The organism is Pseudoxanthomonas sp. F37, assembly GCF_022965755.1.
Classification (GTDB): domain Bacteria; phylum Pseudomonadota; class Gammaproteobacteria; order Xanthomonadales; family Xanthomonadaceae; genus Pseudoxanthomonas_A.
Genome location: NZ_CP095187.1, coordinates 743,433 through 967,215, shown reverse-complemented (window position 1 = coordinate 967,215; position 223,783 = coordinate 743,433). Strand labels below are relative to the sequence as shown.

The following is a 223,783-nucleotide window of genomic DNA, read 5'->3' as shown; positions in this document are numbered from 1 at the left end:
GAAGAACGCCATCGTGCTCGTCGTGGGGTAGGAGAATCCGTTGGGTAGCAGATGCAGGAACTCCTTGAACTTTTCCGCCCGCACAGCACGGAAACCCGAAGTGAGGTCCTTCACCGCAAAGCCAGTCATCCGCGAGGCCAACCAGTTATAGAAGGTGTTGGCCAGGCCGCGGCTCACGCCAGCCTGCCCGCCCCAGTCCCGCGCGCCCACGACCATGTCGTAACCTTCATCCAGCTTCTGCAGAAGACGAGGGATGCAGGACGCATCGTGCTGGCCATCAGCATCCATGAACACGATCACGTCCCCGGTCGCCGCGCGGGCACCACGCTTGATCGCCGCACCGTTACCCATCGAATAGGGCGAGCGGATAACGCGGGCACCTAGATCGGCAGCGAGCCCAGGCGTTTCGTCGCTCGAGCCATCGTCGACCACGATCAGCTCGGCCTCGGGCAAGACCGACCGCACCCCCCCCAGCGTACGCGGCAAGCCGCCCGCCTCGTTCTTCGCCGGCAGAACCACACTGACTCTCATCGACACCCCGAACTATTGCCCCTGCCCAGCTTACTGCATCCGCCGCGCGGGGCCGCGCCAGCACGCATATGGCCTGCCGCGCAGCGTCAGCTTGTGACCCACGCACGCTCTGGAACGGCCCCCCCTCGCTCCGGTCCTCAGCCTTGAAGTAAAGTCACGCATGGCCCGGATCTTGCTGCATGTTGGGCCGTACCCCCGCTGCACGGACACTCTCATGAACGCCGTCACCTCCCCTACCGCCAATCTCGTCGGCATCACCGGCATCGCCCGCCGCCTGGTCCAGGACGGCGCGATGGATGAAACCACCGCCCGCAGCGCGATGGCCAACGCCACCGAGGCGAAGGTACCCCTGGCGCAGTGGGTGGCCGAGAAGCGGCTGGTGGCCCCGGCCCACCTGGCCGCCGCCAACGCCATCGAGTTCGGCATACCGCTGATCGATGTCACCGCCTTCGACCCCGTCCACCACGCCATCAAGCTGGTCAGCGAGGAGCTGATCCAGAAGCACCAGGTGCTGCCCCTGTTCAAGCGCGGCGGCAAGCTGTTCGTCGGCACCAGCAACCCCACCCAGACCGCGGCCCTGACCGAGATCCAGTTCCACACCAACCTGGTGGTGGAGCCCGTGCTGGTGGATGAGGACCAACTGCGCCGCACCCTGGACCAGTGGCTCAACGCCGCCAGCAACCTGTCCGGCGCCTTCGGCGGCGACGACGACGAGGGCCTGGACAACCTGGAGGTGGGCACCGACGAGGACATGGGTGCCGGTAGCGACAGCGCCGTCGACGCCAAGGGCGACGACACCCCGGTGGTCAAGTTCGTCAACAAAGTGCTGGTGGACGCCATCAAACGTGGCGCCTCGGACATCCACTTCGAGCCCTACGAGACCGACTACCGGGTGCGCCTGCGCATCGACGGCATTCTCAAGCAGGTTGCCAAGGCGCCGGTGAAGCTGAGCTCGCGCATCGCCGCGCGCCTGAAGGTGATGTCGCAGCTGGACATCGCCGAGAAGCGCGTGCCGCAGGACGGGCGCATCAAGCTGAACCTGTCCAAGACCAAGCAGATCGACTTCCGCGTCAGCACCCTGCCAACGCTGTTCGGCGAGAAGATCGTGCTGCGCATCCTGGACGGCAGCGCCGCCAAGCTGGGCATCGACAAGCTGGGTTACGAGCCGGACCAGCAGAAACTGTTCGAAGAGGCCATCCATAAGCCCTACGGCATGGTGCTGGTCACCGGCCCCACCGGCTCGGGCAAGACGGTGTCGCTGTACACCGCGCTGGGCATCCTGAACGACGAGGTGCGCAACATCTCCACCGTCGAGGATCCGGTGGAAATCCGCCTGCCCGGCGTGAACCAGGTGCAGCAGAACACCAAGCGCGGCATGACCTTCGCGGCGGCGCTGCGCAGCTTCCTGCGCCAGGACCCGGACATCATCATGGTCGGCGAAATCCGCGACCTGGAAACCGCCGAGATCGCCATCAAGGCCGCCCAGACCGGCCACATGGTGCTGTCCACCCTGCACACCAACGACGCCCCCCAGACCATCGCGCGCCTGATGAACATGGGCATCGCCCCGTACAACATCACCAGCTCGGTGACCCTGGTGATCGCCCAGCGCCTGGCGCGGCGGCTGTGCCCCAAGTGCAAGAAGCCGGTCGAGCTGCCCAAGCCCGCCCTGCTGGCCGAAGGCTTCACCCAGGCCGAGATCGACGCCGGCTTCACCCTGTACGACGCGGTCGGCTGCGACGAGTGCACCGAGGGCTACAAGGGCCGGACCGGCATCTACCAGGTCATGCCCATGTCCGACGACATCCAGGCCATCGTGCTGGAAGGCGGCAACGCCATGCAGATTGCCGCCGTGGCCCAGAAGGCCGGCATCCGCGATCTGCGCCAGTCTGCGCTGATGAAGGTCCGCAACGGCGTGACCAGCCTGGCCGAGATCAACCGCGTCACCAAGGACTGATCCAACGACGCCTGCATGTAGGAGCGCCCTCGGGCGCGATGCTCCTGGCTTCTTGCAGGAAGTCCGACGACCTCATCGCGCCCGAGGACGCTCCTGCGGGTCATGCCTGCAAGAAGCCGGGCACAGGGGCCCGAGGGCGCTCCTGCGGCTCATGGCAGCCGCGTACGGGCGGCCGGGGCCCGCGCACATCACCGAAACCCGGCCCCCGTCACAGGCGGGGTGCTTCCCTCCACGCCATAACCGGCTACCATGGGTGGAGACAGTCCGGGTGGGGAAAGCCGGACAGGGGAAAACCTAATGGCCGTCACCCGTTCCGCCGTCAAGAAAGCGCCCGCGCCCGTCCGCGAGAACCCGCTGAACCTGTTCGTCTGGGAAGGCACCGACAAGCGCGGCATCAAGATGAAGGGCGAGCAATCGTCCAAGAACGCCAATTTCCTGCGCGCGGAGCTGCGCAAGCAGGGCATCACCCCGACCGTGGTGAAGGTGAAGCCCAAGCCGCTGTTCGGCTCGGCGGGCAAGCCGGTGACGCCTAAGGAAATCGCCTTCTTCAGCCGCCAGCTGGCCACGATGATGAAGTCCGGCGTGCCCATCGTGAGCGCATTGGAGATCATCGAGGGCGGGCAGAAGAACGTCCGCATGAAAAAGCTGGTGGAGGAGATCCGCTACGACATCGAGAGCGGCTCGTCGCTGTCCGAAGCCATCAGCAAGCACCCGGTGCAGTTCGACGAGCTGTACCGCAACCTGGTCCGTGCCGGCGAAAGCGCAGGCGTGCTGGAGACGGTGCTGGACACCATCGCCAGCTACAAGGAGAACATCGAGAGCCTGAAGGGCAAGATCAAGAAGGCGTTGTTCTATCCTGCAACGGTAATCGCCGTTGCTATCCTGGTCAGTGCGGTGCTGCTTATTTTCGTGGTGCCGCAGTTCGAGAATGTCTTCAAACAATTCGGCGCCGACCTGCCTGCATTCACACAGCTGATCGTGAACGCCTCCCGCTTCATGATTTCATACTGGTGGCTGGTTTTTGGCGGCTTGGCTGCCGCGATCTTCGCTTTCATCTTTTTCAAGAAGCGCTCGCTAGCCTTTGAGCACTTCATTGACCGCATGACCCTGAAGATTCCCGTGATCGGCCAGATCATGCACAACTCTTCGATTGCCCGTTTCGCGCGCACATTGGGTGTGACCTTCAAGGCCGGCGTACCGCTGGTGGAAGCGTTGGACACGGTGGCGGGCGCTACCGGCAACACGCTGTATGAAAAGGCGGTGCATCGTATTCGCGACGACGTAGCCGTGGGCTACCCTCTCAACATGTCGATGAAGCAGGTCAACCTGTTCCCGCACATGGTGATCCAGATGACCGCCATCGGCGAAGAAGCCGGCGCGCTGGATGCCATGCTGTTCAAGGTGGCCGAGTACTACGAGCAGGAGGTGAACAATGCGGTGGATGCGCTGTCCAGCCTGATCGAACCCTTCATCATGATCTTCATCGGTGCCGTGGTCGGCGCCATGGTGATCGGCATGTACCTGCCCATCTTCAAGCTTGCGGCGACGATGTAAGCTGGCCCGATGGCATTCCTGGATCAACACCCCGAACTGGGGTACCCGGTGGTGGCAGGCCTGGGCCTGCTGGTGGGCAGCTTCCTCAACGTGGTCATCCTGCGGCTGCCACGGCGGCTGGAGTGGGAGTGGAAGCGCGACGCGCGCGAGGTGCTGGAGGAGCCGGAGATCTACGATCCCCCGCCGCCCGGCATCGTGGTGGAGCGCTCGCACTGCCCCCACTGCAAGACGCCGCTGTCGTGGTACGAGAACATCCCGCTGTTCAGCTGGCTGGTGCTGCGCGGCAAGTGCCGCCACTGCAAGGCCCCCATCTCGCCGCAGTATCCGCTGGTGGAACTGCTGACCGCGCTGCTGGCGATGGCGTCGGTGTGGCGCTTCGGCTTCGGCTGGCAGGGGTTCGGCGCGGCCCTCTTCAGCTGCTACCTGGTGGCGCTGAGCGGCATCGACCTGCGCACCCGGCTGCTGCCCGACCAGCTGACCCTGCCGCTGATGTGGCTGGGCCTGATCGGCAGTCTGGACAACCTGTACATGCCGGCCAAGCCGGCGCTGCTGGGCGCGATCGCCGGCTATGTCTCGCTGTGGCTGGTGTGGTGGCTGTTCAAGCAGGTCACCGGCAAGGAGGGCATGGGCCGGGGCGACTTCAAGCTGCTGGCGGCCATCGGTGCCTGGGTGGGGCTCAACGGCGTGTTGCCGACGCTGCTGCTGTCCTCGGTGGTCGGCGCGGTTATCGGTTCGGTATGGCTGGCCACGCAGGGCCGCGACCGCGCCACGCCGATCCCCTTCGGCCCCTACCTGGCCATCGCCGGCTGGATCGTGTTCTTCTGGGGCCCGCAGATCATCGACGCCTACCTGCGTTTCGCCGGGCTGAAATAGACCCCAGGCTGCCCGGCCCGGCATGATCGGCGCATGAGCGACTACTTCATCGGACTGACCGGCGGCATCGCCTCGGGCAAGAGCGCGCTGGAAAAGGCGTTCGCCGCACATGGCGTCGTGGTGGCGGACGCCGACCTGATCGCGCGCCAAGTGGTCGCACCGGGCGAACCGGCGCTGGCCGCGGTGGTCGAACACTTCGGGGCGGGCGTATTGCAGGCGGACGGCCAGCTCGACCGCGCGGCGCTGCGGGTGCGCGTGTTCGGCGACCCGGACCAGCGGCGCGCCCTGGAAGCCGTCCTGCACCCGGCCATCCGCGCCCGGCTGGAGGCCATTTGCCGGGCCGCGCCGGGGCCCTACGCCATCGCCATGGTCCCGCTGCTCACCGAGGGCGGGGGCCGCGCGGCGTATCCGTGGCTGCACCGCATCCTGGTAGTGGACACCCCCGCTGCCGTGCAGAAGGCGCGGCTGATGCAGCGCGACGGCATCGACGCCACCCTGGCCGACCAGATGATGGCGGCGCAGGCCTCACGCGCGCAGCGGCTGGCGCTGGCCGACGATATCGTGGTCAACGACGGCGACATCCACCACCTGCAACACGCCGCCGACGCCCTGCACCTGCGCTACCTCGCCCTGGCCACCGCCACCCCGTAGGCGCCGGCCATGCCCGCGATGCTCTTCGAACGCGGACAGGAAAGCATCGCGCCCTAGGGCGCTCCTACAGATCCCACCACACCCTCTGTAGGAGCGGGCCATGCCCGCGATGCTCTTCGGACACGGACAGGAAAGCATCGCGCCCGAGGGCGCTCCTACAGAGCCCGCCACGCCACCCTGTAGGAGCGGGCCATGCCCGCGATGCTCTTCGCACACGGACAGGAAAGCATCGCGCCCGAGGGCGCTCCTACAGACCCCACCACACCACCCTGTAGGAGCGGGCCATGCCCGCGATGCTCTTCGCACACGGACAGGAAAGCATCGCGCCCGAGGGCGCTCCTACAGACCCCACCACACCACCCTGTAGGAGCGGGCCATGCCCGCGATGCTTTTTTGCCAACACGCACCGAAAAGCATCGCGCCCTAGGGCGCTCCTACAGCGCCTTCGCTCCGATCCCCAATCCACACCGCATCCCAGAACGGGTAGTCGCCCACGCGTTTCACCAGCCCTGCCCTGACGGGATTGGCAACCAGATAGCGCGCGGCTCCCTTTACGTCATCGTCCCCACGCAACAAATGCTCGTGATACGCGCGTGCCCAGAGCGCTCCGGTACGCCTCCGCTGTTCGTTGTAGGCACGCGCGGTGGCGGACTTGATGCGGTTCATGATCGAGGCCAGATGATCGCCATCACCGACCTGGACCAGCCAATGCCCGTGGTCCGGCATCAGCACCCACGCCAGCAGTCGCGAATCGCGGTAGACGTCGGGGTCGAGATGGCGGCGCGCGGCCGCGCAGGTGGGTGCGAATTCGCTGAAGAAGGGTTGGCGCGACAGGGTGGTCGCGGTCACCAGGTATGCATGGCCCGGCAGATGGACACGATGGCGCCGGAGCGCTGCATGGCCGGCGTGCGGGAAGACGAGAGGCGGCATGCACGCCAGCTTCTTGGCTGGCGCGCGGCACGAACATCAGGCACCGCCGCGCCGAACCGTCAGATTTGGGAGCGGGCCATGCCCGCGATGCTCTTCGAACACGGACGGAAGAGCATCGCGCCCCAGGGCGCTCCTACAGACCCCACCGCACCACCCTGTAGGAGCGGGCCATGCCCGCGATGCTCTTCGAACGTGGAGGGCCAACGACGGCGTTACACCGCCGGCCACAACCCGCGGATGGCCGCGATGCCCTGCGCGCCATGCTGGCGCGCATGCGCGATGTCGGCGGGCGTCATGCCGCCGATGGCGTAGATCGGCAACGAGGCCCCTTCGCGCAGGCGGGCGAAGCCTTGCCATCCCAGCGCCTCGCCGCCGGGATGGCTGAGGGTGGGATGCACGCTGCCCAGCACCGCGAAATCGCAGCCCAGTGCCTCCGCCTGCCGCAGGTCCTCGGGCGTGTGGCAGGACGCCGCGACCGGCGCCCCCTGTTGCAGCGGTCGCGCGGACAGGCCGGCCAACTGGTGCGCGCGCAGGTGGACGCCCACCTGCAGTTCGCGCGCCAGCTCGATGTCGCCATTGAGCAGCACTTCGGCGCCCGCCTGCCGGCATCGCGCGACCGCCTGGGACGCCAATGCGCGCCAGGCATCGCCCGACAGGCTGCGCGCGCGCACCTGCACGCGGCGGAGGCCCGCCGAGAGGGCCTGCTCGAGCGCGGCGAGCCACTGGTGCGAATCCTCCGGTTCCGGCGTGACCAGGTACCGGTCCGGCTGCAACAGCGCCGCCACTACCGGCCGATCCGCCGGCGGCATGTCGTAGCGCGTCAACTTGTCGGCCGGCACCCACGCCAGCGCCTGGCCCTCGTGTCCCCGCGGCGTGCCGCTCCAGCCGGTCAGCTGCCGCACCTCCAGGCACAGCCGCTTGTCGGGGTACTGCTGCGGGACGCTGATGAGGTGCGCGCCCACGCGCGCCTCGATGCCCAGCTCCTCGCGCAATTCCCGCACCAGCGCGTCCTCGGGATGTTCCCCCGGCTCCTGCTTGCCGCCGGGAAACTCCCAGCGCCCGGCCAGGTCGCGGCCTTCGGTGCGGCGGGCCAGCAGGATGCGGCCGCGTGCATCGGTGATGACGGCGGCCATGACATGGATCGAGCGTAACGGAGTGGGCATGGCGGAAGCTTGCCGGGAACCGGCAGGTAGACGCAAATAGTCCCGCCCCCGCCCACCGCAAAGAAAAAGCCGCGCGATGCGCGGCTTTTTCCGTCCGACCCCGCGCCCGGCCTCAGGCCAGCTGGCCGTGGCAGTGCTTGTACTTCTTGCCGCTGCCGCACGGGCAGGGATCGTTGCGGCCGACCTTGGGCGCGTCGCGGTGCGCCGGCATGGGGCCGGACTGCACGTAGCCGCCCTGGGCCGCCGCCAGCCGCTGCGCTTCCTCGGCCTCTTCGTCGGCGCCGTAGCCGCCGGCGTCCTGGTGCTGGAACTGCATCTGCCGCGCCTGGGCCTCGGCCATGGCGCGCTCCTGCGCCTCCAGCGCCGCGACTTCCTCCTCGCTGCGGATGCGCACGCGCGACAGCAGCGTGACCACTTCGCTCTTCACCCGCTCCAGCATGCTGGAGAACAGCTCGAAGGCTTCCTTCTTGTACTCCTGCTTGGGCTGCTTCTGCGCGTAGCCGCGCAGGTGGATGCCCTGGCGCAGGTAGTCCATGCGCGCCAGGTGCTCCTTCCAGTTCTTGTCGAGCACGGTCAGCATGATGTGCTTCTCCAGCGCGCGCATGGTCTCTTCGCCGATGACCGCTTCCTTGTCGGCGAAATGCCTGTCCATGGCCTCCTGCACGCGGCGCTCGATGGTCTCGGCATCCAGCTCCTCGGCTTCCTCGCGCCAGCGGCTGACAGGCAGGTCCAGGCCCATCTCCTCGGCCAGTTCGCGCTCCAGGCCCTGCAGGTCCCACTGTTCGTCCACCGAGTTCGCCGGCACGAAGCGGGCGACGGTCTCGGCGACCACGTCGCCGCGGATGCCGTCGATGTTCTCCTTCACCGATTCGGCGTCGAGAAGTTCGTCGCGCTGGGCATAGATCACCTTGCGCTGGTCGTTGTTGACGTCGTCGAAGTCCAGCAGGTTCTTGCGGATGTCGAAGTTGTGCGCTTCCACCTTGCGCTGCGCCTTCTCGATCTGCCGGCTGACAAGCCGGTCCTCGATGACGTCGTCTTCCTTCATGCCGATCAGCTTCATCGCCTTCTGGACCCAGTCCGAGGCGAAGATGCGCATCAGGTTGTCTTCCAGCGACAGGTAGAAGCGGGACGAACCCGGATCGCCCTGGCGGCCCGAACGGCCGCGCAGCTGGTTGTCGATGCGGCGCGATTCGTGGCGTTCGGTGCCCACGATATGCAGGCCGCCGGCAGCCTTCACCGCTTCGTGGCGCTGCTGCCACTCGGCCTTCACCGCGGCGCGGTCGGCGTCGGTGGCGCCTTCCGGCAGGGCTTCGTATTCGGCTTCCAGCGAACCGCCCAGCACGATGTCGGTACCGCGGCCGGCCATGTTGGTGGCGATGGTGATGGCGCCCGGACGGCCGGCCTGGGCCACGATGTGCGCCTCGCGCTCGTGCTGCTTGGCGTTGAGCACTTCATGCGGCACGCCGGCCTTGCTGAGGAAGTCGGACAGCATTTCCGACGTCTCGATCGAGGTGGTGCCCACCAGCACCGGCTGGCCGCGCTGATAGCAGTCCTGGATGTCGGCCAGCACCGCCTTGAACTTGCCCTGGCGGTTGAGGAACACCTGGTCCGGCGAATCCTTGCGCACGGTCGGGCGGTTGGTCGGGATGACGATCACTTCCAGGCCGTAGATGCTCTGGAATTCGAACGCTTCGGTGTCGGCCGTACCGGTCATGCCGGACAGCTTCCTGTACATGCGGAACAGGTTCTGGAACGTCACGCTGGCCAGCGTCTGGTTCTCGCGCTGCACCGGCACGCCTTCCTTCGCCTCGACCGCCTGGTGCAGGCCGTCGGACCAGCGGCGCCCCGGCAGCGTACGGCCGGTGAACTCGTCGACGATGACCACTTCGCCATCGCGCACGATGTAGTCCACGTCGCGCTGGTAGATGGCATGCGCGCGCAGCGCGGCATTGAGGTGGTGCACGACGGACAGGTTGTTGGCTCCGTACAGCGGTTCTTCCTCGCTGATGATGCCGGCCTGCAGCAGCAGTTCCTCGGCGTGCTCCATGCCCGCTTCGGACAGGTGCACCTGCTTGCCCTTCTCGTCGACCCAGTAATCGCCCTCGGCTTCCTCGTTCTCCTGCTTGACCAGCTGGGGCACGATGCGGTTGACGCGGATGTACAGCTCCGGCGATTCGTCGGCCGGGCCGGAGATGATCAGCGGGGTGCGCGCTTCGTCGATCAGGATGGAGTCGACCTCGTCGACGATGGCGTAGTGCAGGCCGCGCTGGAAGCGGTCGGCCCTGGACATGGCCATGTTGTCGCGCAGGTAGTCGAAGCCGAACTCGTTGTTGGTGCCGTAGGTGATGTCGGCGGCATAGGCGGCGTGCTTGTCGCCATGCGGCATGCCCGGGTAGACCACGCCCACGCTCAGGCCCAGCCAGTTGTACAGGCGGCCCATCCAGGCCGAGTCGCGGCGGGCCAGGTAGTCGTTCACGGTGACCACGTGCACGCCCTTGCCTTCCAGCGCATTGAGGTAGGTCGGCAGCGTGGCCACCAGCGTCTTGCCTTCGCCGGTGCGCATTTCGGCGATCTTGCCCAGGTGCAGCACCATGCCGCCGATCAGCTGCACGTCGTAGTGGCGCATGCCCAGCACGCGGCGGCTGGCCTCGCGGCAGACCGCGAAGGCTTCGGGCAGGATCTTGTCGAGGGCTTCCCCGCCGGCGATGCGCTGCTGGAACTCCGGCGTCTTCGCCTTCAGCTCCTCGTCGGACAGCTTCTGCAGCTCCGGCTCCAGCGCGTTGATCTTGTCGACGATGCGTTGCAGCTGCTTGAGCAGGCGCTCGTTGCGACTGCCGAAGACACGGGTAAGCAGTTTGTTGATCATGTAGGGAACCGGATGGGAAAGGAACGCCGCGGCCCCGCGGTGTGGCGGGCCCAAAACGAAACAGGGCGCAAGGCGCCCTGTCTGGCAACACCGTATTGTAGCTTGGGGCGCCGCCCGGGGAATCAAGGCGGAGCGTCAGACCGGCCGCGCACGGCATGGTTCCCGACGCCGGCCAGGGCCGCAGAGCAGCGAAGCGGGCTCCGCGCCGCGCGGGCCCCGGTCAGCCGCGCTTGACGGGCCGGCCCACCGGCGTGGGGCCCTCGCCCAGGAACTTGCGCGGATTGACCACGCGTCCGTTCTCCCACACCTCGAAGTGCACGTGCGCACCGGTGGAGCGCCCGGTGGAGCCGGCCTTGGCCACTTCCTGGCCCACGCGGACCAGATCGCCCGCGCGCACGGCCAGGCGCGAATTGTGCGCATAGCGGGTGACATAGCCGTTGCCGTGGTCGACATCCACCACGTTGCCGTAACCGCCCTTCACGCCGGCGAAGCTGACCACCCCGTCGGCGACGGCCAGCACGGGATCGCCGACGCTGGCCTTGAAGTCGATGCCCTTGTGGTACTGGCCACCGCCACCGAACGGATCGGCGCGACCGCCGAAGCCGGAGGTGATGTAGCTGTTGGCGATCGGCATGCGGCCCGGGGTGGCGTTCCTGTCCAGTTCGCGATTGAACAGCAGCGCCTCCAGCACCGACAGCTGGCGGCCCGACGCGGCGAACTGCTGCTCCAGCTTGTCCACGCCGGCCACCAGTTCGGCCGGCTTCATGTCGTAGGACACGTCGTTGCCGCCCACGCCCACCGGCTCGTTGAAGTCGAACTCGCCGTCCTGCAACTGGCCCACACGGGTCAGGCGCTCGCCCAGGGCGTTCAGGCGGTTGGCCTGCGCCTGCAGCTCGCCCAGGCGCGCGGCCATGGCGTTGATTTCCTGCTGGGCGCCGCGGCGCACCTGGTCCAGTTCCGCATCGCGCTGCTCGGCCTTGGCCTGCAGCAGCGAGACCTGCGCCATGCCGGCGGCGCTGCGGCCGGCCACGCCGACCAGCAGGCCGGCGGCGACCAGCACGCAGGCGCTGGCCAGCGGGCGCGCATGGAATGCGAGGCGGATGCGGTAGGCACCGTGGGCGGACGCATGGGCCCACCAGGTACGCGAATTGTTTACGATGGTCTTAAAGCTCATAGATACCGATGTCTGATTCGAAGTCCAAGCCGCGCCGTACCGGCATCGTGCAACCTGCCCTGCAGGCTGCCCTGACGGATGCCGCCACCGACCCGGTGCGTCGCGCCATGTGGCTGGACGCCTTGGAACAGCAGCTTCGCCCCTGCCTTCCCCCTGCCCTGGCGCCGCATTGCCGGTTGGCGAACGTGGCGGGCAAGCGGCTCGTTTTTATCGTCGACTCCCCGGTATGGAACGCCCGGCTACGCCTGGCGGCACCCGAATTGATCAACGTGGCCCAATCCATCGGACTGGCGGTCACCGAAGTCACCGCCAAGACGCGCCTCGCGCCGGTCGTGAAGCCTGCACAGGCAGCGGTCGTACCCGTATCGGAGGCCTCCCGCAGAGGGCTGCAAGCGGCCCTCGACCTCCTGTCGGCCCCGGACTCCGCCGGTACCCCCACCCCGCAGGGCGGTCATCGCGGGCGCCGGAAAAATTGACCCGGCCATCACGAAGGACGGGGCATGGTACCGGCCACCGTCGGTCGGGGCGTTAGCCAAAGGTTAGAAAAATGTTATTTTCGGACCTGAAATCCGACGCAGTTCACAGTTTCGCCAAGGCGTAACCATTTCCGCACCACCGCGTGACGGGGGTTGGAAACCGGTCGACAGCGGGGTCACCGTCCGCAGGGGACGGGCGTCTCAGACCGCCAGGGCAGGCGTCGCATAGGTGACCGGGGACGGCGTGCCGCGGTCCTCGAAGGTCACTTCTTCCCAGGCCGAGGTTTCGGCCAGCAGGGCCCGGACCAGCTTGTTGTTCAGCGCATGGCCCGACTTGAATCCCTCGTACGCGCCCAGGATCGGGCGGCCGGCGAGGTAGAGGTCGCCGATGGCGTCCAGGATCTTGTGGCGGACGAATTCGTCCGTGTAGCGCAGGCCGTCCTCGTTCAGCACGCGGAACTCGTCCAGCACGATGGCATTGTCCATCGAGCCGCCCAGGCCCAGGTTGCGCTCGCGCATGTATTCCAGGTCGCGCATGAAGCCGAACGTGCGCGCGCGCGCGACTTCCTTGATGTAGGCGCCGGTGGAAAAGTCCACTTCGGCGCGCGACTGCGAGGCCGGGATCATCGGGTGGTCGAACTTCACCGTAAAGCCCAGCTTGAATCCGTCGTACGGCTCGAAGCGCGCCACCTTGTCGCCTTCGGTCACTTCCACCGTGCGGGTGATGCGGATGAAACGCTTGGGGGCGTCCTGCTCGACGACACCGGCGGACTGGATGAGGAACACGAACGGGCCGGCGGATCCGTCCATGATCGGCAGCTCGGCCGAGGACAGCTCCACGTAGGCGTTGTCGACGCCCAGGCCGGCCATGGCCGACATCAGGTGCTCCACCGTCTGCACCTTGGCGCCTGCGCAGGTCAGGCCCGTGCACAGGGTGGTCTCGGTAACCAGCTGCGCGCTGGCGGGAATCTCCACCACCGGTTCCAGGTCGGTGCGCCGGAACACGATGCCGGTGTCCACCGGCGCCGGACGCAGCGTCATGTAGACCTTTTCGCCGCTGTGCAGCCCCACGCCCGTTGCGCGGATCACGTTCTTGAGGGTGCGTTGCTGGGCCATCGGCAGGAATCGCAGGTGGGGGGAACCTGAGCGGGCAGCGAGAATATCACGCAATTCGCTGAATCTTAACGAAAGAACCGGTCTGTCCCACGCCTGCAACAACGACCTGTTAAGGCCGCCGGAAAGGGCTGCCGGGCCGGCGAAGGCCCGGCAGCGAAGGGACATGGCGGTGTCGTTCGGTCTTGCTCCCTCCCCTTGCGGGGAGGGTCCATGGGTGTATCAGTCCGCCTGGCGGCGCAGGAACGCCGGAATATCCAGGTAGTCCGACGGCAACTCCGCCGCCACCGGCGCGGAGGCCGGCGCCGACGGTGCGGGCGAGGCCGAACCACGGCGCAGGCCCAGGCCGCTGGTGGCAGCGCCGATCGGATCCATGGAGTAGCCGTCGTCGATCGGCATGCCGGTGGTGGCGTCGCGGACCAGCTTGATCGGCGCGCGCATCGGCTCGCGCAGGTCGCCGCCACGGCCGACCGGCTGGCGGACGGCGTTGCGGTTCAGGCCGGTGGCCACCACGGTCACGCGCACTTCGTCCTGCATGTCCGGATCCAGCACGGTGCCGACCACGACGGTGGCATCTTCCGAGGCGAAGCCCTCGATGGTGCGGCCCACTTCGTCGAACTCGGCCATCGTGAAGTCCGGACCGGCGGTGATGTTGACCAGGATGCCGTTGGCGCCATTGAGGTTGACGTCGTCCAGCAGCGGGTTCTGGATGGCGGCCTCGGCGGCGGCCTGCGCGCGGTCGTCGCCGCGGGCCGAACCGGTGCCCATCATGGCCAGGCCCATCTCGCTCATGACGGTACGGACGTCGGCGAAGTCGACGTTGATCAGGCCCGGGCGGACGATCAGGTCGGCGATGCCCTGCACAGCGCCCAGCAGCACGTCGTTGGCGGCGCGGAAGGCCTGGATCATGGTGGCGTTGCGGCCCAGTACGGTGATCAGCTTCTCGTTGGGGATGGTGATCAGCGAGTCGCAGTGGTGGCTCAGTTCCTCGATGCCCTTCAGCGCCACCTGCATGCGGCGGCGGCCTTCGAACGGGAACGGCTTGGTGACCACGGCCACCGTCAGGATGCCCATCTCCTTGGCCAGCTGCGCCACCACCGGCGCGGCGCCGGTGCCGGTGCCGCCGCCCATGCCCGCGGTGATGAACACCATGTCGGCGCCATCCAGCGCGTCGATGATGCGCTCGCGGTCTTCCAGCGCGGCCTGGCGGCCGACTTCCGGATTGGCGCCCGCGCCCAGGCCCTTGGTGACGTTGCTGCCCAACTGCAGCTGCAGCTTGGCGCCGCAGTTCTTGATCGCCTGCGAATCGGTGTTGGCGGTGATGAACTCCACGCCGTCCACGCTGCCGTTGACCATGTGCGCCACGGCGTTGCCGCCGCCGCCGCCCACGCCCACGACCTTGATCACCGCATTCGGGGCCATCTTTTCAACCAGTTCGAAATGTGCCATGTCCTTGTCCTCTTTGAGCCGGGAATCGGGAATGGGGAGTCGGGAATCGAAGACCGTTTCCCTACGCCCATACCGCTACCGGCGAGTTGTGTTTTAAGTGGTGTTGCGTGTTGCCAATGAACTACGTCTCTGCCTGCCTGCCGCGCCTTGCCGTGCTGCCCTTACCGCTCCTGCTTCCGCTTCTGCGATTCCGATTCGCAATTCTCGATTCCCTATTCCCGGCCACTAGAACTCGCCCCTGTACCAGTTCTGCAGCTTCTTGAACCAGCTCCCCGCCTTGCCCGTGGGCAGCGACGGACGCCGGGGATGTTCGATCTGGCTGCCCATCAGCAGCAGGCCCACGCCGGTGGCATGCACCGGATTGCCGACCACTTCGCCCAGCCCGGTGACGTGCTGCGGGATGCCCACGCGCACCGGCATCTGCAGCATCTCCTCGGCCAGCTCGACCACGCCTTCCATCTTCGCGGCGCCGCCGGTCAGCACCATGCCGGCGCGCACGCGCTCCTCGAAGCCCGAGCGGCGCAGTTCGGCCTGCACCATCTCGAAGATCTCTTCGTAGCGCTGCTGCACGGCCTGCGCCAGCGCGTGGCGCGGCAGGCGGCGCGGCGGACGGTCGCCCACGCTGGGCACCTGGATGCTCTCCTCGGCCGTCGCCAGTTGCGCCAGCGCGCAGGCGTAGCGCACCTTGATCTGCTCGGCTTCGGGCGTGGGCGTGCGCAGCATGTGGGCGATGTCGTTGGTGACCTGGTCGCCGGCGATCGGCAGCGAGGCCGTGTGGCAGATCGCGCCCTGCACGAACACCGCCAAGTCGGTCGTGCCCGCCCCCATGTCCACCAGCGCCACGCCCAGCTCGCGCTCGTCGCTGGTCAGCACCGCCACGCTGGAGGCCAGCGAGGAGAAGATCAGGTCGTCGATCTGCAGGCCGCAGCGCTGCACGCACTTGCTGATGTTGGCGGCGGCGGACTGCGCGCAGAACACCAGGTGCGCGTCCACTTCCAGGCGCACGCCGGTCATGCCGACCGGATTGCGGATGCCTTCCTGCGAGTTGTCCAGCTTGTACTCGCGCGGGATGGCGTGGAGGATCTTCTGGTCGGCGGGGATGGCCACGGCCTTCGCCGCTTCCAGCACGCGGTCCAGGTCGCCCCAGGTGACCTCGCCGTCGCGGATCGGCACGATGCCCGGCGAGTTGCGGCACTGCACGTGGTTGCCCGAGATGGAGGCGTAGACCGAGCGGATCTCGCAGCCGGCCATCAGCTCGGCCTCCTCGATGGCGCGCTGGATGGACTGCACGGTGGATTCGATGTCCACCACGACGCCGCGCTTGAGCCCGCGCGACTCGTGCGAGCCGATGCCGATCACTTCGATCGGATTGCCCGGTGCGTACTCGCCGACCAGCGCCGTCACCTTGGAGGTGCCGATGTCCAGTCCGACGATCAGTGATTTGTCACCCTTGCGATTCATGTTGCGAAACCGGGAATTGAGAATGGGGAATGGGGAATCGATGCTTGCGGATGTCGGACGGAGGCAGCGCCTGGCATGAACGCGCCGGAACTCGCGATTGCCGGCGGCAACGCCATTTCCGATTCTCCATTCCCGATTCCCGGCTTCGCCCAGACCAGGGCGAAGCCATTGGTGTAGCGCAGGTCCGCGCGCACCAGCGGCTGCGCCTGTGCGGCCAGCAGCTGCGGCAGCATTCGCGCGAAGCGGCCCAGGCGCGGACGCGCGTCGGTGCGCCCGACCACCACCTGGGTGCCGTTGCCCAGCTGCAGCGACCAGCTGCCGCGGGCATCCATCACCAGCGTGGTGACGTCCAGGCCCATCGGCGCGAACAGCTGGCGCGACTCGTTGTAGAGCGCGGTCACTTCCTGCACCTGCGATTCCGGCCCGCCGAGCTGCGGCAGGTCCAGACCGGCCAGTTCCTTCGGCATCGGGAACAGGCGCCCGTGCTCGGACAGCAGCCTGTCCTCGCCCCAGCGCGCGAACGGCTTGTGTTCGGTGATGCGGACCTCCAGCACGTCCGGCCAGCGCTTGCGCACCTCGGCGCGCTCCACCCAGGGCAGCTGTTCGACCGCGCGCTTGGCATCTTCCAGCCTGACCGCGAAGAAGCCCCTGCGCGCATGCGGCAGCACGGCGGCCTGCAGCTGCGCCGGCTGCACGCGCGCCAGCTCGCCCTGCACGCGCAGCGTGCTCAGCGGCCAGCGGTCGGCGCCGATCCAGCCGTTGACCACGGCCACGACCGGCAGCGCGACCAGCGCCAGCGCGAGCAGCCAGGTCAGGATGCGCAGGGCGGCGTTCATGGGCCCGCCACCTCCGGCACCGTCTGCTCCAGGATGCGCCAGCACAGCGCCTCGAAGCCGATACCGACCTGCGCGGCGGCCTTCGGCACCAGCGAGTGGCTGGTCATGCCGGGCGCGGTGTTGACCTCCATCAGCAGGAAGCGGCCATCGGCATGGCGCATCACGTCGACGCGGCCCCAGCCACCGCAGCCGGCGGCGCGGAAGCCCTCCAGCGCCAGCGCGCGGATCCTCGCCTCATCATCGGCATCGTCCAGGCCGGGACACAGGTACTGCGTATCGTCGGCGATGTACTTGGCGTGGTAGTCGTACCAGCCCTGCGCCGGCACGATGCGCACCGACGGCAGCGCCAGGTCGCCGAGGATGGCCACGGTGAACTCGCCACCGGTCAACATCTGCTCGGCCAGCAGTTCGCCGGGATAGGACGAGGCGAAGGCGACGGCCGGCGGCAGATCCTGCTCGTCCTTGATCTGGAACACGCCCACGCTGGAGCCTTCGGTCGAGGGCTTCACGAACACGGGGAAGCCCAGTGCGCGCACCGCCGCGGCCAGATCGCCGCCGGGCGGGATGCGCACGAAACCCGCCGTCGGCAGGCCGGCTGCCTGCCACACCTGCTTGGTGCGGATCTTGTCCATGGTCAGCGCCGAGCCGAGCACGCCGGGGCCGGTGTACGGCACACCGAGCGACTGCAGCAGCCCCTGCAGCACGCCGTTCTCGCCGTCGCCGCCATGCATGATGTTGAAAACGCGGTCCACCCGGCCGCCGCGGATCGCCTCCACCAGGGCCGGCACACCATCCACCGCGAAGGCCTGCACCCCCTGCGACAGCAGCGCGCCCAGCACGTTCTGGCCGGAGTTCAGCGACACTTCGCGCTCGCTGGACGTGCCGCCCATCAGCACGGCCACGCGACCGAAGCGGGCGGGATCGTCGAAACGCGGCGGCGCGACGGTCACGGCGCTCATGCGGACTCCTTCCCGGTGAAACCGTGCGCGGCGATGTGCTGGGACATGTGGCCGATGTCGCCCGCGCCCATCATCAGCAGCAGGTCGCCGTCCTGCAGCACGTCGGGCAGCACGTCGACCAGGTCGGCGACCTGGCTGACGACCACCGGCTCGTTGCGGCCGCGGGCACGGATCGCGCGCGCCAGCGACTTGGAATCGGCGCCTGCGATGGGCTGCTCGCCGGCCGGGTACACCTCGCTCAACACCAGCGCGTCGGCTTCCGACAGCACCGCGGCGAATGCGTCGAACTGGTCGCGCGTGCGGCTGTAGCGGTGCGGCTGGAACGCGACCACCAGGCGCTTGTGCGGCCAGCCGCCACGCGCGGCGGCGAACACGGCCGCCAGCTCCTTCGGATGATGGCCGTAGTCGTCGACCAGCTGCACGCGCGCGCCCTGCGGGGTGGTGATCTGGCCCAAGTCGTTGAAGCGGCGGCCGATGCCGGCGAACTTCTCCAGTGCGGCGGCGATGTTCTGCGGCGACACCCCCAGTTGCCAGCCCACGGCGGCGGCAGCCAGCGCGTTCTGCACGTTGTGGCGGCCCGGCAATGCCAGGCTGACGCGGATGCTGGCGTCTTCCGGCAGGCGCAGGGTGAAGTGCATGCGCCCGCCTTCCTGTTCCACGTCCTCGGCGCGCACGTCGGCGTGCTCGGCGAAACCGTAGCTCATCACGTGGCGTGGCGTGTCGGCGGCGATGGCGGCGACCTCCGGGTCGTCGATGCACAGCACGGCCAGGCCGTAGAACGGCAGGCGCTGCAGGAACTCGGCGAACGCCGCCTTCACGCGTTCGAAGTCGTTGCCGTAGTTCTCCAGGTGGTCCGCATCGATGTTGGTGACGATGGAGATCAGCGGATTCAGGCGCAGGAAGCTGCCATCGCTCTCGTCGGCCTCGGCCACCAGCCACTGGCCATCGCCGAGCTTGGCGTTCGCGCCCGCCGCCAGCAGCTGGCCGCCGATGACGAAGGTCGGGTCCAGGCCACCCTCGCTCAGCACCGCCGCCGTCAGGCTAGTGGTGGTGGTCTTGCCGTGCGTGCCGGCCACCGCGATACCGCGCCGGAAGCGCATCAGTTCGGCCAGCATCGCCGCGCGCGGCACGATGGGGATGCGCTGGCTGCGCGCCTCCATCAGCTCGGGGTTGTCGTGCCTGATCGCGCTGGAGACCACCACGCAGTCGGTGCCCAGCACGTTGGAGGCGTTGTGGCCGCGCATCACGCGCGCGCCCAGCGACGCCAGGCGACGGGTCGCGGCGTTGTCGGCATTGTCCGAGCCGGACACTTCGTAGCCCAGCGTGCACAGCACTTCGGCAATGCCGCTCATGCCCGAGCCGCCGATGCCGACGAAGTGCACCCGACGGAACTCCTTGGCCAGGTTGCCGGTGTGTTGCAGGCGGCGCTCGCGTGCGGCAGCCATCATCGGGCACCTCCGGTGACCGTGGGATTCGCGATTCGTGATTCGTGATTCGATGAAGCGCGCCCACGACGCGCCAGGACACCGCACCTGCCGTGGTTGCTACGAATCACGAATGCCCAATCACGAATCACGGCTTCACCTCGAGAATGATGTCGGCGATGCGGTCGGCCGCATCGGGTTTTGCCAGCGTGCGCGCGGCCTCGGCCATTGCCAGGCGCGCCGCGTTGTCGCCGGACAGGCGGCGCAGCGTGGTCGCCAGCGCATCGGCCAGGTCGTCGTTCTGCTTCAGCAACACGGCCGCGCCGCGCTCGACCAGGTATTCGGCGTTGCGGGTCTGGTGGTCGTCCACGGCCTGGGGGAACGGCACCAGCACGCTGCCCACGCCCACCGCGCACAGCTCGGCCAGCGTGGAGGCGCCGGAGCGGCAGACGACAAGATCGGCCCAGGCGTAGGCCGCCGCCATGTCGGTGATGAAGGCTTCGACGCTCGCGGCGACGCCCGCATCGAGGTAAGCCCTGGCGGCCTCGTCGCGCAGCTTCTCGCCGCATTGGTGGCGCACGTCGATGCTGCCGGCCGGCAGTGCGGCGAGTGCGCGAGGCACCGCCATGTTCAGGGCGCGTGCGCCCTGGCTGCCGCCCAGCACGAGCAGGCGCAGCGGGCCTTCACGGCCGGCCAGGCGCGAGGCCGGCGGTGCGATGGCGGCGATTTCCTCGCGCACCGGATTGCCGACGGCTTCCTCGCGGCCCGGGAATGCACCGGGGAAGCCGGTCATCACGCGGCGCGCCACCTTCACCAGCATGCGGTTGGTGAACCCGGCCGCACGGTTCTGCTCGTGTACCAGCAGCGGCAGGCCCATCAGGCGCGCCGCCACGCCGCCGGGGCCCGAGGCGAAGCCACCGAAGCTGACCACCGCGCGCGGCGCACGGCGACGCAACACGAAACCCGCGGCGCGGATCGCGCGCAGCACGCGCACCGGCGCGCCGAGCAACGCCAGCGTGCCCTTGCCGCGCAGGCCGGTGATGGCCAGCGTGTCCAGCTCGATGCCGTGCTGCGGCACCAGCCGGGTTTCCATCGCGCCGTCCGCACCCAGCCACACGACGGGGACCCCGCGTGCGCGCAGCACCTTGGCCACGGCCAGCGCGGGGAAGATGTGGCCGCCGGTGCCACCGGCCATCATCATGACGGGCGCTGGAGAGGTCGCAGCGGTCATGCGATCCTCTCGAAGGTGGGCTCGACGCGCGAGCGCGGGAGGCTGGAGCCACGCAGCGTGGCCGACAGCGAGGGCGCGGGCTGACGCCCGACCGGGCCGCTGTCGGCCGGCGCACGCGACTCGCCCGCCCCGGGCGTGGTCTGCAGCCCTTCGCCGCGCAACGCGACCTGGCGCTGGGTGCGCTCCAGTTCGTACGACACGCGCAGCAGCAGGCCCATCGCCACGCAGGTCATCAGGATGCTGGAGCCGCCCGAGGAGATCAGCGGCAGGGTCAGGCCCTTGGTCGGCAGCAGGCCCAGGTTCACGCCCATCGAGACGAAGCTCTGCATGCCGATCCACAGCGCCACCCCGAAGGCGACATACCCGGCGAAGTGGCGGCGCATCTCCACGCAGCGCAGGCCGATCAGGAACGCGCGCCCCACCAGCAGCGCGTACAGCGCCACCACCAGGCACACGCCCACGAAGCCGAGTTCTTCGCCGATCACCGAGAAGATGAAGTCCGTATGCACTTCCGGCAGGTAGTTGAGCTTGAGCACCGAACCGCCCAGGCCGATGCCGGACCATTCGCCGCGGCCGATCGCCATCAGCGCATTGGTCAGCTGGTAGCCGCTGCCGAACGGATCGGCCCACGGATCGGAGAACGAGGTCAGCCGGCGCATGCGGTAGGGCTCGGCGATGGCGATCACCGCCAGCACCGGCAGGCCGACCAGCACCGGGCCGAACATGCGCGGCATGTTCACGCCGCCCAGCACCAGCATGCCGGCGGTGATCGCCAGCAGCAGCGAGGACGAGCCGAAGTCGGGCTGCATCAGCAGCAGCGCGACCAGCAGCACCACCACGCCCAGCGGCTTGAGCATCGCCGCCCAGGTCGCGTTGACCTCGTCGCGGAAGCGGACCAGGTAGCTGGCCAGCCAGACGATGAAGAACACCTTCACCACTTCCACGACCTGGAAGTTCGACACCCCCAGGTTGATCCAGCGGTGCGCGCCCTTGACGCTCACCCCCAGTCCCGGCACGAACACCATCAGCAGCAGGACCACGCAGGCGAGCAGCAGCAGGTGGTTGCGCGCCTCGATGCTCTTCAATTCCGTGCGCGTGACCCACCAGGCCAGACCCGCGCCCGCGACCAGGAACATGCCGTGGCGGATCAGGTAGTAGAACGGATTGCCGTGCTGGTAGATCGACGCCGAGGCGACCATCACCACGCCCAGCGACGCCAGCGCCAGCATGGCGCCGAGCAACCAGGGGTCGAAGCGGCCCCCGATGGCTTCCAGTCGCGTGGCCTGGCGCGGCGTGTCGTTCATCAGCGCACCTTCAACGTGGCCAGGCCGATCAGCACCAGCACGACCGAGATGATCCAGAAGCGCACGATCACGCGCGGCTCCGGCCAGCCCTTCAGCTCGAAATGGTGGTGGATCGGCGCCATCCGGAACACGCGCTTGCCGGTCAGCTTGAACGACGCCACCTGGATCATCACCGACAGCGTCTCGATGACGAAGATGCCGCCCATGATCACCAGCACCAGTTCCTGGCGCACGATCACCGCGATGGTGCCCAGCACCGCGCCCAGCGCCAGCGCGCCGATGTCGCCCATGAACACCATCGCCGGATAGGTGTTGAACCACAGGAAGCCCAGGCCCGCGCCGGCGATGGCCGCGCAGATGATGGTCAGCTCGCCGGCGCCCGGCACCTGCGGGATCTGCAGGTAAGTGGAGAACACCGCGTTGCCCGAGGCGTAGGCGAACACGCCCAGCGCGCACGCCACCAGCACCGTCGGCATGATGGCCAGGCCATCCAGGCCATCGGTCAGGTTGACCGCATTGGAGAATCCGACGATCCAGAAGTACGCGATGGCGACGAAGCCGACACCGGCCAGCGGCAGCGCGATCGACTTGAAGAACGGCACGTAGAAGGTCGTCGCCGCCGGAACGTCGGCGTACAGGTACAGATACAGGCCCGCCGCCAGGCCGAAGATCGACTGCAGCAGGTACTTCCAGCGGGACTTCAGGCCGTTCGGATCGCGCCTGACGATCTTGATCCAGTCGTCGTACCAGCCGATCACGCCGAAGCACAGCATGACCAGCAGCACCACCCACACGTACTTGTTGCGCAGGTCGCCCCACAGCAGCACCGACGCGGCCACCGTGATCAGGATCAGCGCCCCGCCCATGGTCGGGGTGCCGGCCTTGGAGAAATGCGACTGCGGGCCGTCCTTGCGGATCGGCTGGCCGCCCTTCAGCTGGCCCAGCCTGCGGATCACCGCCGGACCGAGCCACAGCGACAGCGCCAGCGACGTCAGCGCGGCCAGGATGCCGCGGAACGTCAGGTAGCCGAACAGGCCGAAGAAGTTTTCCAGGCTCTGCAGCCAGCGGGCCAGTTCAAGCAACATGTGGTGTGTCCTCCCCGGTGGACAGCAAGGCGGCGACGATCCGGTCCATCGCGCTGCCGCGCGACCCCTTGACCAGACAGCGCACGCCGGCCCGCAGGTCGGCGCGCAGCGCGGCCGCCAGCGAGGCGTGGTCTTGGAATGTGCGCGCGCCCTCGCCGAATGCGGCGGCGGCGGCGGCGCTCAGCGGCCCCAGCGTGTACAGCCGGCGGAGCCCGGCGGCCTTGGCCCGCGCGCCCATGTCGGCGTGCAGGGCCGCTTCGTCGGCGCCGAGTTCGCGCATGTCGCCCAGTACCAGCCACCCTTCCCCGCCCGCCTGCGCGCTCGCGGCGACAAGCGTCTCGATGGCCGCGATCAGCGAGCCCGGGTTGGCGTTGTAGCTGTCGTCGATCACCACCGCACCGTTCGGCAGCGTGTGCGCGACCTGGCGGCCGGCCACCGGCTGCGCGGCCGACAGGCCGTCGGCGATGGTCGCCAGCGATACGCCGCACGCCATGGCCAGCGCCGCGGCAGCCAGTGCATTGCGCACGTTGTGGCGGCCCGGCAGGTGCAGGCTGACGGCGACTTCGCCATGCGGGGCCACCAGCACGAAGTCCGACCCGTCCGCGGCCGCGCGGATGTCGCGCGCGGTCAGGTCGGCGGTCGCATCCAGACCGAAACGCAGGATGCGGCGATCCGGCACGCGGCTGGCGAAGTATTCGGCGAACGCGTCGTCCGCATTGATCACCGCCGTGCCGTCGGCCGGCAGCGCATCGTAGATGGCGCCCTTGGTTTCGGCCACGCCCGCCAGCGAGCCCATGCGCTCCAGATGGGCGGCGGCGATGTTGTTCACCAGCGCCACCTCGGGAGCGACGATGTCGGTGAGGTAGGCGATGTCGCCCGGCTTGCCGGCGCCCATCTCGTAGACGGCGAAGTCCGCATCGTCGGGCGCATCGATGACCGCCAGCGGCAGGCCGATCTCGTTGTTGCGGTTGCCGGGATTGAAATAGGTGACGCCGGCGCGCTGCAGGATGGATACCACCAGCGTCTTGACCGTGGTCTTGCCGTTGCTGCCGGTGATGGCGACCGTCTTCTCCACGCGGTCGCGCTGCAGGCCGGCGGCGATGCGCGCCAGCGCCAGCAGCGTGTCGGGCACGACCACCTGCGGCACATCGACCTTCACCGCGTGGTCGACCAGCACCGCGGCGGCGCCGCGCATGGACGCGTCGTAGGCGAAATCGTGGCCGTCGAAGCGCTCGCCACGCAGCGCCACGTACAGGCTGCCCGGCACCAGGGTGCGCGTGTCGTTGGTCAGCGAGCCGATCACCAGGTCGTCGCCGAGCAGTTCGCCACCGGCCCAATGCGCCAGCAGGGAAAGGGGAAGCCGCTTCATCGACGGTCCTCCAGGGCGTGGCGCGCAACCGCGGTGTCGTCGAACGGATGTTTCACGCCATGGATTTCCTGGTAGGGCTCGTGGCCCTTGCCGGCCACCAGCACGATGTCGTCCGGGCCGGCCTGGGCGACGGCCTGGGCGATGGCCTGTGCCCGGTCGCGCTGCACGAGCACGGCAGCCGGCTTCGCGAAGCCGGCCATGATGTCGGCCACGATGACGTCGCCGTCCTCGGTGCGCGGGTTGTCGTCGGTGACCACCACCACGTCCGCGAGGCGCTCGGCGATGGCGGCCATCTGCGGGCGCTTGCCGGTGTCGCGGTCGCCGCCGCAGCCGAACACGCAGAACAGCCGGCCCTGCACGTGGTCGCGCAGGCTGGCCAGTGCCTGTTCCAGCGCATCGGGCGTGTGCGCGTAGTCGATCACGACCAGCGGACGGCGGCTCCCGGAAGCATCCGTGTCGCCGCCCAGCCGGTTCATCCGCCCGTGGATCGGCGCCAGCCGCGACAGCGTGCGCGCGATCTCCGCCGTGGTGTCGCCCAACGCATGCAGCACCCCTGCCACGGCCAGCAGGTTGTCCACGTTGAAGCGGCCCAGCAGCCGCGACTGCACCGGCTGCACCTCGTCGCCGACCACAAGATCGAAGCCGATGCCGTTGCCGTCCAGGCACAGCGCGTCCGCGCGCACGCTGGCGTCGGTCTGCCCGCGCGAGCTGACGCCCACGCGCTGCACGCCGTGCGGCAGCCGGGCGAACAGTTCGCGGCCGTAGCCATCGTCCAGGTTCACCACGCCCGCCTTCAGGCCCGGGCGGAAGAACAGCAGCGACTTGGCCGCGCCGTAGCGCTGCATGTCGCCGTGGTAGTCCAGGTGGTCGCGGGTGAGGTTGGTGAACACGCCCACGTCGAAATGCACCGCGTCCACGCGCCCTTGGTCCAGAGCGTGCGAACTGACTTCCATCGCCACCGCTTTCGCGCCCGCGTCGCGGAACTGCGCCAGCAGCGCATGCATCTGCAGCACCAGCGGCGTGGTGAAGCCGGTGGGCACCACCTCGCCGTACATGCCGGCGCCCAGCGTGCCGACCGTCGCGCAACGGATGCCGCGCAGGTGCCACGCCTGCGCCAGCAGCTGCACCGTGGACGTCTTGCCGTTGGTACCGGTCACCCCGACCATCTTCATGTCGTGCGAGGGCGCGGCGTGGAAGCGGTCGGCCATCGCGCCCATGCGCGCGCGCAGGCCCGGCACCGCGATCGCATCGCGCGGCGCTTCCAGGCCGTCCGGCACGGGCGGCTCGAACAGGATCGCGCTGGCGCCGTTCTCCTTGGCCTGTGCCGCGAAATTCAGCCCGTGCGCACCGAACCCGGCGATGGCCACGAAGGCGTCGCCCGGCTGCACGCTGCGGCTGTCCAGGGTCAGTCCGCGCACCACGATGTCGCGCGGCACGTCCACGTCGGGCAGCAGTTCGGCCAGGGCCATCATCCGCCTCATCGCGTCGCTCCCGTGGCCGGCAGCGCGGCGTGCGGGGTGTCGAATGCCGACGGGTCCGTGGTATCGACCGCATCGTCGGCGATCGGCGCCGGCGCGGGCACCTGCGCGGCGGCGCCCGGCTTGCCTGCGTTCTTGGCCTGCGCGGCCAGCCAGGCTTCGATGTCGTCCGGCGGCACGTCCATCAGGCGCAGCGCGCCATCCATCACGTCGTGGAAAACCGGCGCGGCGACCAGGCCGCCGAAGTAACCGCCCTCCTGCGAATCGTTGATGACCACGACGGCCGCGAAGCGGGGATTGCTGGCCGGCACCAGGCCGGCGAAGAAGGACGCGTAGCGGCCCTTCGCGTAACCGCCACCGGAGGCGATGCGGGCGGTGCCGGTCTTGCCCGCCACCCGATAACCCAGCACGCCGGCGCGCTTGGCGCCGCCCTGGGTCACCACGGTTTCCATCATGCCGACGACTTCACGTGCGATGGCCGGATCGAGCACCTGCGGCGCTTCGCTGCGCTGGCCCTTCACGAACGTCGGCGTCACCAGCCTGCCGCCGTTGCCCAGCGCGGAGTAGGCGCGCGCGATCTGCAGCGGCGTGACCGCCAGGCCATAGCCATACGACATCGTCGCCTTCTGCAGGCCGTTCCAGCGATCCGGCGGCGCCAGTATGCCGGCGGACTCGCCCGGGAAGCCGCTGCCGGGCTTCTGCCCGTAGCCGAAGCTGTGGATGCTCTCGTAGAAGTAGTCGTTGGGCAGCTTCTCGGCGATCTTGATAGAGCCGATGTTGGAACTCTTGGTGATGACGCCGGTGACGGTCAGCACGCCGTTGTTCCGGGGCACGTCGCGGATGGTGTAGCGGCTGTTCAGGGCCATGTAGCCCGGATTGGTATTGACCAGCGTCGAGGGCGTGACCACGCCGGCCTTCAGCGCCGTCGACACGGTCAGGGGCTTCATCGTGGAGCCCGGCTCGATCATGTCGGTCAGCGCGCGGTTGCGCCGCGCGTCCGGCTTCACCCGGTCGATCGCGTTGGGGTTGTACGTGGGCAGGTTGACCATGGCCAGCACTTCGCCGGTGGCCACGTCCATGATCACGATGGAACCGCTGCTGGCCTGGTGTTCGAGCAGCGCGTTGCGCAGCTCGCGGTGCGCCAGGTACTGGATGCGGCGGTCGATGCTCAGCGTCAGGTCCTTGCCCGGCTGCGCGGAGCGGATCAGGTCGACGTTCTCGACGATGCGGCCGCGGTTGTCGCGGATCACCTTCTGCACGCCCGGCGTGCCGCTGAGCCATTCGTCGAACGCCAGCTCCAGCCCTTCCTGGCCGCGGTCGTCGATGTTGGTGAAGCCCAGCACGTGGGCCATCGCCGGCCCCTGCGGGTAGAAGCGGCGGAACTCGCGCTGGGAGAACACGCCCGGGATCTTGTGCGCCAGGATCTTCTGCGCCTCGTCCGGATTGATCCGGCGCTTGAGGTACAGGAATTCCTTGTCGGCCTTCTGCGACAGGCGGTTGGTCAGGTGGTCGAGCGGCACGCCCAGGGCCTGCGCCAGCTCGGGCAGCCGGTCGGGCGTCTTCAGCAGCTCCTGCGGGTTGCCCCACACCGATTCCACCGGCGAGGACACCGCCACCGGCTCGCCGTTGCGGTCGGTGATCATGCCGCGCGAGGTCGGGATGGGGATCTCGCGCAGGAAGCGCGCATCGCCCTGGCGCTGGTAGAAGTCGTGGTTGATCAGTTGCACGTAAGCGGCGCGGCCGACCAGGCTGACCGAGCACAGGCCCATCGCGCCCAGCACCAGGGCCAGGCGGCCGCGCAGGTTGAAGCGCGCGCGGTTGCGGTTCTTGGCCGGCGCGGCGGTCATGGACGCACCACCACGATGTCGGCCGCTTCCGGGAACTTCATGCCCAGGCGTACGCGCGCGACCTGGTCGATGCGCGTGGCCTCGGCCACGGTGGCCTGCTCCAGCTGCAGGCGGCCGAATTCGACGTTCAGCTCATCCCGCGCGCGCTCCAGCCGCGTCACCTCGTCGAACAACACGCGGTGGCGGTGGCGCGCATACACCACGCCGATCGCGGAGGCGATATTGGCCAGCACCAGCACGGCGAGCAGGAAGCGCGTCATGCGGCGCCTCCCGTGGCAGCAGCGAGCCCGGCAGCTGCCCCCGTGCCGCTGCCGGCTGTTGCGGTTCCCGACTGCCCATCCCCGATTCCCAGCTTTTCTGCCACGCGCAGCACCGCGCTGCGGGCGCGCGGGTTGGCGGCCACTTCGTCGGGCTCGCCCTTCTGGCCGCTGCCGATGGCGCGCAGCGTGGGCACGAACGTCTCGGCCACCGGCAGCCGGCGGTTGGCCGGCGGCGCCTTGGCATGCCGGTTGATGAACTGCTTGACGATGCGGTCTTCCAGCGAGTGGAAGCTGATCACCGCCAGCCGGCCGCCGGGCCTGAGGCAGGCCAGCGCGGCATCCAGACCGAGTTCCAGGTCCGCGAGTTCGCGGTTGATGTGGATGCGGATGGCCTGGAAGCTGCGCGTGGCGGGATGGATCTTGTCGCCGCGCGGCATGACCGACGCGATCACCGCTGCCAGGTCGGCGGTGCGCGTGAAAGGCTGGGTGGCGCGACGGGCGACGATGGCGCGCGCGATGCGGCGGCTCTGCTTCTCCTCGCCGTAGGTCCACAGCACGTCGGCGATCTCGCGCTCGTCGGCGCGCGCGATCCACTGGGCCGCACTCTCGCCGGACTCCGGATCCATGCGCATGTCCAGCGGACCGTCCTTGCCGAAGCTGAAACCGCGCTCGGCGACATCCAGCTGCGGCGAGGACACGCCCAGGTCGAGCAGCACGCCGTCCAGGCCGGCCGCCGCCTGGTCCCATTGCGCGAGCCCGGCGAAACTGCCGCGACGGATCGCCACGCGCGCGTCGCCGGCGAACATCTGTTCGGCATGCGCGATCGCGTCGGGGTCCTTGTCCATCAACAGCAGCCGGCCTCCCGGGCCGAGTCTTTGCAGCACGCCACGCGCGTGACCTCCGCGCCCGAAGGTGCCGTCCAGGTACGTTCCGTCCTCCTTCACCTGCAGCCCTTCCATGACCTGCGTGTACAACACCGGCAAGTGCAGCGCTGGAGGGTGACCGGCCGGCGCGGACTGCCGCTTGCCGTCACCCCGGCTCACAAGCGCAACTCGAGCATGTGTGCGCTCAGATCGTCGTCGGTGAGGGTCTGACGGATCTGTGCGTGGTGCGCCTGTTCGCTCCAGAGTTCGAATTTCTCGCCCATGCCGAGCAGCACGGCTTTCTTCTCGATGCCCACCGCGCTGCGGTGGCTGGCCGGGATGCTGATGCGGCCGTTGCCGTCCAGCTCCACCGGCGATGCGGCACCAACCAGCTTCAGCTGCAGGCTGCGGTGCGCGCGCTGGGTGCTGGGCAGCTTGTTGACGTCGTCACGGACCCGTTGCCAGACCTTTTCCGGGTACAGGTACAGGCTGCCGGCCTCGAAGGGGTTGTAGGTGATCACCAGGCGGTTGCCGCACTCGCGCGCGACCAGGTCGCGGTACGCGGTGGGCACCGCGAGCCGTCCCTTGTCGTCCACTGTGATGGCGGTCTCACCCTGAAACACGACGCTGCCTTCCCGACGCCCTGACGAGCGACCCATTGAACCACGAAAAACCACCAAAAACCCGGTTTTACCTCTGTTGCCCACGTTACCACCGCGCACAGGGTTGTCAACAGGAAAACCGACGGGAAATCACTTGGCGGATCAATGGCTTGCGGCAAACTTCAGAGACTTGTTCAAACCTTATCCACAAGTTGCTGTTTCGTCTCAAATTTTGAGATTGAGGCGTGATTCAGCGAGGTGACCACGCCTTCACGTCACCCGCGGGTGTGCACCGCCCGCGGATGTGGAACTGCGCGAACCGGGGGTCCAGAATTCCCCCATGTGCCTGCTCGCGCTCGCCTGGAATGTGCATCCCCGCTGGCGCCTGCTGCTGGCCGGCAACCGCGACGAGTTCCACGCCCGTCCGACGGCGCCGCTGGCCCCCTGGACATCGGCGCCGCACGTGCTCGCCGGCCGCGACCTGCAGTCCGGCGGCACCTGGGCCGGCGCGGACCGGCAGGGTCGGATGGCGGTGGTCACCAACGTGCGCGATCCGCGCATCCAGGTACCGGGGGCTCCCTCGCGGGGACAGCTGGCGGCCGGGTTCCTGCAATCGCCCGATGGCGCGGATCACCGTGCCTCGGGACTGCTCGCGGCCGCCGAGGCCTTCGCCCCCTTCAATCTGGTGCTGGTCGATGCGACGACCTGCGAGTACCTGAGCAACTACCCCACCCCGCGCCGGACCGCCCTCGCCCCCGGCCTGCACGGCCTGTCCAACGGCGACCTGGACGAACCGTGGCCGAAGACCCTGGCCCTGAAGGAGCGTCTTGCGGCCTGGGTGGCGTCGGGCGAGGACGAGGTGTCGCCGCTGTGGGATGCCCTGGCCGATGAGACCCGCGCCGACGACACCCGGCTCCCTGACACCGGCGTGGGGCTCGAACTGGAGCGCATGCTGTCGGCCGCCTTCATCCGCGACGCCCGCTACGGCACCCGCGCCAGCACCCTGATCGCGATCGATCATGCCGGCCACGGCTGGATCAGCGAGCGCCGGTTCGGGCCGGAAGGCGTGTTCGAGGGTGAGACGACACTGCGGATCGGACCTGCTGAATAACCCCGGCGCTGAAAGTCCGCGATCGCGACTGACGTCGCTGCCACCAGCGCGGTATCCGAGCGCCGCTTCATCAGCCCCTGAGTCAGGGGGCGGCGAGCGCAGCGCGCGAGCGGGGGTCTGGAGGCCAACGGCCCGGGGCCCGAGGTTTGCTTCGCAAACCTTGGGGCTTTCCAAAGCGCCGGTGGCGCTTTGGAAAGCGGCGGAGCCGGCCGGTAAGCCGGGTTCTGTCGTGGACAGTCATTCCTCTAGGCGCAACGTCACCGCTGCGCTCAAGCAACCTACCCGGAGACACTGCGGGCCGCAGCATAGCCTCCCTATTTGGTCTTGCTCCCGGTGGGGTTTGCCGTGCCGGTCCGTTGCCGGACTCGCGGTGCGCTCTTACCGCACCATTTCACCCTTGCCACGCATTCCGAAGAACCGTTCGGCGGTATCTTTCTGTTGCACTTTCCGTCGGCTCGCGCCGCCCAGGCGTTACCTGGCACCGTGCCCTGTGGAGCCCGGACTTTCCTCGGCATCCGTCGTGACAAGCACGATGGATGACGCGACTGTCTGGCCGGCTCCGCCGCGTGCATTGTCGCACAGGGCCAGGGATTGGACGCGCTCAGCGCGGCGCAAGCGCCAGCATGCCGGCGAGCGGCGCCGCCAGGACCAGCCATCCTGTCGGCACCCGCCATCGCACCAATGCCACGACGCCCACGATCACCACGATCAGGTCGGCGATTCCCAGTACCACCTCTGCCCTCAGCGGACCGCACAGCGCCGCCAGCAGCAGACCGACGACCGCGGCATTGATGCCCGCCAGCACGGCGCGCATGCGAGGTACCCCCGCGATGCGTTGCCAGAACGGCAGTACACCGACCACCAACAGGAACGACGGCAGGAAGATCGCCGCCAGCGCCAGTGCGCCACCCACCCATCCGCCACGACCGGCCTCCATCGCGGCACCGAGATAGCCGGCGAAGGTGAACATCGGCCCCGGTACCGCCTGCGCGGCGCCGTAGCCCGCCAGGAAGACCTCCTGCGTGACCCATCCCGGGGCCACAACGCCTTCCTGGAGCAGCGGCATGACCACGTGCCCGCCGCCGAAGACCAGCGACCCCGCGCGATAGAACAATCCGAACACGTCCGGCATCGACCCCGCGCCCGCCGCACGCCAGGGAATCACCAGCAGCGCCCCGAACACCGACAGCGCGACGATCCCCGTCCGCCGTGATCCCGCCTGCCCGGTGTGCGCGAGCGGCGGCTGCGGTCCACCCACCGGCATGCCCAGGCCCGCCAGCGCGCCGAGCACGATCACGCCCACCTGCATCCATGTCGATGGCCAGACCAGCAGCAACGCGGCAGCCCCCAACATCAGCCCCCAGTCGGCCGGCGTCCGGCAGAACGCGCGCGCCATGCCCCATACGGCGTGGGTCACCACCACCACGGCCAGCAGCTTGAGGCCATGCAGCACACCGGGGGGCACCACGTCGCGCCAGTGCGAAAAGCTGGCGCCCAGCGCCACCATCAACAGGGCCGACGGCGCGGTGAAACCGCACCATGCCGCGACGGCGCCGCGGATGCCTGCTTGCGACATACCGATGGCCATGCCCACCTGGCTGCTGGCCGGACCCGGCAGGAACTGGCAAAGCGCGACAAGTTCAGCGTACGCACTGTCCGTCAGCCACTGGCGTCGTGCCACGAACTCATCGCGAAAATAGCCGAGATGGGCGATGGGGCCACCGAATGACACCAGCCCAAGCCCAAGGAATACGCGGAACACCATCCAGGCACTGGCGCGTTGTCGTGGCTCCCGTGCAGTCATCCCTTGCATGAGCGTCACTCCCCTCCTTTCTCAGGTAAAGCGCTTTCCCCGACATCGCGATGATTCAAGCCAGCGCCGCCGCACCATCGAGGACGTCCATGGGAAGCGGTCCGGACGCCAGGATGAAGTCGTTGTAGGCGCGTGTGTCGAACCGCGCCCCCAGGCGCTGCCGGGTCTTCTCGCGCGTCGCCAGTATCTGCTGCTTGCCGACCATGAAACTGCACGCCTGACCCGGGTAGACGCAATAGCGGTCGATCTCGCGCTCGGCGGCGTCGCGATGCTCGCCGGCGTGGGCCACCATCCAGTCGATGGCGTGCTGGCGGGTCCAGCGCGCGTGGTGGAGGCCGGTATCGACGACGACGCGGCAGGCACGGAACAGCTGGCCCTGCAGGTAGCCGATGCGCCCGAACGGATCACCTTCGAATGCACCGATCTCGTCCGCCAGTTGTTCGGCATACAGGGCCCAACCCTCGGTCCAGGCCGAGAAGCGCACCGAGCGCCGGAACAGAGACAGTCCACCCGCTTCGCGCAGCACACTGTCCTGGAAATGGTGACCGGGTATTCCTTCATGGTGCAGCAGCGTCGGGATTCGCCACAGCGCGTTCTCCGCGACCGAGCGCAGGTTGAGGAAGATGGTCGAAGTCTGGGCGGGATCGCTGCTGGCGCTGTAGAAAGCGCCCGGCGCGCCGTCCTGGATCGCGGGCGAGATGCGCTGCACCTCGACCGGTCGATCCGGAATCACCCGGAAACCCCGCGGCAGCAGGCCCTTGATCCGATCCAGGTGTGCGCTGGCGTAGTCGATGATCGCCTGGCGTCCCGCTTCCGTATCCGGCTGGAGGAAGCGCGGGTCGCGGTCCAGGGCGGCCATGCGCTCACCCACCGATCCGCGGGCCAGGCCCTGCGCACGCAGCAGCTGATCGATCTCGGCCGACAGTTCTTCTACCCAGGCCAGGCCGAGTTGATGCAGCTCACCCGGCGCATAACTGGCCGTGGTGTTGGAATGCAGGGCCGAGGCGTAATAGGCCTCGCCGTCCGGCTTGGCCCAGACACCCGCCCGGTCGTCCGCGTGGTGCTGCAAGGCCGCGAGCGCCTCGCCTTGGCGTCGCAGCGCCGGAACGATCCGCTCGACGAAGATCGCGGAGGCGCGACGGTCCAGATCGGCGATCCCGGCATCGCGCGCACGCGCCAGGGCCGACGTCGTCAGTGGATTGCCGGTCGGCGCCGCATCGCGCAAGGTCGCGATCTGCCTCAACGTCTTGGCCAGGATGAAATCCGGGGGGATGACGCCCAGGCCCGCATCGTGGCGGATCTGTTCGGTCTCCTGGTCCAGGGCCACGGCAAACTGGCCCAGCTTGTCCAGGTAGCGGTCGGCATCGGCCGCGTCCTTCATGGGCGAGCGTCCACCGATGCCGTCCGGCAGCCAGAAGTAGGCGCCGTTCATCTGGCTGACGACATACGGGCTGGGCCGCAGGTTCAGGTCGGAAAAACCATAGCGTCCGTACTGGTCCACCATGGCCTCGTAGACGAAGCGGGCCGTGTCGTAGTCCAGCGTCGCGGTGGCCGAAAGCGCGGCACGCTCGATACCGCGCAGTTCGGCCAGGCGCTGTAGCGTGGCCTGTCGGCGGCGCGCGCGTGCGGCCAGCGAATAGTCGGCCAGGCGGTCCGGCCCACCCTCCTCTGCCTTCAGGGCCTCGGCATGGCGTTGCAGCAGGCCCACCAGACGGATGTCCTCGGCGGGCGCATCCTCCGCCGTGTCGGAGACGGGCATCGAACCCGCCCTGCAGACGGCCATGGGCCACGTCACGCCGAGCGCCACGGCGCCGACCAGCAGTTCACGACGACGCATCAAGTGCACCTCCAAAACAAGGCGTCCGGAACCTTCCATGCCGAAAGGCCGGAACGCAGAATGAGATCACGCAGTATCTCCGAAGAAGAAGCGCGCCCAGGGCCTACTGCGCCGCCTCGCCCGACATCAGCCAACGGTCGATCTTGGCTTCCAGCACGTCCAGCGGCAGGGCGCCGGTGTCCAGTACCTGGTCGTGGAAATGCCGGATGTCGAAGTCCGGACCGAGGCGTTCGCTCGCTCGGCGCCGCAGTTCCTGCAGCTTGAGTTCGCCCACCTTGTAGGCGCAGGCCTGGCCCGGGTGGGTGATGTAGCGGTCGATCTCCACCGCTACGTCACGCGGGGACATGGAGGTGTTGGCCAGCATGTAGTCGATCGCGCGTTGGCGGTCCCAGCGCAAGGCATGGATACCGGTGTCGACCACCAGGCGCACGGCGCGCAGCATTTCCATGTCCAGGTGACCGAACCATTGGTAGGGGTCGGAGAACATGCCCAGTTCCTGGCCCAGGGATTCGGCATACAGACCCCAGCCCTCGGTGTAGGCGGTGGCCGGCACCTGGCCGAAACGCAGCAGGTCCGGCAGGCTCTCGTCCTCCTGGACCCGTGAGATCTGGTAGTGGTGGCCGGGCACGCCCTCATGCAGTTGCAAGGTCTCCAGGGTCGGGATGGGACGCGTGTTCAACATGGCCATGTTGAAGTAGAGGACGCCGGGCTCCGAAGCGTCCGGCGGACCGGCGCGGTAGTAGCCCGTGCCCCTCTGGTCACCCAGCGCCGGCAGCGGACGCAGCTCGAATGCGGCACGCGGACGACGCGAGAACAGTTCAGGCATCCGCTCCCAGACCTTTTTTTCGATCCGTTCGAAGTGGTCGATGAGGTCTTCGGGTTTGGAATAGTAGAACTCGGGCCCGGTGCGGACGTGTTCGAAGAAGGCCGGCAGGTCGCCGTCGAAGCCGGTCGCCTGGCGCGCCTGCTCCATCGCGGCGCGGATCCTGGCCACTTCGGACAGGCCGATCTGGTGGATCTGCTGCGCGCTCATCGTGGTGGTGGTGTGCTGGACCAGCAGGGACGCATAGACGCGCCCACCGTCCTTCATCGCCCACAGGCCTGCGCCCTCGGTGGCGACCGGCAGGTAGCGGTCGCGCAGGAACGTGCGCCAGCGCTCGTAGGCCGGAATGGCACGGTTCTCGATGGTCCGGCGATAGGCGGCCTGCAGACGCGCGCGGTCCGCCGGTCGCATGGCATCGGGGAAACGCGTGACCGGGGAGTAGAAGGGATTCTTTTCGACCGGCAGCTCGAGGAAGGCCTCGACCTGCGCCAGGACGTTGTTCACCACCACTTTGGGCTGGTGGTAACCCCGGGCCATGCCCTGCTCCAGGCGCTCCACCGTACTGTCCATGTAGCCAGCGAAGCCCTCCAGCTGGGCCAACCCCCGTTCGTAGTCTTCGACCGTCTTGAAGCGGACGCCCGACAGGTAGTCGGGGAACTCGACGTGCAGGCCGAAGGAGGCGTTCAGCGGCACCAGGTTGCGGATCGCGTGGATGCCGCTGTCGATCTCGCCCAGCGCCTGCTCGGCCTGGTAGCGGAAGGCGTCGTAGGCAATCTGGTCCTTCTCGCCCAGGGAGGCGCGGTCGATGGCGGCCAGGCCCGACAGTTCGGCGCGCTTGTTGGTCGCCAGCTGCCGGGCGAAGGCCTCGCTCTGCGGATCGACGAAAACGGCCCCGGTCGGGGGCAGGCCGCGCTCGGCAAGACGCAGCGGATGGAGCGCGTCGTCCGCCTTCTGGCTCTCCGCCACCAGCAGGGCAAAACGCTCACGGGCGTCCGGCGGGGTCCACGCCATCGCGGCCGGCGATGCGGCCACGACGACCAGCATCGCACCTGCAACCATGAGCCGTTCACGCATTCTCATCTGCATCCCCTTTCATTCGAGGCCCGCCAGAACTGCCCACTATCGCGTGCCATACAATCCCTTTCTCGGCGCGCCGGTGATCTCGGCAGCCAGCTTGGCCGCCGTCGACGGCGGCAGGTGCTCGTTGAGCAGCGCGTAGACGCGGCGGCCCTCGGACAGGCGCGCCTCCATGTCGTCGCCGGCGCCCTCCACCATCACCACGAACTCGCCCTTGCGCTGGTTCTCGTCCGCGTCCACGCGCGCCTGCAGGTCGGCCAGCGTGCCGTCGAGGACGGTCTCGAACAGCTTGGTCAGCTCGCGCGCCAGCACCGCGGGACGATCGTCGCCGAATGCGGCGCGCATGTCGGCCAGCGACTCCACGATACGGTGCGAGGACTCATAGAAGACCAGCGTGCGGGCCTCGCCGGCGAGCCGCTGCAACCGCTCGCGCCGGGCCGATGCCTTGGCCGGCAGGAATCCTTCGAACGCGAAGCGGTCGCTCGGCAGACCGGCGACGCTCAGCGCGGCGATGGCCGCGCAGGCGCCGGGCAGCGGACTGACCCGCACCCCGGCCGCGCGCGCGGCACGCACCAGGCGGAAGCCGGGATCGCTGACCAGGGGCGTACCCGCGTCGCTGACCAGCGCCAGCGACTCGCCCGCCAGCAGCCGGTCGACCACGCGCTGCGCCAGCGCATCCTCGTTGTGTTCATGAAGCGCCACCAGCGGGGTGGAGATGCCGAAGTGGGCGAGCAGCTGTCCACTACGGCGCGTATCCTCCGCGCAGATGGCCGCCACCGAACGCAGCACCTCCAGTGCGCGCGGGGTCAGGTCGCCCAGGTTGCCGATCGGGGTGGCGACGATGAACAGGGTTCCGGCAGGCATTCCAGTGGGGTCCGGTGGCTGGGGGTAGAATCGTAGCCGGTTCCCTTGCCCGAACACCGACGATGCCCTTGGACTCGCCTGTCGCACGCACGCTCTCCGCACGCCTCCGTCCCGCCCGGTCCCTGGTGCTCCTGGTGTGGGTCGCCCTGCTGGCGAGCTGCGCCACTCCCTCCGGCACGGGCCCGGCGACGTCGGCGGCGCGGTTCGCGCCCGCATTCGCGAACGCCGCCACGCTGGCCCGCCAGGATGCCGCCCTCAGCGGCCAGGCGCGCACCGACAATGCGCGCGAGATCGACCGCCTGCTGGCCACGCTCGACGATGCCACCCTCGCGCGCGACGCCGCTGCGCTGCCTTCGGGCGATCCGCTGTACAACTTCGCCGGCCGCGCCCTGCAGCGCCGCGGCCTGCCGCTGCCGCGCCCGTTCGACCGCGGCGCCCAATGGCGCTTCGATGCCGGCAACCGCCCGCCCGCCGACAGCGACGGCTACCGTCCCCCGGTGAAGCTGGCGGTGCTGCTGCCGCTGTCGGGCAACCTGGCCACGGCTGCCGCCCCCGTGCGCGACGGCCTGCTGGCGGGTTACTACGGCGAACGGCGCCGGCGCCCGGAGATCCAGTTCTACGACACCGCCGGCACCGCCGCCGGTGCCACCGCGGCCTATGCGCGCGCCACCGCCGAGGGGGCCGATTTCGTGGTCGGTCCCCTGGGCCGCGACGAAGTCAGCGCGCTGTTCCAACAGCCCGAACTGGCCACCCCCATGCTGGTGCTGAACCGCGGCGCCGTGGCGCCGCCGGACGGCAAGGCCGGTTTTTCGCTGGCGCCGGAAGACGACGGCATCGCCGCCGCCGAGTACGTGCTGGCCCGCGAGCGCAAGACCGCACTGATCATCGAGGGCAGCGACGACAACGGACGCCGCGCCTCGCAGGCGTTCCGCGAACGCTTCGCCGAACGCGGCGGCAGGGTGACGCGCGTGATCAGCGTCGCCGAGACGCCCGGCGACCTGTCGTCCGTGCTGGCGACCGCCTCGCAGGAGGGCGCCGATGCCGTGTTCCTGGCGGTGCGCGGCAGCACCGCGCGGGCGCTGACGCCGCAGCTGGCGCTGGCCGGCCTGGGCGGCAAGACGCGCGTGGGCACCTCGCAGCTCACCTCGGGCACGGGCAAGCCGGAAGAGGACATGGCGCTGGATGGCATCGCCTTCCCCACCGAGGCTTGGACCTCGCGCGGCGTGCCGGCGCTGCCCGCCGCCAGCGTGACCGGCGAGCGCGTGCCGACCGCACGCGGGCCGGCGGCGCGCCTGTTCGCCTTCGGCTACGACGCCTGGCTGTTGACCGCCTACCTGGAGAAGCTGGCGCTGGGCGTGAACACCGAGATCCGCGGCGCAACCGGCCGTCTGCAGCTGGACGGCTTCGGCAACGTGGTCCGCACGCCGTCATGGTCCACCTTCGCCGGTGGCCGCCCGGCGCCCATCGCGGATGGCGGCTGAGCGGCAGGCGCGCGGCCAGGCCGTGGAGAACGCGGCACGCGCGCTGCTGTGCGGCGCCGGACTGATCGCGCTGGCCGCCAATGTGCGCTATCGCGGCGGCGAGCTGGACCTGGTGATGCGCGATGCCGCCACGGTGGTGTTCGTGGAAGTGCGCTACCGCCAGTCGCAGGCGTTCGGCGGCGGTGCGGCCTCGGTCGATGCCGGCAAGCGCAGGCGCCTGGTGCATGCGGCCCAGTGCTTCCTGCAGGACCATCCCGCCCTGGCCGATGCGCCGTGCCGCTTCGATGTGGTGGATGCGCGGGGCGACCCGGCCTCGCCACGGCTGGACTGGATCCGGGACGCATTCCGCGCGGACGAGGTCTGAGCACCCGCCTACAATGGCGTGATGGATGCCAGCCTGCCGAGCGCCTTGCACGATGCCATGTCGACCCGGCTCGGGGACGGCTGGCTGACGGGCGAAGCACGGCGCCTCTACGGCGGCGACGATTCGCGCCGCTGGGCCATGCCCTCGGCCGTGGCGTTGCCGCGCACGCGTGAGGACGTGGTGGCACTGGTACGCGCCTGTCGCGAACACCGGGTACCGCTGGTCGCGCGTGGCGCCGGCACCGGAACCACCGGCGCCGCCGTGCCCACGCAGGGGGGCGTGGTGGTGTCCTTCGCGCGCATGGACCGCATCCTGGAACTGCGCGCAGCCGATCGCTGCGTGGTGGTGGAACCCGGCGTGCTCAATGGCGGACTGCAGCAGACGCTGGTGCCCTACGGCCTGTTCTGGCCGCCGGACCCGTCCAGCGCGGACCTGTGCAGCGTGGGCGGCAACCTGGCCACCAACGCCGGCGGGCCGCGCGCGGTGAAGTACGGCACCGCGCGCGACAACGTGCTGGGCCTGGTCGCCGTGACCGGCACGGGCGAACTGATCCGCTGTGGCGGCGCCTACACGAAGGACGCGACCGGCTACGACCTCACCCACCTGATCGTCGGCAGTGAGGGCACGCTGGCCCTGATCGTCGAAGCGACCTTGAAGCTTTCGCCCCGCCCACGCGCGCAGGCCGGCCTGCGGGTGCTCTACCGCGACGCCGCCAGCGCTGCCGCCGCCGTCTCGCGGATCATGGCGCGGCCGGCGACGCCGACGATGCTGGAATTCATGGACCACAGCGCCATCGCCCTGATCCGCCGCAACGGCAGCGACGTGCCCGAGGCGGGCGCGATGCTGCTGATCGAGGCCGATGGCGACGACGACACCCTGCCCTACGCACTGCAGGCGCTGGCCGACGCGGCGGAAGGCGACGGCCTGATCGCACTGGATGTCGCCGCCGACGGCAGCGCGCGCGACCGCCTGTGGGCCGCGCGCCGTGCGCTGTCGCCGGCACTGCGCACCATCCGGCCGGGCAAGATCAACGAGGACGTGGTGGTGCCGGTGTCGCGCATTCCGGACCTCGTGGCCGCCATGGAGGCGTTGTCCCTTGAGTCCGCCCTGCCCATCGTCGTGTTCGGCCATGCCGGCAACGGCAACCTGCACGTCAACATCATGTACGACGACGCCGATGCCGCCGAGACGGCGCGCGCCCACGCCGCGTTGCCCCGCGTGTTCGCGCAGGTGCTGGCACTGGGCGGCACGCTGTCGGGCGAGCACGGCATCGGCCTGAGCAAGCGCGATTTCATGGCCGATGCGTTCAGCGCCGCGACGCTGGATGCGATGCGGGCGATCAAGGCGGCGCTGGACCCCGATGGCATCCTCAACCCCGGCAAGGTCCTGCCACTGCAGAAGCCCGTGTAGGAGTCAACTGTGTCTAGGCCGTCGACGTAGCAGGCGCCCATGGCGCTTGATCGCGCGCCATGGCGTTGAGCATGGTCAGGTACTTGCGCATGCAGGCGGTCACTGCGAGCTTCTTGGGTTTACCTGCGGCTACCAGCCGCTGGTAGGTCTGCGCCAGGGGTGAGCGTGCCCGGATGGCGGCCCAGGTCGCCATGTAGAGCACGCGTCGCACATCGGCCCTTCCGCCTCCGATGCAGCGCTGACCACGCCAGCGTCCACTGTCGCGGTTGTAGGGCGCCAGACCGACCAGGGAGGCGATCTGCCGCCGGTCCAGCTGGCCCAGTTCCGGCAGGCGGGCGGCCAGGGTGGCACGCAGGATCGGGCCCAGTCCCGGCGCGGCGCCGATCTGGACGGGACAGCGTTCAAGGGCGCAGCGTAGTTGCTGCTCGACCTGGGCAATTCGCTGTTGCAGGCTGTCGATGACCGAGCGCAGGAAGGTCTGCACAGAGGCTTGGCGCACCTGCTGGATCCGTCGGCGATGATTGTCGCGCTCCTGCACCAGGGCCGTGCGCAGTTGCAACCACTCGCGCAGGTTCTGCATCGGAGCGGTCGCAGGGGGCGTGGTAGTGGCCGGCAGCATCTGCGCGGCCAGGGCCAGCACGCGGGCATCCAGGGCATCGGTCTTGGCCTTCAAGCCCAACGCTCTGGCCAGATCGCGTGGACGCCGGGCCGGCAAACGCACGGCCGCCACACCGGCCTGGTGCAGTCCATCCAACAGATCGCGTTCATAGCCGCCGCTGGCCTCGAAGGCAACCCGGCAGCCTTCCAGTTCCAGCAGCCAGCCGACCAGTCCGACTAGACCCTGAGCGGTGTTGGGAAACACGCGGTCCTGCTGGGCGGGCAGGACATGGACGACCAGTTCGTCCTTGGAGACATCGATGCCGACGTACGAATTCATGCGCACTCCGTAGTAGCCTAGGGGCGAGAGCACTCCCATCGATCCCTGGCTTGTACTGCGGACTGCCATCCGTGCAACTGTTCGGGCTTGAGATGGGAGTACGGAGTGCGGCGCCCCGGACTCCTACACGTGCTAACGCACAGCGACATATCGGGCTGCCGCACTCCGCTCTCACAACGCAATCTACCCAATCGATAGACACAAGCGACGCCAGTCGCGACCGCGCCCCGGCACAGCTTGGGCATTCAAGGTGAAGAACGCGCCGCAGCGCGCCCGACGGGCGAACGATCGGTTTTTCGACTGCCTGACCGTGCGGTCGCGACCTGCGTAGCGCCTGCAACAACCTCAGGACTGCGCAAAGTGATCGTAACCCCGGCGCGGTGGCGACCAGGGCGCGCCATCGGAGCCGAGCGGCCGCACCCCCTCACCGGCCACGATGCGACCGATGCGCGTGATCTGCAGGCCGAGCCGTGCCGACACCGCACCGATGTCGGCACCCGCATCGGCCGGCGCGGTGAAGCACAGCTCGTAGTCATCCCCGCCACCGGCCTGCAAGGCGATGCGGTCGGCTTCTCCGAAGGCCTCCCGCAGCGCGGCCGACGCCGGCAGCGTGTCGACATCGATGCAGGCCGCGACGTCGCTGCGTGCGCACACATGGCCCAGGTCGGCGAGCAGCCCATCGGAAACATCGACACAGGCGGTCGCGATGCCGGCCAGGGCACGGCCGGCGTCCACGCGCGGCGTCGGACGATCCAGGCGCTCGCGCAGCATGGGCGATGACCTGCGGTCCAGGTGGGCCAGACCGCCGGCCGCATCGCCGAGCGTGCCGGTGACCCAGACCCCGTCGCCCACGCGCGCGCCATCACGACGCAGCGCGCGGCCCGGCTCCACCAGCCCCATCGCGGTGACCGCGATCGACAGGGGGCCGCGCGTGGTGTCGCCGCCGACCAGCGCGATACCGTGCTGCCCGGCCAGATCGAGGAAGCCATCGAGGAAGCCATCGATCCATGCCGGATCGGACTGCGGCAACGACAGCGACAGCGTGCACCACGCCGGTTCCGCACCCATCGAAGCGAGGTCGGAGAGATTCACCGCCAGCGCCTTCCAGCCGACGTCCGCCGGCGATGTGCCGCGCGGAAAATGGACGCCTTCGTTCAACGTATCGGCCGTGACCACCAGCTGCCGGCCCGGTGGCGGCGCCAGCAGGGCGGCGTCGTCACCGATGCCCAGCACCACGTCGGCGCGCGTCGCCACGCGTGCGCGGATGCGGGCAATCAGGTCGAACTCGCCGGTGCCCATCGCGTCAGGCCCGGGCGCGCGCCAGTTCGACGGCCGCCTGGATCGCCGCGCGCGCCTGCGGGCTGTTCTTCCAGCAGGTGGAGGCGGTCAGGCCGGCGGCACCGGCGAGGATCTCCGACGGTGTGGCCGCGGCCAGTTGCCGCAGCGAGGCGATGCCCATCTGCTCGAGCCGCTGCACCACGGTGGCACCCACCCCCCTCACCGCGAGCAACGCCTCGCGCTCTTCAGCAGGAAAGCGTGCATCGCCGCCCGACACGTCAGCGCCGCGCCTGCGCCTCGGCGGGCCGCCATTCGACGGCGGCGTGGTCGAGCACGCCATTGATGTACGTGTGCCCGTGTTCGGAACCGAAACGCTTGGCGGTTTCGATGGCTTCGTTCAGCACCACGCGGTACGGCACGTCGACGCGGTGGATCAGCTCATAGGCGGCGATGCGCAGCACCGCGCGCTCGATGGGGTCGACCTCTTCCACCGTGCGATCGAGGAAGGGCAGCAGCGCCTGGTCCAGGGCGGCGCGGTGCTTCACCACGCCGCGCACCAGGTCCTCGAAGTATTCGAGATCGGCGATCTCGTGCGCCTGCTCGTGCGCGAACTGGGCGATGACCTGGCCGACTTCGCCGCCCGACATCTGCCACGCGTACACGGCCTGCAGCGCACGGCGGCGCGCGCGGGCGCGCGTGACCGGATCGATGCCGTCCTTGCGGGGGGAATGGGGATGTCGGCTCACGGCGGCTCCTGTGCTGCGTGTTCGTTGCGTACGGATGATCAGGCCAGCTGCGCCAGCAGGTGCGCCATCTCGATGGCGGCCAGCGCGGCCTCCTCGCCCTTGTTGCCATGGCTGCCGCCGGCGCGCGCTTCGGCATCCTCGATGCGCTCCACCGCCAGCACGCCGTTGAGCACGGGCACGCCGGTGTCCAGCTGCACGCGCATCAGGCCCTCGGCGCAGCGGTCGGCCACGTGCTCGTAGTGGCGGGTATCGCCCCGGATCACGCAGCCCAGGGCGACGATGGCCGCATGGTCGCCGGCCGCGGCCAGGCGGGCCGCCACCAGCGGGATCTCCCATGCGCCCGGCACGCGCACCACGTCGATCGCGTCCTCGCCCACGCCATTGCCGGCCAGGCTCTGGCGCGCGCCGGCCACCAGCACATCGGTGATGCGCGGATTCCAGCGGCTGGCGATGATCGCGAAGCGGGCGCCTTCGGGCGCGCGCAGATCGCCTTCGTAGTGGGACATGGCGGGTTCCTTGCGGGGTGGGGAAGTCTACCAGCCGGGGCGACCGGCCGGTCCGGGGATCACGGCTGGACGTACTCGACCACGTCCAGGCCGAACCCGGCCAGCCCCACCTGGCGGCGCGGCGTGCCCAGCACGCGCAGCCGGCCCAGGCCCAGGTCGGCCAGGATCTGCGCACCGGCGCCGTTGCGGCGCCACTGGCCCACATCCTTGGCGTTGGCGCGCACCTCGGGTTGCTTGCGCAGCCGCGCCAGCAGGGACTCGGCGTTGCGCGGTTCGGACAGGACCACCATGACGCCCTGCCCTTCGGCCGCGATGGCGCGCAGGGCATCGGTGGCGTGCACGCCGAAATCGTCGCGCCGCCAGTGCAGCAGGTCGCTCAGCGGATTCTCGACCTGCACGCGCACCAGGGTGGGCGTGGTCTTGTCGGGCGTGCCGCGGACCAGGGCGAAATGCAGGTCGTGGGCGATGCGGTCGCGGTAGGTGACCAGCCGGAACGGACCGAACTCGGTGTCGATCCCGCGCTCGTCGATGCGCTCCACGGTATGCTCGGTGGCCAACCGGTACGCGATCAGGTCGGCGATGGAGCCCATCTTCAGCCCATGCTCGCGTGCGAACACTTCCAGCTGCGGGCGCCGCGCCATGGTGCCGTCGGGGTTCAGTATCTCCACCAGCACGCCCGCCGGTTCCAGCCCCGCCAGCAGCGGCAGGTCGCTGGCCGCCTCGGTATGGCCGGCGCGGGTCAGCACGCCACCGGGCTGGGCGATCAGCGGGAAGATGTGGCCCGGCTGGCTCAGGTCGGCGGGCTTTGCGTCGGGGCGCACGGCGGTGCGGACGGTATGCGCGCGGTCGTAGGCGGAGATGCCGGTGGTGACGCCTTCGGCCGCCTCGATGCTGACGGTGAAATTGGTGTGGAACTGCGCGGTGTTGTGCTGGACCATCGGCGCCAGCCCCAGCTGGGCGCAGCGCTCGCGCGTCAGCGACAGGCAGACCAGGCCGCGCGCGTGGGTCACCATGAAGTTGATATCCGACGGCTTGACCAGCTCGGCGGCCATGATCAGGTCGCCTTCGTTCTCGCGGTCCTCGTCGTCGACGATGACGACCATGCGGCCGTTGCGGATCTCTTCAAGGAGTTCGGGAATCGGGGAAAAAGCCATCTTTCAGCGCTCGGATAATGGAAGAGAAGTCGTCATCCCGGCGAACGCCGGGATCCATCTTGACCTTGATGCTTGGTCTGGCTTGCCAGCGAAACAGCAACGTCAAAGTGGATCCCAGCGTTCGCTGGGATGACGGTGACGGATGACGGTGGGCGTGACGGTGTCCATAGACGGGTCGGACGCCACTCAGCGCGCGCCGAGCAGGCGTTCCACATAGCGCGCGACCAGGTCGATTTCCAGGTTCACCGCGTCGCCGACGGCGGTCTGCGAGAAGGCCGTGTGCGACACGGTGTGCGGGATCAGCGCGACCTCGAAGCCTTCGCCGTCCACCTCGTTGACGGTCAGGCTGACGCCGTCCACGCAGATCGAGCCCTTCCTGGCGATGTACTTCAGCAGCGGCGCCGGCGCGGCGAAGCGCCAGCGCTGCGCGCGCGCGTCCTCGTGCACCGACAGCACGCGACCGACGCCGTCCACGTGGCCGCTGACCAGATGGCCGCCCAGACGGTCGGTCGGGCGCATGGCACGCTCCAGGTTCACCAGTGCGCCTTCGCGCAGACGGCCAAGCGTGGTCAGCGCAAGGGTTTCGTTGGATGCATCGGCCTGGAAGCTGGACGCGTCGAACGCGATCACGGTCAGGCACACGCCATTGACCGCGATGCTCTCGCCCAGCTGCACGGCGTCGAACGGCAGCGTGCCCACGGCAACGGTCAGGCGGATGTCGCCGCCTACGGGCTCCAGCGCGGCGATGCGGCCCACGCCCTCGATGATGCCGGTGAACATCAGCAGGCCTCCAGCGGGAGGACGGGAAAAGCACGGGGAATCGTGGAAGGCATGGCACGTCTCTCGCGGAAGCAAAGCGGAGACGCCCCCGGGGCGCGAAGGCAGGCGCACGACGCCGCGCCTGCGCGCGGTTCGGCGGTGCCGTCTTCTTTCATCCGGACTATGACCGTCGGCTCCGGCATCTGACCGGATCTGCTGACCCTTCGGCGACATTGGAAAGTCCGCACAGGGATGTGCGGGCTCTTGCGAGGGACTCGCATGCCGCCCAAGGCGCTCGCGGGCTCGTCGCTGGGCGACCTACCGCCGGTGGGGAATCGCACCCCGCCCTGAAGACGTCGTTGGTGGTGTGCCGGCGGACCGGCCCGCGCATTCTACACCGCGCCCCGCAGACCAGCAGACCAGCAGACCAGCAGACCAGCAGACGGCGTGAGGATGAACGCGCCGCAGCGCGCCCGGACAGCCCATCACCGGCTGTTTGCCGTTGCCGCCGGGACGCTCCGTTCTACAGCGGCTTGCGGCGCAGGTGCAGGATCAGCGGCCAGCGCATGGTGCGCACCCGCTGCGGATCGCCCCAGACCTCGGCCAGCGCGGGGGTGTGCGCATAAACCGGGTCTTCCCCGGTCGCCGCCCGGTAGCTGCCGGTGGCGGACAGGCTGCCGAAATAGCCCAGCAGCGTGGGCAGGTTCCAGTCGGCGGTCAGCCACAGGCGCGGCGTGGGCAAGGCCTCGAATGGCCAGACATAGTCGCCGTAGCCCATGTCCACGTCGGCGCGCTCCGGCGGCCAGTACGGGTCGATGTCGTCGCGGACCTTCTCGGCCACCTCGGCCAGGTCGTCCTCGAAAATGATGTCCTGGTAGGTCCACGCCGCCAGCACGCCCCCGGGACGCAGCACGCGCTCGCAGGTGGCGAAGAAGCGATAGCGGTCGAACCAGTGCAGCGCCTGCGCCACCGCCACCAGGTCCACGCTGGCGTCGTCCAGGGCGGTGGTTTCGGCGGGTTCGACCGCCAGGCTGACCCTGGCATCGGCCAGGTCCCGCGCCCAGTGGCGCTCGATCTGCGCAGCGCTGGGGTCGGTGGCGTGCACATGGGCGAAACGCGCGGCCAGCCCGCGCGTGGCCTGGCCGCTGCCCGCGCCGGGCTCCCACACGCGGGCAGTGGCGGGCACGACGGCGGCGATCGCGTCGTACAGCGCATCCGGGTAGGTGGGTCGCGAGGCGGCGTAGACGTCGGCGACGCCGGAGAAATGATCCTTGAAAGCCACCATGGCGGGCGGTCAGCGGGCAGGTTGCAGCAGGAGGCGGTGATCTTCGCCAATCATGCGGCTGTCCACAATCTCCAGCTTCAACCGGTCCGCCATGGCCTGGATCCCCAGCCCCCCGAACAGTGGCCGGGCCTGGTCGCCCAGCAGCACCGGCGCGACGTACAGCAGCACCTCGTCCGCCAGCCCCGCCGCGATGAACGCACCGGCCAGCGTGGCCCCGGCCTCGGCGTGCACTTCGTTGATGCCGCGTTCGGCCAGCAGCTCCAGCACCGCCTTCAGGTCGAAATTGCTGCCGGTGGCCGGCGCCACCACCCGCTGCACATCGGTGTCGCGCGGTGGCTTGGCATCGGCAGCGTGTACGTACAGGGTGGGCGCTTCACCCTGGCGCACGTTGCCGCGCGCCACGGTGGCAAGCCCCGGGTCCAGCACCACCCGCAGCGGCGGCTCGAAGGCGGTGTCGTCGCCCAAGCGCACCGTCAGCGACGGATCGTCGGCCAGCACGGTGCCCGCGCCCGTCAGGATGGCCCCGGCACGCGCGCGCCAGCGCATCACGTCGCGGCGCGATGCCTCGCCGCTGATCCACTTGGAATCGCCGTTGGCCATCGCGGTACGGCCATCCAGGCTGGTGGCCAGCTTCACCCGCATCCACGGCCGGCCGCGTTCCACGCGCGACAGGAAACCCCGGTTCAAGCGCCGCGCCTGCGCCTCCATCAACCCGGACTCCACGGCGATGCCCGCCGCCCGCAGTCGGTCGAAGCCGGCGCCATCGACCTGCGCGAACGGGTCTCGCATCGCCGCCACCACGCGCGCCACGCCGGCCGCCACCAGGGCCTCGGCGCAGGGCCCGGTGCGGCCGGTATGGGCGCAGGGCTCCAGAGTGACGTAGGCGGTGGCGCCCCTGGCCCGCTCGCCCGCGGCCTGCAACGCGAACACCTCGGCGTGCGGCTCGCCGGCCTTCTGGTGCCAGCCCTCGCCGACGGTTTGCTCACCCTGCGTGATCACGCAGCCGACCATGGGATTCGGCCGCGTGGTGTAGGCGCCCCGCTCGGCCAGTCGCAGCGCGCGCGCCATGCATTGATGGTCGAAGGCGGTGTAGCGGGTTTCGGTCATGCGTCGTCCACGCGATGCGGCGGGGCGCCAGTATGCGCCACACGCTCCGCGGGCACGATCGACATGATCACCACCGGCGTGCCGTGCAGCGACGTGCGCTCCTCGACCTGCCAGCCCAGCGAAGCGTAGAAGTCCTCGTGCCAGAGGGTGAACAACCGCAGCAGGGCCACGCCCTGGCGCGCGGCATGGGCGACCGCGGCGTCCACGAGGACGCGTCCACCGCCACGACCGCGCGCGGCCGGCAGCACGAACAGGCTGCCCAGCCACGGACTGCCGCGGTCCTGCAGGGCGGGCGCGTCCTCGATCAGCAGGCTGACCGATCCCAACAGGTCCTGGCCATCCACCAGCAGCAGCGTGGTGGGCAATGACGTGCGCGTGGCGTGGTCGGCCAGTTCGGACGCCGCCGCGGCCAACGTCCAGTCGTCGTACAGCGCGCCCCACTCGGCATGGTGCCAGGCAGCAAGCGCGGGGATGTGCCGCGGATGCCGGCCGATCCGGTCGATGCGCATGGCTCAGCGCTTCTTGTTCTTGTCCGCGTGCTTGTCGAACGGCACCACGTCGCCGCCGAGCAGGGACAACTGGCCCGCGCCGGGCGGCAGGTCGCGTTCGAGCTTCTCGATCTCCTCGCGGAAATCGGCCACGTCCTCGAAACTGCGGTAGACCGAGGCGAAGCGCACGTAGCCCACGTGGTCCAGCTTGCGCAGTTCGTTCATGACGAATTCGCCGATCCTGCGCGAAGCGATCTCGCGCTCGCCGCTCATGCGGATGGCATGGATCACCGCACGCACGGCCGCCTCGATCTGTTCTTCCGACACCGGCCGCTTCTGCAGCGCGCGGTCGAAGCCCGCGCGCAGCTTGCGCGCATCGAACGTATCGCGCCTGCCGTCGCTCTTGATGACCGCCGGCAGCTTGATCTCGATGTTCTCCAGCGTGGAGAACCGCTCCCCGCAAGCCTCGCACTCCCGCCGACGGCGGATCGTCGCGCCGTCCTCCGACACGCGCGAATCGATCACGCGGGTATCGGTGTGCTGGCAGAAGGGGCAGTACATGGGATCAGGAACGAGTGGAGAGAAGTGAGGAACGAGTGAAAGCGGTGCTTCCCACTTCTCGATGCGGTGTCGCTTTCACTCGTTCCTCACTCCTCATCGCTCGTTCCTCGCTTTCAGCCGTAGACCGGATACTTCCGGCACTGCGCCGTGACATTCTCGCGCACCTTCGCCAGCACCGCCTCGTCGCTGGGCGCATCCAGCACGTCGCAGATCCAGTTGGCCAGGTCGATGCAGTCCTGTTCGCCGTAGCCGCGCGTGGTGACGGCCGGCGTGCCGATGCGCAGGCCGGAGGTGACGAAGGGCTTGCGCGGGTCGTTGGGCACGGAGTTCTTGTTGACGGTGATGTGCGCCTTGCCCAGCGCTTCTTCCGCATCCTTGCCGCTGACGTCCTTGCCGATCATGTCCACCAGCATCAGGTGGTTCTCGGTACCGCCGGACACGATCTTGTAGCCGCGGGAGATGATGGTCTTCGCCATCGCCTGGGCGTTCTTCACCACCTGCCGCTGATAGGCCTTGAACTCCGGCTCCAGCGCTTCCTTGAAGGCCACGGCCTTGGCCGCGATGACGTGCATCAGCGGACCGCCCTGGATGCCGGGGAAGACGATGCTCTGCAGCTTCTTCTCGATCTCTTCGCCGGCGCCCTTGGCCAGGATGATGCCGCCGCGCGGGCCGCGCAGCGTCTTGTGGGTGGTCGAGGTGACCACGTGGGCATGCGGCAGCGGGCTGGGGTAGACGCCGGCGGCCACCAGGCCTGCCACATGCGCCATGTCCACGAACAAGTAGGCGCCCACCTTGTCGGCGATGGCGCGGAAGCGGGCCCAGTCCACCACCTGCGAATAGGCGGAGAAGCCGGCCACGACCATCTTCGGCTTGTGCTCCAGCGCCAGCCTTTCGACTTCGTCGTAGTCGATCAGGCCCTGGTCGTTCACGCCGTACTGGACGGCGTTGAACAGCTTGCCCGAGGCGTTGACCTTGGCGCCGTGGGTCAGGTGGCCACCGTGGGCCAGGCTCATGCCCAGGATGGTGTCGCCGGGGTTCAGCAGGGCGAAGTACACGGCCTGGTTGGCCTGCGAACCGGAATGCGGCTGCACGTTGGCGTAGTCGGCGCCGAACAGCTGCTTCACGCGGTCGATCGCCAGCTGCTCGGCGATGTCCACGTACTCGCAACCGCCGTAGTAGCGCTTGTGCGGGTAGCCCTCGGCATACTTGTTGGTCAGCACGCTGCCCTGGGCCTCCAGCACGCGGGGGCTGGCGTAGTTCTCGCTGGCGATCAGCTCGACGTGATCCTCCTGCCGGCGCGCCTCGTGGGCGATGGCCTGGGCCAGTTCGGGATCGTAGGTTTCGATGCGGGCGTCGCGCGGGAACATCGGGTCTCCGGGGGCAAGGGCGGGCGGGATGGCCGATTGTAGCTCGCCCGGCCTCCGCCGACCCGGCCCCGGAAAGCGAAAAGCGCGCCGGAGCGCGCTCTTCGGGGACCTCGGGGCCTGTTCAGTGGTGCAGAAGCAGGTCCGCGATGATGCCGGTGGCGATGGCGACCATCAGCAGGTTGCCGCGGTCGTCGCGGACCCAGTGGTAGCCGCGAGGCGGGCGGCGCACGTGGTAGTGGCCGTAGTCGTTCACCACGTAGACCGGACCGCGGTAGTAGTCGCGATAGCGCTGTCCCACGGCCCAGCGGTGGTAGTGGGGGGCCGGGGGGTAGACCACGCGCGGCGGGACGTAATACCGGCGGTCGTCATAGTAACGGTCGTACCGGCGGTCATCCCGGCGCCCGTCGTGATAGCCATGGCGATAGGCCTGGCGCTGGTCGCGGCGGTCATGGCGGTCGTCCCGGCGATCATCGCGCCAGTCGCGGCGGTCGTCCCTGCGGTCGTCCCGATGGTCGTAGCGGTGCGAGCGGCCCCGGTCGTGGCCGCGATCGTCGCGCGCCAGCACGGGAGCGGTGACGGCGAAGGCCAGGACGGCGCAGGCCATGCCCTGGAAAAGACGCTTGGTGTTCATGGAAAGCCCTCTGTGTGGCACGTGAGCCCATCATGCCGATCGCATCTGAACCGATTCCCGCTGGAAAACGGTTACGACGGCGTAAACGACCGGTTCGCGAAACGTGTTCAGCCGCCGGTCGGCACGGCCGGAGCGGCTATAATCGCCGTCTTCCCTTCTACCCGCCCGCCCGCCGCCGAACCGGCCGGGCGCCGGGACCTGCGTACCGGAGCCTGCATGTCCTCGCAATACATCTACACCATGAACCGGGTCAGCAAGGTGGTCCCGCCCAAGCGGCAGATCATCAAGGACATCTCGCTGTCCTTCTTCCCAGGCGCGAAGATCGGCCTGCTGGGCCTGAACGGCGCCGGCAAGTCCACCGTGCTGAAGATCATGGCGGGCGTGGACAAGGACTTCGAAGGCGAGGCCCGTCCGCAACCCGGCATCAAGGTGGGCTACCTGGCCCAGGAGCCGGAACTGAACCCCGAGCACACCGTCCGCCAGGCCGTCGAGGAAGGCGTGGGCGAAGTGCTGCAGGCGCAGGCCGCGCTGGAGGCGGTCTACGCGGCCTACGCCGAGGAAGGCGCCGACTTCGACGCCCTGGCCAAGGAGCAGGAACGCCTGGAAGCCATCCTGGCCGCCGGGGATGCGCACACGCTGGAGAACCAGCTGGACGTGGCCGCCGACGCGCTGCGCCTGCCGCCGTGGGATGCCGTCATCGGCAAGCTGTCCGGTGGCGAGAAGCGCCGCGTGGCGCTGTGCCGGCTGCTGCTGCAGAAGCCGGACATGCTGCTGCTCGACGAACCGACCAACCATCTGGACGCCGAGTCGGTGGAGTGGCTGGAGCAGTTCCTGGCCCGCTACACCGGCACCGTGGTGGCCGTCACCCACGACCGCTACTTCCTCGACAACGCCGCCGAATGGATCCTCGAACTGGACCGTGGCCGCGGCATCCCGTGGAAGGGCAACTACACCGAGTGGCTGGTGCAGAAGGACGAGCGCCTGAAGCAGGAAGAGAACCAGGAAAAGGCGCGCCAGAAGGCGATCCAGAAGGAACTGGAATGGTCGCGCCAGAATGCCAAGGGCGGCCGCTCCAAGGGCAAGGCCCGCCTGGCCCGCCTGGAAGAACTGCAGTCGGTCGACTACCAGAAGCGCAACGAGACCAACGAGATCTTCATCCCGCCGGGCGAGCGTCTGGGCAATTCGGTGATCGAGTTCAAGAACGTCTCCAAGAAATTCGGCGACCGCCTGCTGATCGACAACCTGAGCTTCCTGGTGCCGGCCGGCGCCATCGTCGGCATCATCGGCCCGAACGGCGCGGGCAAGTCCACGCTGTTCAAGATGATCACCGGGCAGGAGAAGCCGGACGCGGGCGAAATCGTGATCGGCCCCAGCGTGAAGCTGGCCTACGTGGACCAGAGCCGCGACAAGCTGGAGGGCAACCAGACCGTGTTCCAGGAAGTCTCCGGCGGCCTGGACATCCTCAACATCAACGGCGTGGAGATCCAGTCGCGCGCCTACATCGGCCGCTTCAACTTCAAGGGCCAGGACCAGCAGAAGCTGGTGGGTTCGCTGTCCGGCGGCGAGCGCGGGCGCCTGCACATGGCCAAGACGCTGCTGCAGGGCGGCAACGTGCTGCTGCTCGACGAGCCGTCGAACGACCTGGACATCGAAACCCTGCGTGCGCTGGAAGACGCGCTGCTGGAATTCCCCGGCAACACCTTCGTCATCTCGCACGACCGCTGGTTCCTGGACCGCATCGCCACCCACATCCTCGCCTTCGAGGGCGACTCGCACGTGGAGTTCTTCCAGGGCAACTACCGCGAGTACGAGGAAGACAAGAAGCGCCGCCTGGGCGAAGAAGGCGCGCGTCCGCACCGCCTGCGGTTCAAGGCGCTGAAGTGATTCCGGGATCCAGTGCCCCCGCCATTGCGCCGGGCAATCCGTCCCGACAGAAAAGCCCGCCCTAAGCGGGCTTTTCTTTTGCTGCGCACCGACCCATCAACACGACATCAACGCTCGAGCTGTCCGGCTGAGGGACGACAGCCTCAGGCAGGCAAATAGATCCTTCCGCTGGCCACCAGGACGCCAAGCACCATCGCCCCGATGAGCGTAGCCACCATCACCACCACTTGGACGATGGCCCAAGCGGCCGCACCGCGCAAAAAGGCCTTCCATCGCGGATATCCCTGAAAAACCTGAGTCAGCGAAAACAGGTTGAGCAGGGCCGCTACCAACACCATGACCGCCTGCGCGTCCGACCACCATCGTTGAAGCGGCATGAAGATCACCCATACGACAAACAACTGCGCCATCAGGAACGAGGTGATCACCAGCCATTCCGGGTAATTGATCTGCTTGAAGCGTCGGAACGTCAGCTTGAATGCAGCGGCCTGCACCGGCAGCAACAACAAGGTGATCAGGGTCAGGTGTCGATTCATCCAGTCCTTGACCACGGCGAATACTTTCGCCATCTGGGCCATGGCCTCGGCCTGCTTGGCATTCATGCTGCCTTGATGTCCTGCTCCGGCTTCCATGCCAGCCGCAAGGGACGCACCGAGCGCATCGCCATCCAACGCGTAGTGCGCCATCAACGTCGCCGCAGCGCCTGTCATCGTGATCAGCAGCACGGGCTTGACGATGCCCGCGCGTCGCCCTTCGATGTAGTCGCGTATGAGGCGCCCCGGCCGCAGCATCAGCTCCTTCAGCGAGTACAGGATGCCGCGGTCCATGTGGAGCACGCTGTGCTCCAGTTCGTGGCCGAGGAAATGCCAGTCGATGCGGTGCACCGGCGTGGGCTGGCCGCAGGCGGGACAGAACTTCTGCTCGGCATTGGCGACGGCCCGCCCGCAGTTGATGCACATGCTCGCCTCGCCCATTCCGGTCCCCTGTCGGTGGTCGGCGGATTCTAGGGAACCGGTGCGGGCGCGTCCAACCTCACCCTCGGCGGACGCCCCATTGCGGGGAAAGCCTGCACTGCGAAGGTGCCGATTAAAGCGCGTTCGCGCCGCGCCGATAGCGCCTCAACAACGGGACTGACATCGCGCCGCCGTGCGCCTGTCCGCCCCTTCCCCACAAGGAGCCCCATGAACGCCTGTGCTGCCGCCCCCGCGCCCGATGCCGGCATCGACGACCACATCCAGTCCGTATCGGGGCTGTCGGACTCGCTGCTCCGGCAACTGCGGCAGTCGCTGCAGAAGATCGACGAGATCAACCGCATCACCCGCATCATCTCGATGAATGCCCGCATCGAAGCCGTGCGCATCGGCGCGGCGGGCCGCAGCTTCGGCGTGATCGCCGAAGAGATGGACACGCTCTCGCGCCGGGTCAGCGATACCGCGCAGGAGATCGACCGCATGGCGGACCGTACCAGCACCGACCTGCGGGAACGCCTGGAGCGCCTGCAGACCGACGTGCGCCGCACCCGCCTGACCGATCTGGCGCTGGCCAACATCGACCTGATCGACCGCAACCTGTACGAGCGCAGCTGCGACGTACGCTGGTGGGCCACCGACGCGGCCGTGGTGGCCGCGGCGCAGGACCCGCAACCTGCCGCACTCGCCCACGCCAGCCAGCGCCTCGGGCAGATCCTGGACTCCTACACCGTCTACTTCGACCTGGTGCTGGCCGATCTGGACGGCACCGTGATCGCCAACGGCCGGCCGCGGCAGTACCGATCGGTCGGCCAGTCGGTGGCCCAGCAGGCCTGGTTCCAGTCGGCCATGGCCACCGCCAGCGGCGAGGAATTCGGCTTCCAGTCGATGCATGCCAGTTCCCTGGCCGGTGGCGAGCGCGTGCTGGTATACGCCTGCACGGTGCGCCAGGACGGGCGCGTGAATGGTCGTCCGCTGGGCGTGCTGGGCATCGTGTTCCGCTGGGACGCGCTGGCGCAGACCATCGTCGAACGCACGCCGCTGTCCGAGGCGGAATGGCGCCGCAGCCGGGTCTGCATTGTCGACGGTCAAGGTTGGCTGCTGGCCGACACCCAGGCAGGAGGCGCCGCCAGGCTGGACTTTCCCGGACGCGAGGCGCTGTTCGCGCAACCGCGCGGGGCGGTGGAACGGGTCGTGGACGGCCATGCGCAGTGTCTGGCGCAGGCCGCGTCGCCGGGGTACGAGACCTACCGGACCGGCTGGCACTGCGTGATCGTGCAGGGCGTCGGCTGAGGCCGGCAGCCCACGCTCAGGCCAGCCACACCTCGCCGTCGCGCACCTGCACCGGTACGGCGCGCAGGGAGTCGCCGCGACAGGGGCCGGCGACGCAGTCGCCGCGGCCAAGTTCGAACGACGCGCCGTGCGCGGCGCACACCAGGTGCCCGTCCTTGCTCTTCAGGAACTGGCCCGGCGCCCAGTCCAGCCGGCGCCCCGCATGCGGGCAGACATTCAGCCAGGCGCGTGCCTGGCCCCCTTGGCGATGAAGGATCAAAGATTCGGCATCCCCGTCGATCATGGCCTCTACTTCGGCAAACCCGCCGTCGGCGATGTCATTCAGTGCACTGAGTCGCATGGCGCTTAACGAAGTCCTCACACGGTCACACAACCGTCATCCGATACTGCGCGCATCGGCTCCGGCCGCATTCTGTCACGACGCAACGCCATGTACGCACGCCACTTCCAGTTCAACGCCTTCCGCCACGCCTTTGCGCCCCGCAAGCCGCGGCATCCGCTGCTGCGCCTGGGCATCGGCCTGCTGGGACTGGCCGTGCTGGTGGTCCTGGTGTTCTTCAGCGTGTTCGTCGGCGCGGCCATGATCGCCGGTGGCCTGCTGTACAAACTGCTGCGCCAGCGCGGCAAGCCGGTCGCACGCGAGCACGCCATGGAAGGCGAGTACCGGGTGGTCCGCAAGCAGGCCCTGCCGCTGCCGCGCTGACCGCACTGCGCGGGGACGCGGTTCCCGCCTACACTCTGCGGCTTTCCGAGCATTGGATCGCCGCCATGGCCGACATCATCCCCACCCCGCCCGTGCCGCGCGTTCCCGTGCGCGGCGGCGGTACCTTCCCCGTGCGCCGCATCTTCTGCGTGGGCCGCAATTTCGCCGAGCACGCGCGCGAGATGGGCGCGGCCGCACCGGCGTCGAAGACCGAACGCGGCGTGCCCGTGTTCTTCCACAAACCGGCCGATGCCATCGTCACCGGCGGCGCGGACGTACCCTATCCGCCCGGCACGCACGACCTGCACCATGAGGTCGAACTGGTGGTGGCGCTGGGCGCGGATGCGCCGGCCGGCCCGCTGTCGCGCGATGCCGCGCAGGCGCTGGTCATCGCCTATGGCGTGGGCCTGGACCTGACCCGTCGCGACCTGCAGGGCGCGGCCAAGGCGAAGGGCCTGCCGTGGGATACCGGCAAGGGCTTCGATCATTCGGCCCCGGTCAGCGAACTGGTACCCGCCACCGGCATTGGCGCACTGGAGGACCGCACGCTCACCCTGCGCGTGAACGGCGATATCCGCCAGCACGGCGCGCTGCGCGACCTGATCTGGGACGTGCCGGACATCCTGCACGAGCTCTCCAGGCTCTATGCCCTGAAGGCCGGCGACCTGGTCTTCATGGGCACGCCGGCCGGCGTGGCCGCACTGCTGCCGGGCGACGTCTTCCTCGCGGCACTGGACGGCGTGGTGGAACTGGGCGGGCGCATCACCGCCTGACCGCCTTGCTTCGTCGACGCACGCGGTTATAGTCCTTCCCCACAGGCGGATCGGCGCCGTTCACGGAGATCGCGCAATGGGCATGGTCAGCGAGTTCAAGGAATTCATCGCACGCGGCAACGTGGTCGATCTCGCCGTGGGCGTGGTGATCGGCGCCGCGTTCGGCAAGATCGTCACCGCCTTCGTGGACAAGATCATCATGCCGCCCATCGGGCTGCTGGTGGGCGGCGTGGATTTCTCCAAGTGGGTGTGGACATTGAAGGAAGCCACCGTTGACGCCGCCGGCAAGGACGTGCCGGCCGTGGCGATCGGCATCGGCGAATTCCTCAACACCGTCATCCAGTTCGTCATCGTGGCCTTCGCGATCTTCCTGCTGGTCAAGGCGGTGAACCGCCTGCACCGCAAGCCCGAAGCCGCACCGGCCGCGCCGCCGGAGGACGTACTGCTGCTGCGCGAGATCCGCGATGCGCTGAAGAAGTGACGGGACGCGGCGTTCCGGATAGGCAACGCGATCGGCGGAAACACGGGGCCCCGGGCTGCTAAGCTCGGGGCCTTCGTTTTTCCGGGGTTCTCCATGCGTCTTGCTCCGCTGTTGCTCGCTCTGGCCATCACCGCGCCCGCCCACGCCGCCTCCCGCGAAACCCGTATTCCCGATGCCGCCCTCGTCACCGCCGCGCAGCTGCGCGAGCAGGCGCTCGCCGACCGGACCGGCTGGGAGGTGGTCGAATCGCTGACCACCGAAGTGGGGCCGCGCCTGGCCGGCAGCGAGGCCGATGCCAAGGCCGTGGCCTGGGCGCAGGCGAAGTTCAAGGCACTGGGTTTCGACAAGGTATGGACCGAGCCGGTGACGTTTCCGAAGTGGGTGCGCCGCAGCGAACGGGCGGCCGTCGTGGGTCCGCATGCGCAGCCGTTGGCCATCACGGCGTTGGGGGGCAGCCCGGGTGGCACGGTGGCGGCGGAGATCGTCCGCTTCGACGGTCTTGCCGCACTCGAGGCCGCGCCCGAGGGTTCGTTGGCCGGCAAGATCGCGTTCGTCGACTACGGGATGAAGGCCGCGCGCGATGGCAGCGACTACCGCAACGGCGGCGCGATCCGCTCGAAAGGGCCGTCGGCCGCGATCCGCAAGGGCGCCATCGCCTTCCTGATGCGTTCGGCCGGTACCGACAACCACCGCGTCCCGCACACCGGCATCACCCGCTTCGACGAAGGCCTGACGCCGGTGCCGTCCGCCGCACTGAGCATCCCCGATGCCGACCAGCTGGCGCGGCTGCTTGCGCGCGGCCCGGTGCGCGTGTCGCTGGCACTGGATTGCGGGTGGGACGGCCAATACACCTCGCAGAACGTGATCGGCGAAATCACCGGGCGCAGCCTGCCGGAGGAGGTCGTGGTGATCGGCGCGCACCTGGATTCGTGGGACCTGGGCACCGGTGCGATCGACGACGGCGCGGGCATCGGCATCACCATGGCCGCCGGCCACCTGATAGGGCAGCTGAAGCGGGCGCCGAAACGCACCATCCGGGTGATCGCCTTCGCCAACGAAGAGCAGGGCCTGCACGGGGGCAAGGCGTATGCGCAGAAGCATCTGGCCGACATCGCGCGCCATCAGATCGCCGCGGAGAGCGACTTCGGCGCCGGCCGCATCTACGCCTTCAATACCGGCGCACCCGGACACGCGCGCAAGGCCACCGAACAGATCGCGCAGGCGCTGGCGCCACTGGGCATCGAGTACGCGCCCGGCAAGGGCAGCGCGGGGCCCGACATCAGCCCGTTCGCCGCCCGGGGCATGGCGTGGGCGTGGCTGGCGCAGGATGGCAGCGACTACTTCCACCTGCACCACAATGCGGACGATACGCTGGACAAGATCGATCCCGCCGCGCTCGCGCAGAACGTGGCGGCGTATGCCGTGTTCGCATATCTGGCGGCGGAAGCCGAGGGCGATTTCGGCAGCCAACTGAAGGAATAAGCCTCGCGACCCTGCCGGGAAACACCCCCGTCTTTGCAGGCGCGGGCCATGCCCCCGGGTTGTAGGAGCGGGCCATGCCCGCGATGCGCCTCAGGCGTCTGGCCGAAAAGCATCGCGCCCATGGGGCGCTCCTACAGGGCCCCATGGGTTGTAGGAGCGGGCCATGCCCGCGATGCGCTTCAGGTGGCTGGCCGAAAAGCATCGCGCCCAAGGGCGCTCCTACAGGGGCCCACGGTTTGTAGGAGCGGGCCATGCCCGCGATGCGCTTCAGGTGGCTGGCCGAAAAGCATCGCGCCCAAGGGCGCTCCTACAGAGGCCCACGGTTTGTAGGAGCGGGCCATGCCCGCGATGCGCTTCAGGTGGCTGGCCGAAAAGCATCGCGCCCAAGGGCGCTCCTACAGGGCCCCATGGGTTGTAGGAGCGGGCCATGCCCGCGATGCTCTTCAGATGGCTGATCGAAAAGCATCGCGCCCAAGGGCGCTCCTACAGGGGGCCATGGGAGCGGGCTACGCTCTACGAACGCTGCTTCCACTGCGCCAGAAACACCGCCGTGGCCGCGGCGACATTGAGGCTCTCGACCGCGCCGCTGCCGGGAATCGACAGGCGCATGTCGCAGGCCTCGGCCAGGCGCGCATCCATGCCCTCGCCCTCGGCCCCCATCACGTAGACCAACCGCTGCGGCAGCTTCGCCGCGAACAGGTCGTCACCGCCGCGCACCACCGTGGCGGCCAGCGAAAAACCCGCGTTCCGCAATTGGGCCACGGCATTGTCGGCCTGTCCCATGCGCACCAGCGGCACCTGTTCCGCACCGCCTTCGGCCACCCGCGCCGCCGCGCCGGACAACGCCAGGGTGGACTCGCGCGGCAGCAGGATGCCCGCCACGCCGAAATGCGCGGCCGAACGCAGGATCGCGCCGAAGTTGTGCGGATTGCCCACGCCGTCCAGCCACAGCGCTGCGACGGGCTTGCCCTCGGGCAGCGCGCGCAGCCAGTCGGACATGGGCAGCGGCTCGACCTTCAGCACGTCGGCCACCACGCCCTCGTGGTGCGCGCTGGCGGCCAGGCGGTCCAGGTCGCCCTCTTCCACCACGCGATAGCCGACGCGCTGCTTGACGCACCAGGCCAGCAACGGTTTCAGTGCCGGGATGCGCGATTCGGTCAGGTAGACCTTGCGGATGGCCTCGGGGCGGCGCGCGAACACCGCGTGCACGGCGTTGAGCCCATACAGGCGCAGCTCGCTGCGCGCCGTGTTCGCGGGACGCTCGTCCCGCGGCGCCTGCTCGCGCGCGGGGCGCTGGTCCTGCGTGCGCGGCGGTCGCCGCCGATCCGGCGGACCGGGCGGCCGCGGCGGGCGGTTGTTCCAGGGATTGCCCACCTCAGCCCTGCTTCTTCCAGAAGTGGGCGTTGCGGATGCCCAGCGCATCCGGATCGAACACCGGATCCAGGCCCAGCTTCTTCTGCCGCTCGTAGTCGCGCAGCGCGATCAGCGCGGGCTTCTGCAGGATCAGGATGGCGATGACGTTCAGCCATGCCATCAGGCCCACGCCGATGTCGCCCAGCGTCCACGCCATCGCGGCGTTGTGGTACGCGCCGAACACCACCATGCCCACGATGCCCAGACGCAGCAACAGGGTCGCCAGCGGGTGGGTCTTCTTCACCCCGGCCAGGTAGGTCAGGTTGGTCTCGGCCATGTAGTAGTAGGCCATGATGGTGGTGAAGGCGAAGAAGAACAGCGCCAGCGCCACGAAGCCCGCGCCCCAGCCGGGCAGCACCGACTCCACCGCTGCCTGGGTGAACTGCGCGCCTTCGGACGGCTGCAGGCCGGGCACGCCGGAGACGATGGCGACCAGCGTGTCCTTGCCGTTCTCGGTGACGGTCCGGAACGTGTTGTACATGCCCGTGGACAGCAGCAGGAACGCCGTCGAGGTGCACACCAGCATGGTGTCGAAGTAGATGGCGAAGGCCTGCACGTAGCCCTGCTTGGCCGGGTGCGAGACCTCGGCGGCGGCGGCGGCGTGCGGGCCGGTGCCCTGGCCGGCCTCGTTGGCGTAGATGCCGCGCTTCACGCCCCAGGCGATGGCCTGGCCGATGATGGCGCCGAAGGCCGCATGCGCGCCGAACGCGCTGGAGAAGATGTCGGCGAACATCGCCGGCACCTTGCCGGCGTTGGCGATCATCACGATCACCGCCATCAGGATGAAGGCCAGCGCCATGAACGGCACCACGACCTCGGCGAAGGTGGCGATGCGCTTGATGCCGCCGAAGATGATCAGCGCCAGCACCGCCGCCACGCCCAGGCCGATCCACAGCTTCAGCGCGCCCGCGCCGCCGACCGCCTCGCAGGCCCCCGCGCCGCACAGCACGTTGCTGGCGCTGTCGGCAATGGCGTTGGCCTGCACACCCGGCAGCAGCAGGCCGGTGGCGATGACGGTGGCCACGGCGAACGTCACCGCATACCACTTCAGGCCCATCGCCTTCTCGATGTAGTAGGCCGGGCCGCCGCGGTAGCGCCCCTCGGCGTCCTTTTCCTTGTAGATCTGCGCCAGGGTGCACTCGATGTACGAGGTCGATGCCCCCAGGAAGCCCATCACCCACATCCAGAACACCGCACCGGGGCCGCCGTAGGCGATCGCCGTGGCGACGCCGGCGATGTTGCCTATGCCCATGCGTCCGGCCATGGAGATGGCCAGGGCCTGGAACGAGGACACGCCGGCATCCGACTTCTGCCCGGTCACGGTCAGCCGGCACATCTCGGCGAAACCGCGCACCTGCATCACGCGGGTGCGGAGGGTGAACCACAGGCCGGCGCCCAGGCACAGCGCTATCAGCGCGTTGCTCCAGATGATGCCGTTCAACCAGTTGAAAAGGGCTTCCACGGGGATGCGTCTCCGTCGTTCGTGCGTGCGCTGGGATACGGGAAGGCGGCGCGGACGCGCCGCCGGCTCCCTGCAAGATAACCGCAACACGCGCCGCTGCGCAGTCCCCCGCGCACGTCTCAGCCGGGCCAGACCCGTCCGAACAGCCTCAGGTCGTGCAGGCCGTCCGGCTTGCGGATCGCGGCCCGTCGGCGGCCTTCCTCGACGAAACCGCTCTTTTCCAGCACCCGCGCGGAGGCCGGGTTGGTGTCCAGCACGTTCGCCTCGACCCGGACCAGCCCCAGCACGGGAACCACCCAGTCCAGATAGGCCGCGACCACGCGCGTCATTTGGCCTCGGCCCCAGTGCCGCCGCCCGAGCCAGTAGCCCAGTTCGGCACTGTGCGCCTTCTCCCCCGCATGCGGGCGCACCGCGATGCCACCGCAGGCCTCGCCTCCGATCTCGATGGCGAACACGGGGTGACCGAAGTCGACCACGCGGCCGGCGAGGAACGCCTCGCCGTCGGCGCGCGTGTACGGATGCGGGAAGCGGTCGCTCAGCCCACGGGGCACCTGCGGATCGTCCGCGTGGCGCAGCAGCGCCTCCAGGTCTTCCTGCCGCCATGCGCGCAGCAGGAACCCGTCGCCGGCGATGCGCGCGTCCGCATGCGGGCGCGCACCGGCCTCAGCCATGGCCGCCGACGGAGGGCGTTTCCGCCTCCAGCTTGCCCAACTCGTGCGCCACGGCTTCCGGCGAACGCGTGAACGGGGCCAGCAGCGCGTAGAACGCCGGCACCACGTACAGCGAGAGCAGCGTGGAGAAGGTCACGCCGAAAATCACCACGATGCCGATGGTGGCGCGGCTGGCCGATCCCGGCCCGCCGGCCAGCACCAGCGGCACCGCGCCGACGACGGTGGCGACCGAGGTCATCAGGATCGGCCGCAGGCGCACGCGCGCGGACTCGGCGATGGCCTGCACCACGCTGGCGCCGTCGTCGCGCAGCTGGTTGGCGAACTCCACGATCAGGATGCCGTTCTTCGCCGCCAATCCGATCAGCATGACGATGCCGATCTGGCTGAAGAGGTTCAGCGTGCCACCGGTGACCCACAGGCCGATCAGAGCGCCCAGTACCGCCAGCGGGACGGTCAGCATGATCACCAGCGGATGGATGAAGCTCTCGAACTGCGCCGCCAGCACCAGGTAGACGATCAGCAGCGCCAGGGTGAAGGTCAGCAGGATCGCGCCGCCGGCTTCCTGGTACTCGCGCGACTCGCCCTTCCAGTCGATCTGCGCGTAGTCGGGCAGTTCCTCGTCCACCACCTGCCGGGTCCACTCCAGCGCCTCGCCCATCGAATAGCCGGGGGCCAGGCCTGCGCTGATGGTGATGGCGCGCAGCCGGTTGAAGCGGTTGAAGGTGCCGGGCTCGGCGATCTCGCTGAGCGTGACCAGGTTGGACAGGGGGATGAGGGCATCGTCGCGGCCGCGCACGTAGGTGTTCGCCAGGTCCTCGGGGTTGGCCCGCTGCTCGCGCCCGGCCTGCAGCATGACGTCGTATTCCTCGCCGCTGTCCACGTAGGTGGTCACCTGGCGCGACCCCATCATCGTTTCCAGGGTGCGGCCGATCTCCTGCACCGACACGCCCAGGTCGGCGGCTCGGTCGCGGTCGATGTTCACCCGCATCTGCGGACGCGTTTCCTTGTAGTCCGAATCCGGGTCCTGGATGCCGGGATTGGATTCCATCCGCTGCAGGATGCGGTCGCGCCACTGCGCCAGTTCGGCATAGTCCGGGCCGCCCAGCACCAGCTGGTAGCGCTGGCCCCGGCTGCCCACCAGGCCTCCGGGCACGTTGGCGCGGGCCTGCACGCCGGGCAGCTTCGCGAACTCGCTGCGGAGCTGCCCGACCACATCGTCGGTGGCCACGTCGCGCTCGTGCCAGTCGTGCAGGAACACGATCACCTGGCCGGTGTGCATGTCCTCGCTGCCGCCGAAACCGCGCGGCGTGCGCGAGTTGGCACGGTCGACGGGCTTGTCCTTGCCTACCTGGGCCAGCACGATCTTCTCGACCTGCTGCATCTGCCCGACCATGTAGTCGAAGCCAGCGCCTTCGGGGCCATCGACCATCACGAAGAAGCGGCCGCGGTCCTCCGCCGGCGCCAGTTCGCTGGGCACGCGCAGCCCCAGCACGACGATCGCCACGCCGCACAACGCCATCGCCAGCAGCACCAGGCCCAGGATGCGCCTGCCGCTCAGGCCCACCAGGCGCTCCACCTGCCGGCCATAACCGGTGCTGACGCGGTTGAGGGTGCGGTTGGTCCACGCATTCAGTCCACGCGGTTCGGTGTGCGGGCGCACCAGCTTGGACGACATCATCGGCGTCAGCGTCAGGGCGACGAAGGCGGAAATCGCCACCGCCGCCGCCAGCGCGACCGACAGTTCGCGGAACAGGCGGCCGGTGTTGCCCTCCATGAAGCCCACCGGCAGGAACACCGCCACCAGCACCGCGGTGGTCGCGATCACCGCAAACGCCACCTGCGCCGTACCGCGGCGCGCGGCGACCAGCGAGGGCTCGCCCAGGTCGGCGCGCCGCTGCACGTTCTCCAGCACCACGATGGCATCGTCGACCACCAGGCCGATGCACAGCACCAGCGCCAGCAGCGTCAGCAGGTTGATCGAAAAGCCGAACGCATACAGCGCGATGAAGGCCGCCACCAGGCACACCGGCACCGTCACCGCCGGGATCAGCGCCGCGCGCAGGCTGCCGAGGAACAGCCAGATCACCAGGAACACCAGCACCATCGCCTCGCCCAGCGTCCAGTACACGCGCTCGATGGAGGCCTCGATGAAGGTGGTGCTGTCGTAGGCGATGAAGATCTCGGTGCCTTCGGGCAGGGTCTTCTGGATGACCTCCGCCTCGGCGCGCGCCGCGCGCGCGACATCCAGCGCGTTGGCGGTGGACGTGCGCACGATGCCCAGCCCCACGTTGGGAACGCCGTTGCTGCGCAGGTAGGAGCGGCGCTCCTCCGGCCCCAGCTCCACCTGCGCCACGTCGCCCAGGCGCACCACATACCCGTCCGCGCCCTTGCGCAACGGCAGCTGCGCGAACTGCTCCGGCCGCTGGTAACCGCGTTCCACGCGCAGGGTGAAGTCGCGCGTCCTGGACTCGATGCGGCCGGCCGGCAGTTCCACGTTCTGCGCGCGCAGGGCGGCTTCGACGTCGCCGGTGGTCACCCCGCGCGCGGCCATCGCCTCGCGGTCCAGCCAGATGCGCATCGCGTAACGCTGGCCGCCGCCCAGCTGCACGCGCGCCACGCCATCCAGGGCGGACAGGCGGTCCAGCACGTAGCGGTCGGCGTAGTCGGTCAACTCCATCGTGTCCATCACGGTGGAGCGCATGTTCAGCCAGATGATCACGTCCGCGTCGGCTTCGACCTTGGAGATCTCCGGCGGGTCGGCCTCATCGGGCATCCGGTCCATCACCCGGCTGACGCGGTCGCGCACGTCGTTGGCGGCGGCCTCGATGTCGCGGCTGAGGTTGAACTCGATGGTCACGTCGGAGCGGCCGTTGCGGCTGCTCGACTGGATGGTCTTGATGCCCTCGATGCCGGACAGACCGTCCTCGAGGATCTGGGTGATGCGCGTCTCCACCACGGCGGCGGACGCGCCCGGGTAGTTGACCTCCACCGACACGATGGGCGGATCGATGTTGGGCAGCTCGCGCAGCGTCAGGCGCAGGAACGACATCACGCCCAGCACGACCAGCAGCAGGCTGATCACCGCCGCGAAGACGGGACGCTTGATCGACAGGTCGGAGAGTTTCATGGCGCTCAGCCCTGGCCGCCGGCGGGCGGCGCATCCGGCTTCGCCGGGGCCGACGGCGCGGCATCGGCCACCTTCACGCCCGGCCGCAGCTTGCCGGTGCCGTCGATGACGATGCGCTCACCGGCGGCGATGCCCTCGACGATCTCGGCCTGCCCGTCGCGGCGCACGCCCACGCGCACCGGCGCCTGTTCCACGCTGCCGTCGGCCTTCACCCGGTACACGAACGAATCGCGCCCCACCTGCACCACCGCGATCTCCGGGATCACCAGCGCCTGCCGCTCGGGACGGAACAGGCGCACGTCCATCAGCATGCCCGGGCGCAGCCTGCGCTCGTCGTTGGGGAACACCGCGCGTACGGTCACCGCGCGGGTGGCAGGGTCGATGCGCGCATCGATCGTCTCGACCTCGCCCTGGAAGGTCTCGCCCGGGTAGGCGGTGGCCGTGGCGGTGACGGCATTGCCGGTGGCGACGGAGGCGAGGGCCGCCTCCGGCACCTGGAAGTCCACGTACATGCGCGAGACGTCATCCAGCGTGGCGATGGTGCTGTTGGCGGTGATCAGCGAACCGGGGCTGACCTGGCGGATGCCCAGCACGCCGGCGAAAGGCGCACGCACGCTGCGGTCGCCGATGTCGGCGCGCGCCTGGCGCACGCGCGCAGCGGCGGCGTCGCGCAGCGCCAGCTGGGTGTCCAACTGCGAGCGTGCGATCAGCTGCTGGTCGGCCAGCTCCTTCTGCCGGCGGTAGAGACGCTCGGCTTCGGCATAGGTCGCCTCGGCCTGCACCAGCGCGGCCTGGGCGGCATCGCCCTTCAGCGTGACCAGCACCTGGCCCGCCCGCACCTGCTGGCCGCTGTCGAAGTGCACGTCCTGCACGATCTCGCTGACCTTGGCGGTCAGGGTGACGGATTCACGCGCCTTCGCGGTACCCAGCGCTTGCAGCGTGTCGTTCCACGCCGACGGCTGCACCACGCGCGTGGTCACCGGAATCGGGCGCTCGGCCGCATTGCCGTTCGCCTTCGCCTGCGGCTCCTTCCCGCCGCACGCGGCGAGCAACAGGAACGGCAGGCAGGCTGCGAAGCAGCGGAATCCGGATCGGCTGAGCATGCATCATCCCGTAATCTTCGTTATCCACGCAGTTTAGCGAGCCTACGCAGCCCGCGCTGGTGCGGATGCGGCGGTTCGTGCTGGAAACGCGCCGAAGGGCGCGCGGTGGACACGCCTGACCATGACCAATGACCCTTGCGGGCCTGCGCGGTCAGTCCAGTCCCAGATGGGCCAGCACCTGCAACGCCATCGTCTCGGGATCGCCCGCGCCGGCATCCAGGTGCAGTTCGGGATGTTCCGGGGCTTCGTACGGGGAATCGATGCCGGTGAAGTTGGGAATCAGGCCCGCCCTCGCCTTCCTGTACAGGCCCTTCACGTCGCGGGCTTCGGCCACGGCCAGCGGTACGTCCACGAAGACCTCGACGAACTCGCCCGCATCGAACCGCGCGCGCGCCATCCGGCGCTCCGCGCGGAACGGGGAAATGAAGCTGACCAGCACGATCAGGCCGGCGTCGGTCATCAACTTGGCCACTTCGGCCACGCGGCGGATGTTCTCCACGCGATCCTCGTCGGTGAAGCCCAGGTCGCGGTTCAGCCCGTGGCGGACGTTGTCGCCGTCGAGCAGGAAGCTGTGGTAACCCAGCGCATGCAGGCGCTTGTCGACCAGGTTGGCGATGGTGGACTTGCCCGCGCCGGACAGGCCGGTGAACCACAGGACCTTCGGCACCTGCCCCTTCTGGCGCGCACGCGCGGCCTTGTCCACATCGACATGCTGCCAGTGCACGTTGCCGGCGCGCCGCAATGCGAAGTCCAGCGTCCCCGCGGCGGCGGTGCCGTTGTCGTAGCGGTCGATCAGGATGAAGCCCCCCAGCGTGCGGTTGCGCGCATAGGCTTCGAAGGGAATGGGCTCGTCCAGGCTGAGGTTGCAGTAGCCCACCTCGTTGAGCTCCAGCCGCTTGGCGGCCAGGTGCTCCTGCGTGTTCACGTCGATGCGGTGCTTGATCTCGGTGACCGTGGCCGACACGGTGCGCGCGCCGATCTTCAGCCAGTAGGGCCGCCCCGGCAGCAGCGGCGCGTCGGACATCCACAGCAGGTGCGCGGCGAACTGGTCGGCCACTTCGGGCGGATCGCCTGCGGCGGCGATCACATCGCCGCGGCTGATGTCGATCTCGTCGACCAGGGTCAGCGTCACCGCCTGGCCAGCCGTCGCGATCGCAACCTCGCCGTCGGCATCGAGTACCCGGCTCACGCGCGAACGGCGCGCCGACGGCAGCACGATGACCTCGTCGCCCGGCTTCACCTGGCCGGCCGCGAGGGTGCCGGCATAGCCGCGGAAATTCTGGTGCGGCCGGTTCACCCACTGCACGGGCAGGCGCAGGCTGCCACCGCCCTCCTGCGCGTCCACCTGCACCTGCTCCAGATGCTCCAGCAGGGCGGGGCCGCGGTACCACGGCGTGCGCGCGGAGCGCGAGGACAGGTTGTCGCCTTCCAGCGCCGACAGCGGGATGCAGGCGACCTCGGCGATGCCCAACCGCCGGGCCAGCGCCCGGTAGTCGGCGGCGATGCGCGCGAACACCGCTTCGTCGAAGTCCACCAGGTCCATCTTGTTCACCGCCAGCACCACGTGGCGGATGCCGAGCAGCGAGACGATGTAGCTGTGCCGGTGCGTCTGCGTCAGCAGGCCCTTGCGCGCATCCACCAGCACCACCGCCAGGTCCGCGGTGGAGGCGCCGGTGGCCATGTTGCGCGTGTACTGCTCGTGGCCCGGGCAGTCGGCGACGATGAACTTGCGCTTGTCCGTGTCGAAGTAGCGGTAGGCCACGTCGATGGTGATGCCCTGCTCGCGCTCGGCGGCCAGGCCGTCCAGCAGCAGTGCGTAATCGATGCGCTCGCCCTGGGTGCCGTGCCTGCGGCTGTCCTGCTCCAGCGCGGCCAGCTGGTCGTCGAACAGGCGCTTGCTGTCGTACAGCAGACGGCCGATCAGCGTGCTCTTGCCATCGTCCACGCTGCCGCAGGTGATGAAGCGCAGCAGCGGCTTGGCTTCGTGCTGCTTGAGGTAGGTGGCGATGTCGCGCGTGGTATTCATGCAGCCGCCACCGACATCATCTTCATCCGCGTAGACTCCAAACCCGTTTCGTCATCCCAGCGAACGCTGGGATCCATCTTGCTGTTGCTTCGCTTCTCCGCGCCAGACATGGATCGCGCGAACGTCAACATGGGTCCCAGCGTGCGCTGGGACGACGGCAGAGGGATGCCCATCAGAAATACCCCTCCAGCTTCTTCTTCTCCATCGATGCGCCCGGATCGTGGTCGATCACCCGGCCCTGGCGCTCGGAGCTGGTGGCCACCAGCATCTCGGCGATGATCTTCTCCAGCGAATCGGCCTGGGACTCGATGGCGCCGGTCAGGGGATAGCAGCCCAACGTGCGGAAACGCACGCGGCGCTGCTGCGGCACCTCCCCCTCGCGCAGCGGCAGGCGCTCGTCGTCGACCATCAGCAGGGCGCCGTCGCGTTCCACCACCGGCCGCTCGGCGGCGAAGTACAGCGGCACCACCGGGATGCGTTCGCGGTAGATGTAGAGCCAGATGTCCAGCTCGGTCCAGTTGGACAGCGGGAACACGCGCACGCTCTCGCCGGTGTTGATGCGGGCGTTGTAGAGGTTCCACAGCTCCGGGCGCTGGTTCTTCGGGTCCCAGCGGTGCTTGTCGTTGCGGAACGAGAACACGCGCTCCTTGGCGCGCGACTTCTCCTCGTCGCGACGGGCGCCGCCGATGGCCGCATCGAAGCGGTAATGGTCCAGCGCCTGTTTCAGGCCCTGGGTCTTCATCACGTCGGTGTGTACGGTGGCGCCGTGGGTGATCGGGCCTATGCCGCGGGCGACGCCTTCCGGGTTGATGTGCACGCGCAGGTCCACGCCGGTCTCGGCCGCGCGCCGGTCGCGGAAGGCGATCATCTCGCGGAACTTCCAGCGCGTGTCCACGTGCAGCAGGGGGATGGGCGGCCGGGCCGGCGCGAACGCCTTCAGCAGCAGGTGCAGCAGCACCGAACTGTCCTTGCCCACCGAGTACAGCAGCACCGGGTTGCGGAATTCGGCGGCGACCTCTCTCAGGATATGGATGCTTTCCGCTTCCAGGCGATCGAGGTGGGACAGGGTCGGAGCGGCGGTCATCAAGGCAGGGGACGGAAAGGGGCGAATCCGGAGCCGATAGCCTAACAGGGCGTCACGCGGGGTCCGGGAAGAGCGCGCAGTATTCGCCTGCCGGCTCATGCCGGCGAAATAAGCGCAGGACATAAGCCCATAACCATGCGTCCTTTCTGCTCGCGGGAACGGCTTCCTAACATCGATCGTCCCAGTCGCGCCCACGGGCCATGCCGATGTCCGCCACCCAGCCTGTCCTCGCCCCCATCCCCCTCGCGGAGGAGCGGCGGGCGCTGCTGGCCCAGGCCGTGGCCGGCCTGGACGGCGCCAGCCTGTGGTGGGTCTCCGGCTATGCTGCCGGTCTTGCGCAGTCCCTGCTGGCGCCGCCGGCCCCGTCCACCGCCGTGCCATCGCGGACGATCGTTGCCGCCCCCGCCACCCAGACCGCGCAGCGGCTGACCATCGTCTACGGCAGCCAGACCGGCAATGCCCGCCGCGCCGCCGAAACGCTGGCCCAGCAGGCCGAAGCCGCCGGCCTGTCGGTCCGCCTGCTGCGCGCCGACGCCTATCCGCAACGCGAACTGGCCAGCGAGCGCCTGCTCTACTTCGTCATCAGCACCCAGGGCGAGGGCGACCCGCCGGACGACAGCATCGGCCTGGTCGAGTTCCTCCGCGGCAAGCGCGCGCCCAGGCTGCCGGAACTGAAATACGCCGTGCTCGGCCTGGGGGATTCCAGCTACGCCGACTTCTGCGGCATCGCGACGCGGCTGGACGCGCGACTGGCCGAGCTGGGCGGCAGCCGCCTGTTCGCTGCCGGCCTGGCCGACCTGGACATCGACACCGTCGCCACGCCGTGGCGCGAGCAGGCCCTGAACCACGCCCGTGACCTGCTGAAGACACCGGCCGCCGCCCCGGCCGCGTTGGCGACCGTCACCCCGCTGCGCCCGGGCCATGCCGGCGCGTGGTCGCACGAACACCCGTTCCCGGCCGAACTGCTGCTCAACCAGCGCATCAGCGGCCGCGACTTCAAGGGCCCGCGCTTCGGCCAGCACGGCACCGCCGACAAGGACGTACGCCATATCGAGCTGTCGCTGGAAGGCAGCGGCCTGCACTACGAACCCGGCGACGCGCTGGGCGTGCGCCACCGCAATCCCGCCGCGCTGGTCGACGGCGTGCTGGAGGCCCTGCGGCTGGACGGCGAGGCCGCCGTCAGCGATGGCGGCGAAACGCTGCCGCTGCGCGAGTGGCTGGCCGCGCGCCGCGAACTGACCCGGCTGTCGCGTCCGTTCCTGGCCACGCATGCCGCCCATGCGCAGGCCGACGAACTGAACTCCCTGCTCGCGCCGACCCAGACCGCCGCGCTGGCGCAGCTGTTCAACACGCACCAGCTGGTCGACGTGCTGCGTCGCTGGCCCGCGGGCTGGTCCGCGCAGGAGCTGGTGGCCGCGCTGCGCCCGCTGGCGCCGCGGCTGTACTCCATCGCCTCCAGCCGCAAACGCGTGGGCGAGGAAGCGCACCTGACCGTCGATGTGCTGGGCTACGACGCCTTCGGCCATGCGCACGGCGGCGCCGCCAGCGGCTTCCTCGCCGCACGCCAGGAAGGCGACCAGGTGCCGGTGTACATCGAGGCCAACGAGCGCTTCCGCGTGCCGGCCGACGGCAGCCGCGACATCCTGATGATCGGCCCCGGCACCGGCGTGGCGCCATTCCGCGGCTTCGTGCAGGAGCGCGCCGAGACCGGCGCGCGCGGCCGCAACTGGCTGTTCTTCGGCGCCCAGCACTTCAACCACGGCTTCTTCTACCAGAGCGAGTGGCAGGACGCGCTGCGCAGCGGCGAACTGCACCGCCTGGACCTGGCGTTCTCGCGCGACCAGGCCCGCAGGATCTACGTGCAGGACCGCCTGCACGAGCGTGGCCGCGAGGTCTACGACTGGCTGCAGAACGGCGCGCACCTGTATGTCTGCGGCGCCATCGCCATGGGCAAGGACGTGCATGCGGCCTTGCAGGCCATCGTCGCCGAGCACGGCGGCCTGGATGAAGAGGCCGCGCGCGAATACCTGGTGAACCTGCAGACGGAGGGGCGCTATAGCCGCGACGTGTACTGACGACCATGCCGTTGTAGGAGCGACGCAAGTCGCGACCTGCACCCTTCCGGTCGCGACTTGCGTCGCTCCTACAGTGGAATACCGATGAGCCACCATTCCGTCGAAGACATCAAATCCGAAAGCCATCGCCTGCGCGGCAGCCTGCTCGAGAGCCTGGCCGACCCCGTCACCGGCGCACTGCGCGAATCGGACCAGACCCTGATCAAGTACCACGGCAGCTACCAGCAGGACGACCGCGACCTGCGCGAGGAGCGCCGCCGGCAGAAGCTGGAGCCGGCGTACCAGTTCATGATCCGCACGCGCACGCCCGGTGGCGTGGTGACGCCGGAGCAGTGGCTGAAGCTGGACGCCATCGCCACGCGGTACGCCAACCACTCGCTGCGCATCACCACGCGCCAGGCCTTCCAGTACCACGGCGTGATCAAGCGCGAACTGAAGGCGACGATGCAGGCCATCAACGCCGCACTGATCGACACGCTGGCGGCCTGCGGCGATGTCAACCGCAACGTGCTGGTCGCGGCCAACCCGCTGGAGTCGCGCGCGCACGCGCAGGTGCAGGCGTGGGCCGCGAAACTGTCCGAGCACCTGCTGCCCAATACCCGCGCCTACTACGAGATCTGGCTGGACGAGCAGCGCGTGGCGGGCAGCGGCGAGGAGGAGGAGCCCATCTACGGTGCCACCTACCTGCCGCGCAAGTTCAAGGTCGGCTTCGCGGTGCCGCCGGTCAACGACGTGGATGTCTTCGCCAACGACCTGGGCTTCATCGCCATCCTCGAAGACGGCGCACTCGCCGGCTTCAACCTGGTGATCGGCGGCGGCATGGGGGCGACCCATGGCGATGCCGAGACGTACCCGCGCCTCGGCAACGTGATCGGCTTCATCACCCCGGACCAGTTGCTCGATGTCGCCACGGCTGTCGTCACCACCCAGCGCGACCTCGGCAACCGCGAACAGCGCAAGCGCGCGCGATTCAAGTACACCATCGACGACCATGGCCTGGACACCGTCGTCGCGCAGATCGAGCAGCGCAGCGGCGTGACCCTGCAACCGGCGCGCGCGTTCGGCTTCGACCACAACGGCGACCGCTACGGCTGGGTCGAAGGCGAAGACGGCCGCTGGCACCTCACCCTGCACCTGTTCGCCGGACGCATCGCCGATACCGCGCACGCCACCCACCTGACCGGCCTGCGCGAGATCGCGCAGGTGCATCGCGGCGAGTTCCGGATGACGGCCAACCAGAACCTGGTGATCGCCGGCGTACCGGCGGGCGAGCGCGAGCGCATCGATGCCCTGGTGAAGGCGCACGGACTGGACGCGGGCGAGCGCCTGGGGACCGCGCTGCAGCGCGCGGCAGTGGCCTGCGTGGCCTTGCCGACCTGTGGGCTGGCGATGGCCGAGGCCGAGCGCTACCTGCCCGACTTCACCGCCCGCCTGCAACCGCTGCTGGACAAGCACGGCCTGCGCGAAGCGCCCATCCTGCTGCGCATCTCCGGCTGCCCGAACGGCTGCTCGCGCCCCTACCTCGCCGAGATCGCTCTCGTCGGCAAGGCGCCGGGCCGCTACAACCTGATGCTCGGCGGCGACGCGCGCGGCCAGCGCCTCAACACGCTGTATCGCGAGAACATCGACGAGGCCGCCATCCTCGACGCGCTGGACGGCCTGTTCGCCCGCTACGCCGGCGAGCGCCAGGCGGGCGAAGGTTTCGGCGACTTCCTGCACCGCAGCGGCGTGGTTGCGCTGCCCCCCTACCCCACCCACCGACAGATCGCACCGGACCTGCACGCATGAGCGCCCCCGCCCTTTCCCTGGACACCGACCGGATCGCGGAGCACAACGCCTGGCTGGAAACGCAGACGGCCGAGCAGCGCGTGGCCTGGGCGCTCGCGCACGGGCCGGCCGAAGCCGCCATGTCGTCCAGCTTCGGCGCGCAGGCCGCCGTGCTGCTGCACATGGTCTCGCAGCAGAAGCCCGACATCCCGGTGATCCTGATCGACACCGGCTATCTGTTCCCGGAGACCTACCGCTTCGCCGACGAACTGACCGAACGCCTGAAGCTCAACCTGCAGGTGTTCCGCCCGCTGGTCAGCCGCGCCTGGATGGAAGCGCGCCACGGCCGCCTGTGGGAACAGGGGCTGGTCGGCATCGAGCAGTACAACAGTCTGCGCAAGGTGGAACCGATGAAGCGCGCACTGAAGGAGCTCGGCGTGGGCACCTGGTTCACCGGCCTGCGCCGGGTCCAGGCCGCCAGCCGGGCCAACGCGCCGATCCTGCAGCAGCGCGAGGCGCGCTGGAAGGTCAACCCCATCGTCGACTGGACCGACCGCGATGTCTGGCAGTACATGAAGCAGCACGACCTGCCCTACCACCCGCTGTGGGAACAGGGCTACGTGTCCATCGGCGACTTCCACACCACGCGCCGGTGGGAACCCGGCATGCGCGAGGAAGACACCCGCTTCAACGGCCTCAAGCGCGAGTGCGGCATCCACGTGGAAGTCTGATGGCGCGCCCGGGCGGCTGACGGATTCGCGCCGGAACCGCCCCGTTTCGTCGCCGCATCGCCGGCTCCGTCGCGGCCCCCCTTCCCTCCGGGGGCGGGCCCGTTATCCTCCACGGCACTCCCGAAGCCGCGGTGTCCGACGTGTTTCCCAGCCTGCTCCTGATCGTCCGCATCCTCATCGCCTGGTTCGTCGCCGTGCTCATGGCGGGCTTCGTCTGGAACGGCATCTTCGAGCGGACCATGTTGTCGGGTGCGGCCGAGTGGCTTTTCAACCTGGCCTCCACCCTGGTGATGCTGTCGGTGCTGATCGGCCTGATCAGCCACCTGCGCCGGATCTGGCTGATCACCGGGCGACTGGACAGCACCACGCTGGCCAGCCGCCAGCGCCGGCAGATCGAAGTGCCGCTGGACACCGCCGCGGCTTTCGCCCTGATCGAGGGCGCGCTGCGCGAACTGCCACGCGCCGAAGACCCCGAGAGCGCGCCCGACAGCCTGCAGGTGCGGGTCAAGGTGCGCCGGGTCGACAGCTTCGACGGCCCCAGCCAGCCCTCGCGCTTCAACATCATGGCGCGCTTCGCGGTGAAGCGCGACCTGGTGCAGGCCACGGTCACGCCCGGCAACGGCACCAGCAGCATCACCCTGATGGTGGGCCCGGATGCGAGCGCCTGGCTGGACCTGTTCGTGCTGGACGACGGCGTGAACGTCGAGAATGCCGAAGCCGTCACCCGCGCCATCACCCGTCGCGTCGCCGACCAGCGCCGCCAGGAGCAGGCCGACGTGGAAAGGACCGTCAGCGAGAAGGAACTGACCGTGGCGCGCCTGAACCTGCTCAACGCGCAGGTGGAACCGCACTTCCTCTACAACACGCTGGCCAGTGCGCAGGTCCTGACCCGCACCGACCCGCCGCGCGCCGAGGTGATGCTGGGCCACCTGATCCAGTACCTGCGCAGCTCCCTGCCGCGCACCGAAGACACCCTGTCGACGCTGGGCGAGGAACTGGAGCGTACCCAGGCCTACCTGGAGATCCTGAAGATCCGCATGGGCAACCGCCTCAACGTGCAGGTGGAGGTGCCCGACGCGCTGAAGGCCGTACCGATGCCCTCGATGATGCTGCAGACGCTGGTCGAGAACGCGATCAAGCACGGTCTGGAACCGAAGACCGGCGGCGGCACCATCTGGATCCTCGCCCGCCAGCTCGACGACCACGCCACCCTCACCGTCGCCGACGACGGCCAGGGCTTCGGCGGCCAGAGCACCGGCACCGGCATCGGCCTGAAGAACCTGCGCGAACGCCTGCGCCTGACCTTCGGCAGCGAGGCCTCGTTCGCCATCGTGTCCAACTTCCCCAGTGGCGTCGCCGCCACGCTGACGCTGCCGCTGGCCGGCAAGGCAGGTGCCGCATGAACTTCCGGGGCGTGATCGCCGAAGACGAGGAGCTGCTGCGCGCCGCGCTCTCCTCGCTGTTGAAGGAGGCCTGGCCGCAGCTGCAGATCGTGGCCGAATGCGAGGACGGCGCCAGCGCGCTGGAATCCATCGCGGAACTGCAGCCGGACGTGGCCTTCCTCGATATCCGCATGCCGGGGCTGACCGGCATCGAAGTGGCCCGTGGCCTGGCCGATGCCAGCCCGCGCACGCAGGTGGTGTTCGTCACCGCCTACGACCAGTACGCGATCGATGCCTTCGAACAGGGCGCCATCGACTACCTGCTGAAGCCGATCACGCGCGAACGGCTGCTGGCCACCGTGCAGCGCATCCAGGCGCGCGCCGCGGCCGGGCACCCCGACGGCGCCACCCTGGAAGCGCTGCTGCGCCACCTGTCCGCGCGCGCGATGCCGTCGTCCAAGCCGCCGCTGGTGTGGATCACCGCCAGCGCGGGCAAGGACACCCGGCTGATCATGGTGGACGACGTGGCCTACTTCCAGGCCGACAACAAGTACACCACGGTGATGACGGCCGAAGGCGAATCGCTGCTGCGCACGCCGCTGCGCGAGCTGCTGGACTCGCTGGACGCCACCACTTTCAAGCAGATCCACCGCTCCACCATCGTCAACATGAAGGCCGTGGCCTCGGTCAGCCGCGACGACACCGGTCGCGGCCGGCTGAAGCTGAAGAACCGCCCGGAGACGCTGACCGTCAGCCAGCCCTTCATGAGCCTGTTCCGCAACATGTAGCGCCGACGTAAACCCTGCCGCCCCGAGCGGCATCCAACGTGGCATCGCCGGCATGGCGCTCACGCGCCGTGGTGGGCATGCCCTTGCCGAATGGAACCCGAGGAACCGCCATGCGCATCATCACGTCCCTGATGTCCTGCCTGCTGGCCCTGGCAGGATGCAACGAGAAGCCCAGCGTCACCACCATCCACCACAGCAGCGCCAACGGCGTGGATACGCTCTTCAGCAAGACCACCCTGCGCGAAGGCGTGGCCACGTTCGAGTGCTTCGCCAGCGAGAGCGGGCAATGCCACTACCGCGTCTATACGGAGCGGTGCCCGGCGCCGGCGCCGGGCGAAAACCCCGCTGCCTGCGAACACACCACGCTGGAGGACTTCGTACTGGCTCCCGGCAAGACGCACGAGATCCACGGCCTTCCGCAGGACTTCCGGCAGTGCGTGTCCAAGCAGGCCGGCATGGGACCGACCTGTGGGGCCTGACGCCTGTCAGCGCGCCTTGCCCGGTTTGCGGGCTTGCAGCATGCCGGGCCGCAGCAGGCGCTCGCTGCGCATGACATGCAGGATGAGCACGCGCCCCGGCTCTGATCGATGGAACACGCGGCACGGCGGTTCGACGATCTGGCGATAGCGGCCGCGCTTCAGCTCAGGAGGTCGGCGGCCGCTGTCGGGATGATCCGCCAGGTGGTCCACATGCGCGAATACGCGCCGGACCCGTTCGATGGCGGCCGCGCGGTTGTCCACGGCGATGTAGTCGGCGATGGCGTCGAGGTCGGCCAGCGCCGGCGCTGACCAGACTATTTCAACCCTCTGGCAAGCCGGTCCCTGGCTTGAGGATGGGCGACCGCCCGACCTTCGGCCACGGCCTGCTCGCCGCGCGCGATGCCTTCCAGCACGGCCATGCGCGACAGCAGCGTTTCGCAGGTTTCCACGTCGACCCGATACGCGCTGGGCAATCCGTGCTGGGTGATCAGGATCGGCTGGCGATCCCGTTCGACGTCGGCCAGCAGCCCGGTGGCCTGGCGCTTCAGCGTGGTGACGAGTTCGGTGCGCATGGAAGCGGCACTACAGTGTCACGTGCTGCCCGGCGAGCGCCGTTCCAGCAGGCACGCCAGCACGAAACCGATCAGGTAGGCGGCCACATCGAGCCAGTCCGGCGTGCTGCCCATCACGATGCGCAGCACCGGCGAGGCCACCTGCCAGCCCATCTGCTGGTTGATGTACTGCATCGTCTCGACGGCCAGCCCCACCGCGAGCGCCAGCAGTGGGCGCATCGGCGGTCGCAGCCACACGGCACTGGCGAGCAGGCAGTGCAGCCAGAGGACGGCGAGCACATCGCCGACGAAGCTGCGTATCCAACCCAGTCCCGCGCCAAGGGTCGCCAACAGCACGAGCAGCACGAACAGGCCCAGCATCCACACTACCGCGGCACGGTCGAAGCGCCACCTCACGTGCCGCTGCAATGCGCGCCTTCCAGACTCTTGCTGCCGCAGGCCAGGCACTTGCGGTACTTCTGCCGCTGCCGGTTGTAGCGCACCCGCGACATCATGCCGCCGCAGGCGCAGCGCAGCTCACGGCCGCGCGCCCAGCGGTAGAGCCGCCACGTGGAGTGCAGGGCCCACGCCGTGCCCAACAGGATGGCCAGCAGGAACGCCAGCGAGGCCAGGCGCTGTGGCGTGACGTCGCCGAAACTGCGCCCGGTGCGGGTCACGGCTTCGGCCGTGGCGAACCCGCTGGCGGCGATCACCGCCGCCGGCACGTACATGCGCACGACCATCCTGGAAATACGGTTCATGGGGAGGCAGACACATGCCCGGAAGGATGCCGCCAGCGTCGCGCGGGCGGCGGCGCGCGTCAATCACGCCAACGGGTGATCGCAGGGCCCGACAACGCGATCGGTACCGCGGGCGTTGCCAGGCCCTAGCTGGTGATGGTCTGGGTCAGCGCCTGCCAGCTGGGGGGTATGGGCCAGTCCGGGTCCTGGTTGCCGTCGATCACCCGGCGCAGGTCGCGGCGATCGATCTGCGGCGCCAGCGCGCGCACCAGGTCCAGTGCGTAGTCGCGCAGCACGCGTTCGCGCGGCAGCACGGCCCAGGCGATGCATTCCTTCACCTCCGCCGGCGCGGCCCATGCGCGCAGGTCGGTGTCCGCGGCGCTGACCGCCATCTCGGCCAGCAGGCCCACGCCCAGCCCGGCGCGGACATAGGTCTTGATCAGGTCGGCGTCGAGCGCGGTCAGGGCGATGTCCGGTTCCAGTCCGACCTTGGCGAAAGCGCGCTGCAGCGACGAACCCGGCCGCGTCGAGGATTCGTAACTGATCAGGGGCTGCGCGGCCAGGTCGGCCATGCCCGGCACGCGGCCCAGCTGTTCCAGCGCATGCCCGCGCGGCACCAGCACCAGGCGCCGCCAGCGGTAGAGCGGCACGGCGATGCCGGCCTGGGGCGGGTCGCCGGCCGTGCTCACCACCGCCATGTCGGCATCGCCCTGGGTGAGCAGATCGAGCGCGGTGCTCTCCGGCGCCTGCTGCAGGTGCACGCTGACCTGCGGGAAGTCGCGCTTGATCTGCGCGATGGCCGGCGGCAGCACGAAGCGCGCCTGCGTATGGGTGGTCACCAGCACCAGCTGGCCCTGGCTTTCGCGGCGCTGGTTGGCGGCGTAGGTGCGGATGTTGTTGGCCTCGGCCAGCACCAGCCGCGCCCGTTCGATCACTTCCTGGCCGGCCGGCGTGACGCTCTCCAGGCTGCGGCCCTTGCGGACGAACAGCAGGAAGCCCAGTTCATCCTCCAGCTGCTTGAGCTGCTTGGACAGGCCCGGCTGGGTGGCGTGCACGCGCGCCGCCGCCAGCGTGATGTTCAGATCAGCGTCGGCGATGGCCACCAGATAGCGGAGTTGGGTCAGCGTCATCGGCGTGGGGCGCGGCTCGGCCCACCGGAAGGGGCCTTGGACTGTAGTGGATTTCCCCCGACCGTAGCCCCCGCCGCTTATAACCGCAAGGCATATGGTGTTGTCGGGATGTCATTTCCGACCGGCATGACCCGGCAGTACGGTCATCAGCCCATCCCTGCCCGCCCTCCCCGTGACCGCTCCGCTGTTTCCCCTGTTCGCCGACCTGCAAGGCCGCCAGGTGCTGGTCGTGGGCGGCGGCGCCGTGGCCGAGCGCAAGACCGAGGCGCTGCTGCGCACTGGCGCGCGGACGCGCGTGGTGGCGCCCACCCTGACCCCTGCGCTGGCCGGCCTGCAGGCGACGGGCCGGGTCGAGTGGCTGCAGACGGTATTCGCCCCCGAGCACCTGGACGATGCCTGGCTGGTGATCGCCGCCACCGGCGACCGCACCGTCAATCGCGCCGTGGCCGCCGCCGCGGAAGCGCGGCGGATGCTGGCCAATGTGGTGGACGACGCCGTGCTGTCCAGCTTCCAGGTGCCCGCCCTGGTCGAACGCGGCCCGCTGCAGGTCGCCATTTCCAGTGGAGGCGGCGCGCCGATGCTGGCGCGCCACCTGCGCCGGCAGCTCGAGACCCTGCTGGACGATTCGTGGACCTCGCTGGCCGAGCTGTTCACCCGGCAGCGCCAGCGCATCCGCCAGCGCTTCCCGCGCCCCGCCGAACGCCGCCGCTTCTTCGAGAAGGTGCTGGCCGGGCCGCTGCCGCGCCTGTTCCGCCAGCAGGCGCACGCGCAGGCCGAGCAGCATTTCCTCGCCACGCTGGATGAAGCCACGCCGCAGCCCCGTACAGGTTCCGTGGCGGTGGTGGGCGCGGGCCCGGGAGACGCGGGCCTGCTGACGCTCAACGCGTTGCGGGCGATGAACGAGGCCGACGTGGTGCTGCACGACCGCCTGGTCAGCGAGGACGTGCTGCGACTCGGACGCCGCGACGCCACCTATATCGAAGTCGGCAAGTCGGCCAACGGCCACAGCACGCGGCAGGACGACATCCACGCACTGATGCTGGAACACGCACGCGCCGGCCACCGCGTGGTGCGGCTGAAGGGCGGCGACCCGTTCGTGTTCGGCCGCGGCGGCGAGGAACTGGAATTCCTGCGCGCGCACGGCATTCCCTACGAAGTGGTGCCCGGGATCACCGCGGCGGTCGCATGCGCGGCGTATGCGGGCATCCCGCTGACCCACCGCGACCACGCGCAGGCGGTGCGCCTGGTGACCGCGCACTGCAAGGATTCGCTGGACACCCTGGACTGGCCTGCGCTGGCGCAGGAACGGCAGACGCTGGCCGTCTACATGGGCGTGGCGGGGCTGGAAGGCCTGCGCGACCGCCTGCTGGCGCATGGTCGCGCGCCGTCCACGCCGTTCGCGCTGGTGGAGAACGGCTCCCGCCGCGAACAACGCGTGCTGAACGGCACCCTGGCCGATCTGCCGGAAACGGCGCGTTCTCACCAGGTACGCTCGCCCGCCCTGCTGATCCTGGGCGAAGTCGCCGCCCTGGCCGGCACGCTGCACTGGTTCGGCGCACCGCCGGTCGGCGCCGCGGTGCCCACACATTCCCGCAACCTTCCGGCGCCCACACTGCAGGCCGCCTGATCCACGCCACACGGAGACCCCATGGCCGTTTACGACAGCATCCTGGACACCATCGGCCACACGCCGGTCGTGAAACTGCAGCGCATCGCGCCCGAGCACGTCACCCTCTACGCCAAGGTGGAGTCGTTCAATCCCGGTGGTTCGGTGAAGGACCGCCTGGCCTTGGCGATCATTCTGGATGCCGAAGCCAAGGGCCTGCTCAAGCCCGGCGACACCATCATCGAGGCGACGTCCGGCAACACCGGCGTGGCGCTGGCGATGGTGGCCGCCGCGCGCGGCTACAAGTTCGTCGCCACCATGGTGGAGACCTTCTCGATCGAACGCCGCAAGCTGATGCGCGCCTATGGCGCCAAGGTCATCCTCACGCCGGCCGCCGAACGCGGCAGCGGCATGGTGCGGCGCGCCGAGGAACTGGCCAGGCAGCACGGCTGGTTCCTCGCCCGCCAGTTCGCCAACCCGGCCAACCCGGCCTACCACCGGCAGACGACGGCGGCGGAGATCCTGCGCGATTTCGCCGGCCGCCGGCTCGACCATTTCGTCACCGGCTGGGGCACCGGCGGCACCCTCACCGGCGTGGGCGAGGTACTGAAGGTGGCGCGCCCGGACGTGCGCATCGTCGCCTCCGAGCCGGCCGGGGCTTCACTGCTGCTGGGCAAGGAATGGCAGCCGCACAAGATCCAGGGCTGGACCCCGGACTTCGTGCCCGACGTGCTGAATCGCGAGGTCGCCGACGAGATCCTGCCGGTCACCGACGTGGAGGCGATCGCCGCCTCGCGTCGCCTCGCCGCCGAGGAAGGCATCTTCGTGGGCATCTCCGCCGGTGCGACGGTGGCGGCCGCGCTGCAGGTCGCGCAGAACGCCAGGCCCGGCGATGTGCTGCTGGCCATGTTGCCCGATACCGGCGAACGCTATTTCTCCACGCCGCTGTTCGAAGGCGTCAACGAAGGGTCCGACGACGAGTGGCTGGCCTCGCTGGGCGACGCCGCGCTGCCGTAAGGCTCAGTCCGCCGGCGGCGCGTCGCAGTCGCGCCGCCATGTCCATTCCAGCGCCTTGCCGTCGTCGCGGCCGTCGTCCACGCGGGCATGCAGCGTGTCGGCATCCGGGCGCGCATAGATCACGCGCTTCGGGAAGTCGTGCGAAGGATTGGCGAACACCACGCGATCCTGCGCCACCCGCTCGGCGGGAAACGCGGTCACCGCGCCGCCACCGGGCTGCGCCAGGAATACCCAGCGCCCCTCCCGTTGCGCGATGCGCATGAACTCGAAACCGGCCACCGTGCCGTCACGCGTATCGCGGTGCATGCCTACCAGCAGCCCGCCGCGTGGCGCCATCCAGGTTTCCTCGCTGAACGTCCTGCCGCGCTGGCCGCACCAATGGCCCGCCAGCCAGTCCAGTTCTGCGGCATCTGCGCCGGATGCCAGCGCCAGCAGCAGGGCGGCCACGCAGGGGACGGATGGCTTCATGGCACTGCTTCCTCGAGGTGATGCTTCAGTACATCGGCTTGCCGTCGCTGTCGACCGTCACCGTGCAGATCTCCACGATGGCCCAGATGTACATGGGTATCCACAACAGCCAGCACGACAGCACGCTGACCAGGATCTGCACCAGGCCCTTCTGGTTGTAGCCCGCATAGAAATTGTGGATGCCCGGCAGACCGATCAGACCGAGCAGGGCGCCGAACAGGATGAAGCTGGTGCGGCTCTTCCCCTGCGCGACCACCTGCGGAAAGTGGCCCGTCGCCACGCCACAGTGCGGGCACACGACCGCCTCGTCGACCAGTTGCTGGCCGCATTGCTTGCAGAACATTCGACATCCCCCAATGACTGCCCGCACGTTAGCAGGCCGAGGCGGGCGAATCCACGTCTGTACCGAGTCCTGCAGGAGCGACGTCCGTCGCGACCGCATGTCGTCGGCCACGCGCATATACTTGGTCAAGCCGGGCGCGGCAGGACGATGCGCCGTCTGCGGGATCCCGACATGGTTGGCGTGCGGTCGCGACGGACGTCGCTCCTACAGTGAGCACCTCACTGCTCGTACAGCTCCAGCGGCAGGTCATCCGGGTCGGCGAAGAAGGTGAAGCGGCGGCCGGTGTATTCGTCCACGCGGACCGGCTCGGTGGCCACCCCCTGTGCGTGCAGATGGGCGACGGCGACCTCCAGGTCGGCCACGCGCAGGGCGAGATGGCGCAGGCCGCAGGCTTCCGGGCGCGACACGCGCGGCGGCGGCGAAGGGAACGAGAACAGTTCGACCTGCGCGCCATCGGGCAGCGCGAGGTCGAGCTTCCATGAGTCGCGTTCGCCGCGATAGTGCTCGGCGACCACGCGCAACCCGAGCACCTGGGTGTAGAAGCGTTTCGAACGCGCGTAGTCCGACGCGATGATCGCAACGTGGTGCAGGCCTTCGATCTTCATGCAGGCATTGTAGGCGCGGGCACCGCCGCCTCCATCGCCACCCCGGCACTCAATGCGCCGCAGCAGCGTCCGCCCCGCCCCCGGACGGCGCCCTGCCACCCCGCATCAGCAGCACCAGCGGCATCGACACCAGGGTGAGCAGCATCATCAGCTTGAAGTCGTTGAGATAGCCGATGGCCGCTGCCTGCCGGTTGACCTCGGCATTGAGCAGGGCCAGGCCGGTGGCGGTGGACGGGTTCATCGCCGCGGGCAGCAGCGTGGTCTCCGCGCCGAATGCCGGGATGCGCGCGCCGATCTCCGCATGGTTGACCTGCGATGCACGCGACAGCATCGTCATCACCACCGAGATGCCGACCGACGAACCGATGTTGCGCACCAGGCTGAACAGGCCCGCCGCCTCGGTGCGCTGGTGCGGTTCCAGGGTGGCGTAGGCGACCGTCGAGATCGGCACGAACACCAGGCCCAGGCCCATGCCCTGCACCACGCCCAGCCAGACGATGGACGGCATGGAGGCGTTGGGCCCGAACTGGGTCATGCCGTGCAGCGAGGCCACCATCAACCCCATGCCGGCCAGGATCGGCCAGCGCGCGTCGATGCGGCCCAGCAGGCGGCCGACCACCATCATGCTGAACATCGTGCCCACGCCGCGCGGCGCCAGCACCAGGCCGATGGTCAGCACGGGGTAGTTCATCAGCGTGCTCAGGTACGGCGGCAGCAGCGCCAGCGTGGCGAACAGCACGATGCCCACGACGAAGATCAACGCGCAACCCACGGCGAAGTTCGCGTTCTTCAGCAGGCCCAGGTCGAGCAGCGCGCTGTCGCGCCGGCGCCACCACCACAGGCCGTAGGTGTACAGCGCCAGGAAGGCGAGCGCGGCCTCGATCTGGATCTCGACGCTGCCGAACCAGTCCTCGCCCTGCCCGCGATCGAGGAACAGCTGCAAGGCCCCGATACCCAGCGCCAGCAGGCCCAGCCCGACGCCATCGAGCTTGCGCTCCTGCAGGACGTCCTTTTTCACGCTGGCCATGATGCCGACCAGCGCCAGGATGCCGATGGGCAGGTTGATCAGGAACACCCAGTGCCAGCTGTAGTTCTGGGTCAGGAAGCCGCCCAGCGGCGGGCCCAGGATCGGCCCGACCATGATGCCCATGCCCCACATCGCCATGGCGGCGCCGTGCTTTTCCCGGGGGAAGGCGTCCAGCAGCAGCGACTGCGAGATCGGCACCAGCGAAGCGCCGAACACGCCCTGCAGGATGCGGAACAGCACCATCTCGCCGATGCCGGTGGCGATGCCGCACAGCAGCGAGGCGACGGTGAAGCCGCTGACCGCGATGATCAGCAGGCGACGGCGGCCGAGTCGGCCGGCGAGCCAGCCGGTGACCGGGGTCAGGATCGCGGCGGCGACGATGTAACTGGTCAGCACCCACGACACCTGGTCCTGGGTGGCCGACAGCGAGCCCTGCATGTCCGGCAGCGCGACGTTGGCGATGGTGGTGTCCAGCGCCTGCATCAGCGTGGCCAGCATCACCGAGCCGACCAGCAGCGTGCGCTTGCCGGTGTCGTCCTGCGCGGGTGCAACGGGAGCGGCGGTCGTGCTCATGGGGCGTTCCGGCGAGGATCGGCGCACGGGGGGTGCGGCGATCCAGAGGTCACCCGGGGCGCGGCGTCAGCGGGGCCGGGCCCCACCACAGTGCCCTCGCCCGCCTCGGCGCACGCCCGGGATGACATGGAAGATGGACCTCAGCGCGCCGCAGTGGCGCGGCTGGAGGCGGTGCCGCCGTCGCGCAGGTCGACATGCACGTCGGCGCTCATGCCGGCGCGCAGCTGCGGAGCGTCGGCCGCGGCTTCATCGATCTCGAGGCGCACCGGAATGCGCTGCACGATCTTCACCCAGTTGCCGGTGGCGTTCTGCGGCGGCAGCACGCTGAACTCCGCGCCGGAGGCCGGCGCGATGGAGGCCACGTGCGCCTTCCACTTCACGCCCGGATAGCTGTCGACTTCGATGGTGGCCGCCTGGCCGACCTTCATCTTCTCCAGTTCGGTTTCCTTGAAGTTGGCTTCCACCCAGATCGGCGAGGTGGCGACCAGCGGCATCGCGGTCTGGCCGACGTTGATGTACTCGCCCACCTGCAGGTCGTGCAGGCCGACGATGCCATCGACCGGCGCACGCACTTCGGCGTGGTCCAGGTCGAGCTTCGCCTTGGCCAGCATCGCCGCCGCGGCCCGGTATTCCGGCAGGTCCTGCGTGGGCGTGCCGGGACTTCCGCTCAGCGACGCGGTGGCTTCGGACTGCGTGGCGATGGCATCGGCCAGGTCGGTGCGCGCTTCGGCGACGGCGTGGCGCGCGTCGTCCAGCATCTTGCGCGAGACCAGTTGCTGGCCGGCGAGCCGCTGCATGCGCTGCAGGTCGCGCTGCGCCCAGGCCAGCGTTTCGCGCGCGGCCTGGATCGAGGTGCCGGTGCCGACCACCTTGGCGCGGCTGGCGCTGGCGGAGTTGGCCATGCGCGCCACCAGGGCTTCGTTCTGGGCGACGGCGATGACCAGCGGATCGGCGTCGATGCGGAACAGCAGGTCGCCCCGCTTCACCGGCTGGTTCTGCTGCACGGCGACCTCGACCACACGCCCGCCGACCTGCGGGGCGATCAGGATGCGCTCGGCCTTGATGTACGCGTTGTCGGTGCTCACTTCGCGCTGCGAAGCGACGTACTCCCAACCGAAGAAGCCGACGACGGCGAGCGGGCCGGCGACCCACAGCCACACGGGCACCCGGCGGCGCCTGGGAGCGGGGGCCTGTGCCGCCTTTTCCGCGGCTTCGTTGATCTTGCTGGTCATGGTGGGGGTCAGCTCTTGCGGAGGGAGGACTCGCCGCGGCTTGCGCGATCGAGCACGGAGAGGTTTTCGCGGATCTGGCCCAGCACCTTCAGCGTCGTCGCCAGTTCGTCGGCATCGACGCCGGCCAGGCAGTCCTCGCGCACGGACACGGCGACGGCTTCGATGTCGTGCATCACCGCGCCGGATTGCGGCAGCAGGTGCAGGCGCCATACGCGGCGGTCGTCCGGGTCGCTGCGGCGCTCGATGAAGCCGGCCTTCTGCAGGCGGTCCAGCACGCGGCCCACGGCGATCGGCTCCATGTCCAGCAGGTCGGCCAGCTCGGTCTGGGTGATGCCTTCGCGCTGGTGGATGCGCTTGAGCGCACGCCATTGCACCCGGGTCAGGCCCAGGTGCGCGGAACGCCGGTCGAACACGCGGCCGAACAGCCGGCTCAGGTCCGCGATCAGGTAACCGATGGTGCTCTTGCCGTTGGCCTGGGTCATGGGTGCCTATGATATAGATGCCTAAGCAATAATATAGAGGGCTGCGAATCATGTTCAGCCAGGCTTCTGCCTCCAGCCCGGGCCACGGACGCCCGCGCGGCCAGCTTCGGGGTCACCAGGCTTGGGCGACCCACGATTGAGCCGTCATCCCCGCGACTTTCGCGCCTGACGCTGGAGGCGCTGCGCTCCCGCCTTCGCGGGAGGGAATGACGGTCCGGCGGGCCGGAGGATGCCCGTGAATCCGGGACTCCGGCCCTGGAAACGACGACGCCGGCACGAGGCCGGCGTCGGTTTCACCACGCGGTGGCGCGAGGGCTCACCCCTCCCACTTGCCCAGCGCCGCCAGGCCATTCTCCTTGGCGCGCTCGTACACCACGGCCTGCGCCTTGGCGAAGTTGCCGGTCAGGTCCTGCGACCACAGCTTCAGCGCGGCCTGCTGCATGGCGCGGCCGTAGGAGAAGCTCAGCGGCCACGGCAGGGTGCCCAGGCGGTTCATCGCATTGAGGTGCGCGGTGGACTGCTCGTCGGTCTGCCCGCCGGACAGGAACACGATGCCCGGCAGGATCGCCGGCACGGTGCTCTTCAGGCACATCACGGTGGACTCGGCCACCTCGTCGACATCGGCCTGCTCGTCGCAGTCCTTGCCGGCGATGACCATCGAGGCCTTCAGGATGGTGCCTTCCAGCAGCACGTTCTGCTCGTACAGCGCCCCGAACAGCGAACGCAGCACGGCCTCGGTCACTTCGTAGCAGACCTCGATGTTGTGGTCGCCGTCCATCAGCACTTCCGGCTCCACCATCGGCACCAGGCCGCATTCCTGGCACAGCGCGGCATACCGCGCCAGCGCGTGGGCGTTGGCCTCGATGCAGGTACCGGACGGGATGTCCTCGCCGATGGTGATGACCGCACGCCACTTGGCGAAGCGCGCACCCAGCTTGTAGTACTCCTTCAGCCGCTCGCGCAGCCCGTCCAGGCCCTCGGTGACCACTTCGCCCGGGCAGCCGGCCAGCGGATGCGTGCCCTTGTCCACCTTGATGCCGGGAATGATGCCGTGTTCGCTCATGTACTTGGCGAACGGCACGCCGTCCTTGGTGGACTGGCGGATGGTCTCGTCGAACAGGATGGCGCCGGAGATGTAGTCGGACAGCTTGGGCGTGGTGAGCAGCAGCTCGCGGTAGGCGCGGCGGTTCTCTTCCGTGTTCTCGATGCCCACGGCCTGGAACCGCTTGGCGATGGTGGTGGTGGACTCGTCGATCGCGATGATGCCCTTGCCCGGGGCCACCATGGCCTGGGCGGTTTCGGCAAGCTGTTCGATGCTCATGGGGAGTTCCTGGAAAGGCGGCGGGAAAGATACCAATTGTAGCCCGCGCCGCGCCGACAGCGGGCAATCATGACGGTGAACGCGCCGCAGCGCGCCCGGATCCGGACGCGGCGGGAATCCCGGAAACCGGTTACAGCTCGCCCAGCCCCTCGGCCTTGCCCCGCTCGCCCATCTGCAGCAGGCGCAGCGTGTTGGTGGCGCCGTGCTTCTCCATGTGGTCGCCGCTGGTGAAGATCACGCGGTCGCCCTCGGCCAGCAACGCGCGATCGTGCAGCACCCGCATCGCATCGCGCGCGGCCTCGCGCGGCGCCAGGCCGCGGCTGTCGAAGGCGATGGGGAACACGTCGCGGATCATCGCCATCTTGCGGCGCGCACCGTCGTGCCGCGAGAACGCGTAGATCGGCGCGCTGGAGCGGAAGCGCGACAGGAAGCGGGCGGTGCCGCCGGATTCGGTCATCGCCACGATCGCGCGCACGCCGATGTGTTCGGACAGGAACATCGTCGCCATCGCGATGGCCTGGTCGGCACGCTCCAGGTTGCGCGGCGCCTTCTCGAAATCGGTGTCCATCTCGAACTGCTTCTCGGCGCCCAGGCAGATGCGCGCCATCGCTTCCACCGCGCGCACCGGATAGCTGCCGGCGGCGGTCTCGGCGGAGAGCATGACCGCATCGGTGCCGTCGATGACGGCGTTCGCCACGTCCAGCACCTCGGCGCGGGTCGGGATGGGGCTGTCCACCATCGACTGCAGCATCTGGGTGGCGGTGATCACCACCTTGTTGCGCGCCAGCGACTCGCGGATGATCTTCTTCTGCAGGCCGGGCAGCTCGGCATCGCCGATCTCCACGCCCAGGTCGCCGCGCGCCACCATCACCACGTCGCTGGCATCGACGATCTCGGCCAGGTTCTCGATGGCCTCGGTGCGCTCGATCTTCGACACCAGTGCGGCATCGCAGCCATGCTGGCGCGCGATGCGGCGCGCCTCGTTCATGTCCTCGGCATTGCGGCAGAACGACACGGCGATGAAGTCCACGCCGATGTTCTCGGCCACGTAGGCGATCAGTTCGCGGTCGCGCTCGGTCAGCGCACCCAGCGACAGGCCACCGCCCTGCTTGTTCAATCCCTTGCGGTCGGACAGCACGCCGTCGTTGAGTACCGTGCAGACGATGCGCTCGCCGTCGACCTGCACCACCTGCAGCTGCATCAGGCCGTCGTCCAGCAGCAGCACGTCGCCGGCGTCGACATCGCCCGGCAGGCCCAGATAACTGACACCGACCTGGTTGATGTCGCCGGGCGGGGCGTCCGCACTCGCGACCAGATCGAAGCGGTCGCCCTTCTTCAGCACGATCTTGCCCTCGGCGAAACGCTCGATGCGGATCTTCGGGCCAGGCAGGTCGGCGAGGATGCCGACTTCCGCCCCCACGCGCTGCGCGGCCAGGCGCACGGCGGCGGCGCGCTTGGCCTGGCCGGACGGATCGCCATGGGAGAAATTGAGGCGCACCACGTTGACGCCCGCGCGGAACAGTTCCTCCAGCACACCGGGCGGGTCCGTCGCCGGTCCGAGGGTGGCGAGGATCTTGGTGCGGCGCTGGCGTTCTGTCATGGTGCGGGTTCCCTGTGATCGCGCAAACGCTACCACAGCGACCGGGCACCGCAACGGCCGACGATCGCGCTGCGCGCATGCTGTCCCGGGACACCGTTGCGTCCGCGCGCGAAGCACGGCGAAAACGCTTGTTTTACAGCCCTTTCGCGCAACATCGCGTCATCGCGTCAGTGGTATTTTTTTGGTCTGAGCATCATGACCGGATGCTGCGCGCGCACACCCGACTGCGCAAACGCACGCGGCCGCGTACGTGCGCCAGCGTCAGCCGAACAGCGGCTGCAGGTGCGCCGGATGATGCGCCACCCGGTCCGCACCTGCCTGGCGCAGTTCCTCTTCGCCGCCGAAGCCCCACAGCACGCCCACGTTGCGCATGCCGTGGTGGCGCGCGCCCTCGATGTCCATGCGACGGTCGCCGATCATCCAGCAGGCGTCCGACACCACGCCCAGCCGCCGCAGCGCTTCACCGATCAGATCCGCCTTGTGGCTCAGCCGTCCGTCGGCGGTCGCGCCGATGACGTCCTCGAAGCGGTGCCCGAACGGCAGGTGCGCCAGGATCCTGCGGGCATGCGGCTCGTTCTTCGCCGTGACCACGGCGAGCCGGTACCCGTCCGCATGCAGCGCCTCGATGGCCTCGCCGATGCCGGCGTAGACCTGGTGCTCGAGCCAGCCGTGCGACTCGAAGCGTTGCAGATAGTGATCGACGGCGGCTTCGACCCGGGCCGGATCGCCCAGCAGCGGCATGAAGCTGGTACGCAACGACGGCCCGATCCAGCCCCGCAGTTCTTCCTCGGACGGGACCGGATGTTCCAGCTGCATCAGCGCGTGCGCGATGCAGCGGGTGATGCCGACGGCCGAATCGATCAGCGTGCCGTCCAGATCGAAGAACAGCGTGGCGCGGCTCACGCGCCGCGGGCTTCCAGCGCGGCGACGGCCGGCAGGGTCTTGCCTTCCAGGAATTCCAGGAACGCGCCGCCACCGGTGGAGATGTAGCCGACGTCGCCGGCGATGCCGTACTTGTCCACCGCGGCCAGGGTGTCGCCGCCGCCGGCGATGGAGAACGCCTTCGACTGCGCGATGGCATGCGCCAGCGTCTCGGTGCCCTTGCCGAAGGCGTCGAACTCGAACACGCCCACGGGCCCGTTCCACACCACCGTGCCGGCCGACCTGATCAGTTCGGCATAGCGCTGCGCGGTCTGCGGACCGATGTCGAGGATCAGCTCATCGTCCGCGACCGCATCGACGGCCTTCACCGTGGCCGGGGCATCGGCGGCGAACGCGGTGGCGACCACCACGTCGGTCGGCAGCGGGATGTCGGCGCCGCGCGCCCTGGCATCGGCATCGATCTTCCTGGCCGTATCCACCAGGTCGGCCTCGTAGAGCGACTTGCCGACGGCGTGGCCTTCGGCGGCGATGAAGGTGTTGGCGATGCCGCCACCGACGATCAGCTGGTCGACCTTGCCCACCAGGCTGGTCAGCAACTCGAGCTTGGTGGAGACCTTGCTGCCGGCCACGATGGCCAGCAACGGGCGCGCCGGGTTGGCCAGCGCCTTGTCCAGCGCATCCAGTTCGGCCATCAGCAGCGGGCCGCCGGCTGCCACGGCGGCGAAGCGGATCACGCCGTGCGTGGAGGCCTGGGCGCGATGCGCGGTACCGAACGCATCCATGACGAACACGTCGCACAGCGCGGCGTACTTCTTCGACAGGGCTTCGTCATCCTTGCCCTCGCCGACGTTCATGCGGCAGTTCTCCAGCAGCACCACCTGGCCCGGCTTCACCTCCACGCCATCCACCCAGTCCCTCACCAGCGGCACCTCCATGCCCAGCAGCTCGGACAGGCGCGCGGCCACCGGCGCCAGCGAATCGGCCTGGCTCCACACGCCCTCCTTCGGACGCCCCAGGTGCGAGGTGACCATGACCGCCGCGCCCTTCTGCAGCGCCAGCTTCAGCGTGGGCAGCGAGGCGGTGATGCGCTGCTCGGAGGTGATGCGGCCGCCCTCGATCGGCACGTTCAGATCCTGGCGGATCAGCACGCGCTTGCCGGTGAGGTCGAGATCGGTCATGCGGACGATGGGCATGGGAGGTCCTGGGCAGCGGGAAAGACCGCCATTGTCCCGCCTGCCCTCCCCTGCCGCAAACCAGCGGCTACGCCGGAGGGCGGCCGCGCAACAGGCTGAAGGCGAACGCGGCCACCAGCCCCGCGCCCAGCAGCAGCACGCCCCACAGCAGCCAGGTCTTCCAGTCGCGGGGTTCGGGCGGCGCCACGAGGGCGGCGTCGCCGGCCAGCACCGCGGCCGTGGACAGGTAGGCGGGCGCCGGCTGCCACTCGGCGCCGCGGTCGCGCCGCAGCGCATCGACCAGCGCCGGCATGGGCACGGTGGCGCGGCGGGCGCTCGCGCTGCCGGCCACCAGTGCATACGGCGGCGTGCCCTGCGCCAGGAACACCATCACCTCGGGCCGATAGCCCAATCGCAGCGTGGGCGCCCGCTCGGGCAGGGCGCCTCGGCTGCGCAGTCGCCACTGGCGGTCGCGCACCGGTCCACTGGACAAGGGTTGATCGGGCGATGCGCTGGGGCGTTCACCATCCACGCGATAGGCCACCCACGGACCGGCGCGCAGCCGCCATGGCGCGTCGTCGGCGTCGCGACTTTCCAGCGTCCATTCGCCCACGGCGAAATCATCCATCGCCAGGTTGACCAGGGCGATGGGATAGCGGCCGTCGCTGCGGTAGACGAATCCGTCCACGCCCTGCTCGCTCACGCGCCGTCCCTGCATCTCCGACCACGCCACCGTCTGCTGCAGATGCGCGGCATCCAGGCGCACCCGGATCTCACGGATCGGCAGCGCCGCAGCGGCATCGAGCGGCACGAAGCGCACGTAGCGGAACCCGGCCCGGATGGGCGCCTCGTCGTGCAGCAGCCGCTGCGTGCCGCGCTGCAGTTCCATCAGCGTGACGCGCGGCTGCATCACGTCCCAGGCCTGCAGATCGTGGCTGCCTTCCACGCGGAAACGGGCTTCGCGGGGCTCGCCCGGGTCCCAGGTGATCTCCAGCGCTTCGGGGTTGTCGCGGATGCCGCTGAGGTCCACCAGGAAGGCCCGACCGGTGTCGTCGGACGGCGCACCGCCGCTGGCCTCGATGCGGACGATGCGCCCGTGTTCGCCGAACTGCGCCGACACGCGGGAGGGCTGTTCCCCGCCAGACGGTGGCACCGGCAACGGGAACCACGGCACGACGATGCGGCGGGCGGGCAGCGCCGTAGGCTGCTCGGGGCCGAACAATGCCGCCGCTACCGGCTTGCCGTCGGCATCCAGCACGTCCACATCGCGCAGGTCGGCCCAGGCGGTGGTGGTGTAGACGCTGCGATCAAGCTCGACGCGGTAGGCGCCGGCGCGCTCGGCGGACAGGGCCAGCGGCCACCGCTTGGCGTACGCGGCATGTGCCGGCGACTGCGCAAGCGTCGCGGACGGCGTTGCCAGCAATGCCAGGGCAAGCAGCAGGGTCCTCATGCGGTCGCCTCCTCGGTCTCGATGCGGCGCGGCGGCGCCGGTGCCAGGTAACCCACCACCGTGCACAGCAGGCCGTAGGCGATGAAGGAACCGATGCCCAGCAGGTTGCCCAGATGCTGCCGGTCCACCGACACCAGCTTCACCAGCACCACGCCCATCAGCACCGCACCCCCCAGCCACAGCATGCGCTGGCCGCGGCGCGAACCGATCACCCAGCCCAGCACGCCCAGCACGCTCCACACCACGGTCAGGCTGGTCTGCGCCAGGCTGCCCGCCAGCAGGCCGCCGTTCCATGGCACGCCGCCCCAGTGATGGACGGCATGCAGCACCACCGAGGTCACCCAGACGAACGCCATCGAAGAAAGCAGCACGATCTTCGCAGGCGGCAGGCTGCGGTCTTCCGGCACCCACCAGCGCAACAGCAGCACGAGCACCGCCAGCTGGGCCAGTTCCAGCGGATTGACCACGGGAATCCACGGCAGCGGCGCGGCCCCGCCCGCGACGAACAGCGACCCCACCCACCACAGGGCGAGCGCGGCGAACAGCACGCCGAGCAACGGCGTGCGCCAGCCATCGAAGCGTTCGCCCAAGGGCGCCGACAGCCAGCCCCAGCGGAACAGCGCGAGCGCAACCACCACCAGCCACGGCAACGCGATCAGGCCCGCCGTCCAGCCCTGCCCCATGCCTTGCAGCCAGTCGGGCAGCCACGCCATCAGCAGGCTCGCCACCATCGGCCACACCAGCCACCAGACGAACTGGCCCGCGCCGGCCAGGCGATGTTCGCTGTCGCGCAGGCACAACAGGCTGCGCACGCCAAGCACCGCATAGGCCAGCCATGCCCAGACGCCATGACCGGCGAATGGCTGCTGGTGCACGTCCGACTGCCAGATCGCCAGCGGCACCGCGCAAGCCAGGGCCGCCAGCGTCGTCCACGCCAGCGCACTGGACGGACGACGCCGATGCGCTTCTGCCGCCAGCCAGCCGGTCAACGCCGCGAAGGCGAGCATCGCGTCCGGCTCGTCCCGATGACTCAGGTAACGCTCGATCTCGATCACACCGTTGCCCAGCCACCAGGCCAGGCCCCACAGGTAGTACAGCCCCGCGACGGCGCCCAGCCGGCCGCGATAGCTCCAGGCACTGGCCAGGCCGGCCAGCGCGATCAGCAGCGCGCTCATGAAGGGCGCGTTGGCGAACATCGGATGGGCCGTCGCCTCGAATCCGCCGGAGGACCAGGCGTCGGCCCGCGCGAGGGAGAACGCCAGCGCCGCCGCCATCTGCAGGCCCGCACCGGTCAGCTGCGGCAACAGGCGCGACTGCTTCAGGCCCAGCCAGACCAGCGCCGCACCCTCCAGGGCGAACACGCAGGCCGTCGCCTGGGCCGACAGCGCCAGCGGCACCGCCAGCGTGGCGAAGCCCACCGCGAGCAGCGCATACGACTGCGCAAGCACATCGTAGTTCCGGCGCCGGTGCAGCAGCCACGCCAGCCCCGCGTACAGCACGCCCAGACCCAGCGCGCAGAACGCCAGCGGCAACCGGCTGTCTGCGAACGTGCCGCCCCGCATCAGGCCGGCCTGCAGCGAGAACGCCACCAACGGCATGCCGAACACCAGGCAGCCGTCGATGAAGTCGCGCCGGCTGGCCGGCTGCCTGCGGGCGAACAGCAGCGGTATCAGCAGATAGAACACGAAGAACAAGGCCAGGAACGGCTGGGTGGTGCCGTACTTTTCCGGGGCGTAGTCGAACAGGCCCCACGCGGTGCCGATGCCGAAGGTGAAGACGAAGCCGAGCAGATTGAGCAGGCGCCACGACTTGTACCAGGCGATGCCGACGATGGCCGCGTTGAGCACGGCGTAGTACGAGAACAGCGCCACATGGTTGCCGCTGCCCGTCGACAGCCAGATCGGCGCAAGGAAGCCGGCCAGCAACGCGAAGACGGCCAGCGCCTTCGCATCCTGCAGCACGGCCAGCATGCCGGCACCGGCCACCAGCGCGATGCTCAGCGCGAAGGCCGCGCCCACCGGCATCAGGCCGAAGATCTTGAAGGCGGCGAACACCACCAGCAGCAGCACGCCGATGGCGCCACCCTGCAGACTGAGGGCGAACACGCGGTTGCTCTCGCGCTTGCGCCACGCGAATACCAGCGCGCCCAACGCGGCGGCCGCCACGCCCGCCAGGCGCAGTTCCGGCGGCAGGGTGAACCACCCCTGGTCGGCGCCGTACTTGAGCAGCGCCGCGACGCCGGCGAACAGCACCAGCATGCCGATCTTCACCGGCACGTTGCCGACGGTGAACCAGCGCTGCACGGCGCGGACCGCCCGGGTGGCGAAATCCGGACGCGCGGGCGCGGCAGGACGCGGCGGCCGGGGCGGGATGTGCGGCGCTGCCGGCGTGGGCGTGGGCGTGGGCGTGGGCGCTTGGGGTGCGGGCGGGATGGGCGGTGGTCCGGCGGTGCGGCCCGGTGCCGCCTGTACAGGCGCGGGCGTCGCGCGCGGCGGCGGCGCCGCGTCGCGCAGCAGGTCCGCCAGCGTGGGGCCTTCATCCACGACGGGCGCACCCGCCGCCTGGCTGGCAGGCGCCGGTGCGGGCGCGGCAGCGCGCGCGGCGCGCAACTGCGCGACCTGCGCTTCCAGCGTGGCGACGCGGCGCTTCAGGCCGCTGACCGACACCAGCGCGACGATGAGCAGCACGGGCATGGCCAGCACGGCCAGCCCCACCAGGACCAACAACCCGACCACGTCATCCATTCCCCGCCCTCGTCTGTGCGTGTTTCCGGTGCAAGGACGCGGCATGCCGCGCCCTCCGGCCGTCCATGCAGCCGCGCCCGCAGCCTCGGACATGGCCCGGGGATTTGCAAGATTCCGATCCGCGGGTGGTCGCCCAGGGCGCGCGCGGTATCGCCTGGCGATACCCGGAAACGACACGGGCGCCCTGGGGCGCCCGTGTCGGGATGCGCGACGGCCTGTGGGGCCGCTGCGCGGCTTACTTGCCGGCGACCACGCGGACCATCTCCAGGCACTTGTTGGAGTAGCCCCACTCGTTGTCGTACCAGGCCACCAGCTTGACGAAGGTCGGGTCCAGCGCGATGCCGGCCTCGGCGTCGAAGATCGAGGTGCGGGTGTCGCCGCGGAAATCCGTGGCCACCACCTTGTCCTCGGTGTAGCCCAGGATGCCCTTCAGCGCGCCCTGGCTCTGCGCCTTCATCTCGGCCTTGATCTCGTCGTACGTGGCCGGGTTTTCGAGCTCGGCGGTCAGGTCGACCACCGACACGTCGCTGGTCGGCACGCGGAACGACATGCCGGTGAGCTTCTTGTTGAGCGAGGGGATCACCACACCGACGGCCTTCGCCGCGCCGGTGCTGGACGGGATGATGTTTTCCAGGATGCCGCGGCCGCCGCGCCAATCCTTGTTGCTGGGGCCGTCGACGGTCTTCTGCGTGGCGGTGGCCGCGTGCACGGTGGTCATCAGGCCGCGCTTGATGCCCCACTTGTCGTGCAGCACCTTGGCGATGGGCGCCAGGCAGTTGGTCGTGCAGGAGGCGTTGGAGATGATCGCTTCGCCGTTGTAGGTCTTGTCGTTCACGCCGTAGACGAACATCGGCGTGTCGTCCTTCGACGGCGCCGACAGGATGACCTTCTTCGCGCCGGCATCCAGGTGCTTCTGCGCGGTGGCCTTGTCGAGGAACAGGCCGGTGGATTCGATGACGACATCGGCGCCGACCTCGTCCCACTTGAGGTTGGCCGGATCGCGCTCCTGGGTCAGGCGGATCTTGCTGCCGTTGACGAACAGCGCGCCGCCCTCGACCTTCACCTCGCCGTCGAAACGGCCGTGCACGGAATCGTACTTGAGCATGTACGCCAGGTAGTCCGGTTCCAGCAGATCGTTGATGGCGACGATCTGGATGTCGTTGCCGAAGTTCTGCACGGCGGAACGCAGCACGTTGCGCCCGATGCGGCCGAAGCCGTTGATACCCACCTTGATCGACATTGCTCAGGACTCCTGCGGCCGCGCGCGGCGCGGCGGGGTTGACGGGGCCCACATTCTAGCAGCCCGCCCCGGCGGCAGGCCGTGGCGGGCATTGATCAGGATCAAGGCGGCACGCCGGACGCGGGTGGAGACTGGCCCCACTCTCCAACGAGCGTCATCAACATGAAGAAGACCCTGATCCCGATTGCCATCGCCCTCGCCTTCGGCGCCGCCGCTCCCGCCTTCGCCCAGTCCAAGGGCGACTGGACCCTGGGCGTCGGCGTGCACCAGGTGAACCCGAAATCCGACAACGGCACGCTGGCCGGCGGCACCCTGCCGCTGGACATCGACAGCGACGTCAAGCCGACCGTCACCTTCGAATACTTCCTGCGCGACAACCTGGGCCTGGAAGTGCTGGCCGCGCTGCCGTTCAAGCACGACATCGCCATCGAAGGCGTCGGCACGGTGGGCAGCACCAAGCACCTGCCGCCGACCGTTTCGCTGCAGTACCACTTCAACAGCCAGGGCAAGGTCTCGCCGTTCCTCGGCGCCGGCCTGAACTACACCACGTTCTTCAGCGAAGACACGAAGGGCGCGCTGGCAGGCACCGACCTGAAGCTGGACGACTCCTGGGGCCTGGCCGCGCACGTCGGCATGGACATCAAGGTCAGCGAGCGCGGCGCGGTGCGCGTGGACGCGCGCTGGATCGACATCGACACCGACGTCGAGGTGGACGGCGCCAAGCTGGGCACCGCCAACATCGACCCGCTGGTGTACGGCGTGGCTTATGTCGTGAAGTTCTGAGCACCGCATAAGGTCCGCAACGCGCAATGGGGACGGCCCGTGTCGGTTAAAGTACCGGCATGGTCCGTCCCCTTCTTTTCATTCCCGCATTCGTCCTCGCCGTCGCGCTCGCACTGCTGCCGCTCCCGGCGCACGCATGGGGCCCGCTGGGCCATCGCCTGGTGGCGCTGCTGGCATGGGACGACCTGACGCCGCAGGCGCGCCGCCAGGCCGAGGTGCTGTTGCAGGGCGAGCCGGATCCGACCCTGGCCGGCATCGCCAGCTGGGCCGACGACCTCCGCAAGAACGATCCCGTGCTCGGCAGGACGTCCGCGCGCTGGCACTTCGTCAATCTCGGCGAACACGACTGCGCCTACGAGCAGGTCCGCGACTGCCCGGGCGGCAACTGCGTCGTCGAGGCGATCCACGCGCAGGCGGCGATCCTGGCGGATCGGACGCGTACGCATGCCGAGCGGCTGCAGGCGCTGAAGTTCGTCGTGCACTTCGTGGGGGACGTGCACCAGCCCCTGCATGCCGGCTACGCCCACGACAAGGGCGGCAACGACGTGCAGGTCAACTTCGACGGCCGCGGCACCAACCTGCACACGCTGTGGGACAGCCGCATGCTGCTGTCCACCGGCCGCAGCGAAGCCGACCATCTGCAACGCCTGCGTACGCTGCCCCGCCCGGCGCTGGGCGCCAGCGCGCTGCCGCCACCGGCGGCCGAATGGGCCGAACACTCGTGCCGTGTGGCGACGGGGCCGGGCGTGTATCCGGGCCGCGCCAGGCTGGACCAGCGCTACGTGGACCAGCATCTGCCCATCGTGGAGCGCCAGTTGCGTGCCGGCGGCACCGCCCTGGCCGCCGTGCTCAACCAGGCCCTCGGACGGCGGTGACCGGGCGGCCGATGCCGCATGGGAACCGCCACCTCTTCGTCGGCTAGCCTTCCCCCCAAGGTGTCGTTCGCATGAACCTGTACGCACCGCTGCGCTCCTTCCTTGCCATGCTGGTCCTGCTTTCGCTGGTGCTGGCGCCCGTGGCCACCCATGCGCAGGAGGACCGCGGCCTCATCGTCTTCGCCGCCGCCAGCCTGAAGGAAGCGCTGGACGAGGCCGCCGCGGCTTACCGGAAACAGACCGGCACACCGGTGCGCGTGTCGTATGCCGCCAGTTCGGCGCTGGCGCGGCAGATCGAACAGGGGGCGCCCGCCGACGCATTCTTCTCCGCCGATCTGGAATGGATGGACTACCTGCAGCAGCAGGGCCGGGTGGTGCCCGCCACGCGGCGCAACCTGCTGGGCAACCGGCTGGTGCTGGTCGCGCCCAAGGCAAGCGGGGTGCGTGTGGACCTGAAGCGGCCCGCGACGCTGCTGGCCGCCCTCGGGGAGGGCCGCCTGGCCCTGGGCCAGACCCGGACCGTCCCTGCGGGCAAGTACGCCCGCGCGTCGCTGGAATCGCTGTCGTTGTGGGACGGCGTGAAGGCGCGGCTGGCGGAATCGGAGAGCGTGCGTGCGGCGCTGATGCTGGTGGCGCGTGGCGAAACGCCGTTGGGCGTGGTGTATGCGTCCGATGCGAAGGCCGAGCCCGCGGTGTGCGTGGTGGCGACGTTCCCCGAGGACAGCCATCCGGCCATCGTCTATCCCGTGGCCGCGCTGCGCGGGCCCCGGTCGGCCCAGGCTTCTACGTTCGTGCGGTGGCTGGCCTCGCCTGCCGCGGATGCCATCTTCCATCGGCACGGATTCGCGGTGCGGGACTGAGCCGATGTTCGATGCGTTCACGCCCGACGAGCTCACCGCGATCCGCCTCAGCCTGAAGGTCGCTGCGGTGGCGGCGCTGGCCAGCCTGCCGCTGGGCGTGCTGGTGGGCTGGCTGCTGGCACGGACGCGCTTCCCGGGCAAGGCGTTGCTGGATGCGCTGGTTCATCTGCCGCTGGTGCTGCCGCCGGTGGTGATGGGCTATGCATTGCTGGTCACGCTGGGCACGCAGGGCGCCGTGGGCGCCTTCCTGAAGGAACACCTGGGCCTGGTGTTCGCGTTCCGCTGGACCGGCGCGGCGCTGGCCTGCGCGGTGATGGGATTCCCGCTGATGGTGCGTGCGATCCGCCTGTCGCTGGAAGCCACGGACCGCCGGCTGGAACAGGCCGCGTCCACGCTGGGGGCCGGTCCGTGGCGGGTTTTCTTCACCGTCACGCTTCCGCTGGCCTGGCCCGGCCTGGTCGCCGGCAGCGTGCTGGCCTTCGCCAAGGCGCTGGGCGAGTTCGGCGCCACCATCACCTTCGTCTCCAACATCCCCGGCCAAACCCAGACCCTGTCGTCGGCGATCTACGGACTGATGCAGGTGCCCGGCGGCGAGGCCGGCATCTGGCGCCTCGCCGCCGTCGCCGTGGCGATCTCGCTGGCGGCCCTGCTGCTCTCCGAATGGCTGGTGCGACGCCATCCCACGCGCCACGGCGAGGACGGCTGATGCTCGACCTGGACATCGAACTTCGGCGCGGCACCTTCCATCGCCACGTGCGCATCGAGGACGGCGCGCGCGTGATCGCGCTGGTCGGCCCCTCGGGCGCCGGCAAGACCTCGGTCCTCAACGCCATCGCCGGACTGGTGGCGCCGGTCGCCGGCCGCATCGCCGTGGACGGCCGCTGCCTGTTCGACAGCGCGCGCCGCATCGACGTGCCGGTGCACCAGCGCCGCGTCGGCTACGTGTTCCAGGATGCGCGGCTGTTCCCGCACCTGGACGTGCGCCGCAACCTGCTCTACGGGCGCCATGGCGGGCGCGGCGCGCCGAGGTTCGGATTCGATGCGGTCGTGGACCTGCTCGGCATCGCGCCCCTGCTCGGCCGGCGCACGCGCAACCTGTCCGGCGGCGAAGCGCAGCGCGTGGCGATCGGCCGCGCCCTGCTCTCGCAACCGTCGTTGCTGCTGTTCGACGAGCCCCTGTCGTCGCTGGACCAGGCCCGCAGGGAGGAACTGATCCCCTACCTGCAGCGCGTGCGCGACGAGATCCGCCTGCCCATCGTCTACGTCAGCCATCACCCGGACGAAGTGCGTCGCGTGGCCGATTCCACACACGTCCTCGACTGAGGCCGCCGTATCCTGCGGCCACGCCACCGGAGTGTCCCGCATGAAACAGGCCAAGCGCTGGAAGTCCCTGCCCGTCGACCAGACCCGCCGCTACCTGGAGCCGGGCCCGGTGGTCCTGCTGAGCACCGCCCACCGCGGCGAGCGCGCGATCATGACGCTGGGCTGGCACATGATGCTGGGCTACGACCTGGTGGGCACGTACATCTGGGATGCCAACCGCAGCCATGCCCTGGCCCGGGCCAGCCGGGAGTGCGTGATCAACCTGCCGACCGAGGACCTGCTGGACACGGTGGTGCGCATCAGCAACTGCAGCAGCACCGAGCAGGACAAGTTCGAGCGCTTCGGCCTGACGCCGCTGTCCTCGCGCGAAGTCGGGGCACCGCGGATCGCCGAATGCCACGCGCAGTTCGAGTGCCGCCTGCACGAAACGCGCATCACCGCCGACTACCCCCTGTTCGTGTGGCGCGTGGTGGCGGCGCATGTCGCCCCCTCGCCGCGCATCCCGCGCACGGTGCACTACCGAGGCGACGGCCGCTTCATGATCGCCGGCCGCGAGGTCTCCCCGGCGCCGGCTGTTCCGGCCGGACATGCTGGAGCAGTGAGCGTCAGCGCTTGCGCGTGGCCACGCGCTGCCTGCCTTCGCGGATCTCGAAGGTGAACGCATAGGCCAGGGACACCGGCACCACGCGCGCCTGCACGCGCTCGCCGGCGCAGCCGTCGCCGTTCCAGTCGCGGTCGCGGCTCGCCGCGTCCGGATAGTCGCAGAACATGGCCGGCTCGAACGTCCATCCCGCCACCGCGGAAAGCGCGGCATCGCGCAGCGAAGGCTGCGATGCGCCATCAGCGCAGCCCGCCTGCCGAAGGGGGGCGACCCGCGTCGCCTTGCCTTCGGCATCCACCACGAAGGATACGCACAGGGTGAGGGGCGGCAGTTCGCGTGGCATGCCCGCGGCAGGGAATGCAGGGCCGGCCATCTGGATCGGCACCGGGTAGACGAAGGCCTGGTGCGGCGCCATCTGGTAGTGCCCGGCCGATTGGGGCAACAGCAGGCGCTGATCGACCTGTTCGACGCGATGCGCGCAGCCGGCGGCCGTGCACGCCACCATGGCGCAGGCGACGATCCGCATGGGGACGCCGCGATATCCCGGACCTCGCATACGCCTCACCCCGCAGGCTGCCCGGCCGCGGCGGGAACGTCGCCACCGTCTTCGGCGTGGCCGCCATCGATGTCGTATCGGATCGGCACGCGCACCCATCCTTCCACCGGCACGCCATTCTCCATCGGTGGGTCGAAGGTCCATCGCTGCGCCGCCGCCAGCGACGCGGCGTCGAACAGGCCGGCAGGCACCGATTCCTCCACGACGGCTTCGCGGACGCGGCCATCGGGCCCCACCCTGAGCTTCAGCACGACGTGGCCGCTCTGGCCGAGCGCCTTCGCCTCCTGCGGGTAGGCCGGCGCGGGCTGCTTCGGCAGGCTGGCGGCATCCGGGCCCGGTGCGCCATCGTGCCGGCTGACGACCATCGACAGCGCGAAGGTCGAGCCACCCTCCGGCGCGGTCGCTTCGATGCGCATCGGCTGGTCGAGCGCGCCGATCAGCACCGGCGCCGACAGCGGCCTGCCGTCCACGCTGATATCGCCGACCAGTTTCACCTGTCCGGGCTGCGCCGGATCGACGGTCAGCTCGATGCGCCAGACGCGCCCGGCCCGGGTGGTCGTTGCAAAGCCCACCTTCCGTCCCGGCCAGTCGCGCAGCGCGAAGTCCTGGCGCTCGCCATCGACCTCGAGCGCAGCGCCGATGCGGTAGTGGAAGTCGTGCACGGCCTGCGCCTGCGCTGCAGGTTGGGCGGCCCATGCCGCCATACCGGTGCCGGCGACCGTCGACATGACCAGTGCGGCCGCCGCGAACCGGCGGGCGCGGCTGTGCAAGGGGTGCTTGAGCATGGCGATTCTCTCCTTGAGCGGGTGTCGGTACGTCCAATGGCAGCCCGCGGGAAGCGGGGTGCCGGCCAGGTGCGCCTTCAGCATCGCCTCGCCGTATCGGCGGCGTTCACCGGGATGACGCGCGATGACGGCCGCATCGCAGGCGAATTCCTGGTCCAGGCGATGCAGGCGCGCGGCCAGGTGCATCAGCGGGTTGAACCAGAACAGGCTGCGCAGCAGTGCGGCAAGCAGGTTGCCGATCAGGTCGCCGCGTTGGATGTGCAGGCGCTCGTGGCACAGCACCAGGGCGCGCTCCGCGTCCGTATAGCGGGTGTGGAAATCGGCCGGCACCACGATCCGTGGCCGCAGTACGCCGTAGGCGGCCGGTAGCCCCTCGCACGTGCGCGCATGCAGCACGTCCGGCGCGGCCGGCGCCAGTGGGCCCAGTCCACGGACGAAGCGGCGCTGCTGCAGGACCAGCCGGCCCGCGGTGAAGATGGCGCCCGCGCACCAGGACCAGAAGAGCCACGAGGACCATGGAGCCAGCGGCTTCGCCTCGCCAGCGGCCGCGAGGGGCACCGGCGGCAGCACGGCGACCAGCGGCAGCGCCCACTGCGTTTCAGCCTGGCGTCCCGGCAACAGGATGGCCACGCAAACCAGCGGCACGCAGAGCCACACCGCGTGCGCAGCGGCGGCACCGAGATGTCGGCGCAGCGGTACGCGCAGGGTCATCACCAACAGGATCGCCAGCGTGCTGGCCAGCGTCGCCTCGAGCAGGGCCACCATCGCGTCACTGACCATCGTCGAGCTCCGCGATCAGGCGCTTGAGTTCTGCGATATCGGCCGGCGAGAGCCTGCGTCGCTCGCTGAAGTGGGCCACCAGCGGCGCAACGCGTCCTCCGAACAGCCGGTCCACCACTCCCGCACTCTGCTCCGCCAGCCAGGCGTCACGGCTGAGGACGGGGGAATACAGGTAACGCCGCCCGTCCTTTTCCGCCCGGATCGCGCCCTTGTTGAGCAGGCGGTTGAGTAGCGTCTTGACGGTCGGCTCCGCCCATTCGGCCCGCCCCGCCAGGGCCGCGACCACGTCCTCGGCGCTGGCGGGATGGCGTCCCCACAGCACCTCCATCACCACGGCTTCGGCATCGCTGATCGACATGCGTTTACACCTGTAATTTTTATTGATTACATGCGTAAACGAATCCTCTGTCAAGCCCTATCGCTCCGCCGTTCGTCGGCAGATCATCCCGCTTCGCCTAAGCTGCGCCCATGAACCCTGACCACCTCACCGACCTCGACGAAGCCGTCGACCTGATCCTGGCCCGCACCTGCGGCCCGCTGCGCATCGGCGCGCCGCTGGGCATCGGCAAGCCGCACCGGCTGCTCAATGCGCTGTACGCGCGCGGCGTGGCGGATCCTTCGCGTCCCTGGTCGCTTTACACCGCGCTCTCGCTCGATCCGCCCACCGCCGGGCGGGGACTGGAAGGGCGCTTCGTGAAGCCCTTCGCCGCGCGGCATTTCGGCGACGACTTTCCCCGCCTGGACTACGTGCAGGCGATGAAACGCGATGCCATGCCCGCGCACATGGAAGTGGAGGAGTTCTACATGCAGGGCGGCGCCCTGCTGCGATCCACCACGGCGCAGCGCCTGTACGCCAGCCTCAACTACACGCACGTGCCGCGCGCGCTGGCCGACCGTGCCCTCAATGTCATCGTGCAGAAGGTCGCGCGCGAGCCCGGCGGCACCCGGCTGTCGTTCTCGTGCAACAACGACCTCACCCAGGACACGGTCGATGCGCATCTCGCACGCGGACTGGCACGGCCGCTGCTGGTGGCCGAAGTCGATCCGCAGTTGCCCTGGATGGGAGGCACGGCGGCCGTCGAGGACACCTACTTCGACATCGTCGTGAGCCCGCAAGGCCCCTATCCGCAGCTGTTCGGGCTGCCGCGCCAGCCGGTGTCGGACGTCGACTTCGCCATCGGGCTGTATGCCAGCGCGCTGGTGCGCGACGGCGGCACGCTGCAGATCGGCATCGGTGCGCTGGCCGATGCGCTGTGCCACGCGCTGGTGCTGCGCCACACCGACAACGCCACCTACCGGCGCGTGCTGGCGGCGCTGGATCCGGAGCTGGAGCGGCACCCCGCCGTGCTCGCCAGCGGCGGACTGGACCCCTTCGCCATCGGCCTGTACGGCTGCAGCGAGATGGTCAACGAGGGGTTCAAGCGGCTGGTGGAAACCGGCGTGATCCGGCGCAAGGTGGTGGATGACGAGGCCCTGATGCGGCGCATCGCCGACGGCACCGCCAACCTCGGCGACCAGGCCCGGCTGGAGCGCGACGGCGAGTACCTGCATGGCGCGTTCTACCTGGGATCGCCCGCGTTCTACCAGTGGCTGCGCGAGTTGCCGGACGCCCAGCGTCGCGCCATCGGCATGCGCCGCATCAGCATGATCAACGAACTGCAGCGCGGGTGCGAAACCTTGGCGCGCCTGCAGCGCCACGACGCGCGCTTCTTCAACTCCTGCATGATGGTCACGGCACTGGGCGCGGCGGTGTCCGACGGCCTGGAGGACGGGCGCGTGGTGTCGGGCGTGGGCGGGCAGTACAACTTCGTGGACATGTCCAACGCGCTGGACAACGCACGCAGCGCGCTGATGTTCCGCACGGTGCGCGAGGATGCCGGCGCGGCGGAGTCGAACGTGCGCTGGAATTACGGCCACACCACCATCCCCCGTCACCTGCGCGACCTGTACGTCAACGAGTACGGCATCGCCGACCTGCGCGGCAGGAACGACGAGGACTGCATCATCGCGATGGGCGGCATTACCGATGCGCGCTTCCAGCAGGCGCTGGTGCGACAGGCGCAGCGCGCGGGCAAGCTGCGTGCCGGCTTCCATGCGCCCGGCCACTGGACCGACAACACGCCCGTCCACCTGTCGGCGCGCCTGCGCGCGTTCCGCCATGACGGCACCCTGCCCGACTACCCGCTGGGCAGCGATTTCACCGACGTGGAGCAGCGCATCGTCAAGGCGCTGGGCTGGCTGAAGGCGAATACCGCCACGCCGTGGAAGAAGATCGGCACCGTGCTGCACGCACTGGGTGCCAAATCGGACGATGCCGAGGCGATGGAACGGATGGGGCTTTCATCGCCCGCGACCTTGGGCGAACGCCTCGAGGCGAAGCTGCTGGCGCTCGGCCTGCGCCAGACGCGGTAACGGGCGCCGCACGCGCTCCGCATCCCGTCATCCGGCAAAAAACAAAGGGCGCGCCGAGGCGCGCCCTTTGCTGTCCAGGCAAGGTTCACTTCAGAGCGACTTCGCCGCCTCGACCACCGCCTCGACGGTAATGCCGAAGTGCTGGTACAGCGCATCGGCCGGGGCGGAGGCGCCGAACGTGGACATGCCGATCACCGCGCCGTCCAGGCCCACGTACTTGCGCCAGAAGTCGCGGGTGGCCGCTTCCACCGCCACGCGCCTGCGCACGGCGTTCGGCAGCACGGATTCGCGGTAGGCCGCGTCCTGGCGGTCGAACACGTCGGTCGACGGCATCGACACCACGCGCGTCTTCAGCCCCTGCGCGTCCAGCGCGGCCTTGGCCTGCGTGGCCAGTCCCACTTCCGAACCGGTCGCGATCAGGATGACGTCCGGCGTGCCGTCGGCATCGGCCAGCACGTAGCCGCCGCGCGCGATGTCGCCCACCTGCGCGGTGGTGCGCGGCTGGTGCGGCAGGTTCTGGCGCGAGAACACCAGGCAGCTCGGGCCGTCCTGGCGGATGATCGCCTGCTTCCATGCGACCGCCGACTCCACTGCGTCGCAGGGGCGCCACACATCGTTGTTCGGGATGTAGCGCAGCGAGGCCAGGTGCTCGACCGGCTGGTGCGTGGGGCCGTCCTCACCCAGGCCGATGGAGTCGTGGGTGTACACGTGGATGGCGTGGGCCGGGATAAGCGCGCTCATGCGCACGCCGTTGCGCGCGTAGTCGCTGAACACCAGGAAGGTGGCGTCGAACGGCACGAAGCCGCCATGCAGCGCCAGGCCGTTGGCGATGGCGGTCATGCCGAACTCGCGCACGCCGTAGTACACGTAGTTGGCGTTCGGATCGGTGGTGGAGACCGACTTGCTGGCCTTCCACAGCGTCAGGTTGGAGTGCGCCAGGTCGGCCGAGCCGCCCACCAGTTCCGGCAGCAGCGGCGCGAAGGCTTCGATGGCGTTCTGCGAGGCCTTGCGCGAGGCGATCACCGGGCCTTCGGCCTGCACCTTGGCGATGTAGGCATCGGCCTGCGCGGCGAAGTCGGCGGGCAGTTCGCCGGATGCGCGGCGCTTCAGCTCCGCGGCCTGCTCCGGGTACTGGGCGGCGTAGGCGTCGAGCCGCGCGTTCCACTCGGCTTCCAGCGCCTTGCCGGCCTCGGCCTTGTTCCAGCCGGCGTAGATGTCGGCGGGCACTTCGAACGGACCGTACGGCCATGCCAGCGCGGCGCGGGTGGCCTCCAGCTCGTCCTTGCCCAGCGGTGCGCCGTGGCTGGATTCCTTGCCGGCCTTGTTCGGCGAACCGAAGCCGATGGTGGTGCGGCAGCAGATCAGCGTGGGCTTATCGGCGGTCTTCAGCGCGGTGTCGATGGCGGTCCTGATCTCGACCGGGTCGTGACCGTTGACGTTGCGCACCACCTGCCAGCCATAGGCCTCGAAGCGGGCCGGCGTGTCGTCGGTGAACCAGCCGTCGGTGTTGCCGTCGATGGAGATCTTGTTGTCGTCCCAGAAGCACACCAGCTTGCCCAGGCCCCAGGTGCCGGCGAGCGAGGCGGCCTCGTGCGACACGCCTTCCATCAGGCAGCCGTCGCCCATGAACACGAAGGTACGGTGGTCGATGAGGTCGTGGCCTTCGCGGTTGAAGCGCTGCGCCAGCAGCTTCTCGGCCAACGCGAAGCCGACCGCGTTGGCGAAGCCCTGGCCGAGCGGGCCGGTGGTGGTTTCCACGCCCGGGGTCTCGTGGCGTTCCGGATGGCCGGCGGTCTTGCTGTGCAGCTGGCGGAAGTTCTTCAGTTCCTGCAGCGGCAGGTCGTAGCCGGCCAGGTGCAGCAGCGCGTAATGCAGCATCGAGCCGTGGCCGTTGGACAGGACGAAGCGGTCGCGGTTGAACCAGTGCGGGTTCGACGGACTGTGGCGGTAGTAGTCGTTCCACAGCACTTCGGCGATGTCGGCCATGCCCATGGGCATGCCGGGGTGGCCGGAATTGGCGGCCTGGACCGCGTCGGCGGCGAGGAAACGGATGGCGTTGGCGAGCTGGCGGCGGGTGGGCGTCGTCATGGGAGTCGGAGCGGAGGGGGCGGCGCCCGGCGGGCTGCGGGCGGCCCATTGTCCCACCCCCCGCCCGCGCTGTCGCGGTTGCGGGGCGCTTTCCGGGGTGTTAGCCGGTCTGGCCCGGCAACTTCACGTCGCCACGTTCGCCCTTGGCGACCAGCGTGGCCAGGGTCAGGTCGCCGGTGACGTTCAGCGTGGTCCGGCACATGTCCAGGAAGTGGTTCACGCCCAGGATCAGGCCGATGCCGATGGGGTTCACCCCGACCATCGCGCAGATCAGCGCCACCACCGGCAGCGAACCGGACGGCACGCCGGCCGTGCCGATGCCGCCGAGGATGCACACCAGCATCACCATGAACTGCTGCCCCAGCGACAGGTCCACGCCGAAGAACTGGGCCAGGAAGATCACCGTCACGCCCTCGAACAGCGCGGTGCCGTTCTGGTTGGCGGTGGCGCCCACGGTCAGCACGAAGCGCGACACGGTGCGCGGCAGGCCCAGCTTTTCGTCGGCCACGCGCAGGGCGGTGGGCAGGGTGGCGTTGCTGGACGCGGTGGAGAACGCCATCACCATCGCCTCCTGCGCGCCGCGGAAGAAGCGCAGCGGCGAGTAGCCGGCCAGCTTCAGCGCCACCGAGTAGCTGACCAGCAGGTGCAGGCCCAGCGCCAGCACCACCACGCCGACGTAGGCGCCCAGCCGCACCAGCAGGTCGAAGCCGAAGATCGCCGCCAGGTTGAACATGAAGCAGGCCACGGCGTAAGGCGCCAGGCGGATCACCAGGCCGATCAGCGTCATCGAGATCTCGAACACGCCCTCGATGCCGCGCTTCAGGATGCCGGTATTCTCCGACGGGGTCAGCACCAGGCCGATGCCGAACATCACCGCGAAGAACATCAGCGACAGGATGGCGGCGTTGCTGGAGGCTGCGCCGATCACGTTGTCCGGCACGATGGACAGCAGCATGTCCATGCCGGTCGGCTGGCTGCCGACGCTGGCGACGATTTCCTTGGTGCGCTCGGCGTTCTCGGCGATGAGCTGCTGCGCCAGTGCGGGATCCACGCCCACGCCCGGCTTCAGCAGGTTGACCAGCAGCAGGCCCAGCAGCACCGCCACCGCCGACAGCAGCACGGTGTAGGCCAGCGTCTTCCAGCCGATGCGGCCGAGTGCGCGGATGTCGCCCATCTCGGCGATGCCGCAGACCAGCGCGGAGAACAGCAGCGGCACGATCAGCATGAAGATCAGGTTGAGGAAGATCTTGCTGAAGGGCGTGGTGACGTACTTGGTGACGTCCTGCACCCAGCCCGCGTCGCCCTGGCCGGTGGCATGCACGATGAGGCCGACGATCAGGCCGACGCCGAAGCCGATGGCCATCTTCCAGTGCAGCGGGAGTCTGGCGCGGGTGGCGGGCGTGGCGTCGGTCATCGGCGGGTCCTGCAAGGGCAAAGTCCGGAGCTTAGCAAACCGGCCAGGACGCCCCGTCGATACGCGACGGGCCTGGCCGGACTGGCTGCGATGGCATCGCCGCCATGGCCAAGGGAATGACGAACGTCCGCCCGGTTTCCCTCATCGCGGGTACAACGGAGGCAGGGGCTCTTCCACTTCGCCCGGCTCCGCTGCCTGCCATCGCGGCCCGCCACGGAAGGCTTCGCGCAACGCCGCCCGCGCCTGTGCGGCATCGCCGCCGGCCCAGCGCGCGCGGCGCAGCAGCTCCACCGCCGTGCGCTGCGAAGACGAAGCGAGCCGGCGGTGCAGATCGTCGAGATCGGCGGCGGCCGGGCGCGCCATGCCACGCAGCACGTCCTCGATGTCGTCCAGCCCGCCCGCATCCAGCGCGCGCTTGAGGTCGGCCGCAGTGTGGGTGGCGGGCGCGATGGCCGGTGCGCCGGCGCTGGCTCGCACGCGAGTGCGAGGAGCCGGCGAGGCCCCTGCACGCCGTGTCAGTCCCCACAGCAACGTGGTCAACCACAGCAAGGCGAAGCCCGCGGCCAGCCACGGCCACAGGTGGGGCGGGACGCGCCGTTCGCCCCCCAGCAGGATGTCGTCGCCGGCGCCCCCGGACGGGGTGGCCGCGGCGCCCGCTGCGCCCGCGAAGGGCATGGACGACGGCGCCCCGGTCCCGACCACCACCGGCAAGGTCAGGTCGGGCAAGGTCGCGCGCCGCGCCGCGCCGGCGCGCACGTCCCACCACGCCATGGCCGTACCCGGGACCACCAGCGTGCCCGCCTGCGAGGGCACGACCGAATAGCGGCGCGTCAGGGTCACCTGCGGCGTACCGCCGGCGAAGCGCTCGTCGAACTGCGGCGGTTCGGCGAAGACCTGCGCGCCGGGAATCGAGGGGGCCGGAAGTTCCGGCAACTGCGCCTGGGTCGCGCCGACGACCGTGGTCTCGACGGTGAGCGTACCCGCTTCGCCGGTACGCAACTGCTGCGGCACGGCGGTGTAGCGCATCCGCAGATCGCGCACCGGCAACCAGGGCTGCGGCGCGCCCGCCGGCTGCGCACGCACCTGCAGCGTGCGCGGCGCACCGGTGATGTCGACCACGCGGCTGTTGCCGCCCAGTAGATCGTCCATCCAGCCACCGGCGCCGCGCCCTTGGAAGCGCGCGCCCGGCAGGGTCAGCGCACCGCTGCGCTCGGGCACCAGCAGGAAGCGGCGCTCGGCCGTGCTGTAGCGCCGTCCGTCGATCTCGCGGCTGGACTGCACGATTTCGCCCACGCGCTGCAACAGCGCGCCATCGGGCGGATCCAGATCGAGCTGCCCCGACACCAGGGGGGTCGCGTAGTACAGCCGCACGGTGACGCCGACCGACTGCTGCACATAGGGGTTCGGGTCGTCCACCTCGGTTTCGACGAACACCAGGCCGTTGGCGGCCGCACGAGCGGTCGCCGTGGCGCCCACTTCCAGGGTCAGCGGGGCGGTGCGCTCGCTGCCCACCTGCAGCGCGGGGATCGCCAGGGTGCCCGCGCGCCGCGGACGCAGGGTCAGAGAGAACGTGGTGCTGGCGCTCATGCGCCCGTTCACCAGCCGCACGCTGCGGCTGTCGGACTGGCCTTCCACTTCGAAATCGCGCAGCAGCGGCGTGAGGTCCGGGGTGGCGGACACCGCATCGGTTTCCACGTTGAGCGTGACCGCCTGGCCGAGCGTGACCTGCGGCTGCTCCAGCCAGGCCCGCGTCGCGGCGAGCAGCGACACGGGCCAGGTCAGCAGCACGGCCAACAGGATGCAGATGCGGTACTTCATTGCCCTTCCTTCTGCCGGCGTTCGTGTTCGAGCCGGAACTTCACCTTGAGCAGCGCGCCGGGTTCGTCCGGCACGCGTTTGAGCCAGGCGTCGACGGCCTGCCGGCGCTCGCGCTGTTCCGCGGTTTCGCCCTGCACGGCCGGCGCATCCTGTGGCGTCTTGCCGGTGCGCTGCCCGTCCTGTCCGCCCATGGCGGCACGCATGCGTTCGCGTTGCGCGGCATCGGCGGCGGCCTGCGCTGCGGGATCGGGCGACGGCTTGGGCGGCGCAGGTTGCGGCGGCGTGCCCTTGCCCGCCTGCGCCTGGCCAGGCTTGCCCGAGGGCGACGTCGATGCGTCGTGCGGCGACGGCTTCTGTTGCTTTCCGGCCTTGTCTGCGTCGGCGGCATCACCCTTTGCGCCCGACGACGCCTGGCCGTTGCCGCCCTGCTGTCCGGGCTTGCCCTGCCCGTCATCGGCTGAAGGCGGACGCTTGCGCGCGGCATCGACGGTGGCGCGATTGGCGATGGCGTCCGCCATGCCCGGCTGCAGGCGCAGCGCGCGATCGTAGGCGGCCACGGCATCGTCGTAGCGCTGCTGCTTGGCCAGCGCATTGCCCAGGTTGTACTGGCCCACGGCGGTGTCGATGCCGGCGAACGCCTTTTCGGCGGCCGGATAGTCGCCCTTGCGATACGCATCGGCGCCCTCTTCGAGGCGCGCATGCGTGGCCTGGTCGCTGCGCTGCCACCAGTCCACGCCGGCGGCGCGCGCGGGCGCGGACATCGGCAGCCACAGCGCTGCCGCCAGCACCAGCGCCGCGCCGCGGCGGAACCACAGCAACGCGAGCGCCATCAGGGGGACCAGCAACCAGTAGCCTTCGTCGCGCCACGCCTTGCCGCCGCCGGGCGTCGCCGATGCGCCCACCGTCTCCAGCGCGGGCGCTGCGACGCCGAGCGCGGCGAGATCGCCATGGTCGGTCTTGGCCGGTTGGTAACGTCCACCGCCGGCCGTGGCCAACGCGCGCAGCGATGACGCATCCAGCGCCGCATGGCCTATCGTGCCGTCGCTGCCGCGATAGGCCGCGCCGGTCGAGGTGCCCAGCCCGAGCACGGACACGGCGTATCCTTTCGCGCGCGCACCCGAGGCCGCCCTGGAGGCGTCGCTGTCCGCGCGATCGGTGAACACCAGGATGTCCCCGTTGCGGAAATCCGCCTGCGACAGCAGGCGCGCCGCCCAGGCGATGCCGCGACCAGCCCGCTGGCCATCCACGGGCATGATCTCCGGCGACAACTCGTCGAGATAGAGCTGGATGTTGGCCGCGTCGTCGGTCAGTGGCGCGACCGTGAATGCATCGTCTGCATACACCACCAGCGCCACCGGACTGCCCGCGCGCGCCTCGAGCAGACGCGCCAGCTTCGCCCGCACCTGCAGCAGGCGCGATGGCGGAAGGTCCGGCGTCGTGATCCGGCTGGACAGGTCCAGCACGACCACCAGCGGCCGCTGGGCCTGCCACAGCGGCTGGTCGGCCTGTCGCCAGCTGGGGCCCGCCAATGCAAGCACGGCCAGCACGTACGCCAGCGTGGCCGCGACCAGACCGGTACGGGCCCGCGCGCCGCCACGCACCAGCAGGTGCGGCAGCAGGTGCCCGTCCACATGGTCCCGCCAGGCGTTGTCGCGGCGGTGGCGCACGCGCCACCACGCACCCAGCAAGGGCAGCGCCAGCAGCGCCCACAGCCATTCCGGCCGCAGGAAATGGAGCGCCGGCCAGAAGGCGCTCATGCGCGCCTCCGTGGCAGCAGGAAAGCCAGCAGTGCGACCGCCCATGCGCCGGCCAGGGGCCAGGCATACCGCTCCACCCTCGGACGCACGGCCTTGCCGGGCTGCTCCACCGGTTCCAGGCGGTCGAGTTCGGCATAGATGCCGGCCAGTTCGTTGGTATCGCGCGCGCGGTAGAAGCGCCCCCCGGTCTGTGCAGCGACATCGCGCAGGGTCGCCTCGTCGATGTCCTCCGGCGAACTGGCCGGCATCGGCAGGGGAATACCGAACAGGCTCATCGCACCGTCGCTGCCGAAGGCGATGGTATGGATGCGCACGCGCTCCTCCTTGGCCAGTTCGGCCGCCTTCCGCGGCGTCAGCACGCCCGCGGAGTTCACCCCATCGGTGAGCAGGATCAGCACACGCTGGCCTTCCTGCTGGGTGCGCAGCCGGCGCACCGCCAGGGCGATGGCGTCGCCGATCGCGGTCTCGCGTCCGGCCAGCCCGGCCACCGCATCGCGCAGCTGCTCGCGCACCGTCTGCAGGTCGCGCGTCAGCGGTGTCATCGCGTAGGCGCGCTGGCCGAACACCAGCAGGCCCACGCGGTCGCCTTCGCGGCGATCGAGGAAGTCGGCCAGCACGGCCTTCGCCGCCGTCAGCCGGTCCACCACCGCGCCGCCCAGTTCCATGTCGGGCTCGGTCATGCTGCCGGACAGGTCGACGGCCAGCATCAGGTCGCGCCCGCTCGCCGGCGGCGTGACGGCTTCGCCGAACTGCTGCGGCCGGGCCACGGCGGCGCACAGCAGGAACCACACCAGCCAGGCCAGGACGGCGCCACGCCCCGGCAGGCCGCGTCCACCTTGCGTGGCGATCGCCCGCACGGCATTGCCGTAGGGCACCCTCAGCGCGTCGGCCTGCGCGCGGCGCGGGGGCAAGGCCCATCGCACCAGCCACGGCAACGGGAACGCCAGCCACGCCCACGGCCAGGCGAAGCCTGCGTAGCCGTCCTGCAGCCACTGCAATGCTGGCAGCGACAGGCTCATCGCTTCGCCGCCATCAGGTCGAGGAAACGCACGCGCGCCACCGCGAGCGCAGCCTCCAGTTCGGACCGCTCGACGGTGCGGCGATAGCCGCCATCCAGCAGCAGCCGCCCCGGCCCTTCGCTGAAGGCGCGCCCCTGCTCGCCGTCGAGGAACTGCAGCCAGGCCTCGCCTTCCAGCCGGTCGGCCCCGGGCGAAGCGCGGCGCGCGGCACGCCGCAACAGCTCCGACGCGGCAGCCACCTGCTCTGCAGGCGCCCGCCCCTGCGGCACGGCATCGAACCAGCGCTGCCAGCGTTGCAGGCGGCGATGGCGATGCCAGCGCCAGACCACCACGCCCAGCACCACCAGCGCGATGAGGCCCGCAAGCAGCCACCATCCCGGCGCCGGCGGCCACCACGAGGGCGCCGGCGGTACCTGCACGTCGCGCAACACCAGCGTGTCCGGCGCCATGCTCAGGCCACCTGCGATTGCGCCCGGCCCAGCGCGACCAGCCAGGCGTCGCTGGCGGCACCGGTGGACAGCGTGCGCACCTGTACGCCGCGCGATGGCAGGCGGTCCAGGGCGCGCGCCAGAGGCGCCTGGAATTCGCCCTGCCACGCATCGCGTTGTGCCGGGCTGGCGAGGTCGAGTTCGATGCGCCGATCGCCTGCCGCGAAGGGGAGCTGCCGCGAAGGCGGATCGGTTTCCAGCGGATCGGTCAGCAGCAGCACGACCACGTCATGGTGGGCCGCCAGCGCGGTCCAGCGGGTGTCCGGGATGCCGGCCACGCTGTGCGGCTCGGCCAGCACCAGCAGGCGTGAACCGGGGCGCAGCAGGCGCGCGGCATGATCGAGGGCGAACGCCAGTCCCAGATCGTCCGCGGGCGGTCGCGCATACCACCGCACCAGCGCATCCAGCACGCGCAGCGCGCCGCGGGGCCCCGATGCCGGCGGGACCGGCGCTTCCGAGGCGCTGCCGCGCAGGATCGCCAGACGGTCGCCGTCGCGTACCGCCTGCCATGCGGCCACCGCGCCGGCGCGCGCGGCCTGCACCGACTTGAAGCGCACGCGGGTGCCGAAGTACAGCAGCGGCGACGTGTCGGCGACGATCAGCGTCAGCCGCTCGCGTTCGGCCTGGAAGAGCTTGGTATGCGTGCGTCCGCTGCGGGCGGTCAGGCGCCAGTCGATGTGGCGCACATCGTCGCCGGCCACGTATTCGCGCGACTCGGCATACTCCATGCCGCGCCCGCGCAGCGATGACGCGGAAGGGCCGGCCACGGAATGCCGGCCTCGTCGCGCGGGAGGCCGTCGCTGCGCGCTCGCACGCAACGCGATCAGTTCCTGCAGGGTGGGGACGATGCCGTCGCTCATGGAAGTCGGGACACGGGACGCCCGCTCAGGGCAGGGGCACCACGTCCAGCAACGCCTTCACCAGGCGGTCGCCGTCCCAGCCTTCCGCCGTGGCCTCGTAGCTGGGCAGTACGCGGTGGCGGAGCACATCCGGCGCGATGGCGCGGATATCGTCCGGGGTGACGTAGTCGCGGCCCGCCAGCCACGCGCGGGCGCGCGCGCAGCGCTCCAGCGCGATCGATCCGCGCGGGCTGGCGCCCCAGGCGATCCGCCGGGCCAACGTGGCGTCGTAACGCGTCGCATCGCGCGAGGCGAGCACCAGCTCGATCAGGTAACGCTCCAGCGCCGGCGCCAGGTGCAGGTCCAGCACCTGTGCGCGCGCCCGGAACACGTCCTCCAGCGGCATGCGTTCGACCGCCATGGACGGGGGCTGCATCTGCTCGCGCGCACGATCGCGCGCCAGCCGCAGGATGTCGGCTTCCGCGGCCGCCTCCGGGTAGCCGATCTTCACGTGCATGAGGAAGCGGTCCAGCTGGGCTTCCGGCAACGGGAACGTGCCCTCCTGCTCGATGGGATTCTGCGTGGCCATCACCAGGAACAGCGCCGGAAGCGGATAGGTGTGCCGGCCCACCGTCACCTGGCGCTCGCCCATCGCCTCGAGCAGCGCCGACTGCACCTTGGCCGGCGCGCGATTGATCTCGTCGGCCAGCAGCAGGGGGTGGAAGATCGGCCCGGCCTGGAATTCGAACCGTCCTTCCTGGGGCCGCCAGACCTCGGTGCCGGTGAGGTCGGCCGGCAACAGGTCCGGCGTGAACTGGACGCGCGCGAAATCGGCCTGCAGCCGCGAGGCCAGTGCACGGATGGCGGTGGTCTTGGCCAGGCCGGGCGCGCCCTCCACCAGCAGGTGGCCGTCCGCCAGCAGAGCGATCAGCAGGCGTTCGACCAGCGCGGCCTGGCCCACGATGGTCTGCGACAGATCCTCGCGCAGACGCGTGAACGCCTCATGCAGGCGGGCCTGCGACAGGCCGGATTGCGCAGGGTTGCCGGTGGGGATGGAATCCATGGATGCAGCCGGAATCGACGGGAAGGTGGATTCTGACCTACCCCGGGGTGGAAGGTTCACGCCTCGGGCGCGCGTGCATGCCGGATTCAGCCTGGAGTCGTGCAAAGAAAAAGGGCCCGTGGGGGCCCTTTTTCCGACAAGAAGACAGCGGCCTCAGCGGCGTTCGGCCACGCGCAGCACCTTCGGGGTGACGAAGATCAGCAGCTCGGCCTTTTCCTTGCTGCGACCCTTCTTCTTGAACAGGTTGCCCAGGAAGGGGATGTCGCCCAGGAACGGCACCTTGGCCACGCTGGCGCGGTCGCTGAACTCGTACACGCCACCGATCACCACGGTCTGGCCGTCTTCGATCAGCACGGCGGTGTTGATCTCGCGGCGGGCGAGTTCGGGGACGGAACCGAACTGTCCAAGGTCGACGAACTGGGTCACTTCGTCCTTCTTGACGTTGAGGTTCAGGAAGACACGGTTGTCGTCGGTGATGGTGGGCAGCACTTTCAACTCGAGCAGGGCTTCCTTGAACTGCACGGTCGGCACCGCGGCATTGCCACCGCTGGCGGAACCGGTGACGGTCAGGTAACCCACTTCACGACCCTGCTTGATCACGGCTTCACGCTGGTTGGTGGTCACCAGGCGCGGGTTGGAGATCACCTCGCCACGACCTTCTTCCTGCAGGGCCGACAGCTCGAGGTCGAGGTTGAAGTTACGCCCCAGGAGCGTATACGCGATGCTCGCGGCCGGGTTGGTGATGAAGCCGCTGGCGGGCAGGTTGACGTTCATGTGGTCGGGCAGGACCCGTTCATCGCCGTTCACCTGGTCGACGACGCCTTCGATATTGCCGTTGAGGTACTGGCCACGGTCACCGACGCGCGTGCCCGAGATGCCGAAACGCGCGCCAAGGTCGCGGGCAAACGTGTCCGTGGCAATGACGATGCGACCTTCGATGATCACCTGATCGACCGGGCGGTCGATCACTGCGATCAGCTCGCGCATCTGCGCGATCTTCTTGGGGATATCGCTGATCATCAGCGTGTTGGTGCGCTCGTCGGCCACCAGGCGTCCACGCTGCGACAGGAAGCCGTTCTCGTTCTGGTTGCTGCCCGTGCCGCCGCCACCGCCGCTGTTGCCGACGCCCTTGGCCTCGGTCAGCGCCTTGAAGATCGCGCTGGCGGAGTGGTAGTTGATCTGCACGTAGTCGGTGATGAGGTCCTCGCGGTTCTCGATGGCGATGCGCGCGTCTTCCTTGTCCTGCTCGAACTTGGCCAGTTCGGGCTGCGGCGCGACCCATACCACGGCACCGTCGCGCCGCTTGTCCAGGCCCTTGGCGCGCAGCACGATGTCCAGCGCCTGGTCCCACGGCACGTTGACCAGGCGCAGGGTGACGTTGCCCTGCACGGTGTCGGAGGCGACGATGTTGAGGTTGGACTCCTCGGCGATCAGCTGCAGCACGGTGCGCACCGGCACGTCCTGGAAGTTGAACGTGACCGGTCGGCCGCTGTAGCGGCGGGCTTCGCTGGCGATCTTCTGCGCGGCGGCCACCACGGCCGACGAGCTGGTGCCTGCCGTGGCGCTCGCGCCGCCCACGGCCTTCTGGCCGGCCCGGGGCACGATCTCCACGACATATTCGTTGCCCGACTGGTAGGCCAGGGATTCGAAGTCGCCGCGCGTGCTGAGCACCAGCTGCGTGCCGCCGGCCCGGGACTGCGCTTCGACGCGCTGGACCGGGGTGGCGAAATCCACCACGTTCAGCGGCCGCTGCAGGGATGCCGGCAACGCGGCGTTGCCCACGTCCACGACCACGGTGTCGCCCTGGTTGCGGAGGTCGGGCGTGGCGCCCTGGCCGTCGAACCTGACGATCAGCCGGCCGGCGCCGTCCTCACCGCGCCGGAAGTCGATGTTGGACACCGACACTGCCTGGGCCGCCGTGGCGGCGACCGGAGTGGCGGATGCCTGCTGGCCCGGGGGCGTGGCGCCGGCGGCGCTGGCAGCGGCCAGCAGGCCGATGGCCCATCCCAGAGAGCAGACCCGGAGGGTGGCCAGGCGCCGGGACGGCCGCAGGCGGTAGGCGTTCGAAGCGGTCATCGTGTATCCCCCAATCATTGATCTTCAAGCGCGATCGACGCCGGCCGTTCCAGCCAGCCACCCGCGCCATCCGGCACTAGTTCGACAAGTTCCAAGCCATCTTCGCGGACCGAGGTGACCCGGCCATCGCTCTGCCCCAGGTAGTTCCCCGGACGTACCCGGTAGGTGACCTTGTCGGGCCCCATCACCAGCGCCACCAGCCCCGCGCCCTTGCCGATCGTGCCGACCATGTCCAGGCTGTCCAGCGGGTACTGTTCGAGCGTCTCCTTGCGCCGGTCCGGATCGGGGCGCAGGCCGCCGCCCTCGGCATTGTTCCAGGCGTCGCTGAACGGGTCGCGCAGCGTCTGCGCGGCGTACTCGAAGGTTTCGAACTGCTGCATCACCGGCAGCGGATCCAGCGGCGGCGCGGGGCGTGCCCTCACGTCCGCGACCCAGCTTTCCAGATTCGGGGCGTCGCCCGGCGTGCTGGTGATGCCGCGGGCGCAGCCGCCCACCATCACCAGCGCGCACAGGACCAGCCAACGCGCGTCACTGCGGATCATGGTGCTCCCCCTGCGGCGGGTGCCGGCGCCGCCTGACCGTTGGCGGCCGCGGCGGCGGCTTCCTGGTCGGCGACTTCCTTTTCATCCAGGTAACGATAGGTCTTCACCGTGCCCGACAGTTCCAGCGCGCCGCGGCTCACGCCGCCCTTGCCTTCCTTCGGCTTCAGCGAGATGTCGTGCATGGTCAGAATCACCACGCGCGGCAGCGAGGCCACGCCGCTGACGAAGGCGCCGAACTGGTGGTAGTTGCCCACCATGCGCAGCTGGATCGGCTTTTCGGCGTAGAACTCCTTCAGCGTTTCCGGCTCGGGCTGGAACAGCTCGTTGGCCAGCCCGCTGGAAAGCGCGGTCTGCGAGATGTCGATGATCAGGTCCGGCATCTCGGTCTTGCTGGGCAGCTGGCGCAGCATCTGCTGCAGCACCTGCTCCATCTGCGCCAGCTGCTGCTTGAGCGGTTCGAGGTTGGCGGCCTTGGCCTGTTCCTTCTCGAAATCCTGGCGCAGGCGCACCTCTTCCCCTTCCAGCGATTCCAGCGTCTCGGTCTTCCCCTTGATGAAGAGGAAGTAGGCGAAGGCGAGGATGAACAGCGCGAGGATCACCGAGAAGCCGATCTTCGCGTTCTGCGGCCACGCGCCGATGTTGTTGATGTCCAGGTTCTTGAGCGATGTCTTTTTCTGGCTCATGAGGCGCTCCCGGTGGCCGGGGGAGTGTTACCGGCCGGCGCGGCTGGCGGCGGTGTCGCCGGGGCCGGTGCCGGCGTCGACGGCGTTGCGGGCGGCGGGGTGGCCGGCGCCGCCGGCTGCCCCTCCAGCGGGGCCGCGGGCGCGGCGCCGGCGGGAGCGTTGCCGGCGGCGGCCGTTTCCGCTTCCTGCTCGGCGGTCGGGTTCGCCAGGCGGACCGTCAGCTTGAACACGTAGGGCAGCGCGCGGCTGGCGCCGGTGTTGGTGAGGGTCTTCACCTCTTCCGGCTTGGATTCGATGATCGACAGCTCGGGCTTGGTCATCCAGCCGGAGGTCTCCAGGTTGCGCATGTAGCTGCTGACGCGCGCGTTGGACTGGGCCCGGCCCTCGAGGGTCAGGACTTCGCCGTCCTGCTTGATGTTGCCCAGCATCACCCCGTCGGGGATGGTGCGCACCAGCGAATCGAACAGGTGCACCATCTGCGAACGGTTGGCCTGCAGCTTCTCGATCACGTCCTTGCGCGCCAGCAGGCGTCGCTTCTGCTCGTCGAGGCGCTCGATTTCCTTGTTCTGCGCCTGGACCTTGGCGATCTCGGCCTTCAGGAACTCGTTGCGCTGGGTCTGGCCGGCCACCTGGCGGTCGTAGTGGAACCACAGCAGGAACGACAGCAACAGGCCGGCCACGGCGGCGGCGGCCAGCATCACGTAGAACTCGCGCTGCCGCTGGACGCGACGCTCGGCGCGCCACGGGAGTAGGTTGATTCTTGCCATCAGTCGAAGCTCCTCAAAGCCAGGCCGGTGGCGATCATCAGCGCGGGAGCGTCCTGCGCCAGCGCATGCGCCTGCACGCGCGGGCCCAGGGTCATCTGCGCGAGCGGGTTGGCGACGACGGTGGGCACGCCCAGTTGCTCCTCCACCATCTCCGGCAGGCCGGGCAACGCCGCGCAACCACCCGCCAGGACGATCTGGTCGACGCGGTTGAACTCGCTGCCGGCGTAGAAGAACTGCAGCAGGCGGCTGATCTGCTGGACGGTGGCTTCCTTGAAGGGCTCGAGCACTTCGACTTCGTAGCTTTCGGGCAGGCCGCCCTGGCGCTTGGCCAGGCCCGCTTCCTCGTAGGTCAGCCCGTACCGGCGCATCACCTCGTCGGTCAGCTGCTTGCCGCCGAACACCTGTTCGCGGCTGTAGAGGCTGCGGCCGCGGCGCAGGACGTTCAGCGTGGTCATCGTCGCGCCGATGTCGACCAGCGCGACCACGCCGTCCTGCGGCACCGGCAGGTCGCTGGCCATCAGGGCGAAGGCGTTTTCCACCGCAAAGGCTTCCACGTCCATGACGCGCGCGGTCAGGCCGCCCAGTTCGAGGGCCGACTGGCGCAGTTCGACGTTCTCCGAACGCGACGCCGCCAGCAGCACCTGCACCATCTCCGGGTTGTTGGGCATGGGGCCCAGCACCTCGAAGTCGATGTTCACTTCCTCGATGGGGTACGGAATGTAGTTGACGGCTTCCAGTTCGACCTGCGCTTCCAGGTCGTTCTCGTCCAGGTCGGCCGGCATGGGGATGATCTTGGTGATCACCGCGGACCCGGCGACGGCCGCCGCCGCGTACTTGGCCTTGGTGCCGGCACGGTTCACCGCGCGGCGGATGGCTTCGCCGACCGCCTCGACCTCGACGATGTTCTTCTCGACCACGGCGTTGGGCGGCAGCGGCTCGACGGCGTAGTGCTCAACCCTGAAACGGTTGCCCACGCGCGAGAGCTGCAGCAGCTTTACCGCAGTCGAACTGATGTCGACGCCGATCAGCGGCGACTGGCTTTTTGGGATTAGCCCCACGGTCTTTCCCCTTCCGACGGGCACAGGGCGCACGATGCGCGCCCACATTAATAACCAAGTTTTTACGCTTGGCAACCGACGTTGACGTGGCTGTGCGGCTTGTCACGTTTCACGAGGGTTGTTCCCCAAGTCCCTGTTCCCCTTGGAATCGCCCGTGGCGATCCCGGCGGTCATCTATACTCTGCCGTTACGAATTCTGCAATCGGAAAGCACTGGATGTCCCGTTTCCGTCGTCTTCTCCGTTGGACCCTCATCACGTTCCTGATACTTGCCCTGGCCGGCGCGGTCGGCCTGGGGGTCCTGTACTACACGGTCTCGTCCAAGGTCCCGGACGTCCAGGCCCTGCGGAACGTGGAGCTGCAGGAACCCCTCTACATCTATGCCAGCGACGGCCGGCTGATCGGGCTGTACGGCGAGATCCGGCGCTACCCGGTGCAGATCGACCGGGTTCCGGCCCGGGTCAAGCAGGCCTTCATCGCCGCCGAGGACAGCAAGTTCTACGAGCACCGAGGCATCGACCCCACCGGCATCGCCCGGGCCGTGTGGCAGATCGTCAGCCGCAAGGAGGGCCGGGTAGCCGGCGGCAGCACCATCACCCAGCAGGTGGCCCGGCAGTGGTTCCTGAGCTCGGAGTACAGCTACACCCGCAAGCTGGTGGAGATGATGCTGGCCGTCCGCATCGAGAAGATGCTGACCAAGGACGAGATCCTGGAGCTTTACCTCAACAAGAGCTTCTTCGGCAACCGCTCCTATGGCGTGGCCGCCGCGGCCGAGTACTACTACGGCAAGACCCTGGACCAGCTGACCCTGGCCGAGACCGCCACGCTGGTGAGCGCGTTGAAGTTTCCCTCCAGCGGCAACCCGATCAGCAACCCCGGCCGCAACCAGCAGCGCAGCGCCTATGTCGTGGAGCGGATGCGCGAGGACGGCTACGTCACCGCCGCCGAAGCCGCGCAGGCCAAGGCCGAGCCCATGCATGCCAAGCCGCATGAGCGGCCGGTGGAGGTGTACGCCCCGTACGTGGCCGAGATGGTGCGCCAGGAGATGATCGCGCGGTTCGGACCGGAGGCGCTGACCAAGGGCTACCACGTCACCACCACCCTGGACGCCACCCTGCAGGCGGCCGCCAACGACGCGGTGCGCGACGGCCTGGGCCTGTACGACCACCGTCACGGCTGGAACGGCATCGAGCGGCATTTCGACGTCGCCGCCGACGCCGACGCCGCCACCCTGGCCGGCCACCTGCGCGGCATTCCCGCGCAGAACGGGCTGATTCCCACGGTGGTGGCACGTACCCACGACGATGGCGGCGCCACGGTGGTCATGCCCGACGGCCGCGAAACCACCCTGCCCGCCGCCGCCAGCAAGTGGACCGGCCGCACGCCGGCCAAGCTGTTCAAGCGCGGCGACCTGGCCCGCATCAAGGCAGGCAAGGAGCCCGGCAGCTACGTGGTCGACCAGATTCCGCGCGCGCAGGCCGCCCTGGTCTCGCTGGACGCGAACAACGGCGCGGTGCGCGCGCTGGTGGGCGGCTACAGCTTCGCCGGCAACAAGTTCAACCGCGCCACCCAGGCGCGCCGCCAGCCCGGATCCAGCTTCAAGCCCTTCCTGTACGCGGCCTCGTTCGAGAAGGGCTTCAACCCCGCCTCGATCGTGCTGGACGCCCCGGTCGTGTTCCGCGACCGCCGCGGCCACATGTGGCGGCCGCAGAACGACGGCGGCGGTTTCCGCGGCCCGATGCGGCTGCGCGAAGCCCTGGTGCAGTCGCGCAACCTGGTGTCGGTGCGACTGCTGGATGGCATCGGCGTGCCGTTCGCGCGCACCTACATCAGCCAGTTCGGCTTCGACGAGGCCGAACTTCCGCCCAACCTGTCGATGTCGCTGGGCACCGCATCGCTGACGCCGCTGTCGGTGGCGCGCGGCTACGCGGTGTTCGCCAACGGCGGCTCGCGGGTGACGCCCTGGTTCATCGATGAAGTGAAGGACCGCGAAGGCAACGTGGTGTTCAAGGAGAACCCGGCCGTGGCCTGCCGCGGCTGCGGCCAGGGTGCGCAGGGCGCGGGCGCAACGGCCAGCCAGGTGGTGGACGGCTTCAACTTCGGCCCGGCCGCGAGCACGGCCGCCGCCAGGCCGGCCGAGGCCAAGCCACGCACCGAGGAAAAGCCCGCCGATCCGAACGCGGTCATCGCGCCGCGCGCGATCGACGAGCGCACGGCCTACCAGCTGGTATCGATGATGCGCGACGTGGTACAGCGCGGCACGGGCACCGCGGCCAAGGTGCTGGGGCGCGAGGACGTGGGCGGCAAGACCGGCTCGACCAACGACCATCGCGATGCGTGGTTCGGCGGCTTTGGCGCGCAGTACGCCACCGTGGTATGGGTGGGGCGCGACAACTTCCAGTCGCTGGGCTACCGCGAGTACGGCGGCAAGGCGGCCCTGCCGATCTGGATCGACTACATGCGGGTGGCCCTGAAGGACAAGCCGGTGGCGCTGAACGATCCTCCGGAGGGCATGGTGCAGGCCACGCTCAACGGCGTCACCGAATGGGTGAAGGTCGAGGACATGGACCGCATCCAGGACTACGACCTGTACGGCCCGGAAGATGCGGTGCCGGATGAAGAGGCGTTCGACATCTTCTGACGCCACGGCGTGAAGGCTCCCTGACGGCGCGTGCGCGCCGTCATCGACAACGCGGGAGCATGGTGTACATTCGGGTCTGTTTCGACGCGGAGGCCTGCCATGCACCACGCCCGTCAGCACGCCGAAACCCGCACCCGCGAACGCCGCCAGCGGCTGGCGCACGAAGCCGCCCGGCTGATGGTCGAGGGCGGCATCCGCGACTACCACCAGGCCAAGCTGAAAGCCGCCAGCCGATTGGGCATCCACGACGACGCCTCGCTCCCGCGCAACCGCGAGATCGAGGACGCGCTGCGCGAGTACCAGCGCCTGTTCGTCGGACAGGCGCATGTGACCGGCCTGCGACGGCGGCGCGAGGCCGCCTTGCGTGCGATGGAGTTCCTGTCCGCTTTCTCGCCCCGACTGGTCGGTCCGGTACTCGAAGGCACCGCCGATGCCAACACGCCCGTGCACGTGCACCTGCACAGCGACGACCCGGATGCGGTCACCCGGTTCCTGGAGGAACACCGCATCCCCGCCGAGCCGCGCGAGCGCCGGCTGCGCCTCGACAGGGAACGCGTGGCCGACCTGCCCGTGTGGGTGTTCAGCGCCGAGGAGCTCAGCTTCGACCTGACCGTGCTGCCGCACGACGCGTTGCGCCAGGCGCCGCTTTCCAGCGTGGACGAGAAACCGATGAGGCGCGCGTCCGCCACGCAGTTGCGCCAGCTGCTCGCCGAAGAGGACATCGCCGGCTACGAGCTGGACGCGGCGCGCCGCTGAAACCAATCTTCAGGGCTTCACGCGCCGCATCTCGCTGGCGACCTTGTAGCGCCCATAGCGCAGCAGCGCCTGGGTGAAGACATCCAGGTCCGACTCGCTCGCGCAGGCCAGCGTCACCTGGTAGCAGCCCTCGCCGGCGATCTTGCTGGCGCTCTCCACCTCCGCATGCGCCTGCAGGAACGCTTCGAATGCGTCGAACTGCGGCGTATCCATGAACACCGTGACGAAGTAGCGGCGCAGGTCGCCTCGCACCACCGTGAAGCCACGGATCGTGCCGCGCTCCAGCATCTGCTGCACCCGCGTGGCGACCGCCTGTCCCGTCAGGTGCACGCGCCGGCCGATGGCCTGCCACGTCATGCGCGCGTCGTGCGCCAGCGCCGCCAGGATGGCCCGATCCATCTTGTCCAGGGACATGTCTTTCGATCCTCAAGGAAAACGGTGCGGCTGCTTGCGGACTGCAATTACCGCCGCCCTTGCCCGTCACTAGGATGTCGCAACCCACTCCTTGCAAGGTAACCCATGACCACCGCCCTGCTGATCATCGACGTGCAGAACGACTATTTCCCCGGCGGCGCGCTCCCGTTGTGGAACGCCGAAACCACGCTCGACACCATCGTCGACGCCATCGGACGCGCCCGCGCGCGCGGCGAACCCGTGGTCCTGGTCCAGCATCTGGCCGCATCCGCGGACAGCCCGCTGTTCCGGCCCGGCACGACCGGCGCCAGCATCCATGCGCGTATCCTGGCCGCCGCCCCCGGCGCGCCCGTCGTCGTGAAGCAGCACGCGGACAGCTTCCATCAGACCGCCCTTTCCAGCGTGCTGGCGGACCTGGGCGTCACCCACCTGCGCATCGCAGGGATGATGACGCAGAACTGCGTGGTCTTCACCGCCTTGTCGCCGGCAGCGGACCGCTACCAGGTCAGCGTGCTGTCGGACTGCACCACCACCACGGACGGGACCATCCATGGTTTCGCCCTGCATGCACTGGCCACCCGCGTCGTCGTGCGGCCGGACGCCTGACCGGCGGCCGCAAAGAAAAAGGCCCCGTCCGGGGCCTTTTTCATCGTGTCGCCGACGGGCTCAGCGCTTGTCGGTGGGCACGTAGTCGCGCGGCGCATAGCCGGTGTAGATCTGCCGCGGACGGCCGATCTTCGCTTCAGGATCGACCTGCTGCTCCAGCCAGTGCGACACCCAGCCGGCGGTGCGGCCGATGGCGAACATGACGGTGAACATCTCGGTGGGGATCTTCAGCGCCTTGTAGATGATGCCGCTGTAGAAATCGACGTTCGGGTAGAGCTTGCGCTGGATGAAGTATTCGTCCTTCAGCGCGGCCTCTTCCAGCTTCATCGCCACTTCCAGCAGCGGATCGTCCACGCCCAGTTCGCCCAGCACCTTGTGGGTCATCTCGCGGATGATCTTGGCGCGCGGGTCGAAGTTCTTGTAGACGCGGTGGCCGAAGCCCATCAGGCGGAAGCCGGATTCCTTGTCCTTGGCCTTGGCCACGGCGCTGTCCACCTTGTCCGGCGTACCGATCTCTTCCAGCATCTTCAGCACGGCTTCGTTGGCGCCGCCATGAGCCGGACCCCACAGCGCAGTGATGCCCGCGGCCACCGAAGCGTACGGGTTGGCACCGGTCGAACCGACCAGGCGCACCGTCGAGGTCGAGGCGTTCTGCTCGTGGTCGGCGTGCAGGATGAACAGCAGGTCCAGCGCCTTGGCGACCACCGGATTGAGTTCCAGCGGCTCGCTCGGCACTTCGAACATCATGTGCAGGAAGCGGTCGACGTATTCGAGGTTGTTGCGCGGATAGCGGATCGGCCAGCCGATCGAATAGCGATAGGCGGCGGCGGCCAGGGTCGGCATTTTCGCCAGCAGGCGGATCGCCGCCAGACGGCGCTGCTCGGGGTCTTCCAGGTCCAGCGTGTCGTGGTAGAACGCCGACAGCGAGGCGACCGTGCCGGACAGCATCGCCATCGGGTGCGCGTCGTAATGGAAGCCGTGCAGGAAGTTCTTCAGCGACTCATGCATCATCGTGTGATGCGTGACCTCGTGCTCGAACCTGGCGAATTCTTCCTTGGTCGGCAGCTCGCCGTTCATCAGCAGGTACGAGACCTCCAGGAAGCTGGAATGCTGCGCGAGCTGCTCGATGGGGTAACCGCGGTACAGCAGCACGCCGTTGTCGCCATCGATGTAGGTGATGGCCGACTTGCAGCTGGCGGTGGCGGTGAAACCCGAGTCGTAGGTGAAAAGACCGGTTTCCCTGGTCAGCTTGGAAATGTCGACGCAGTCGTTGCCAAGCGTGGGTTTCAGGACGGGCAGGACGACGGACTTGTCGCCCGCATTCAGCGTGACCTGGTCAAGTTCGGACACAGTGTGCGCTCCTTCGTGGGGAAACGCCGGCGGAAGTCCGCGCGACGTGTGACGGGAGTCCAGGGAGTGAACCTTGGATGACCCGAATTATCGCACAGCGGGTCTGGAGCCGTCGCTCGACACCGCACCAAAGTCAGACCAAAGAATGAGGCCGCGGACGCAACCGTCCGTTCCGCCGACGCGCGCGATGCGCCATCTCACAAACGCGAACGGCCGCGCACGAGGCGCGGCCGGCCGGGAACAGCGGACGGAGTCCGATCAGCGCGCGTAGCGCTTCTGGAACTTGTCGATGCGGCCGCTGGTATCGATGACCTTGTGCTTGCCCGTGTAGAACGGGTGCGAGGCCGAGGAGATTTCGACCTTGATCAGCGGGTACTCGTTGCCGTCTTCCCACTTCGTCGTTTCCTTGCTGCCCAGCGTGGAGCGGGTCAGGAACTTGAAATCGGAGGTCACGTCGTGGAAGACGACTTCGCGGTAATCGGGATGGATGTCGGCCTTCATGGCGGGCACACCGTGTAGCGGGAATGGAAGAGCGGCATTGTAGCCCGCCCTCCCCTGCCGGCGCAACCCGACCCTCAGCCGGCGGCCAGCGCGGCCCGGATCAGCTCCTGGAACCTGGCCTGGTCGTAGCGCAGCAGGATGTTGGCCTGGTCCGGCCGGCCGCCCTCGCGGCGCCAGTCCACCACCGAGGCGCCACGGGCGTGCGCGCCCTGCAGTTCCACCGCCAGCGGCCGCTGGGCCAGCTCCAGCGCTCCCTCCGGGGCCAGCACGAAGGCCATCGCCAGCGCGTCGGCCGCGAACCAGTGGTCGCCCCGGCGGTCGGCCGACCACAGGCGGGTCTTCTCGGAGATGCGGGCGTAGAAGCGGGCCCGCTCGCTGTCGGCGGCCAGCCATGCGTCGACCTCGCGGTGCGGCAGGCCGTGGGCGAGGGTGGCTTCCCAGTCGGCCAGGTCGTAGCGCTCGAACGCCTGCAGGACGATGTGCGCCGCTTCGGGATCGAAGTAGAAATTGAACTCGGCCGCGGGCGTGATGTTGCCGTGGCAGGTGACCGCGCCCCCCATCACCACGAAGCGCGCGACCCGCTGCGGCAGCGTGGGGTCCAGCTTCAGGGCCAGCGCGATGTTGGTCAGCGGGCCCAGCGCCACCAGCACCAGCCGGCCGGCGTGCCGATGGGACAGGCGCAGGATGGCCAGCGCCGCGTGTTCGTCTTCGGCCTGGCGCCCGGCCGGCTCGAAGCCGACATCGCCGAAGCCGTCCTGCCCGTGCACGTAGCCGGCGTCCGGCGACGGATGCAGCAGCGGCGCCGGCGCGCCGGCGAACACGGGGATGTCCGCGCGTCCCGCCACTTCGCACAACTTCAGCGCATTGCGCACGGTGTACTGCAGGCCCACGTTGCCGGCCGCGATAGTCAGGCCGACGATTTCGTGGCGCGCATCGTTGAAGGCCATCAACAGCGCGAGGGCGTCGTCCACGCCGGGGTCGGTGTCGATCAGCAGGGGAATCCTGTCGGTCATCTTATTCTCTTCGTCTTTCCGGCCGCCGAGTCTCGCACCGTGGGCGGCGGCTGGGAAGCGCAGGCAAGCGCCGTGGCGCGGCGCATGCTCCGCTGCTGCCGGCGCCCCGAGCCGAGCAAGCCCGGCTCCACGGGAGTCACGCGGATGCGTAGCGTGCCGCGCCGCCCACCCAGCGGCGGATCACCCGATCGGCGACCGGCGGATCCTCGGCCAGCAGCCGCTCGGCCAGCGCATGCACCTGCGGCAGCAGGCCCGCGTCGCGCGCGAGATCGGCCACGCGGAACGCGGCAAGACCAGTCTGCCGTGTCCCCAGCAACTCGCCCGGGCCACGCAGTTCCAGGTCCTTCTCGGCGATGACGAAGCCGTCGTTGGTCTGGCGCATCGTCGCCAGGCGGTGCTTGGCCATCGCCGACAGCGGCGGCTGGTACATCAGCACACAGCTGGATGCGGTGGCGCCGCGCCCCACCCGTCCGCGCAGCTGGTGCAGCTGCGCCAGGCCCAGCCGCTCCGCGTTCTCGATGATCATCAGCGACGCGTTGGGCACGTCGACGCCTACTTCGATGACGGTGGTGGCCACCAGCAGGTCGGCCTGGCCGTCCTTGAAACGGCGCATCGTGGCCTGCTTGTCGGCAGCCTTCATGCGCCCGTGGACCAGGGCCACGCGCAGCTCGGGCAGCGAGGCGGACAAGGCCTCGTAGGTGGTCTGCGCGGCTTGCGCGACGACCTCGTCGCTGTCGTCGATCAGCGTGCACACCCAGTAGGCCTGCCGCCCTTCGGCGCAGGCGGCGCGGATGCGCTCCACCAGCTCGGGCCGGCGTTCCGCACTCAGCGCCACGGTCTGCACCGGCGTGCGGCCCGGCGGCAGTTCATCGATGGCCGAGACGTCCAGGTCGGCATAGGCCGCCATCGCCAGCGTGCGTGGAATCGGGGTGGCGGTCATGACCAGCTGGTGCGGCACGCGGTCTGCGCCGGCGCCCTTGTCGCGCAGCGCGAGCCGCTGGTGCACACCGAAGCGGTGCTGCTCGTCGACGATGGCCAGGCCCAGGTCGTGGAAGACCACCGTCTCCTGCATCAGCGCATGCGTGCCCACCACCACCTGGGCCTCGCCCGACGCCACCTGGGCCAGCACCTGCGTGCGTGCCTTGCCGGTCACCTTGCCCGCCAGCCAGGCGACGCGAACGCCCAGCGGCTCCAGCCACGTCCGGAGATTGGCCAGATGCTGTTCGGCCAGCAGCTCGGTGGGCGCGGCCAATGCGACCTGCTTGCCCGCCTCCACCGCCAGCATGCCGGCCAGCGCGGCGACCACGGTCTTGCCGCTGCCCACATCACCCTGCACCAGGCGCAGCATCGGCGACGGGCGCGCGATGTCCTCGCGGATCTGTTCGAAGACGCGCTTCTGCGCGCCGGTCAGCACGAAGGGCAAGGCCTTGATCAGCGCTTTCACCAGCGCGCCCCGGCCCTTCAGCGCGGGTGCCCGGTGCCGCTGCAGGGCCAGCCGTTGCCGACGCAGGCTCAGGTGGTGCGCCAGCAGTTCCTCGATGGCGAGGCGGCGCTGGGCCGGATGCGTCCCCAGCGCCAGCGCGGCCACGTCCGCATCGCGCGGCGGGCGATGCATGGTCAGCAACGCATCGCGCAACGACGGCAACCCCAGCCCTTCCAGCAACGACGGGGGCAGCAACTCCAGCGCACCCGCTTCGGGCAGGCGCTCCAGCGCCTGGCCGATGAGTTTGCGCAGGGTCGCCGGCCCCAATCCTTCGACGGCCGGGTAGATCGGGTCCAGCGCATCGCCAAGGGCGACCTCATCCGCCTCGCCCAGCACCCGGTAGCTCGGGTGGATGATCTCCAGCCCATGCTGGCCGGGCTTGGGCGTGCCGTAGCAGCGCAGGCGGGTGCCCACCGCGAATTGCGCCACCTGGGCCGCGCGGAAATGGAAGAACCGCAGCACCAGCGTGCCGCGCCCCTCATCGCTTATCGCCACCCGCAGCACCGGGCGGTACCGGAAGCCGCGCTCGACGGCTTCCACCCGCCCCTCGACCTGCGCGGCCACGCCCGGCTGCAGCAGGCGGATCGGCGTGAGCGTCGTGCGGTCCTCGTAGCGCAGCGGCAGGTGCAGCCACAGGTCCTGCATCGTCGCCAGGCCGCGCGCCGCCAGTTTCTCGGCCACCCGCGGCCCGACGCCCGGCAGGCGGCTCAGGGGTTCGGCGGAGAGATCGACGACGGGGACATTGCGACGCACGGGCATCGCACAAGGATGCCGTGATAAGCGGCAAACAAAAACCCCGGCACCGCAAGGTGCCGGGGTGCCCACGTCCAGCGCGTCGCCGCGCGGCTCAGAACTTCACGGCCACTTCCACGCCGTAGGTGCGCGGCTCGCTGATGGTCGCGCCCACCACGCCCAGCGGAGCGCGGCCGTAGGTGTTCAGGCCCTTCACGTACTGGTTGTCGAAGACGTTGTTGCCGTAGATCGCCCAGCTCCAGCGGTCCTGCGGCGAGGTCCAGCCGATCCGCAGGTCGGTACGCTCGCGCGGCTCGCCGATATCCAGCAGTGCGTTCACGCCGCAGTCGCCCTGCAGGTCCGAGCCCGCATTGCAGCGCGCACGCCCGCGGTAGGCATGCCGCGCGGAAATGCGCAGGTCGCCGCTGTCGCCCAGGCTCACGCGGTAGGCGGCCCCCACCGAGGCGGTGAAGCGCGGCTCGCCGGTGGGCTCGCCGTCCAGGTCCACGCCCTCCGGCGTGACGTAGTCCTTGTACTTGGAGTCGATCCACTCGGCCTGCGCGTCCAGCGTGAAGGCGTCCGTCACCTTCCAGCGCATGTCGAAGTCGATGCCGGTCGCCTCGAGGTCGCCGGTGTCGAACACGTAGCGCGGGATGTCCACCGGGTTGTCCGGGTCCGGATCGACCAGGCGGATCGACTGGCGGTTGTCGTAGCGGTAGTGGAACAGCGACGCGTTGTAGGAGAAGCGGCCGAACGACTGCTTGATGCCCACTTCCGCGTTCCACACGTCCTCGTTCTCGAACGCCGGGCCGATCTGCAGCGCATTGAAGCCGCCGGCCTTGTAGCCCTTGGCCAGCGAGCCGAACACCATCGCCTTGTCGTTGAAATGGTAGTCCACGACCAGACGCGGGCTGAAGTCGCTCCAGCTGCGCTTGTCGCGCACCAGCACGCCCTTGTTGACCATCGCCGGCGGATCGATGAAGGCCATGTCGAAGGTCAGCAGCTCGCGGGTGATCGGGATGCCCATCTGCGCCAGCGCATCGAAGAAGCCCAACGATTCCAGCAGTTCCAGCTTGGCTTCCAGCTCGGGCGCGTTGCGGGGCGTGTTGAGCCAGGTGAAGTCCTTCTCGTCGCGGGTGTAGCGCAGGCCGAAGGTCAGGTTGAGCTTGTCGGTGGCGCGCCAGATCACGTCGCCGAAGGCGGCATAGGCCGTGGTCGACAGCGTGTTGGTGAAGCGCTCGTTCCAGCGGTCGCCGACCAGCGAGACCGGGATGCCGGCACTCTGGGCCAGGAACGAGGTGAACCCGAACAGGCTGCCGTCCGGGGTGGGCGCGATGCCGAGATTGCGGACGATGTTGTCGACCGCCTCGGTATTGGTGTTCACCTCGCTGGTCTGGTCGGCGTCTTCCTTGAAGAAACTGGCGCCGGCCACCCAGTCCAGCCGCGCGTTGCTGCCGGCGAACTTGAACTCCTGGTAGAAGGTCTCGTTGCTCTCGGTGTTGACCGAGTCGATGTACAGGTCGGCGCGGTTGGTGCCGTCTTCCTCGGTCTGGTTCAGCGAGTCGTACTGCCGCCAGGACGTGGTCGAGGTCAGATGCCCCCAGGTCAATGCGTGGTCCACGATCAGGGTGACGCCGTCGAAGGTGCGCCACTCGGCGTTGGTGGCGTCGCTGTAGGTCGGGGTGTCGCGCGGGTCGAGGTAGTCGTCCGGATCCACCGGTACCGGCGGCCGTTGCGGATACGCCGGCAGCGGGACGATGCCGGTGGTCACGCGGCCGTTCTGGTCCAGGCTCTCGTGGTCCCAGCTGACCAGCGCGGTAGTGTTGTCGCCCAGCCCGACCTGCCAGGCCGCGCGCGTGGCCCACACGTTCTCGCCAGCCAGGTCCTTGCCGGTGGCGCCGTCCTCGAACCAGCCGTCGCTGTGGTTGAACAGCGCATTGAAACGCAGCGCGGAGTTTTCGCCCGTGGGGATGTTCCACATCGCATCGGCATACTGCTTGCCATGGTTGCCCAGGCGCAGGCGCAGGCGCGCCTCCAGTTCGTCCTGGGGCCGCCGGGTCACCAGCGAGATCGCGCCCGCCGCGGTATTGCGGCCGAACAGCGTGCCCTGCGGGCCCTTCAGCACTTCGATGCGCTCGACATCGACGAACGGCAACAGCACGCCGCCGCCGCGTCCGCCGTACACGCCGTCCACGAACACGCCCACCGCCGGATCGGTACCGATGCCGAAGTCGCTGGTCTCCACGCCGCGCAGGCGGAACGAGGGCTGGGTGGGCTGCACCGCATCCACCACCAGGCCGGGAACGAAGGCATCGATGTCGCCCAGGTTGTCGGCGGCCACGTCGTCGAGCAGTTGCTGGTCCACGACCTGCAGCGCGATCGGCACGTCCTGCAGTTCCTGCTGGCGGCTTTGCGCGGTGACGACGATGGTGTCCAGGTTGGTGGCGTCCTGTTCGCCCTGCGGCGTCGACTGCGCCCATGCCGTGCCGCCCGTCCCCAGCACCACGCAGCCGCCGAACAGCGCGCGCCGCAGCCCGACCACCAGATTCCGTTGCGTCACTTTCATCACTCCCTCCCAAGAAGCGTTGGTGCGGAAGCCGGCCTCAAGGGGCCGGCGGCATGTTCACGATTCCCCTGCGGCGCCCCCGCAACTCCCCGGCTGCGCGTTGATCCAGTCACGGATCAGTTGCACGCCCTCGCGGTGCACCACCGAGCGGCCGACCTCCGGCATCATGATGGCGGGGTCGGCGCTGTCCATGCGGAACTCGAAGATGGAGGCCGCGGCATTGCCCGGCTCGATGTCGTGCATGCGGTTGCCGGTGCCCTTGCCCGCCGCGATCGGCTGCTTGCAGAAGCCCAGTTTCAGGCGGTCCTGCGTGTGCGCGTCCAGCCACAGGCCCGAGGTGATCGCCGGCCCGGTGGCGCTGTGGCAGTGGCCGCAATTGATGTCCAGGTAGGCGCGCGCCCGCGCATCCAGCGGCGCTCCGGCCTCCATCGCATCGACCAGCCGCGGCGGATTGGCCGGCACGCCCGTCAGATAGCCCACGCGCACCAGGTGCGCCAGCTGGTTCTCGCGGCCGCCGGCATAGTCGAAGTCGCGATTGAGGTGGCGCGCCTTCGGCCCGATCGGCAGCAGCTTGCGCGACTTGTTGTCGGTGATGTGGCAGCCGCCGCACTGGTTCTGGTCGGGCACCTGGTATTCGGCCGTTTCGCTCGTGCCGGCGGCGTCCACCAGGTCCAGCGTGACCAGTTCGCCGGTACGCTTGAGCGTGGCCTGGGTCTGCGCCTGGTTCCAGACGTAGGGCAGCGCCACCCAGCCCTCCGCACGATGCACCAGCAGGCGCGTTTCGATCAGGCGCACTTTGGAGAGATCGAGGGACTCGCCCTCCAGCGACGACTGCGACGGTGGCGTGCGGGCGACGGATTTCCCATCCCAGGCCTGCCCCGCCGGCAACGGGTAGTAGAACGTCTTGCTGAGGATGGTGCCCACCGGAAAATCGAAACTCCGCTCCGGCTGGTACGTCGCCGACGTGCCTCCTGGCATCCACACCGTGCGCAGCTTGTGCGCGTAGTCGCTGAACAGCGGAGTGTTCAGATCGTACGGCACCACGCCTTCGCTCAACCGGAGCTTCCCGCCTTGGATGCGCAGCACGCCCCATTCGTCCAGCGTCTTCGGCTGTCCCTCGGCGAAGAAATGCACGCCCGCCGACGGGCGACACGCCGACAGCGCCAGCAAGGCGACCGCGAACAGGAGCCCGAGCCGATACGGCCTGCGCATGCCTTACCCGCGCTTCAGGTCGACCGCGGGCAGCGGGGGCAGCTCGCAGTCGTGGGCCTTCGCGTCCTTGCTGGGGTTGCTGTAACCGCCGGGGCCATCGGCATTGACCACGCCGCTGACGTCGCGCAGGCAGATCTGCGGCCCGACTTTCTTGCCGTCCACCCGCCGCTCCTTGTTGAAGTAGCCATCCCACAGCACGTCCGGGAAACGCCCGCGCAGGCCGTAGGTCGCCACCTTCAGCGCCTTCAGGTCGAACCCGTCCGGCGAGTCGCCGCCGCCGGACAGCGTGTTGCCGTGGATGTGGATGCGCTCCGGGTACGGATCGAAGTTCGGCGACGCGCTGCTGTCCTTGTAGCCGGTGGAGTAGACGCTGGAGACGATGATGTTCGCCGTGGCGTTATCGCGGATCTCGTTGCCGAAGACCTCGATGTCGTCGTTGGAGTTGATGACGATGCCCGACCCCGCCGGCACGCTGGCCACGGGCGTGCCCTTGGCGCCGAAGTTCTCGTGGTTGTTGGCGATCACCTTGTTGTCGTAGACGCGGATGTTGCCGCCCTGCTGCGACAGGCCCGGCATGTTGAACACCAGGATGCCGCCGGTGTTGCCGGTGGCCACGTTGCCGTAGACATCGGCGTTGATGGTGTTCTCTATCTCGATGCCGGCGACGTTCTGCTCGGCGCGGCTGCGGCGCACGATCACGCCGTCGGACTGGCCCACGTAGATGCCGGCATCGGACGCGCCGATGGATACGGTGTCCTCGATCAGCACGTTCTTGGTCAGCACCGGATAGATGCCGTAGGCGCCGTTCTTGGTGCTGGGGCCGCCGGTCCACTGCACCTTCACGCCGCGCACGGTGATGTTGGACGACTCGCTGATCTTCAGGCCGTCGCCCTTGGAGTCCTCGATGGTGAGGTTCTCGATGGTGAAGTCGTCGCCATTGACCAGCAGCCCCTCGGCGCCCGCCTTCTGGCCCTTGAAGCTCAGCACGCTCTTGTCCATGCCCGCGCCGCGGATGGTCACCCCGCTCGCGCGCAGGGTCAGACTGCGGTCGAAGGCATGCCGACCGGCCGGAATCTCGATGACATCGCCCGGCTTGGCGTCCAGCAGGCGCTCCTGCAGGGTGGTGGCGAAGGCCGCGTCGCCGGCGGGCACCTCGGCAGCCGGGGGGGCGTCGGGCTGGCAAGCCACGGCCAGCAGCGCCAGGGCGCCGGCCACTGCCACGGAAATGCTGCGCTGCATGAATCGCCTCTCCCCATACGGCTGCGTAGTGCCCGGCAGTCTGGTGCGCCGCCCCACGTCACGCAGAGGGCGGGAGCGGCATACTAAGGGGGGGAAAGCGGACAAGCTGGAGGGGCTTCGATGCGCTGGAAAACCGGACTCGGCAACCGCCTGCTGGTGGCCAACCTGCCGACCAACATGCTGTGCGGCCTGGTGCTGCTGGCCGGCGAGTTCGGCGTGAATGCCGAAAGCTGGTTCGCCGGCATGCGCCTGAACGTGCAGGAGATCCACGACCCGCAGGCGCGGGTGTCCTACCGCCAGGCCAGCGAGATCATCCGCCGCGCCCTGCCCACCCTGCCCATCGACGGCGTGGGTCTGGCCATGGGCGAGAAGCAGAACGGCGGCAACTTCGGCCTGCTCGGCCTGGCCATGAAGACCGCCCCCACCTTCGGCGATGCCGTGCAGATCGGCCTGGAGTACCAGCGCAACCTCGGCCCGCTGATGGACCTGGACCTGCAGGACCGCGACGACGGCGCGCTCGCCGTCGTGGCCAGCGCGCCGGATGAGGCCGCCGACCTGCTGCCCTTCCTGTGCGAGGAAATGTTCGCCAGCACCTTGATGCTGGCGCGCGAACTGGCAGGCCCCGACTTCCGTCCACTCCGGCTGGAGCTGGGCTATCCCGCGCCTGGCTATGCCAGGCGTTACGGCGACCTGTTCGGCTGCGAGATCCGCTTCAGCCAGACGCAGCACGCGATGGTGGTGGATCGCCGCTGGCTGGAACTGCCGTTCGCCAGCTACAACCCGGTGACCTCACGGCAGGCGCTGGCGCTGTGCCAGGCGCAGCTGGCCGCCATGTCCCTGCGCGGCGAGACCACCGCGGCGGTCGAGCGCCAGCTGCGCCCCCGCCTGCGCGACAACCCGCAGATGACGGATGTGGCCGCCGCGCTGCACCTGAGCGAGCGCACGCTGCGCCGGCAGCTGGCCGAGGAAAGCACCAGCTTCAGTGCCGTGCACGACCGCGTACGCACCGAACGCGCACTCGAACTGCTGCAGGACCTGGAACTGACCATCGCGGCCGTCGGTGGCCAGATCGGCTTCACCGACGTGCGCGAATTCCGCCGCGCGTTCAAGCGTTGGACCGGACACACGCCCAGCGAAATGCGGATCAAGCCGACGTAAGGCAGGGCCTGCAGCACGGCCTTCCCTCCCTGGGCGGGCCGATCGGGGGCGTTCGCCGCGGCCAGCCCCGGCGCCGCGCGCATCGGCCGGTCAGTCGAGCACCATCACCGCATCGACTTCGAACGCCGCGCCCTTCGGCAGGCCCGAGACTTCGATGGTCGAGCGCGCGGGATAGGGCGCGACGAAGTATTCCTGCATCACCGCGTTGACCGCCGCGAACTGCGACAGGTCGGTCAGGTACAGGCCCAGGCGCACGACCCGGTCCAACGAGCCGCCTGCGGCCTCGGCGACGGCCTTGAGGTTGTCGAACGCGCGACGCGCCTGGGCCGCGATGTCGCCTTCCACCAGATTGCCGGTGGCCGGATCCAGCGGGATCTGCCCGGAGAAATACACCGTGGTGCCGGCGCGCACGGCCTGCGAATACGGGCCGATGGCGGCGGGCGCGTGGTCGGTGTGGATGATCTGCTTGGTCATGGTGTGATTGGTGATTGGTGATTGGTGATTGGGGAATGGGGAGTCGGTGATCCTGCGCAATCCTGGCGTCCGGCTTCACGCGTGACGGCAGGGCTCTGCCGAATCACGAATCACCAATCACCAATCACCAATCACCCATCACTGCCGCCTGACGCCATGCACCACGTTCAGGCGCCGCAGCCGGCGCATCACTTCCGCCAGGTGGTTGCGGTCGCGCACCTGGATGGAGAAGCGCAGCACGGCGACATTGATGTCGCGCTCCAGGTATTCCACGCGTTCGATGTTGGACTGGCTCTTGGCGACCGCGGCGGCGACCTGCGCCAGCACGCCGGGACGGTTCTCCACGTCGATCAGCAGCGCGGCGTCGTAGTCGCCGGTGACCTTGGCGTCCCAGGCGATGGGTACCCAGCGTTCCGGCGACTTGCGGAACTCGGTGACGTTGGGGCAGTCCAGGCGATGCACCACGATGCCCTTGCCGGCGGTGTGGTAGCCCATGATCTCGTCGCCCGGGATCGGCTGGCAGCACTGCGCGAAACTGACCACGCCGCGTTCGCCGCCGGTGATCAGGATCTTCTCCTGCGAATGCTTGGAATGGCCACCGCCGCGCAGCTCGGCGAAGGCGGTCAGCGCCTGCGCCGCCTGCGAGGGCATCCAGTTGCCCAGGGCGACATCGGCCAGGAACGCCTCCAGGCGCGGGTACTTGTGCTCGCTGAGGAAGGCCTCCAGGCGCTGCTGCGGCAGCCGCTCCAGCGAGCTGTCCAGGTCTTCCAGCGCGCGGTCGAGCATGCGGTGCCCCAGCTGCACGGCGTCCTCGTGCTCCAGCTGCTTCAGCTGGTGGCGGATGGCGGTGCGCGCCTTGCTGGTCACCACGAATTCCAGCCACTGCGGCTTGGGCGCGGCCGACTTGGCGGTGATGATCTCCACGCTCTGCCCGCTGGCCAGCTTGGTGCGCAACGGCACCAGCTTCTTGTCCACGCGCGAGGCCACCGCCTGGTTGCCGACATCGGTATGCACCGCGTAGGCGAAGTCCAGCGCAGTGGCATTGCGCGGCAGCGACAGGATCTTGCCCTTCGGCGTGAACAGGTACACCTCGTCCGGGAACAGGTCCACCTTCACGTTGTCCAGGAACTCCAGCGACGAGCCGGCCGCGCGCTGGTTGTCGATCAGCTCGACGATCCACGCATGCGCGCGGTTCTGCGCGCTGTTGGGCGAGTCGGTGCCGTACTTGTAGGTCCAGTGCGCGGCGATGCCGCGCTCGGCGATCAGGTCCATCTCGGCGGTGCGGATCTGCACCTCGATCGGCGAGCCGTACGGACCGAACAGCACCGTGTGCAGCGACTGGTAACCGTTGGCCTTGGGAATGGCGATGAAGTCCCGGAAGCGGCCGTCCAGCGGCTTGTACTGCGCGTGCACGGCGCCCAGGGCGTGGTAGCACGAGGGCACCGAATCGACGACCACGCGGAAGCCGAACACGTCCATTACCCGGTCGAAGCTCTTTCCTTCGCTGCGCATCTTGTTGTAGATGCTCCAGGGCGTCTTCACCCGGCTGACCAGGCGGTGCTCGATGCCCTCCTTGGCCAGCCGCTGCGACAGGTGCGCCTCGATCTGCGCCATCGATTCGCGGCGCATCACCGGCTGGCTGCGGATGTGCTTGTCGATCACCGCATGCCGCCACGGATGCAGCGCACGGAAGCCCAGGTCCTGCAGCTCGGACTTCACCAGGTTCATGCCCAGCCGCTGGGCGATGGGCGCGTAGATCTCCAGCGTCTCGCGGGCGATGCGCCCGCGCGCTTCGGCGCTCTGCGCGCCCAGGGTGCGCATGTTGTGCAGGCGGTCGGCCAGCTTGATCATGATCACGCGCAGGTCGCGCGACATGGCCAGCAGCATCTTGCGGAAGCTCTCGGCGGCCGCTTCCTGGCGGTCGCGGAACTTCAGCTTGTCCAGCTTGGTGACGCCGTCGACCAGCTCGGCCACGGATTCGCCGAACTCGCCGGCGATCTCCTCACGGGTGAGCGGGGTGTCCTCGATGGTGTCGTGCAGGATGGCCGCGATCAGCGTCTCGGCATCCATGCCCAACTCGGCCAGCACGCCCGCCACGGCCACGGGATGGGTGATGTACGGTTCGCCCGATTTGCGGGTCTGGCCGGCATGCGCCGCGGCACCCACTTCCCACGCACGCCGCAGCAGCGGCAGCTGCTCTTTCGGCAGGTACGCCGCCGTCTTCTCGAACTGGGCCACATAGTCCGGCACGCCGTCGTCGCGCGACGAAGACGGGCTGCGGAGGGCCTTGGCGGAACGACCTGGATTCATGCCGCCAGACTATGCCAGTCAGGTCGTCACGGCAACGCGCGCAGGGGGCCCGCAAACGCGGAAAGCCCGCTTCCGCGGGCTTTCCGGCGATCGTCCGTTCCGATGGGAACGATGGACCGATGCGATCAGTCGTCGCCCTTGGACAGGTCGTCGTCGGCGACCACTTCGGCGGCGGCCCACTCCAGCGCTTCACGCTCGGCGCGCTCGCGTTCGGCCTTCTCCACGCGGTCGATCAGGTCGTTGTCGATCTTGCGCGCGGCGATCTCGCGCAGCGCCAGCACGGTGGGCTTGTCCTGCGCTTCGGTGTTGTCGATCTGGGCATCGACACCGTTGGCCAGCTGGCGGGCACGCTTGGCGGCCATGGTGACCAGCTCGAAACGGTTGTTGACGACTTCCAGGCAATCTTCGACGGTGATGCGGGCCATGCGGGCTCCCGGCGACCGGTCGGGCCGCGCAGTGAATACGGAAAGGGGCGGCGATTGTAGGCAGCCCGGCCCGGCAATGCAAGCCTTTCCTTGAAAATCAAGGGTTTAAAGGCCAAACCCTTCCCGGCTCGTCGCGCGGGGCCTGCCCCGCTGCGCCCGTCAGGCCCGAAACCCCGGAGCCGGACACACGCCGAGCCACGGCGTCGCGTCGCCGGCCCCCGCGTACGCGGCCGGGCAAGCCCGGCGCCACGGTGGCCGCTATTCGGCCAGCAGGGTCGCGATCAGGCCGGCGTGGCGGAGGTCCTGCGCCTCGCGGCGCAGCCGGCTGGCGGTGAAGATGGCATGCATCTGGACCACCGCCTCCTCGAAGACGTCGTTGACGATCACGTAGTCGAATTCGCCGTAGTGCGACATCTCCTCGCGGGCCGCCGCCAGGCGTCGCTGGATGACCTCCTCGCTGTCCTGCCCGCGCGCGCGCATGCGCTGCTCCAGCGCCTGGCGCGACGGCGGCAGGATGAACACGCTGACCGCATCCGGCACCTTCTCGCGCACCTGGCGCGCGCCCTGCCAGTCGATCTCCAGCAGCACGTCCTTGCCCGCGGCCAGCTGCGGCTCCACCGACTGGCGGGCGGTGCCCTTCCAGTCGCCGTGCACGCGGGCGTACTCGAAGAAGTCGCCGGCGCGGATCATCGCCTCGAACTCCTCGGCGCTGATGAAGTGGTAATGCTGCGCGTGGCGTTCGCCCGGCCGCGCACCGCGCGAGGTGAACGAGATGGACAGGGCGATCCCGGCATCACGGGCCAGCACGGCGTTGACGATGCTGCTCTTGCCGGCCCCGGACGGCGCCGCGACGATGTAAAGGGTTCCGCGCATCAGTTGACCGGGAATCGGGAATGGGGAGTAGGGAATTGTAGAAGCAGCGCAGCGCGAACGTCGCAGGCGGGGCGGTGGACGGAAGCCTTCCCGCTTCTCCCATTCCCTACTCCCCATTCCCGATTCCCGGCGCTACTCAATGTTCTGCGCCTGTTCGCGGATCTGGTCGATCAGCACTTTCAGCTCGACGGCGATGTTGGTGGTGCGGATGTCCACGGACTTGGACCCCAGCGTGTTGGCTTCGCGGTTGAACTCCTGCAGCAGGAAGTCCAGCCGGCGTCCCTGCGGCTCCTTCTGGGTGAAGATGCGCCGGATCTCCTTCACGTGGCTGTCCAGCCGGTCCAGTTCCTCGTCCACGTCCAGCTTCTGCAGCCACAGCACCAGTTCCTGCTCCAGCCGGCCCGGCTCCATGTTCTGCGCCACGTCGGCCAGGCGGGCCTCCAGCTTCTGCCGCTGGCCGCCACGGATCTGCGGGATGAGGGTGCGCACCTCGGCCGCCAGGGCCGCGATGCCGTCCACCCGCTCCAGGATCGCCGCCACCAGCTTGCCGCCCTCGCGCTCGCGCGCGGCGACGAACTGGTCCAGCACGGCGTCGAGCAGCGCCAGCGCCTGGGCCTGCAGGGCCTCCATGTCCACGCCCTTGCTCTGCAGCACGCCGGGGAACTGCAGCAGGTCGGTCAGCCCGGTGCGCAGGTTGGGCATGCGCGAGGACAGGTCCAGGGCCAGTTCCGACAGCTGCGCCACCACGCGCGGGTTGAGCTGCAGCGCGCCGTTGCCCTCGGGTGCGCGCAGGCGCAGGGTCAGGTCCAGCTTGCCGCGCGAAACGCGCGCGACCACGCGCTCGCGCAGTGCCGGTTCCAGCACGCGCAGCTCATCGGGCAGGCGCACGCCCAGTTCGAGGAAGCGGTGGTTGACCGCGCGCAGTTCGGCCGCCAGCGTGCCGCCCTCGGTGGCGCGTTCGGCGGCGGCGAACGCCGTCATGCTGCGGATCATGCGGAAGCCCATGCGAACAATGAGCGGCGCATCTTAGCAGCCCGCGCGCCGGCATCCCGGCCGGATGGGGCCGGACTGCTAAACTTCGCCCCCCTCACCGCGGATGCCCCCATGTCCTTTTCCCGCCCCAGCGGCCGCCAGCCCGACCAGATGCGCGAGGTCAGCATCCTGCGCAACTACACCCGGCATGCGGAAGGCTCGGTGCTGGTCAGCTTCGGCCACACCCGGGTGCTGTGCACCGCCAGCGTCGACAACAAGGTGCCGGGCTTCCTGCGCGGCAAGGGCGAGGGCTGGGTGACCGCCGAGTACGGCATGCTGCCCCGTTCCACCCACACCCGCAGCGACCGCGAAGCCGCGCGCGGCAAGCAGGGCGGCCGCACGCTGGAGATCCAGCGCCTGATCGGCCGCACCCTGCGTGCCTGCGTGGACCGCGGGGCGCTGGGCGAACGCACCATCACCCTGGACTGCGACGTGCTGCAGGCCGATGGCGGCACGCGGACCGCGGCCATCACCGGCGCCTACGTGGCGCTGGTGGACGCGGTGAACTGGCTGAAGTCGCGCAACGAGATCAAGCGCGATCCGATCCACGGCGCGGTGGCCGCGGTCTCGGTGGGCATCTACCGGGGCACGCCGGTGCTGGACCTGGACTACGCCGAGGACAGCGACTGCGATACCGACATGAACCTGGTGATGAACGACGGCGGCGGCTTCATCGAACTGCAGGGCACGGCCGAGGGCCATGCGTTCCGCCGCGACGAACTGGATGCGCTGCTCGCCCTGGGCGAGAAGGGCATGGGCGAGCTGTTCGCGGCGCAGCGGGCCGCGCTGGCAGGCTGATTCCTTCCCACCTTGTAGGAGCGCCCCATGGGCGCGATGCTCTTGCGGCGGATTCAAGCAACAGCATCGCGCCCAAGGGGCGCTCCTACAGATATCCGGTAATCCTCATGCAGACCCTCAGCCTGGTCACCCTGCTGGTCGACGACTACGACCGCGCCATTGCGCACTATCGCGACGCGCTGGGCTTCGCGCTGCGCGAAGACACCGATCTGGGCGGCGGCAAGCGCTGGGTGCGTGTGGCGCCGCCCGGCGAGGGCACCACCGACCTGCTGCTGGCCGTGGCCAGCACCGACGCGCAACGGGCGCGCATCGGCGACCAGACCGGCGGGCGCGTGGGCTTCTTCCTGCAGACGGACGATTTCTGGCGCGACCATGCGCGGATGTCGGCGGCCGGCGTCGAGTTCCTGGAATCGCCGCGCGAAGAACGCTATGCCACCGTCGCCGTCTTCCGCGATGCCTACGGCAATCGCTGGGACCTGCTGCAACCGAAAGGATGACCGCATGAAACTCGTCCTCGCCTCCTCCAACCACGGCAAGCTGGAAGAACTGCGCGGCCTGCTGGCCGATACCGGCATCGAACTGGTCGCGCAGTCCGACCTGGGGGTGGAGGATGCCGACGAAACCGGCACCACCTTCGTCGAGAACGCTCTCATCAAGGCCCGCCACGCCAGCCTGCAGACCGGCCTGCCCGCGCTGGCCGACGATTCGGGCATCTGCGTGGACGCGCTGAACGGCGCGCCGGGGCTTTATTCGGCCCGATATGCCGGCGGACACGGCGACGCCCAGCGCAACATCGACAAACTGCTGGACGCGCTGCACGGGGTACCGGGCGAGCAGCGCGGCGCGCACTTCTACTGCGTGCTGGTGCTGCTGCGCCATGCGCACGACCCGCAGCCGCTGATCGTCGAAGGCGAATGGCAGGGCCGTATCCTGCACGAACGCCGCGGCGCGGGCGGCCACGGTTACGACCCGGTGTTCTTCGACCCGCCGTCCGGCCAGTCGGCCGCGGAGATGCCGCTGGACGAGAAGAACCGCATCAGCCACCGTGGCAAGGCGCTGGCGGCGTTGAAGCAGCGCCTGCTCGCGGCCCTGTAGGCGCGGGCCATGCCCGCGATGCGTTTCCATGTGACCGGTCCGGAAGAGCATCGCGCCCAGGGGGCGCTCCTGCCAACGTGAACATACGAACAGACGAATAGACGCCCATGCTCATCCCGCCGCCGCTGGCGCTCTACGTGCACATGCCATGGTGCGTGCGCAAATGCCCGTACTGCGATTTCAATTCGCACCAGGGCAAGGGCGGGCTGCCTTTCGATGCGTATGTGGACGCCCTGCTGCGCGACCTGGACCACGACCTGCCGCTGGTCTGGGGCCGCACCGTGCACAGCGTGTTCTTCGGCGGTGGCACGCCCAGCCTGTTCCCGCCGGCGGCGATCGACCGCTTCCTGCAGGGCGCCAGCAGCCGGCTGCGTTTCGCGCCGGGACTGGAGGTGACGCTGGAGACCAATCCCGGCACGACCGAGCACGGGCGCTTCGAGCACTACCGCGCCGCCGGTGTGAACCGCATCAGTTTCGGCATCCAGAGCTTCGACGATGCCAGCCTGCAGAAGCTGGGCCGCATCCACGACAGCCGCGAAGCCGAGCATGCGGTGAAGCTGGCCCAGGACGCCGGCCTGGACAACCTCAACCTGGACCTGATGTACGCCCTGCCCGGCCAGACGCTGGCGATGGCCGAGCACGACCTGCAGCGCGCGTTCGCCCTGCAGCCCGCGCACGTCTCCCACTACCAGCTCACGCTGGAACCCAACACGGTCTTCTTCGCCCGTCCGCCCCAGGGGATTCCCGACGACGACCTGGCCTGGGACATGCAGGAGCATTGCCAGGCCCTGCTGGCCGACGCCGGCTACCAGCACTACGAGGTCAGCGCCTATGCGCGCGCGGGGCGCCGCTGCGCGCACAACCTCAATTACTGGCGTTACGGCGATTACATCGGCATCGGTGCCGGCGCGCACGGCAAGATCACCGTGGGTGCGACGCAACAGATCCTGCGCCGCTGGAAGGTCAAGCATCCCACCGCCTATCTCGCCGCGGCCGGCACGCCCCAGGCCATCGGCGGGGACGACGACATCACGCCGGAACGGCGCCCGTTCGAATTCATGCTCAACGCGCTGCGACTGCAGGAAGGCTTCGCCCTGGCCGATTTCACCGCCACCACCGGCCTGCCGGCGGAGCACATCGCGGCGCCGCTGGAGCAGGCCCGGCAGCGGGGCTGGCTGGCCCTGTCCGGCACCCATGTCGTGCCCACCGCGCTGGGGCGCCGCTTCACCAACGACGTGATCGAACTGTTCCTGGACCGCTGACGCCCACCGCCCCGCCAGGGCAATGGATGGATGCGCCGGCAACGGGGGTGTGATAATGATGCGGTTACAGGGGAGCCCACTGCACCGATGACCGGCCCACGACCGCCTTCGCCCGCTGCCACGCCGACCACCATCGCGTCGTCGGCCCTGCCGCCGCGCGTGCGACGCGTACTGCAGAACCTGTACGACCATGTCGCACCGGACTTCATCACCGCACTGAACGCGATGCTGGTGGAGTTCGAGCAGCAGTTGTTCAAGCAGGCCGAACAGGCGCGCAGCAACCACCTGCAGGCCCAGGTCTTCGTCGACCTGCGCGCCCTGCAGAAGCACCGGACCGAGTTGGTCCCCCACTACATGTTCGGCCTGGAAGCCGAGCTGGCCGGCATCCGCACGCCGCGCCCGGTGGCCGAGACGGCATCGGCGCTGCGCCTGGACTACCAGACGCTCACGCTGGTGGAAGACGCGGTGATGGACCAGGAAATCGTGCTGCGCGAAGTCGCGCGCCGGCACGAGCAGCGCGGCAATGCGCAGATCCTCATGCTGGGCCAGCGCTTCGGCGTGCTGGCCCGGGCCCCGGCCTACGACGCGGACACGCTGCCGCTGGGCCCGCACCGCCTGTGCCAGGTACTGAAACAGGCCGCCACCTGCCTGCAGCTGTCGCTGGATGCGCAGTTGGTGCTGTATCGCACCTTCGACCACAAGGTGATGCAGAACTACAGCGAATGGGCCGGGACGGTGAACCAGTTCCTGTCGCGCGAGGGCATCCTGCCGGGCCTGGTCTACATGCCGCGCCGCGTCCGCGTGCAGGACGCCGTCCGCCATCCGCGCGACGCGGCCGACGGCACGGCCCGCCCCCTGACCGGCTGGCAGGGTTCGGCATCGCACTGGGCCACGCTCACGCCCGAGCAGTTGAACGCGGTGGCGGGCGCCCTGACCGGCAGCAGCACCGCGGCGTCCGGCCAGGGCGCCGCAGCCACTGCCCCTCCGGCGGGCGGGGTTGCACCCGCCTCCGCGGACAAGGCCGAGACGCCGGGCGACGCGGCAGGCTCGTTCGAAGTCCTGCAGAAGCTGCTGGCGATCCGTCGCGGCGGACTGCAGGCCGATGCCCAGGCGCTTGCCGGCGCGATCGATCGGCCCGGCGGGCCGGGTACGCTGGCGCAGGGCGCAGGCGGCCATCCCGCAGGGCCGGGCAGCCGTGGCGGCGCCGACACCCCGTCCGGCCTGGGCGCCGGCGCACCGCGGCTGCTTCCCACGCCCGACGTATTGGACACCTTGCAGGCCATGCAGGCCGCGCCCCTGCCCGCACGCACGCCCGAGCAGCCGCGCCGCACGGTGCAGGACCTGCAGCAGGCGATGCTGGCGGCCGCCCGCGCGCAGCACGGACCCGATGCCACCCTGGCCAGCGCGGATTCGGACACCTTCGAACTGCTGGACCTGCTGTACAACGAGATCGAACGCGAGGTGCAGCACGACGCCCCCGCCGCCGACATGCTGGTGCGGCTGCAGGTGCCGGTGGTGCAGGCCGCCTTGCGCGACCGCAACTTCTTTCTGCGCGCGCAGCATCCGGCGCGCGACCTGCTCAACACCGTGGCCGAGTCCGGCGCCACCTGGCTGGGCGAGGAGGACGTGGACCCGCAACTGCTGCAGAAACTGCACCAGGCGGTCGAGACCGTGGTGGAGAAGTACGAAGGCGACGAGGCCGTCTTCGAGGACGCCAGCCGCGAGGTGCAGCAGCACCTGCAGGCCGCCGCGCGCAAGGCCGAACTGGCCGAACGACGCCAGGTCGAGGCCGCCCGCGGCAAGGACCGCCTGGAGATCGCCAAGCAGCGCGCCGCCGAGACCATCGAATCGGCCATGGCCGAGGCCAAGCCGCAGAAGTTCGTGCAGGCCCTGCTCAGCCAGGCCTGGGCCGACGTGCTGACCCTCACCCAGCTGCGCAACGGCGAAACCTCCGGCGAGTGGGCCGAAGCGCTGCAGACCACCCTGGAAATCGTCGCCGCCACCACCACCGCCCAGGGCGCCAATGCGGAACTGGCCGGCAAGGTCGAGAAATCGCTGGTCCAGGTGGGCTACCACGAAGACGAGGCGGCGGCGATCGCGCGCCGTCTGTCCAGCGCCGAGGAAGACGAGACCACCTCGCGCACCGAACTGACGGCCAGGCTCAAGGCGCGCGCGCGCCTGGGTGGACAGAACGAGGTCAAGAAGAAGCCCGCGCAGCCGCGCACCCTCGAAGAGCAGGAATGCTACGACTACCTGCGCACCTTGCCGTTCGGCACCTGGTTCGAGTTCACCCGCAACCAGCAGGGCGACGTGCAGCGGCAGCGCCTGTCGTGGTTCAGCCCGGTCACCGGCAACGCGCTGTTCGTGAACCAGCGCGGCCAGCGCGTGGGCGAACATTCACTGGACACGCTGGCGCACCTGATGGCCAAGGGCCAGGCGCAGGTGGTCACCGAAGACCGCGGCCGCCTGATCGACCGCGCCTGGAACGCCACACTCAATGCGCTGCGCAGCCTGACCGGCCGCCGCGGCGAAGCCGAACCCGCTGGAGGCGCCGCATGATGCGCGAATTCCGCCGCGCCCGCCGGCGCAACGTGCCCAAGCCGGTGGCCGTGTTCGACCTGATGACCGAACAGGTGATCGGCCGCGTGGGCAACCTCTCCGAATCGGGCATGCTGCTGGTGGCCACCGAGCCGGTGGTCGACGATGCGCTGTACCAGCTGCGCTTCCACCTGCGCGACGAGCGCGGCCAGGACGTCCCCATCGACGTGGGAGCGCACCTGGTCTGGTCCGCGGCGGCCAACACGCCCGGGCAGGCGTTCGCCGGCCTGCGCTTCCTGACCATCGACCGCGATCCGCTGGAGCGCCTGCGCCAGTGGGTCAACGCCGGGCCCGAAGCCGAATAGGACCCGCGCCGCGGCCCGCGCGGGCCGGATACGGCAAAATGGCGGCTCTCCCGCACGAGCCGCCGCCATGAACGCCCCCGCTTCCTTCGACACCGACCTCGTCCCGCTGTACGCCGACCACCTGGCGACGATGAAGCGGCGTGCCGACGAGGCGCTGGCGCGGGGTGGCTTCGACCACCTGGTCGTGCCCAGCGGCACCCAGCACTGGCAGGTCTTCGACGACCGCGACTACCCGTATGCGGTCAATCCGCAGTTCAAGGCCTGGCTGCCGCTGACGCGCCTGCCCTACAGCTGGCTGGTGTACACGCCGGGCGAACGGCCGAAGGTGATCTTCTACCAGCCGTTCGACTACTGGCACGTGGTGCCGGATGCGCCCAGCGGCTGGTGGGTGGACCATTGCGACATCCACATCATCCGCAAGCCCGACGAAGCCGCCGCCCTGCTGCCGCCCGCCGCGCGCAGCGCCATTCTCGGCGAGCCGCAGAGCGCGCTCGGCGACCATGCGCCGAACAATCCCGAGCCCGTGATCCAGTACCTGGAGTACCAGCGTTCGTACAAGACGCCGTACGAGATCGCGCTGATGCGGCAGGCGCAGCGCCTGGCCGTGCGCGGCCATCGCGCCGCCGAAGCGGCGTTCCGCGCAGGCCAGAGCGAGTTCGGCATCCACATGGCCTACTGCACGGCGGTGGGCCAGGACGCCAACGATCTGCCCTACGGCAACATCATCGGCCTCAACGAGCACGCTGCGGTGCTGCACTACATGGAGCTGCAGCGCGTCGCGCCCGATCCGCTGCGCAGCTTCCTGATCGACGCCGGGGCCAGCTTCCACGGCTACGCCAGCGACATCACCCGCACCTACGCCTACGACACCGGCAGCGAGTTCCAGGCGATGATCGATGCCGTGGATGCCGCGCAGCAGGCCATGTGCGCCGGCGTGCGCAGCGGCGTGGACTACAGGCAACTGCACGTGGACGCGCACCTCACCCTGATGGGCATCCTGAAGGACTTCGGCGTGCTCACCGTCTCGCCCGAGGCCGCGGTCGCCACCGGCGTCAGCGCGGCGTTCTTCCCGCACGGCCTGGGCCATCCCATCGGCCTGCAGGTCCACGACGTGGCCGGTTTCGCCGCCAGCGACCGCGGCGGCCGCATCGAGCGCCCGGCCGGCCATCCCTACCTGCGCATGACGCGCGTGCTGGAACCGGGCATGGTCGTCACCATCGAACCCGGCCTGTACTTCATCGACCTGCTGCTGGACGAGGTGAAGAAGAACGGCCACGCCGGCAGCGTCGACTGGGCGCGCGTGGACGCGTTCCGCCCCTACGGCGGCATCCGCATCGAGGACGAAGTGCGGTGCACCGACGGCGAGGCCGACAACCTGACCCGGCCGGCGTTCGCCGAAGCGCCCTGAGTCCGCGCACGACGGGCTGCACGCATGATGTTCATGATCGGCCAGGGGGAGCAGGTCGTACCGGTCGGCGCGCCAGAGCCGCAGCACTGCCCGCGCTGCGACCGGATGCGCGATTTCGAGCCGCAGTTCGCGAACAAGTACGGCCGCTTCGACCTGCTGTTCGGCTTCGTTTACGGCCGGCGCTATCAGCTCGCGTGCCCCGTGTGCCACCACGGCTGGCGGCTCGATGCACGCGAAGCCGAGCGCCTGTACGGGCGCCCCGACATTCCCTTCCGCCTGCGCTACGGCCTGGTGATACTGCTGGGTGTCTTCGCCGCGCTGGGCGCGGCGTCACTGGCGGCGCCGCCAACGGGCTGACACACTCGGCGCCTGCAGCGTAACGCAACGCGACGCCTCGTCACGACACCCGGAGGTCCAGCATGAAACGCGTCACCGGCATCGGCGGCATCTTCTTCAAGTCGGCGGACCCCCAGGCGCTCAGCGCGTGGTACCGCGACCATCTGGGGCTGGACACGGCCGACTGGGGCGGCGCGATGTTCCCGTGGGGCGGCGAAGGCAGCCCCGCCGGCATGACGCTCTGGAGCCCGTTCAAGCAGGACACCGCGTACATGGCGCCCAGCACCGCAAGCTTCATGGTCAATTTCCGCGTGGACGACCTGGATGCCCTGCTGGCGGCCCTGCGCGAGGAAGGCTGCAACGTGGTCGGCGATCCGCAGGTCTCCGGACAGGGCAAGTTCGGCTGGGTGCTGGACCCGGAAGGCAACAAGGTCGAGTTGTGGGAACCGCCTGCGGGACAGTAGGAGCGCGCATGCCACTGGATGACATCGCGGGCGAAGCGCTGGGCGGCGTGTTCCGCTTCATCGCACGGCTCGTATTCGAGATCGTGTTCGAAGTGATCCTGCGTGGTACGGGCGCGATGATCCTGCGGCTGCTGCGCCCGAAGCACGAACCCGGCGAAACCGCTGCCACCTTGGCCGGCCTGGCGTTCTGGGGCGCGGCGATCGCGCTGGTGTTCTGGGCGTTCCGGATGGCGCGGTGACCTGAAGGCCATCCTGGGCCCCTCATCGATTGGAATTTCTTCTCTCACCCCAAGGCGAACGGCAATGACCCAGTCCGACTACCTGTTGATCTCCCGCGGCCAGTGGGACGAAACCGCATCGCCGCAGGAGGTGCAGGACGCCATCGACCGCTTCTACGCGTGGTACGAACGCGGCCTGGCCGACGGCGTGTTGAAGCCCGGCAGCCGGCTGGAGAGGCGCGGCAGGCGCGTCACCCGCGACGGCATCACCGACGGGCCGTTCGCCGAAGCGAAGGAACTGGTGGGCGGCTACTGGTTCATCGTGGCCGACTCGCTGGACGACGCCGCGCGGATCGCCGCGCAGAATCCGTGCCTGGCCTTCGGGCTGGAACTGGAGATCCGGCCGCTGGAGGCCGCACGCGCGCGGGCGGACGAGGTGACGAACGAAACGCCGTCGGCCTGGCGCGCGAACGACGGCTGATGGCGCCGATCACCGAGACCCCCTCCATGCTCGCGGGCGGCTGCCACTGCGGCGCCATCACCCTGGCCTTCTCAACCCCGCAGGTGCCGGCGGACACGGCGCCGCGCGCCTGCGACTGCAGCTTCTGCCGCGCACATGGCGCGGCGTGGGTCTCGGATGCGGCGGCGCAGCTGGTCCTGCATGCACCTCGCCCGGGGCGCATCCGCCGTTACCGCCAGGGATCGCTGGCCGCGCAGTTCCTGCTGTGCGGCGACTGCGGCGTGCTGGTGGCCGTGGTGTTCGAGGACGGCGCCCGTACCTACGCCGCCGTCAATGCGCGTTGCCTGCAGGCGCGCGATGCGTTCGCGCCTGTCGTGCCGGCGTCGCCGCAGACATTGGCGCCGGAGGAGAAGACAGCGCGCTGGCGGCAGCTGTGGATCGCGGATGTGCGGTGGGCCAACGACTGATCCGCCGGAAGCTACCGGCACGGCACCGCGGTCAGGCCGCCATCTCCGCTTCGATCTCGTCGGCGCTGCGGGCCAGCGCATCGGTCAGCACGACCGGCCCCTCGGCGGTGACCAGCACGTCGTCCTCGGTGCGGATGCCGATGCCGCGCCACTTCGCATCCACCGTGGTGTCGTCGTGGGACACGTACAGGCCCGGCTCGATGGTGAACACCATGCCCGGTTCCAGCAGGCGCGATTCGCCGTCGATGCGGTAATCGCCCACGTCGTGCACGTCCAGCCCCAGCCAGTGGCCGGTCTTGTGGCGGTAGAAGCGGCGGTACGAGCCCTCGGCCAGGTTCTTTTCCAGCTTCCCCTTCAGCAGGCCCAGCCTGAGCAGCCCCTCGGTCAGCGTCTCGACCGCGGCCACGTGGCCGGCCTCGTAGGGCACACCGACGCGCGCGCAGCCCAATGCGGCGCGCTGTGCGGCGCCGACCAGGTCGTGCAGCGCGCGCTGCGCGGGCGTGAAGCGTCCGTTGACCGGGAACGTGCGGGTGATGTCGGCGGCGTAGCCGCGGTATTCGGCACCGGCATCGATCAGCACCAGCTCGCCGTCGCGCGCCTGCGCCGTGTTGGCGCGGTAATGCAGCACGCAGGCATTGCGGCCCGCGCCGACGATGCTGTTGTAGGCGGGCCAGGCGTCGTGGGCGCGGAACACGCGTTCCAGGTCGGCCTGCAGTTCGTATTCGCGGATGCCCGGGCGCGCGACGCGCATCGCGGCCCGGTGCGCATGCACGCTGATGTCGGCGGCGCGCCGCATCAGCTTGACCTCGTCCTTCGACTTGAACAGGCGCAACTCGTGCAGCAGGTGGCCCAGTTCCAGGAATTCGTGCGGCGGCTGCGCGCCCTGCTTCACGTGCGCGCGCACGTGGCGCACCCAGCCGATCAGCTTGAGGTCGAAGTCGGCATCGCGGCCGAAGTGGTAGTAGACGCGCGAGCGCCCTTCCAGCAGCCCCGGCAGGATCTCGTCCAGGTCGTCGATGGGATAGGCATCGTCCATCCCGTAGTCGTTCACCGCGCCGTCCTGGCCGGCGCGCGGACCGTCCCAGCCTTCCCGCTCGGGGTCGCGCTCGCGGCAGAACAGGATGGCCTCGCCATGCTTGCGGCCCGGCACCAGCACCAGCACCGCGTCCGGCTCGGGAAAGCCGCTCAGGTACCAGAAATCCGAATCCTGGCGGTACGGGTAGTGGGTGTCGTGGCTGCGCACCCGTTCCGGCGCGGCCGGCAGCACCAGGATGGCATCCGCGCCCGCCATCCGCATCAACTGCCGGCGCCGGCGGGCGAACTCCGCCGCGGCGATGCCGGTCAGCGCCTTCATCAGTTCAGGCTCCGGCGGTGCCGGGGCCCCAGCACGCAATCGCCATGCAGCAACAGGGCCGCCACGCGCACGAACTCTTCCAGCTCGGCCAGCGCGTCCTCGTCTTCCTCGTCTTCGCTGCTTTCGGCCGAGGCCTTGGCCAGGCGCGCCAGATCCTGCAGCGCTTCCCCGCCCTCCTCCGACAGCGGCGGCGCGGCGCCGGCCGCCAGCCCGAACGCGCCCAGGAACCCCCGACACCAGGAAAACAGGGCTTCGGCGCGCTCGTCCAGCGAATGATCGGCGGCAGGCAGCAGCAGGTCGAACGAGAAGCCGCGGTCCTCGAGCTGGACGATGGCCGCTTCGCGCAGCTGGTCCAGCACGCTGCCGGGCGCGGGCGCGGGCAGGGCATCGTCGGCCAGCGCGCGCGCCAGCCAGGTGCCGTCGGTGGCGCCACCGCCGGCCAGCCAGCCGCACAGCACGCCGTGCAGCTCGGAGGCGTCCATGGCCAGTCCCAACTGGCGGGAAGCCGCGTCGACGGCGGCGATATCGGGAAGGTCGGGCATAGAAGAACGCAATCCGCCACGGGTTTCGGACACCCGCGCAAGTGTACCAACGAAAAGCCGCATCCCGGCTTGTTGTGCATGCGTACGCATGCCTACACTCCGGTATCGCCTCGGCCCGGACAGCCCGTCCACCTCCATGCTCGCCCTTCCTGTCGCTGCAGTCCTCGCAACGGCGTCCCCGCTGTCGTCCCGAGCGCCGGTCATGCTGCTCGCCGGCGCGGTGCTGCTGGGCGTGGTGGCGATCGGCACGCGGCGCTGGTGGCAGGACTGGCTGGCGGCCCGCCAGGCGCCGCCGGAGCCGCTGCGCAGCGACGCGCTGCGCAACCGCGACGAACGCCTGAAGCTTGCCCTGTGGGCCTCGGGCGAACAGTTCTGGGACTACGACCTGGTGCAGCGCAGGCTGTACCGCATGCGGGCGGACGAAACCGCGGTGCAGACCTCGGACATCACCGTGCTCACCCGCCACGGCGAGGTGCCCGCCATCCACGAGGAAGACCTGCCCCTGGTGATGGAGCGCCTGCGCCTGCACCTGCAGGGCAAGGCGCCCATCTTCACCTCCGAGCACCGCATGGACATGCAGGGCAACGGCACCTGGGTGTGGGTGCGCGCCCGCGGCCGGGTGGTGGAGCGCGACGCCGACGGCCAGCCGGTGCGCATCGCCGGCACCGCGCGCGACATCACCGCCAGCCGCAACGCGGAGTACGAGCACCGCATCGCCGGCGAGGTGATGCGCAGCATGAACGAGGCGGTGGCGGTGCTGGACTGGGCGCACCAGTTCATCACCATCAACCCGGCCTTCACCCGCATCACCGGCTACGCCGAAGAGGAGATCATCGGCCAGCCGATGACGATGCTGGACAGCGACCAGCACGAGGACGCCTTCTTCGAGCGGATGAACCGCGAACTGCGCCTGACCGGCCGCTGGTCCGGCGAGGTGTGGAAGGTGCGCAAGGACGGCGAGGAGATCCTCTGCCGGATCGAGACCAACGTGGTGCCCGACGCCAGCGGCGAACGCCCCATCTACGTGCAGGTGCTCACCGACATCACCGAGCAGAAGCGCGCCGAGCAGGAACTGCGCTACCTGGCCAACTACGACACGCTGACCAGCCTGCCCAACCGCTCGCTGCTGTCCGAGCGCCTGTCGCGCGCCATCGTGCGGGCCCGCCGCGAACACGGACACGTGGCCGTGCTGTTCATCGACCTGGACCGGTTCAAGGACATCAACGACTCGCTGGGCCACGCCACCGGCGACCGCATCCTGCGCGCGGCCGCCGCGCGCGTGCAGCAGACCGTGGGCACCCAGCACACCGTGGCGCGGCTGAGCGGCGACGAGTTCACCGTGGTGCTGGAGGACATCAACGGCATGCCCGACGCCGAAGACGTGGCGCAGCGGATCATCCACGCCTTCCACGCGCCGCTGAACTTCGGCGAACGGCTGGAGCTGGCGGTATCGCCCTCGATCGGCATCAGCCTGTACCCCGAGCATGCGCAGGTACCCACCGAACTGCTCAAGCACGCCGACACGGCGATGTACCAGGCCAAGGCGATGGGCCGGCACACCTACCAGGTGTATTCCGAGTCGATGGACGAGAAGAACCGTCACCGCGCCATCCTGGCCAGCGCGTTGCGGCGGGCGATCGACCGCAACGAACTTTCGCTGGTGTTCCAGCCGCGGCTGTCGATCTCGCGCCAGCGCGTCACCGGCGTGGAGGCCCTGCTGCGCTGGGACAGCAAGGAGTTCGGCATGGTCTCGCCGGCGCAGTTCATCCCGCTGGCGGAGGAATCGGGGATGATCCTCGAACTGGGCGCCTGGGCGCTGCGCGAGGCCTGCCTGACGCTGCGGGACTGGCACGAGCAGGGCCTGGAGGAGCTGTCGATGGCGGTCAACGTCTCGTCCACCCAGCTGCAGCGCGGCGACCTGCAGGCGGTAGTGGCGCGTACGCTGCAGGAGACCGGCATTCCCGCCAACCGGCTGGAGCTGGAGCTCACCGAGAGCGTCATCATGACCCACCCCGAGCAGAACGCCGACACCCTGCGCGCGTGCCGCCGGCTGGGCATCTCGCTGGCCATCGACGACTTCGGCACCGGTTATTCGTCGCTGGCCTACCTGAAGCGCCTGCCCCTGACCACCCTGAAGATCGACCGCGAGTTCATCGGCGACCTCACCCACGACACCGACGACGAGGCGATCACCAGCACCATCATCACGATGGGACAGTCGCTGGCCCTGAAGGTGGTCGCCGAGGGCGTGGAGACCTGGGACCAGTACGAGTTCCTGCGCAACCACGGCTGCGACGAAGTACAGGGGCACTGGGTCTCGCAGGCGCTGGGCGCGGACCAGTGCCTGCGCTTCATCCGCGAGTACTACCCCGGCTCGGGCATGCGCGTGGCCTCCTGACCCCCGTAGGAGCGGGCCATGCCCGCGATGCTCTTGCGTGGTCCGACCGAAAAGCATCGCGGGCATGGCCCGCTCCTACAGGGTGGTGGCTGCCCCGGCCGCTTGACCGGCCACCGACCGCATGCCTAATGTGCCCGCCATGGACAACGCCGACCTTCTCGACCAGCTCCGCGCGCTCGGTACGCGCATCCAGGACCTGGCCGACCGCTGCCAGCGCCTGGCGGATGAGAACCGCAGCCTGCGCCAGCAGCAGGAGCACCTGGTCGGCGAGCGGTCGCAGCTGCTGGCCAAGAACGAACAGGCGCGCTCGCGCGTGGAAGCCATGATCAGCCGCCTGAAGTCGCTGGAGCAGCACACATGAGCGCCACCGAACCGGTCAGCGTCCATATCCTGGACCGCGAGTACACCGTCGGCGTCGCGCCCGATGAACGTTCCAGCCTGATGGCGGCGGCCAAGCTGCTGGACAGCCGCATGCGCGAGGTGCGCGGCAGCAACCGCATGGCGGCGGTGGACCGTGTGGCCGTGCTGGCCGCCCTCAATCTGGCACACGAATTGCAGCAGCTGCGCGACGAGCAGCAGGCACGCAACCGCGAAGTCGAACGCACGCTGCAGGATCTGCACCGCAAGCTGGACAGCGCGCTGGGCACGCCATAACGCAGTGCGCACCACACCGACTGCCCACTGAATCGGCCGACGAACGGGCTAGGCAAAAACGCGGCATTGGCTATACTGCCCACGCGTCCTCTGCTGTACTCGACAGTGCGCGCAAACATTCGCCTTGTCCCTTAATGACGACCACGGGAAGGTGACGGTTACCGGGAGTGCAAGTCTGCCTCGCAGCGGAAAGCCCGATGGTCACCCAACCTTCCCACTTGAACCCCGGGTTCAAGGTCGTTTCGCGAACATCGTGCATGGCGGAGGACGTATTTTTCCCGCGGCAGCGGCATCAGCCGCGACCCGGCCGGTCCAGTTGCACCCGCCCATGAGCGGGATGACTTCGAAATGAAGCCGATTGCACCAGGGATCCGACGCGCAGGGCCGTGACTGACGCCGCTCCCGCGGTCCCACCGGCAACGCCGGTACGCATGCCGTAAAATTCGCGCATGCCCGACTCCCCCTCCTTCGCCCTGGCCGCCGAGCGCGACACGCTGCGCCGTGAACTGCGTGCGCGCCGCCGCGCCCTGCCCGCCGCCGAGCGCATCGCCGGCGCCGATGCGCTGGCCACGCGCCTGTTCGCACTCCCGTTCTTTCCGGCCCAGGGTTACGTCGCCGGCTATTGGGCGATGGATGGCGAAATCGGCCTGCACAGCTGGCAGCTGCGCCTGCCCCCCGGCCTGGTCTACTGCCTGCCCGTCCTGGCCGACGACGAGACGCTCCGCTTCGCCCCCTGGCGACCGGGCGATGAGCTGGTGACCAACCGCTACGGCATTCCCGAACCGGATGTCGATCCGCGCTCGGGCCTGCTCGCCACGGACATGGCATTGATCGCCGTGCCGCTGGTCGGCTTCGACGGCGCCGGCCACCGGCTGGGCATGGGCGGCGGATGGTACGACCGCACGCTGGCGCCCCGCCTGCAACGTCCCGCGCCGCCCTGGCTGGTCGGTGTCGGCTTCGAGGCGCAGCGCATCGACGCGGTCGGCGCGCAGGCTTGGGACGTGCCGCTGGATGCCATCTGCTCCGAGCGCGATACGCTACTTCCTTCCTCCCCTTTGCCGGACGCCCCAGCATGACCGCCCGCAAGCGCTACTGGCTGATGAAGTCGGAGCCGGACGCCTTCTCCATCGACGACCTGGAAAAGGTCGGCACCGAGCCGTGGAACGGCGTGCGCAACTACCAGGCGCGCAACTTCATGCGCAGCATGCAGGTCGGCGACGGCGTGCTGTTCTACCACTCCAACTGCAAGGAGCCGGGCATCGTCGGCACGGCCACCGTGGCGACCGTGGCGTATCCGGACGACACCCAGTTCGACCCCAGGTCCGACTACTACGACCCGAAGAGCACGCGCGAAGACCCGCGCTGGTCGCTGGTGGACGTGAAGTTCGAGCGCAAGCTGGCGCGCACCATCGCGCTGGACGAAATCAAGCAGCATGCCGATGCCCTCGGCGACGGCTTCGCGCTGACCCAGCGCGGCAACCGCCTGTCGGTGTTGCCGGTCACCGCCGCGCAGTGGAAGTTCCTGCTGGCGCTGGAATGAGCTTTCCGCCTGGCCGTGGGAGCGCCCCATGGGCGCGATGCTTTCCGGCATGACCCATCAAGAGCATCGCGCCCATGGGGCGCTCCTACACCCTTTCCCCTGTTGAGATGACATCATGAGCGAAGCAAAGCGCCTGGCCGGCGAAAAGGCCATCGAGTTCGTCGAGGACGGCATGATCGTCGGCGTGGGCACCGGCTCCACAGTCGCCTTCTTCATCGACGCGCTGGGACGGGTCAAGGACCGCATCAAGGGCGCGGTGTCCAGCTCCGAACAGAGCACCGCGCGGTTGCGGCAGCACGGCATCGAGGTGCTGGACCTCAACCATACCGGCACACTGTCGCTGTACGTGGACGGCGCCGACGAATGCGACCCTCACAAGCGCCTGATCAAGGGCGGCGGCGCGGCATTGACGCGCGAGAAGATCATCGCCGAAGCCAGCAAGCAGTTCGTCTGCATCGTCGACCCCAGCAAGCAGGTGCCGGTGCTGGGCAGATTCCCGCTGCCGGTGGAAGTCATCCCGATGGCCCGCAGCCTGGTCGCACGCGAGATCCTGGCGCTCACCGGCGGCCAGCCGGTCTGGCGCGACGGCACCGTGACCGACAACGGCAACGTGATCCTGGACATCCACAACCTGTCGATCACCGACCCGGTGGCGATGGAGCGCGAGATCAACCAGATCCCCGGCGTGGTCAGCGTGGGCCTGTTCGCCCGCCGGCCGGCCGACATCGTCATCGTCGGCGGGGAGCCGCCGGTCGTCCTGCGCTGAGCGGGTGCGGAACCGGGGTGGGCTCAGGCGCCGTCGGACAGCGCCTTGACCAGCTCGCCGACCAGTTCGCGCTTCTTGGGCGGCAGTTGCAGATAGGCGTCGATCGTCTGCCGCTCACGGCCGCCGACACCCGCCGGCCAGGCGATCCGCGGTTCCGCCACGCGCGATCGCGGGGTGCTGCCGAAGCGCAGCGCATGCGGTTCCACGCCCAGCAGGTCCGCCAGCACCTGCAGCTTGTCCTGCGCGGGAATGGCCTGGGCCCCCAGCCAGCGCGAGGTGGTCTGCACGCTGACGGAGCGTCCGCGGTAGTGCGTGTTGAACAGGTGGAACAGGACGGTGGGCCGCGGCTCGTATCCCGCCTGCTGCATGGCGTGCGCCAGTCGCTGTGAGAATTTTTCGCGCTCGTTGCCCATGCAGGAAACGTTAGCGGCGACATGTCACACATATTCACCACTTAATTTAATTGACGTACACTTATTGGGTTAATAAAGTGGGGCGTGCTGCGGATCGGCGCCACGGCCCACCCGGGCGCCGGCGACCACGGCTTTCCCACCGACACAAGGAACTGTCGATTGATGCTCACCGAGACCGACGAGTCCACTGCATCAGCCTCGGCTGGCATGCATGAAGGGACGCCCCCGACGCCACCCCTCGCTCCCCTCGACGACGCCCTGCACCTGCTGCAGGCCGACCCCGGCCACAGCCTGGCCGACCCGGGCCTTGCCCGGCTGACACCCGCCAGCCTGGACCGCCTGTTCGTGGCCGCGCGGCAGCAGGCCGACCGCAGCCACCAGGGCATCCTGTTGCTGCTGGACCTGCTGCAGCTTGCGCAGCGCACCGACGCGGCCGCGGCTGCGCGGCTGACGGATGGCGTGCTGCGCCAGGTGCGCCATCACCTCCAGGACCAGCAACGCTGGCAGGCGCTGGCCGACAACGCGTCCTACTACCGGGACAACCGCCACGTGGCCGAACGCATCGCCGCGCGCCTGCTGCAGGCGTAGGCAGGAGCGCACGCCGCGCACGGCGCTAAACTACGCGCCTCCCTGGATGCCGGACTCCGACATGCACCCCCGACCGTGGCCCCTGCTCGCACTCTCCCTGCTGCTCAGCGCCTGTGCCAGCGGGAGTCCCTGGGTGGAGGTCGGTGGCGAGCGTTTCCGGGTCGAAATCGCCGATGACGACGCCGAGCGCGCCCGCGGACTGATGTTCCGGGACCGCCTGGAAGATGGCACCGGCATGCTCTTCATCCACGAGGCCGAGGCGCCGCAGGCCTACTGGATGAAGAACACCCGCATTCCGCTGGACATCCTGTACTTCGACGACGCCCGCAAGCTGGTGACCCAGCAGCGCAACGTCCCGCCGTGCTCGGGCGGCAACCGCTGCCCCTCCTATCCCAGCGACAAACCGGCCCGTTACGTGCTGGAACTGAATGCCGGCGAAGCCGACCGCCTGAAGCTCCAGGAGGGAGCGGAGCTCACCCTCGGCAAAGGCATTCCGCCCGTCCGCTGAGGCTTGATTCGCGGTGGGATTGGCCCCAGTCTGTCGGCATGGGGGATCGACTGACATTGCCGGAATGGAATGCGTTGGCCAGCCAGGCCGATGACACGGTGCCGCTGCTGGAAACCGCGCTGCTGATCGCGCGCGACGAGTACCCCGACCTGGATCCCGACCTCTACGACACGCTGGCCCAGAGCCACGCCGAACACCTGCGCCACGAGATCGCCACGATCGAACCGTGGCCGCTGAAGATGGCCGCCATCAATCGCCATCTGTTCGACGAGCTGGGCTACACCGGCAACCACGACGAGTACTACGACCCGCGCAACAGCTACCTCAACCAGGTGTTCGAGCGCCGGCTCGGCAATCCGGTGTCGCTGGCGATGGTGCAGATGGAGGTCGCGCGGCGGCTGGGCGTGCCGCTGGACGGCGTGTCCTTCCCCGGCCACTTCCTGGTGCGCCTGCCGGTGGACGACGGCCTGCTGGTGATGGACCCCTTCAACGGCGGCCGTCCGCTCGGCGTGGACGAACTGCGTGAACGCGCCAAGCCGCACCTGGGCGGCGACATCCCCGACGATGCCGCGCTGCTGCACATTCTCAACCCGGCATCGCACCGCGCGATCCTCGTGCGCACGCTGCGCAACCTGCACGGCGTCTATGCCGAACGCGAGGAATGGGACCGCGCCGCCCGCTGCGCCGACCGCGTGCTCAAGCTCACGCCCGATCAGCCCGATGCCCTGCGCGACCGCGGCCAGGCCTACCTGAAGATGGATTACAAAGCCGGTGCGCAGCGCGACCTGGCGCGCTACCTGCACCTCTCACCGGAGGCGAAGGACGCAGCGGAACTGCGCGAACAACTGGTGGAACTCAGCGCCGTGCGCACTTCGCGGATGCATTGACCGCGAAGCGCTTGCCGACGCCGTTGTAGGAGCGCCCTGGGGCGCGATGCATTTGGCTCGATCACGCCAGGAGCAGGAGCATCGCGCCCAAGGGCGCTCCTACGGAGCGCGGCTCACTCCAGCTCCACCATCTCGAAATCGTCCTTGCCCACGCCGCAGTCGGGGCAGGTCCAGTCGTCCGGGATGTCGTCCCAGCGCGTGCCCGGGGCGATGCCCTCTTCCGGCAGGCCGTCGGCTTCGTGGTAGATGAAGCCGCAGACCACGCACATCCAGCTGCGGTAGATGGTGGCGGTGGCGTCGGTCACGGGATAATGCCGGCTAGGAGGAGCGGCCATTGTCCCATCGCCGCCCACGCACCGGAAGTTCGCCGATGACACCCCTGCCGCCATCGGCCCGCACCGCCCGCGGGCTGTACCTGATCACCCCGGAGGAGCCGGACACCGCCCGCCTGCTGGCGCGCGTGGCCGCGGTGCTGCCGCAGGCCACCTGGCTGCAGTACCGGCAGAAGGGCGCAGACGCCGCTCGGCGCCACGCGCAGGCCGCCGCCCTGCAGGCGCTCTGTGCGCAGGCGGGCGTGCCGCTGATCGTGAACGACGACCTGTCCCTGGCAGAGGCCATCGGTGCCGCCGGCGTGCACCTGGGCGAAGACGATGGCGACATCGCCGCCGCACGCAGCCGCCTGGGCGTGCACGCCATCGTCGGTGCCTCGTGCTACGACGATGCCGCGCGGGCCGAGCGCGCGGTGGCCGCAGGCGCCAGCTACGTCGCGTTCGGGGCCTTCTTCCCGACCACCAGCAAGAACACGACACGACGCGCCGCGCCGGCCCTGCTGGCCGAGGCCGCCGCGCTGGGCGTGCCGCGGGTGGCGATAGGCGGCATAACGCCGGACAATATGGGCCCGCTGGTGGTGGCCGGCGCCGACCTGGTGGCCGTGATCGGCGGCGTGTTCGAGGCGGCCGATCCGGTGGCCGCAGCGCGGGCATACCGTCAAGCCTTCGCTGGCTGAAGCTTTATGGGAGCCAAGCCAGTCGCGGTGATGCGCCGATGGTGGTCCATCGCGACTTGCCTCGCTCCCACACCGTGATTTCCCTTCTTCTGGACCCTCCCATGAACCACGACCAGTCCCACGCCCTCTTCGCCCGCGCCCAGCAGCTGCTGCCCGGGGGCGTCAATTCACCGGTGCGCGCGTTCAAGTCGGTGGGGGGCGAGCCGTTCTTCGTGCAGCGTGCCGACGGCGCCTACCTGCATGACGTGGATGGCAACCGCTACATCGACTACGTGGGCTCGTGGGGTCCGATGATCGTGGGCCACAACCACCCGGCCGTGCGCGAGGCGGTGCAGGCGGCCATCCAGAACGGCCTGTCGTACGGCGCGCCCTGCCCGGCCGAAGTGACGATGGCGGAAACCATCACCCGGCTGGTGCCGTCGTGCGAAATGGTGCGCATGGTCAACTCGGGCACCGAGGCCACGCTGTCGGCGATCCGCCTGGCGCGCGGCGCGACCGGCCGCAACCGCATCGTCAAGTTCGAAGGCTGTTACCACGGCCATGGCGATTCGTTCCTGGTGAAGGCCGGCAGCGGCATGCTGACGCTGGGCGTGCCGACGTCGCCTGGCGTGCCGGCGGGCCTGAGCGAACTGACGCTGACGCTGAGCTACAACGATTTCGAGGGTGCCACGGCGCTGTTCCAGCAGTACGGCAGCGAGATCGCCTGCCTGATCATCGAGCCGGTGGTCGGCAACGCCAACTGCCTGCCGCCGCGCGAGGGCTACCTGCAGCACCTGCGCGCGCTGTGCACGCAGCACGGCGCGCTGCTGATCTTCGACGAAGTGATGACCGGCTTCCGCGTGGCCCTGGGCGGTGCGCAGGCGCATTACGGCATCACGCCGGACCTGACCACCTTCGGCAAGATCATCGGCGGCGGCATGCCGGTGGGCGCCTACGGTGGCCGTCGCGAGCTGATGCAGCAGATCGCGCCGGCCGGCCCGATCTACCAGGCCGGCACGCTGAGCGGCAATCCGGTGGCGATGGCCGCGGGCCTGGCGATGCTGGAGCTGATCCAGGCACCGGGTTTCCACGACGGGCTGGCCGCGGCGACGGCCGCGCTATGCGAAGGCCTGGAAACCGCCGCGCGCGAGGCCGGCGTGCCGCTGACCGCCACCCGCGTGGGCGCGATGTTCGGCCTGTTCTTCACCGACCAGCAGGTCGATACCTACGCCCAGGCCGTGGCCTGCGACACCGCGGCGTTCAACCGTTTCTTCCACGCCATGCTCGAGCGCGGCGTGTACCTGGCGCCGTCGGCGTTCGAGGCCGGCTTCATGTCCAGCGCGCACACGCCCGAGGTCATCGAAGCGACGATCGCCGCCGCGCGGGACGCTTTCAAGGTGGTCGCCGCGGGATGAAGCCGCGGATCCGGCAGGTACTGTTCGATTTCGACGGCGTGCTGGCGCACTACCGGCACGAAGTCCGCATCGCACACCTCGCCGCGCATGCCGGCTGCGGCCACGAGCGCGTGCGCGAGGTGCTGTTCTCGTCGGGACTGGAAGTGGAGTACGACAGCGGCGGTGTCGACACGGCGACGTACCTGCGCCGGATCGGCGAAGGGATCGGTGCCGCCGTCGACGAGGCCGCATGGATCGCCTCGCGGATGGCCGGCAGCACGGCCATGGAGGACGTGCTGACCCGTGTCGCCGCGCTGCACCCGGACGTGGCGATGGGCGTGCTGACCAACAACGGGGCCCTGATGACGCAGGCCATTCCGCGCATCGTCGCGCCGCTGGCGGTACGGATCGAGGGCCGCGTGCTGACCAGCGGCGGCCTGCAGCGCCGCAAGCCGGAACCGGCCACCTTCACGCTTGCGCTGGAACGGCTGGGCTGGGACGCCGCCAGCACGCTGTTCGTCGACGACAGGTTCGCCAACGTGCAGGGCGCGCGCGAGGCCGGCCTGCACGCGGAGACCGTCACCGACGCACGCACGCTGGGGAAGGCGCTGAAGCGCTACGCCTTCGGGCCGCAGACCGGCTGGTGAGCGGCCTGGTTTGAACCTTGATTGATCCGGCGACAGGACACTGGTGCCCACCCACCGGAGCCTCGTCGCCATGCGCTTCATTCCACGCACGTTCCACCTGGCCTGCACACTCCTGCTGGCCGCTCTGGCCGCACCGCTGCACGCGGCCGATGCGGGCAGGATCCTGATCGTCGTCAGCGGCGAAGGCCGCGACCACGGCAAGGCCCGTCCGGGCTACGAGTTCGACGAACTGTCCCAGGCCTGGCTGATCTTCAAGGCCAACGGTTTCGCCATCGACGTGGCCAGCCCGAGGGGTGGCGCGGTGGAGGCGGACCCGTACAACCCGAAGGAACCCTTCAACGCCGCCTTGCTGGCCGACACGCAGGCCATGCGCATGTTGGCGGCCACGCGGTCCACGCGCGAGGTGAAGGCGGCCGACTACGCGGCCATCTACGTCGTGGGCGGCAAGGGCGCCATGTTCGACCTGCCGCGCGATGCGGCGCTCGCATCGCTGCTGGGCGATGCCTACGGACGCGGCGCGGTGATCGGCGCGGTCTGCCACGGACCGGCCGCCCTGGCCGAGGTGCGCCTGGGCGATGGCACGCCCCTGGTGCAGGGCAAGGCGGTGACCGGATTCAGCAACGAGGAAGAGGCGGTCTTCGGCAAGCGCTGGGCGGAGGAGTTCCCGTGGCTGCTCGAGGACCGCCTGCGCGCGCGCGGCGCGCACTGGCAGGAAGCGCCGCTGATGATGGCGAAGGTGGTGGTGGATGGCCGCCTGGTCACCGGACAGAATCCGTATTCCACCCCCGGCGTCGCCGAGGCCATCCTCCGCGCCATGGGGCGCACGCCGGTGGCGCGGACGCCGTGGCGCGACGAACTGACGATGGGTCTGGCGGCACAGGCGCGCGCGGGCGATGCGGGGGCTGCCGCCGCCGCACTGGCGACCGATGGCGCGCGCTACCACGTCGACCTGCTGGGCATGCTCGGGTACTACCAGGCACAGACCGCGGCCGATGACCAGGACCTGCGCCACGCCCTGCGGCTGATGCAGCTGGCGATGCCGTACATGGCGCAACCGGAATTGAAGCTCGGCGCCGCACGGGCGCATCTGCGCCTGGGCGAACGGGAGCAGGCCAGATCGCTGCTGCGTCAGGTGCTGGCGGGCAAGCCGGACATGGCCGAAGCTAAGGCCCTCCTGCAACGCATCGACGGCTGAACGATGGCGGCACCGGCGGCCCGCATCCTGGTGATCGAAGACAACGCGCTGCTGCGGGCGCAACTGCAGCGGCTGTTCGCCGACGGCGGCATGGCGGTCGAGTTCGCCTCGGACGGCCTGGCCGGATTGCAGATGGCGCTCGACGCGCCGCCCGACGTGCTGGTGCTCGACGTGGGCCTGCCCGGGCTTGATGGCCTGCGCCTGTGCCAGCGCCTGCGCACGCTGGCCGATCGCCATGTCCCGGTGCTGATGCTGACCGCGCGCGATGCGCTGGAGGACAAACTGCAGGGCTTCCGCGCCGGCGCCGACGACTACCTGGTCAAGCCGTTCGCCGCGGCGGAACTGCTCGCGCGCTGCCAGGCGCTGACCGTGCGCCACCGGAGCGGCCAGACGCACGTGCTGCGGATCGGCAGCCTGCGCATCGACCGCCGGCAGGGCCAGGCGGCGCGCCATGACCTGCCGCTCGCGCTGCACCAGACCGCCTATCAGATCCTGCTCGCCCTGGCCGAAGCGTGGCCGCGCACGCTCACGCGCAGCGAACTGATCCAGCGCCTGTGGGGCGATGCGCCGCCGGACTCCGATCCGCTGCGCACGCACCTCTACCTGCTGCGCCAGGCGCTGGACAAGCCCTTCGCCACGCCCATGCTGAAGACCGTGCACGGCGTGGGCTTCCGCCTGCAGGCGGACGCATGAGCGCATCCACCCTGCCGCGTCGACGGCTGCGCAACCGGCTGATGCTGGTGTTCGCCGGCTTCACGCTGTTGCTGGCCGCGCTGTTCGGCCTTTACGCGCTGCTCTTCGTCTATACCGTCGAAGATCGGCTGTTCGACACCCTGCTCGAGCGCGAAGCCGCTGCGCAAGCGGCGCACTACGCCACCCATGGGCGCTGGTCGCCGCCACACAATGGCTTCATGGCCGTGGTGGAGCGGACCGACGCACTGCCCGACGGCATCGGCGACGTGCTGGGCGAGGAACCTGCGCGCCGGGAGTTCGCCGGCACGCGGGGACGCCATTACCACCTGCGCGCACTGGACCCTCCCGCACCCGCGCCGCGCGCCTGGCTGGTGGCGGAGGTCAGCGGTCTGCTGGCGGTCCGGCCGATGCGCTCGGAGATGCTGCAGCTGCTGGCCTGGACCGGCGCCATCGCCGTGGCGCTGGCGCTGCTGGTGGGCGGCTGGCTGGCACGGCGGACCACCGCACCGCTCTCGCGGCTGGCCGAGGCCGTCGGCGACGCGACGCCGGAACGACTGCCGCCGCACTTCGCGGCCGGCTTCCCGGATGACGAAGTCGGGCTGCTCGCCCGCCGCCTGGACGACCTGATCGCCCGCATCCGTGCCTTCGTGGAGCGCGAACGCGAGTTCACCCGCGATGCCAGCCACGAACTGCGCACGCCCCTGACCGTGATCCGCGCCGCCAGCGAACGCCTTTCCGCCACGCCCGGCCTGGGCGCGGATGCGCGCGCCAGTGTCGACCACATCGGCCAGTCGGCCGCGCATCTCGAGCAGACCATCGCTCTGCTGCTGGCGCTGGCGCGCGAACAGGAACCGCCGGCCGCGGCGCCGGACACGCCGGTGCTGCCGGTGCTGGAACGCGTGGTGGTCGAACAGTCGCCCTTGCTGGAAGGCAAGCCGGTGGAGGTGGGCGTGGACGTCGCGGGCGACCTCACCAGCACGCTGCCGGCGCCGGTGCTGCAGGTCCTGCTGGCCAACCTGGTGGGCAATGCCTTCGCGCACACCCGCGCGGGGCGCATCGCGATCACCGGCGACGGCGATGCGCTGCGCATCGCCAACCCCGGCGCCGCCGTCGCTGAGCACGATTTCGCGCCCTTCGCGAAAGGCGAAGACAGCGCGGGCTTCGGGCTGGGCCTGGCGATCGTGCGCCGGCTGTGCGAGCGGCACGCCATCGAGCTGCGCTTCGAACACGGGGAGGACGGCACGGTGGCCCACCTCCCGCTCCGCCCGGGCGCGAGGCTCAACCCGGCTGCGCGAACGCCCCCAGCGCCGCGCGCAGACGACCAAGGCCCTCGCCGACTTCCTCGTCGGTGATGTTCAGCGACGGCACGAAGCGCAGCACGTCGGGCCCGGCCTGCAGCATCAGCAGGCCGTGCGCGGCCGCCAGGTCCAGCACCTCGCCCGCACGCCCGGCGTAGCGGGCGTCCAGTACGGCGCCCAGCATCAAGCCACGGCCGCGCACCTGCGAAAACAGGCCCAGGTCCGCATTCATCGCATCCAGCCCCTGGCGCAGCGCGGCCGACTGGCGCGCCACGTTGTTGGCGATCTGCGGTGATGACAGCTTGCGCAGCGCCACCCGCGCCACCGCCGCGGCCAGCGGGTTGCCGCCGAAGGTGGTGCCATGGGCGCCGAACTGCATCGCCTGCGCGACCTTCGGGCCTGCCAGCATCGCGCCGATGGGGAACCCGCCGCCCAGCGCCTTGGCCAGCGTCACGATGTCGGGCACCACGCCATCCTGCCAGTGCGCGAACAGCGTGCCGGTGCGGCCCATGCCGGCCTGGATCTCGTCCAGCACCAGCAGCGCGCCGTGGTGGTCGCACAGCTCGCGCACCGCGCGCAGGAAACCCGACGCGGCCGGCATCACCCCGCCCTCGCCCTGCACCGGTTCCAGCATCACCGCGGCCACGTCGCCGCAGGACATGGCGATCTCGAGCTGGGTCACGTCGTTGAAGTCGACGTAGCGGAAGCCGCCGGGCAAGGGCTCGTAACCTTCCTGGTACTTGGGCTGCGCGGTGGCGGTGACCGCGGCCAGCGTGCGGCCGTGGAAGCTGCCGCGGAAGGTCACGATGACGCGCTGGTCCGGCGCGCGGCCCTGCGATGCCGCCCATTTTCGCACCAGCTTGATGGCGGCCTCGTTGGCCTCGGTGCCGGAGTTGCACAGGAACACGCGCTCGGCGAAGCGCGAGGCCGTGACCAGCTCCTCGGCCAGCCGCAGCGGCGGTTCGCTGTAGAACACGTTGCTGGTATGCCAGAGCTTGCCGGCCTGCTCGGTGAGCGCGGCCACCAGGTCCGGATCGTTGTGGCCCAGCCCGCACACGGCGATGCCGGCGGACAGGTCCAGGTACTCGCGGCCCTCGCTGTCCCAGACGCGCGCGCCCTGGCCGCGCTCCAGGATCACTTCGCGCGGGCGGTACACCGGCAGGTAATAGCGCTGGCCGTTGGCCAGCAGGTCGGCGGTGGTGGTGCTCATGGCAGGGGTCGGCGTGAAGAGGGCGTCATTGTGACGCATGCGGGCGCCCGCCGCAGGCGATCCCCCGGCGATGGGTCCGTCCGCGGGCCAGCTGGGGCATCATCGGGGCATGAAGACACCCGCGCCGCCGCAGACCCCACTGGAGCCGGCCGCCGAACAGGGCTGGCGCCACCGCTGGTTCGACATCATCTATCGCCACGACACGCCGCCGGCGCGCAATTTCGACCTGGCGCTGGTGGTGGCGATCCTGGCCAGCGTGGGCGTGATCATGCTGGACAGCGTGGCCGGCTTCCACGCGCGATACGCGCGCACGCTGTACGTCATCGAGTGGTGCTTCACCGTGCTGTTCACGCTGGAGTACGCGCTGCGCCTGTCCACCGTGAAGCATCCGCTGCGCTATGCGCTCAGCATCTGGGGAGTGATCGACCTGGTGTCGATCCTGCCGACCTACCTGTCGCTGCTGGTTCCCGGCAGCCAGAGCCTGCTGGTGGTGCGCATCCTGCGCATCCTGCGCCTGTTCCGCATCCTCAAGCTGACGCGCTACGTGGAGGAAAGCGGGATCCTGGCCACCGCGCTGTGGCGCAGCCGGCGCAAGATCCTGGTGTTCTTCAGCGCGGTGCTGACGCTGGTGGTGATCTTCGGCGCGCTGATGTACGTCGTGGAGGGGCCGGCACACGGCTTCACCAGCATCCCCACCAGCATGTACTGGGCCATCGTGACCATGGCGACCGTCGGCTTCGGCGACATCGCGCCGCAGACCACGGCCGGCAGGGCGATCACCTCGGTGCTGATCCTGATCGGTTACAGCATCATCGCCGTGCCTACCGGCATCTACACGGCCGAACTGGCCAGCAGCCTGCGCGAGGCCTCGCACGAGCGCGGCCCCCTCGACCGCCGCGGCTGCCCCGGGTGCGGCCTGGAGGGCCACGACCCCGACGCGCTGCATTGCCGCCGGTGCGGCGCGCGCCTGCCCGTCCCGATGGGCTGACCCGTCCGCCTAGGCGGCGAATGCGATCTCGCCGGCAGGCAGCGCGCGGATGCTGACGCCGAAGCTGCGGATGGCCGGCAGCGTGGCGTTGTGGTGGGCGCGGATCTGCGCGGCATCGGCGTGCGCCTTGTCGTGCGTGGTATGCGCGTCCGCCGCCAGCACCACGTGATAGCCGTGCGCCGCCGCGCTGCGCGCGGTGGTGTCCACGCAGAACTCGGTGGCATACCCGCACAGCACCAGGCCTTCCACGCCGCAGAACGACAGCACTTCGTCCAGGCCGGTACGCAGGAAGGCGTCCGGCGTGGCCTTGCGGATGCGATAGTCGCCTTCGGCCACCTGCAGGCCCGGATGTAACGCCCAGCCGGGCGATTCGGCTTCCAGGTCGCCCGCGCGCTCATGCTGCACGAACACCACCGGCATGCCGGCCTCGCGCGCCTTCGCCGACAGCGCGTTGATGCGCTGGACCACCGCGTCGGCATCGGCCGGCGGCGGTTGCGGCTCGAACAGGCCGCGTTGCACATCGATCACGAGCAGGGCGAGGTTCATCTGCGCGATTCCTGGTGGGGACGTGTCACCAGCTTCCCGTATTCGGCATGGAAAGCCAAGGCTCCTGCGGCGGCAGTGCGGCCCCCTTCTGCAGCAGTTCGATGGAGATCAGGTCCGGCGTGCGCACGAAGGCCATGCGACCGTCGCGCGGGGGGCGGTTGATGGCGACGCCCATCGACTGCAGGTGCGCGCACAGCGCATAGATGTCGTCCACTTCGAAGGCCAGATGACCGAAGTTGCGGGCGCTGCCGTAGTCCTCGGGCGGGCTGCCGTCTTCCGGCGGCCAGTTGTACGTCAGCTCGATTTCCGCTTCGGGATTCATGGGTGCGCCGAAATACACCAGCGTGAACCGGCCCTGCGGGCTGTCCATGCGACGGGTTTCGCGCAGGCCCAGGCCGTGGGTGAGGAAGCGGCCCGTGGCGTCCAGATCGTGGACGCGGATCATCGCGTGCAGGTATTTCATGGTGAGCTCGGGGTCAGTCCAGGAACAGGTCGGGCAGCGGCGACTGCGAGGGATCCACGGCGTAGCCGGAGAAGTCGGCGACGCCGGCCTCGCGCAGCACGTCCTCGTCGATGAGGAAGCGGCCGTGGAAGCCGCGCGCCTGGCGCACCAGCACGGCGTGCGCGGCATCGGCCACGATCTGCGGCGTGCGGCAGCGCGGGATTTCCACGCCGGGTATCATGTTCAGCGCATCGGTGGCGATGATGGTGCGCGGCCACAGCGCATTCACCGCGATGCCCTGCGGCCCGAACTCGCCGGCCAGGCCCAGCGTCACGAAGCTCATGCCCATCTTGGCCAGCGTGTAGCCGGTGTGCGGCGCCCACCATTTCGGGTCCAGCGACGGCGGCGGCGCCAGCGTCAGGATGTGCGGATTGGCGGCGTCCTTCAGGTACGGCAGGCAGGCCTGCGCGCACAGGAAGCTGCCGCGCGCGTTGACCTGCTGCATCAGGTCGAAGCGCTTCATCGGCGTGTCCAGCGCACCGGCCAGCCAGATGGCGCTGGCGTTGTTGACCAGGATGTCGATGCCGCCGAACGTGTCGGCGGTGGCGGCCATCGCGGCCTTCACGTCGTCCTCCTCGCGGATGTCGCATTTCAGCGCCAGCCCGCGCCCGCCGGCCTCGTTGACCGCCTGCGCGGCGGTGTGGATGGTGCCGGGCAGCCTGGGATTGGGTACCGACGACTTGGCGGCGATGGCCACGTTGGCACCATCGCGTGCCGCGCGCAGGGCGATGGCCAGGCCGATGCCGCGCGAGGCGCCGGTGATGAAGAGGGTCTTGCCGGCAAGCGTCATGGCATTTCCTTGTGGCGGTCAACGTTCATGGTAGGAGCGCCCCCCTGGGCGCGATGCTCCATCTCTGTGCGGAACGAAAAGCATCGCGCCCAGGGGGCGCTCCTGCGGAGAGGGACACCGCGGGCATCACGGCTTCGGCCCCTGCCCTTCGTTGTCTTCCCACTTCAGCAGGCGCCGGGTGACGAAGCGGTAGACCGGCTTGCCGGTGCGGAACCAGAGGTCGCGCAGCCAGGACGTGCGCTTGAGCACGCGCTTCTCGGTGGGGGTGAGGGATGCGGCGCAGTAGGTGCGCTTGTGCTTGAGCAGGTGGCGCAGGTCCTGCCGCGCCAGCAGGCGCATCCAGCGCGAGCGCGGATGGCCGCGGGTGGCCAGCTGGAAGTCGATGATCGCCGGGCGTCCGTCCGCCAGCACCAGCCAGTTGGCTTCCTTGGCCAGATCGTTGTGGGCGATGCCGCGGCGATGCAGCTGCTTGAGCAACCGGTGCGCGGCCCGGAAGTAGGCCAGGTCACCGCGCGGCGGCCGCTGGTACATGGCCGCGCCTTCCATGTAGCTGCGGTCCAGCCGGCGCCCGCTCCAGGCCAGCAACTGCGGCACGTCGGCCATCCCGGCGACCTTGCGCAACGCCAGCGCCTCGCGCCGCGCCAGCCACCAGGCCGGCAGCCTCAACCACAGCGGCACATGCGCCAGATCGCGGCGTACGAACGGGCCCTCCCCGCCCTGCATCAGCGAGATGCGGCCGAAGCTGTCGGCCTTGAGGGCGGCGATTTCGGAAGGCGGGCGCAGGTCCACCCGGTCATTCTACCGTCGGCAGGCACGCGACGCCGGTCAGCGGGCGCCGCCTATAATCCCGCGATGGAATCTTCCTGGTTGGACAACCTGCTGGCCTGGATCAGCGCGCATCCCGTGGCCGCAGGGCTGGTGATCTTCGCCATCGCCTTCTGCGACGCGGTGATCATCCTGGGCGCCATCGTGCCTGCGCTGCCCCTGCTGTTCGCCGTGGGCGTGCTGATCGGGCTGGGCGAGATCTCGGGGCCGTATGCCGTCGCGTGCGCGATGCTGGGCGCGCTGATAGGCGACGCGAGCAGCTATTGGGTGGGCCACCGCTGGGGTCCGCAACTGCGGGCGGTATGGCCGTTCCGCCGCTATCCGCAATTGCTGGACCGGGGCGAGGTGCTGTTCCGCCGCAACGCATGGAAGAGCATTTTCGTGGCCCGCTTCGTGGGCCCGATCCGTCCGTTCGTGCCGGCCGTGGCCGGCATCTCGCGGATGCCGCTGCGCCGGTACGGCACCGCCAGCGCGGCGGCGTGCCTGGCGTGGGCGGTGTCGTTCCTGCTGCCGGGCTGGGTGCTGGGCCATGCCTACGACGCCGTCGCCGCGGTGGCCGGCCGCCTGGCCCTGGTGCTGGGCCTGCTGGTGGTGGTGCTGGCCCTGGCATGGGCGCTGGTGCTGTACACCTATCGCTGGTTCGCCGCGCATGCCGATGCACTGCTCGCGCGCGCGTTGGCCTGGTCGCACGCGCATCCCGTGCTGGGCCGCCACACCGCCGCGGTCTTCGATCCCACCCGGCGCGAATCGGTGCCGCTGGCCCTGCTGGCGATCCTGCTGCTGGCCATCGTATGGGTGTGGTTCGCCTTCCTGATCATCGTCATCGGCCATGGCGAGCCGCTGGCCATGGACCTGTGGGTGCATGAGCTGATGCAGGCCCTGCGCAATCCGCTGGCCGACCGTCCCCTGGCGGCGCTGGCCTCGCTGGGCGACGAACAAGTGCTGGCGCCGGTCTCGCTGCTGGTGCTGGCCTACCTGTGCTGGCGCAAGCGCTGGATGGCGGCCGGCCACTGGCTGGCGGCGCTGGCCTTCGGTCTGGCGCTGACCGCCTGGCTGGGGGCGTCGGTGGACATTCCCAAACCGCCGTCGGTGAGCAGCGGCTTCGGCTTCCCGTCGATCGCGGTGACCATGTCCACCATCATCTTCGGCTTCTTCGCCGTGCTGATCGCACGCGAGCTGCCGGGGCGCACGCGGGTCTGGCCCTACCTGGTCTCCGGCATCGTCGTGGCGTTGATCGGCTTCGCGCGGCTCTACCTGGGTGCGCACTGGCTCAGCGACGTCATCGGCGGCATGCTGTTCGGCCTGGTATGGCTGCTGGTGCTGGGCATCGCCTACCGCCGCCGCATGGTGCGATCGTTCTGGATCAAGCCGATCGCATGGCTCTTCTACGGCAGCTTCGTGCTGGCGGGACTGTGGCACGCGCCACGCAACGTGGAGCGCATGCTGGCGCAGTTCCAGGCGCCGGTCATCGAGCGCAGCGTCGCCCTGCAGGACTGGTGGACGCAGGGCTGGCAGTCGCTGCCCGCGCGCCGCAACGAGTTCGACGACGAACAGCGCTGGCCGCTGGATGTGCAGGTGGCCGGTCCGCTGGCGCCATTGAAGGCGAGCCTGGCCGCCGACGGATGGCGCGAGCAGCCGCAGGCCGGATGGGAAGAGGCCCTGAACCTGCTCGACAGCGACCTGCCCGACGATGAGCAGCCCGTGCTCCCCGCCACGCTCGACACGCGCGCCGAAAGCCTGCTGATGGTGCGCAAGGGCGACCAGGCCGGCGAAGTGTTCGTGCTGCGCCTGTGGCCGGCCGATACGCGCCTGTCGCCGGGCGACGTACCGCTGTGGATCGGCAGCGCCCAGGTGCTGCAGCAGCAACGCGCCTTCAACCTGGTGCGCCTGTGGCGGCCGCTGCGCGAAGCCCGCACGGCGCTGGATGCGGTGACGCGGGCCACCGCCGGACTCGACCATGCCATCGCGCCGCATCCGGCGTCCGGGCTGCCGGTGCTGCGGGTCTGCACGGCGGACGGGGCTGCCCCGCCCTGACTTGGCAGGCGGGTGCTCGCAGGAGGGCCGGGGTCAGTCGATCCACTCCAGCAGGCGCTGCAGCCGGGCATGCACGTCGTCTTCCTGCAGGATGGACACGCGCTGCTCGGGCGTGATCGGCAACACCTGGGCCAGGCGCCATCCGACCCAGCCCGCACGTTCGAAGACCCGTGGCGGCAGTCTGCTCAGGTCGGTGCCGACCTTCTCCATCATGGTCTGCAGCAGGGTGCCCAGCAGCGCGTGCTCGGGGCGGATCTCCCCTTCCTCGTCGGGGCAAAGCCATTCCACGTCCGCCATCACCAGCCCGTTGTCGCGCACGCGGGTGCGGACCACGTGGAAACGCCGGTGGCCGCGCACGCGCAGGGACAGCAGCCCGTCCTCGCCCATGTCGAAGTTCTCGATGCGGGCTTCCACGCCGTAGGCCGCCGGTATCGCAGGCGCCCCGGCTTCGCCGCCCTCCAGGATCAGGCACACACCGAACCCGCCCCCGGAGCGCCCGCAGTCGCGCACCAGGTCCAGGTAGCGCCGCTCGAAGATGCGCAGGTCCATCGCCGCACCCGGCAGCAACACCTGGTGCAGCGGGAACAGCGGCAGGGATTCTGGTGAATGCATGCGGGCAGTTTAAGGGCCGGTGTTCCGTGCGGGGAGGTGGAAACGAAAAAGGCCACGCCGTGACCGGCGTGGCCCTGGCTGCTGGCAGGGCAGGTCAACGCATCACTGCGTGACGGCACGCCGCGCGTTCACGCGTCCCGCCCCGAATGTGGCGTCGTTGCCCGGCTTGCCCAGATCGTCCGCGGACGCGCGCAGGATGCGCTCGACGGCCGCCGGCGAGAGTTCGCCGCCGTGCTTGCCGACGATCAGCGCCGCAACCCCCGCAACATGGGGTGCCGCCATGCTGGTGCCCGCGGACCAACCGTAGCCCGAGGTCCCGGACGTGGTACTGAACACCATGTCCCATACCCAGCAAGGACGCACGATTCCCTTGAACGTGCAGTTCTCCGTCCCGGGGTAGTCGTAGTTGCCGCCCGGTGCGCCGAAGTGGATGGCGGACTGTCCGTAGTTGCTGTAACTGGCCCGGACGTCGAAGTCCGTGGCGCCCGGGTTCTTCAGCCAGGCCAGCGGGCCCAACGCACTGACGGTGATGACACCCGGCAACTGGCCCGGGAACGACCTGAGGTTCAGCGTGGTGCAGGTGCCATCGGTATCGCAGACCCGGCCGCTGTCGTGGTCCAGGTCGCGGCCGTCGTTGCCGGCGGAGGCAACCACGGTGGCGTTCTGGTTGTTGGCGTAACGCACCGCACGCGCCGTGGCGTTGATCAGTTCCGCCACCTCGCTGCCGCCCACCGGCAAGCCGCCGTTCACGCCTAGGCTCATGTTGATGACGTCGGCGCCGGCGTCGGCCGCATGCACGATGCCCTGGATGATGGCGGCGAACGAGCCACTGCCGGTGACCGGATTCAGCACTTTCACCGCGATCAACTCCGCCTCGGGCGCGACGCCGATCGTGCCGATGCCGTTATCCGCCGCGCCGATGGTGCCCATCACGTGCGTACCGTGCGTGCTGCCACTGGTGTTGCAGTAGGTCTGTCCGGCGACGAACGACGCCGACTTGGCGGCACTGAGATTGGGGATGATGTCCACGTGCGTACAGTAAACGCCGGAATCCAGCACGGCGACCGTCGCACCGGCGCCCCGGTAACCCGCGTTCCAGGCGCCCGCGGCGTCGATCGCGGCATGGCCCCACTGGAAATCGAAGAAGCCGTCGTTGTCGCCGGATGCAGGCGGATTGGCGTAATCGGCGGTGACCTGTTCCGCCGCGGCGGGCAGGTCGTACTGGATCGCGATGTCAGCCACGGCCGAGCGCACCGCGGGAATCCGCCCCGCCGTCGCGACGAACGACGGGTTGTCCGATTCCACGATCGCCACGCCGATCTGCGGCAGGCGCGCGACGATGCGACCGCCGGCCGCCTCGACCCGATCGGAGAGCTGTTTGTCGAAACTGTGGCTGTTTGCGGTCACCACGTAGGTTGCAGCGCTCGCTGTCGTAGTGCATGCGAACGTGGCGATGGCGAGCCCAAGGGCCTGTGCAAGTCGGGTCATGCGGCATCTCCTGTGAATGGACGAAGGACGCGGCGTGGCCGCGCGTCGCACAACTTTAATCCCTTGGAATTTCCGTGCTCGCCACGTCAGTCGGCGTCGAACCCGGCCACATCAACGGCCGCATGTTCCATACCGATCCGCATGTCCCGTCCGGCGCGCGCGCATCAGGCCCATCGCAGGTAGCACCCCCTGCCGATCGACAGGCAGCTGTAGGTGTCAGGTTGATGTGTGGCCGTCTCCCTGACGCCACCGCCTCACTTCAGGGGCCGGCGGCGGTCAACGCCGCCAGGAACCGCCGCGGCGCGCCGTCGAAACCGCCGTTGGACATGAACACCACGTGGTCGCCCGGCCGGACCTGGGCCTTCAACGCTGCGATCAGCGTATCGGCGTCGGGCACGGTGCGCGCGTCGCCACGGATCGCGGCGACGATCCTGCCGGCATCCCATGCCAGTTCCGGACGATGCAGGAAGACGACCGCATCGGCGATGTCCAGCGACGGTGCCAGCGCTTCGGCATGCGCGCCGGAGCGCATCGAATTGCTGCGCGGCTCCATCGCCACCAGGATGCGCGCGGCGCCCACGCGCGCGCGCAGCCCTTCCAGGGTGGTGTGGATGGCGGTGGGGTGGTGGGCGAAATCGTCGTAGACGGTGATGCCGTCGTGCTGGCCGATCACTTCCAGCCGCCGTTTCACGCTGCGGAACGCCGCCAGCGCCGGCAACACGGTGGCCACGTCCACGCCGACCGCGCTGCAGGCGGCCAGCGCGGCCAGGCCGTTCAGCACGTTGTGCCGTCCCAGCATGGGCCAGTGCACCTGGCCGATCTCGTTGCCATGGTGGCGCACGGCGAACGCGCTGCCGTCGTCGCGGATCAGGCGCGCACTCCATTCCAGCGACGGATCGAAGCCGAACCGCTCCACCGGCGTCCAGCACCCCATCGCCAGCACTTCGGCCAGGCGCGCATCCTCGCCGTTGACGATCAGGCGGCCACGGCGCGGCACGGTCCGCACCAGGTGGTGGAACTGGCGCTGGATCGCGGCCACGTCCGGGAAGATGTCGGCGTGGTCGTACTCGAGGTTGTTGAGGATGGCGACCAGCGGGCGGTAGTGGACGAACTTGCTGCGCTTGTCGAAGAAGGCCGTGTCGTACTCGTCGGCCTCGACGACGAATTCGCGGCCGCCCCCGATGCGCGCGGACACGCCGAAGTCCTCGGCCACGCCGCCGATCAGGAAACCGGGCGAGCGCCCCGCCGCTTCCAGCAGGTAGGTCAGGATGGTCGTGGTGGTGGTCTTGCCGTGCGTGCCGGCCACGGCCAGCGTGTCGCGCCCGGGCAGTACACGTTCGGACAGCCACTGTGCGCCGGAGATGTAGCGCCGGCCCTGGTCCAGCACCGCCTCGACCGCCGGGTTGCCGCGCGACAGGGCATTGCCGATCACGATCTCGTCGCAGTCCGGCGCGATGTTCTGCGGCTGGTAGCCCTGCGCCAGCGCGATGCCCAGCTTCTCGAGCTGGGTCGACATGGGCGGGTAGATCGCCTGGTCGCTGCCTTCGACGGTATGGCCGAGTTCGCGGGCCAGGGCGGCCACGCCGCCCATGAACGTGCCGGCGATGCCGAGGATGTGGATCTTCAAGACTGCAATTCCGGAGTGGATGCGTGAACTTTAGCCGAGCCGGCCGGGTTCGGCACGATGGCCACGGGCCGCCCCGGCCCGCAACGGAAAAGGCCCCGACGATGCGAGGCCTTTCCACTCACTTCCCGGGGTGCCGGCGCGGATCTCAGCCGACCGCCTTCTCCGGTGCGATCGCCTCGGTGATGCGGGTGAACACCTCGTCCAGCGAGCCCACCCCGTCCACGACGGTCAGTTCGCCCTGCTGGCGGTAGAAATCGATCACCGGCGCGGTCTGGTCGGTGTAGACCTGCAGGCGCTTGCGCACCGATTCCGGATTGTCGTCCGCACGGCCCTCGGCCTGGGCGCGGCCGGCGATGCGCTCGACCAGCAGGTCGGTCGGCACTTCCAGCTGCACGGCGAAGTCGAACTTCTGCCCCAGCCTGGTCAGCAGTTCGCCCAGCGCCGCGGCCTGCACCAGGTTGCGCGGGTAGCCGTCCAGGATGAAGCCGGCCCGGGTGTCGTCGCGGGAGAAGCGGTCTTCCAGCATGCCCAGCAGGATGTCGTCGCTGACCAGCTCGCCGCGCGCCATCACTTCCTTGGCCTGCAGGCCCAGCGGGCTGCCGGCCGCCACTTCGGCGCGCAGCAGGTCGCCGGTGGAGATGTGCGGTACCTGCAGGTAGTCCTTCAGGCGCGCTGCCTGGGTGCCCTTGCCCGACCCGGGTGGGCCCAGTAGAACCAATCGCATGCTGTCACTCCCAAACTGGAATCCTGCGGGCGGTGGACCGCGCCGGGCGCCGGGCGCCGCGCTGCACCGCGTCATCTGTGTGAAGCTTACCGCATCCCGGCAACCCGGAACGAACCCCACATGGCATCTGGCACCCTACTTTATGCGCAGTCCGGCGGCGTCACCGCCGTCATCAACGCCTCCGCATCGGCGGTCATCACCGAAGCGCGGGCCCGGAAAATCAAGGTCTTGGCCGCACGCAACGGCATCCTCGGCGCCCTGCGCGAGGACCTGATCGACACCAGCAGGGAGTCGGCCGCCGCCATCCGCGCCCTGGCCCACACCCCGGGCGGCGCCTTCGGCAGCTGCCGCGTCAAGCTGAAATCGCTGGAGGCCGACCGCGCCAGGTACGAGCGCCTGCTGGCGGTGCTGAAGGCGCACGACGTGCGCTGGTTCCTCTACAACGGCGGCAACGATTCGGCCGATACGGCGTGGAAGGTCTCGCAGCTGGCGCAGGCCTTCGACTATCCGCTGACCTGCATCGGCGTGCCGAAGACGGTGGACAACGACCTGGCCGTCACCGACACCTGCCCCGGCTTCGGCTCGGCCGCCAAGTACACCGCGGTCTCCGTGCGCGAGGCCGCGCTGGACGTGGCCGCGATGGCGGAGACCTCCACCAAGGTCTTCGTCTACGAAGCCATGGGCCGGCATGCCGGCTGGCTGGCCGCCGCCGCCGGGCTGGCCGGGCAGTCGCCGGATGATGCCCCGCACATCATCCTGTTCCCCGAGCGCGCCTACGACGAGGCCCGGTTCCTCGCGCAGGTGAAGAAAGTCGTCGACCGCGTGGGCTGGTGCGTGGTGGTGGCCAGCGAAGGCATCCAGCATGCCGATGGCCGTTTCGTCGCCGACGCCGGCGGCGGCAAGGATTCGTTCGGCCACACCCAGCTGGGTGGCGTTGCGTCCTATCTCGCCGGGCGGGTGAAGGACCAGTTGGGCCTGAAGGTGCACTGGACCCTGCCCGACTACCTGCAGCGCTCGGCGCGCCATATCGCCTCCCGGACCGATTGGGAGCAGGCGCAGGCGGTCGGCAAGGCCGCGGTGCAGTTCGCGCTGAAGGGCCAGAACGCGGTGATGCCGGTGATCGTGCGCACCTCCGACGCGCCGTTCCGCTGGAAGATCGAGGCCGCGCCGCTGTCGAAGGTGGCCAACCACGAGAAGAAGTTCCCGCCGAACTTCATCCGCAGGGACGGCTACGGCATCACCGACAAGGCGCGCGCCTACCTGCAACCGCTGATCCGCGGCGAAGCCTACCCGCCCTACGGCACCGATGGCCTGCCGAAGTACGTGGCGCTCAAGAACGTGGCGGTGAAGAAGAAGTTGCCGGCGTGGGAGGGCTGACGGCGTTGCTCAATTCAACGGTGTCTGTCCGGCGCACGAGCGTCCGCACGCGGGGTCGTTTTACGCTCTTGGCGGGCATGCTGGGTCTCGCCGGCTGCTTCACGTTCCAATACGGCGACGTCTACACGCGGCCTGCGGCCGTACCGACGGCCGCGACCGTCGTGCTGTATCGGCACGACACGGCGGCCCTCGCTCCCGCAGGAAAGGCACCTCTTCCGTACGAGATAAACGGCATACCCTCCGAGAAGGCACTGAACCCGCACAGTTACACCGTCCTTCTACTGACTCCCGGCAAGACGCTCTTCAATGCCAGGACCGGCCTGATCGACCTGCGCAGGGAATCCATGCTGGAGCCCGGGCTGGTGTACTACGCCAAGGCCAGTTGCTACTACGTGCTTACCGAAGCGTTCTGCAAGATCGAGGTGGTGCCTTCTTCCGTGGGCGAAGCCGAGACGAGGCAACTGCGCGAATCCGTCGGCCATGCGGCACGCTGACCGTTCCTTGCGCAACGCGGGGGCTGCATGACCATCCGCATCGTCCGCCTCGGCAGTCCGCGGGCCAGGGACGAAGGCCTGCGCATCGGCACCGTGCGCAGGCCGCCGCGCGGCGTGCCGAAATCCGAGTTCGCCTCGCAGGACTGGTACGACATCTGGTATCCCAACCTGGCACCGAGCGCCGAGCTGGTGAAGGAAGCACAGGATGCCGCCACGCCCAAGGCGTGGGCGGCCTTCGTGAAGAAGTACCGTGCCGAGATGACGACGCCCGAAAACGGGCGGACGCTGGACCTGCTGGCGGCGTTGTCGCATGGCAGTGATTTCTCGGTGGGCTGCTATTGCGAGGACGAGAGCCGCTGCCATCGCTCCGTGCTGCGCACGCTGCTGGCCGAACGCGGCGCGGCGCTCCACGCGGGGTGACAGCAGGCACCGTCGCCAGCGCGACCACGGCGCCAGCGTGGATGCCCTCGCCATGCCCAGGGGTATCCACCATCGCGGGCGCCGGTCACCGTTTCGGGCAATACCTGGCGCAGAAGGACATGGCTGCGGCTTCTGCGCGATCCATTTCTCAGGGATCGACCCCCGGCGCGATAGCATGCGCGCGATGGATGCCCGGCTGGCCGAACTGACGGCTCCTGCCGCACCCCGACTTCCATGAGATTGGCCGATCCGGAGTGCGCTGCACGCGGCAGGCGGTCATCGACTTCCTCGCCGATCGCTTACCTTCCCTGCCAGTGGCCGCCTTCGCCCATTGCGTGGAGCAACTCGCGGATGACGTGGCACTGCTGCACTTCGCTTCGCAGGAAGCCGCATGCGATGGCACGCGTCGTCGAGCGGCACGACGGGTATCGGTGTAGCGACGTGCGGCCAGCGGCTGGCAGCTCCACCACCATCAGGACTCGCCAGCGCAAGCCTAGCGGCAGGCTTTGCCTTCGACGTCCAGCTTCGCCGCGAACAAGGTCAGCGAGGGCGCCTGCGCGGCGGCGCCGGCCTGTTGCTTGGCGTCCTGCAGGTAGATGCGCGTCCGGCCCTGGCCGTCCGCCGGCGGCGGGGTGGCGCTGCCGGGCTTGCGCCACACGCGGACCACGGCCTGCTGCGACGGGCAGGCCGCGCTGGGCACGCGGATCACGTCGTTGAGCTTCCAGCCCGTCGCAACGGACGGCCTGGCCTTGTCGAAATCGATGAAGCGCGCCCGCGGCTGGCATTGCGGGCTGGTGCGCACGGGGGCATAGCGATAAGGCTGCGCCGCATCGCCGGTGAAGGCGCCTTCCAGGCGTGCGCAGGCCTCCGGGATCTGGCGCAGGCTGTGGACCACGCCCACGGCCTGCGGCGCGGCGGCGGGCCGCTGGATCTCGGGCGCGGGCTCGACGGCATGGACCGCGGCCGCCATCAGCAGGCCTGCGGCAAGCAGCGGAAGTGCGACGGACTGACGCATGGCAACTCCTTGAAACGGATACGGAAACGGCACCTGGGCCGCAAGGCTGGCACGGGCCGCCTGAATCCACCCGTCACATGTGGCGGCGCGCACGCCATCCGGTCATACTCGGGCCAGCTCCAGGGAATCGTATGAACACGGGTTTCGCGCCGCAGGTCATCGCGGCGGCCGAATGCACTCAATCGTTCAACAGGCTCCACCGGGATTGGGTTGCATGTTCACGCGTTTCGCTGGACGACATCCATCAACCTTGGGAGGGGTCATGCTGGAACAACACGGTTTGACGCTGGCGCTGGTCTGCGCCGGCGTGGCGATCATCTACGGCGTGGTGGCTGCGCGCTGGATCCTGAGACAGCCCGCGGGCAACGCCCGCATGCAGGAAATCGCGGCGGCCGTGCAGGAAGGCGCCAGCGCCTACCTCAACCGCCAGTACACCACCATCGGCATCGCCGGCATCGTGCTGTTCGCACTGATCGGCCTCTTCCTGTCATGGCCCAGCGCCATCGGCTTCCTGGTCGGTGCGGTGCTGTCGGGCGCCGCCGGTTACATCGGCATGAACGTGTCGGTGCGCGCCAACGTGCGCACGGCCGAAGCCGCCAGCAAGGGCATGAGCGCGGCCATGGACGTGGCCTTCAAGGGCGGCGCCATCACCGGCATGCTGGTGGTCGGCCTGGGCCTGCTGGGCGTGGCCGGCTATTACGCCATCCTGCATCTGCACCTGGGCTACGGCACCGCCGAGGCGCTGCATGCGCTGGTCGGCCTGGCGTTCGGCTCCTCGCTGATCTCGATCTTCGCGCGCCTGGGAGGCGGCATCTTCACCAAGGGCGCCGACGTCGGCGCCGATCTGGTGGGCAAGGTGGAAGCGGGCATCCCCGAGGACGACCCGCGCAACCCGGCGGTGATCGCCGACAACGTGGGCGACAACGTCGGCGACTGCGCCGGCATGGCGGCGGACCTGTTCGAAACCTATGCGGTCACCATCATCGCGACCATGCTGCTGGGCAGCCTGATGGTCGCGCAGGCCGGCGAGCACGCCGTGCTGTATCCGCTGGTGCTCGGCGGCGTGTCGATCATCGCCTCGATCATCGGTGCGATGTTCGTCAAGGTGAAGGCCGGCGGCTCGATCATGGGCGCGCTGTACAAGGGCGTCATCGTGTCCGCTGTGCTGGCGGCCATAGCGTTCTACCCGATCACGACGCAGCTGATGGCCGATTCCAGCTACGGCGCGATGAACCTGTACTTCTGCGCCCTGGTGGGCCTGGTGCTGACCGGTGCGATCGTGTGGATCACCGAGTACTACACCGGCACGCAGTACGCGCCGGTCAAGCATGTCGCCGCGGCGTCCACGACCGGCCATGGCACCAACATCATCGCCGGCCTGGGCGTGTCGATGCGGTCGACGGCATGGCCGGTGGTGGCGGTGTGCGCCGCCATCCTCGGCGCGTACGCACTGGGCGGGCTGTACGGCATCGCCATCGCCGCCACGGCCATGTTGTCGATGGCCGGCATGATCGTGGCCCTGGACGCTTACGGCCCGATCACCGACAACGCCGGCGGCATCGCCGAAATGGCGGAACTGCCGCCGGAGATCCGCAACATCACCGACCCGCTGGACGCGGTGGGCAACACCACCAAGGCGGTGACCAAGGGCTACGCCATCGGTTCGGCCGCACTGGCCGCGCTGGTGCTGTTCGCCGATTACACGCACAACCTGCAGACCGCGCACCCGGGCACGCTGTTCACCTTCGACCTGTCCAACCACCTGGTGATCGTCGGCCTGCTGATCGGCGGCCTGATTCCCTACCTGTTCGGCGCGATGGCCATGGAAGCCGTCGGCCGCGCCGCGGGCAGCGTGGTGGAGGAAGTGCGCCGGCAGTTCCGCGAGATCGCCGGCATCATGGAAGGCACGGCCAAGCCGGACTACAGCAAGGCCGTGGACATGCTGACGAAGTCGGCGATCAAGGAAATGATCGTGCCTTCGCTGCTGCCGGTGGTCGTGCCGATCATCGTCGGCCTGCTGCTGGGTCCGCAGGCGCTGGGCGGCCTGCTGATCGGCACCATCGTCACCGGCCTGTTCGTGGCCATCTCGATGACCACCGGCGGCGGCGCGTGGGACAACGCCAAGAAGTACATCGAGGACGGCCACCACGGCGGCAAGGGCAGCGAGGCGCACAAGGCGGCCGTCACCGGCGACACCGTCGGCGATCCCTACAAGGACACGGCGGGCCCGGCGATCAATCCGCTGATCAAGATCATCAACATCGTCGCGCTGCTGCTGGTGCCGGTGCTGCCGGTGAATGGCTGGCTGGGCAGCGCCACGCCGGTGGAGGCGTCCGCGCACGCGGCGCCGATGGCGGCCGCCGACGTGGTGGATGGACGCAGCGCGCGCATCCTGTTCGACAGCGGTTCGGCCGTGGTGCCGGCCGACACCACGGCGCGCCTGTCCGGCGTGCTGGGCACGCTGGCCGCCGATCCGGGCAAGCGTGTCCGCGTGTCCGGCTTCCACGATGCCAGCGGCGATGCCGCCGCGAACGAAGCGCTGGCCAGGCAGCGTGCCGAAGCCATCCAGCAATGGCTGGTGGTCAATGGCGTGGCGGCCGACAGAATCACGCTGGACAAGCCGGCGCAGACCACCGGCAGCGGCGATGCCGATGAGGCGCGGCGCGTGGACGTGATGGTGGAGTAGTCAGTCCTGCGGATGCACTGCAAAGAGGGCGGCCCTGGGCCGCCCTCTTTGTTTGTTGCAGGAGCGACGGCGCCCACTGATCACGGCGTCGCCTGCAGCGCCACCACGCGCACGTCGACGTCCTTGCAGGCAGCGTCCCGGCAGATGCCGTTCACCCAGGCCTCGCCGTTGCCGAACATCACGCCCTTGTAGTTGACCATCAGCTGCGAATACCTCTGCCGCCTGATCGCTTCGGCGATGGCAGGGGTCATGATGCGATCGTATTCGCGCACGAAGGCCTCGGCATCGGTCACCTTGAGCGGTTGGCCGTCGCGCACGGTGGAGAACGGGTACTCCACCAGGGCCGCCACGGCGGCCGCGTCGCTGGCCGTCACCGCCTGCTGGAGCTGGCGGATCACCGCCTCGTAGCGGGCGTGGTCGCCCAGCACCTCATCGATGGCCCGGTTTACCGCAAGCGGATCGTCGACGGTCCCGGCCACGGGGGATGTGGCTGCGGGCGCCCCGGCCGGTGCATCCGCGACCGGATCGGCCGGCGCTGCCGCCTGCGTGGAAGCGGCGTGGTCGGACGTGGCGGGCGTGCAGGCCGCCAGCCACAGCGCCGCGAACACGGCCATCGGTGTCTTCATCGTGCGGATTCCTGTCAGGGGAGACGCGGTGCGGCAGGCCATCCCAGGCGACAATCCAACTCCGGCGATGCGCCCCATGCTAGCCAGCCCGGCGCCCGATTGCGTTCGGGAATCGTTAGTGAGCGCCTCCGCCCCGGTCCGCCTTCCTCGCTTCAGCTCAGCACGTCCGCCAGCACCTTGCGCCCCACCGCCACCGCTGCCGCCTCGGTTTCCGGCACGGCTTCGGCCGCCGCGCGCGCTTCGGCCTGCTGCTTCAGGTACACCGGGCAGTGTTCCATCATGTAGTCGACGTCGAACTTCATGCGTTCGACCAGGAAATCGACGAATGCACGGACCTTGGGCGACTGCACGTGGCCGCGGGGGAACACCGCGTTGAACTCGTACTCCGGCCCGGTCCATCCCGCCAGCACGCGCTGCAGGTGGCCCTGCTCCAGGTACGGCTTCACCATGATGTCCGCGCCCAGCATCAGGCCTTCGCCGCACAGCAGCGCGCCTTTCAGTGCGGCCGGATCGTTGGCCACCAGGATGGGATTGATCGGGTAGTCGTGCTCGCCGTCCGTGCCGTGCAACGTCATCGCCCAGCCGCTTCCGCGGCGGTGCTTCTGCATCGCCAGCACGCGGTGGTGCTGCAGGTCGTCGGGGTGGAGCGGCTCGCCGTAGCGCGCCAGGTACTTGGGGCTGGCGTACACCTGCGTGCGCAGGGTGTTCAGGCGGCGCGCCACGAGGTTCGAATCGGGCAGGCTGCCGACGCGCAACGCCACGTCGATCTCGCCCGAGATCAGGTCCAGGTTGTCGTTGGCCAGGACCATCTCCACGCGGATCTCGGGATACTGCGCGTGGAATTCGCCCAGCAGCGGCGCGATCTTGTCGATGCCGATGGAATACGGCGCGGTGAAGCGCAACCAGCCGCGTGGACCGGCATGCAACTGGCTGACCGCGCTGGCCGCTTCGCTCAGTTCGCGCGCGATGCGCTGGCAGTGCTCGTAGTAGACGTTGCCGGCTTCGGTCAGGCCCAGCTTGCGCGTGGTCCGGTGCAGCAGCTGCGCGCCCAGGCGCGTCTCCAGCTCCTGCACCTTGCGGCTCACCGTGGTCTTGGGCAGGCGCAACACGTTGGCGGCGGCGATGAAGCTGCCCTGTTCCACCACCTTGACGAAGATCAGGGTGTCGTTGAGATCGTGGCTCATCGTTTGCTCCGGGGAAAGGGCATTGGCCCGCTGACGGGATGATTATTCCCCTAAATCAGGACTAATCAAGTCCTCATTGCGGGCGTAATGTCGCATCCGTCGCCACAGCACGGGTTTCCCGCCATGTTGTTCACCCGCCTCTTCCAGACCCTGGAACATCCTGCCTCGCCGCAGGAAGTCGCGTCCCCACAGGCTTTTCGCCGCGCCAAGCACCTGATCCGGCAGGAACTCGCCGGTCCTGTCGTGGTGCCCCGCGGGCAGCGGGGTGGCGTGATTGGTGGCGGTCGCCGTCTCAATACCCCGACATTGTGGAATGGGATTATCCCCACTGCGGGAGTATTCATCCCATGAGCGGAACAGTCGCCCACGCCCGCCCGACGAATGGCGCCACGGCCGGCCACGCGGCGGCGCTGCGCCTTGCCCGTTGCCAGCCGTTCGCCGCGGCCGCGCAGGATCGTGCAACGGAAGCGCAGGATCCGGATATCGGCCATGTCCATCGCGCCGCCACACTGCGCGGCATGCCTCGTTCCCTCTTCCGCGCCGCGCGACGCTGGCTCGACGCCGGTGTGCGCCTGCTCGCCCGCGTGTTCCGCGCATCGGCCGTCCCGTCGTCCTCCTCCCCCGCGACGGGCCGGCCGGTCTCGCGCGCCCTCTTTGCCGGCAAGGCAATGGGGTTCCGCGAGTTCACCGCGCCGCGCGCCTTCGACGACGGCGGGCGTTCGCGTCTGCGCGTGAAGACGGCGGGCGCCGGCGCGCGCGTCATCCCGCTGCGCCAGCGGAGCCGGCAATGAGCCTGAGCCGCGACGGCCTCACTCCCGGCGCGCTGGTGCTCGGCGCGGGCGGCAACGTCGGCTTCGGCGTGGTCGGCGCGCTGCTGGAAGCCGGCAGCCCGGTACTCGCCGTCGGCCGCGAAGGCCCGCGCATGAGCGCGCTGGCCGAGCACTTCGAGGACGAGCCTGGACTGGAACTGCTGCACGTGCCCTGCATCCACGACGACCGCGATGCGGCGCGCCTGGCCGGGCAGGTGCGCGAACGCGGCCGGCCGCTGCGCGCGGTGTTCGCCAGCATGGGCACACCCCCGCAGAGCGGTCGGCTGCTGGACCGTCCCGCCAGCTTCCTGCTGGAGCGCCTGGAAGCGGACCTGATTCCCCACCTGGCCGCCGCGCGCCACCTGTTGCCGCTGCTGGCCGAGGGCCAGCATGCGGCCAACTACGTGCTGATCGGCGGTCCCTACGCCGAGCGCGGCTGGTCCGGTTACGGACACGCCTCGGTGACCGGCGCGGCGATGCGCATGCTCGCCCAGGTATTGCACGAAGAGGCGCACGCACTGGGCGTGCGCGTGCAGCTGTTGTCGGTCGACAAGCCCGTGTGCACGCCCGAGAACGCCATCAACGCCTGCGCCGAATGGCCGGACGCGCTGGCGGTCGGACGCAGCGCGGTGTCCTTGCTGACCCGCGGCGACCGCGCTTCGCAGTCCATCGTCACCTGGTCCGCGCGCGATGCCAGGCCGCCGGAGCAGACGCTCGCCTGCGACTTCGAAGAGACGTTGTGGGCGGTCGCCGGCGCGCGGCGCAACGGCCGCGCCTCCGCCTGACTGTCACGCCAGCGCATGCTCCGCCGTCCTCGCAACATCGCATCGATCTTCCGCTTGACCTCAACCTGACTTCAGGTCGCATCCTGACCTGCCGCTTTCTCCTCTCCCCCAAAGAGACCACCACCCATGAACACGCATCTCTCTTCTCTTCCGCGTTCGCAACGTCTGCTGGCGCTGGGCGCCTCCAGCGTCCTCGCCCTTGCGGTGCTGGCGGGCTGCAGCGGACAGGCCGCCGAGCAGGGCGCGCCCCCGCCGCCGCAGGTCAGCGTGGCCGCGGTGCCGGTCAAGACCGTCAGCCAGTGGGACGAGTTCAGCGGCCGTGTGGAAGCCATCGAACACGTCGACCTGCGTCCGCGCGTGTCCGGCTACATCGAGCGCGTCAACTACACCGAAGGGCAGGAAGTGAAGAAGGGCCAGGTGCTGTTCACCATCGACGCCCGCAGCTACCGCGCCGAACTGGCCCGCGCACAGGCCGAACTGGCCCGCGCCCGCACCCAGGCCGAGCTGGGCCGCAGCGAGGCCGCGCGCGCCAAGCGCCTGGCCGACCTGCAGGCGCTGTCCACCGAAGAGTACGAACAGCGCCGCGCCAACGCCGACCAGGCGCAGGCCAACGTCGCGGCCGCGCAGGCCGCGGTGGAAAGCGCGCGCCTGAACCTGGAATGGACCCAGGTGCGCGCGCCCATCGACGGCCGTGCCGGTCGCGCCCTGGTCACCGCCGGCAATCTGGTCAGCGCGGGCGATGCCGCCAGCGTGCTGACCACGGTGGTGTCGCTGGACAAGGTGCACGTGCACTTCGATGCCGACGAACGCGCCTTCCTGCGCTACGCCGAGATGGCGCGCAAGGGCGAACGCCCGAGCGAGCGCGACGGCAAGGTGCCGGTGCAGGTGGCGCTGGCCGACGAAAGCGACTTCCCGCATGCCGGCGTGGTCGATTTCCTCGACAACCAGGTCGACCGCAGCACCGGCACCATCCGCGCCCGCGCCGTACTCGACAACGCCGACCGCGTCTTCACCCCCGGCCTGTACGCCCGCGTGCGCCTGCTGGGCAGCGGCCGGTTCCAGGCCGCGCTGGTGGACGACAAGGCCGTGCTGACCGACCAGGACCGCAAGTACGTCTACGTGGTCGACAAGGACGGCAAGGCGCAGCGCCGCGATGTGCAGATCGGCCGCATGGCCGACGGCCTGCGCATCGTCGAAAAGGGACTGGCGGCCGGTGACCGGGTGATCGTCAGCGGCGTGCAGAAGGTGTTCTTCCCCGGCATGCCGGTGGACGCCAAGACCGTGGCGATGGGCGCGCCGGCACCGGCCCAGGCCGTCGCCAAGAACTGACGCGCTTTCCATCGCAATGCGCAACCCACGCCTGCCGCTCCTGCGGCAGGCGGCGGGGACGCTCTTTCTTCTTTCAAGGAAATCCACCCATGGACTTCTCAAGATTCTTCATCGACAGGCCGATCTTCGCCGCCGTGCTGTCGATCGTGATCTTCGCCGCCGGCCTGATCTCCATCCCGCTGCTGCCCATCGGCGAATACCCCGAAGTGGTGCCGCCCTCGGTGGTCGTGCGCACGGTATACCCCGGCGCCAACCCCAAGGTCATCGCCGAAACCGTCGCCACCCCGCTGGAGGAAGCCATCAACGGCGTCGAGGACATGATGTACGTCAAGTCCGTCGCCGGCTCCGATGGCGTGCTCTCGCTGACGGTGACCTTCAAGCCGGGCACCGACCCGGACGAGGCCGCCGTGCGCGTGCAGAACCGCGTGTCCCAGGCGCAGGCGCGCCTGCCCGAGGACGTGCGCCGGCAGGGCGTGACCACGCAGAAGCAGTCGCCGGTGTTCCTGATGGTGGTGCACCTGACCTCCAAGGACGGCAAGTACGACTCGCTGTACCTGCGCAACTACATGCGCCTGCACGTGAAGGACGAACTGGCGCGCATTCCCGGCGTGGGCGACGCCCAGCAGTTCGGCGGCGGCGACTACGCCATGCGCCTGTGGCTGGATCCGGACAAGGTGGCCGCGCGCGGCATGACCGCCAGCGACGTGCTGCGCGCGGTGCGCGAGCAGAACGTGCAGGTCTCGGCCGGCCAGCTGGGCGCCGAACCGATGCCCAACGGCAGCGACTTCCTGCTGCCGATCAATGCCAAGGGCCGCCTGGAGACTGTCGAGGAATTCGGCAACATCGTGCTGAAGAGCGGCGCCGACGGCGAGATCGTACGGCTGGCCGACGTGGCCCGCATCGAGCTTGCCGCCGGCGACTACACCCTGCGCGCGCGCCTGGATGGCAAGAACGCCTCGGCGATCGGCATCTTCCAGGCGCCCGGCGCCAACGCGCTGGAGATCCGCGACGCGGTGGTGGCGAAGATGGACGAGATCCGTCCGACCCTGCCGCCGGGCGTGGAGATCCAGTCCATCTACGACACCACGATCTTCGTGCGCGATTCCATCAAGTCGGTGATCAGCACCCTGCTGGAAGCCACCCTGCTGGTGGTGCTGGTGGTGATCCTGTTCCTGCAGACCTGGCGCGCATCGATCATCCCGCTGCTGGCCGTGCCCGTCTCCGTGGTCGGTACGTTCGCGGTGCTGTACCTGCTGGGCTACTCGATCAACACGCTGACCCTGTTCGGCCTGGTGCTGGCGATCGGCATCGTGGTGGACGACGCCATCGTGGTGGTGGAGAACGTGGAGCGCCACATCGAGCACGGTGCCACCCCGCTGGAAGCCGCGCACCTGGCCATGAAGGAAGTCTCCGGGCCGATCATCGCCATCGCCCTGGTGCTGTGCGCGGTGTTCGTGCCGATGGCCTTCCTGACCGGCGTCACCGGCCAGTTCTACAAGCAGTTCGCCGTCACCATCGCCATTTCCACGGTGATCTCGGCGATCAACTCGCTGACCCTGTCGCCGGCGCTGGCCGCCAAGCTGCTGAAGCCGCACGACGCCGCCAAGGACGCCCCGTCGCGCCTGATCGACCGCCTGTTCGGCTGGCTGTTCCGTCCGTTCAACCGCTTCTTCAAGCGCAACTCGGAACGCTACGAAGGCGCGGTGTCGCGCGCCCTGGGCAAGCGCGGCGCGGTGTTCGTCGTCTACCTCGTGCTGCTGGTCGGCGCGGGCCTGATGTTCCGCACGGTGCCGGCGGGCTTCATCCCGGTGCAGGACAAGCTGTACCTGATCGCCGGCGTGAAGATGCCGGAAGGCGCCTCGATCGAGCGCACCGATGCGGTGCTGAAGAAGATGGCCGCCATCGCCAAGGAGGTGGACGGCGTGGCCAACGAGGTCGCGTTCCCGGGCCTGAACCCGCTGCAGTTCACCAACACCCCGAACAACGGCGTGGTGTTCTTCACCCTGAAGCCCTTCAGCGAGCGCTCGCGCAGCGCCGAAGAGATCACCGCCGAACTCAACCAGAAGTTCGCCGGCATCCAGGAAGGCTTCACCTTCGCCTTCATGCCGCCGCCGATCCAGGGCCTGGGCAACGGCTCGGGCTGGTCGCTGTTCGTGGAGGACCGCACGCGGCTGGGCTATGGTGAGCTGCAGAACGCCGTGCAGGCGTTCCAGGGCGCGGCGTCGCAGACGCCCGGCCTGGGCTTCCCGATCAGCAGCTACCAGGCCAACGTGCCGCAGCTGGATGCCGAGGTCGACCGCGTGAAGGCCAAGGCGCAGGGCGTGCCGCTGACCGAGCTGTTCGACACGCTGCAGACCTATCTGGGTTCGGCCTACGTCAACGACTTCAACATGTTCGGCCGCACCTGGCAGGTCATCGCCCAGGCCGACGGTCCGTTCCGCGACAACGTCGAGGACATCGCCAACCTGCGCACCCGCAATGCCAACGGCGAGATGGTGCCGGTGGGCAGCATGGTGAACATCAGGCAGACCTACGGCCCGGACCCGGTGATCCGCTTCAACGGCTATCCGGCCGCCGACCTGCTGGGCGAAGCCGACCCGCGCATCCTGTCCTCCGGCGAAGCGATGGCCAAGGTCACCGAGCTGGCGCAGCAGGTGCTGCCGCCCGGCATGGGCATCGACTGGAGCGACCTGAGCTACCAGCAGGCCACCCAGGGCAAGGCCGCGCTGGTGGTGTTCCCGCTGGCCGTGCTGCTGGCCTTCCTGGTGCTGGCCGCGCTGTACGAAAGCTGGACGCTGCCGCTGGCGGTGATCCTGATCGTCCCGATGACGCTGCTGTCGGCGCTGTTCGGCGTATGGGTCATGGGCGGCGACAACAACGTGTTCGTGCAGGTCGGCCTGGTGGTGCTGATGGGCCTGGCGTGCAAGAACGCGATCCTGATCGTCGAGTTCGCCCGCGAACTGGAACTGCAGGGCAAGGGCATCGTGGAAGCCGCCCTGGAAGCCTGCCGCCTGCGCCTGCGTCCCATCGTCATGACCTCGGTCGCCTTCATCGCCGGCACGGTGCCGCTGGTGCTGTCCTCGGGCGCCGGTGCGGAAGTGCGCTCGGTCACCGGCATCACCGTGTTCGCCGGCATGCTGGGCGTCACCCTGTTCGGCCTGTTCCTGACCCCGGTCTTCTACGTCGCCCTGCGCAAGCTGGCCAACCGTCCGCTGGTGTCCCACGCGCCCGCAGCGGCGCACGGATGACCTATCCCGCCGGGACCGCTGCGTGCGATCCCTGCCCTCCCTCCCGACAAAGGAAAACGAGATGAATACCGCATCGAAGATCGCGCTGGTCACCGGCGCCACCCGCGGCATCGGCCGCGAAACCGTCCGCCAGCTGGCCGAAGCCGGCGTGCATACCCTGCTGGCCGGCCGCCACCGCGACAAGGCCGTGGAAGCCGCGCTGGAGCTGCAGGCGCAGGGCCTGCCGGTGGAAGCCATCGCGCTGGACGTCACCGACAGCGCCAGCATCGCCGCCGCCGTGAAGGAGGTCGAGCAGCGCCACGGCAGGCTCGACATCCTGGTGAACAACGCCGGCATCCTCGTCGACGACGCCAGCAAGGGCGTGTCGGGCCAGTCGCTGCAGACCTGGCGCACCACCTTCGATACCAACGTGTTCGGCCTGATCGAGACCACGCAGGCGTTCCTGCCGCTGCTGCGCAAGTCCGATGCCGGCCGCATCGTCAACGTGTCCAGCCTGCTGGGTTCGATATCCGAGCACCAGAACCCGGCCTCCTTCATCTACGAGTTCAAGGGCGTGCCGGCCTACAACGTGTCCAAGAGCGCGGTGAACGCGTGGACCGTACACCTGGCCCACGAATTGAAGGACACCGGCATCAAGGTCAACACGATCCATCCGGGCTACGTGCAGACCGACATGAACAAGTCCGGCGACCAGCAGAACGGCGAACTGTCCGTGCCGGAAGGCGCGCGCACCAGCGTGCGGCTGGCCCTGATCGGCAACGACGGCCCGACCGGCGGCTATTACTACTTCGACCAGGTGCTGCCATGGTGATCCGTCCCCTCGTCATCGGCATCGCGTCGGTGGTGTTGGCCGGTTGCGTCACCGTGGGGCCGGACTACGCGGCGCCGCAGACCGCGCCGGCCGCCTTGCAGCACGCGGCTTCCGCCGAATACGTGGCCGACCATCCGGTCGCCGCGTGGTGGAGCCAGTTCGACGACCCGGTGCTCGACCAGCTGGTGCGCGAATCGCTGCTGGCCAACCCCGATGTGCGCATCGCCGTGTCGCGCGTGGATGAAGCGCGCGCGGTGTTCTCCGAACGGCGCTGGGACCTGGCGCCGCATGTGACCGCCGGCGTGGAAGGCACGCGCACCAAGCAGCCCGTCGAGGGCCAGGGCCGCGTGCAGACCGACAGCTACTCGGCCGGCTTCGATGCGGCCTGGGAACTGGACCTGTTCGGGCGCGTGCGCCGCAGTGCCGAGGCCGCGCACGCGGACCTGCAGGCGCAGCGCAACGACCTGCAGGCGGCGCAGGTGACCGTGGCCGCGGAGGTGGCGCGCAACTATTTCGAGTTGCGCGGCACGCAGAAGCGGCTGGACGTGGCGCGGCGGATCCTGGTCAGCCTGGGCGAAACCCAGCGCCTGACCGAGTCGCGCTTCGACCTCGGCGCCGGCAGCCAGCTGGAGGTGCAGAGCAGCCTCGCCCGGGTGAAGGCGGTGGAGGCCGAGGTGCCGTTGCTGGAAACCGCCGAAGGCCAGGCGCGCCATCGCCTCGCCGTGCTGGTCGGCAAGCGTCCCGGCGAACTGGATGCGCTGCTCGCCCCGCGCGAGGCGCCGGCGTTCGCCAAGGCCCTGCCGATCGGCGACACCACCGAGCTGCTGCGCCAGCGGCCCGACGTGCGCGCGGCGGAGCGTCGCCTGGCGGCGGCCACCGCACGCGTGGGCGTCGCCACCGCCGACCTGTTCCCGCGGGTCAGCCTGCGCGGCTTCGTCGGCTTCCTGTCCGGCGGCTGGGGCAACCTGTTCAACGGCGACAACCGCGCCTGGCAGGTGACGCCTTCGATCAGCTGGGCCGCGTTCGACATGGGCAGCGTGCGTGCGCGACTGCGCGCGAGCGAAGCCCAGGCCGACGGCGTGGCCGCCCAGTACGAGAAAACCGTACTGGGCGCGCTGGAAGATACGGAAAACGCATTGCTGTCCTATGCCAAGCAGCAGGCCCAGCTGAAATTCCGGCTGGAACAATCCGTTGCCGCGCGCCGTGCAGCGGAGCTGGCCGAAGTCCGGTATCGTGCCGGCTCGTCGGACTTCCTCACCCTGCTCGACGCCCAGCGTACCCAACTGGCCGCCGACGATGCGCTGGCACAGGCGGAGGCAGGCGTGAACGTGGGCGTGGTCGCGATCTACAAGTCGCTGGGCGGCTGGGGCGAGCAGGATGTCGCGCCTGCGCTGGCTGCGCAGCCCTGAGTCTTTCCGCCACGCGGCTCTTCCGACAATGCATTGCATGCCGCGCCCTGCCCGGGCGCGGTCCCTCTTACCCTTCGAGTGTCACCCGTGTTCGCTGCACATCCCCACACCCCCTCCTTCACCTCCTCCCTTTCCTCTTCCCTCCGCCGCGCGCTGCCCCGGTTGGCGTTGGGCGCTGTGCTGGCCTCGGCCGCCACGCAGGCCTTCGCCGCCGAGCCGCGCAGTGCCTGGTTCGTCCAGGGCGGCGTGGCCGAAGACGCGCAGTCGCTGACCGTCGGCATGAGCCGCGACTGGCGCTGGCAGAAGCAGTACCGCTACGGCCATATCAGCGGCCAGTGGCAGGGCGAAGTCGCGCGCTGGCACAGCGACAGCCAGAACAGCACGCAGGTGGGCGTGACGCCGGCGGTGCGCTGGCGCCCGAACGGATGGGACAACGGCTGGTTCGTCGAAGGCGGCATCGGCCTGAACGTCATCTTCCCCAAGTACGACACGCGCAAGAAGGAATTCAGCACCACCTTCAACTTCGGCGACCACATCGCCATCGGCAAGCGCTTCGGCGCCGATCAGCAGCACGAGTGGTCGGTGCGCTTCCAGCACTTTTCCAACGGCCGCATCAAGAAGCCGAACCCGGGCGAGAATTTCCTCCAGTTCCGCTACACGCAACGGTTCTGAGGCCTGAGTTCCGCTTGTCGTGGGAGCGACCTGTCGTGGGAGCGACGCCCGTCGCGGCGGTCGCGCGAGGGGAGCATGGCGGATACGGAATGCATCCGTCTGGATCCAGCCCCCGATGACACGCGGTTCCGCCGTTCGCGACGTGCCTCGCTCGCACATCAGCCGACATCACCCGCCTACCGCAGCGGCGCCGCCATGACCAGCGGCGCCAGGTCGTATCCCATCCCTTCCGCCTTCGCCTTCAGCTGCTCGAACAGCGCGCGGTCCATCGACGGCTCGCGCGAGAGGATCCACAGGTAGTCGCGCCCCGGCTCGCCCACCATCGCCCACTGGTAGTCCGGGTCCAGCGCTATCACCCAGTAGTCGGCCCACACCGCGGGCAGCCACGCCAGCCAGTCGGGTGCGAACCGCACTTCCAGTCGGCCCGGATGGCCTTCCACCGGACGGGCGGTGCCCTGCGACTGGTCCCTGCTGCCATCCTTCGTGCGGCATGCATTGAGCACACCGATCCTGCCGGGACCGTCCAGCGAGTAGCGGGCGGTGATGTCGCCCACGCACTGGCGCTGGAAGAACATCGGCAGGTGCGCGATCTCATGCCATTGTCCGGCATAACGCGACAGGTCGAGTTCGGGCACCGAAGCGACCGGCTGCGCGGCGCTGGCTGCCGCCGAACAGCAGACCAGCGACGCGGCGATCGCACCGCGCATCACCCAGCGACTCATGGCGTTCACTCCTGGACAGGATGAGGCGGTGCCCCGACAGAGAAGCGGGCGCATCCTACGCTGGGATGCGCCCGCTCCGTGCCACAACCCGGGCGGCGGTTACTTCGAGGCCAGCGTCAGCCCGCCGGCATCGACGCGCTTGACGCCCTTGATCTGCTGGGCGACCGCGACCGCCTTGTCCTTCTGCGCCTGGCTGGCCACCGCGCCCGTGAGGGTCACCACGCCATCGACGGTTTCGACCTTGATGTCCAGGCCGGACACGTTCTCCGTGGCCAGCAGGTCGGCCTTGACCTTGGTGGTGATCCAGGTGTCGGTGACGGGCTGCGAAGAGTCGTTCTGCGCGTTCTCCTCGGGCTCGTTCGGCGGGTTGTCTGCCAGCACGTGGCCGGCGGAGAACAGCAGGGCGGTGGCGAACGTGGCCGCCAGCAGCGAGCGGGTGCGTGCGTGCTTCATGGAGATTCCTCCTTGTGGTGTCGCGCCGCCAGTCTCGCCATCCGTTCGTACAGTGCACGTGAAATGCGGGGCCGGGTTCAGCCGACGGTTGCAGGGGATTCATCCAGGTGCAGGCCCGGTCAATGCATGCGATCCACTAAGATGGTCCCGTCGCCCCCATGCAAGCATGCGCGCATGAACGTTCCCCTCCGCCTGGCCCTTGTCGGTTACGGCTTCGTCGGCAAGGTCTTCCATGCGCCGCTGATCCAGGCCACGCCCGGACTGGTCCTGCACACCGTCGTCTCGCGCGATGCCGGCAAGGTGCACGCGGACTGGCCCGATGCGCACGTGGTCGCGGACGCGCACGCCGCCTTCGCCGATTCCGCCATCGACGCGGTGGTGATCGCCTCGCCGAACGCCTCGCACGCGCCGCTGGCGATCGCCGCGCTGGGCCATGGCAAGCACGTGGTGGTCGACAAGCCATTCACGGTGACGCTGGCGCAGGCGCGCGACGTGGCCGCGGCGGCGCGCCGGGCGGACCGCGTTGTCAGCGTGTTCCAGAACCGGCGCTGGGATGCGGATTTCCTCACCGTGCAGCGCCTGCTGGACGAAGCGCTGCTCGGCCGCGTGGCGGAATTCCACTCGCACTTCGACCGCTTCCGTCCCATCGTGCAGGACCGCTGGCGCGAGGACGACGCCCCCGGCGGCGGCCTCTGGTACGACCTGGGGCCCCACCTGCTCGACCAGGCATTGCAGCTGTTCGGCCTTCCCGAGGCGATCAGCGCCGACATCGCGCGGCTGCGCGATGGTGCCAGGGCACCGGACTACTTCCATGCGACGCTGCGCTATCCCACCCATCGCGCGCACCTGCATGCCGGCACGCTGGTGGCGGGCAGCGGCCTGCGCTTCGCCGTGCACGGCACGCGCGGCAGCTACCTCAAGCACGGACTGGACGTGCAGGAGGACCAGCTGCGGGCGGGCATGGTGCCGGGCGCCCCCGGCTGGGGCGTGGACACGCGCGCCGGGGAAGTCGTGTTCGAGCGCGACGGACGTCTCGTCGCGGAGATCGCGCACGCAGAGGCCGGCGACTATCGGCGCTACTACGCCGCCTTCCGCGATGCCGTGCTGCACGGCACCCCACCGCCGGTGACGCCGCAGCAGGCGCTGGAGGTCATGCGGCTGATCGAACTGGGGATGCGGAGCAGTGAGGAGCGCCGCGAGCTGGGATTCGACGTGGGAGCGACGTAAGTCGCGACGGGCAAGCATCTTTGCACCGAACCTCTGCTGCTTCCGGCTTTCGCGACTCACGTCGCCCCCACGACCGCAGGGCACTCAGGCCACCTCTTGCCCCCGATACGTCCGGTAGTGCGCCATCGCCAGCATGGCCTGGTCTTCGTGCGTATCGCCATAGGCGTGGATGGCGGCGTAGGCCCGCGGATCGCACAGCGCGCGCACGCGGCGCACCTTTTCCTGGCCGACGCATTGCGGGCCCGCATAGCCGGTGATGCGTCCACCGCGCTCGGCCAGCACCGAGCACAGCAGTTCGACGCCCTGGCCGGCGCACCACGGCGCCAGATAGACATCCAGCCCTCCGGACACCACCACGACGCGGTCGCCGCGTTCGCGATGCCAGGCCAGCCGCGCCATCGCCTGCGGCCGCAGCAGGCCCGGCAGCACATCGCGCGCGAACGCCTCGCCCTGCGCACGCAGGCGCGCCGCACGCACGCCGCGCAGCCCCACCTGCACGATGCTGGCGCGGGTGGGATTGCCCGCCACCCAGCCGCGCCGGTAGCCGAACACCACCGGCGCCAGCAGCGCGCCGCCGACCAGCAGCCGCGGCCGTGCGACCGCGTAGCGCATGAACTCCGGAAACGTCTCGCGCGTGGTCAGCGTGCCATCGAAGTCGAACAGGGCCAGGTCGCCCACGGCCAACGGCTCAGTGGCCACCATGTGGTGCAGGGGCCTCGGTTCCGGCCGGCGCCTCTGCGTCCCGCAGTTCCTCCGCCAGGATCTGCTGCATCGCGGGCATCAGAGCGCCCATCCGCTCCTGCATGGCCCGCATCGAGTGCTGCATGACCAGCGGCATCTTGTCGACGACGGCCCTGCCTGCCGGCGTGCGGTAGAACACGAGCATGCCCTGCACCTCATCCTCGCTGAACGACGCGCGGTAGATGTCCATGTACATCGGCGCCAGCACGTCCCAGGACAGCTCCTGCCTCATCAGCGCCATCGTCCGTACGCTGAGCCGGTCCACCCGCGCCTGCTGTTCGGCCGTGAGCGTGCCACCGAAGGCCTGCCGCATCGCGTCCGTGTACATCGCATCCACCTGGCCGTAGACCTGGTCGAGCAGCTGGCGCGCCTTCGTGGCCTCCAGCAACTCGCGCACCGACGCCTCGCTGGCAGGCTCAGGAGGCGCGCCGAATGCGGGCGATGCCACGGCGAACAACAGGCACAACATCCACTTCTTCATATGCGATCCCCGGCCGCGCCGACCTTGGCGCCGCGGCAGCATACGGCATACGGACTACGGGTTTTCCTCCAGCAGGCGTGCGCCCGGCCCCTCTTCGGCCAGCGCGTCCCGGGGATTGCGCAGCGGGCAGGCCTTCAGCGACAGGCAACCGCAGCCGATGCAGCCGTCGAGCTGGTCGCGCAGGCGGGTCAGGCTGCCGATGCGGGCGTCCAGCGCATCCCGCCAGCGTGCCGAGAGCCTCTTCCAGTCGGCGGCGGTGGGCGTGCGGTTCTCCGGCAACGACGACAGCGCGGCCTGGATCTCCGCCAGCGGGATGCCGGTGCGCTGGGCCACCTTGATGACGGCGACGCGACGCAGCACTTCGCGCGGGTAGCGGCGCTGGTTGCCGGCGTTGCGCCAGCTGTGGATCAGTCCCTTGGACTCGTAGAAGTGCAGGGTGGAGACCGCGACGCCCGCGCGTGCCGCCACCTGGCCGACGGTGAGCTCCGTTTCGATGGGGGGACGCTGTTTTCCCGGCATGGCGCATTGACCTCAAGAATGCTTGAGGTTCTACCCTGCCGTCCCCTCTCCTGGCAACCCGTTCCCATGCAAGATCCGCTTCATCTGGCCCTGCTGTACGGCAGCACGCGCGAGGGCCGCTTCTGCGACACCGTCGCCGACTGGCTGCGTGCGCAGCTGGCAATGCGGCGCGACTACACCGTCGACGCCATCGACCCCGCCCTGCTGGACCTGCCGCACCGCCATGGCGGCGCACCGAGCGCCGACCTGGTGAATCTGCAGCAACGCATCTGGCGCGCGGACGCCTTCGTGGTGGTGGTGCCGGAGTACAATCATGGCTACCCCTCTGCGTTGAAGTTCGTGATCGATTCGGTCCAGGCCCACTGGCAGGCCAAACCGGTCGCGTTCGTGGCCTACGGGGGCCACAGCGGCGGCGTCCGCGCGGCCGAGCAGCTGCGGCAGGTGTTCTCCGGCCTGCATGCGGTGCCGGTCCGCGATGGCGTGTACTTCCCGCAGGCATGGGACCGCTTCGACGCCACGGGCAGGCCGCGCGAGGGCGATGCCAGCGCACGCGCCGCGCGCCGCATGCTGGACCAGCTGGCCTGGTACGGCCATGCGCTCCGCCAGGCGCGCGCGGCCTGGCCTTATCCCGCCGGCTGAGCCGGTACGTTTTCCCCGGCGCCGCCCGACGTGCGCCCCCGATGGACCGACCCGATGTTCCGATTCTTCGAAACCCGCATCAATCCCTATCCCAAGGGCGAACCCGCCACGCCGCCGCGGAAGCTGCTGCCGTTCCTGCTGCACTACTCGCGTCCGCTGCTGCCGTGGCTGCTGGCGATGTCGGTACTTACGGGGGTGATCTCCGCACTGGAGATCGCCTTCTTCGACTACATGGGGCAGCTGGTCGACTGGATGGGCGGCACCGGCCGCGACAGCTTCCTGCGGGTGCACGGCGAGAAGCTGCTGTGGATGGGCCTGCTGGTGGTGGTGGCCTACCCGCTGCTGGTGCTGGTGCAGTCGCTGATCATCCACCAGACCATCTTCGGCAACTACCCGATGATCGCCCGCTGGCTGTCGCACCGTTACCTGCTGCGGCAGAGCGTGGGCTTCTTCCAGGACGAGTTCGCCGGCCGCATCTCGCAGAAGGTCATGCAGACCGCGCTGTCGATCCGCGAGACGGTGATGAAGCTGATGGACGTGTTCGTCTACGTGGTCGTCTACTTCGTCGGCACGGTGGTGCTGGTGGCGCAGGCCGACATCTGGCTGGTGCTGCCGCTGGTGGTGTGGCTGGCGAGCTACCTGTTGCTGGTGTTCCACTTCGTGCCGCGCCTGCAGAAGGTCTCGATGGCGCAGTCGGACGCACGCGCGCAGATGACCGGCCGCATCGTGGACAGCTACACCAACATCCAGACCATCAAGCTGTTCGCCCACACCATGCGCGAGCAGGACTATGCGCGCGGGGCGATGGACGAGTTCATGGTCACCGTGCACGCGCAGATGCGGCTGGTCACCCAGCTGACCGTCGCCCTGCATACGCTCAATGCGTTCCTGCTGGCCAGTGTGGCCGGCGTGGCGATCTGGGCCTGGCTGCAGGCCTCCATCTCGATGGGCGCCATCGCGGTGGCCATTGCGCTGGTGATGCGCATCCGCTCGATGTCGGACTGGATCCTGTGGGAAGTGGCCGGCCTGTTCGAGAACATCGGCACCGTCGAGGACGGCATGGGCACGCTGGCCCAGCCGCTGGCGATCGCCGATGCACCGGGCGCGAAGGACCTGGTGGTCGCGCGGGGCGAGATCCGCTTCGACCACGTGAAGTTCCACTACGGCCGCGAAGCCAAGGTGATCGACGACCTGTCGCTGGTCATCCGGCCCGGCGAGAAGGTCGGCATCGTCGGCCGTTCCGGCGCCGGCAAGTCGACCCTGGTGAACCTGCTGCTGCGCTTCTACGACGTGGAAGGCGGGCGCATCCTGATCGACGGCCAGGACGTGGCGCACGTCACCCAGGAATCGCTGCGCCGGAACATCGGCATGGTCACCCAGGACACCTCCCTGCTGCACCGCTCGATCCGCGACAACATCCGCTACGGCCGACCCGATGCGACCGAAGAGGAGCTGCTGGAGGCATCGCGCCGCGCGCATGCGGACGAGTTCATCCGCGGGCTGTCCGACGCCAAGGGCCGCAGCGGCTACGACACCCAGGTGGGCGAGCGCGGCGTGAAGCTTTCCGGCGGCCAGCGCCAGCGCGTGGCGATCGCGCGCGTGCTGCTGAAGGACGCGCCCATCCTGGTGCTGGACGAAGCGACCTCGGCGCTGGACTCGGAAGTCGAGGCGGCCATCCAGGAGCAGCTCTACGCGCTGATGGAGGGCAAGACGGTGATCGCCATCGCGCACCGCCTGTCCACCATCGCCGTGCTCGACCGCCTGGTGGTGATGGACGGTGGCCGCGTGATCGAGAGCGGCAGCCACGAGGAACTGCTGCAGCAGGATGGCCTGTACGCCGCGTTGTGGCGCCGCCAGTCCGGCGGCTTCATCGGCGTGGACCTTGAGGACGCCGAGGCGTGATGCGCCGTCCCTCACCTAATGCAGCGGGGAGACGACCACATCCCTCTCTCCCCGTGAAACGGGCAGAGGGGGCCGAAAGCCTGCCCCGTACCTGATACGGGGGCGGGTGAGGGGCGAGGAAGCCAGTGTCATCGACGCGGCATCGCCACCTCCGACGTCGCGGTCCCAAAGCGCAGCGCTTGCTCAGTCCAGCATCGCGCCCGCCCCGCATCCGGCCTCCGGCCCCCTTCTCCCCGCCGCGCGGGGAGAAGGGAACAAAAAAGCCGCCGGTTCCCCGGCGGCTTTTCTTTGTCGAGCGAAGCTCAGGACAGCCAGCCGCGTGCCTGCGCCCTGTTGGCGTACCACAGCAGGAACAGCGCGATCGCCAGCAGCACCGCCGGCATCGCCAGTCCGGCCATCCCGTAGGCGGCCCAGGCCGGCGTCACCACATAGGCGCCGATCAGCTGCACCAGCAGGCCGGTCAGCGACAGCAGGAACATCGTCGCCGCCCATTTCTTCTTCAGCAGCATTCCCAGCGCACCCAGCACGCCGGCGAACACCGCCACCGCAAAGGCGATGTTGAGCCAGCCCGGCGTGGCCTCGTAGACCTGGCGTTGTGCGTCGGTCATCGCCGCCAGCTGCCCGGCGGACATGTTGACCTGCAGGTACCACATGGCCGCGCCGATCAGGTTCCATACCAGCGCGGCCAGGCCGGTGATCCAGAAGCCCAGCGACGGCTTGTTTGCAGCATGCGTGGTCGTATTCATCTCCCCTCCCCGGGTTGGTTGCAGGACCGGGGCCGAGCATACGCCCGCCCGCGGCGATACGCGCGTTACGGTTCCGCAACGCCGTCAGGCGTCATCCTGTCCCCACGCATCCACCAAGACCATGCCCTCGTCGTCCACGCTCACGCGCACTTCGATCGGCCGACAGCAGACGTGGCAGTCCTCGACGTAGCGCTGGTCGCCAGCCGAATCGTCCACCACCAGGGTGATGGTTTCCCCGCAGTACGGGCAGGCGATGTCGGCGGTCGGCAGGTGCGGCATCAGGCCGACCCCAGCGGCGTCACCGATGCGATGCGGTCCAGCCACAGGTAATGGGTGACGTCCGGCCGCCGGTGGTCGTCGATGCGCACCACCGCATTGAAGCCCTCGTGGCCGTCGCCATCGCGGAACACCTGCACGCTGGGGCGCGTGGTGACCACGCCGGTGATCGAACCGCCATCGGTCAGGTGCAGTTCCACCACCGCCTCGTCGGGCAGCTGCGACACCAGCGCCTCCATCCGCGCGATGTCCTCCTGCCGGGTATACAGATGTTCGGGTGCCGCGCTCATGGACAACCTCCTTGCGGCCGCCACGCTACGCGCGCGGCGGTAAACCCTCGTGAAGCCTCAGCGCAGCAGGCGTAGCAGGTCTTCGGCCGCCGCCTCGGACGAGGCCGGGTTCTGCCCCGTCACCAGCTTTCCGTCGGTGACCACGTACGACTGCCACGCGGGGCCCCGCTCGTAGTGCGCACCGTTCTTCTTCAGCGCATCCTCCAGCGAGAACGGCACCACCCCGGCCAGGCCCACGGCCTCTTCCTCCTCGTCGGAGAACGCGGTGACCCGCTTGTCCTTCACCAGCGGCTCGCCCAGGGCGCCACGGGTATGCCGGAACACCGCCGGGCCGTGGCAGACCGCGGCCACGGGCTTGCCGGCGGAGAAGGCCTGTTCGATCAGCCGGATCGAATCGGCGTCCTCGGCCAGGTCCCACAGCGGCCCATGGCCGCCGGGATAGAACACGGCGTCGAACGTCTCGTCCAGCACGTCCTTCAGCCGGCGCGTATTGGCCAGCGCCGACAGCGCCTCGGCGTCCTCGTTGAAGCGCACGGTGGCCGCGGTCTGCGCGTCCGGGGCATCGCTCTTGGGGTCCAGCGGCGGTTGCCCGCCCTTGGGCGAGGCCAGCAGCAGCTGCGCGCCCGCATCCTTGAACACGTAGTACGGCGCGGCGAATTCCTCCAGCCAGAAGCCGGTCTTGTGCCCGGTATCGCCCAGGCGGTCGTGCGACGTCAGTACCATCAGGATCTTCATGGAATGTCCTCCCGTGCAGGCCCGCAGACTGGCACTGCGGGCGATAAGGCCGGGTGATCAGCCCTGCTTCACCGCATGCCCGCCGAATTCGTTGCGCATCGCCGCCAGCAGCTTGTCGGCGTAGGAATCGTCGTCGCGCGAGCGCAGGCGTTCCAGCAGCGACAGGGTGATCACCGGCGCGGAGACGTTCAGGTCGATGGCCTCGGCGACGGTCCAGCGGCCTTCGCCGGAATCGGCCACGTACGGCGCAATGCCGTCCATTTGCGGGTTCTTCTTCAGCGCGTCGGCGGTCAGGTCCAGCAGCCACGAGCGCACCACGCTGCCATGGCGCCAGATCTCGGCCAGCGCCCCCAGGTCGAAGTCCATCGCCTGCTTGTGCTTGAGGATGGCGAAGCCTTCGGCGTAGGCCTGCATCATTCCGTACTCGATGCCGTTGTGGACCATCTTGGCGAAGTGGCCCGCCCCGCCCGGCCCCACGCGGCCCCAGCCGGTGTCCGGCGTGGGCGCGAGCGTGGCGAACACCGGCTGCAGGCGCGCCACCGCGTCGGCATCGCCGCCGATCATCAGGCTGTAGCCTTCGGCCAGGCCCCACACGCCGCCGCTGGTGCCGCAGTCGATGTAGTGGATGCCGGCCTCGGCCAGCTGCGTACCGCGGCGCTGGGTGTCCTTGTAGTTGGAATTGCCGCCGTCGATCACGGTGTCGCCGGCCGCCAGCAGCGGCCGCAGCTGGTCGAGGGTGTCGTCCACCACCTGGCCGGCCGGCACCATCAGCCACACCACGCGCGGCGTGGGCAGCGCGGAAACGGCGTTCTGCAGGTTCGCGTGCGCAATGATCCCGCGCGCGCCGGCCTGCTGGCGCGCCGCTTCGCCGGGGTCGTAGCCGCGCACCGTATGCCCGCCGCGTACCAGCCGTTCGGCCATGTTGGCGCCCATGCGCCCCAGCCCGATCATCGCCAGTTCCATGTGTACTCCCGTGGGTTCAACGAAAAAGAAAAGGATGCGCCATTGTCGCCGCCCTGCATGGCGGCGGCGTGCACCGGCGTGCGTGGCCGCCGCCTCACCACGCCTGCAGCCAGTCGCGCAGCACCGCCGTGGTTTCCTGCGGCACCTCCATCGGCGGCAGGTGGCCGCAGCGCGCGAACACGTGCAGGCGCGCGCCGGGAATGCGTTCGTGCAGCAGCCGCGACTCCTCCGGCAGGGTCATGCGGTCGTCCTCGCCCACCCCGATGAGCGTGGGCACGGCGATGGTGGGCAGCAGGGGCAGCGAATCGGGGTGGTCGAGGATGGCGCGCTGCTGGCGCAGGAACGCATCGCGGCCTACGCGCTGGGCCATCGCCATCACCGCTTCGCCCACCTCGCCGTCCACGCGGCTTGCGTGCACCAGTTGCGGCAGCAGCTTGCGGGTCACGCCGGCGAAGCGTCCGGATTCGGCCAGTGCCAGGCCCGCCTTGCGCACGGCCCGCCGCTTGGGGGGATCGGTGCGCGCGCTGGTGTCCAGCAGCGCCAGCCGCGCCACCCGTTGCGGCGCCTGGCGCAGGATCTCGAAGGCCACGTAGCCGCCCATGGACAGCCCGGCCAGCGCGAACACCGGCGGCGCCGCGTCCAGCACGCGCGCGGCCATGCCGGCCACGCTGTCGTCCCGGGTCAGGTCGGCGTGATGGACCGGGGCCAGGTCGGCCAGCGCGGCCGCGGGGTCGCGCCACAGGCGCGCATCGCACAGCAGGCCGGGCAGCAGGACCAGGGGAAGGGAAGCCATGGACATAGTGTAGGCGCGCACCTGTCGGCCGACCGACGGCCACCGCCGACGGTCCGTTCCACATCCGCAACACACGCCGCTGCGTAAGCTGTCCGGGTTTATGGAAGCCTTCCCATGCATGTCCTGATCACCGGCGGTACCGGCTTCATCGGCCAGGCGCTCTGCGCCGCGCTGCTGCAGGCCGGACACACCCTCAGCGTGCTGACGCGCGATCCCCCCGCGCACGGGCCCAGGTGCCGCCCGCCGCGCGGCTGCTGGCGACGCTGGACGAAGCGCGCGATGTGGAAGCCGTGGTCAACCTGGCCGGCGAACCGCTGATGGCCGGACGCTGGAACGCCACGCGCAAGGCGGCCTTCCGGGACTCGCGGCTGGGCACCACGCGCGCGCTGATCGGCTGGATGGCGCGGCAATCGGTCCGCCCGCGCGTCCTGGTCTCCGGTTCGGCCATCGGCTATTACGGCCCGCGCGGCGACGAGGCACTGGACGAATCCGCCGCCCCCGGCGACGACTTCGCCGCCCATCTCTGCCGCGACTGGGAAACCGAAGCGATGCAGGCCGAGGGCCTGGACGTGCGCACCTGCCGGGTGCGCACGGGCATCGTGCTGGGCACCGGCGGCGGCGCACTGGCGAAGATGCTGCCGCCATTCCGACTGGGCGCGGGCGGCCCGATGGGCGATGGCCGGCAATGGATGAGCTGGATCCACCGCGACGACCTGGCGGGGATGATCCAGTGGCTGCTGGAACGCGATCAGGCCGGCGGCGCCTACAACGGCACCGCGCCCACGCCGGTGACCAACCGCGATTTCGCCCGCGTGCTGGGCAAGGCGTTGAACCGGCCGGCGATCCTCCCAACCCCCGCCTTCGCCCTGCGCATGGGCTTCGGGGAAATGGCCGAACTGTTGTTGACCGGCCAACGGGTGCTGCCCGCGCACGCGCTGGCGGAGGGGTTCACCTTCCGCTTCCCTACGCTGGAGACCGCGCTGGATGACCTGCTGCGCGCCACGGCTACTTGAGCGCATGGCGCGAGAGCCTCCTCGTCTGGCGCGTCAGGCGATCTGCAAGTGTGACAAGTCCCAACAGAATCAAAGGGCCGCAGTTGAAGCCCCAAACTGGACGGCGCGTCAACATTCGGCAGCGAAGCTAGGTGACGGGATATCAGACAAGTAAATAAGTTTACCGAACTGACTTCTTTCACGGCTTGCAGAGCGCGCGTAATGTACGCCAAATGGACTCAATCACCCTCAGGGTGAATTGCTTGAGCCAGCCACAGGGAGTGAACGACTATGGAAAATGCAAAGAAAACGGGCACCTGGCTGGCATGCATTGCCGGCTCAGCAATTGCACTGGCGATTGCAACGCTTCTTCAGACCAAGAGACTGATTCAGCAGGTATCACTTCAATGCGCCACCCAGAATCTCGATATCTGCGGAGAGTTCGTTCCATGGGTTTGGATCTGCATTTCGTTCTCGGCGATCGCTGCCCTCGCATCAGTACTGTGGTTTGCACGACGGCGACCACTGGCAGGCAGGTTGGCGCCGATCTCGTTCTTTATCTTGTTGCTGGTTACGGCCTACTCGATGTGGCTATGGTTTCGGCCCTCTGACTATGCGCTCGCCAAACCGAACGCCAACCACGAGGCTCGGCGGATAGAAGATCTCGCAAGACAAATAGATCACGCTAAAGCGGGGGCCGAACTGGAACCTCAGCAGCCACGTGGTCACCATCCGTTTCCAGATTTGCCACAGAGCCGTGACGGTCTACCTCTGAATGACGACCCCTTTATCGCCACAAGCAAAGCTGAGCAGGCGTGGCTCGATAGAAACGGGTATCCAAACGCGCAGCAATGGGCTGCCTACACACGAGCGTCTGACGTACAGTTACGGGACGCTGCCAAACAGGGCGACAAAGGCGCGACCGCCTTGCTCGGTCATCGACGCTTGATGGCCGGAGACGACACCGCAGTAGTTGATCTTCTTACGGAAGGCGCAAAAGGGTCCGGCTTCGCGCTTGACATGCTGGCCTCCTATCTCGCCAGCGTAAGAGGAGGCAATCGTCAAACAGCTTACGCTATCAGTCGAGTTTCGGAGATGCGTGGAAACTTCAGGGTCGCAGCTGCTCGCGACCTGATGTTCGACACCCCCCTCACGAACACCGAACGTATGCAAGGAGATCAGGAAGCGATGGAGATCTACAACAGCCTGCTCGAACTCCAGCGAAAGATCCGTGGACCAGGTTCTTCACCCGTTGATCCACGCCCAATCGGCGGGTAAAAAAATGGCGGGCGCATCAAACAAGGAGTAGTTATGATTAAGATTACCAGAATCTTGCTCGCTGGCGGATCTTTGGTGGCAAGCGGGATCGTTATCGCCTGCGCGATGAAAGCGATGCCTTATCTTGGAATAATCGAAGTGTCCGCGTGGGATATCGCAGTAGCTGGTGCTCAAGGCTATGAAAATCCGGCCCGGGCAGCAGCACTAAAGAATCTGGACGAAAAGGCAATCAGCGTACTGGGTGCGGCAGAGTGGAAGGCTAATAATTATGTTGGTGCGGTATCCTACAAAGTTGGGAATGGTGCAACTATCGTTACTGAAGACAAGCCGTGCGACAAGCTGATGAAGGAAACAACCCCACGATCCGGAAGCAACTCCTCGGGATCCAGTGGCGGCGGATCCTACTATTGGTATGGTGGTAGCGTTTATGGCTCTTCCGGCACATGCCTTTACGGTTGCACCGGCACGGTTAAAGTAGGAGAGGTTGAGGAGGCCTAGCCGTGTAGGCCCACCTAATCACCAAGCATCGCTGGGTAAAGCAAAGGGTCGCACTTGCGGCCCTTTGCTCATTGTGCAATTTCATTCAGGGTATGCTGGTTCTCCGATGGCAACCTCGATCACCGAAGCGAGCAGCGAGGGATTGTGCGCAACCTCAGTCCGGCACTAACGGACCGTGGACCCTCACATACCGCAGCGCTGGGATTGCGCACTGCTCCATCCCAGCCTACGGGGCTACGAGGCCCGCCCTATCCGCGCCTGCTCTTCGCCTGCTGCATCTCCCGGGCCTGGCGCGCCATGTCTTCGTAGTGCGCGCGCAGGTCGTCGAGCTCCTTCTCCTCCAGCTCCTCCAGGTCCAGCAGGGCGTTGTTGGCGCTGCGCGAGACGCGGATCAGTTCGTCCAGCTTGATCTGCATGGCCTCGGTGTCGCGGTTCTGGGTGCTCTGGATCAGGAACACCATCAGGAAGGTGATGACCGTGGTCCCGGTGTTGATCACCAGCTGCCAGGTATCGCTGAAGCCGAACAGCGGCCCGGTGACGGCCCAGGCCACGATGATGCCCAGCGCCAGCGCGAAGCAGGCGGGACGGCCGGTGAAGGTGGAGGCCTTCTTGGCCAGGCGGGTGAAGGCGGACGGGCGGCTCATCTGCGGCTCCTGGATCAGGGGTGAACGACCTGGCGCCACTGTAGCCGGAGCCGGGAACGCCGTGCGGCCGGCACCGTGCCGCCTCGAGGACAGCCACCGCCCTCGACCCGCGCGGTCCGTACGTCATCCCGGCGAGTACGGCGTTAGCATCGCGGCATGGATGTCGCCGCCCTCAAACGCCATTGCCGCGCCCTGCCGGGCAGCGTGGAAACGCTGTACGGGGCGCCGTCCAACATCCTGGTGTACGAGGTGGGCGGCAAGCGCTTCGCCTACTTCAAGACCAGCCAGCCGGAACAGTGGCGCTTCAGCTTCAAGGTGGCGCCGGAGCGCTTCCTGGAGCTGACCGACCAGCCCGGCATCAAGCCGGCGCGCTGGCTGGGCAAGCACCGCTGGGTCACCGTGGTGGACGTGTCCTCCGTGCCGGGCGCCTACCTGAAAGACCTGCTGGCGTGGTCGTACCGCCACGCCCTGGCCAAGCTGACCCGGCGCCAGCGCGAGGCCATCGCCGGGGCCGATCCCGGCGACGCCGTCCGCTGACGGGCGCGCGGACCGGATGCATCTTCATCTCCGACGCTGTCGATTCCGGCCCTGCCGGTTCGTCGGAGAACACGAGCAGGGCGTGTCGGCCCTGCACCCGACCACCCCAGGAGCCCACCATGAACGTCAATCCGTACCTGATCCTCAACGGCGACTGCGAAGCCGCCTTCACCTTCTATGCCCAGGCCACCGGCGGCACGCTGGGGCCGATGATGCGGTTCGACGGCATGGACGGCTGCGGCGACATCCCGGCCGATTACCGGCAGAAGATCATGCATACCCACGTGATGTTCGGGCAGACGGTGCTGATGGGTTCGGACAATCACCCGGCGCAACCCTACGAGGGCGTGAAGGGCTGCTCGGTGTCGCTGTCGGTGGACAGCATCAAGGATGCCGAGCGCATCTTCGGCGCGCTGTCCGACGGCGGCCAGGTGACCATGCCGCTGGCGCAGACGTTCTGGGCGGTGCGCTTCGGCATGCTGGTCGACAAGTTCGGCGTGCCGTGGATGATCAACTGCGAGAAGGATGCGTGATGAGGGTGCGGGCGCGGCGTGGACGCCATGACGCCCGCCTGCGCTGCGCTGCGGCTTTCACCGGCCGCGGCGCCGTGGTCTGATGCGCGCCATGTCCACCCCATCTGCCACCCATCGCGCGATCGATGCCGTCTGGCGCATCGAGTCCGCGCGCGTGATCGCGGGCTTGGCCCGCATGCTGCGCGATCTGGACCTGGCCGAGGAACTGGCGCAGGACGCGCTGGTGGCTGCGCTGGAGACCTGGCCCCGTGACGGCGTGCCGGACAATCCGGGGGCGTGGCTGATGACCACCGCCAAGCGACGCGCCATCGATCGCCTGCGCCGGCTCCAGTTGCTCGATCGCAAGCACGGGGAGCTGGCGCACGAACTGGAGCAGATCCAGGACGAGCGTCGCGCCCGCGACGAGGACGCGCTGGACCACGACATCGACGATGACCTGCTGCGGCTGGTGTTCGTCTCGTGCCATCCGGTGCTGTCGATGGAGGCGCGCGTGGCATTGACGCTGCGCCTGCTGTGCGGGCTGACCACGGACGAGATTGCGCGCGCGTTCCTGGCCGCGGAACCGACCGTGGCCCAGCGCATCGTGCGCGCCAAGCGCACGCTGGCCGAGGCGGACGTGGCGTTTGAAGTGCCCCGCGGCGATGCGTTGCAGGAGCGGCTGGCCAGCGTGCTGGGCGTGGTCTACCTGGTGTTCAACGAAGGCTACGCGGCCACCAGCGGCGGCGACTGGGTACGACCGGCGCTGTGCGAGGAAGCGCTGCGGCTGGGCCGCATGCTGGCCGCGCTGACGCCGCGCGAACCCGAGGTGCACGGGCTGGTGGCGTTGATGGAGATCCAGGCCTCGCGCCTGCACGCGCGCGTGGGCAAGGACGGCGAGGCCATCCTGCTGCTCGACCAGGACCGCAGCCGCTGGGACCCGTTGCTGATCCGGCGCGGCCTGGAGGCACTGGCGCGCGCGGAACGGCTGGGGGGTGCGTTCGGTCCGTATGCGCTGCAGGCGGCGATTGCGGCCTGCCACGCCCGCGCGCGCACGGCCGACGAGACCGACTGGCCGCGGATCGCCGCGCTCTACGCGGCGCTGGCGCGGGTCAACCCCTCGCCCGTGGTGGAACTGAACCGTGCCGTGGCGGTGTCGATGGCCAGCGGCGCGGAAAGCGCATTGCCGCTGGTGGACCGGCTGCAGGACGATCCTGCGATGAAGCACTACCACCTGCTGCCCAGCGTGCGCGGTGACCTGCTGTTCCGGCTGGGGCGGCACGACGAAGCGCGCGCCGAGTTCGAGCGCGCCGCGGCGATGACCCGCAACGCACGCGAACAGACGCTGCTGCTGGCGCGTGCGCGCGAATGCGCGCCGGCCGGCTGACGCGCGCTACATCCAGCGCGACAGGCGGATCTCCGGCCCGGCCAGCGCCGCGGTCTGGTCGTAATCCAGCGCGCGCAGTTCCTGCGAGGTGTACTTCACCAGGTCGCTGACCTTCAGGCGGCGCCGGTCGCCCGCGCCGCCGCGCAGCATGCGTCGCCAGTTCTTCACCAGCGCGTAGGTGAAGGCGCCATGCTGGATGGCGCCGTGTTCGTACTCGTAGGCGAACTCGCCCTCCTGGCAGGCGTAGACCAGCAGCGGCATGTACGGCCCCTTGTGGCCGAGCGCCTTGCGCAGCTGGCGCGCTTCGCCCAGCGGCAGCGTGCGTACCGGCAGCGCGTAACCCAGGCGCCCGCTCATGTCGCCCAGCGGCATGGTGTCCTGGTCCACGGCCAGCTGCTTGCGCTCGGCGACCTCCAGTTCGCGCGGCACCCACATCTCGCGCGCGGCGTCCCACTTCATCGCGCGATGGCGGATGTCGTCGGGCGGATTGAGGCCGCGCATGCGCGCGGGGCCGCCCTTGGCCATGCCGCCGGAATGGCAGCAGTCCAGCAGGATGCTGAAATCCACGTCGTACGGCAGCTGCACGTAGCGCTCGAACAGCCAGTCGTCGGTGAGCGCGGTGTCCTCGGTCCAGTCGAAGTCGTAGGGCACCAGCGTCTCGTCCATGCGGTCCACCCGGTCGCCCAGCCCGTAGGTGGGCAGCTGCGCGCCATGGCCGCTGTAGTACAGGATGCGCTGGTCCCCGGCACGCACCCCGTCCAGCAGCCAGTCCACGCGCTCGCGGATGCCGTCGGCGGTGGCCCGCTCGTCCAGCACCACCCGGATGTCGCCGGCGTCGAAACCCTGTTCCTGCAGCATGGCGCTCATCAGGAACACGTCGTTGACGCAGCCGGCCAGGCGCTGGTCGGGGTCGGGATAGTCGTTGATGCCGATCAGCAGCGCGCGCTTGCGCGGCGTGGCCACGCGCGCGGACACCGGGCGCTGTTCGCGCAGCGCACGGGTGATGCGGGTGGTCTCGTCGTTGAGCACGTCGTACCAGAAGGTGCTGACGGCCTGCGGATGGCGCAGGTATTCCTCGGCGGCGTGGTCCGCATTGCCGGGGATGTCGAAGTGCGTGTCGACCTGGCGGAAGTTGTCGGCCGCGATCGAGACGCGCGCGGTGAACACCGAGTCGAAGCGGTTGTACAGGTGGTACCAGAAGCGCGCCTTCTCGATGGCGCTGAGGCGGCCGGCCTGGTACTCGCCGCGCACGAACGGGTTGCCGATCTGCGACCCCAGCGAGACGAAGTAGCGCCCGCTGGCGGTGGCGCGGGAGTCCTCGTGGGTGAAGGTGTCGTAGCAGACCAGCGAGCCCAGGCTGTGGCCGAGCACCACGTGCGGCTTGGTCGCCTGGATGCGCTCGACCAGGCGCTCACGCGTCTGCTTGCGGAACGTGGGGCTTTCGACCCACTTCACCACCATGCCGGCGGTATGCCGCAGGCGCGAATCGTCGCCGCGCGCACGCCGGAACGGGGCGGTGATGCCGTTGGCCAGCAGGCGCGCCAAGGCTTCCAGCGTGTCGCCCAATCCGACCTTGTGCTGCGCGAAGATGTCGTCGTAATGGCAGTACTCGATATCGAGCGCACGCTCGGCATCGACCTGCCGGCAGGCCTCGTGGATGGCCGCCTCCCAGGCCTGCTGCCACGCCCCGCCGGGCGGGTGCTGGCCCACGCCGTGTACGCAGAGGATCCGTAGTGCGGTCGCCATCGCTGCTTCCCTCGCTGGAGTGGTCCCGGCATCCGCGCAGGCGACGGCTGTCGCAGGGCGTGGAGGCCCGGGCGACAGTATCGGAGGGCCGCGTCGCATGCCGTGACACGCGCAGCACTCCGTCGCCGCAGGCTACCGGCTCCCCGGGGAAGCCGCCGCGCGGCAGGGATCGCGCGGCTTTTCCTGTCCAACGCCGGTGGGCGGCCGGAGCGGACACGCCGCCCGCGGCGTCGTCAGGCCTCGGGGCCCAGATAGTCCAGCTTGCCCAGCGGTACGCCGTTGTGGCGCAGGATCGCGTAGGCGGTGGTGGCGTGGAAGAACAGGTTGGGCAGGACGAAACCCAGCAGGTAGCCGCGTCCGTCGAACTTCAATTCGCCGCGCGTGCGCGTGGTCAGGGTGATGCTGCGGTCCTGGCTGCCTTCCAGCGCGGCCTCGTCGAAGGTCCGCAGATAGGCGCAGACCGCATCCAGCCGTGCGTACAGTTCCTCGAAGGTGGTTTCCACATCGTCGAAGCGCGGCGACTCCACGCCCGCCAGGCGGGCGACGGCGAACTTCGCCGTATCCGTGGCGAACTGCACCTGGCGCACCAGCGGGAACATGTCCGGCGCCAGCCGCGACTGCAGCAGGACGGCGGGCTCGTAGCCCCTGTCCCGCGCATGCGCCTCGCCTTTTGCCAGTACGTGGCGCAGGTTCCCGAGCGCGCGCAGAAGAACGGGGACCGAGGCCTGGTACATCGAAACGGCGTTGCTCATGGGGCATGTCCGGAAGAATGGGAGTGCGAGGATAGCCCCGGGCCGGCACGCTGATTAGCCACCCGGCGCGGGAGACTGCATCCCAGGCCCCGCAGGCTGCGATAGCATCAGCGCCCCACCCGCAACTCCACCTCCCATGGCCTGGACCGCGCTGCTCCGCGATATCCCCGACTTTCCCAAGCCCGGCATCCTGTTCAAGGACATCACGCCGGTGCTGGCCGATGGCGACGCGTTCGCCGAGGCGATCGCCGCGATGGCCGAGCCGTGGCGCGGCGTGGCGCTGGACGCCGTCGCCGGCGTGGAGGCCCGCGGCTTCATCCTGGGGGCGGCGCTGGCCCGCGAACTGGAGGTCGGCTTCGTGCCGATCCGCAAGCCGGGCAAGCTGCCCGGGCACACGCTGTGGCTGGATTACGGGCTGGAATACGGCCGCGACCGCCTGGAGATCCATGCCGATGCGCTTCCCGCCGGATCGCGCGTCATCGTCGCCGACGACGTGCTGGCGACGGGCGGCACGCTGAAGGCGGCGCTTGCGCTGGTCGAGCGGCAGGGCGCGCAGGTCGTGGGCACTGCCGTGCTGGTCGAACTGGGTTTCCTGGACGCGCGCGCGGGCTGGACGCATCCCGCCCCCCTGCACGCCTCCGCCGTCTACTGAAACCGCGCCAGCCCCGCCCGGCCATCGCGCACCGTGCGTGCGCCTTCGTCAGTCGGCCACGCGCGTGACGTAGGCGCCTGTCTCGACCACCAGGAAGGTGTCGTTGTCGATGCGGCGCACCCGACTGCCGTCTTCGAGCACATAGTGCGGATGCGCATCCGTCGCCGTGCGCGATGCGGGTGCGCCCTCTTCGTTGCGGAGAACCTGGATCCGGCAGCGTCGTCCGGAGGCGTCCTGTGCGGTGAAGACATGCGTACTCATCTGGCCTGCTCCCATTGCCGGGAATGCCAGCCTAAGCCCCGCCGCGTTAAATCCTGCGCAGCATCGGGTGAGGATGCGCAGGAAAAGCGAGGGGGAGGCGTTGCACCTCCCCCTCTGGCGCCGAAGCGCGATGCCTGCCATGTGTCGGAATGGCAGGCGACCGGGTCGCCCCCTGGGGAGGGGGGCGCCCTCTAACTGCCAGACGGGGGAGCGTCGGCAGATAGGCGATCGAGGGTTGCGGGGCCTGCGGATGCCTCGACCGCCGCTTTCGTCCGTCCCTCCCTGGATTCATGGCCGGCACGCCATCGGCCACCGCCGCTGCGGCGATGCATCAGGATGCCCGCATCACCCGGCTCAGGTGCTTGGTGTTGTTGCGATGCAGGTAGCGCTGCACGAGGGCGTGCAGATCCAGCGCACGCGGGTCCTGTGGCCCCAGGCACGCGAGAACCACCTCCCAGTTGCCGTCCTGCGCCCAGCGTATGAAGCGTACGTAGATGCCATGCCATGAACCGAATTCACGTGGCAGGTCGGACCAGTACGCGCCGGTCTGCGCCACCCACAGCACGGCCTCGATGAAGCGGCGCGCGTTACCGCCGTGGCGCGCGCGGGCACCGACCCGTCCCGGCAGGGCCTGCGTCAGCGCCTTCCACTCGTCTTCCGCAAGGCGCTGCATGATCGGCCATTGGCTCTTGGCGCGCGGCCCCAGACCCTGGGGGATGGCCCAGGTCCTGGGAAGCACGTCGGCCGCACCATAGCGGGTGTCGCGCGCAGCGCCCTCGTCCTGGGCACGCCCCCCAACCGTTCCGTCATTCCCCATGCGGGCGACCTCCGGCCATGACCCTCGTCCATGCCCGTGCCGGGATGGCCGCCCTCCGACGGCGGGCTTCGTCGAACCCGCACCTGACATACTCGTTGCCGATCATCTACGTGGAAATCTCCATGCCGCTCTTTCCCGGGGCCCGCGCGACGCCCTTCGTTCCCGACGACAGCTCGCACCGGACCGGTGTTGCGGCTTGCGTACGACGCGCCCGCGGGGTCATATATGGGATGGAATCGTGAGGACGGGCCTACTCAGGACATGACAGCGCGGCAACATCCAGGCAGCGCCACGGCAAGCTCCCCTCCGGACCCGTGGACGCAGGACGCGGCGCCCGTGCCGATGCCGGATGAGGAATCCGTCACCCGCCTGCTGGGCGATGTCGGCAGCGGGAAGCCCGGCGCCTGGAACCGGATCTACGCGCTGCTCTACCGGGACCTGCACCAGATCGCACGCGCGCAGATACGACAGCAGCGCCGTTCGCACGCACGCTCCCCCACATCGCTGATCAGCGAGACCTGGCTGAGGCTGGCCGGCGCGGATTTCAGCGTCGAGAACCGTGCGCACCTGGTGGCGCTGGTGGCCAGGGCCATGCGGTTCGTGCTGCTGGACGAAGTCCGCCGCGCGCTGGCGGAAAAGCGGGGCGACGGCATGGACCTGCTGCCCCTGGACGAGACCACCGAGCCGGTCCAGACCTCGCGCCTGGAGCAGTTGTTGATCCTGGACCAGGCGTTGACGGACCTTGGCAGGCTGGACGCCCGCCTGGCCCAGGTGGTGGAGATGCGCTACTTCGGCGGCCTGAGCGAACTGGAGATCGCCGACGTGCTGAAGGTCACCGAACGCACGGTGCGGCGCGACTGGCGCAAGGCGCGCGCGTTCCTGTTCAGCCACCTGGGCGAAGGCGAGCTGCCCGAACCGTGGTAGGCCCATGGCCACGGGAGCGAGCGGCGGCGTCCTGATCCATGCCCGGAGGGCGAACTCCGGTGTGTGAATCCCCGCAAATCCCCTCCCCCCACGCCGCGCCGCATGCGCGAACCCGCGACGACCGCCCATCCGCCCCGGGCCGCCGCATGCGCCTCCGGGGCGACCGCCCTCTCGCGGGCGATGGGCCTGTTCGATGCGTACTCGGACATGCACGATGAAGACCAGGCCGCCGCCCTGGCGGCACTGAGGATGCGCGACCGCCCGCTGCATGACGCGCTGGTGCGGCTGCTGGTGGCCGACGCGCTGGAACATGCATTGGATGTTCCCCCGTGGCGCGTGCGCACCTGACCGGTCGCACGCCGATCCCGCCGGTCCCGCAGGCCCGGGCAGACGCGACAGCCGCTCCGGCACGCGCCTGCCGCACGTTCCCGCACGCCGATGCAAGGCGATCCGCGCACCCTGCAGCATGCTGGGAACGCGGGCCGCCACTCGCGCCACACGGGACGCCACCATGCCCATGCCGGCCTATCCCGCGGGGCGCACCGCACTGCTGCTGATCGATCCCTACAACGATCTGCTCGCCGAAGAGGGCAAGCTGTGGCCGCTGGTCGCCGAAGTGGCGCGCCACGTGGATCTGCACGCCCGGCTGCAGGCCGTCCTGTCGTGCGTGCGCCAGGCAGGACTGCCCGTGTTCATCGTGCCGCACCATCGCGCCGAGCCGGACGACTTCAAGGGCTGGGACCATCCCACGCCCTACCAGCTGGGAGCCGCCCGCATGCAACCCTTCGCCAAGGGCAGCTGGGGCGGGCAGTGGCATCCGGATTTCGCGCCGCAACCCGGCGACATCATCGTCAAGGAACACTGGGGCAGCAGCGGGTTCGCCAACACCGACCTGGACTACCTGCTCAAGCAGCACCACATCAGCCATGTCATCCTGGTCGGCGTGATCGCCAATACCTGCGTCGAGGCCACGGGACGGTCCGCGGCCGAACGCGGCTACCACGTGACCCTCGTGCGCGACGCCACCGCCGCCGCCACCGTGGCCGCGATGCGTGCCGCGCATGAGATCAACGCCCCCACCTACGCGCACGCCATCCTCACCACGCAAGGCCTGCTGGACGCGCTCACCGCCCGCGCACGCCTGTGATGCGCGACCGCGCGAGGGACGGCCGCGAGCTGTGGCGTGCGTCGCATTCCGCCTCACATTGCTGCCTGCCCAGGCGCATCGGCGCGTGTTCATTCCTGCATCGAGGTGCGGAACTGCGACGGCGTTAGCAACTCTCCCACCCCGGAGGCTCGCTAGCATGGTGGCTCTCTGCCACCGCCGCGCCCGTCCCGCACAAGGAGTGTCCATGCCCCCCCATGCCGCCGCCGCTTTCGCCGGCACCTGGCACCTGCTCCCCGAGCAGTGCGATTACCAGCTCGGGCATCCGCCGCGCAGTGGCCACTACCGCCTGGCCTGCACGGAAGACGGTGCGCTCTCGATCAGTTCGGAATGGTTCGGCAGGAACGGCAAGCGCCATCGCGCGGCGTTCGGCGGCCGCGCCGATGGCGTGCCCTATCCGTTCCACGACACGCCGCATGCCGATGCCCTGAGCTTCGAATCGGTCTCGCCCACGCTGCTGCACTCCACCACCTGGCACGATGGCCGCGAGGTGCAGTGGTCGGAACGCGAACTGGTCGACGGGGACACGCTGGTGATCCGCATGCGCGGCCATCTGAGCGACGGCCGCAGCTATACCAATGTCGGCGTTTTCCGGCGGCAGGCGGACTGAGCCGCGCCCGACGACCTCCCGCCGCTCCGCAACGACGAAGGGCGCCCCTGCGGGCGCCCTTCGCTGGTCCAACCTTCAGGCGTGGATGCGGTTCAGCGGGTCTGCACGCAGTTCTGCAGCCACAGCACGCGCTTGAAGTCGTCGTAGCGCAGGAACTGCCCCTTGAACGTCACCTTGTCGCCCTTGCGGAAGGTCAGCACGTTGGCCAGCTGGTTGGGCTTGAACAGGCAGGCCACGCCCACGCGCGGCTCGTTGTCGCCCGGCACCTGCAGCAGTCCCGAACCCTGCTCGGGGATGTCGAAGGAGACGTTGTAGTCCTGGCCGTCTTCCTGCACGTAGTCCACGCGGCCGCGCAGCGCGTAGTGACGCCCCTTGTGGCGCGCCGTCACGGCCACCGCGTTGCCCTTGGCCTCGCGCGCGATCTCGCGCGAGAAGACGTAGACATCCTTCACCGTCACGTCGGCGTTGTTCTGCGTCTTCGCCCCCTGCGCGGCCGCCGCACGGCCTTCCTTGCCGCCCTTCACCTTGGCCAGCAGCTGGCACATGTAGGGGCGGATGGCGTCCTGCTTGGCCATCTGGCCCTTTTCTGTCTTCACCGTCATCTGCACGGTGGCGGCACCGCCCTCGTCGCTGATGGCGATCAGCGTGGGGATGGCGCGCGTGGTGTTGGTGGAGCGCTGTTCCACCAGCATCGTGCCGGTCTCGGCATCCTCGGTGATCACGTCCATCTTCTCGGCGATCATGATGCCGCGCATCTGCCCCATCGCGTCCTTGACCGAGAGGTCGGGCACGGTGACGCGGCTGGAGAAGTCGGTGCCGGAGAAGATGCTGCCGGACTTGCTGAAGTTGTCCTCGCATTCACCCGCGAAGGCGGCGGGCGCCACGCTGGTCAGGGCAAGCGCGATGGCGGCCAGTAGCTTGTAGGTCATGTGGTCCTCACATTGTGGAAGTGTCGGGCGGTCCGGTACGACGGGCGCCGCTTCCGGCCGGCACCTGCGCCTGCTCCGGCGCCCGTGCATTCTTGCAAGGGCCACGGACCGCCACAAGCGCCCGCGCGCCGGCCGCCGCGTCGCGCGCTTCCGCCCTACAATGCGGACCCGCTTCCGTCATTCATCACGTCCATGGCGCCTGGCCGCATCATCCACCCGTCCTGCCTCACGCTGCTGGCGACGCTCGCGCTGGCGACCGGTGCGCGGGCGCAGGAACACATGCCGCCGCGGCCGCTGCCGGACGCGGTGCAGGCCGATGTCGCGGCGATCGCGCAACACCTGTCCAGCGTGCAGGAAGAAGCGCCGCCGCTTGCCTGCGGCAAGGCGGTGGAAAACGCCCGCTGGGGTGTGGAGACCATGCTGGAAGTGGGCGAGAAGAACCTGCGCGGCGGTTACATGACGCAGGCCGCCTACGACGCCGTCACGCCCGCCCTGAACGCCCTGCTGGGCGTACTCAGCCTGCAGGACTGCGAGGCGGCCACGGGCGCGAGGCGCGATTTCTACCAGTGCATGTCCAGCGACTACAACCATGTCCTTGCCTGCGGCAAGGCGCATCCGTTCGAACCTTGACCCTGCAGGCGTACCCGATCACCCTTGCCGCATGAACCCCTGTACCTGCGTCCCGTACGCGCATCCTTTCCGACAGGCGTACCGATGAGCTGGCCGCGACTGACGGACTGGCTGCGCGAAGGCGCGGATGTCACCCTGCCCATCGCGCAGGCGATGGCGATCCTGCTGGGCGCCTGGCTGCTGCTGCGCGTGCTGCGCATCATCGTGCGCCGCATCTGCGAGAGCTACCGGCTGCCGGCACAGGTCGCCGTCAGCGCGCGCCGGCTTCTGGGCGTACTGGTCTACATGTCGGCCTTCATGCTTGCGCTGGGCCGGCTGGGCGTGTCGGCCAGCGTGTTGTGGACGGCGCTCACCGGCTTCACCGCGGTGGCCGCCGTCGCGTTCTTCGCCGCCTGGAGCGTGCTGTCCAACATCTTCTGCAGCGTGCTGATCCTGACCACGCGGCCGTTCCGCGTGCATGATCACATCGAGGTGCTCGAGAACGGCGACAAGCCGGGCCTGCGCGGCCGCGTCATCGACATCAACCTGCTGTACACCACCCTGCTGGAAGAGGACGCGCTGCGCGGCGACACCGTGCTGCAGATCCCCAACAGCCAGTTCTTCCAGCGCACCACGCGGCGCTGGCGTTCCGGTTCGCCGCCTGCGGCCTCCTCGCCGGAGTAGTCCAGGGCAGACGCGCACGCGCGTTCAACGCGCTCGCCCGGTGCAGCGGCCAGCCATCCGTCAGATCGTGTCTCCGCGTCCCGTCGTGCGCCTGCGCGCGGATCGGCGGTGTCCGCCGTGCGCGCAGCGCGGCGTTGATCCGCATACAGGGACCGCTCAATCGAAGGACGCGACGCAATGGATATCACGAAGGAACTGATCAACCGCAATCTGCTCGAGTCGGCGCAGAAGCTGGACCTCTTCCGCCTGGGGCTCTACATCGCCGGCATCGAAGTCACCCAGGCCATCCAGCACTACGACGCCGATGGCCATCTCACCGACAGCAACGACCGCGGCGCCGACAACTCGGTCACGCTGGTCGCCAACAAGCCCGCCTGGGTGCGCGTATACCTGGGCAGCCTGATCGGCGCCACCGGCATCAGCGGCACGCTCGAGGTCCAGCGACGCCACAACGGCTTCCTTTGGAGCACGGTGGCCACGCTGAACCCCACGCCCCCCGTGCCCACGAGCGTACCCGGCCTGGTGCTGGGACAGGACTACGACGATACCCGCGGCGTGCTTTCGACCACGCTGAACTTCATCCTTCCCGCCAACGAAATGATCGGCACGCTGCGATTGATCGCCCGTGCCAGCAGCGGCGCGCGCACGGCGGAGCGCCGCGCCACCGTGTCCGTCACGCTGCGGCAGACGCTGCGGCTGGCCGGCGTGATGATTTCGTACAACGGCCCGGCGAGCAACGCACCCAATGCTCCCAACCTCACGCTCGCGGCACCCACGCTGGCCGACCTTCAGGCCATGTCGGGCCGCGCGCTGACGCTGTTCCCGGTCCAGTCGACCGCCCAGTTCCGCACCGCCGGCACCCTGGCCCTGACCAACCACCTGCAGGACACCAGCTTTCCCACCAGCGGCTGCGGCGCCGGCTGGGATGCCCTGCACGCCCGGGTGGCGAATGCACGCACGGCCGATGGCAACCAGCCGGGCTGGATCTACTACGGTCTGTTGCCGGCCGCCACACCGATGGGGCCCGTCGGCGGCTGCGGTGGCGGCGGCGTGGCGGTCGGCCCGATCAACCAGCCCGGCACGCTCGCGCACGAAGCCGGCCACGCCTGCGGCCTGCCGCATGCACCGGCCGGTGGTGCACCCAACGCCGACCCCAACTACCCCGCGTACGAGCCCTACGACACGCCTGCAGCGCGGCGGGCCTCCATCGGCGAGTTCGGACTGGACATCAACAACGGCAACATCGCCTCGCCGCAGACGTTCCGCGACTTCATGGCGTACGGCGGCCCCGCGTGGATCTCGCTGCACCATTACGGCAGGCTGCTGCAGAACGACCGGCTCAATCCGGTGACGGTGGGCGTGGACCATCCGTGGTGGAAGGATTTCGTCTGGGAAGAAATGCGGCGCTGGCCATGGTTCCCCCTTCCCGATCCGCCGCCGTACGACTTCGACCTGGAACTGCCCGTGTACCCGCCGCCCTTCAAGCCCCAGGACATGATCTCGCTGATCGTGCGTATCGCCGACGGCCGCGTGGCCGAGGTGCTGCACGTGGCCCGCACCCGCCTGCATGCCACGCTGGAACGCACGGCCGCGACGCCCTTCACGGCACGTCTGCTGGAAGGCGACAAAGTGCTGGCTGAAGCCCCCTTGCGCAGGCTGCACACCGCCGCGTGCGGATGCGGATGCGGCGGCGACGGCCACCACGAGGGCACGCCCCCGCGCGAATACCTGGCCCAGGCCCTCGTGGCCGATGCAGGACCCGGTAGCGCGCTGGAGATCCTTGCCGACGGCCAGGCGCAATGGACGCGCGCATCCACCGGCAAGCCGCCGCGGGTGGAAGGACTGGAAGCGAAAGTCGACCGCAAGGGACAGCTGCGCGTGGGATGGACCGCGGCGCGCGGCGCGACGGAGTACTGGCTGCGCTGGTCGCGCGACGGAGAACAGTGGCAGTCGCTGGCGACCGGCCTCACGGACACCGAAACGCGCGTGGACGCCGCCCAACTTCCGGCCGGCAAGATCCTGCTGCAGGTGGTCGCGCACGACGGCTTCCACTCCGCCGCTTCGAAGCCGACGCCGCTGGCGCTGCCCGCACGGCCGCCACAGGTCGCCATCCTGCATCCGCAGGACGGGCACACCTACCAGGAAGGGCAGCCACTGCGTCTGTGGGGAAGCGCCACCTCGTCGGGCGATGATCGCCCGTCGACGCCACGCGCGACCTGGCTGCTCGGACGCAAGGCGATCGGCGAAGGGCTGGATGCGTGGACGTCGCTGCCGGCCGGCGAGCATGCGTTGACGCTGCGCGTGGAGGACGCCGGTGGCAGCACGGAAGCCACCGTCAAGGTGAAGGTCAGCGGCCGCGACGGCTGACGCCTTGGGCGGCGTGCGCGCAAGGATGCGCCGCGCGTGGCTCAGTGCGGGGATTCGCAGGCGAGGGCGTTCGCGCGCTCGCCCGCGCGCAGCGACTGCTGCGCCCAGGCATAGATCAGCAGGCCGGCCACTGCCATGGCGGCGCCCACG

At 69.2% G+C, this 223,783-nt stretch carries 215 protein-coding genes, 2 other RNA genes, 4 pseudogenes and 1 riboswitch (2 of these 222 only partly in view); of the genes and pseudogenes, 93 read left to right on the top strand and 128 right to left on the bottom strand.

Going from position 1 to position 223,783, the window contains the following annotated elements; translation table 11 throughout:
* Positions 1-531, bottom strand: partial view of a glycosyltransferase family 2 protein gene (locus MUU77_RS04415; protein WP_245092019.1) — the 5' portion only. 318 nt of this gene lie to the left of the window's left edge; only the first 531 of its 849 coding nucleotides appear in the window; its start codon is at positions 529-531; its stop codon lies off the left edge, out of view.
* 214 nt (positions 532-745) lie between these two features.
* Between MUU77_RS04415 and pilB the strand changes: the two genes are divergently transcribed.
* The 4 genes from pilB to coaE all read left to right on the top strand — a co-directional run bounded on the left by pilB (position 746) and on the right by coaE (position 5,566).
* Positions 746-2,488, top strand: a complete 1,743-nt coding sequence (gene pilB / locus MUU77_RS04410; protein ID WP_245092015.1) for a type IV-A pilus assembly ATPase PilB — start codon at positions 746-748, stop codon at positions 2,486-2,488.
* A gap of 297 nt (positions 2,489-2,785) precedes the next feature.
* Positions 2,786-4,042 carry a type II secretion system F family protein gene (locus MUU77_RS04405; RefSeq protein ID WP_245094214.1) on the top strand — a complete coding sequence of 419 codons (1,257 nt, stop codon included), beginning with the start codon at positions 2,786-2,788 and terminating at the stop codon, positions 4,040-4,042.
* A gap of 9 nt (positions 4,043-4,051) precedes the next feature.
* Positions 4,052-4,915, top strand: coding sequence for an A24 family peptidase (locus MUU77_RS04400; RefSeq protein ID WP_187573334.1), 864 nt, complete (start codon positions 4,052-4,054; stop codon positions 4,913-4,915).
* Between the two features lie 33 nt (positions 4,916-4,948).
* Complete coding sequence (coaE, locus tag MUU77_RS04395; RefSeq protein ID WP_245092012.1) at positions 4,949-5,566, top strand: dephospho-CoA kinase; 618 nt, start codon at positions 4,949-4,951, stop codon at positions 5,564-5,566.
* Between the two features lie 423 nt (positions 5,567-5,989).
* Here coaE and MUU77_RS04390 read toward each other — a convergent pair whose 3' ends face one another.
* From MUU77_RS04390 to MUU77_RS04375, 4 genes are all read right to left on the bottom strand, one after another.
* Positions 5,990-6,415, bottom strand: coding sequence for a transposase (locus MUU77_RS04390; protein WP_245092010.1), 426 nt, complete (start codon positions 6,413-6,415; stop codon positions 5,990-5,992).
* Between the two features lie 293 nt (positions 6,416-6,708).
* Positions 6,709-7,659, bottom strand: coding sequence for a Nudix family hydrolase (locus tag MUU77_RS04385; RefSeq protein WP_245092008.1), 951 nt, complete (start codon positions 7,657-7,659; stop codon positions 6,709-6,711).
* A 112-nt stretch (positions 7,660-7,771) separates the two neighbouring features.
* Positions 7,772-10,525: a preprotein translocase subunit SecA gene (secA, locus tag MUU77_RS04380; protein WP_245092006.1), complete on the bottom strand. Its 2,754-nt coding sequence runs from the start codon at positions 10,523-10,525 to the stop codon at positions 7,772-7,774.
* A 220-nt stretch (positions 10,526-10,745) separates the two neighbouring features.
* Positions 10,746-11,699, bottom strand: coding sequence for a M23 family metallopeptidase (locus MUU77_RS04375; protein WP_245092004.1), 954 nt, complete (start codon positions 11,697-11,699; stop codon positions 10,746-10,748).
* Positions 11,700-11,707: 8 nt separating this feature from the next.
* Here MUU77_RS04375 and MUU77_RS04370 point away from each other — a divergent pair, with 8 nt between their 5' ends.
* Complete coding sequence (locus MUU77_RS04370) at positions 11,708-12,175, top strand: DUF721 domain-containing protein (protein ID WP_245092002.1); 468 nt, start codon at positions 11,708-11,710, stop codon at positions 12,173-12,175.
* Between the two features lie 201 nt (positions 12,176-12,376).
* Here MUU77_RS04370 and lpxC read toward each other — a convergent pair whose 3' ends face one another.
* The 15 genes from lpxC to mraZ all read right to left on the bottom strand — a co-directional run bounded on the left by lpxC (position 12,377) and on the right by mraZ (position 29,513).
* Positions 12,377-13,291 carry a UDP-3-O-acyl-N-acetylglucosamine deacetylase gene (gene lpxC, locus MUU77_RS04365; RefSeq protein ID WP_245092000.1) on the bottom strand — a complete coding sequence of 305 codons (915 nt, stop codon included), beginning with the start codon at positions 13,289-13,291 and terminating at the stop codon, positions 12,377-12,379.
* Positions 13,292-13,510: 219 nt separating this feature from the next.
* The gene (ftsZ, locus tag MUU77_RS04360; protein WP_245091998.1) at positions 13,511-14,737 is read right to left on the bottom strand and encodes a cell division protein FtsZ; all 1,227 of its coding nucleotides are present in this window, start codon (positions 14,735-14,737) and stop codon (positions 13,511-13,513) included.
* Positions 14,738-14,962: 225 nt separating this feature from the next.
* Positions 14,963-16,198 carry a cell division protein FtsA gene (ftsA, locus tag MUU77_RS04355; RefSeq protein WP_245091996.1) on the bottom strand — a complete coding sequence of 412 codons (1,236 nt, stop codon included), beginning with the start codon at positions 16,196-16,198 and terminating at the stop codon, positions 14,963-14,965.
* On the bottom strand, positions 16,195-17,034 hold the full coding sequence (locus tag MUU77_RS04350) for a cell division protein FtsQ/DivIB (RefSeq protein ID WP_245091987.1): 840 nt from the start codon (positions 17,032-17,034) through the stop codon (positions 16,195-16,197). Before MUU77_RS04350 ends, ftsA begins: the two co-directional genes overlap by 4 nt.
* On the bottom strand, positions 17,031-17,993 hold the full coding sequence (locus tag MUU77_RS04345; RefSeq protein ID WP_245091985.1) for a D-alanine--D-alanine ligase: 963 nt from the start codon (positions 17,991-17,993) through the stop codon (positions 17,031-17,033). The genes MUU77_RS04350 and MUU77_RS04345 overlap by 4 nt, the downstream gene beginning before the upstream one ends.
* On the bottom strand, positions 17,990-19,441 hold the full coding sequence (murC, locus tag MUU77_RS04340) for a UDP-N-acetylmuramate--L-alanine ligase (protein ID WP_245091977.1): 1,452 nt from the start codon (positions 19,439-19,441) through the stop codon (positions 17,990-17,992). Before murC ends, MUU77_RS04345 begins: the two co-directional genes overlap by 4 nt.
* Before the next feature lie 124 nt (positions 19,442-19,565).
* On the bottom strand, positions 19,566-20,648 hold the full coding sequence (murG, locus tag MUU77_RS04335; protein ID WP_245091975.1) for an undecaprenyldiphospho-muramoylpentapeptide beta-N-acetylglucosaminyltransferase: 1,083 nt from the start codon (positions 20,646-20,648) through the stop codon (positions 19,566-19,568).
* Positions 20,645-21,952 carry a putative lipid II flippase FtsW gene (gene ftsW / locus MUU77_RS04330; RefSeq protein WP_245091973.1) on the bottom strand — a complete coding sequence of 436 codons (1,308 nt, stop codon included), beginning with the start codon at positions 21,950-21,952 and terminating at the stop codon, positions 20,645-20,647. The genes murG and ftsW overlap by 4 nt, the downstream gene beginning before the upstream one ends.
* Positions 21,952-23,037: a phospho-N-acetylmuramoyl-pentapeptide-transferase gene (gene mraY / locus MUU77_RS04325; RefSeq protein ID WP_245091971.1), complete on the bottom strand. Its 1,086-nt coding sequence runs from the start codon at positions 23,035-23,037 to the stop codon at positions 21,952-21,954. Before mraY ends, ftsW begins: the two co-directional genes overlap by 1 nt.
* The gene (murF, locus tag MUU77_RS04320; protein WP_245091969.1) at positions 23,027-24,406 is read right to left on the bottom strand and encodes a UDP-N-acetylmuramoyl-tripeptide--D-alanyl-D-alanine ligase; all 1,380 of its coding nucleotides are present in this window, start codon (positions 24,404-24,406) and stop codon (positions 23,027-23,029) included. Before murF ends, mraY begins: the two co-directional genes overlap by 11 nt.
* Positions 24,403-25,887 (bottom strand): UDP-N-acetylmuramoyl-L-alanyl-D-glutamate--2,6-diaminopimelate ligase, encoded by a 1,485-nt coding sequence (locus MUU77_RS04315; protein WP_245091967.1) that lies wholly within the window; start codon positions 25,885-25,887, stop codon positions 24,403-24,405. The genes murF and MUU77_RS04315 overlap by 4 nt, the downstream gene beginning before the upstream one ends.
* The gene (locus tag MUU77_RS04310; protein ID WP_245091965.1) at positions 25,884-27,731 is read right to left on the bottom strand and encodes a penicillin-binding transpeptidase domain-containing protein; all 1,848 of its coding nucleotides are present in this window, start codon (positions 27,729-27,731) and stop codon (positions 25,884-25,886) included. Before MUU77_RS04310 ends, MUU77_RS04315 begins: the two co-directional genes overlap by 4 nt.
* Entirely contained in the window at positions 27,728-27,991 is a 264-nt protein-coding gene (gene ftsL, locus MUU77_RS04305; protein WP_162108395.1) for a cell division protein FtsL, read from the bottom strand. The genes MUU77_RS04310 and ftsL overlap by 4 nt, the downstream gene beginning before the upstream one ends.
* Positions 27,988-29,034, bottom strand: a complete 1,047-nt coding sequence (gene rsmH, locus MUU77_RS04300) for a 16S rRNA (cytosine(1402)-N(4))-methyltransferase RsmH (protein ID WP_245091963.1) — start codon at positions 29,032-29,034, stop codon at positions 27,988-27,990. Before rsmH ends, ftsL begins: the two co-directional genes overlap by 4 nt.
* A complete protein-coding gene (gene mraZ / locus MUU77_RS04295; protein ID WP_187573348.1) occupies positions 29,031-29,513 on the bottom strand; it encodes a division/cell wall cluster transcriptional repressor MraZ in 483 nt (160 codons plus the stop codon). Before mraZ ends, rsmH begins: the two co-directional genes overlap by 4 nt.
* 283 nt (positions 29,514-29,796) lie before the next feature.
* Between mraZ and MUU77_RS04290 the strand changes: the two genes are divergently transcribed.
* Positions 29,797-30,567 (top strand): NRDE family protein, encoded by a 771-nt coding sequence (locus MUU77_RS04290; protein ID WP_245091961.1) that lies wholly within the window; start codon positions 29,797-29,799, stop codon positions 30,565-30,567.
* Positions 30,568-30,764: 197 nt separating this feature from the next.
* On the opposite strand, the gene rnpB is transcribed toward MUU77_RS04290, so the two are convergent.
* The 5 genes from rnpB to rsmI all read right to left on the bottom strand — a co-directional run bounded on the left by rnpB (position 30,765) and on the right by rsmI (position 36,981).
* Positions 30,765-31,128, bottom strand: an RNA gene (gene rnpB, locus MUU77_RS04285) — RNase P RNA component class A.
* Positions 31,129-31,168: 40 nt separating this feature from the next.
* Entirely contained in the window at positions 31,169-32,332 is a 1,164-nt protein-coding gene (chrA, locus tag MUU77_RS04280; RefSeq protein WP_245091959.1) for a chromate efflux transporter, read from the bottom strand.
* Positions 32,333-32,435: 103 nt separating this feature from the next.
* Positions 32,436-34,217 carry a DUF885 family protein gene (locus MUU77_RS04275; protein WP_245091957.1) on the bottom strand — a complete coding sequence of 594 codons (1,782 nt, stop codon included), beginning with the start codon at positions 34,215-34,217 and terminating at the stop codon, positions 32,436-32,438.
* 103 nt (positions 34,218-34,320) lie between these two features.
* Entirely contained in the window at positions 34,321-36,099 is a 1,779-nt protein-coding gene (locus MUU77_RS04270; protein WP_245091955.1) for a DUF885 domain-containing protein, read from the bottom strand.
* A gap of 60 nt (positions 36,100-36,159) precedes the next feature.
* Complete coding sequence (rsmI, locus tag MUU77_RS04265; RefSeq protein ID WP_245091953.1) at positions 36,160-36,981, bottom strand: 16S rRNA (cytidine(1402)-2'-O)-methyltransferase; 822 nt, start codon at positions 36,979-36,981, stop codon at positions 36,160-36,162.
* Between the two features lie 224 nt (positions 36,982-37,205).
* On the opposite strand from rsmI, the pseudogene MUU77_RS04260 reads away from it, so the two are divergent.
* The 3 genes and pseudogenes from MUU77_RS04260 to MUU77_RS04250 all read left to right on the top strand — a co-directional run.
* Positions 37,206-38,462 (top strand): annotated as a pseudogene (locus tag MUU77_RS04260) (penicillin-binding protein activator); the annotation flags it as partial.
* Positions 38,452-38,826 carry a YraN family protein gene (locus tag MUU77_RS04255; protein ID WP_245091951.1) on the top strand — a complete coding sequence of 125 codons (375 nt, stop codon included), beginning with the start codon at positions 38,452-38,454 and terminating at the stop codon, positions 38,824-38,826. The pseudogene MUU77_RS04260 and the gene MUU77_RS04255, both read left to right, overlap by 11 nt.
* Before the next feature lie 21 nt (positions 38,827-38,847).
* Positions 38,848-40,236 (top strand): FAD-linked oxidase C-terminal domain-containing protein, encoded by a 1,389-nt coding sequence (locus MUU77_RS04250; protein ID WP_245091949.1) that lies wholly within the window; start codon positions 38,848-38,850, stop codon positions 40,234-40,236.
* A 13-nt stretch (positions 40,237-40,249) separates the two neighbouring features.
* Here the strand turns inward: MUU77_RS04250 and MUU77_RS04245 are convergent, their stop codons facing one another.
* The 13 genes from MUU77_RS04245 to MUU77_RS04185 all read right to left on the bottom strand — a co-directional run bounded on the left by MUU77_RS04245 (position 40,250) and on the right by MUU77_RS04185 (position 51,055).
* On the bottom strand, positions 40,250-41,173 hold the full coding sequence (locus MUU77_RS04245) for a transposase (protein ID WP_245087217.1): 924 nt from the start codon (positions 41,171-41,173) through the stop codon (positions 40,250-40,252).
* 345 nt (positions 41,174-41,518) lie between these two features.
* Positions 41,519-42,472 (bottom strand): thiamine-phosphate kinase, encoded by a 954-nt coding sequence (thiL, locus tag MUU77_RS04240; RefSeq protein ID WP_245091947.1) that lies wholly within the window; start codon positions 42,470-42,472, stop codon positions 41,519-41,521.
* Between the two features lie 4 nt (positions 42,473-42,476).
* Positions 42,477-42,665 (bottom strand): hypothetical protein, encoded by a 189-nt coding sequence (locus MUU77_RS04235; protein WP_245091945.1) that lies wholly within the window; start codon positions 42,663-42,665, stop codon positions 42,477-42,479.
* 64 nt (positions 42,666-42,729) lie between these two features.
* The gene (gene nusB / locus MUU77_RS04230) at positions 42,730-43,197 is read right to left on the bottom strand and encodes a transcription antitermination factor NusB (RefSeq protein WP_245091943.1); all 468 of its coding nucleotides are present in this window, start codon (positions 43,195-43,197) and stop codon (positions 42,730-42,732) included.
* Positions 43,198-43,235: 38 nt separating this feature from the next.
* Complete coding sequence (ribH, locus tag MUU77_RS04225; protein ID WP_245091941.1) at positions 43,236-43,703, bottom strand: 6,7-dimethyl-8-ribityllumazine synthase; 468 nt, start codon at positions 43,701-43,703, stop codon at positions 43,236-43,238.
* Between the two features lie 59 nt (positions 43,704-43,762).
* Entirely contained in the window at positions 43,763-44,857 is a 1,095-nt protein-coding gene (ribB, locus tag MUU77_RS04220) for a 3,4-dihydroxy-2-butanone-4-phosphate synthase (RefSeq protein ID WP_245091939.1), read from the bottom strand.
* A 186-nt stretch (positions 44,858-45,043) separates the two neighbouring features.
* On the bottom strand, positions 45,044-45,637 hold the full coding sequence (locus MUU77_RS04215) for a riboflavin synthase (protein WP_245091937.1): 594 nt from the start codon (positions 45,635-45,637) through the stop codon (positions 45,044-45,046).
* Positions 45,638-45,776: 139 nt separating this feature from the next.
* A riboswitch (FMN riboswitch) is annotated at positions 45,777-45,975 on the bottom strand.
* Positions 45,976-46,139: 164 nt separating this feature from the next.
* A complete protein-coding gene (locus MUU77_RS04210; RefSeq protein ID WP_245091935.1) occupies positions 46,140-46,901 on the bottom strand; it encodes a class I SAM-dependent methyltransferase in 762 nt (253 codons plus the stop codon).
* A gap of 9 nt (positions 46,902-46,910) precedes the next feature.
* The gene (gene ribD / locus MUU77_RS04205) at positions 46,911-48,008 is read right to left on the bottom strand and encodes a bifunctional diaminohydroxyphosphoribosylaminopyrimidine deaminase/5-amino-6-(5-phosphoribosylamino)uracil reductase RibD (RefSeq protein WP_245091933.1); all 1,098 of its coding nucleotides are present in this window, start codon (positions 48,006-48,008) and stop codon (positions 46,911-46,913) included.
* Complete coding sequence (locus tag MUU77_RS04200) at positions 48,005-48,517, bottom strand: GNAT family N-acetyltransferase (protein ID WP_245091931.1); 513 nt, start codon at positions 48,515-48,517, stop codon at positions 48,005-48,007. Before MUU77_RS04200 ends, ribD begins: the two co-directional genes overlap by 4 nt.
* Positions 48,518-48,520: 3 nt before the next feature.
* Entirely contained in the window at positions 48,521-49,057 is a 537-nt protein-coding gene (nrdR, locus tag MUU77_RS04195; RefSeq protein ID WP_245091929.1) for a transcriptional regulator NrdR, read from the bottom strand.
* A gap of 113 nt (positions 49,058-49,170) precedes the next feature.
* On the bottom strand, positions 49,171-50,424 hold the full coding sequence (gene glyA / locus MUU77_RS04190; RefSeq protein WP_245091927.1) for a serine hydroxymethyltransferase: 1,254 nt from the start codon (positions 50,422-50,424) through the stop codon (positions 49,171-49,173).
* Positions 50,425-50,545: 121 nt separating this feature from the next.
* Positions 50,546-51,055 (bottom strand): RcnB family protein, encoded by a 510-nt coding sequence (locus MUU77_RS04185; RefSeq protein WP_245091925.1) that lies wholly within the window; start codon positions 51,053-51,055, stop codon positions 50,546-50,548.
* A gap of 216 nt (positions 51,056-51,271) precedes the next feature.
* Between MUU77_RS04185 and ettA the strand changes: the two genes are divergently transcribed.
* A complete protein-coding gene (gene ettA, locus MUU77_RS04180; protein WP_245091923.1) occupies positions 51,272-52,939 on the top strand; it encodes an energy-dependent translational throttle protein EttA in 1,668 nt (555 codons plus the stop codon).
* A gap of 143 nt (positions 52,940-53,082) precedes the next feature.
* On the opposite strand, the gene MUU77_RS04175 is transcribed toward ettA, so the two are convergent.
* Complete coding sequence (locus tag MUU77_RS04175; RefSeq protein ID WP_245091921.1) at positions 53,083-53,913, bottom strand: DUF3667 domain-containing protein; 831 nt, start codon at positions 53,911-53,913, stop codon at positions 53,083-53,085.
* A 207-nt stretch (positions 53,914-54,120) separates the two neighbouring features.
* Here MUU77_RS04175 and MUU77_RS04170 point away from each other — a divergent pair, with 207 nt between their 5' ends.
* Positions 54,121-55,200: a cache domain-containing protein gene (locus MUU77_RS04170; protein WP_245091919.1), complete on the top strand. Its 1,080-nt coding sequence runs from the start codon at positions 54,121-54,123 to the stop codon at positions 55,198-55,200.
* A 16-nt stretch (positions 55,201-55,216) separates the two neighbouring features.
* Here MUU77_RS04170 and MUU77_RS04165 read toward each other — a convergent pair whose 3' ends face one another.
* Positions 55,217-55,540, bottom strand: coding sequence for a Rieske 2Fe-2S domain-containing protein (locus tag MUU77_RS04165; protein WP_245091917.1), 324 nt, complete (start codon positions 55,538-55,540; stop codon positions 55,217-55,219).
* 90 nt (positions 55,541-55,630) lie between these two features.
* On the opposite strand from MUU77_RS04165, the gene MUU77_RS04160 reads away from it, so the two are divergent.
* The 4 genes from MUU77_RS04160 (at position 55,631) to MUU77_RS04145 (ending at position 58,639) form a co-directional block, all read left to right on the top strand.
* Positions 55,631-55,903: a hypothetical protein gene (locus tag MUU77_RS04160; protein WP_245091915.1), complete on the top strand. Its 273-nt coding sequence runs from the start codon at positions 55,631-55,633 to the stop codon at positions 55,901-55,903.
* A gap of 65 nt (positions 55,904-55,968) precedes the next feature.
* Positions 55,969-56,676 carry a fumarylacetoacetate hydrolase family protein gene (locus tag MUU77_RS04155; protein ID WP_245091913.1) on the top strand — a complete coding sequence of 236 codons (708 nt, stop codon included), beginning with the start codon at positions 55,969-55,971 and terminating at the stop codon, positions 56,674-56,676.
* A gap of 76 nt (positions 56,677-56,752) precedes the next feature.
* Positions 56,753-57,157 (top strand): large-conductance mechanosensitive channel protein MscL, encoded by a 405-nt coding sequence (gene mscL, locus MUU77_RS04150; protein WP_245091911.1) that lies wholly within the window; start codon positions 56,753-56,755, stop codon positions 57,155-57,157.
* A gap of 93 nt (positions 57,158-57,250) precedes the next feature.
* Positions 57,251-58,639, top strand: a complete 1,389-nt coding sequence (locus MUU77_RS04145; protein WP_245091909.1) for a M28 family peptidase — start codon at positions 57,251-57,253, stop codon at positions 58,637-58,639.
* A 513-nt stretch (positions 58,640-59,152) separates the two neighbouring features.
* Here the strand turns inward: MUU77_RS04145 and MUU77_RS04140 are convergent.
* The 7 genes from MUU77_RS04140 to cysD form a co-directional block, all read right to left on the bottom strand.
* Positions 59,153-60,013, bottom strand: a complete 861-nt coding sequence (locus MUU77_RS04140; protein ID WP_345779061.1) for a TrmH family RNA methyltransferase — start codon at positions 60,011-60,013, stop codon at positions 59,153-59,155.
* 1 nt (position 60,014) lies between these two features.
* Positions 60,015-61,514 (bottom strand): alanine/glycine:cation symporter family protein, encoded by a 1,500-nt coding sequence (locus tag MUU77_RS04135; protein ID WP_245091906.1) that lies wholly within the window; start codon positions 61,512-61,514, stop codon positions 60,015-60,017.
* Positions 61,515-61,633: 119 nt separating this feature from the next.
* Positions 61,634-62,185, bottom strand: a complete 552-nt coding sequence (locus MUU77_RS04130; protein ID WP_245091904.1) for a GNAT family protein — start codon at positions 62,183-62,185, stop codon at positions 61,634-61,636.
* Complete coding sequence (locus MUU77_RS04125; RefSeq protein WP_245091902.1) at positions 62,178-65,312, bottom strand: efflux RND transporter permease subunit; 3,135 nt, start codon at positions 65,310-65,312, stop codon at positions 62,178-62,180. The genes MUU77_RS04130 and MUU77_RS04125 overlap by 8 nt, the downstream gene beginning before the upstream one ends.
* Before the next feature lie 5 nt (positions 65,313-65,317).
* Positions 65,318-66,415 (bottom strand): efflux RND transporter periplasmic adaptor subunit, encoded by a 1,098-nt coding sequence (locus tag MUU77_RS04120; RefSeq protein WP_245091900.1) that lies wholly within the window; start codon positions 66,413-66,415, stop codon positions 65,318-65,320.
* Positions 66,416-66,566: 151 nt separating this feature from the next.
* Positions 66,567-68,441 (bottom strand): sulfate adenylyltransferase subunit CysN, encoded by a 1,875-nt coding sequence (cysN, locus tag MUU77_RS04115; protein ID WP_245091898.1) that lies wholly within the window; start codon positions 68,439-68,441, stop codon positions 66,567-66,569.
* Between the two features lie 172 nt (positions 68,442-68,613).
* Entirely contained in the window at positions 68,614-69,525 is a 912-nt protein-coding gene (gene cysD / locus MUU77_RS04110; protein ID WP_245091896.1) for a sulfate adenylyltransferase subunit CysD, read from the bottom strand.
* 206 nt (positions 69,526-69,731) lie between these two features.
* Between cysD and MUU77_RS04105 the strand changes: the two genes are divergently transcribed.
* The 6 genes from MUU77_RS04105 to MUU77_RS04080 all read left to right on the top strand — a co-directional run bounded on the left by MUU77_RS04105 (position 69,732) and on the right by MUU77_RS04080 (position 76,747).
* A complete protein-coding gene (locus tag MUU77_RS04105; protein ID WP_245094211.1) occupies positions 69,732-71,600 on the top strand; it encodes an assimilatory sulfite reductase (NADPH) flavoprotein subunit in 1,869 nt (622 codons plus the stop codon).
* Positions 71,601-71,684: 84 nt separating this feature from the next.
* Positions 71,685-73,388: an assimilatory sulfite reductase (NADPH) hemoprotein subunit gene (gene cysI, locus MUU77_RS04100; RefSeq protein ID WP_245091894.1), complete on the top strand. Its 1,704-nt coding sequence runs from the start codon at positions 71,685-71,687 to the stop codon at positions 73,386-73,388.
* Positions 73,385-74,098: a phosphoadenylyl-sulfate reductase gene (locus MUU77_RS04095; protein ID WP_245091892.1), complete on the top strand. Its 714-nt coding sequence runs from the start codon at positions 73,385-73,387 to the stop codon at positions 74,096-74,098. The genes cysI and MUU77_RS04095 overlap by 4 nt, the downstream gene beginning before the upstream one ends.
* 140 nt (positions 74,099-74,238) lie before the next feature.
* Positions 74,239-75,501 carry a histidine kinase gene (locus MUU77_RS04090; RefSeq protein ID WP_245094208.1) on the top strand — a complete coding sequence of 421 codons (1,263 nt, stop codon included), beginning with the start codon at positions 74,239-74,241 and terminating at the stop codon, positions 75,499-75,501.
* Positions 75,498-76,268: a LytTR family DNA-binding domain-containing protein gene (locus tag MUU77_RS04085; protein WP_245091886.1), complete on the top strand. Its 771-nt coding sequence runs from the start codon at positions 75,498-75,500 to the stop codon at positions 76,266-76,268. Before MUU77_RS04090 ends, MUU77_RS04085 begins: the two co-directional genes overlap by 4 nt.
* A 110-nt stretch (positions 76,269-76,378) precedes the next feature.
* Positions 76,379-76,747, top strand: coding sequence for a hypothetical protein (locus tag MUU77_RS04080; protein WP_245091884.1), 369 nt, complete (start codon positions 76,379-76,381; stop codon positions 76,745-76,747).
* Between the two features lie 6 nt (positions 76,748-76,753).
* On the opposite strand, the gene MUU77_RS04075 is transcribed toward MUU77_RS04080, so the two are convergent.
* The 5 genes from MUU77_RS04075 to MUU77_RS04055 form a co-directional block, all read right to left on the bottom strand.
* Positions 76,754-77,008 (bottom strand): type II toxin-antitoxin system RelE/ParE family toxin, encoded by a 255-nt coding sequence (locus tag MUU77_RS04075; protein WP_245091883.1) that lies wholly within the window; start codon positions 77,006-77,008, stop codon positions 76,754-76,756.
* A gap of 53 nt (positions 77,009-77,061) precedes the next feature.
* Positions 77,062-77,319 carry a type II toxin-antitoxin system prevent-host-death family antitoxin gene (locus MUU77_RS04070; RefSeq protein ID WP_245091881.1) on the bottom strand — a complete coding sequence of 86 codons (258 nt, stop codon included), beginning with the start codon at positions 77,317-77,319 and terminating at the stop codon, positions 77,062-77,064.
* A gap of 18 nt (positions 77,320-77,337) precedes the next feature.
* Positions 77,338-77,715 (bottom strand): DUF2809 domain-containing protein, encoded by a 378-nt coding sequence (locus tag MUU77_RS04065; RefSeq protein ID WP_245091879.1) that lies wholly within the window; start codon positions 77,713-77,715, stop codon positions 77,338-77,340.
* Positions 77,712-78,059 (bottom strand): hypothetical protein, encoded by a 348-nt coding sequence (locus MUU77_RS04060; protein WP_245091877.1) that lies wholly within the window; start codon positions 78,057-78,059, stop codon positions 77,712-77,714. The genes MUU77_RS04065 and MUU77_RS04060 overlap by 4 nt, the downstream gene beginning before the upstream one ends.
* Before the next feature lie 125 nt (positions 78,060-78,184).
* Positions 78,185-79,168: a LysR family transcriptional regulator gene (locus MUU77_RS04055; RefSeq protein ID WP_245091875.1), complete on the bottom strand. Its 984-nt coding sequence runs from the start codon at positions 79,166-79,168 to the stop codon at positions 78,185-78,187.
* A gap of 172 nt (positions 79,169-79,340) precedes the next feature.
* On the opposite strand from MUU77_RS04055, the gene cysG reads away from it, so the two are divergent.
* Positions 79,341-80,795 carry a siroheme synthase CysG gene (gene cysG, locus MUU77_RS04050; protein WP_245091873.1) on the top strand — a complete coding sequence of 485 codons (1,455 nt, stop codon included), beginning with the start codon at positions 79,341-79,343 and terminating at the stop codon, positions 80,793-80,795.
* A 21-nt stretch (positions 80,796-80,816) separates the two neighbouring features.
* Complete coding sequence (gene cysK / locus MUU77_RS04045; RefSeq protein WP_245091871.1) at positions 80,817-81,791, top strand: cysteine synthase A; 975 nt, start codon at positions 80,817-80,819, stop codon at positions 81,789-81,791.
* A gap of 3 nt (positions 81,792-81,794) precedes the next feature.
* Here the strand turns inward: cysK and MUU77_RS04040 are convergent, their stop codons facing one another.
* From MUU77_RS04040 to gap, 13 genes are all read right to left on the bottom strand, one after another.
* Positions 81,795-82,259, bottom strand: coding sequence for a DUF6265 family protein (locus tag MUU77_RS04040; protein ID WP_245091869.1), 465 nt, complete (start codon positions 82,257-82,259; stop codon positions 81,795-81,797).
* A 25-nt stretch (positions 82,260-82,284) separates the two neighbouring features.
* Positions 82,285-82,602 (bottom strand): zinc ribbon domain-containing protein, encoded by a 318-nt coding sequence (locus MUU77_RS04035; protein WP_245091867.1) that lies wholly within the window; start codon positions 82,600-82,602, stop codon positions 82,285-82,287.
* Between the two features lie 218 nt (positions 82,603-82,820).
* The gene (locus MUU77_RS04030) at positions 82,821-83,207 is read right to left on the bottom strand and encodes a VOC family protein (protein WP_245091865.1); all 387 of its coding nucleotides are present in this window, start codon (positions 83,205-83,207) and stop codon (positions 82,821-82,823) included.
* Between the two features lie 49 nt (positions 83,208-83,256).
* Positions 83,257-84,807 (bottom strand): MDR family MFS transporter, encoded by a 1,551-nt coding sequence (locus tag MUU77_RS04025; protein WP_245091863.1) that lies wholly within the window; start codon positions 84,805-84,807, stop codon positions 83,257-83,259.
* Positions 84,808-84,947: 140 nt separating this feature from the next.
* Positions 84,948-86,039 (bottom strand): HlyD family secretion protein, encoded by a 1,092-nt coding sequence (locus MUU77_RS04020; protein WP_245091860.1) that lies wholly within the window; start codon positions 86,037-86,039, stop codon positions 84,948-84,950.
* An 8-nt stretch (positions 86,040-86,047) separates the two neighbouring features.
* Positions 86,048-86,521, bottom strand: coding sequence for a MarR family transcriptional regulator (locus MUU77_RS04015; RefSeq protein WP_245091858.1), 474 nt, complete (start codon positions 86,519-86,521; stop codon positions 86,048-86,050).
* Positions 86,522-86,837: 316 nt separating this feature from the next.
* The gene (locus MUU77_RS04010; RefSeq protein ID WP_245091853.1) at positions 86,838-87,842 is read right to left on the bottom strand and encodes a class I fructose-bisphosphate aldolase; all 1,005 of its coding nucleotides are present in this window, start codon (positions 87,840-87,842) and stop codon (positions 86,838-86,840) included.
* A gap of 130 nt (positions 87,843-87,972) precedes the next feature.
* Positions 87,973-89,442: a pyruvate kinase gene (pyk, locus tag MUU77_RS04005; protein WP_245091851.1), complete on the bottom strand. Its 1,470-nt coding sequence runs from the start codon at positions 89,440-89,442 to the stop codon at positions 87,973-87,975.
* A 261-nt stretch (positions 89,443-89,703) separates the two neighbouring features.
* Positions 89,704-90,345, bottom strand: coding sequence for an HAD hydrolase-like protein (locus tag MUU77_RS04000; RefSeq protein WP_245091847.1), 642 nt, complete (start codon positions 90,343-90,345; stop codon positions 89,704-89,706).
* Positions 90,342-91,517, bottom strand: coding sequence for a phosphoglycerate kinase (locus MUU77_RS03995; protein WP_245091845.1), 1,176 nt, complete (start codon positions 91,515-91,517; stop codon positions 90,342-90,344). Before MUU77_RS03995 ends, MUU77_RS04000 begins: the two co-directional genes overlap by 4 nt.
* Before the next feature lie 67 nt (positions 91,518-91,584).
* Positions 91,585-92,946: a DUF3999 family protein gene (locus MUU77_RS03990; RefSeq protein ID WP_245091843.1), complete on the bottom strand. Its 1,362-nt coding sequence runs from the start codon at positions 92,944-92,946 to the stop codon at positions 91,585-91,587.
* Positions 92,943-95,681, bottom strand: coding sequence for a DUF2339 domain-containing protein (locus tag MUU77_RS03985; protein WP_245094205.1), 2,739 nt, complete (start codon positions 95,679-95,681; stop codon positions 92,943-92,945). Before MUU77_RS03985 ends, MUU77_RS03990 begins: the two co-directional genes overlap by 4 nt.
* 244 nt (positions 95,682-95,925) lie before the next feature.
* Positions 95,926-96,930: a type I glyceraldehyde-3-phosphate dehydrogenase gene (gap, locus tag MUU77_RS03980; RefSeq protein WP_245091840.1), complete on the bottom strand. Its 1,005-nt coding sequence runs from the start codon at positions 96,928-96,930 to the stop codon at positions 95,926-95,928.
* A gap of 162 nt (positions 96,931-97,092) precedes the next feature.
* On the opposite strand from gap, the gene MUU77_RS03975 reads away from it, so the two are divergent.
* The 6 genes and pseudogenes from MUU77_RS03975 to MUU77_RS03950 all read left to right on the top strand — a co-directional run bounded on the left by MUU77_RS03975 (position 97,093) and on the right by MUU77_RS03950 (position 101,373).
* A complete protein-coding gene (locus MUU77_RS03975; RefSeq protein ID WP_245091838.1) occupies positions 97,093-97,713 on the top strand; it encodes an OmpW family outer membrane protein in 621 nt (206 codons plus the stop codon).
* A gap of 59 nt (positions 97,714-97,772) precedes the next feature.
* Entirely contained in the window at positions 97,773-98,588 is an 816-nt protein-coding gene (locus MUU77_RS03970; RefSeq protein ID WP_245091836.1) for a S1/P1 nuclease, read from the top strand.
* A gap of 77 nt (positions 98,589-98,665) precedes the next feature.
* Positions 98,666-99,448, top strand: coding sequence for a molybdate ABC transporter substrate-binding protein (modA, locus tag MUU77_RS03965; RefSeq protein WP_345779071.1), 783 nt, complete (start codon positions 98,666-98,668; stop codon positions 99,446-99,448).
* A gap of 4 nt (positions 99,449-99,452) precedes the next feature.
* Positions 99,453-100,154 (top strand): molybdate ABC transporter permease subunit, encoded by a 702-nt coding sequence (modB, locus tag MUU77_RS03960; RefSeq protein WP_245091833.1) that lies wholly within the window; start codon positions 99,453-99,455, stop codon positions 100,152-100,154.
* Positions 100,154-100,771, top strand: coding sequence for an ATP-binding cassette domain-containing protein (locus MUU77_RS03955; RefSeq protein ID WP_245091831.1), 618 nt, complete (start codon positions 100,154-100,156; stop codon positions 100,769-100,771). The genes modB and MUU77_RS03955 overlap by 1 nt, the downstream gene beginning before the upstream one ends.
* 40 nt (positions 100,772-100,811) lie before the next feature.
* Positions 100,812-101,373: pseudogene (locus MUU77_RS03950) on the top strand (flavin reductase family protein).
* Positions 101,374-101,376: 3 nt separating this feature from the next.
* Here the strand turns inward: MUU77_RS03950 and MUU77_RS03945 are convergent.
* From MUU77_RS03945 to MUU77_RS03935, 3 genes are read right to left on the bottom strand one after another with little or no spacing between them, the layout of a single operon-like run.
* Positions 101,377-101,898 (bottom strand): energy transducer TonB, encoded by a 522-nt coding sequence (locus MUU77_RS03945; RefSeq protein ID WP_245091829.1) that lies wholly within the window; start codon positions 101,896-101,898, stop codon positions 101,377-101,379.
* Positions 101,899-101,933: 35 nt separating this feature from the next.
* Positions 101,934-103,493, bottom strand: a complete 1,560-nt coding sequence (locus tag MUU77_RS03940) for a TonB family protein (protein WP_245091826.1) — start codon at positions 103,491-103,493, stop codon at positions 101,934-101,936.
* Entirely contained in the window at positions 103,483-103,851 is a 369-nt protein-coding gene (locus tag MUU77_RS03935; protein ID WP_245091824.1) for a BlaI/MecI/CopY family transcriptional regulator, read from the bottom strand. Before MUU77_RS03935 ends, MUU77_RS03940 begins: the two co-directional genes overlap by 11 nt.
* Before the next feature lie 110 nt (positions 103,852-103,961).
* Between MUU77_RS03935 and MUU77_RS03930 the strand changes: the two genes are divergently transcribed.
* Entirely contained in the window at positions 103,962-105,905 is a 1,944-nt protein-coding gene (locus tag MUU77_RS03930; protein ID WP_245091821.1) for an acetyl-CoA hydrolase/transferase C-terminal domain-containing protein, read from the top strand.
* A gap of 90 nt (positions 105,906-105,995) precedes the next feature.
* Here the strand turns inward: MUU77_RS03930 and tkt are convergent, their stop codons facing one another.
* The 13 genes from tkt to MUU77_RS03865 form a co-directional block, all read right to left on the bottom strand.
* Positions 105,996-107,993: a transketolase gene (gene tkt, locus MUU77_RS03925; protein WP_245091819.1), complete on the bottom strand. Its 1,998-nt coding sequence runs from the start codon at positions 107,991-107,993 to the stop codon at positions 105,996-105,998.
* Positions 107,994-108,093: 100 nt separating this feature from the next.
* Complete coding sequence (locus MUU77_RS03920) at positions 108,094-109,407, bottom strand: dicarboxylate/amino acid:cation symporter (RefSeq protein WP_245091817.1); 1,314 nt, start codon at positions 109,405-109,407, stop codon at positions 108,094-108,096.
* A 141-nt stretch (positions 109,408-109,548) separates the two neighbouring features.
* Complete coding sequence (locus MUU77_RS03915; protein WP_245091815.1) at positions 109,549-111,225, bottom strand: BatD family protein; 1,677 nt, start codon at positions 111,223-111,225, stop codon at positions 109,549-109,551.
* Positions 111,222-112,982: a VWA domain-containing protein gene (locus tag MUU77_RS03910; protein WP_245091813.1), complete on the bottom strand. Its 1,761-nt coding sequence runs from the start codon at positions 112,980-112,982 to the stop codon at positions 111,222-111,224. The genes MUU77_RS03915 and MUU77_RS03910 overlap by 4 nt, the downstream gene beginning before the upstream one ends.
* The gene (locus MUU77_RS03905) at positions 112,979-114,001 is read right to left on the bottom strand and encodes a VWA domain-containing protein (protein ID WP_245091810.1); all 1,023 of its coding nucleotides are present in this window, start codon (positions 113,999-114,001) and stop codon (positions 112,979-112,981) included. The genes MUU77_RS03910 and MUU77_RS03905 overlap by 4 nt, the downstream gene beginning before the upstream one ends.
* Positions 113,998-114,450: a DUF4381 domain-containing protein gene (locus tag MUU77_RS03900; RefSeq protein ID WP_245091808.1), complete on the bottom strand. Its 453-nt coding sequence runs from the start codon at positions 114,448-114,450 to the stop codon at positions 113,998-114,000. The genes MUU77_RS03905 and MUU77_RS03900 overlap by 4 nt, the downstream gene beginning before the upstream one ends.
* A gap of 2 nt (positions 114,451-114,452) precedes the next feature.
* Complete coding sequence (locus MUU77_RS03895; RefSeq protein ID WP_245091805.1) at positions 114,453-115,349, bottom strand: DUF58 domain-containing protein; 897 nt, start codon at positions 115,347-115,349, stop codon at positions 114,453-114,455.
* Between the two features lie 25 nt (positions 115,350-115,374).
* Positions 115,375-116,391: a MoxR family ATPase gene (locus MUU77_RS03890; RefSeq protein ID WP_245091803.1), complete on the bottom strand. Its 1,017-nt coding sequence runs from the start codon at positions 116,389-116,391 to the stop codon at positions 115,375-115,377.
* A gap of 153 nt (positions 116,392-116,544) precedes the next feature.
* A complete protein-coding gene (locus MUU77_RS03885) occupies positions 116,545-118,467 on the bottom strand; it encodes a type IV pilus secretin PilQ family protein (protein WP_245091801.1) in 1,923 nt (640 codons plus the stop codon).
* Between the two features lie 14 nt (positions 118,468-118,481).
* Complete coding sequence (locus MUU77_RS03880) at positions 118,482-119,009, bottom strand: pilus assembly protein PilP (protein ID WP_245091799.1); 528 nt, start codon at positions 119,007-119,009, stop codon at positions 118,482-118,484.
* Positions 119,006-119,692 carry a type 4a pilus biogenesis protein PilO gene (pilO, locus tag MUU77_RS03875; protein ID WP_245091797.1) on the bottom strand — a complete coding sequence of 229 codons (687 nt, stop codon included), beginning with the start codon at positions 119,690-119,692 and terminating at the stop codon, positions 119,006-119,008. The genes MUU77_RS03880 and pilO overlap by 4 nt, the downstream gene beginning before the upstream one ends.
* A complete protein-coding gene (locus tag MUU77_RS03870) occupies positions 119,689-120,459 on the bottom strand; it encodes a PilN domain-containing protein (protein WP_245091794.1) in 771 nt (256 codons plus the stop codon). Before MUU77_RS03870 ends, pilO begins: the two co-directional genes overlap by 4 nt.
* Entirely contained in the window at positions 120,459-121,517 is a 1,059-nt protein-coding gene (locus MUU77_RS03865; protein ID WP_162108769.1) for a pilus assembly protein PilM, read from the bottom strand. Before MUU77_RS03865 ends, MUU77_RS03870 begins: the two co-directional genes overlap by 1 nt.
* A 216-nt stretch (positions 121,518-121,733) precedes the next feature.
* Here MUU77_RS03865 and MUU77_RS03860 point away from each other — a divergent pair, with 216 nt between their 5' ends.
* On the top strand, positions 121,734-124,157 hold the full coding sequence (locus MUU77_RS03860) for a penicillin-binding protein 1A (RefSeq protein WP_245091790.1): 2,424 nt from the start codon (positions 121,734-121,736) through the stop codon (positions 124,155-124,157).
* Between the two features lie 99 nt (positions 124,158-124,256).
* The gene (locus tag MUU77_RS03855; RefSeq protein WP_245091788.1) at positions 124,257-124,913 is read left to right on the top strand and encodes a hypothetical protein; all 657 of its coding nucleotides are present in this window, start codon (positions 124,257-124,259) and stop codon (positions 124,911-124,913) included.
* Between the two features lie 9 nt (positions 124,914-124,922).
* Here MUU77_RS03855 and MUU77_RS03850 read toward each other — a convergent pair whose 3' ends face one another.
* A complete protein-coding gene (locus tag MUU77_RS03850; protein WP_245091786.1) occupies positions 124,923-125,327 on the bottom strand; it encodes an Lrp/AsnC family transcriptional regulator in 405 nt (134 codons plus the stop codon).
* Between the two features lie 105 nt (positions 125,328-125,432).
* On the opposite strand from MUU77_RS03850, the gene MUU77_RS03845 reads away from it, so the two are divergent.
* Positions 125,433-125,933 carry a cysteine hydrolase family protein gene (locus MUU77_RS03845; RefSeq protein WP_245091783.1) on the top strand — a complete coding sequence of 167 codons (501 nt, stop codon included), beginning with the start codon at positions 125,433-125,435 and terminating at the stop codon, positions 125,931-125,933.
* Positions 125,934-125,993: 60 nt separating this feature from the next.
* Here MUU77_RS03845 and MUU77_RS03840 read toward each other — a convergent pair whose 3' ends face one another.
* From MUU77_RS03840 to MUU77_RS03810, 7 genes are all read right to left on the bottom strand, one after another.
* A complete protein-coding gene (locus tag MUU77_RS03840) occupies positions 125,994-127,283 on the bottom strand; it encodes a citrate synthase (RefSeq protein WP_245091780.1) in 1,290 nt (429 codons plus the stop codon).
* 258 nt (positions 127,284-127,541) lie between these two features.
* Complete coding sequence (locus MUU77_RS03835) at positions 127,542-127,784, bottom strand: type B 50S ribosomal protein L31 (RefSeq protein ID WP_162108763.1); 243 nt, start codon at positions 127,782-127,784, stop codon at positions 127,542-127,544.
* A gap of 74 nt (positions 127,785-127,858) precedes the next feature.
* On the bottom strand, positions 127,859-128,797 hold the full coding sequence (locus MUU77_RS03830; RefSeq protein ID WP_245091769.1) for a nucleoside hydrolase: 939 nt from the start codon (positions 128,795-128,797) through the stop codon (positions 127,859-127,861).
* 136 nt (positions 128,798-128,933) lie between these two features.
* Complete coding sequence (gene recG, locus MUU77_RS03825) at positions 128,934-131,039, bottom strand: ATP-dependent DNA helicase RecG (protein ID WP_245091767.1); 2,106 nt, start codon at positions 131,037-131,039, stop codon at positions 128,934-128,936.
* A gap of 88 nt (positions 131,040-131,127) precedes the next feature.
* Positions 131,128-133,578, bottom strand: coding sequence for a TonB-dependent receptor (locus MUU77_RS03820; protein ID WP_245091765.1), 2,451 nt, complete (start codon positions 133,576-133,578; stop codon positions 131,128-131,130).
* Positions 133,579-133,635: 57 nt separating this feature from the next.
* Positions 133,636-134,790: an SO2930 family diheme c-type cytochrome gene (locus tag MUU77_RS03815; protein WP_245091763.1), complete on the bottom strand. Its 1,155-nt coding sequence runs from the start codon at positions 134,788-134,790 to the stop codon at positions 133,636-133,638.
* Between the two features lie 3 nt (positions 134,791-134,793).
* The gene (locus tag MUU77_RS03810) at positions 134,794-136,029 is read right to left on the bottom strand and encodes a parallel beta-helix domain-containing protein (RefSeq protein WP_245091760.1); all 1,236 of its coding nucleotides are present in this window, start codon (positions 136,027-136,029) and stop codon (positions 134,794-134,796) included.
* Between the two features lie 120 nt (positions 136,030-136,149).
* Between MUU77_RS03810 and MUU77_RS03805 the strand changes: the two genes are divergently transcribed.
* Positions 136,150-137,187 (top strand): AraC family transcriptional regulator, encoded by a 1,038-nt coding sequence (locus MUU77_RS03805; RefSeq protein WP_245091758.1) that lies wholly within the window; start codon positions 136,150-136,152, stop codon positions 137,185-137,187.
* A gap of 90 nt (positions 137,188-137,277) precedes the next feature.
* On the opposite strand, the gene MUU77_RS03800 is transcribed toward MUU77_RS03805, so the two are convergent.
* The 5 genes from MUU77_RS03800 to MUU77_RS03780 all read right to left on the bottom strand — a co-directional run bounded on the left by MUU77_RS03800 (position 137,278) and on the right by MUU77_RS03780 (position 142,262).
* Positions 137,278-137,661 (bottom strand): RidA family protein, encoded by a 384-nt coding sequence (locus MUU77_RS03800; protein ID WP_245091756.1) that lies wholly within the window; start codon positions 137,659-137,661, stop codon positions 137,278-137,280.
* Between the two features lie 138 nt (positions 137,662-137,799).
* Positions 137,800-139,971: a bifunctional (p)ppGpp synthetase/guanosine-3',5'-bis(diphosphate) 3'-pyrophosphohydrolase gene (locus MUU77_RS03795; RefSeq protein WP_245091754.1), complete on the bottom strand. Its 2,172-nt coding sequence runs from the start codon at positions 139,969-139,971 to the stop codon at positions 137,800-137,802.
* A gap of 125 nt (positions 139,972-140,096) precedes the next feature.
* Positions 140,097-140,396: a DNA-directed RNA polymerase subunit omega gene (gene rpoZ / locus MUU77_RS03790; RefSeq protein ID WP_162108735.1), complete on the bottom strand. Its 300-nt coding sequence runs from the start codon at positions 140,394-140,396 to the stop codon at positions 140,097-140,099.
* A 258-nt stretch (positions 140,397-140,654) separates the two neighbouring features.
* Positions 140,655-141,269, bottom strand: coding sequence for a guanylate kinase (gmk, locus tag MUU77_RS03785; RefSeq protein ID WP_245091751.1), 615 nt, complete (start codon positions 141,267-141,269; stop codon positions 140,655-140,657).
* 132 nt (positions 141,270-141,401) lie between these two features.
* A complete protein-coding gene (locus tag MUU77_RS03780; protein ID WP_245091748.1) occupies positions 141,402-142,262 on the bottom strand; it encodes a YicC/YloC family endoribonuclease in 861 nt (286 codons plus the stop codon).
* Between the two features lie 111 nt (positions 142,263-142,373).
* Between MUU77_RS03780 and rph the strand changes: the two genes are divergently transcribed.
* The 12 genes from rph (at position 142,374) to MUU77_RS03720 (ending at position 151,712) form a co-directional block, all read left to right on the top strand.
* Positions 142,374-143,099, top strand: coding sequence for a ribonuclease PH (gene rph, locus MUU77_RS03775; protein WP_245091737.1), 726 nt, complete (start codon positions 142,374-142,376; stop codon positions 143,097-143,099).
* Between the two features lie 107 nt (positions 143,100-143,206).
* Positions 143,207-143,596: a VOC family protein gene (locus MUU77_RS03770; RefSeq protein WP_245091735.1), complete on the top strand. Its 390-nt coding sequence runs from the start codon at positions 143,207-143,209 to the stop codon at positions 143,594-143,596.
* Between the two features lie 4 nt (positions 143,597-143,600).
* Positions 143,601-144,194 (top strand): RdgB/HAM1 family non-canonical purine NTP pyrophosphatase, encoded by a 594-nt coding sequence (gene rdgB / locus MUU77_RS03765; RefSeq protein ID WP_245091733.1) that lies wholly within the window; start codon positions 143,601-143,603, stop codon positions 144,192-144,194.
* 107 nt (positions 144,195-144,301) lie between these two features.
* Entirely contained in the window at positions 144,302-145,456 is a 1,155-nt protein-coding gene (gene hemW / locus MUU77_RS03760) for a radical SAM family heme chaperone HemW (RefSeq protein ID WP_245091731.1), read from the top strand.
* An 87-nt stretch (positions 145,457-145,543) separates the two neighbouring features.
* Positions 145,544-148,015 (top strand): DUF1631 domain-containing protein, encoded by a 2,472-nt coding sequence (locus MUU77_RS03755; protein WP_245091729.1) that lies wholly within the window; start codon positions 145,544-145,546, stop codon positions 148,013-148,015.
* Positions 148,012-148,359, top strand: a complete 348-nt coding sequence (locus MUU77_RS03750) for a PilZ domain-containing protein (RefSeq protein ID WP_245091727.1) — start codon at positions 148,012-148,014, stop codon at positions 148,357-148,359. Before MUU77_RS03755 ends, MUU77_RS03750 begins: the two co-directional genes overlap by 4 nt.
* Positions 148,360-148,426: 67 nt before the next feature.
* A complete protein-coding gene (gene pepQ / locus MUU77_RS03745; protein WP_245091725.1) occupies positions 148,427-149,767 on the top strand; it encodes a Xaa-Pro dipeptidase in 1,341 nt (446 codons plus the stop codon).
* Positions 149,768-149,791: 24 nt separating this feature from the next.
* Positions 149,792-150,124, top strand: a complete 333-nt coding sequence (locus MUU77_RS03740; RefSeq protein WP_245091723.1) for a hypothetical protein — start codon at positions 149,792-149,794, stop codon at positions 150,122-150,124.
* A gap of 62 nt (positions 150,125-150,186) precedes the next feature.
* Positions 150,187-150,567: a VOC family protein gene (locus tag MUU77_RS03735; RefSeq protein ID WP_245091721.1), complete on the top strand. Its 381-nt coding sequence runs from the start codon at positions 150,187-150,189 to the stop codon at positions 150,565-150,567.
* An 8-nt stretch (positions 150,568-150,575) separates the two neighbouring features.
* Positions 150,576-150,806, top strand: coding sequence for a hypothetical protein (locus MUU77_RS03730; protein ID WP_245091719.1), 231 nt, complete (start codon positions 150,576-150,578; stop codon positions 150,804-150,806).
* Positions 150,807-150,870: 64 nt separating this feature from the next.
* Entirely contained in the window at positions 150,871-151,266 is a 396-nt protein-coding gene (locus MUU77_RS03725) for a YciI family protein (RefSeq protein ID WP_245091717.1), read from the top strand.
* Positions 151,266-151,712 carry an aldehyde-activating protein gene (locus tag MUU77_RS03720; protein ID WP_245091710.1) on the top strand — a complete coding sequence of 149 codons (447 nt, stop codon included), beginning with the start codon at positions 151,266-151,268 and terminating at the stop codon, positions 151,710-151,712. The genes MUU77_RS03725 and MUU77_RS03720 overlap by 1 nt, the downstream gene beginning before the upstream one ends.
* A gap of 31 nt (positions 151,713-151,743) precedes the next feature.
* Here the strand turns inward: MUU77_RS03720 and MUU77_RS03715 are convergent, their stop codons facing one another.
* Positions 151,744-153,066: an aminopeptidase P N-terminal domain-containing protein gene (locus tag MUU77_RS03715; protein WP_245091708.1), complete on the bottom strand. Its 1,323-nt coding sequence runs from the start codon at positions 153,064-153,066 to the stop codon at positions 151,744-151,746.
* Positions 153,066-153,608, bottom strand: a complete 543-nt coding sequence (locus MUU77_RS03710) for a UPF0149 family protein (RefSeq protein ID WP_245091706.1) — start codon at positions 153,606-153,608, stop codon at positions 153,066-153,068. The genes MUU77_RS03715 and MUU77_RS03710 overlap by 1 nt, the downstream gene beginning before the upstream one ends.
* A 202-nt stretch (positions 153,609-153,810) precedes the next feature.
* Between MUU77_RS03710 and MUU77_RS03705 the strand changes: the two genes are divergently transcribed.
* The 7 genes from MUU77_RS03705 to rpiA all read left to right on the top strand — a co-directional run bounded on the left by MUU77_RS03705 (position 153,811) and on the right by rpiA (position 158,966).
* Positions 153,811-156,006: an EAL domain-containing protein gene (locus MUU77_RS03705; RefSeq protein ID WP_245091704.1), complete on the top strand. Its 2,196-nt coding sequence runs from the start codon at positions 153,811-153,813 to the stop codon at positions 156,004-156,006.
* A gap of 139 nt (positions 156,007-156,145) precedes the next feature.
* Complete coding sequence (locus tag MUU77_RS03700) at positions 156,146-156,367, top strand: TIGR02449 family protein (RefSeq protein ID WP_245091702.1); 222 nt, start codon at positions 156,146-156,148, stop codon at positions 156,365-156,367.
* On the top strand, positions 156,364-156,660 hold the full coding sequence (locus MUU77_RS03695; RefSeq protein WP_185894202.1) for a cell division protein ZapA: 297 nt from the start codon (positions 156,364-156,366) through the stop codon (positions 156,658-156,660). The genes MUU77_RS03700 and MUU77_RS03695 overlap by 4 nt, the downstream gene beginning before the upstream one ends.
* Positions 156,661-156,744: 84 nt before the next feature.
* A non-coding RNA gene (ssrS, locus tag MUU77_RS03690) (6S RNA) lies at positions 156,745-156,931 on the top strand.
* Positions 156,932-157,109: 178 nt separating this feature from the next.
* On the top strand, positions 157,110-157,736 hold the full coding sequence (locus MUU77_RS03685) for a 5-formyltetrahydrofolate cyclo-ligase (RefSeq protein ID WP_245091700.1): 627 nt from the start codon (positions 157,110-157,112) through the stop codon (positions 157,734-157,736).
* Positions 157,733-158,200, top strand: coding sequence for an EVE domain-containing protein (locus MUU77_RS03680; protein ID WP_245091698.1), 468 nt, complete (start codon positions 157,733-157,735; stop codon positions 158,198-158,200). Before MUU77_RS03685 ends, MUU77_RS03680 begins: the two co-directional genes overlap by 4 nt.
* Before the next feature lie 115 nt (positions 158,201-158,315).
* Positions 158,316-158,966: a ribose-5-phosphate isomerase RpiA gene (gene rpiA / locus MUU77_RS03675; RefSeq protein WP_245091696.1), complete on the top strand. Its 651-nt coding sequence runs from the start codon at positions 158,316-158,318 to the stop codon at positions 158,964-158,966.
* A 23-nt stretch (positions 158,967-158,989) separates the two neighbouring features.
* Here the strand turns inward: rpiA and MUU77_RS03670 are convergent, their stop codons facing one another.
* Entirely contained in the window at positions 158,990-159,379 is a 390-nt protein-coding gene (locus MUU77_RS03670) for a hypothetical protein (RefSeq protein WP_245091694.1), read from the bottom strand.
* Between the two features lie 162 nt (positions 159,380-159,541).
* On the opposite strand from MUU77_RS03670, the gene MUU77_RS03665 reads away from it, so the two are divergent.
* The 3 genes from MUU77_RS03665 to MUU77_RS03655 all read left to right on the top strand — a co-directional run bounded on the left by MUU77_RS03665 (position 159,542) and on the right by MUU77_RS03655 (position 161,362).
* The gene (locus MUU77_RS03665) at positions 159,542-159,967 is read left to right on the top strand and encodes a hypothetical protein (RefSeq protein ID WP_245091692.1); all 426 of its coding nucleotides are present in this window, start codon (positions 159,542-159,544) and stop codon (positions 159,965-159,967) included.
* Between the two features lie 61 nt (positions 159,968-160,028).
* The gene (locus MUU77_RS03660) at positions 160,029-160,475 is read left to right on the top strand and encodes a DUF192 domain-containing protein (protein ID WP_245091690.1); all 447 of its coding nucleotides are present in this window, start codon (positions 160,029-160,031) and stop codon (positions 160,473-160,475) included.
* Between the two features lie 38 nt (positions 160,476-160,513).
* Complete coding sequence (locus MUU77_RS03655) at positions 160,514-161,362, top strand: SirB1 family protein (RefSeq protein WP_245091688.1); 849 nt, start codon at positions 160,514-160,516, stop codon at positions 161,360-161,362.
* A 113-nt stretch (positions 161,363-161,475) separates the two neighbouring features.
* Here the strand turns inward: MUU77_RS03655 and MUU77_RS03650 are convergent, their stop codons facing one another.
* Complete coding sequence (locus MUU77_RS03650; protein ID WP_245091686.1) at positions 161,476-161,697, bottom strand: rubredoxin; 222 nt, start codon at positions 161,695-161,697, stop codon at positions 161,476-161,478.
* A gap of 35 nt (positions 161,698-161,732) precedes the next feature.
* Between MUU77_RS03650 and thiE the strand changes: the two genes are divergently transcribed.
* From thiE to MUU77_RS03620, 6 genes are all read left to right on the top strand, one after another.
* Positions 161,733-162,368 (top strand): thiamine phosphate synthase, encoded by a 636-nt coding sequence (gene thiE, locus MUU77_RS03645; protein ID WP_245091684.1) that lies wholly within the window; start codon positions 161,733-161,735, stop codon positions 162,366-162,368.
* 101 nt (positions 162,369-162,469) lie between these two features.
* On the top strand, positions 162,470-163,762 hold the full coding sequence (gene hemL / locus MUU77_RS03640) for a glutamate-1-semialdehyde 2,1-aminomutase (protein WP_245091682.1): 1,293 nt from the start codon (positions 162,470-162,472) through the stop codon (positions 163,760-163,762).
* Positions 163,759-164,388, top strand: a complete 630-nt coding sequence (locus MUU77_RS03635) for an HAD-IA family hydrolase (RefSeq protein WP_245091680.1) — start codon at positions 163,759-163,761, stop codon at positions 164,386-164,388. The genes hemL and MUU77_RS03635 overlap by 4 nt, the downstream gene beginning before the upstream one ends.
* 70 nt (positions 164,389-164,458) lie before the next feature.
* Positions 164,459-165,583 (top strand): DJ-1/PfpI family protein, encoded by a 1,125-nt coding sequence (locus MUU77_RS03630; RefSeq protein WP_245091678.1) that lies wholly within the window; start codon positions 164,459-164,461, stop codon positions 165,581-165,583.
* Positions 165,584-165,586: 3 nt separating this feature from the next.
* Positions 165,587-166,276: a response regulator transcription factor gene (locus tag MUU77_RS03625; protein WP_245091676.1), complete on the top strand. Its 690-nt coding sequence runs from the start codon at positions 165,587-165,589 to the stop codon at positions 166,274-166,276.
* Complete coding sequence (locus tag MUU77_RS03620; RefSeq protein WP_245091666.1) at positions 166,273-167,628, top strand: HAMP domain-containing sensor histidine kinase; 1,356 nt, start codon at positions 166,273-166,275, stop codon at positions 167,626-167,628. Before MUU77_RS03625 ends, MUU77_RS03620 begins: the two co-directional genes overlap by 4 nt.
* On the opposite strand, the gene MUU77_RS03615 is transcribed toward MUU77_RS03620, so the two are convergent.
* A complete protein-coding gene (locus MUU77_RS03615; RefSeq protein ID WP_245091664.1) occupies positions 167,555-168,784 on the bottom strand; it encodes an acetylornithine transaminase in 1,230 nt (409 codons plus the stop codon). The two genes, MUU77_RS03620 and MUU77_RS03615, sit on opposite strands and share 74 nt — an antisense overlap.
* Before the next feature lie 109 nt (positions 168,785-168,893).
* On the opposite strand from MUU77_RS03615, the gene MUU77_RS03610 reads away from it, so the two are divergent.
* A complete protein-coding gene (locus MUU77_RS03610; protein WP_245091662.1) occupies positions 168,894-169,772 on the top strand; it encodes an ion transporter in 879 nt (292 codons plus the stop codon).
* Between the two features lie 9 nt (positions 169,773-169,781).
* Here the strand turns inward: MUU77_RS03610 and MUU77_RS03605 are convergent, their stop codons facing one another.
* The 4 genes from MUU77_RS03605 to MUU77_RS03590 all read right to left on the bottom strand — a co-directional run bounded on the left by MUU77_RS03605 (position 169,782) and on the right by MUU77_RS03590 (position 172,333).
* A complete protein-coding gene (locus MUU77_RS03605) occupies positions 169,782-170,318 on the bottom strand; it encodes a cysteine hydrolase family protein (protein ID WP_245091660.1) in 537 nt (178 codons plus the stop codon).
* Between the two features lie 25 nt (positions 170,319-170,343).
* On the bottom strand, positions 170,344-170,781 hold the full coding sequence (locus tag MUU77_RS03600) for a VOC family protein (RefSeq protein ID WP_245091658.1): 438 nt from the start codon (positions 170,779-170,781) through the stop codon (positions 170,344-170,346).
* Between the two features lie 13 nt (positions 170,782-170,794).
* Positions 170,795-171,610, bottom strand: coding sequence for an NAD(P)-dependent oxidoreductase (locus tag MUU77_RS03595; protein ID WP_245091656.1), 816 nt, complete (start codon positions 171,608-171,610; stop codon positions 170,795-170,797).
* A gap of 126 nt (positions 171,611-171,736) precedes the next feature.
* On the bottom strand, positions 171,737-172,333 hold the full coding sequence (locus MUU77_RS03590) for a phosphotransferase (RefSeq protein ID WP_245094203.1): 597 nt from the start codon (positions 172,331-172,333) through the stop codon (positions 171,737-171,739).
* Between the two features lie 129 nt (positions 172,334-172,462).
* Between MUU77_RS03590 and MUU77_RS03585 the strand changes: the two genes are divergently transcribed.
* On the top strand, positions 172,463-174,469 hold the full coding sequence (locus MUU77_RS03585; protein ID WP_245091654.1) for a bifunctional DedA family/phosphatase PAP2 family protein: 2,007 nt from the start codon (positions 172,463-172,465) through the stop codon (positions 174,467-174,469).
* Between the two features lie 33 nt (positions 174,470-174,502).
* Here the strand turns inward: MUU77_RS03585 and MUU77_RS03580 are convergent, their stop codons facing one another.
* The 4 genes from MUU77_RS03580 to MUU77_RS03565 form a co-directional block, all read right to left on the bottom strand.
* Positions 174,503-175,081: an LON peptidase substrate-binding domain-containing protein gene (locus MUU77_RS03580; RefSeq protein ID WP_245091652.1), complete on the bottom strand. Its 579-nt coding sequence runs from the start codon at positions 175,079-175,081 to the stop codon at positions 174,503-174,505.
* A gap of 102 nt (positions 175,082-175,183) precedes the next feature.
* A complete protein-coding gene (locus MUU77_RS03575) occupies positions 175,184-176,569 on the bottom strand; it encodes a S8 family serine peptidase (RefSeq protein ID WP_245091650.1) in 1,386 nt (461 codons plus the stop codon).
* A gap of 259 nt (positions 176,570-176,828) precedes the next feature.
* Entirely contained in the window at positions 176,829-178,160 is a 1,332-nt protein-coding gene (mpl, locus tag MUU77_RS03570) for a UDP-N-acetylmuramate:L-alanyl-gamma-D-glutamyl-meso-diaminopimelate ligase (protein ID WP_245094200.1), read from the bottom strand.
* A gap of 181 nt (positions 178,161-178,341) precedes the next feature.
* Entirely contained in the window at positions 178,342-178,920 is a 579-nt protein-coding gene (locus MUU77_RS03565) for an adenylate kinase (RefSeq protein ID WP_245091648.1), read from the bottom strand.
* A gap of 120 nt (positions 178,921-179,040) precedes the next feature.
* Between MUU77_RS03565 and MUU77_RS03560 the strand changes: the two genes are divergently transcribed.
* The 3 genes from MUU77_RS03560 to MUU77_RS03550 all read left to right on the top strand — a co-directional run bounded on the left by MUU77_RS03560 (position 179,041) and on the right by MUU77_RS03550 (position 181,211).
* Positions 179,041-180,297, top strand: a complete 1,257-nt coding sequence (locus MUU77_RS03560; protein WP_245091646.1) for a 6-phosphofructokinase — start codon at positions 179,041-179,043, stop codon at positions 180,295-180,297.
* A 77-nt stretch (positions 180,298-180,374) separates the two neighbouring features.
* Positions 180,375-180,791, top strand: a complete 417-nt coding sequence (locus MUU77_RS03555) for a hypothetical protein (RefSeq protein WP_245091644.1) — start codon at positions 180,375-180,377, stop codon at positions 180,789-180,791.
* A gap of 27 nt (positions 180,792-180,818) precedes the next feature.
* The gene (locus tag MUU77_RS03550) at positions 180,819-181,211 is read left to right on the top strand and encodes a DUF488 family protein (protein ID WP_245091642.1); all 393 of its coding nucleotides are present in this window, start codon (positions 180,819-180,821) and stop codon (positions 181,209-181,211) included.
* 493 nt (positions 181,212-181,704) lie between these two features.
* Here the strand turns inward: MUU77_RS03550 and MUU77_RS03545 are convergent, their stop codons facing one another.
* Entirely contained in the window at positions 181,705-182,226 is a 522-nt protein-coding gene (locus MUU77_RS03545; RefSeq protein WP_245091640.1) for a hypothetical protein, read from the bottom strand.
* A gap of 262 nt (positions 182,227-182,488) precedes the next feature.
* Between MUU77_RS03545 and MUU77_RS03540 the strand changes: the two are divergent.
* Positions 182,489-184,516 (top strand): annotated as a pseudogene (locus MUU77_RS03540) (sodium-translocating pyrophosphatase); the annotation flags it as partial.
* Positions 184,517-184,576: 60 nt separating this feature from the next.
* On the top strand, positions 184,577-184,912 hold the full coding sequence (locus MUU77_RS03535; RefSeq protein ID WP_245094198.1) for an OmpA family protein: 336 nt from the start codon (positions 184,577-184,579) through the stop codon (positions 184,910-184,912).
* Between the two features lie 80 nt (positions 184,913-184,992).
* On the opposite strand, the gene MUU77_RS03530 is transcribed toward MUU77_RS03535, so the two are convergent.
* Entirely contained in the window at positions 184,993-185,538 is a 546-nt protein-coding gene (locus MUU77_RS03530) for a hypothetical protein (protein ID WP_245091638.1), read from the bottom strand.
* A 152-nt stretch (positions 185,539-185,690) separates the two neighbouring features.
* Positions 185,691-186,722, bottom strand: coding sequence for a LysR family transcriptional regulator (locus MUU77_RS03525; RefSeq protein WP_245091636.1), 1,032 nt, complete (start codon positions 186,720-186,722; stop codon positions 185,691-185,693).
* Between the two features lie 347 nt (positions 186,723-187,069).
* Between MUU77_RS03525 and MUU77_RS03520 the strand changes: the two genes are divergently transcribed.
* The 7 genes from MUU77_RS03520 to MUU77_RS03490 all read left to right on the top strand — a co-directional run bounded on the left by MUU77_RS03520 (position 187,070) and on the right by MUU77_RS03490 (position 195,785).
* Entirely contained in the window at positions 187,070-187,513 is a 444-nt protein-coding gene (locus MUU77_RS03520; RefSeq protein ID WP_245091634.1) for a hypothetical protein, read from the top strand.
* Positions 187,510-188,316: an SDR family NAD(P)-dependent oxidoreductase gene (locus MUU77_RS03515; protein WP_245091632.1), complete on the top strand. Its 807-nt coding sequence runs from the start codon at positions 187,510-187,512 to the stop codon at positions 188,314-188,316. The genes MUU77_RS03520 and MUU77_RS03515 overlap by 4 nt, the downstream gene beginning before the upstream one ends.
* A 126-nt stretch (positions 188,317-188,442) precedes the next feature.
* On the top strand, positions 188,443-189,645 hold the full coding sequence (locus tag MUU77_RS03510) for an efflux RND transporter periplasmic adaptor subunit (RefSeq protein WP_245091630.1): 1,203 nt from the start codon (positions 188,443-188,445) through the stop codon (positions 189,643-189,645).
* 89 nt (positions 189,646-189,734) lie between these two features.
* The gene (locus MUU77_RS03505) at positions 189,735-192,893 is read left to right on the top strand and encodes a multidrug efflux RND transporter permease subunit (protein ID WP_245091628.1); all 3,159 of its coding nucleotides are present in this window, start codon (positions 189,735-189,737) and stop codon (positions 192,891-192,893) included.
* A 61-nt stretch (positions 192,894-192,954) separates the two neighbouring features.
* Positions 192,955-193,704, top strand: coding sequence for an SDR family oxidoreductase (locus MUU77_RS03500; protein WP_245091626.1), 750 nt, complete (start codon positions 192,955-192,957; stop codon positions 193,702-193,704).
* A complete protein-coding gene (locus MUU77_RS03495) occupies positions 193,698-195,113 on the top strand; it encodes an efflux transporter outer membrane subunit (RefSeq protein ID WP_245091624.1) in 1,416 nt (471 codons plus the stop codon). The genes MUU77_RS03500 and MUU77_RS03495 overlap by 7 nt, the downstream gene beginning before the upstream one ends.
* A gap of 162 nt (positions 195,114-195,275) precedes the next feature.
* On the top strand, positions 195,276-195,785 hold the full coding sequence (locus tag MUU77_RS03490; protein WP_245091622.1) for an acyloxyacyl hydrolase: 510 nt from the start codon (positions 195,276-195,278) through the stop codon (positions 195,783-195,785).
* Between the two features lie 176 nt (positions 195,786-195,961).
* Here MUU77_RS03490 and MUU77_RS03485 read toward each other — a convergent pair whose 3' ends face one another.
* Positions 195,962-196,492 carry a lipocalin family protein gene (locus MUU77_RS03485; RefSeq protein ID WP_245094195.1) on the bottom strand — a complete coding sequence of 177 codons (531 nt, stop codon included), beginning with the start codon at positions 196,490-196,492 and terminating at the stop codon, positions 195,962-195,964.
* 114 nt (positions 196,493-196,606) lie between these two features.
* On the bottom strand, positions 196,607-196,960 hold the full coding sequence (locus MUU77_RS03480; protein WP_245091620.1) for a BON domain-containing protein: 354 nt from the start codon (positions 196,958-196,960) through the stop codon (positions 196,607-196,609).
* Positions 196,961-197,134: 174 nt separating this feature from the next.
* Here MUU77_RS03480 and MUU77_RS03475 point away from each other — a divergent pair, with 174 nt between their 5' ends.
* A complete protein-coding gene (locus tag MUU77_RS03475) occupies positions 197,135-198,187 on the top strand; it encodes an oxidoreductase (protein WP_245091618.1) in 1,053 nt (350 codons plus the stop codon).
* An 84-nt stretch (positions 198,188-198,271) separates the two neighbouring features.
* Here the strand turns inward: MUU77_RS03475 and MUU77_RS03470 are convergent, their stop codons facing one another.
* The 3 genes from MUU77_RS03470 to soxR are packed head-to-tail and all read right to left on the bottom strand — an operon-like array spanning position 198,272 to position 199,928.
* Positions 198,272-198,889: an HAD family hydrolase gene (locus MUU77_RS03470; RefSeq protein ID WP_245091616.1), complete on the bottom strand. Its 618-nt coding sequence runs from the start codon at positions 198,887-198,889 to the stop codon at positions 198,272-198,274.
* Positions 198,876-199,409 (bottom strand): DUF2059 domain-containing protein, encoded by a 534-nt coding sequence (locus tag MUU77_RS03465; protein WP_245091614.1) that lies wholly within the window; start codon positions 199,407-199,409, stop codon positions 198,876-198,878. The genes MUU77_RS03470 and MUU77_RS03465 overlap by 14 nt, the downstream gene beginning before the upstream one ends.
* A gap of 54 nt (positions 199,410-199,463) precedes the next feature.
* Entirely contained in the window at positions 199,464-199,928 is a 465-nt protein-coding gene (soxR, locus tag MUU77_RS03460; RefSeq protein WP_245091612.1) for a redox-sensitive transcriptional activator SoxR, read from the bottom strand.
* Between the two features lie 66 nt (positions 199,929-199,994).
* Here soxR and MUU77_RS03455 point away from each other — a divergent pair, with 66 nt between their 5' ends.
* A complete protein-coding gene (locus MUU77_RS03455) occupies positions 199,995-200,567 on the top strand; it encodes an NAD(P)H-dependent oxidoreductase (protein WP_245091610.1) in 573 nt (190 codons plus the stop codon).
* Positions 200,568-200,621: 54 nt separating this feature from the next.
* Complete coding sequence (locus MUU77_RS03450) at positions 200,622-202,469, top strand: ABC transporter ATP-binding protein (RefSeq protein ID WP_245091608.1); 1,848 nt, start codon at positions 200,622-200,624, stop codon at positions 202,467-202,469.
* Between the two features lie 302 nt (positions 202,470-202,771).
* Here MUU77_RS03450 and MUU77_RS03445 read toward each other — a convergent pair whose 3' ends face one another.
* The 6 genes from MUU77_RS03445 to MUU77_RS03420 all read right to left on the bottom strand — a co-directional run bounded on the left by MUU77_RS03445 (position 202,772) and on the right by MUU77_RS03420 (position 206,272).
* Positions 202,772-203,215: a hypothetical protein gene (locus tag MUU77_RS03445; RefSeq protein WP_245091606.1), complete on the bottom strand. Its 444-nt coding sequence runs from the start codon at positions 203,213-203,215 to the stop codon at positions 202,772-202,774.
* 84 nt (positions 203,216-203,299) lie between these two features.
* Positions 203,300-203,494, bottom strand: a complete 195-nt coding sequence (locus tag MUU77_RS03440) for a CPXCG motif-containing cysteine-rich protein (protein ID WP_245091604.1) — start codon at positions 203,492-203,494, stop codon at positions 203,300-203,302.
* Positions 203,494-203,781, bottom strand: coding sequence for a DUF3247 family protein (locus MUU77_RS03435; protein WP_245091602.1), 288 nt, complete (start codon positions 203,779-203,781; stop codon positions 203,494-203,496). Before MUU77_RS03435 ends, MUU77_RS03440 begins: the two co-directional genes overlap by 1 nt.
* 57 nt (positions 203,782-203,838) lie before the next feature.
* Positions 203,839-204,516, bottom strand: coding sequence for a type 1 glutamine amidotransferase domain-containing protein (locus tag MUU77_RS03430; protein WP_245091600.1), 678 nt, complete (start codon positions 204,514-204,516; stop codon positions 203,839-203,841).
* Between the two features lie 57 nt (positions 204,517-204,573).
* On the bottom strand, positions 204,574-205,479 hold the full coding sequence (gnd, locus tag MUU77_RS03425; RefSeq protein ID WP_245091598.1) for a phosphogluconate dehydrogenase (NAD(+)-dependent, decarboxylating): 906 nt from the start codon (positions 205,477-205,479) through the stop codon (positions 204,574-204,576).
* A gap of 94 nt (positions 205,480-205,573) precedes the next feature.
* Entirely contained in the window at positions 205,574-206,272 is a 699-nt protein-coding gene (locus tag MUU77_RS03420) for an alpha/beta fold hydrolase (RefSeq protein WP_245091596.1), read from the bottom strand.
* 114 nt (positions 206,273-206,386) lie between these two features.
* Between MUU77_RS03420 and MUU77_RS03415 the strand changes: the two are divergent.
* From MUU77_RS03415 to MUU77_RS03405, 3 genes and pseudogenes are all read left to right on the top strand, one after another.
* A pseudogene (locus MUU77_RS03415) lies at positions 206,387-207,285 on the top strand (TIGR01777 family oxidoreductase).
* 270 nt (positions 207,286-207,555) lie between these two features.
* The gene (locus MUU77_RS03410) at positions 207,556-208,542 is read left to right on the top strand and encodes a hypothetical protein (protein ID WP_245091594.1); all 987 of its coding nucleotides are present in this window, start codon (positions 207,556-207,558) and stop codon (positions 208,540-208,542) included.
* Positions 208,543-208,575: 33 nt separating this feature from the next.
* Positions 208,576-209,040, top strand: a complete 465-nt coding sequence (locus MUU77_RS03405) for a hypothetical protein (protein WP_245091592.1) — start codon at positions 208,576-208,578, stop codon at positions 209,038-209,040.
* A gap of 248 nt (positions 209,041-209,288) precedes the next feature.
* On the opposite strand, the gene MUU77_RS03400 is transcribed toward MUU77_RS03405, so the two are convergent.
* Entirely contained in the window at positions 209,289-209,684 is a 396-nt protein-coding gene (locus MUU77_RS03400; RefSeq protein WP_245091590.1) for a low affinity iron permease family protein, read from the bottom strand.
* 156 nt (positions 209,685-209,840) lie between these two features.
* Between MUU77_RS03400 and MUU77_RS03395 the strand changes: the two genes are divergently transcribed.
* The 3 genes from MUU77_RS03395 to MUU77_RS03385 all read left to right on the top strand — a co-directional run bounded on the left by MUU77_RS03395 (position 209,841) and on the right by MUU77_RS03385 (position 212,117).
* Positions 209,841-210,221, top strand: a complete 381-nt coding sequence (locus MUU77_RS03395) for an MmcQ/YjbR family DNA-binding protein (RefSeq protein WP_245091588.1) — start codon at positions 209,841-209,843, stop codon at positions 210,219-210,221.
* 119 nt (positions 210,222-210,340) lie between these two features.
* Positions 210,341-210,754 (top strand): VOC family protein, encoded by a 414-nt coding sequence (locus MUU77_RS03390; RefSeq protein ID WP_245091586.1) that lies wholly within the window; start codon positions 210,341-210,343, stop codon positions 210,752-210,754.
* A 91-nt stretch (positions 210,755-210,845) separates the two neighbouring features.
* Positions 210,846-212,117, top strand: coding sequence for an RNA polymerase sigma factor (locus MUU77_RS03385; RefSeq protein ID WP_245091584.1), 1,272 nt, complete (start codon positions 210,846-210,848; stop codon positions 212,115-212,117).
* Positions 212,118-212,123: 6 nt separating this feature from the next.
* Here MUU77_RS03385 and MUU77_RS03380 read toward each other — a convergent pair whose 3' ends face one another.
* Entirely contained in the window at positions 212,124-213,863 is a 1,740-nt protein-coding gene (locus MUU77_RS03380; protein WP_245091582.1) for a caspase family protein, read from the bottom strand.
* Between the two features lie 233 nt (positions 213,864-214,096).
* Entirely contained in the window at positions 214,097-214,615 is a 519-nt protein-coding gene (locus MUU77_RS03375; RefSeq protein WP_245091580.1) for a DUF1993 domain-containing protein, read from the bottom strand.
* Positions 214,616-214,751: 136 nt separating this feature from the next.
* Between MUU77_RS03375 and MUU77_RS03370 the strand changes: the two genes are divergently transcribed.
* Positions 214,752-215,267, top strand: coding sequence for an adenine phosphoribosyltransferase (locus MUU77_RS03370; RefSeq protein ID WP_245091578.1), 516 nt, complete (start codon positions 214,752-214,754; stop codon positions 215,265-215,267).
* 48 nt (positions 215,268-215,315) lie between these two features.
* Here MUU77_RS03370 and MUU77_RS03365 read toward each other — a convergent pair whose 3' ends face one another.
* Both MUU77_RS03365 and MUU77_RS03360 read right to left on the bottom strand, forming a co-directional pair.
* Entirely contained in the window at positions 215,316-215,528 is a 213-nt protein-coding gene (locus tag MUU77_RS03365) for a hypothetical protein (protein WP_245091576.1), read from the bottom strand.
* Between the two features lie 331 nt (positions 215,529-215,859).
* Complete coding sequence (locus MUU77_RS03360) at positions 215,860-216,345, bottom strand: transposase (RefSeq protein WP_245091574.1); 486 nt, start codon at positions 216,343-216,345, stop codon at positions 215,860-215,862.
* 342 nt (positions 216,346-216,687) lie between these two features.
* Between MUU77_RS03360 and MUU77_RS03355 the strand changes: the two genes are divergently transcribed.
* From MUU77_RS03355 to MUU77_RS03340, 4 genes are all read left to right on the top strand, one after another.
* Positions 216,688-217,269, top strand: a complete 582-nt coding sequence (locus tag MUU77_RS03355) for an ECF-type sigma factor (RefSeq protein WP_245094192.1) — start codon at positions 216,688-216,690, stop codon at positions 217,267-217,269.
* Positions 217,270-217,371: 102 nt separating this feature from the next.
* Positions 217,372-217,617: a hypothetical protein gene (locus MUU77_RS03350; protein ID WP_245091572.1), complete on the top strand. Its 246-nt coding sequence runs from the start codon at positions 217,372-217,374 to the stop codon at positions 217,615-217,617.
* Positions 217,618-217,786: 169 nt separating this feature from the next.
* Positions 217,787-218,416: an isochorismatase family cysteine hydrolase gene (locus MUU77_RS03345; protein WP_245091570.1), complete on the top strand. Its 630-nt coding sequence runs from the start codon at positions 217,787-217,789 to the stop codon at positions 218,414-218,416.
* Between the two features lie 205 nt (positions 218,417-218,621).
* Positions 218,622-219,044: a hypothetical protein gene (locus tag MUU77_RS03340; protein ID WP_245091568.1), complete on the top strand. Its 423-nt coding sequence runs from the start codon at positions 218,622-218,624 to the stop codon at positions 219,042-219,044.
* Positions 219,045-219,136: 92 nt separating this feature from the next.
* Here the strand turns inward: MUU77_RS03340 and MUU77_RS03335 are convergent, their stop codons facing one another.
* Entirely contained in the window at positions 219,137-219,973 is an 837-nt protein-coding gene (locus MUU77_RS03335; RefSeq protein WP_245091566.1) for a hypothetical protein, read from the bottom strand.
* Positions 219,974-220,165: 192 nt separating this feature from the next.
* Here MUU77_RS03335 and MUU77_RS03330 point away from each other — a divergent pair, with 192 nt between their 5' ends.
* The 3 genes from MUU77_RS03330 to MUU77_RS03320 all read left to right on the top strand — a co-directional run bounded on the left by MUU77_RS03330 (position 220,166) and on the right by MUU77_RS03320 (position 223,633).
* Entirely contained in the window at positions 220,166-220,603 is a 438-nt protein-coding gene (locus tag MUU77_RS03330) for a hypothetical protein (RefSeq protein ID WP_245091564.1), read from the top strand.
* Between the two features lie 84 nt (positions 220,604-220,687).
* Complete coding sequence (locus MUU77_RS03325) at positions 220,688-221,266, top strand: mechanosensitive ion channel family protein (protein WP_245091562.1); 579 nt, start codon at positions 220,688-220,690, stop codon at positions 221,264-221,266.
* Positions 221,267-221,443: 177 nt separating this feature from the next.
* On the top strand, positions 221,444-223,633 hold the full coding sequence (locus tag MUU77_RS03320) for a M66 family metalloprotease (RefSeq protein WP_245091560.1): 2,190 nt from the start codon (positions 221,444-221,446) through the stop codon (positions 223,631-223,633).
* Positions 223,634-223,674: 41 nt separating this feature from the next.
* Here the strand turns inward: MUU77_RS03320 and MUU77_RS03315 are convergent, their stop codons facing one another.
* Positions 223,675-223,783, bottom strand: the final stretch of a protein-coding gene (locus tag MUU77_RS03315) for an MFS transporter (protein ID WP_245091558.1). 1,136 nt of this gene lie beyond the right edge of the window; only the last 109 of its 1,245 coding nucleotides appear in the window; its start codon lies beyond the right edge, outside the window — the gene reads right to left on this strand; it ends in the stop codon at positions 223,675-223,677.

Bases quoted from the DNA above. Each gene is read 5' to 3' on its own strand.
- tkt (WP_245091819.1), bottom strand. From the start codon at position 107,993: ATGACGACGCCCACCCGCCGCCAGCTCGCCAACGCCATCCGTTTCCTC.
- MUU77_RS03455 (WP_245091610.1), top strand. From the start codon at position 199,995: ATGCAAGATCCGCTTCATCTGGCCCTGCTGTACGGCAGCACGCGCGAG.
- MUU77_RS03435 (WP_245091602.1), bottom strand. From the start codon at position 203,781: ATGAGCGCGGCACCCGAACATCTGTATACCCGGCAGGAGGACATCGCG.
- MUU77_RS03940 (WP_245091826.1), bottom strand. From the start codon at position 103,493: ATGGTCAGTGACGCGATGGTGGCCCTGCTCGAGGCGACGCTGGCCAGC.
- MUU77_RS03465 (WP_245091614.1), bottom strand. From the start codon at position 199,409: ATGAAGAAGTGGATGTTGTGCCTGTTGTTCGCCGTGGCATCGCCCGCA.
- MUU77_RS03470 (WP_245091616.1), bottom strand. From the start codon at position 198,889: ATGGTGGCCACTGAGCCGTTGGCCGTGGGCGACCTGGCCCTGTTCGAC.
- MUU77_RS03700 (WP_245091702.1), top strand. From the start codon at position 156,146: ATGGACAACGCCGACCTTCTCGACCAGCTCCGCGCGCTCGGTACGCGC.
- MUU77_RS04055 (WP_245091875.1), bottom strand. From the start codon at position 79,168: ATGACGCTGACCCAACTCCGCTATCTGGTGGCCATCGCCGACGCTGAT.
- MUU77_RS03525 (WP_245091636.1), bottom strand. From the start codon at position 186,722: ATGAGCCACGATCTCAACGACACCCTGATCTTCGTCAAGGTGGTGGAA.
- MUU77_RS03920 (WP_245091817.1), bottom strand. From the start codon at position 109,407: ATGACCGACGCCACGCCCGCCACCCGCGCCAGACTCCCGCTGCACTGG.
- MUU77_RS03855 (WP_245091788.1), top strand. From the start codon at position 124,257: ATGCACCACGCCCGTCAGCACGCCGAAACCCGCACCCGCGAACGCCGC.
- MUU77_RS03945 (WP_245091829.1), bottom strand. From the start codon at position 101,898: ATGCGGATCGTCGCCTGCGCCATGGTGGCGTGCACGGCCGCCGGCTGC.
- lpxC (WP_245092000.1), bottom strand. From the start codon at position 13,291: ATGGCCCAGCAACGCACCCTCAAGAACGTGATCCGCGCAACGGGCGTG.
- MUU77_RS04160 (WP_245091915.1), top strand. From the start codon at position 55,631: ATGTACGCACGCCACTTCCAGTTCAACGCCTTCCGCCACGCCTTTGCG.
- rsmI (WP_245091953.1), bottom strand. From the start codon at position 36,981: ATGCCTGCCGGAACCCTGTTCATCGTCGCCACCCCGATCGGCAACCTG.
- chrA (WP_245091959.1), bottom strand. From the start codon at position 32,332: ATGGTGTTCCGCGTATTCCTTGGGCTTGGGCTGGTGTCATTCGGTGGC.
- MUU77_RS03885 (WP_245091801.1), bottom strand. From the start codon at position 118,467: ATGACCGCTTCGAACGCCTACCGCCTGCGGCCGTCCCGGCGCCTGGCC.
- MUU77_RS03915 (WP_245091815.1), bottom strand. From the start codon at position 111,225: ATGAAGTACCGCATCTGCATCCTGTTGGCCGTGCTGCTGACCTGGCCC.
- MUU77_RS04030 (WP_245091865.1), bottom strand. From the start codon at position 83,207: ATGAAGATCGAAGGCCTGCACCACGTTGCGATCATCGCGTCGGACTAC.
- MUU77_RS03750 (WP_245091727.1), top strand. From the start codon at position 148,012: ATGATGCGCGAATTCCGCCGCGCCCGCCGGCGCAACGTGCCCAAGCCG.
- MUU77_RS03590 (WP_245094203.1), bottom strand. From the start codon at position 172,333: ATGCAGGGCGGGGAGGGCCCGTTCGTACGCCGCGATCTGGCGCATGTG.
- hemW (WP_245091731.1), top strand. From the start codon at position 144,302: ATGCTCATCCCGCCGCCGCTGGCGCTCTACGTGCACATGCCATGGTGC.
- MUU77_RS03595 (WP_245091656.1), bottom strand. From the start codon at position 171,610: ATGACGCTTGCCGGCAAGACCCTCTTCATCACCGGCGCCTCGCGCGGC.
- rdgB (WP_245091733.1), top strand. From the start codon at position 143,601: ATGAAACTCGTCCTCGCCTCCTCCAACCACGGCAAGCTGGAAGAACTG.
- MUU77_RS03735 (WP_245091721.1), top strand. From the start codon at position 150,187: ATGAAACGCGTCACCGGCATCGGCGGCATCTTCTTCAAGTCGGCGGAC.
- rpoZ (WP_162108735.1), bottom strand. From the start codon at position 140,396: ATGGCCCGCATCACCGTCGAAGATTGCCTGGAAGTCGTCAACAACCGT.
- MUU77_RS03445 (WP_245091606.1), bottom strand. From the start codon at position 203,215: ATGAATACGACCACGCATGCTGCAAACAAGCCGTCGCTGGGCTTCTGG.
- pepQ (WP_245091725.1), top strand. From the start codon at position 148,427: ATGAACGCCCCCGCTTCCTTCGACACCGACCTCGTCCCGCTGTACGCC.
- MUU77_RS03615 (WP_245091664.1), bottom strand. From the start codon at position 168,784: ATGAGCACCACCACCGCCGACCTGCTGGCCAACGGCCAGCGCTATTAC.
- MUU77_RS04310 (WP_245091965.1), bottom strand. From the start codon at position 27,731: ATGACCGCCGCGCCGGCCAAGAACCGCAACCGCGCGCGCTTCAACCTG.
- MUU77_RS04070 (WP_245091881.1), bottom strand. From the start codon at position 77,319: ATGCGCACCGAACTCGTCACCACGCTGAAGCGCCAGGCCACCGGGCTG.
- MUU77_RS03710 (WP_245091706.1), bottom strand. From the start codon at position 153,608: ATGCCCGACCTTCCCGATATCGCCGCCGTCGACGCGGCTTCCCGCCAG.
- MUU77_RS03655 (WP_245091688.1), top strand. From the start codon at position 160,514: ATGGGGGATCGACTGACATTGCCGGAATGGAATGCGTTGGCCAGCCAG.
- MUU77_RS03330 (WP_245091564.1), top strand. From the start codon at position 220,166: ATGGCGCCTGGCCGCATCATCCACCCGTCCTGCCTCACGCTGCTGGCG.
- gmk (WP_245091751.1), bottom strand. From the start codon at position 141,269: ATGCGCGGAACCCTTTACATCGTCGCGGCGCCGTCCGGGGCCGGCAAG.
- MUU77_RS03505 (WP_245091628.1), top strand. From the start codon at position 189,735: ATGGACTTCTCAAGATTCTTCATCGACAGGCCGATCTTCGCCGCCGTG.
- MUU77_RS04250 (WP_245091949.1), top strand. From the start codon at position 38,848: ATGGATGCCAGCCTGCCGAGCGCCTTGCACGATGCCATGTCGACCCGG.
- rph (WP_245091737.1), top strand. From the start codon at position 142,374: ATGTCCTTTTCCCGCCCCAGCGGCCGCCAGCCCGACCAGATGCGCGAG.
- MUU77_RS03850 (WP_245091786.1), bottom strand. From the start codon at position 125,327: ATGTCCCTGGACAAGATGGATCGGGCCATCCTGGCGGCGCTGGCGCAC.
- MUU77_RS03365 (WP_245091576.1), bottom strand. From the start codon at position 215,528: ATGAGTACGCATGTCTTCACCGCACAGGACGCCTCCGGACGACGCTGC.
- MUU77_RS03670 (WP_245091694.1), bottom strand. From the start codon at position 159,379: ATGGGCAACGAGCGCGAAAAATTCTCACAGCGACTGGCGCACGCCATG.
- MUU77_RS03420 (WP_245091596.1), bottom strand. From the start codon at position 206,272: ATGGCTTCCCTTCCCCTGGTCCTGCTGCCCGGCCTGCTGTGCGATGCG.
- MUU77_RS03370 (WP_245091578.1), top strand. From the start codon at position 214,752: ATGGCCTGGACCGCGCTGCTCCGCGATATCCCCGACTTTCCCAAGCCC.
- MUU77_RS03650 (WP_245091686.1), bottom strand. From the start codon at position 161,697: ATGGCCGCTCCTCCTAGCCGGCATTATCCCGTGACCGACGCCACCGCC.
- MUU77_RS04130 (WP_245091904.1), bottom strand. From the start codon at position 62,185: ATGGCTGAGGCCGGTGCGCGCCCGCATGCGGACGCGCGCATCGCCGGC.
- cysD (WP_245091896.1), bottom strand. From the start codon at position 69,525: ATGACCGCCGCTCCGACCCTGTCCCACCTCGATCGCCTGGAAGCGGAA.
- MUU77_RS03835 (WP_162108763.1), bottom strand. From the start codon at position 127,784: ATGAAGGCCGACATCCATCCCGATTACCGCGAAGTCGTCTTCCACGAC.
- MUU77_RS04350 (WP_245091987.1), bottom strand. From the start codon at position 17,034: ATGAACGCCGCCCTGCGCATCCTGACCTGGCTGCTCGCGCTGGCGCTG.
- MUU77_RS04375 (WP_245092004.1), bottom strand. From the start codon at position 11,699: ATGAGCTTTAAGACCATCGTAAACAATTCGCGTACCTGGTGGGCCCAT.
- MUU77_RS03810 (WP_245091760.1), bottom strand. From the start codon at position 136,029: ATGCAGCGCAGCATTTCCGTGGCAGTGGCCGGCGCCCTGGCGCTGCTG.
- MUU77_RS03430 (WP_245091600.1), bottom strand. From the start codon at position 204,516: ATGAAGATCCTGATGGTACTGACGTCGCACGACCGCCTGGGCGATACC.
- MUU77_RS03990 (WP_245091843.1), bottom strand. From the start codon at position 92,946: ATGAGGACCCTGCTGCTTGCCCTGGCATTGCTGGCAACGCCGTCCGCG.
- MUU77_RS04080 (WP_245091884.1), top strand. From the start codon at position 76,379: ATGCGCATCATCACGTCCCTGATGTCCTGCCTGCTGGCCCTGGCAGGA.
- MUU77_RS03845 (WP_245091783.1), top strand. From the start codon at position 125,433: ATGACCACCGCCCTGCTGATCATCGACGTGCAGAACGACTATTTCCCC.
- gnd (WP_245091598.1), bottom strand. From the start codon at position 205,479: ATGGAACTGGCGATGATCGGGCTGGGGCGCATGGGCGCCAACATGGCC.
- glyA (WP_245091927.1), bottom strand. From the start codon at position 50,424: ATGTTCCCGCGCGACGCCCGCATCGAAACCTACGATCCCGAACTGGCC.
- MUU77_RS03560 (WP_245091646.1), top strand. From the start codon at position 179,041: ATGGCATCTGGCACCCTACTTTATGCGCAGTCCGGCGGCGTCACCGCC.
- recG (WP_245091767.1), bottom strand. From the start codon at position 131,039: ATGCCCGTGCGTCGCAATGTCCCCGTCGTCGATCTCTCCGCCGAACCC.
- MUU77_RS03770 (WP_245091735.1), top strand. From the start codon at position 143,207: ATGCAGACCCTCAGCCTGGTCACCCTGCTGGTCGACGACTACGACCGC.
- mscL (WP_245091911.1), top strand. From the start codon at position 56,753: ATGGGCATGGTCAGCGAGTTCAAGGAATTCATCGCACGCGGCAACGTG.
- MUU77_RS03620 (WP_245091666.1), top strand. From the start codon at position 166,273: ATGAGCGCATCCACCCTGCCGCGTCGACGGCTGCGCAACCGGCTGATG.
- MUU77_RS03495 (WP_245091624.1), top strand. From the start codon at position 193,698: ATGGTGATCCGTCCCCTCGTCATCGGCATCGCGTCGGTGGTGTTGGCC.
- MUU77_RS03380 (WP_245091582.1), bottom strand. From the start codon at position 213,863: ATGGCGACCGCACTACGGATCCTCTGCGTACACGGCGTGGGCCAGCAC.
- MUU77_RS03485 (WP_245094195.1), bottom strand. From the start codon at position 196,492: ATGCGCGGTGCGATCGCCGCGTCGCTGGTCTGCTGTTCGGCGGCAGCC.
- MUU77_RS03970 (WP_245091836.1), top strand. From the start codon at position 97,773: ATGGTCCGTCCCCTTCTTTTCATTCCCGCATTCGTCCTCGCCGTCGCG.
- soxR (WP_245091612.1), bottom strand. From the start codon at position 199,928: ATGCCGGGAAAACAGCGTCCCCCCATCGAAACGGAGCTCACCGTCGGC.
- MUU77_RS04175 (WP_245091921.1), bottom strand. From the start codon at position 53,913: ATGGGCGAGGCGAGCATGTGCATCAACTGCGGGCGGGCCGTCGCCAAT.
- MUU77_RS03830 (WP_245091769.1), bottom strand. From the start codon at position 128,797: ATGACCGACAGGATTCCCCTGCTGATCGACACCGACCCCGGCGTGGAC.
- MUU77_RS03565 (WP_245091648.1), bottom strand. From the start codon at position 178,920: ATGCGATTGGTTCTACTGGGCCCACCCGGGTCGGGCAAGGGCACCCAG.
- MUU77_RS04060 (WP_245091877.1), bottom strand. From the start codon at position 78,059: ATGAACCGTATTTCCAGGATGGTCGTGCGCATGTACGTGCCGGCGGCG.
- MUU77_RS03795 (WP_245091754.1), bottom strand. From the start codon at position 139,971: ATGAATCCAGGTCGTTCCGCCAAGGCCCTCCGCAGCCCGTCTTCGTCG.
- ribB (WP_245091939.1), bottom strand. From the start codon at position 44,857: ATGGCTTTTTCCCCGATTCCCGAACTCCTTGAAGAGATCCGCAACGGC.
- ribH (WP_245091941.1), bottom strand. From the start codon at position 43,703: ATGTCCCACTACGAAGGCGATCTGCGCGCGCCCGAAGGCGCCCGCTTC.
- MUU77_RS03880 (WP_245091799.1), bottom strand. From the start codon at position 119,009: ATGATCCGCAGTGACGCGCGTTGGCTGGTCCTGTGCGCGCTGGTGATG.
- cysI (WP_245091894.1), top strand. From the start codon at position 71,685: ATGAGCCACCATTCCGTCGAAGACATCAAATCCGAAAGCCATCGCCTG.
- MUU77_RS03705 (WP_245091704.1), top strand. From the start codon at position 153,811: ATGCTGCTCGCCGGCGCGGTGCTGCTGGGCGTGGTGGCGATCGGCACG.
- MUU77_RS03720 (WP_245091710.1), top strand. From the start codon at position 151,266: ATGGCGCCGATCACCGAGACCCCCTCCATGCTCGCGGGCGGCTGCCAC.
- MUU77_RS03935 (WP_245091824.1), bottom strand. From the start codon at position 103,851: ATGTCGATCAGCGATGCCGAAGCCGTGGTGATGGAGGTGCTGTGGGGA.
- coaE (WP_245092012.1), top strand. From the start codon at position 4,949: ATGAGCGACTACTTCATCGGACTGACCGGCGGCATCGCCTCGGGCAAG.
- MUU77_RS03395 (WP_245091588.1), top strand. From the start codon at position 209,841: ATGGATGTCGCCGCCCTCAAACGCCATTGCCGCGCCCTGCCGGGCAGC.
- MUU77_RS04290 (WP_245091961.1), top strand. From the start codon at position 29,797: ATGTGCCTGCTCGCGCTCGCCTGGAATGTGCATCCCCGCTGGCGCCTG.
- MUU77_RS03600 (WP_245091658.1), bottom strand. From the start codon at position 170,781: ATGAAATACCTGCACGCGATGATCCGCGTCCACGATCTGGACGCCACG.
- MUU77_RS04105 (WP_245094211.1), top strand. From the start codon at position 69,732: ATGTCCGCCACCCAGCCTGTCCTCGCCCCCATCCCCCTCGCGGAGGAG.
- rpiA (WP_245091696.1), top strand. From the start codon at position 158,316: ATGAGCGAAGCAAAGCGCCTGGCCGGCGAAAAGGCCATCGAGTTCGTC.
- MUU77_RS03660 (WP_245091690.1), top strand. From the start codon at position 160,029: ATGCACCCCCGACCGTGGCCCCTGCTCGCACTCTCCCTGCTGCTCAGC.
- MUU77_RS03520 (WP_245091634.1), top strand. From the start codon at position 187,070: ATGAGCGGAACAGTCGCCCACGCCCGCCCGACGAATGGCGCCACGGCC.
- MUU77_RS03385 (WP_245091584.1), top strand. From the start codon at position 210,846: ATGTCCACCCCATCTGCCACCCATCGCGCGATCGATGCCGTCTGGCGC.
- MUU77_RS04010 (WP_245091853.1), bottom strand. From the start codon at position 87,842: ATGAGCATCGAACAGCTTGCCGAAACCGCCCAGGCCATGGTGGCCCCG.
- MUU77_RS04020 (WP_245091860.1), bottom strand. From the start codon at position 86,039: ATGACCAGCAAGATCAACGAAGCCGCGGAAAAGGCGGCACAGGCCCCC.
- mraY (WP_245091971.1), bottom strand. From the start codon at position 23,037: ATGTTGCTTGAACTGGCCCGCTGGCTGCAGAGCCTGGAAAACTTCTTC.
- ftsW (WP_245091973.1), bottom strand. From the start codon at position 21,952: ATGAACGACACGCCGCGCCAGGCCACGCGACTGGAAGCCATCGGGGGC.
- MUU77_RS03515 (WP_245091632.1), top strand. From the start codon at position 187,510: ATGAGCCTGAGCCGCGACGGCCTCACTCCCGGCGCGCTGGTGCTCGGC.
- thiE (WP_245091684.1), top strand. From the start codon at position 161,733: ATGACACCCCTGCCGCCATCGGCCCGCACCGCCCGCGGGCTGTACCTG.
- MUU77_RS03510 (WP_245091630.1), top strand. From the start codon at position 188,443: ATGAACACGCATCTCTCTTCTCTTCCGCGTTCGCAACGTCTGCTGGCG.
- MUU77_RS04035 (WP_245091867.1), bottom strand. From the start codon at position 82,602: ATGTTCTGCAAGCAATGCGGCCAGCAACTGGTCGACGAGGCGGTCGTG.
- ribD (WP_245091933.1), bottom strand. From the start codon at position 48,008: ATGACCGAAACCCGCTACACCGCCTTCGACCATCAATGCATGGCGCGC.
- MUU77_RS04210 (WP_245091935.1), bottom strand. From the start codon at position 46,901: ATGGTGGCTTTCAAGGATCATTTCTCCGGCGTCGCCGACGTCTACGCC.
- MUU77_RS04085 (WP_245091886.1), top strand. From the start codon at position 75,498: ATGAACTTCCGGGGCGTGATCGCCGAAGACGAGGAGCTGCTGCGCGCC.
- MUU77_RS03725 (WP_245091717.1), top strand. From the start codon at position 150,871: ATGACCCAGTCCGACTACCTGTTGATCTCCCGCGGCCAGTGGGACGAA.
- MUU77_RS03475 (WP_245091618.1), top strand. From the start codon at position 197,135: ATGAACGTTCCCCTCCGCCTGGCCCTTGTCGGTTACGGCTTCGTCGGC.
- MUU77_RS03730 (WP_245091719.1), top strand. From the start codon at position 150,576: ATGCCACTGGATGACATCGCGGGCGAAGCGCTGGGCGGCGTGTTCCGC.
- nrdR (WP_245091929.1), bottom strand. From the start codon at position 49,057: ATGTACTGCCCCTTCTGCCAGCACACCGATACCCGCGTGATCGATTCG.
- MUU77_RS04025 (WP_245091863.1), bottom strand. From the start codon at position 84,807: ATGAGCACGACCGCCGCTCCCGTTGCACCCGCGCAGGACGACACCGGC.
- MUU77_RS03890 (WP_245091803.1), bottom strand. From the start codon at position 116,391: ATGGATTCCATCCCCACCGGCAACCCTGCGCAATCCGGCCTGTCGCAG.
- MUU77_RS03550 (WP_245091642.1), top strand. From the start codon at position 180,819: ATGACCATCCGCATCGTCCGCCTCGGCAGTCCGCGGGCCAGGGACGAA.
- MUU77_RS04400 (WP_187573334.1), top strand. From the start codon at position 4,052: ATGGCATTCCTGGATCAACACCCCGAACTGGGGTACCCGGTGGTGGCA.
- MUU77_RS03555 (WP_245091644.1), top strand. From the start codon at position 180,375: ATGCTGGGTCTCGCCGGCTGCTTCACGTTCCAATACGGCGACGTCTAC.
- thiL (WP_245091947.1), bottom strand. From the start codon at position 42,472: ATGGGCACCGGCGAGTTCGACCTGATTGCCCGCATCCGCGCACGCGTG.
- MUU77_RS03345 (WP_245091570.1), top strand. From the start codon at position 217,787: ATGCCGGCCTATCCCGCGGGGCGCACCGCACTGCTGCTGATCGATCCC.
- MUU77_RS04345 (WP_245091985.1), bottom strand. From the start codon at position 17,993: ATGAGCGCCGTGACCGTCGCGCCGCCGCGTTTCGACGATCCCGCCCGC.
- pilO (WP_245091797.1), bottom strand. From the start codon at position 119,692: ATGAGCCAGAAAAAGACATCGCTCAAGAACCTGGACATCAACAACATC.
- MUU77_RS04145 (WP_245091909.1), top strand. From the start codon at position 57,251: ATGCGTCTTGCTCCGCTGTTGCTCGCTCTGGCCATCACCGCGCCCGCC.
- MUU77_RS04155 (WP_245091913.1), top strand. From the start codon at position 55,969: ATGGCCGACATCATCCCCACCCCGCCCGTGCCGCGCGTTCCCGTGCGC.
- MUU77_RS03355 (WP_245094192.1), top strand. From the start codon at position 216,688: ATGCCGGATGAGGAATCCGTCACCCGCCTGCTGGGCGATGTCGGCAGC.
- MUU77_RS03440 (WP_245091604.1), bottom strand. From the start codon at position 203,494: ATGCCGCACCTGCCGACCGCCGACATCGCCTGCCCGTACTGCGGGGAA.
- MUU77_RS03910 (WP_245091813.1), bottom strand. From the start codon at position 112,982: ATGAGCGCCTTCTGGCCGGCGCTCCATTTCCTGCGGCCGGAATGGCTG.
- MUU77_RS03635 (WP_245091680.1), top strand. From the start codon at position 163,759: ATGAAGCCGCGGATCCGGCAGGTACTGTTCGATTTCGACGGCGTGCTG.
- MUU77_RS03625 (WP_245091676.1), top strand. From the start codon at position 165,587: ATGGCGGCACCGGCGGCCCGCATCCTGGTGATCGAAGACAACGCGCTG.
- MUU77_RS03410 (WP_245091594.1), top strand. From the start codon at position 207,556: ATGGAAAATGCAAAGAAAACGGGCACCTGGCTGGCATGCATTGCCGGC.
- pyk (WP_245091851.1), bottom strand. From the start codon at position 89,442: ATGACAGAACGCCAGCGCCGCACCAAGATCCTCGCCACCCTCGGACCG.
- modB (WP_245091833.1), top strand. From the start codon at position 99,453: ATGTTCGATGCGTTCACGCCCGACGAGCTCACCGCGATCCGCCTCAGC.
- mpl (WP_245094200.1), bottom strand. From the start codon at position 178,160: ATGGGCGGCGTGGCCGCCCTGGCCCGCGAACTCGGCCATACCGTCGAA.
- MUU77_RS03975 (WP_245091838.1), top strand. From the start codon at position 97,093: ATGAAGAAGACCCTGATCCCGATTGCCATCGCCCTCGCCTTCGGCGCC.
- MUU77_RS03585 (WP_245091654.1), top strand. From the start codon at position 172,463: ATGGAATCTTCCTGGTTGGACAACCTGCTGGCCTGGATCAGCGCGCAT.
- MUU77_RS04170 (WP_245091919.1), top strand. From the start codon at position 54,121: ATGAACGCCTGTGCTGCCGCCCCCGCGCCCGATGCCGGCATCGACGAC.
- murC (WP_245091977.1), bottom strand. From the start codon at position 19,441: ATGATGGCTGCCGCACGCGAGCGCCGCCTGCAACACACCGGCAACCTG.
- MUU77_RS03390 (WP_245091586.1), top strand. From the start codon at position 210,341: ATGAACGTCAATCCGTACCTGATCCTCAACGGCGACTGCGAAGCCGCC.
- MUU77_RS03715 (WP_245091708.1), bottom strand. From the start codon at position 153,066: ATGAAGGCGCTGACCGGCATCGCCGCGGCGGAGTTCGCCCGCCGGCGC.
- MUU77_RS03695 (WP_185894202.1), top strand. From the start codon at position 156,364: ATGAGCGCCACCGAACCGGTCAGCGTCCATATCCTGGACCGCGAGTAC.
- MUU77_RS03350 (WP_245091572.1), top strand. From the start codon at position 217,372: ATGCGCGAACCCGCGACGACCGCCCATCCGCCCCGGGCCGCCGCATGC.
- MUU77_RS03665 (WP_245091692.1), top strand. From the start codon at position 159,542: ATGCTCACCGAGACCGACGAGTCCACTGCATCAGCCTCGGCTGGCATG.
- ftsA (WP_245091996.1), bottom strand. From the start codon at position 16,198: ATGAATCGCAAGGGTGACAAATCACTGATCGTCGGACTGGACATCGGC.
- MUU77_RS03905 (WP_245091810.1), bottom strand. From the start codon at position 114,001: ATGAGCCTGTCGCTGCCAGCATTGCAGTGGCTGCAGGACGGCTACGCA.
- MUU77_RS03800 (WP_245091756.1), bottom strand. From the start codon at position 137,661: ATGACCAAGCAGATCATCCACACCGACCACGCGCCCGCCGCCATCGGC.
- MUU77_RS03480 (WP_245091620.1), bottom strand. From the start codon at position 196,960: ATGAAGCACGCACGCACCCGCTCGCTGCTGGCGGCCACGTTCGCCACC.
- MUU77_RS04125 (WP_245091902.1), bottom strand. From the start codon at position 65,312: ATGAAACTCTCCGACCTGTCGATCAAGCGTCCCGTCTTCGCGGCGGTG.
- MUU77_RS03500 (WP_245091626.1), top strand. From the start codon at position 192,955: ATGAATACCGCATCGAAGATCGCGCTGGTCACCGGCGCCACCCGCGGC.
- MUU77_RS04185 (WP_245091925.1), bottom strand. From the start codon at position 51,055: ATGAACACCAAGCGTCTTTTCCAGGGCATGGCCTGCGCCGTCCTGGCC.
- MUU77_RS04255 (WP_245091951.1), top strand. From the start codon at position 38,452: ATGGCGGCTGAGCGGCAGGCGCGCGGCCAGGCCGTGGAGAACGCGGCA.
- cysK (WP_245091871.1), top strand. From the start codon at position 80,817: ATGGCCGTTTACGACAGCATCCTGGACACCATCGGCCACACGCCGGTC.
- MUU77_RS03325 (WP_245091562.1), top strand. From the start codon at position 220,688: ATGAGCTGGCCGCGACTGACGGACTGGCTGCGCGAAGGCGCGGATGTC.
- MUU77_RS03930 (WP_245091821.1), top strand. From the start codon at position 103,962: ATGAACCCTGACCACCTCACCGACCTCGACGAAGCCGTCGACCTGATC.
- MUU77_RS04245 (WP_245087217.1), bottom strand. From the start codon at position 41,173: ATGAATTCGTACGTCGGCATCGATGTCTCCAAGGACGAACTGGTCGTC.
- MUU77_RS04015 (WP_245091858.1), bottom strand. From the start codon at position 86,521: ATGACCCAGGCCAACGGCAAGAGCACCATCGGTTACCTGATCGCGGAC.
- MUU77_RS04370 (WP_245092002.1), top strand. From the start codon at position 11,708: ATGTCTGATTCGAAGTCCAAGCCGCGCCGTACCGGCATCGTGCAACCT.
- MUU77_RS03375 (WP_245091580.1), bottom strand. From the start codon at position 214,615: ATGAGCAACGCCGTTTCGATGTACCAGGCCTCGGTCCCCGTTCTTCTG.
- MUU77_RS04405 (WP_245094214.1), top strand. From the start codon at position 2,786: ATGGCCGTCACCCGTTCCGCCGTCAAGAAAGCGCCCGCGCCCGTCCGC.
- MUU77_RS03340 (WP_245091568.1), top strand. From the start codon at position 218,622: ATGCCCCCCCATGCCGCCGCCGCTTTCGCCGGCACCTGGCACCTGCTC.
- MUU77_RS03755 (WP_245091729.1), top strand. From the start codon at position 145,544: ATGACCGGCCCACGACCGCCTTCGCCCGCTGCCACGCCGACCACCATC.
- MUU77_RS03895 (WP_245091805.1), bottom strand. From the start codon at position 115,349: ATGAGCGACGGCATCGTCCCCACCCTGCAGGAACTGATCGCGTTGCGT.
- pilB (WP_245092015.1), top strand. From the start codon at position 746: ATGAACGCCGTCACCTCCCCTACCGCCAATCTCGTCGGCATCACCGGC.
- MUU77_RS04215 (WP_245091937.1), bottom strand. From the start codon at position 45,637: ATGTTCACCGGCATCATCGAGGGCGTGGGCCGCATCGCCGCGCTGGAG.
- MUU77_RS03685 (WP_245091700.1), top strand. From the start codon at position 157,110: ATGCCCGACTCCCCCTCCTTCGCCCTGGCCGCCGAGCGCGACACGCTG.
- MUU77_RS03815 (WP_245091763.1), bottom strand. From the start codon at position 134,790: ATGCGCAGGCCGTATCGGCTCGGGCTCCTGTTCGCGGTCGCCTTGCTG.
- MUU77_RS03575 (WP_245091650.1), bottom strand. From the start codon at position 176,569: ATGACCCGACTTGCACAGGCCCTTGGGCTCGCCATCGCCACGTTCGCA.
- MUU77_RS03545 (WP_245091640.1), bottom strand. From the start codon at position 182,226: ATGCGTCAGTCCGTCGCACTTCCGCTGCTTGCCGCAGGCCTGCTGATG.
- MUU77_RS04270 (WP_245091955.1), bottom strand. From the start codon at position 36,099: ATGGTTGCAGGTGCGATGCTGGTCGTCGTGGCCGCATCGCCGGCCGCG.
- MUU77_RS03360 (WP_245091574.1), bottom strand. From the start codon at position 216,345: ATGGGGAATGACGGAACGGTTGGGGGGCGTGCCCAGGACGAGGGCGCT.
- murG (WP_245091975.1), bottom strand. From the start codon at position 20,648: ATGACCGCTGCGACCTCTCCAGCGCCCGTCATGATGATGGCCGGTGGC.
- MUU77_RS03805 (WP_245091758.1), top strand. From the start codon at position 136,150: ATGCGCTGGAAAACCGGACTCGGCAACCGCCTGCTGGTGGCCAACCTG.
- secA (WP_245092006.1), bottom strand. From the start codon at position 10,525: ATGATCAACAAACTGCTTACCCGTGTCTTCGGCAGTCGCAACGAGCGC.
- MUU77_RS04095 (WP_245091892.1), top strand. From the start codon at position 73,385: ATGAGCGCCCCCGCCCTTTCCCTGGACACCGACCGGATCGCGGAGCAC.
- MUU77_RS03400 (WP_245091590.1), bottom strand. From the start codon at position 209,684: ATGAGCCGCCCGTCCGCCTTCACCCGCCTGGCCAAGAAGGCCTCCACC.
- MUU77_RS03820 (WP_245091765.1), bottom strand. From the start codon at position 133,578: ATGAAAGTGACGCAACGGAATCTGGTGGTCGGGCTGCGGCGCGCGCTG.
- MUU77_RS03610 (WP_245091662.1), top strand. From the start codon at position 168,894: ATGAAGACACCCGCGCCGCCGCAGACCCCACTGGAGCCGGCCGCCGAA.
- MUU77_RS04275 (WP_245091957.1), bottom strand. From the start codon at position 34,217: ATGCGTCGTCGTGAACTGCTGGTCGGCGCCGTGGCGCTCGGCGTGACG.
- MUU77_RS03900 (WP_245091808.1), bottom strand. From the start codon at position 114,450: ATGGCGCCGGACACGCTGGTGTTGCGCGACGTGCAGGTACCGCCGGCG.
- MUU77_RS03995 (WP_245091845.1), bottom strand. From the start codon at position 91,517: ATGCCCATCGTCCGCATGACCGATCTCGACCTCACCGGCAAGCGCGTG.
- MUU77_RS04200 (WP_245091931.1), bottom strand. From the start codon at position 48,517: ATGCGCATCGACCGGATCGGCCGGCATCCGCGGCACATCCCCGCGCTT.
- ftsL (WP_162108395.1), bottom strand. From the start codon at position 27,991: ATGACGCGCTTCCTGCTCGCCGTGCTGGTGCTGGCCAATATCGCCTCC.
- MUU77_RS03630 (WP_245091678.1), top strand. From the start codon at position 164,459: ATGCGCTTCATTCCACGCACGTTCCACCTGGCCTGCACACTCCTGCTG.
- MUU77_RS03780 (WP_245091748.1), bottom strand. From the start codon at position 142,262: ATGATCCGCAGCATGACGGCGTTCGCCGCCGCCGAACGCGCCACCGAG.
- MUU77_RS03860 (WP_245091790.1), top strand. From the start codon at position 121,734: ATGTCCCGTTTCCGTCGTCTTCTCCGTTGGACCCTCATCACGTTCCTG.
- MUU77_RS03870 (WP_245091794.1), bottom strand. From the start codon at position 120,459: ATGGCAAGAATCAACCTACTCCCGTGGCGCGCCGAGCGTCGCGTCCAG.
- MUU77_RS03955 (WP_245091831.1), top strand. From the start codon at position 100,154: ATGCTCGACCTGGACATCGAACTTCGGCGCGGCACCTTCCATCGCCAC.
- gap (WP_245091840.1), bottom strand. From the start codon at position 96,930: ATGTCGATCAAGGTGGGTATCAACGGCTTCGGCCGCATCGGGCGCAAC.
- MUU77_RS04315 (WP_245091967.1), bottom strand. From the start codon at position 25,887: ATGAGGCGGATGATGGCCCTGGCCGAACTGCTGCCCGACGTGGACGTG.
- MUU77_RS03320 (WP_245091560.1), top strand. From the start codon at position 221,444: ATGGATATCACGAAGGAACTGATCAACCGCAATCTGCTCGAGTCGGCG.
- MUU77_RS03530 (WP_245091638.1), bottom strand. From the start codon at position 185,538: ATGAAGACACCGATGGCCGTGTTCGCGGCGCTGTGGCTGGCGGCCTGC.
- MUU77_RS03405 (WP_245091592.1), top strand. From the start codon at position 208,576: ATGATTAAGATTACCAGAATCTTGCTCGCTGGCGGATCTTTGGTGGCA.
- MUU77_RS04120 (WP_245091900.1), bottom strand. From the start codon at position 66,415: ATGCTCAGCCGATCCGGATTCCGCTGCTTCGCAGCCTGCCTGCCGTTC.
- MUU77_RS03335 (WP_245091566.1), bottom strand. From the start codon at position 219,973: ATGACCTACAAGCTACTGGCCGCCATCGCGCTTGCCCTGACCAGCGTG.
- MUU77_RS03450 (WP_245091608.1), top strand. From the start codon at position 200,622: ATGTTCCGATTCTTCGAAACCCGCATCAATCCCTATCCCAAGGGCGAA.
- murF (WP_245091969.1), bottom strand. From the start codon at position 24,406: ATGAAGCGGCTTCCCCTTTCCCTGCTGGCGCATTGGGCCGGTGGCGAA.
- MUU77_RS03740 (WP_245091723.1), top strand. From the start codon at position 149,792: ATGATGTTCATGATCGGCCAGGGGGAGCAGGTCGTACCGGTCGGCGCG.
- MUU77_RS03535 (WP_245094198.1), top strand. From the start codon at position 184,577: ATGGCGGCCGCCGACGTGGTGGATGGACGCAGCGCGCGCATCCTGTTC.
- hemL (WP_245091682.1), top strand. From the start codon at position 162,470: ATGAACCACGACCAGTCCCACGCCCTCTTCGCCCGCGCCCAGCAGCTG.
- MUU77_RS04040 (WP_245091869.1), bottom strand. From the start codon at position 82,259: ATGAAGCCATCCGTCCCCTGCGTGGCCGCCCTGCTGCTGGCGCTGGCA.
- MUU77_RS04165 (WP_245091917.1), bottom strand. From the start codon at position 55,540: ATGCGACTCAGTGCACTGAATGACATCGCCGACGGCGGGTTTGCCGAA.
- MUU77_RS04385 (WP_245092008.1), bottom strand. From the start codon at position 7,659: ATGCCCACTCCGTTACGCTCGATCCATGTCATGGCCGCCGTCATCACC.
- MUU77_RS03580 (WP_245091652.1), bottom strand. From the start codon at position 175,081: ATGCATTCACCAGAATCCCTGCCGCTGTTCCCGCTGCACCAGGTGTTG.
- MUU77_RS03680 (WP_245091698.1), top strand. From the start codon at position 157,733: ATGACCGCCCGCAAGCGCTACTGGCTGATGAAGTCGGAGCCGGACGCC.
- mraZ (WP_187573348.1), bottom strand. From the start codon at position 29,513: ATGGGTCGCTCGTCAGGGCGTCGGGAAGGCAGCGTCGTGTTTCAGGGT.
- ettA (WP_245091923.1), top strand. From the start codon at position 51,272: ATGTCCTCGCAATACATCTACACCATGAACCGGGTCAGCAAGGTGGTC.
- cysN (WP_245091898.1), bottom strand. From the start codon at position 68,441: ATGAATACCACGCGCGACATCGCCACCTACCTCAAGCAGCACGAAGCC.
- ftsZ (WP_245091998.1), bottom strand. From the start codon at position 14,737: ATGGCACATTTCGAACTGGTTGAAAAGATGGCCCCGAATGCGGTGATC.
- MUU77_RS03605 (WP_245091660.1), bottom strand. From the start codon at position 170,318: ATGAACCTCGCCCTGCTCGTGATCGATGTGCAACGCGGCCTGTTCGAG.